The following is a 230,686-nucleotide window of genomic DNA, read 5'->3' as shown; positions in this document are numbered from 1 at the left end:
GACAGTAAAAGCAGGTGGCAGCTTCATCAAGCTCGATGCCGGCGGGATTACCGTGGTTGGGCCGGTGATCAAAATCAACGCTGGCGGTTCGGCGGGGAGTGGGACCGGGATTGGCATCAAGCCACCAGTGCTGCCGGGGGCGGCGGATCAGGATAAGGCGGGGAGTTTGATGGATCAGGCGTTGTTGAATGCGCCGCCTGAGAAGGTTAAGCCGAAGGCTTTTTTTGTGTTTTCTGAGTGATGAGTGTCGAGATGACTAAGAACAATCGAGTTCTGCATTTCAGTTTGAAATGGTTGGTGCTGCTGGCTTTCGGAATGAGCTCGGGTGCCTTCGCGGCGCAATGCCCGAGTAATGACTTCGCCGGTTTCGTGAAAGAATTCTCGGCCAAGCCTGAGGTGCAGCAAGCGTTTACTGCCTCGCCAGTGGTTGAGCAAACGGTAGTCGCCACTGGGTCCAAGCCGCGAGTAGTGCAGAAGCAATTGAAGGCGTTAGATGCTCAATCGTCGGCGATGCTTTCTCCAGACAACATCGAGAAGACTGAGTTGAGCATGAAAGTTCAGTTACCGAATTTGGTCTTCGTGCGTGATCACAAAGGTGAGGTCCTGAAGATATTCGCCTTTAAACACAGTGACTGCTGGACGTTGACTCGTGTTGAAGACTGGTCGCTTGAGAAGGTGCTGGATGCTCAAGATGCGAAGCTGAATGCAGGTGCTCGCGCGCTGAAACGTGGCGCGCTTTACAACCAACTAGGCATCGATACTGAGTCGTCCTCGTCCGCTCAGCTGTACATCTCGGCGCTGGATAGCTATTTGGACGGTGCTGAACAGGGCTCCGCAGAAGCGGCCTTCGCCGCTGCGGCAATCAGTTTGTCCGGACAGGCGCCGCGATTGGAGAACGCAAGAACTCTAGAACTACTTGTCACCGCATCGAAGAGTGTGCCGGAAGCTGGTTTGGCGCTGGCTGATTTCTATTGTGATGAAGGTAATTACGAAGAGACGCGAGCCTGTGTGAATCCAGAGAAATCATTGAATGCACTTGTGGAGTCGGCACGTTTGGGGTCTGCGGCGGCATTGATCCAGTTAGGGGGCGCCTACGAAACAGGTGTCATTGTCCCCAGCGATTTGCCCCGAGCCTTGGCTTGTTACAAAGAGGCCGAGAAGAACGATCACGAGGCAGGGCCGCAAGGAGTCGAGCGGCTTACCACTCAAGGCATCGTTGCCAATAACTCAATTAATTGCCTTTAAAGCAGGACGCTACCGATGAGCACAGGATTACTCGAGCAACGGGTTAACTACCCGAACACCGGATATGAATACGGTTATGGCGATAGCGGAAACGTAGATGCTGATAGCGATGGTCGTAAGGAAATCGATTGCTCACACCTGCTGAATCGCATGCTTCGCGACGCGGGTTACAACATTCCTTATAGAGCGACCGGAGCGTTAGCGACAGATACCACACATTTTGATGTGATCGCGCTCAACGATGTCCAGCCGGGTGATATTGCACTATGGACGACGCTGGGCCACACCGGCGTAATCGAAGAAATGGACGCCAACCACACCAAAGGTAAATTCTTCGGCTCGCAAACTTCGACCGGCCCTAAGTCCGCAAAATACGGCGCAGGTAGCGGTTACTGGCCCATGCCGAACAAATATTTGCGACCCAAGGCTCAATACCGAAGTGGAGCGCAGTCAGCGGCAGCGCCCGCTCCAGCGCCTGCTGCACCGGCTCCAGCGCCTGCAGGTTCGGCGCTGATGAGTTTCCAGTTTCCTTTTAGGAAGGCGGATGGCAAACAATTCACTGGCGCGGACGAAGTCTATGAAGCCCTCGAAGGAGAGTCATCGGGTCATTATCTTCTAGGTAGCAACAAGTTTTGGCACGGTGGCATTCATATCTCCGATAAGAGCGCCCCGCAGTGCGTACTGAATGAGCCGGTGCGTTGCATGGCCGATGGCGAGGTTGTGGCTTACCGCCTGAATCAGGATTACCTACAATCGACGTTTGGTGACAACGAAAAAAAGCTGAAGTACTCCAATTCCTTCTGTCTGGTTCGTCATGAGTACAAATCGGCACCCAATCCCGAAGAGGGGCCGAACAAAGGCAAACAGAACAAGTTGAATTTCTACAGCCTGTACATGCACCTGTTGCCGTATGACCGCTATCCGTTATCTCCGGAAGAAACACCAAAGCCCATGGTCACCATGAAGGTGAGTGACTTTAAGGCGTACGACATCGCGCCCGTGCCAGGCGTAACAGCGGAACCGTACGGAAAGCTAGTCAATGGCACTAAATTGGAAATCCTTGGTACAGCCGAAAATGGCAACGTTACCTATGCCAAAGGCAAGATTCTTTCTGGAAGTGTGAAGGAAGGGGTAACGAAAAAACGTGATGTTGGGGATGAAGTCTGGTTCGCTTACTTAAAGGACGGCGCGCCTTACAAGAACGCTGCGCATGCCCAAATATGGGTTGCAGATCCGACTCCGGAACGGGCCAGACCGAATTACTGGCAAGGAAAGGTAAAAGCATCAGTGGTCGACAAATTACCACTTTATGCTGAGCCGGCGAACCCGAGCAACGGACAGTCTTCCGGCGCTCTGATGGGGTCTATGGAGCTGGTCATGAACAGCGTCATAGAGTTCGACAGCAAAGAGGTTGTAAACCTCACGCTGGATGGCGCCACAAGACGTATGGCCAAATGCACGATGCTGACTGGCGGTTTGCGGGCAGGGGGAACTGTTCCTCCGACCTTCTGGGCATGCGTTGAAAACGAGTTACCCAAAAAAGTGTTGAGATGGGACTCGGTGACACCGACGAGCTTTGAATCGGTCATTGCGACGGGAACCGGTATCAAAGCAGGTGACCCGATCGGTTACCTGGGACAATCCGAAAACCTCACCGGCGAAGACGGTGGCGTAACAAGTAAATATCAGGCACATGTCGAGATTTTTACCGCTGAAGCGGACGTTCATGATTTTCTTAAAAACCTCGCCGGCTTGAAGATAGGCAAGCAGTATCTACACCTGGCGAGCGGAGTCGAGCTCAAGAAAAAAGCGCCGGCCACTGGTTCTACACCACTCAAGAAAGAGCACGCGGTTGACTTGAGCAAGGCTCCGGTCATCAAGGTTGGCGGTGAAGATTGGTACGACGTCAGCGTAGTCGAGGACGACCAGCCTGTTGCAGGGCTTATAAAAAAAGCAGGCGCGGAGATTATCACGCAGCACGATTGGCAGAAGTTGGGCTTCCAGATTGTCGAGGAAACAAACGCAGCAGCAGATGGATTTCTCGACCCTGAAAACATGCCGCAGTTTTTCAAGGACCTCTTCGCAAAAATTGATACAAACCACGATGGTGAAATCGATCCCGGCGAACTCGCTGAGGCGTTGAAGAACACAGACACAAGAGCACAATGGGCGAAATTTATTGCCCATCACCCCACTGAGTGGAAGGACAAAGCTGAGTCCGCTAAGTGGAGTAAGTTGGATCAGTTGTTGGGGATATCTCCAAAAACCTTGAAGCATGAAAAAGAAAGAATAAATAAATACGTGTTTTGGGAGGAGCTTTCTGGAAAGGCGACCATGGCGTCGGATGTGATTTGGCATTTTCATCCGATAGAGTTTGTCGGCGGATTTACATCCGCTGTTGCGGAACTTATATCGTACGATCAAATGAAGAAAATGTTTCCAGAGTCTTCGGAGGGTAAACGCGAAGAAGTTAGAGGGTTGTTTAATAAATATGCTGATCGTTTTGAAATAAATACAATTCCTAAGATTGCACAATTTTTCGCTCAAGTGAAGACTGAGGTGGGGAATGCTTTGGTTGGTAAGGTGGAGGATTTATGGTATTCCTCAGAGGCGCTAAGATCAAAGTTCGGGAGGTACTTTAACACGTACCCCACCGAGGCCGACCAGTACGGATATAAGCGCATCGAAATGGCGCAATATAATGCTCTTAGCCCTGCGGCGAAAAGTGCATACACTGTTCGTAAAGGTAAGGCTTATTCTCAATTTCCAAATGAAAATGAGATAGCCAAACGAATTTATTGCTGTTGCTCTACTCAGGGTAATTTTGTGTTAACCCCAGGTGGTTGTGCAGAAGGTATTAGCTATAAAGGTAAAGGGTTTATTCAGCTTACATGGAAGTCAAACTATAAGGCCGTAGAGGATCTACTGAAAGTGAAGTTGCCAGAGGAGACCATTGAGATGGTTGCCAATCCGGATCAACTGCTGGAGACGAAAATAGGTCTTTTATCAGCGATGGGTTTTTGGGAATTGAATAAGTTGAACGATCTTGTTGCACCTAATACCACATCCACGGATAAAATTACCGAAATTGTGAACAAGCATACCAATAGTTATGGTGAGCGACGGAATCACTTTACAGCTATATATCAGGAGATAGGGCAGTGAGCGTATTTGTCAAAAGTTTTCGCTTGTTAACGTTTGTGTTTTTGAGTAGTGGAAGTTTTTTTGTATGTGCTGCTCAAGTCGTTAATATGCCTGCAGCCTCGGAAATAGTTAAGGAGTTTGATGTTGTTTTAATTCCTGGTCTTAATGGTCAGAAATTTTTAATGTTAAAGGAGGAGTCCGGTAGTACGACCAGAAGCTTAATGTTGATAGCCGTTGTCGATGGTCAGCAATCTGTAATAGTTAAGGCGGCGTCTGCATTGCCATTGATAAAAAATTCATATTCTCCAGCTAGTTACGATGGGTTTGAGGTTGGTGTTTTAAATAACCCGAATAAAACGATCAGTGTCGTGGATGCACAGGCAGAGACAACGTTATTTAAGTATGGTTCGGCTAAGGCAGGCGACACTTTGTACCTGAATACAAAGGAGGAGGATAATACTAAATATAATTTCAATCTTCAGTTTCAGTATGACGCTCAGGCTGGAAAAATTATTATGAGCAGACTTCTTCTCGTGAATAATAATGAGTCCTGCGATAGATCGCTTGTGAGCGTCTATGCAGTACCTTCGAATATTTTGATGTCTAACCCACTCGAAACCTTCAGCGGGGCCGAAGCATTCGAGTATCTGAAGAAGCTTCATGTAGATGCTCAAAGTTCAGAGGGACAGCGTGAAAAACTCATGTCGGTGACTGTTGCTTCAAATTTCGATCAAGCGTTGGCGGCTTACAAAAAAGGGGATAAAGTAAAGTTTAAAGAGTACATGAGTTATCTAGTGTCGGATGGCGGGGAGGATGAGTCGTGTGCACCTGAAACTTATGTGGTCGAAAAGTATTATTACCCCGATATGGTAGGTTGGTCTAATGATCTTGGCTTCTTGTTTTCTGAGGCGGGTTATTATGGCGAGGCGATTGAATTATTAAAAAAGGTTGTTGCGGAAAATTCGGATAGAGTTGTTGCTTACCTGAATTTGGCGGATGCTTATTGGGGGGCGAATAATAAAGATTTGTCTGTCGAAAATTATAAAAAATACAGTGCGCTAATGCAGCAGTTAGGTAGGTCTGCAAAAATTCCGAAAAGGGTTGGTGAGCGTAGTTAAGAAATTCGTCATTACTGGAAGAAAAGATACAGATTTATTTAAGGTAGGTTAGCTATCGGTAAATAAATCTGTCCCCTTTTTTAGTTGGTCTAAGATTCAAGATGTGGCGATAGACTTAATATATAGGGGTGATTATACGGGGGGGTGCAAGGGCGCTTATTAAAGGCATGTGACTGATAATAATTTGTCCGCATTTTCAAACGTAATAAGTGATCAGTCAAAATGGTCAAATGTTCCAGCGCAGCGATTTGATGATCGTGTTGATTATCTGAGGTGAGATATGGGTTTTTCTAAGTTTTTTCCTGTGGTCTGTATCCTTTTCATAGGTGGGGCTGCCGCGGCCAACGATATCGGAGCTGTTTCTGAAGTCGGGACAGGTCGTGTGGGCACTCATGTCGTTAGGTATGTAAAGACGTTTAATGACAGCTGTCTTGAAGTTCAAGTTGTTAGTCCCGATAATAATTGGAAGATCCTATCTGCTTCGAATTTTTGTAGTTTTGAGGGCAAGTCTTTTGATTCGGATTATGCTGATGCTGGCTTCGAGGACATCTCTGTAAAAAATGATGGTGTTCATTTGACACTTAGTATCACGCCGCTTAGGCCAACCGGCGAGGAACGAAGATCATGTAACATTCCTGTCGAAGGAACCACTATCAAGGAATTGAAGTGCTCTGAAGCTAGTAAGTAATCGCCTTAAAAAGGACAGATTTATTTGTTTGGCAGCACTAGCTTTGAGCAAATAAATCTGGCTGATTGAGTGTTGCTGGAGAAGAGAATGGGGACAGATTTATTAAAGGCAGGTGTCTCCTTCTCCGACTTTTCCAAAAATTCGTAATTGCAGCTTTTTAAGGATGATTGGATGAATCGATTTTTCAATCGATCAGTACTGAGCGCTCTTTTGATTTTGCCTCTCGCTAATGCCATTCCCGCACTGGGTTCGACCGTTTCGCAGATTGCCACTTTTTAGCCAGTAGAAAAGGTTGAGGCTGTCGTGACACAAGACGGATCAACCTTTACCGTCAGCGTAAAAAGTGATGTCCTGGCTAAAACCAAGACAATTACTTTCGAGCTAAACGACCTGCATGTACAGATTGATGACTTCAACTTCGATGGCATGAAAGACTTTGCGGTCTGGCATGTCGATGACGGGATGGGTACCTACACCGTTCACAGGATTTTTGTTTACCAGCCTGAAGCAGGTTTCTTCAAGGAACTGACTCCAGCTTGTGGCGACGATTTCGCCAATCTGCGTGTAGAGCGCGACAAGAGAACTCTGCTCAGCACCTTCTGGGAAATGAATGAGCCAAAGCTCTGTGTCACCAGTTTTTCCCCAGATTAGGTTGCCTGGATTTCATCTGAATAGATCAAGGACAGAGGACAGTGAAACGCTTTTTTTTAGGGATTCTTTGTACGCTGACATGCCAAGCCGTTTTGCCGGTTTCAACGGCGCTTGCTCAGGATCAGTGCAACGAGATCACCAAAAGCCAACAAATTGATAAGTGCTCTGCGGCATCGAAGGCCACTGCTGATTCACGTTTGAATACGAGTTATCACCAACTGCTGGCGCGGCTCGAAACCCGGTATCAAGACAATCCCGAATTGGGGACAGCGTATGTGGTGAAGGTGAAAGAGTCGCAGCGTGCGTGGATTAAGCTGCGTGATGCGAATTGCCATCTTGAGGCGTTTGAGATTGAGCCCGGCAAGCCCGCTTATGTCACGACAGTGAACAGTTGCATCACGGGAATGAGCCGAGAGCGTTCGGTTTATCTGGACAAAGTTGCGCCTGACATTTCGGCTGGTTCAGCCGCTCAAACTGCTGACGTTGTCTGCCCATCCTCTGACTTCAACACTTTCCTCGCTTCCTTCTCTGAGAGTGCGGCTATTCAAAAGGTCTTCGTCCAACGCCCCCTTAGTTTTCTGGTGACTGTGGATGCTGAGCCCGAGCCGCAACAGGAAAAGCGTTCGCTGAGTGACGATCAGATCAAGTTTCCACTCGTGCCTGAGCGTGCGAAGCGAGAGGCTGAAGGTCTGATGCTAACCGTCAAAGAGCAGAGAGGGGATAAGGCGACGGCCATTTTGCAAAAGCCTGATACGGACTACGTGGTTGAGTATCGCTTCGAGCGTGGGCAATGCTGGATGCTTAGTGAAGTCTCGGATTTCGCACTGTAGAAATCTTTGGGAGCGCGCCAATGCTGGCGCGCTCCTTGTTCCTGCTTACACCTTCGCACGATGCTCCGCCGGATCCGGCGAATCAATATGGTCCAGCGCTCGCTCCACTAACAGATGCACACCGACCGCCATTCTGCTGAGTGCCAGTGCGACGGAGCGGCGTGAGCCTTCTACACTGTCGGCCAGGTCGGCGGCGATGGCGCTGATGGACAGCAGGTCTTCTGAGGCGTTGGTCAGGAGGGTTTCGGTGTGTAGGTCGGGAGCGACGATGAAGAGGTCGCCATTGCGACGTTTAGGTTTTTTATCCGCGGGTGTGCCGAGGTGAAGATCGAGGGCTCGTTCGGCGGCTTCGTGGAGTTTTTTGGAATCGAAGGATTCGTAGGGGGATGTGTCTTCGTGTTCGGGGGGATTCGGTGTTGGCTTGATCATAGGAATAATACCGAGATTTAGGAGCTAACACCGTTTCGCTTGCTTCGAAAGAGGTGGCAGCTGTGCATAGGTGTGCAAGACCGACTCGGTAACCGGCAGACCCGGAGGTCTCCCACACACAGCTGCCATAACAATTCGCGAGCATAAGAAAACGCTCGATGAATAGCCATAACCGATTGCATGCCGAGGCGGACTTGCACGTCCGTGTCACCGATTTTGCGGCGACCACCAGAGACTATCGGTGATACCGAAGACTGCCTAGTTCACGGACAGCCCGGCGTGTTGAAGGAAATGTCCGAGAGGTTTGAGGGGATCAAGATCAAAAGATCGCAGCCTTCGGCAGCTCCTACAGGATTGTGTTTCTTCAGGTGTAGGGAAGGTGTTGAGAGGTGACGCGGAGCGTCACGGGATGCATTCCTTTGCTGCGCGTGGGGACGATCAGGTTGGCGTGACTTGGTAGTCATTGGCGTCAAAAAGGCCTACATCTTCTTCTAACGCAACCAGACAGTGGCGTTCTCGCTTGAAGCCGCTACACTGCGCCGGCCGTTCATTTTCCTTTTGAGGCTGTGCGCATGAAATTTCGTTTTCTTCTGTGGATGCTGGGTTTGTTGATGGGTAAGGCCAGTCGGACTAATCCTGCGTTTCAGCAGCAGTTGGGTGACAAGGAATTGGTGTTTCAGCTACAGACCCTGGACGGGAAAGTGGCGCGGCATTTCTTTGTGAAGGATCAGCGCATTACCAGCAAGTCTGGTGTGTATGCGGAACCGGCGTTTGCGATTGCCTTTAAAGACGCGGCGTATGGCTTTGCCACGATGCAGGCGAAGAACAAGCAGTTGGCGTTTATGACGGGGATTCAGGATAAGTCGATTCAGATCAAGGGCAACCCGGCGCTGGTGATCTGGTTTCAGGGGTTGACCAAGTATTTGAAGCCGAGGAAGGCGAAGCCGAAGGCATAGGTCCTTCAGGTAGCTCGCCGGGATTCTTAGCCTCTTCAGCCATCCGACTTAGGAGGCTCGCGGGCATCGAGTGGCTGGGCGGTCTCTAAGTCGCTGAGCGGATTAAAACTCATGCGCTACGTTTCTGCGCACGCCTCTCCTGAAGGTAGCGCCCTTGCAGCGCCAGGATCTCAAACTTGCTTAGAACACCTTTTCTCTTGAGATTGACGAGCAACTGTTCGATGCCATCCAACTCAACGACATCGCCAGTCATACGGGTAATGATCACGGCCATACGGCTCGTGCCATCAGGATCAGCGGTAACCTTGTGATCTTTAGCAAGTTTGCGGATTTGACTTGCAACACTGACAGGCGCTGTTTGGGTCATCGGAAGCGCTCTATTTGCAGTCGAATCATAGCGGGGCGCAGGTTTGAGGTGATCAGATAAACCGCGGTGGATTCTTCGCGAGCAAGCCCGCTCCCACAGGATTTAGGTGATCCCTGTGGGAGCGGGCTTGCTCGCGAATGCTGCTAGGGCTGAGTGAATTGCGAAGCCAGTTCGCGCAGCAACACTTCAGCCTCAAGCACTTTGCTGACGACGTCATTGGCTTTGTCGCGCGTCAGGCCGACGCGTTCCAGCAAGGCGTCCGGGATGTCTTCATCTGGCCCGGAGCCGACGCCACGGCTACGCAACAAACGCACAGCCAGGCACACGAGGTTTGGGTACTCGGCGTAATCGCCGTCGTAGCTCGGGTCGTGCTGGAAGCGCAGGGCGGTGGCCAGTTCATCCGGCATGTCCCAGTAGCGCATCAGCCACGAGCCGATCTGTTCGCGGCTGATGCCCAGCAGGTGTTGCTCGACGTAGCTGTGGCACAGGTGCGGGTTGACCTCCAGGTGGCGGCAGATCAGTGAGAAGTGCGGCGGGAACACGTGGGCCAGCAGCAAGTAGCCGAAGTTGTGCAGCAGGCCGGCGAGGTAGGTCAGGCCGGCTTCCGGGCGCTGGGCGCGCGGCATGGCGCGGGTCAGGCCTTCGATGACGGCGGCGGTGTAGATCGATTGCTGCCAGTACGGCGTGGTGTGTTGCGGATGGTCTTTTGGCAGGCTCAGGGTTTTGCCGAGGGCCAGGCCCAGCGCCAGGTTGATCACCAGGTCGAAACCCAGTACCCGGACGATGGCGTCTTCTACTGAGCGAATCTTGCCCGGCGACGCGTAGTACGGCGACGCCGCCCAGCTCACCACCTGTGCGGCCAGGGCCGGGTCGGTTTCGACGACGCCAGTGATGTCGTCGATGGTAGCGTTGGGGTCGACGCGCAGTTTGATGATTTTCTGCGCGGTCTCGGCCAGCGGCGGAATTTCGATGGTCTCTTCCAGACGCTGCTGGATACGCCGCGCGGTGAACGCTTGAACGGCCTGGGTGATTTCCTCACGGTCATCGTGAGGGCGGTCGAGGTTTGGGCGAATGCTGGTCAGCGCTTCGCCGAAGTTGGCGGCGCTGGCCTTGGTCAGCATGGTTTTGAAGTCTTCGCTGGTGACTTCCAGCAACACGCCGGGCTCGCCTGAGTTGATCAGCAACTTCGGTTCGCGCAGCAGGCTTTCGTCATACAGGCACGGTGAACTGGTGAGCGCCGGCATGCCGGGCAGCAGGCTCAGGTTGTGTTTGCCGAGCATCTTTACCAGGCGTTCGGTGGACACGGCGGTGAGGCGGCGGCCGGTCAATTCGGCGAGGCTATTGAGGTCCAGCAATTGGCTCTGCGGAAACAGCACCATGAGCGTGCCCACGGCGTCATCAAGTAGAACTGCCTGCACTTTGCGTGCGGCGTTCAGGCCGTGATGGTCGAGGACTTCTTCGTGGGCGATACCCAGTTTGCCCAGCATCAGCCGAATAACCGACGGAGCGTGCGGGGTGGCGGGTGCGAGGGCAACTTCGGTCATGGTCTGTATCCGTTTTAAAACAATGGCAGGAGTATAACCAGCTTGCTCAGAACGAGGGTTCAGAAACTGCGACGGTGCTCACACTTGGCCGTATTGCTGCCCATGACGTAGCCAGCGGTCGAGCAGCGGGCTGACGTGATCCGGCCAGCGCTCAAGTAAAGCCTGGGCGGCGTCGCGCACGGCGGGCAACAGATCGGCGTCGCGCATCAGGTCGGCGACCTTGAATTGCAGCAGGCCGGTCTGGCGCGTGCCGAGCATTTCGCCGGGGCCGCGCAGCTCGAGGTCTTTTTCGGCGATGACAAAACCGTCGTTGGTTTCGCGCATGATGCCCAGTCGCTGACGACCGATTTGCGACAGCGGCGGATGGTAAAGCAGCACGCAATGGCTGGCCGCGCTGCCTCGACCCACACGACCGCGCAACTGGTGCAATTGCGCGAGCCCGAGGCGTTCGGGGTTTTCGATGATCATCAGGCTGGCATTGGGCACGTCGACGCCGACTTCGATCACCGTGGTCGCGACCAACAGTTGCAAGTTGCCGGCCTTGAATTCGGCCATGACGGCGGCTTTCTCGACGGGCTTCATGCGACCGTGGATGAGCCCGACCTTCAGCTCGCCGAGGGCGGCGGTGAGGTCTTCGTAAGTGGTTTCGGCGGCCTGGCAGGTCAGCTCTTCCGACTCTTCGATCAGCGTGCACACCCAATAGGCCTGACGTCCTTCGGCACAGGCACCGCGCACCCGTTCGATGACTTCGACGCGTCGGGTATCGGTGATCAGCACGGTGTTCACCGGGGTTCGACCGGGCGGCAGTTCGTCGAGGATCGAGGTGTCGAGGTCGGCGTAGGCGCTCATGGCCAGCGTCCGCGGAATCGGTGTCGCGGTCATGATCAGCTGGTGCGGGCACATCCGCCCGCCGACGCCTTTCTGTCGCAACGCCAGGCGCTGTTGCACGCCGAAGCGGTGCTGTTCGTCGATGATCACCAAGGCCAGGTTCTTGAATTTCACCTCGTCCTGGAACAGCGCATGGGTGCCGACCACCATCGGTGTGCCGCCAGCAATCTGCTCCAGTGCGGCCACGCGGTTCTTGCCTTTGAGCTTGCCGGCCAGCCACGCGACTTCAATGCCCAGCGGTTCGAGCCAGCGTTTGAAGGTGATGAAATGCTGCTCGGCGAGAATCTCGGTGGGCGCCATCAGTGCCACTTGATAACCGGCCTCCAAGGCCTGGAGGGCGGCGAGGGCAGCGACCACGGTTTTACCGGCGCCCACGTCGCCCTGAATCAGCCGCAACATGGGCTCGTGCTGATTGAGGTCGTAAGCGATTTCGTTGCCGACCCGTTGCTGAGCGCCGGTCGGCGTGAAGCCAAGATTGGCCAGATACTGGGCCGGTAGCCGGGTGGCATTGGGCATCGCCGGCGCGCGCAGGGAACGCATGCTCTCGCGCAGGCGCTGCTGGGACAGTTGATGCGTCAGCAGTTCTTCGAAGGCCAGACGGTGCTGCGCCCAGTGATGACCGAGGGCGAGTTCATCGACATCGGCATCGGCGGGCGGGTGATGCAGGTAGCGGATCGCATCGGCCAGCGGCGCCAGTTGATAGTCCCGCGCCAGCTCGGTCGGCAGCCAGTCGGGCAGGCTGGTGGGGCCGAGCATCGTCAAGGTCTGCATGCACAACTGGCGCAAGCGCTGCTGGGTCAGGCCTTCGGTGAGCGGGTAGACCGGGGTCAGGGTTTCATCCACCGGCGGCGGCTCGTCGCCGGTGATGGCGCGGTATTCCGGGTGATAGATTTCCAGCCCCGACGCACCGGGCCGTGCTTCACCATAGCAGCGAATCCGCGTGCCGCGTTTGAGGCCTTCTTTCTGGGCGTTGCTGAAATGGTAGAAACGCAGGCTGAGCCCGCCGGTGCCGTCCTGCAGGCGCACCACCAGGCTTCGGCGGCGGCCCATGACCACGTCGGCGCCGCTGACGGTGCCTTCGATCACGGCGTCCTGGCCCGGTCGCAAATGGCCGATCGGGACCACGCGCGTTCGGTCCTGATAACGCAGCGGCAGGTGGAATAGCACGTCCTGGAGATTTTCCAGGCCGACCTTGGCCAATTTCTCGGCCATGGCCTCGCCGACACCCTTGAGTGCCGTCACCGACACTTGCGACAACTCGGTCATGGCAGCGACTTAGGCCGCAACCACCGGTGCTGACGGCTTGGCCACCGAGCACAGGCGAATGGAGTCAGCGAGGATTTCAATCGCCTTCGGCCGCGGGAAGCTTGCGCGCCAGGCGATGGCCACGGTGCGGAACGGCACCGGGGGCGTCAGTGGGCGCACTTCGATCACGCCGGGGGCGTAGTGATGGCTGTCGACGGCCGAGAGCGGCAGGATCGAGATTCCCAGGCCGGACGCAACCATGTGGCGGATGGTTTCCAGGGAACTGGATTCCACCGTGGTGTGCTTGGCGCCGTCGTTGCCTTTGGCCAGGGTCGGGCACGCTTCCAGCACTTGATCACGGAAGCAGTGGCCTTCGCCGAGCAGCAGCAGGCTCTTGTCGTTGAGCAGGCTGGCGTCGATGGATTTTTTTTGGGTCCAGGGGTGCTGGGCCGGCATCAGGACGTAGAACGGCTCGTCGTAGAGTTGCAGGGTCAGCACGTCGGCTTCGTTGAACGGCAGGGCGATGATGATCGCGTCGAGCTCGCCGTTGCGCAGTTTGTCGCGCAGCACGTGGGTGAAGTTTTCTTCGATGTACAACGGCATCTGCGGGGCGACCCGGTGCAGTTGTGGAATCAGGTGCGGAAACAGGTACGGGCCGACGGTGTAGATCGCGCCGACTTTCAGCGGGGCGGTCAGCTGGTTCTTGCCGGCCTGGGCCAGTTCGCGGATGCCTTGGGCCTGCTCCAGGACTTTCTGCGCCTGGGCGACAATGCCTTCGCCGACCGGGGTCAGGCGCACGGCACTCTTGCTGCGCTCGAAAATCAGCACACCGAGTTCGTCTTCAAGCTTTTTCACGCCCACCGACAGGGTCGGCTGGCTGACATGGCAACGCTCGGCCGCGTGGCCGAAGTGCTGCTCTTGAGCGAGGGTAACGATGTAGCGTAATTCTGTAAGAGTCATAGCAAGCATCCATGAAGTTGCGAGCCAAGCATACCGGCTGCAATCGATAGACGCACGTTATCAGACTGAGTGTGTTGAGTGACACCGGGCGATGCGGGTTTGCCGCTGGCGGATATGCAAAAGGCAAAAAAGATCGCAGCCTTCGGCAGCTCCTACAGGGTGTATGTCAATCCCATGTAGGAGCTGCCGCAGGCTGCGATCTTTTGATCTTCTGCTGTTTTAGCGCCGGCGTTTTTCCAGCGAGTAAACAAACGGTGCAACGATTTCGATGGAGCCGTTGTTCAGCATGTCGGCCGGTGGCTTGGGCAGCGGCTGGGCGCGTTTGATCATTTCCAGGGTGGCCCGGTCCAGATCAGCAGTGCCAGAGCCGCCTACCAGCTCGAACGACAACACGTTGCCTTCGGCATCCACGACGAAGCGCAGACGGTTCATGCCTTCCTTGCCCCGTGCCTGCGCACTGGCCGGGTACTTCTTGTACTTGGCCAAGTGAGCGAGCAGGGTGCCTTGCCAGCTGGCCTTGGCCGCTTGCTGGGCCGGTGATGGACCCGGTGCCGGTTGTGCAGATTTCTCCGTGGGTGCCTGAGTCGGTTGCGCGTCGCTCGGTTTTTCCTCGGACGGCTTCTCTTTAGGCGGTTCCGGTTTTTTCTCCACAGGCTTGGGCGGTTGAGGCTTGGGCTTGGGCTTGACCGGTTTCGGCACGGCAATCTCGGCCTTCGGCACTTCAGCCAGTTTCGGGATCGGCAGTTCTTCCACCGGGGCGGGTGGCTGTGGCGGCGTTATGACCTTCGGCGGTGCCGGTGGTGGCGGGGCCGGAACCGGTGCCAACTCGACCATCATCGCCTGCGGCGGCAGCTCGATCGGTGGGCGTGACGTCCAGTTCAGCGCCAGCGCAATGGCCAGCGCATGGACGCCCAGCACCACGGCCAGGCTCGCGCTGTAACGCGTCAGCTTTTGGCGCGTCGTGATCATTTCTTGACTGCCGTCTCGAGTCCGACCAGGCCCACCTTCAGGTACCCGGCGGAGCGCAGGTTGTCCATCACGCTCATCAGGTCGCCGTAGTCGACGCCTTTATCGGCCTGGAAAAAGATCGTCGTGTCTTTCTTGCCCTTGGTCCTGGCGTCCAGAGTGGCGCCGAGTGCTTCGGCCTTCACTTCGTCTTCGCCGAGGAACAGGCGTTGGTCAGCCTTGACGCTGAGGAACACCGGTTTTTCTGGCCGTGGTGCCGGTTTGGCGCTCGAGGCGGGCAGGTCGACCTTGATGTCCACGGTGGCGAGCGGCGCCGCCACCATGAAGATGATCAACAGCACCAACATCACGTCGATAAACGGCGTGACGTTGATTTCGTGGTTCTCGGCCAGATCGTCGTCTGCGCCTTCTTTCAAATGCAGGCCCATGGCCGATTACCCCACTTTCACCATGTGCGGTTGCGAGCTGCGCTCGGGCGGCAGGTGGTCGAGGTCGCGGCTGACCAGCAGCAGGACTTCTGCCGAAGCATCGGACACCTGCGCCTTGTAACCGGCGATGGAGCGGGCAAAGACGTTGTAGATCACAACGGCCGGAATCGCGGCAACCAGGCCCAGCGCGGTCGCCAGCAGGGCTTCGGCGATGCCGGGAGCGACGACGGCGAGGTTGGTGGTCTGGGTTTTGGCGATGCCGATGAAGCTGTTCATGATGCCCCACACGGTACCGAACAGACCCACGAACGGTGCGGTGGAACCGATAGTGGCAAGCACGCCGGTGCCGCTGCTCATGTTGCGACCGCAGGCTGCAACGAGACGCTCGAGGCGGAAACTGACGCGTTCCTTGATGCCTTCTTTCTCGCGGCTGTTGGCCGACAGCTTCATTTCTTCCAGTGCATCGTGCACCAGCAAGTTGGCGAGGGTGCCGGCCTTGGTTGCCGAAGCGCTGGCTTCCTTAAGGGTGGCGGCTTTTTTCAGGTGGGCGATTTCAGTGCGCAGACGACGCTTGGCGCCCATCAGCTCGAAACCCTTGGCGATCCAGATGGTCCAGGTGATGATTGACGCGATGGCCAGACCGATCATCACGATTTTCACGATGATGTCGGCGTTCTGGTACATGCCCCACGGCGACAGGTCGTGGGCCATGCCCAGGGAGTTGTCGGCTTCGAGGACTTCAGGAGCGTCTTCGGCGGTGGTGTCTACGGCTTGGGCCTGGGTAACGGTCGGTGCGGCGTGATCTGCTGGCGCTTGAGCCGCAGTGGCGGCCGGAGCGGCTGGCGCTTGTGCGTCAGCGAACGCGGCGGTCGGCGCCAGCATCAGGCTGAGCAGCAGGGCGGCCACCGCGCTCCAGGCGCGAGGTCGTTTGGTTGGCGAAGCGGGGAATTGATTGCGTGTCATGCTGGCCGGACCTGAGAGAAAAAGACGGTAAATGTTCTTCCAGGCCTCGTGAGGCCGAGAACAAAAGTGGCAGGCATTATTGCAAGTAATTCTTGTTAACAAAAGTAATAGAGTATCTTTTTTTCCTTCATTGCTAGCCGCTCGCCCTTTGCCGGCGCTAGTCTGTACCTTTCTGATGGGAGTTTTCTGATGTCCGCGCCCTCTGTTTTGATCGCCGGTTGCGGTGATGTCGGCAGTCGTCTGGCCACGCAATTGGTGGCTTCCGGGTGGGAGGTTCATGGCCTGAGGCGTGACGTCTCGCGCCTGCCCGAGGGAGTCATTGGTGTTGCCGGCGACTTGTTCAATGAAGACTGCCCGGCGACTTGGCCAGTGGGTGCGGTGGATTACCTGGTGTATTGCGCGGCCGCCACCGATCACGATGAAGCCGGTTATCGCGCTGCTTATGTGCAGGGCTTGCAGCATGTGCTTGAGTGGCTGGACGACTACGGTCAGGTGCCCAATCGACTGCTGTTTGTTTCCAGCAGCAGTGTGTATGGCCAGCAGGATGGCGAGTGGGTCGACGAGACTTCGCCGACCATTGCAGCAGGCTATTCAGGTCGGTTGATGCTGGAGGCTGAGCAAGTGGCACTCCAAAGCGGCATCCCGGCGAGCATCGTGCGCTTGACCGGCATTTATGGCCCGGGGCGCGAATGGCTGTTGACGCAGGTTCGCAGGGGTTATCGCGTGGCGATCGATCCACCGTTGTACGGCAACCGCATTCACGCCGATGACGCGGCGGGGTTGATGGCATATCTGCTTGAGGCGGATCGGCGTGGGGTGGCGCTGGAGGACTTCTATATAGGCGTCGACGATGCGCCGGCACCGCTGGCGGAAGTGGTGGGCTGGTTGCGTGAGTACCTGGGCGTGACCGAATGGGCTGAGGATGCGAGCGTGCGGCGCACGGGCAGCAAGCAGTGCAGTAACGCACGGGCGAAGGCTTTGGGCTGGACGCCAAAGTATCCAAGCTATCGCGAAGGCTATGCCGCGATTCTCGAAGGCCGCTGCTGACTTCCAGTCACCCTAAAACAACTGTGGGAGCGAGCCTGCTCGCGAAGGGGCTGTAACATTCAACATTTCTGTCGACTGTTACACCGCTTTCGCGAGCAGGCTCGCTCCCACATTAGATCTTCGTTGCAGCTAAGGCCGGGTTACTGCTTTTCCAGCAACCACTTGCGCTCGCCCGGCGTGAACGACGGCATCTCGTCCGCCTGAGCGGTGTTTACGGCCTGGAGAATCTCCAGTTCTTTGCCCTTGCGCGCAAAGATCCAGGTATTGCCCTGGCCATTCGCTTGCAGCCACATGTTGTCGTTACCGCTGCTCATCGAAGCGCAATCACCGGCCAGACACAAGGCATAGCGATCCGCACCCGGCAGGCCGGCAACCTGGCCGTCAGCCTGGAATTGCACGGTATTGCCTTCACCGGGACCGCTGACGACTTTCCAGCTGCCGCCCATGTAGGCCGAATACAGCGCGCGCTCGAAGCTGGCGCCGATGGGGGCGCCGTCTGGCACCTGAAGCTGCGCGCGGTCGAAGACTTGCTCCGGCTCGTTGTCGTTGGCGGCCTGGCTCAATTGCTTGCCGTCACGCTTCAACTCGCTGGCGGAGCTGCCATAAAAGTCGACCTTCCAGGCACCGGACTCTTCGCCCAGCAGCTTGCCGTCGACATTTTCAAAACCATTGGTGTAGCGGGCCTGACCGGCCTTGGTGTTGACGTCCCATTCCAGGTTCGGGCCATAAGCCTGGAGCGCTTCGCGCAAGGGGCCGCCTTTGGATGCGGCATCGATCGCCGACTGATTGATCCAGGTGCCGCTGATATCACGATCGGCAGGGTTGCTGGCACAGCCGCCCAGGAACAGGGCGAGCAGCGAGAGAACAAGCGCTTGGCGCATGGTGAAATCCTTTCAGAACGCTTTCTATACATACGGCAGCGGCGCAGCCTGTTGAGGGCTGCGCCGTACGCATTTACTCGATGACCAGAATGGCATCCATTTCAACCTGCGAACCCTTTGGCAGGGCCGCAACGCCGATGGCGGCGCGGGCAGGGTAAGGCTGGTCAAAGTACTTGCCCATGATCTCGTTGACCTTGGCGAAGTGGCTCAAGTCGGTAAGGAAGATGTTCAATTTGACGATGTCCTTGAACGAACCGCCGGCTGCTTCGGCCACGGCTTTGAGGTTCTCGAACACCTGGACGGTCTGGGCTTCGAAGCCTTCAACCAGTTCCATGGTTTTTGGGTCCAGAGGAATTTGACCCGACATGTAAACGGTGTTGCCAGCCTTGATCGCCTGGGAGTAAGTACCGATGGCGGCCGGGGCCTTGTCGCTGGTGATAACTGTTTTGGTCATGAATGACTCCTTGTAATGAGTGGCTTACGCACGCATGCGGGTGATGCGAATCACCCCGGTCAGGGCGCGCAATTTCTTGATCACGCGGGCCAGGTGCACGCGGTCATGCACGCTGACCACCAGTTGGACCACGCTGATGCGACCATCGCGTTCGTCCATGCTGATTTTTTCGATATTGCCGTCGGCCGCGTTGACGCTGCTGGCCAGCAGAGCGATCAGGCCGCGCTGGTGTTCCAGCTCGACGCGCAGCTCGACATTGAATTCGCCGGTGACATCCTTGGCCCACGAGAGCTGGATGCATTTTTCCGGGTTGTGGCGGATTTCGCTGATGTTGCGGCAGTTGTCCAGGTGCACGACCATGCCTTTGCCCGCGGACAGGTGGCCGACAATCGGGTCGCCCGGGATCGGTGTGCAGCACTTGGCGTAACTGAGCACCAGGCCTTCGGTGCCACGAATCGCCAGCGGACCTTCCGCGCTTGGCAGCTGTTCGCCTTCGCCCAGCAGTCGGCGAGCCACCACGTAAGCCATGCGATTGCCCAGGCCGATGTCTTCGAGCAAGTCTTCGATCAGTTCAAGACGGTACTCGGTGAGCATCGCCTTGACGCGCTCGGCCGCGACTTTCTCCAGCGAGCTGTCGAAGCCATTCAGCACTTTGTTCAGCAGGCGCTCGCCGAGGCTGATGGATTCGGAGCGGCGTTGCAGTTTCAGTGCATGGCGGATATGGGTCCGCGCCTTGCCGGTGACCACGAAGTTGAGCCACGCCGGGTTCGGCCGCGCGCCGGGGGCGCTGACAATCTCGACCGTGGAACCGCTTTGCAGCGGCTCGGACAGCGGTGCGAGACGACGATTGATCCTACAAGCAATGCAGCTGTTGCCCACGTCGGTGTGCACCGCGTAAGCGAAGTCGACCGCCGTGGAGCCTTTAGGCAGCTCCATGATCCGGCCTTTGGGCGTGAACACATAGACCTCGTCCGGGAACAGGTCAATCTTGACGCTCTCGATGAATTCCAGCGAGTTGCCGGCCCGTTGCTGCATCTCCAGCACGCCTTTGACCCACTGGCGAGCGCGGGCGTGAGTGCCTTTTGGCTGCTCGTCGCCGCTGGATTTGTACAGCCAATGCGCGGCGATGCCGTTGTTGGCCATCTCTTCCATTTCACGGGTGCGGATCTGGATCTCGATCGGAACACCGTGCATGCCGAACAAGGTGGTGTGCAGCGACTGGTAGCCGTTGGCCTTGGGGATCGCGATGTAATCCTTGAAGCGCCCCGGCAGTGGTTTGTACAAATTATGCACAGCACCCAGCACGCGGTAGCAGGTATCGACCTTGTCGACGATGATCCGGAACGCGTAGACGTCCATGATCTCGTTGAAGGCCCGACGCTTGCCGCGCATTTTCTTGTAGATGCCGTAGAGGTGTTTCTGACGACCGCTGACTTCGCCCTGGATTTCATCAATAGCCAGGCAGTGGCTGAGTGATTCTTCGATCTTGTTGACGATTTCCTTGCGGTTGCCCCGGGCGCGTTTGACCGCCTGGTTGATCCGTGCGGAACGCATCGGGTGCATCGCCTTGAAGCCCAGGTCTTCGAATTCTATGCGGATGGCGTGCATGCCCAGCCGGTTGGCGATGGGCGCATAGATTTCCAGGGTTTCCTTGGCGATCCGTCGGCGTTTTTCGCCGGACAGGACCTCCAGCGTGCGCATGTTGTGCAGGCGGTCGGCGAGCTTGACCAGGATCACGCGAATGTCGCGCGCCATGGCCATGGCCATTTTCTGGAAGTTTTCGGCTTGGGCTTCGGCTTTGGTCTCGAAATTCATCTGGGTCAGTTTGCTGACCCCGTCGACCAGTTCGGCCACGGTTTCGCCGAACTGCGCTTGCAGCGCTTCCTTGGCAATACCGGTGTCTTCGATCACGTCATGCAGCATCGCAGCCATCAGGCTCTGATGGTCCATGTGCATGTCGGCAAGAATATTCGCAACCGCGAGTGGGTGCGTGACGTACGCCTCGCCGCTACGGCGGCGTTGGCCGTCGTGGGCTTGTTCGGCGTAGAAGTACGCTCGGCGGACCAGGTTGACCTGGTCCTTGCCGAGGTAGGTCGATAAGCGATCGGCGAGGGCGTCTATGCTCGGCATGATGAATCCTGCCGTTCGCTGTGACCCCGCGCCGTGCTACGTCGACCAGGCATGGCTTAGACTGCCTCGTTGGACTCGTCCTCGAACGCTGCGAACAGCGGTTCGTCTTCGACGATTTCAGCGTTGGCGATGAACTCGTAGCTCATCAGGCCTTCAGCGATTTCACGCAAGGCTACAACGGTAGGCTTGTCGTTTTCCCACTGGACCAGTGGCTCTTTGCCGCCGGTGGCCAGTTGACGGGCACGCTTGGTAGACAGCATGACCAGCTCAAAGCGGTTTTCCACGTGGTTTAGGCAATCTTCAACGGTTACGCGGGCCATGGTATTCCTCGGAGCGAATGCAATATGCGCGCTGCCCGGTTGGGCGAGCGGACTCAACAGTTTAAAAAATCACCAGCGATTAGGGAAGCGCTGATTTTTTGACCAAGCCCTTCAACGCGCTGCAAGTGCCAATGTAAAGCCCTTGCAGCGGTTTTGGGAAGCGTTGTTTAGCCGAGCAATTCAGCCAGAAGTTTTCCGTTGCGCTGCTGCTGACGCTTCTGATGCAGCTGATTGGCACGGAAAATCGCCTGCAAATCGCGCAGTGCATGGGCAAAATCGTCGTTGATGATCAGGTAGTCGTAGTCGACGTAGTGGCTCATTTCGCTGACCGCTTCGCGCATCCGGCCTTCAATGACCTCATCGCTGTCCTGGCCGCGATTGTTCAGGCGCTGATGCAAGGCTTGCAGAGACGGCGGCAGAATGAAGATCGAACGGGCCTGCGGCATCAACTTGCGCACTTGCTCTGCACCCTGCCAGTCGATTTCCAGAATCAGGTCATGGCCTTCGTCCAGGGTCTGCTGCAGGTGGCTTTGCGAAGTGCCGTAGAGATTGCCGAACACTTCGGCGCGCTCGAGGAAATCCCCGTGTTCGATCATCTTCACGAACTCTTCGCGCGACACGAAGTTGTAGTTCACGCCATTCACTTCACCGGGGCGCATGGCGCGGGTAGTGTGGGAGACGGAGACGCGGATCTCCTGATCAGCGTCGGTCAGGGCCTTGACCAGGCTGCTCTTGCCTGCGCCCGAAGGGGCGGAAATGATGTACAGGGTGCCGGTGCTGTGGGTCATGTCGGGTTTGCCTTACTCAATGTTCTGCACTTGTTCGCGCATTTGCTCGATCAACACCTTGAGGTTGACCGCCGCTTGGGTGCTGCGCGGGTCGAAGGCTTTGGAGCCCAGTGTGTTGGCTTCGCGGTTGAGCTCCTGCATCAGGAAGTCCAGGCGCCGACCGGCAGCGCCACCGGATTTGAGCACCCGGCGAACTTCGATGATGTGAGTGCTCAGGCGATCCAGTTCTTCGGCGACGTCACTCTTTTGCGCGAGCATCACCATTTCCTGCTCCAGTCGCAGCGGGTCCATCTCGGCCTTCATGTCGGCAAAGCGATCGAGGACTTTCTGGCGCTGGGTGGCGAGCATCTGCGGGACCAGTTCACGCAGGGTCACCACGTCTTCTTCAATGGAGGTCAGGCGATCATTGATCAACCGTGCCAGCTCCGCGCCTTCGCGCTCGCGGCCGGCCTTGAGTTCTTTCAGGCCTTCGTTGAACAGCGCCAGTGCTTCGGCATTCAAGGCTTGCGGGTCGGTCGCGTCGCCCACCAGCACGCCGGGCCAGGCCAGGACTTCCAGTGGGTTCAGCGCCGCCGGATTTTTGATCAGGCCGGCGATGGTCTCGGCGGCAGCGACCAGTTGTGCGGCGCGCTCGCGGTCCACTTGCAGTGGTTTGTCGGTATTTTCTTCGGTGAAGCGCAAGGTGCATTCGAGCTTGCCCCGGGAGATTCCCTGGCGCAGGGCTTCGCGGACCGCGCCTTCGAGGTCGCGAAAGGACTCCGGCAGACGCAAGTGCGGCTCCAGGTAGCGGCTGTTGACCGAGCGCAGTTCCCAGCTAAGGGTGCCTTGGGCGCCGGCTTTTTCGACGCGGGCGAAGGCGGTCATGCTGTGCACCATGGAGGTACCTCGCAATGCAGGTTCATGCGTTACCAAAGGTTTCGCAGGCCTGATCTATATGAATTTAAGCCCAGAGGCAGCAAAGCCGCAGGATTGTAGCGCAGTGGGGCGAATGCGCCCAAACACACGGCGTGACAAAGGGCTGCAGACCGTCGGTAAAGCGCTATTCAGGGCCTTCAGTCGTCGGGGGATTTTTTTAGAAGTGCCCACTCGTGGCCCTGCGGCTCTATAATGCTCCGCAGTTTTCCGTCCCCCGTACAGGTACTCCCTATGAAACGTCCAAGTGGTCGCGCTGCCGATCAGCTCCGCTCGATCCGCATTACCCGCAACTACACCAAACACGCCGAGGGATCTGTACTGGTCGAGTTCGGTGATACCAAAGTCATCTGCACCGTCAGCGTCGAGAACGGCGTGCCGCGGTTCCTCAAAGGTCAGGGCCAAGGCTGGTTGACCGCTGAATACGGCATGCTGCCGCGCGCCACTGGCGAGCGTAACCAGCGTGAAGCGAGCCGCGGCAAGCAAGGCGGCCGTACCCTGGAAATCCAGCGTCTGATCGGCCGTTCCCTGCGTGCTTCGCTGGACATGTCCAAGCTGGGCGACGTCACCTTGTACGTCGACTGCGACGTGATCCAGGCTGATGGCGGCACCCGCACCGCATCCATCACTGGTGCGATGGTTGCACTGGTCGATGCGTTGAAAGTGATCAAGAAGCGCGGCGGCCTGAAAGGCGGCGACCCGTTGAAGCAAATGATCGCTGCCGTATCGGTGGGCATGTATCAGGGCGAGCCTGTGCTCGACCTCGACTACCTGGAAGACTCGGCTGCCGAAACTGACCTGAACGTGGTGATGACCAGCACTGGCGGCTTCATCGAAGTTCAGGGCACTGCCGAAGGCGCACCGTTCCAGCCGGAAGAGCTGAACGCGATGCTGGAATTGGCGAAGAAAGGCATGACCGAAATCTTCGAACTGCAAAAGGCTGCACTGGCCGACTGATCGGACCGCTCCAGGCAAGGAGGACGTTATGAGTGACGAGCAACAGCTGCTTCCCACCCCGAGCAAAGAGGTTCGACAGTGGGCGATGTTTTGTCACCTCTCGGCGTTTCTCGGTGTCTGGTTGCCGTTTGGTCACCTGATTGGGCCGTTGATACTCTGGCAGTGGAAGCGTGAAACCGATCCTTTCATCGACGCCCAAGGCAAGGAAGCGCTGAACTTTCAGATCACCGTGGCCGTAGTCTCGGGTATCTGTTACCTGCTTATGCTGGTGTTGATCGGTTTTGCGCTGCTGCCGCTGGTACTGATCGGGGCGATGGTGCTGGCCATCATTGCCGGGCTCAAGTCCAATGAAGGGGTGCCTTATCGCTATCCCTTCACTTGGCGGTTGGTGAAATAAGCAGCATCACCAATCCCCACAGGTTTTTTCAGCGCGCACAAAAAAGCCGACACTGAAGTCGGCTTTTTTGTGTCTGCGAAAAAACGCTTGGTTAGATAGTCAGCGTCCAGTCGTAGTCCACGATCAGCGGCGCGTGCTGCGAGAACCGTGGCTGGCGAGGCAAACGCGCGCTACGTACGAAGCGGCGCAGACCCGGTGTCAGCAGCTGATAGTCGAAACGCCAACCGAGGTTGAGCATTTCAGCCTGTTCGTTATCCGGCCACCAGCTGTACTGGTCACCTTCACGGCTGACTTCACGCAGGGCATCGACATAACCCATGTTGCCGACAATCTCGTCCATCCAGGCACGTTCAGGTGCCAGGAAGCCCGGAGATTGCTGGCTGTCGCGCCAGTTCTTGATATCCAGCTTCTGTTGCGCCACGTACAACGAGCCACAGTAAATGTACTCGCGACGTTTGCGTCGCTGTTTATCCAGATAACGGGCGAAATCGTCCATTAGCTTGAACTTCTGGTTCAAGTCTTCATCGCCATTCTGCCCCGAAGGGAGCAGCAAGGTCGCGATGCTGACCTTGTCGAAATCGGCTTGCAGGTAGCGCCCGTAGCGGTCGGCCGTCTCGAACCCGAGACCGCTGATGACTGCCTTCGGTTGCAGCCGCGAATACAAAGCCACGCCACCTTGGGCGGGAACTTCGGCTTCGCAGGCATAAAGGAAGTAGCCATCCAGTTGGAAGGCTGGATCGTCCAGTTCAAAGGCGGAGGCGCGGGTGTCCTGCAGGCAGATGACGTCGGCATTCTGTGCTTGCAGCCAACTGAGCAAACCTCGCTCCACTGCAGCCTGAATACCATTGACGTTCACACTGATGATCCGCATAAATGGCCCCAAAAATCGCGTGCGTGTATGATACACGGCGTCAACCTAATTAGCTAAATCCGTGGTATTTGGGGTTTTTTTCATGCAAGCGTATCAGCGCGATTTCATTCGTTTTGCCATCGATCGCGGCGTTTTGCGCTTCGGCGAGTTCACCCTGAAGTCCGGGCGCACCAGTCCTTACTTCTTTAATGCCGGCCTGTTCAACTCCGGTTCGGCCCTTGCGCAGCTGGGTCGTTTCTACGCGGCAGCCATCGTCGAGAGCGGGATCTCGTTCGATGTATTGTTTGGCCCCGCGTACAAAGGCATCCCTTTGGCGGCGACCACCGCAGTGGCCCTGGCTGAACATCACGACCGTGATCTGCCATGGTGCTTCAACCGCAAGGAAGCCAAGGCCCACGGCGAAGGCGGCAGCCTGGTCGGCGCACCGTTGACCGGCGACGTGCTGATCATCGACGACGTCATCACCGCAGGCACTGCAATCCGCGAAGTGATGCAGATCATTGCTTCCCAGGACGGCGCCAAGGCTGCGGGCGTGCTCATCGCCCTGAACCGTCAGGAGCGTGGCAACGGCGAGTTGTCGGCCATCCAGGAAGTGGAGCGTGACTTCGGCATTCCGGTGATCAGCATTGTTTCGCTGAACCAGGTGCTCGAATTCCTGGCTGACGATCCACAGCTCAAGCAACACTTGCCGGCGGTTGAAGCCTACCGGGCTCAGTTCGGCGTCTGACGTAAAGGCCCTGTTTTTACAGGGCCTTTTTTTCATCTGGCGATTAACGCAGGCTGCACCATTTCGCACACAGGCGCAGGGTTAACCGGGCGTTGAACAGCGCAAACACCATCAGTGCAAACACAACCATCACGTAAAGTGTGCGATCCACGTCAAAGTCCCAAAGATCCAGCGTACTGCTGCCCATGATTTTCACAGCGGCAGGCAAGTTGACGTAAAACAGCGCCAGGAAGGCGCTGGTCAGAGGGAGGGCGCAGGCGAACAAAACGTTCGTTACCTTTTTTCGGCTACGTTTTCTGGCGAGCGGGCCAGATTGGCTTTCATCCAGCTCCAGTGCTTCATGCAGCCTCGGCCACGCAAGGTTGAACATGAAGGTGGTCAAGGTCAGCAGCAAGCCACTGACCGCCACAATGTCACTGAACGGCATTGATCCCCAGCGTTGTGCACAGCAGGTCGTGGGAATCCTCGCTGATTTCGAACTGCCCGGCGCTGCCCTTGCATTTGGTGATGGGTTTGAATGTTGGCTCGTTTTGAGTGATCAGCATGTTTAGCTCATCACGGATGACGTCAGAGCTGATTACCACCAGATACACGGTCTGAGCATGCTCCGCAGACTCAATCACAGCTCGCATGCTGTGTTGCAAGATATCGTCCAGCTGATTGCGAAACCGTGAAACCGTGTTTTTCAGCAGGGTTTTGCTCTGGCTCTGAGTGAGCTGGAAAATCGTCGATATCTGCGACTCGGTCGGCAAGGTCTGCCCGAAGTAGCTTTGAATCAGATACAGCAAGCGGTCCTGTTTCGCTTCATCGGCCCGACTCGGCATGCCGCCTTCCACCAGCATTTTCAAGTATTCGGTCAGACTCGCCTTGGCGATTCGCTGTAGAGCGTGGGCGATTTCGTTGTCGGAAATCCTCAACGTCTTTTTGATTGGCTCCTTTTGCTCCTGCTCGAAAGCCTGGGCGTCGATCGTGAACGAGATCTGCATGGCTCAGCCCCCCGTGATCACTTGCCGGACTTCTTTGGGTAAGGATCTTCCTCTGCGTCCCCTTGGCCCGTGAGGATTTTCCAGCCGTTTTGTACGTGCACTGAATCCAGGCGCTGCGGACAAGGAGGTAAGGATTTTTTCGATTGGTTGGAGTATTCGTAGCCGCAGTCGGCGCATTCGTAGGTGCCTGCGGATACATCGCTTCCATTGGGTGCGTAAACTTTTTGCATGGTGAGATCTCCTGTGGGTACAGGGAAGATCCTATGCAGATTGATTCCTTTACGATGTCGGACGTTTCGCTGATTCAGGTCGGACATTTCCTGCGCGCATAAAAAAGATCGCAGACTTCGTCAGCTCCTACAGGTCTTTCGTACATCCGAAATTCCGCTGTTACAGGAGCTGCCGCTGACTGCGATCTTTTAAGGTTTTGGATCAGGGACGCTTGCGATTGCTGATCAAGGTGCCCACACCCGTATCGGTGAAGATCTCAAGCAGAATTGCATTCGGAACCCGGCCATCGATGATCAGCGAGCTGCCGACGCCGCCCTGAACCGCTTCCAGCGCGCAACGGATCTTCGGCAGCATGCCGCCATAGATGGTGCCATCGGCGATCAGATCGTCGACTTGCTGGGTGGTCAGGCCCGTCAGGACCGTGCCTTGCTTGTCCATCAGGCCGGCGATGTTGGTCAGCAGCATCAGCTTTTCAGCTTTCAGCGCTTCGGCGACTTTACCGGCCACCAGGTCGGCGTTGATGTTGTACGACTCACCGTTGGCGCCAACGCCGATCGGCGCGATCACCGGAATGAAATCGCCTTTGACCAGCAGGTTCAGCAGGTCGGTGTTGATCCCGACTACTTCGCCCACTTGGCCGATGTCGATGATTTCCGGTTGGGTCATCTCCGGCGTCTGGCGGGTCACGGTGAGCTTCTTTGCACGAATCAGCTCGGCGTCTTTACCGGTCAGGCCGATGGCGCTGCCGCCATGACGATTGATCAGGTTGACGATGTCCTTGTTCACTTGGCCGCCGAGGACCATTTCCACCACGTCCATGGTTTGCGCGTCAGTCACGCGCATGCCATCGATGAAGTGGCTCTCGATCGACAGACGCTTGAGCAGGTCGCCGATTTGCGGGCCGCCGCCGTGAACCACCACCGGGTTAATGCCGACAGCTTTCATCAGCACGATGTCGCGGGCGAAGCCGGTTTTCAGCTCCTCGCTTTCCATCGCGTTGCCGCCGTATTTGATCACCAGCGTCTTGCCGACGTAGCGGCGAATGTAAGGCAGCGCTTCGGACAGGACCTTGGCGGTGTTGGCGGCGGCTTCGCGTTCGAGGGTCATTCAGGGCTCCGGCACTTCAAATAAGGGCGCTTCAGAAGGTCAAAACGGTAGTTGGAGATCAGGTGCAACACGCTTCAGTTGGACGTGGAAAACATCCTTGATGCGCTGCAGTTCAGCCTCGTCATCGGCCTCGAAGCGCAGCACCAGCACCGGTGTGGTGTTGGACGCGCGCACCAGGCCCCAGCCTTTGGCGTAGTCGACTCGCACGCCGTCAATGGTGGTCAGGTTGGCGCCTTCGCCCCATTTCGCGTCGTGCAGTGCATCAATGATGCTGAATTTGCTCTCTTCGGTCACATGGATATTGATTTCCGGCGTAGAAATATCGTTCGGGAAGGTCGCAAACAGCTCTTCCGCAGTAGATTTTTCTTTGCTGAGGATCTCCAGCAGACGCGCGGCGCTGTAAATGCCGTCGTCGAAACCGAACCAGCGTTCCTTGAAGAAGATGTGCCCGCTCATTTCGCCGGCCAACAGGGCGCCAGTTTGTTTCATTTTCTTTTTGATCAACGAGTGGCCAGTCTTCCACATGAGCGGACGGCCGCCGTATTCCTTGATCAGCGGCGTCAGGCGACGGGTGCATTTGACGTCGAAGATGATCTCCGCGTCAGCGTTGCGCGCCAGTACGTCACGGGCGAACAGCATCAGCAGGCGGTCCGGGAAGACGATGCTGCCGGTGTTCGTCACCACGCCGACGCGGTCGCCATCGCCGTCGAAAGCCAGGCCCAGGTCAGCGTTGGTTTCCTTGACCTTGGCGATCAGGTCCACGAGGTTTTCAGGCTTGCCCGGATCCGGGTGGTGGTTCGGGAAGTTGCCGTCGACATCGCAGAACAGCGGGATGACTTCGCAGTTCAGGGCTTCGATCAGTTGCGGTGCGATCACGCCGGCCGCGCCGTTACCGCAGTCGACCACGACTTTGAGGCGACGAGCCAGTTTGATGTCCTGGACGATTTCGGTGTTGTAGCGGTCGAGGATCTCGACCTTGGTGATGCTGCCCTTGCCGCTGCTCAGGTTGTTGGTCTTGAGGCGTTCATGCAGGGCCTGGATCTGTTCGTTGGCCAGGGTGTCGCCAGCGATGACGATTTTGAAGCCGTTGTAGTTCGACGGGTTGTGGCTGCCGGTGAGCATGACGCCGGATTTGCCTTCCAGCACGTTGGCGGCGTAGTACAGCGCAGGCGTTGGCACCAGGCCGACGTCGCTGACGTGGCAACCGGCATCGGCCAGGCCTTTGATCAGTTGCTCGACCAGTTCCGGGCCGGAGAGGCGACCGTCACGGCCAACGGAAACGTTCGGTTCGCCCTGGGCCAGGCTCTGGGAGCCGATGGCGCGGCCTAGCCAATAAGCGGTTTCAGCGTTCAAGAATTCCGGGACGGTGCCGCGAATGTCGTAGGCGCGGAAGATGCTGTCGGGGAACTTGGGTGCGACTTGGACTGGGCTGCTCATTACTGGAAATGCTCCATCTCAAAGGGTGGCTGGACCTGCTGCGAAGTACTCGTCGACAGGCTCAAACTGAAGGGTATGACGGCGTTTTCCACTGAGAGTTCGTGGTGTGCAAAGGCCATGCCCCCAACATTAGCCAGCGATTGGCCGGCAAATGCCTTGATTTTGGGCGGTAAACCTTCCAGATGAGGCTAGTGCAATTTTCGTCCAGGAATGCAAAAAAACTGGCGTCAGGCCGGGCAGACTGCCCAGCCTGCGACCCTGTGATCAATGGCTGCCGGAATGCCCGAAACCACCAGCGCCGCGCTCGGTTTCAACGAACTCTTCGACCATCTCGAAGTGCGCTTGAACGACGGGTACCAAAACCAGTTGGGCCAAACGCTCACCCACCACCATGTTGAAGTCGGTTTGGCCACGGTTCCAGCACGACACCATCAGCGGGCCCTGATAATCGGAGTCGATCAGGCCAACCAGGTTGCCCAGCACGATGCCGTGCTTATGGCCCAGGCCGGAGCGCGGCAGAATCAGCGCCGCCAGGCCCGGATCGCCGATGTACACCGACAGACCGGTTGGAATCAGCAGGGTTTCGCCCGGCTTGATCACGGTGTCTTTTTCCAGCATGGCGCGCAGGTCGAGGCCGGCGGAGCCTGGTGTGGCGTATTGCGGCAGCGGGAAGTCGGTACCGATGCGAGGGTCGAGGATCTTGGCTTGCAAAGCGTGCATGTAAATTAAACCTGGTTCAGACGTTCGGAGATAAAAGTGATCAGCTGGCGGGCAATCTTGCTCTTGCTGGTCTGGGCGAAAAGTGTGGCGTGTAGCTGGCGGTCGATCACGCTGCAGGCGTTTTCTTCGCTGTTGAACCCAATGCTCGGGTTGGCGACGTCGTTGGCGACGATCAAATCGAGGTTCTTGTCTTTCAACTTGCGGGCAGCGTAATCGAGCAGGTGTTCGGTTTCAGCGGCAAAACCGACACTGAACGGGCGGTCAGGGCGCGTGGCGATGGTGGCCAGAATGTCTGGGTTGCGCACCATCTGTAGCAACAAGCCGTCGCCGTTCGTAGGGTCTTTCTTGAGTTTCTGTGGGGCGACGACTTCCGGGCGGTAGTCCGCAACTGCCGCAGAAGCAATGAACAGATCGCAAGGGATCGCGGCTTCACAGGCGGCGAGCATGTCGCGGGCGCTGACCACGTCGATGCGGGTGACGCGATCCGGGGTCGGCAGGTGCACCGGACCGGTGATCAGCGTAACGCGGGCGCCAGCTTCCACCGCGGCTTCGGCCAGGGCAAAGCCCATTTTCCCGGAGCTGTGGTTGGTGATGTAGCGCACCGGGTCGATGTTTTCCTGGGTCGGGCCGGCGGTAATCAGCACGTGTTTGCCGGTCAACGCCTGGCGCTGGAAGCAGTCCGCGGCGCATTGGGCGAGATCGGTGGCTTCGAGCATGCGGCCCATGCCGACGTCGCCACAGGCCTGGCTACCGGAGGCCGGGCCGAAGACTTTCAGGTGGCGGCTTTCGAGCAGTTGCAGGTTGGCCTGGGTCGCTGGATCGCGCCACATGGCCTGATTCATCGCCGGGGCAACGGCGACCACCGCGTCGGTGGCCAGCACCAGGGTGGTCAGCAGGTCATTGGCAATGCCTTGGGCCAGACGGGCGATCAGGTCCGCAGTGGCGGGGGCGATCAGCACCAGGTCGGCCCATTTGGCCAGCTCGATGTGGCCCATGGCAGCTTCGGCCGCCGGGTCCAGCAGATCGAGGTGAACCGGGTGCCCGGACAAGGCCTGCATGGTCAGCGGGGTGATGAACTCGCTGCCGCCACGGGTCATGACCACGCGCACTTCGGCGCCTTGGTCGATCAGGCGGCGAACCAGGTCGGCGCTCTTGTAGGCAGCAATACCGCCGCCGACGCCCAGAACGATGCGTTTCCGATACAGCCGCTGCATAGGTCTGCCTTTCATTCGATGGTGACTGCATGGCGATACCCCCTCCCCAGGGATGAAATCGCCAGCAAAAAAGATGGGCTACGATATCACAGCGACCGCTACGGAACAGCGGCGCCCACACGACAGGGAGGTGCTATGAGTATTCGTGATTGGCCAGCGGCGGAGCGGCCGCGGGAGAGGTTGCTTGAGTTGGGCTCGGGGAGTCTTTCGGACGCCGAACTGCTGGCGATTTTTTTACGAACCGGCGTGTCGGGCAAAAGCGCGGTAGATCTGGCGCGACACCTGTTGAATCAGTTTGGCAGCCTGCGTTCGCTGCTTGAGGCGGACCAACAGACATTCAGCAAACAGTTAGGCCTTGGGCCGGCGAAATTCGCTCAGTTGCAGGCCGTGTTGGAAATGGCCAGACGGCATCTCGCTGAGCGCTTGCGCCACAAGTCGGTGCTGGAAAATCCGCTGGCCGTGCGTGATTACCTCAAGTCGATGCTGCGACATGAGCCTCATGAGGTCTTTGGCTGTCTGTTTCTGGACTCGAAACATCGAGTGCTGGCATTTGAATCGCTGTTTCGCGGCTCTATCGACTGCACCAGCGTTTATCCACGTCAGGTGGTTAAACGCGCTTTGGCCCATAACGCCGCAGCGTTGATCCTCTGCCACAACCATCCGTCGGGCAACACCAACCCCAGTCAGGCCGATCGACTGCTGACCAAGCGCCTGCAAGAGGCGCTGGATTTGGTCGATGTGCGGATACTCGACCATTTCATTATCGGCGACGGCGATCCGTTGTCTATGGCTGAGTACGGGTGGATGTGAGGGGAGGAATGCAAAACCCATGTGGGAGCCGGGCTTGCTCGCGAAAGCGGTGTGTCAGGCAGCATTGACGGTGACTGACACTCCCTCTTCGCGAGCAAGCCCGCTCCCACAGGGATTTGTGTTGTGTCGGATTACTTGAGGTTGACCTTCGAGTAATCCTGACGACCAAACGGGCTGACCGAGTAACCCTCGACGTTTTTGCGCGTCAGCGCGAAGGCGGTCGGGTGGGCCAGCGGCAGCCACAGTGCCTGCTGCTGGATCTGCGCCTGAGCCTGTTCGTAGAGCTTGGTGCGTACACCTTGCTCGCCAGTGGTCTTGCCGGCGCTGATCAGCTTGTCCAGGTCCTGGTTGCAGTAACGGGCGAAGTTGGTGCCGGATTTGACCGCGGCGCAGGAAAACTGCGGCGTGAGGAAGTTGTCCGGGTCACCGTTGTCGCCGGCCCAGCCCATGAACAGCAGATCATGTTCACCGGCCTTGGCGCGGCGAATCAGTTCGCCCCATTCGATCACCCGAATCTCGGCCTGGATGCCGATTTCCGCGAGGTCCGATTGCAACATTTGAGCGCTGAGGCTCGGGTTCGGGTTGAGCAGGCTGCCGGAAGGTCGGGTCCAGATGGTGGTCTGGAAGCCGTCTTTCAGTCCGGCCTTGGCCATCAATGCCTTGGCCTTTTCCACGTCATGCGGGTAGCCCGGCAAGCCTTTGGCGTAGCTCCAGGTGTTGGGCGGATAGGGGCCGTTGGCGCCCTCGGCGGTGTCTTCGAAAACGGCTTTGACGTAGTTGGCCTTGTCGAACGCGAGGTTGATCGCCTGGCGCACTTCAGGTTTATCCAGCGGTGGATGTTGGCTATTGATGCCGACGAACGCGGTCATGAAGGCGTCAGTCTTTTCGACTTTGAGGGTCGGCTCCTTCAGCGCTGCCTGTACGTCCAGAGGCTTGGGCGACAGGGCGATCTGGCACTCGTTGCGGCGCAATTTCTGCAAACGCACGTTGGCATCCGGGGTGATGGCGAAGATCAACGGGTCCACCGACGGCTTGCCACGGAAGTAATCCGGGTTGGCCTTGTAGCGAATCGAGGCATCTTTCTGGAAGCGCGTGAAAATGAACGGGCCACTGCCGATCGGCTGGCTGTTGAGCTTCTCGGGTGTACCGGCCTTCAGCAATTTGTCGGCGTATTCGGCCGAGTAGATCGAGGCGAAGCCCATGCTCAGGGTCGCGAGGAAGGTCGAGTCCGGGTGGTCGAGGGTGAAGCGCACGGTCAGCGGGTCCAGTGCGTCGATCTTCTTGATCAGTGCGGGCAACTGCATCGACTGAGCGTGCGGGAAGCCGCTCTGAGCAACTTTGTGCCATGGGTTTGCCGGGTCGAGCATGCGGTCGAAGCTGAATTTCACGTCTTCGGCGGTCAGGTCGCGCGTCGGGCTGAAGTACTCGGTTCGGTGGAACTTCACCTGCGGATGCAATTTGAAGACGTAGGTCAGGCCGTCTGGCGTGATTTCCCAGCTGTCCGCGAGGCTGGCAACCACTTTGCCGCTAGCGGTATCGAAGTCCACCAGGCGATTCATCAGCACGTCAGCCGAGGCGTTGGTGGTGGTCAGCGAGTTGTATTGCACCACGTCGAACCCTTCCGGGCTTGCCTCGGTGCAGACGCTCAGTGCGGCGGCATGGGCCAATGGGCTCAGCAGTAGAGGGGCGAGCAACAGTGATAGGGCAGCGAGGCGCATGGTCGGATTCCTTTACAGATCGAAGGCCCATCTGCAAGTGCAGTCTGGAAAAGGCTTACCCTAGTGGGCTCTTTTGCAAATGACTATCCCCTTTTTCATTTTCAGGGGACTATAGGCGATTGTTTTCGGTGATGCGGGCCGAGGAAAACCCGAAATCGGTCGGTTGGCCGATTCTCTGCGACGAGCGGTCTTAATCGACGACAGCCTTTATCCAAGGCGCTCGGCGACGGGAAAATGGGGATTTTATCAAGTCCGCGCACACGGAATGTTGTTGCTCTTCAGTCTTTCTGGTATAAAGCAGCGCTCTTTTCTAGGGGCCCGGTTCCTTCACTGTAGGTGTAGCCGGTAAGACCTCTAAAGAAACGCGGCGCCTGGCGCCAAATGACTGAGAGATTAAGCGGCCAACCCATGCCGGGTTGGGCATGTGGTTTTAGAGGGCTGAGGCATGTCGAGAGTATGTCAAGTTACCGGTAAGGGTCCGGTGACTGGGAATAACATTTCCCACGCAAACAACAAAACCCGTCGTCGTTTCCTGCCGAACCTGCAGCATCACCGCTTCTGGGTTGAAGAAGAGAAACGTTTCGTGCGTCTGCGCGTATCTGCCAAAGGCATGCGTATCATCGACAAGCGTGGCATCACTGTCGTGCTGGCCGAAATCCGCAAAGCTGGCAAGATCTAAGGGAGATAATCATGCGTGAATTGATTCGTTTGATCTCGAGCGCCGGTACTGGTCACTTCTACACTACCGACAAGAACAAGCGCACTACTCCGGACAAAATCGAAATCAAGAAATTTGATCCGGTTGTTCGCAAGCACGTGATCTACAAAGAAGGCAAAATCAAGTAATTGATTTTTCCCTCTTACAAAAAAGGCCCGTATCGCGAGATACGGGCCTTTTTTGTTGCCTCGAGAAAGGTTTCAAGCCTTCTGTTCAAACACCACATAGATCTTGCGGCAAGGCTCCAGCACCTCCCAGGTGCCTCTGAATCCGGCCGGGATCACGAAGCGATCGCCTACGCGCAGGGTCTTGCCGTTGCCGTCGTTGTCGCGCAGCACTGAAACGCCCTGAACAATCTCGCAGTATTCATGCTCGGTGTAGTTCACATGCCACTGGCCGACTTCGCCTTCCCACACGCCGGCACTCATCTGGCCGCAAGGGCTGTTGTAGTGGTTGTACACGGCTTGTTCGGGGTCGCCCTTGAGGACTTTCGCCGGGTCTGGTCGATAGCGATCGGGCTGGGTGGTGGCCTGGCTGAAGTCGACGATGTCCTGGATGCTCATTCTTGTAATTCCCCGTGATTGCTTGGAAAGTCCAAAGTCTATGTTTATTAAAATGAACATCGCAAGGCCGTTTGCCAGCCTTATGTCAAATATATTGAAACTTCACCTGCCGCTGGTTTAGGGTGACGGTTGCCTTGGGCCGAAAAAGCAGGCTGGCCGGGCAGAATTCCTGAGGACGCCCGCGAAGAACGCGGCGCGCTCGTATTCAACAAGAGGAGGACACTCGTATGACCACCCTGACTCGTGCCGATTGGGAACAACGGGCTCGCGATCTGAAGATCGAAGGCCGCGCCTACATCAATGGCGAATACACCGATGCTGTCTCCGCCGAGACCTTCGAGTGCATCAGCCCGGTCGATGGCCGTCTGCTGGGCAAGATTGCCAGCTGTGACGCCGCCGATGCCCAGCGCGCTGTTGAAAATGCCCGCGCTACCTTCAATTCCGGCGTCTGGTCGCGCCTGGCGCCAACCAAACGCAAAGCCACCATGATTCGTTTTGCCGGCCTGCTGAAACAGCACGCCGAAGAGCTGGCCTTGCTTGAAACCCTGGACATGGGCAAGCCGATCAGCGACTCCCTGTACATCGACGTTCCAGGCGCGGCGCAAGCCCTGAGCTGGAGCGGTGAAGCCATCGACAAGATCTATGACGAAGTCGCCGCCACCCCGCACGACCAACTGGGTCTGGTGACCCGCGAGCCGGTCGGCGTCGTTGGCGCTATCGTGCCGTGGAACTTCCCGCTGATGATGGCTTGCTGGAAACTCGGCCCGGCGCTGTCCACCGGTAACTCGGTGATCCTCAAGCCGTCCGAAAAATCGCCGCTGACGGCTATTCGCATTGCTGCGCTGGCCGTTGAAGCCGGTATCCCGAAAGGCGTGCTGAACGTCCTGCCGGGTTACGGTCACACCGTCGGCAAGGCCCTGGCTCTGCACAACGACGTGGATACCCTGGTGTTCACCGGTTCGACCAAGATCGCCAAGCAATTGCTGATCTACTCCGGCGAATCGAACATGAAACGCGTCTGGCTCGAAGCCGGCGGCAAGAGCCCGAACATCGTGTTCGCCGATGCTCCGGACCTGCAAGCTGCCGCTGAATCGGCTGCTGGCGCCATCGCCTTCAACCAGGGCGAAGTCTGCACCGCCGGCTCGCGTCTGCTGGTGGAGCGTTCGATCAAGGATAAATTCCTGCCACTGGTGATCGAGGCCCTCAAAACCTGGAAACCGGGCAACCCGCTGGACCCGGCGACCAATGTCGGGGCGCTGGTGGATACGCAGCAGATGAACACCGTGCTGTCCTATATCGAATCCGGCCACGCCGACGGCGCCAAACTGGTGGCGGGCGGCAAGCGCATTCTTCAGGAAACCGGTGGCACCTACGTTGAGCCGACCATTTTCGACGGCGTCAGCAATGCAATGAAAATCGCTCAGGAAGAAATCTTCGGCCCAGTGCTGTCAGTGATCACTTTCGATACCGCCGAAGAAGCCATTGCGATTGCCAACGACACGCCATACGGCTTGGCTGCAGCGGTGTGGACCAAGGATATTTCCAAGGCTCACCTGACCGCCAAAGCGCTGCGCGCCGGTAGCGTGTGGGTCAATCAGTACGACGGCGGCGACATGACGGCTCCATTCGGTGGCTTCAAGCAGTCCGGCAACGGTCGCGACAAGTCGCTGCACGCGTTCGACAAGTACACCGAGCTGAAGGCGACCTGGATCAAGTTGTAAGCACCACGCAACAAAGATCCCCTGTGGGAGCGGGCTTGCTCGCGAAGGCGCCGTCACAGCCAACGATGATGTTGGATGTGATGGCGCCTTCGCGAGCAAGCCCGCTCCCACATTTGTTTTGTGGTGTGCCTGAAAAATAATATCCACAGGAGCGTGGAACATGCGTTGGGCGACTTATTTCGCCGTGTTGGCGTCTGTCTTGAGTGTCGGCCTGGCCTTGGGCGTCAGCATGCCGCTGGTGTCGTTTCGCCTGGAAAGCTGGGGTTACGGCTCCTTCGCCATCGGCGTTATGGCAGCGATGCCCGCCATGGGCGTATTGCTGGGGGCCAAGATCTCCAGTCATCTGGCCGCGCGTCTGGGCACGGCCAACCTCATGCGCCTGTGCCTGTGGGCCGGGGCGTTGTCCATCGGATTGCTGGCGCTGTTGCCGAGCTATCCGATCTGGCTGGTATTGCGACTGATGATCGGGGTGATCCTGACGCTGGTCTTCATCCTCGGTGAAAGCTGGATCAACCAACTGGTGGTTGAGCAATGGCGCGGACGATTGGTGGCGCTGTATGGCAGCAGCTATGCGTTGAGCCAATTGGGCGGGCCGTTGCTGCTGGGGGCACTGGGCACCGAACACGATTATGGGTTCTGGGTCGGCGTCGGTTTGCTGCTGACCGCACCGTTGCTGTTGCTGGGGCGTAGTGGTGCACCGAGCAGTGAAGCCAGCAGCGTGACCTTCGGTGACTTGCTGACCTTCTGCCGTGGCCTGCCGGCGATTGCCTGGGCGGTGTCACTGTTCGCAGCGTTTGAAGCGATGATCCTGACCTTGTTGCCGGTGTATTGCCTGCGTCAGGGCTTCACGACGGAAATCGCCTTGGCGATGGTCAGCACGGTGGTGGTGGGTGATGCGTTGCTGCAATTGCCGATTGGGGCGCTGGCTGATCGCTTGTCCCGACGGACGTTGTTCACCGGGTGTGCGGTGGTCCTGCTGATATCGAGCCTGGCCATCCCGTTGTTGATCGACACGTTGCTGATCTGGCCGTTGTGGGTGTTGTTCGGCGCCAGTGCCGGCGGCTTGTTCACCTTGTCACTGATCCTGATCGGCGAACGCTATCGCGACGATGCACTGGTGCGCGCCAATGCGCATATCGCGCAGCTGTGGGGTATCGGTTGCCTGGTCGGGCCGCTGGCGGCCGGCGCGGGCAGTCAGTGGATCAGCGGGCATGCGTTGCCGCTGCTGATGGCAGCAGGTGCGCTGGGGTTGGTGATTCTGCTGTCGCGCCAAGGCGCGTTTGGCGCGGTGACCGAACCGGCCTAGAGCATCCGCTCCAGGCCGACGGTGGTGCTCATCCACGCATTGAAGCGCCGCCACCAGCTTGCGGGTTCCTTGGTCAGGGTGTGCAGTTTGCCGTCATCTTCAGTGACCCAGACAATCTGGCCATTTTCAAGCTTGACCTGATAACTCAAGGGCGGCGCCATGCCCTGCAAAGCCAATTCGCGCACGCGCGCGGCGAGTTCCGGGCTGTCTACCAGCACCCCGACTTCGGTATTCCACAGCACCGAGCGCGGGTCGAAATTGAACGAGCCGATGAAAGACTTCTGCTGGTCGAAGATGATTGCCTTGCTGTGCAGGCTGGAGTCGGAGCCGCGGTAGGACTTGCTGTAAAAAATATGCGGACCGCTGCCGCCGCCTTCGCCGGGCTGGCGACGCAATTCGAACAGCTGCACGCCATGCTCCAGCAGTGCCTTGCGATACGGCGCGTAACCGCCATGCACCGCCGGCACGTCAGTGGCTTCCAGTGAGTTGGTCAGCAATTTCACCGACACCCCGGCATCGGCGCGGCCCGTCAGGTACACCAGCCCCGGCTGACCGGGTACAAAGTAGGCCGAAACCAAGATCAGCTCTTTGCTGACGCCATTGAGCTCGGGCGCCAGCTGCGTGGTCAGCAGCAACTGCGGGTCGGGCTCGCCGTCGGCCAGCACCTTGCTTGGCGCATCCCACAGCGCCTGATTCCAGGCCCAGATCAACTCCCGACGCCAGATGTCCAGGCGCGGATGGGTGGTAAAGGTCATCAACTGTTGGTAGAGCGCGTGATTCTGTTTGCGCGTTTCCTCAAGTGATTCTTGCAGTCGGGTCCGGGTATTTTCCAGGTCCTTTTGCGTCGGTTTGCTGGACAGAAATTCGTCGATCGGCTTGCTCAGCGCACTGTTCCAGTATTGGTCGAAACTGTGCCCCAGCTGTTCGGCGACCGGGCCGACGCTGAGCATGTCGATGTCAGTGAAATTCAGGTTGGGTTTGGCATCGAAGTACTCATCCCCCAGATTGCGGCCGCCGACAATGGCCATGCTGTTGTCCGCCAACCAGAGCTTGTTGTGCATGCGCCGGTGTTGCTGCGAGAGGTTGAGCAACCGTCCCACCGTTCGTGTCACGCCGGTGCTGCGGCCCAGGTGCAATGGGTTGAACACACGGATCTGGATCTGCGGATGCGCCGCCAGAGTGGCAATAATCCGATCCAGGCCATCGCTGGTGGTGTCGTCGAGCAGAATGCGTACGCGCACGCCGCGATCGGCAGCCTTGAGCAGTTCGTCCACCAGCATCCGTGTGCTGATGCCGTCGTGGACGATGTAGTACTGCAAATCGAGGCTGCTTTGGGCGTTGCGGATCAATTCGGCGCGAGCCGTGAAGGCCTCGGTGCTGTTGGATAGCAACCGAAAGCCGGATCGCCCCTCATGAGGGGCTGCCTGAGCCTGGATCGAACGGCCGAACGCCGAGTCGCTGGCGGGCAGCGCCTGGCTCGGCTCGCGCGGAACGTTGAACGTCGCACAGCCGCCGAGGAACGAGGCAAGTAACAGAAGAGCGAGCAGGGGCTGTCTGACTCTCACGTGGGATCGTTCCGATTGGCGGCAGGTGTCGGCATATGGACGCTGGATTCCGGATAAAGGTCAGTCGGTGATGCCGTCGGTTTCCGCGAGCAGTTTGATTGCCGCGGCGCCGACCTTGCGCACCGCTTCTTCGATCTGCGGTGTTGTTTTGGCAGCGTAGTTCATCCGCAGGCAATTGCGGTATTTGCCCGAGGCGGAAAAGATGCTGCCGACGGCAATCTGTACGCCATGATCGTGCAGCGCTCGATTCAGTTTCAGGGTGTCGAAGCCCTCAGGCAGCTCAACCCAGAGCATGAAGCTGCCCTGTGGACGACTGGCGCGGGTACCGGCCGGAAAATAGCGGCTGACCCAATCGATCATTACATCGCGATTGCGCTGGTATTGTGTACGCATCCGCCGCAAATGCGGTTCGAAGTGCCCGGCCTTGAGAAATTCTGCAATCGCGATCTGCGGTTGCGGCGCCGTAGAGCCGGTGCTGATGTATTTCATGTGCAGCACCCGTTCCAGATACCGTCCCGGTGCTACCCAACCGATACGCAGCCCTGGTGCCAGGGTCTTGGAAAAGGAACTGCACAGCAGGACGCGGCCGTCTTCATCGAAGGATTTGATCGTGCGCGGGCGCGGGTAGGTGTAGGCCAGTTCGCCATACACATCGTCCTCGATGATCGCCACGTCAAAGCGCTGCGCCAGCGTCAACAACGCGCGTTTGCGCGATTCCGGCATGATGTAGCCCAACGGGTTGTTGCAGTTGGGTGTCAACTGTATGGCCTTGATCGGCCATTGTTCCAAGGCCAGTTCAAGTGCATCGAGACTGATGCCGGTGAGCGGGTCGGTGGGGATTTCCAGGGCTTTCATGCCCAGACCCTTGAGGGTCTGCATGGCACCGTGAAAACTTGGCGAGTCGACGGCCACAATGTCGCCCGGCTCGCAGATCGAGCGGATGCTGGTGGACAGCGCTTCGTGACAACCCGTTGTGATCACCAGATCGCTGGCGCTCAATTGGCAGCCGGAATCGAGCATCAGACGGGCGATTTGCTCGCGCAGTTCGAGGGTGCCATGGATGTTGTCGTAATACAGACCGGGCATGTCTTGCCGACGGCTGATTCGCGCCAGACCGCGCAGCAGCGGCTTCATGGTCGGCGTGGTGACGTCCGGCATGCCGCGACCCAGTTGCACAACATCCTTGCGTGGCACCGCGCGGATCAGTTCCAGCACCTGATCCCATTGGGAAATATCCACCGGCCGCTGCGCCGGGCGGCCCATCGCTGGCAGTTCCGGAAGCGCTCGACTGACCGGTACGAAGTAGCCGGACTTGGGTTTCGGCATCGCCAGGCCGCTGTCTTCCAGCACGCGATAGGCCTGCTGCACCGTGCTCAGACTGACGCCGTGTTCGACACTCAACGCCCGCACCGACGGCAAGCGGTCACCGGGGCGATAGAAGCCCTGTTCGATACGCGTGCCGAGCAATTCGGCGAGATTGACGTAAAGAGTCATGGTGCAGTCTCGTTAGGGTAGTTGGGCTGACCGGTACAGATCAGGCAAAAATTAGCGATTCAGAAGTCCAGACCGCAAATCTGTATGGAGTTAATACAGCTACATTGAATCTGTAATGCTTTTTGCCGTCCACGCATCATGAAAGCTCTGGCTACCCAAGTAAACAGGAGCAATCAAAATGAACGGCTTGAGCGATGTGCGGCTGATGTTACACAGTCAGGAACTGGCGGCAGGGCAAAACAATGGCGCACGCGAGGCGGTCATGCGCAACGCACCGTCCGGCCTGAGTCGCTGGGGTCTGTTCTGGCATCGTCTGCACACGCGCAAGGCGTTGCTTGGGCTGACACCGGAACAGCTCAGGGATGTCGGATTAAGTCGGGAGCAGGCGCGGGAGGAGGGCTTGAAGCCGTTCTGGCGTCTGTGAGATGAAATGCGATCCCTTGTAGCAACTGCCGAAGGTTCGGGCCGCGTTCGGACGTCCGACTGCGCAGCAGTCGTAAATCAGGCGCCGCTGTTTGCCTGAAAGAGCGCGGTTGCAGGATTTGCGACGGCTTCGTCGCCGAACGCTGCCTCGCGGTGCTCGTCAGCTGCTACAAGGGCGGGCATGTCGCTGAATCAGGTTCAGACCAACTCTTTAAGCCGATGCCAAAGCATCCCCAATGCCAACAACGGCGAACGCAAATGTTTGCCGCCAGGAAAGGTGATATGCGGCACCTTGGCAAACAGATCGAACCCGCCACTGTGCTGACCACTGATAGCCTCAGCCAACAATTTCCCCGCGAGGTGCGTGGCATTCACGCCGTGACCGGAATAAGCCTGGGCGTAATACACGTTCGGCTGATCCTTTAGCCTCCCGATCTGCGGCAGGCGGTTGGCGCCGATACCGATCATCCCACCCCATTGAAAGTCGATCTTCACGCCGGCCAGTTGCGGGAAAACCTCCAGCATCTTCGGCCGCATGTACGCGGCGATGTCCTTCGGGTCGCGCCCTGAATAATGACAGGCGCCGCCAAACAGCAAGCGTCGGTCCGCCGAGAGTCGGTAGTAGTCCAGCGCAACCCGTTGATCGCAGACCGCCATATTCTGCGGCAGTAGCGAGTGAGCCAGCGCTTCACTCAAGGGTTCGGTGGCGATGATGTAGCTGCCGGCGGGCAGCACCTTGCCACTGAGCTCGGGATTGAGTTCGTTGAGGTAGGCGTTGCAGCCCAGCACCAGCGTCTTGGCGCGAACCGAGCCCTGGGCGGTATGGACCTTGACCTCGGAGCCATAATCGATGCGGGTGACCGCCGATTGTTCAAACAGCTTCACCCCCAACTGCTGGGCAGCCGCGGCTTCGCCCAATGCCAGGTTCAGCGGATGCAGGTGCCCCGAGCCCATGTCGATCAAACCGCCGACGTAGCGGTCGGAGCCCACCACGGAGTGCATTTCGCTGGCTTGCAGCAGACGGGTTTCGTAACGGTAACCGAGGCTGCGCAGCTCTTCGGCGTCTTCGGCAAAGCCTTCGAGGTCTCGGGGCTTGTTGGCCAGGTCGCAGTAGCCCCACGTCAGGTCGCAAGGAATCTGAAAACGCTCGACCCGCTGTCGGACGATTTCCACCGCTTCCAGGCCCATGAGTTTAATCTGACGCACGCCGTCCACACCGACCACGTTAGCGAACTGATCGAGGCCATGACCGACGCCACGAATCAACTGCCCGCCGTTGCGTCCGCTGGCGCCCCAGCCAATTTTGCGGGCTTCGAGCAGGATCACGCTGAGGCCGCGTTCGGCCAGTTCGAGCGCCGTGTTCAGTCCCGAGAACCCGCCGCCGACCACGCACACGTCCGCCACCAGATCGCCTGTGAGCGCCGGATGATCGGACTGCGGCAAGCTGCTGGCGGCGTAATAAGAGGCAGTGTGCGGGTGGGTCGGGGCAGGTTGCTGAGCACGGGCATTCATGTGCGTGTTCCTGATTCGGGTGTCTAGAAAATTTGACGGAGCATAAGCCGGACCTTCGGATACGGGCAACACTGGTCGGCAGGTGCTGTCTGGATCGGGGCTTTTGCGTCAGAATCGCGCTCTATTTCGCTTTTGGGCACCGCTTCGATGAGCTGCAACAGTCAGAAAATTCGCACGCTACGGCAGCAGATTCCCTCGTTCGAGTGCGTGCCCGGCTGCCATGACTGCTGTGGGCCGGTGACCACCTCACCGGAAGAAATGTCTCGCCTGCCGCGCAAGAGCCGGGCCGAGCAGGATGCGGCGATGGATGAACTCAATTGCGTCCACCTCGGGCCTGACGGCTGCACCGTGTATGGCGAGCGGCCGCTGATCTGTCGGCTGTTTGGCACCACCAAGACATTGCCGTGCCCGAATGGGCGGGGGCCGGTGGAGTTGATTCATCCGCGGGTCGAGAAGCAGATCCATGAGTACATGGCCAGCACTCGGCAAGTCCTCGTTTGATCATGGGTTCAATCCGGAATCGGCAGATTCAAACTCTCCTTCACCTCTTCCATGACGATATAGCTCTTGGATTCGCGCACATGCGGCAGCTTGAGCAGGATGTCGCCCAGCAGTTTGCGGTACGAGGCCATCTCGGAAATCCGCGCCTTCACCAGATAGTCGAAATCCCCTGACACCAAGTGGCACTCCAGCACGTGGGGGAGCTTCAGGACCGCGCGTCGGAACTCTTCGAAAGTATCCCCGGATTTGTAGTCGAGGCTGATCTCGACGAACACCAGAAGACTACCCTTGAGGTGCTGCGGATTGAGCCGGGCGTTGTAGCCCATGATGATTCCTTCGCGCTCAAGGCGCCGGACCCGCTCGGTACACGGCGTGGTCGAGAGCCCGACCTTTTCCCCCAGTTCGGTGAAGGAGATGCGCCCGTCCGCTTGCAGGATCCGCAAGATGTTGCGGTCGATCTTGTCCAGCTCACGTTTCGTTTGAGTGTTGGTACGCATAGGGGATGCGCCTCCGTGAAAAGGGATTTTGCCGAGAATTCTCGCCAAATATAGGCACTTATATAGTGAAAAGCACTGCCTAATCTTTTTTACACTGCGCACATCAATGCTCGACAACTACGAACGTCAGCGGCAAGCCGCGATGAGGGATATGAAAATGCGCGTTATGGTCTTGGGTAGCGGCGTCATCGGTACCGCCAGTGCTTATTATCTGGCTCGGGCCGGGTTTGAAGTGGTGGTGGTGGACCGTCAGCCGGCCGCTGCCATGGAGACCAGTTTCGCCAACGCCGGCCAGGTGTCGCCGGGTTATGCCTCGCCATGGGCCGCGCCGGGCGTGCCGCTCAAGGCCATCAAGTGGCTGTTGCAGCGCCACGCGCCGTTGGCAATCAAGGCTACCGCCGACATCGACCAGTACCTGTGGATGGCGCAAATGCTGCGCAACTGCACTGCCAACCGTTATGCGGTGAACAAGGAGCGCATGGTCCGTCTGTCCGAGTACAGCCGTGACTGCCTCGACGAATTGCGCGCCGAAACCGGCATTGCCTACGAAGGCCGTAGCCTCGGTACTACACAACTTTTCCGCACCCAGGCTCAGCTCGACAACGCCGCGAAAGACATCGCCGTTTTGAAAGAGTCCGGCGTGCCGTTCGAACTGCTCGACCGCGCTGGCATTGCTAGGGTTGAACCGGCGCTGGCCGGCGTCACCGACATCCTCGCCGGTGCCCTGCGCCTGCCGAATGACCAGACCGGCGACTGCCAGATGTTCACCGTTCGACTGGCCGAAATGGCCGTGAAACTGGGCGTGGAATTCCGCTTCGGTCAGGACATTCAGAAGCTCGACTACGCCGGTGATCGCATCAACGGCGTGTGGATCGACGGCAAGCTGGAAACCGCTGACCGCTACGTGCTGGCACTCGGCAGCTACTCGCCGCAACTGCTCAAGCCATTGGGCATCAAGGCCCCGGTGTATCCGCTCAAGGGTTACTCCCTGACCGTGCCGATCACTAACCCGGCGATGGCCCCGACTTCGACTATTCTCGATGAGACCTACAAGGTCGCGATCACCCGTTTTGACAACCGCATCCGCGTCGGCGGTATGGCTGAAATAGCCGGTTTTGACCTGTCGCTGAACCCGCGTCGGCGCGAAACCCTGGAGATGATCGTCAACGACCTTTATCCTCAGGGCGGCGATCTGGCCCAGGCAAGTTTCTGGACCGGTCTGCGTCCGACTACCCCGGACGGCACGCCGATCGTGGGTGCTACGCCATTCAGCAATCTGTTTTTGAACACGGGTCACGGTACGCTTGGTTGGACCATGGCGTGCGGTTCCGGTCGCCTGCTGGCTGATCTGATGGCGAAGAAAACGCCGCAAATCAGCGCCGAAGGCCTCGATATTTCCCGTTACGGCCAAAAAATTCAGGAGTCAGCAAAACATGTCAATCCAGCGCCAGCTCACCAATGAGCGCATGAGCCAGATCGTAGTCCACAGCGGTACCGTGTATCTGGCAGGGCAGGTCGGCGACGATATGAACGCCGGGATTGAACAGCAGACCCGTGAAACACTTGCCAACATCGAGCGTTTGCTGGATCTGGCCGGGACCGACAAGAACCGTCTGTTGTCGGTGACGATTTACTTGAAAGACATCGATGCACACTTTGAGGGCATGAACGCAGTCTGGGACAAGTGGCTGCCAAAAGGCGTCGCACCGGCCCGTGCCACGGTTGAATCGAAGTTGTGCGAACCGGAAATACTGGTTGAGCTGTCGGTTGTCGCCGCTCTGCCGTAAGCCTGTCAGAAAGATCCCTCTCCCGGTGCTGTTGGCGGTTCACGCCGCCACCCAGCGCCGGTTTTTATTCCCATGACCGCCTAGAAGCCTGCCGCCATGCGTCCAGCCCGTGCCCTGATCGACCTTCAAGCCCTGCGCCACAACTTCCAGATCGCCCGTGAAATCACGGGGGCCAAGGCCCTCGCCGTTATCAAGGCTGATGCCTACGGTCATGGCGCGGTGCGTTGCGCCCAGGCGCTGGAAGCCGACGCGGACGGGTTTGCCGTAGCCTGCATCGAAGAAGCGTTGGAGCTGCGCGCCGCGGGCATTCGCGCACCGGTGTTGTTGCTGGAAGGGTTTTTCGAAGCCGATGAGCTGTCGCTGATCGTCGAGCATGACTTCTGGTGCGTGGTGCACTCGTTGTGGCAGCTTGAGGCCATCGAGAACGCCGCGTTGAGCAAGCCGATCACGGTCTGGCTCAAGCTCGATTCGGGCATGCATCGGGTTGGCTTGCATCCAAAGGATTATCAGGCGGGATATCAACGGCTATTGGCCAGCGGCAAGGTGGTGAAGATTGTTCTGATGAGCCACTTCGCCCGCGCCGATGAGCTGCACGAGCAGGCCAGCGCCGATCAGGTCGCAGTGTTTGAAGCGGCGCGTCAGGGCCTCTCGGCCGAGGTCAGCCTGCGCAACTCGCCGGCGGTGCTCGGTTGGCCACAGATTCCGAGCGACTGGGTTCGCCCGGGCATCATGCTCTACGGTGCAACACCTTTCGAGGAAGCCAATGCCGTGGCATCGCGCCTGCAGCCGGTGATGACCCTCGAATCGAAAGTGATTTGCGTGCGTGAACTGCCGGCCGGCGAGCCGATCGGTTACGGCGCCAAATTCATCACCCAGAAACCGATGCGTGTGGGCGTGGTAGCCATGGGTTATGCCGATGGCTACCCGCGTCACGCACCGACCGGCACGCCGGTAATGGTCGCCGGACAGCGGAGCCGGTTGATTGGCCGAGTGTCGATGGACATGCTCTGCGTCGATCTGACCGATGTGCCGCAAGCCGGTCTGGGTTCGACTGTCGAGTTGTGGGGTAAAAACATCCTCGCCAGCGAGGTGGCTGCAGCCGCTGACACGATTCCCTATCAGATCTTCTGCAACCTGCGCCGCGTGCCAAAGCTCTATTCCGAGGGTTAGCGGTCAGCGGTCCGTATCGGAAGTCGCCTCGCCAAACAGGATTCAGGTCCAAGTGTTGTAAATACTGAACGCTGTCGCCATGATAACGCTCAATATTCCAATAACCTGAATCCCTGGAGGCTCCAGCATTGGACGTCGGTGAACGACTGCAATCCATCCGTAAGCTCAAAGGACTTTCCCAGCGTGAACTCGCCAAACGCGCGGGCGTCACCAACAGCACCATTTCGATGATCGAGAAGAACAGCGTCAGCCCCTCGATCAGTTCGCTGAGGAAAGTACTGGGCGGGATTCCCATGTCCATGGTCGAGTTCTTTTCCGAAGAGATCCTGCAGGAAAAACCGACTCAGATCGTCTACAAAGCCAACGAGCTGATCGATATTTCCGATGGCGCAGTGACCATGAAGCTGGTCGGCAGGGCTCATCCGAGTCGGGCCATCGCGTTCCTCAACGAAATCTACCCGCCAGGCGCCGACACCGGTGACGAGATGCTCACCCATGAGGGCGAGGAAACCGGAATTTTGCTCGAAGGTCGACTTGAACTGGTGGTGGGGCTTGAAACTTTTGTGCTCGAAGCTGGCGACAGCTACTACTTTGAAAGCACTAAACCGCACCGTTTCCGTAATCCGTTCGATGCGCCGGCGCGACTAATCAGCGCAGCTACTCCAGCGAATTTCTAACAAAAGAGGCGTCCCGCCAGCATTGCGCAGGCGCCCGAGTTGTTTTTCCGCCACGCATAAGACCCCTTCGACTTTAGGGTTGTTTCAGAGTGGCGGGCTTACCGTTATACTTGCGCCCGCCTGCGAACCGTGGCCGTGGGCGTGACTAGCCACCATTGAGGGTGAACGCGTGAATCTAATTATGAAAATGCTGGCCGTACCAGCAACCGTATTGGCCCTATGGGCAGTCAGCGCACAAGCTGCGACCAACGACGATATTGCTAAACGCCTTGAGCCAGTCGGCCAGGTCTGTGTGGCGGGTAAAGAGTGCAAGGGGATGGAAGTCGCTGCTTCGGCGGGTGGTGGCGATGCCAAAACCCCTGACTCAGTGATTGCAAAACATTGCAACGCTTGCCACGGTACAGGCCTGCTGAACTCGCCAAAAATCGGTGATGCCGCAGCTTGGGGCGACCGCGCCAAGAAAGAAGGCGGCCTTGACGGCTTGCTGGCGAAGGCGATCTCCGGCGTCAACGCGATGCCGCCTAAAGGCACCTGCGCCGACTGCACTGATGCCGATCTCAAGGGCGCGATCCAGAAGATGTCTGGCCTGAAATAAGCCTTCATCTCCAGCAAAAAAGCCGCTTGCGAGCGGCTTTTTTGTGCCTGCGATTTGCGCCTGAGACTATTCTTTGCAGCAGAGGCCCGGCAAGTTCGGTCCAACCCCAATTCACGGAATGTAAGGGAGGATCAGATGGTGCAGCTGTGTTCTATCGAGCAAGCGGTCGATGACGTTCTGGCACGGTTGCCGGCGCATATCCACATGGGCCTGCCCCTCGGTCTGGGCAAACCCAACCACTTCGTCAACGCGCTGTTTCAACGCATCGCGCAGGTGCCCGAACGGCAGCTGACGATCTACACCGCCCTGTGCCTGGGCCGTCCCGCCTTGGGTGACGGTTTGCAAAAGCGTTTTCTCGAACCCTTTATCGAACGGGTGTTCGGCGATTATCCGGAACTGGATTTTCTTGCCGAGCTGCATCGCGACAGCCTGCCGTCGAACATCCATGTTCAGCAATTCTTCATGCAGCCCGGCAGCCTGCTTCGCAGCGAACAGGCCCAGCAGGATTACGTCAGCAGTAATTACAGCCACGCCGCTCGAGACATCAACGCCGCCGGGCTGAACCTGGTGGCGCAATTGGTGGCTAGCCACAGCGAACATCCCGACCGCCTGAGCCTGAGCTGCAACCCGGACATCACCCTCGACCTGTTCCCCATGATCGCCAAACGTCGGGCGGCGGGAGAGACAATCCTGCTGGTGGGCCAGGTGCACAACGATTTGCCCTACATGCCGGGGGACGCGGAAGTCGGCATGGATGCTTTCGACCTGCTGATCGACGAGAAGGACAGCACCACGCTGTTCTCCACGCCGAACATGCCGGTGGGTTTCCAGGATCACTTCATCGGGCTGCACGCCAGCACGCTGGTGCGCGACGGCGGCACCTTGCAGATCGGCATCGGCGCCATGGGTGATGCCCTGACCGCGGCACTGCTGGCGCGGCAGGCCGACAATATCGGTTACAAGGCGTTGCTGGCGGACGTGAACCTCAGCCAGTGGGCGCAACTCATCGACCGCGAAGGCGGCGTCGAACCCTTCGCCAAAGGCCTTTACGGTTGCAGCGAAATGTTCGTCAACGGTTTGCTGGTGCTGGCTGACGCCGGGATTGTGCGGCGCAAGGTCTACCCCGATGTGCCGACCCAGCAACAGGCCAATGCCGGCACGCTGGACGAAGCCGCGCAGACTGATGGCATCTCGGTGCATGGCGGGTTTTTCCTCGGGCCGCGCAGTTTCTATGAGCGCCTGCGCGAGCTGCCGCAAAGCAAGCGCCTCGAATTCAACATGACCCGCATCAGCTACATCAACGAGCTCTACGGTCAGGAAGAACTCAAACGCTTGCAGCGTCTCGATGCACGATTTATCAACACCGTGTTCACCATGACCTTGTTGGGTGCCGGTGTTGCGGATCAGCTGGAAGACGGGCGGGTGCTCAGCGGTGTTGGCGGGCAGTACAACTTCGTTGTCCAGGGCCATGCACTGGAAGGCGCGCGTTCGATACTGCTCCTGCGCAGCTGGCGCGAATCGGGCGGTGAGGTGAGTTCAAACATCGTCTGGGAGTACGGCCATTGCACGATCCCGCGGCATTTGCGGGACATCGTGGTCACCGAGTACGGCATCGCCGATCTGCGGGGCAAGACCGATGCGGCCGTGATCGAGGCGTTGCTGAACATCAGCGATTCACGTTTTCAGCCGGGGTTGATCGAGCAGGCGCAGAACGTTGGTAAATTGCCGAAGAACTTCCGCATTGATCCACGGTTCGCCGATAACAGCCCGCAGCGTTTGCAGGCGATTCAGGCGCTGCATCCGAATTTGTTTCCGGAGTATCCGCTGGGGTGTGATTTCACCGCTGAAGAGCGGGACCTGTTGCGGTCGCTGAACTGGTTGAAGAGCAAGTTCAAACTCACAGAGATTCTGGAGCTGGGCAAGGCGGCGTTGGACGCGCCCGAGGCGTCGGAGTTTCCCGCGCATCTGGAGCGGATGCAGCTGACGAACCCGGAAGGGCTGAAAGAGGATTTGTTTCAGCGGCTGCTGCTCACCGGACTTAAAGCCACCGCGCAATAATCGCCAACACAAAACAACTGTGGGAGCGAGCCTGCTCGCGAAGAGGCCATAACATTCAACATCACTGTTGGCTGATAGACCGCTTTCGCGAGCAGGCTCGCTCCCACAGGGGGTGTGTGGTGTGGCTTTATTCGATAAAGGTCACAACACCGCCAGCCAGGGACTGCACGCGAGCCAACGATTCAACCCGATAACCCTGCGCATCCAGCTCCGCACGGCCGCCCTGGAAGGACTTCTCAATCACGATCCCCAAGCCAGCTACCGTAGCGCCGGCCTGTTTGATGATTGAGATCAGCGCTTGCGACGCCTTACCGTTGGCCAGAAAGTCATCGATGATCAACACGCGATCGCTGCTGGTCAGGTGGCGAGGGGAGATCGCCACGGTGCTTTCGGTCTGCTTGGTGAACGAGTAAACGGTCGCCGACAGCAGGTTTTCGGTCAGGGTCAGGGACTGATGCTTGCGGGCGAAAATCACCGGCACGCCGAGGTTCAGACCGGTCATGATCGCCGGGGCAATGCCCGAGGCTTCGATGGTGACGATCTTGGTGATGCCCGAATCCTTGAACAGCGTGGCAAATTCGTCGCCGATCAGCTTCATCAGGGCCGGGTCGATCTGGTGGTTCAGAAAGGCGTCGACTTTCAGGACCTGGTCGGAAAGCACGATGCCTTCTTCGCGAATTTTCTTGTGCAGTGCTTCCATGAAGCTTTCCTCTAATGACGCCTGTGCGTCTAAGGCTGGTTAAAAAGTAGTCGATTCTAGCGCTTTAACATCGCGCGTATATCCGCCAATGCGGTATTACCGCGAACAGCTTTGACTTCAACCGGTGTGTCGTCGTTGCCTTCCCAGGCCAGGTCGTCCGGCGGCAGTTCATCGAGGAAGCGGCTTGGTGCGCAGTCGATGATCTCGCCGTATTGCTTACGCTTGGCGGCGAAGGTAAAGGCCAGCGTCTGACGTGCGCGGGTAATTCCGACGTAGGCCAGCCGGCGTTCTTCTTCGATGGTGTCGGCTTCGATACTGGAGCGGTGCGGGAGGATTTCCTCTTCCATGCCCATGATGAACACGTAAGGAAACTCCAGGCCCTTGGAGGCGTGCAAGGTCATCATCTGCACACCTTCGGCGCCGTCTTCCTCTTCCTGCTGACGCTCCAGCATGTCGCGCAGGACGAGTTTGCCGATGGCGTCTTCGACGGTCATCTCGCCTTCTTCGTCTTTTTCGAGCGTGTTCTTCAACGCCTCGATCAGAAACCAGACGTTACCCATGCGGTAATCCGCGGCCTTGTCGCTGGAACTGTTGGTGCGCAGCCAATTCTCGTAGTCGATATCCATGACCATGCTGCGCAGCGCCGAGATCGGGTCTTCGCCAGCGCACTGCTCACGGACCTTGTCCATGAAACGCTTGAAGCGTGACAAGCGATCAGTAAAGCGTGCGTCCAGATGCTCGCCCAGACCGATTTCGTCAGTGGCGGCGTACATCGAGATTTTTCGCCCGGTGGCGTAGTTGCCAAGCTTTTCCAGTGTGGTCGAACCGATCTCCCGGCGTGGGACGTTGATCACCCGCAGGAAGGCATTGTCGTCGTCCGGGTTCACGATCAGGCGGAAGTAGGCCATCAGGTCTTTCACTTCCTGACGTCCGAAAAAGCTGTTGCCGCCGGACAGGCGATACGGAATCTGGTGGTGTTGCAGCTTCAGCTCGATCAGCTTGGCCTGGTAGTTCCCGCGATACAGAATCGCGAAATCGCTGTACGGCCGATCCGTGCGCAAGTGCAGGGTCAGCAGTTCCACGGCCACCCGTTCGGCTTCGGCGTCTTCGTTGCGGCAGCGGATTACCCGGATCTCGTCGCCGTGGCCCATCTCGCTCCACAACTGCTTCTCGAATTCGTGCGGGTTGTTCGAGATCAGCACGTTGGCGCAGCGAAGGATGCGGCTGGTGGAGCGATAGTTTTGCTCCAGCATCACCACTTTCAGGGACGGGTAATCGTCCTTGAGCAGCATCAGGTTTTCCGGGCGGGCACCGCGCCAGGCATAGATCGACTGGTCGTCGTCGCCGACCACGGTGAACTGGTTGCGCGTGCCGATCAGCAACTTCACCAGCAAATACTGGCTGGCGTTGGTGTCCTGGTATTCGTCCACCAGCAGGTAGCGGACTTTGTTCTGCCATTTTTCGAGGATGTCGGGGTGTTCCTGGAACAGCTTTACCGGCTGCAGGATCAGGTCGTCGAAGTCCACCGCGTTGAACGCCTTGAGCGTGCGCTGATAGTGGGTGTAGACAATGGCGGCGGTCTGTTCCTTGGGGTTGCGGGCGTTTTCCAGGGCTTCGGGCGGCAGGATCAGGTCGTTTTTCCACGAGCCGATCATGTTCTTGATCTCGTCGACGCCGTCGTCGCCCGAGTATTCCTTCTGCATGATGTCAGTCATCAGTGCTTTGACATCGGTCTCGTCGAAGATCGAGAATCCCGGTTTGTAGCCCAGCCGCACGTGTTCCTTGCGGATGATGTTCAGGCCCAGGTTGTGGAAGGTGCAGACCGTCAGGCCGCGTCCTTCACCACCCTTGAGCAGGGTGCCGACCCGCTCCTTCATCTCGCGCGCCGCCTTGTTGGTAAAGGTCATGGCGACGATGTACTGGGCGCGGATGCCGCAGTTCTGGATCAGGTGCGCAATTTTGCGGGTGATCACGCTGGTCTTGCCGGAGCCTGCGCCGGCGAGCACCAAAAGAGGGCCGCCGACGTAGCTCACGGCTTCTTGCTGCCGGGGATTGAGTCGGGACATACGAAATCAGGAAGTCGTTTGCGAAATGGGCCGGCATTTTAACAGGCTCAGCGAATTGTGCTGCTCTCTCCGACTTGTGACGCAGCACGCTATCTATATTTGCCGGTTTTGATACTTTCACGCAGGATGTGCGATGAGTGTGCATCTAATGTTCGTCATTCAAGATACAAAGCAACGGTTGATAAGCGATGTCATTTGGTCATTGGTTACCGGCGCTGCATAATGCCCGTCGCCTACATCTTTGCAGAGTCTAGGGAGCTAGCTTGTCTACGCCTGTCGAACCCTTGCGTTTGCTGCTACTGGCCGAAGAGCCAGCGTGGGCAGCGTTGTTGCGCGAGTGTCTGGCTCCGATGGGGAGCTCGGCCGTGCTCATCAGCGCGCCGAGCTGGGAGTCGGTCAGCGCTCTGTTCGATGACAACCGCAGCGCGGTGTTGTTAACGATCCCGGCCCTTCAGCCGGCGCCCGGCCGTTGCAATTTGCCCACGGTGTTGTTGCTCGACGATGAGCCGCTGTTGCCGCCCGATGGCGTGAGCGACTGGCTGGTGCGCGACCTGCTCGACGCCGGCATGTTGCGCCGTTGCCTGCGCCATGTGCGTGAGCGCGGCGTGCTGGAAAACACACTGCAGCGCCTGGCCGAGCAAGACCCGCTGACAGGCATCGCCAACCGCCAGGGTTTCCAGACCTTGCTGGCGGCGCGTCTGGCGGAAAACGAAGGCCGTGGCCTGGCCCTCGGTCACCTCGATCTCGACAACTTCCGTCACGCTAACGACGCCCTCGGCCATCAGGCCGGCGACCGGCTGATCCTACAAGTGGTCGCGCGGTTGAAAAGCCAGCTTGAGGCCAGCGATCAACTGGCGCGCCTGGGCAGCGATGAATTTGCCCTGCTGATTGACACTCGCCGCGCACCTCAGCGCGCCGAATGGATGGCCGAGCGCATTACCGAAGCGCTGGCCGAGCCTTACTGGGTCGACGGCGAAAGCCTGTTGATCGGCTCCAGCCTCGGTATTGCTCACGCCCGGGCTCAGGCCGGCGCCGACCCGCTGATGTGGCACGCGCACATCGCCATGCAACAAGCCAAAAGCACTCAGGGCTGCACTTTTCACATCTTCAACGAGCGCATCAATCGCAATGCCCGCAGCATGGCCGACCTCGAAAGCGAGCTGCGTCGGGCGTTGCGTCGGGATGAGTTGGAACTGCATTACCAGCCACGCCTGAACCTTGAAGACGGGCAGATCGTCGGCCTCGAAGCCTTGGTGCGCTGGCGTCACGCCGAACGGGGTTTGCTGCCACCGAGCGAATTCGTGCCGCTGGCCGAGCAGAGCGGTTTGATTGTGCCGCTGGGTTACTGGGTGATTTCCCGCGCCTTGCGCGACATGCAGGCGTTGCGCGAACGGGGTTTGCCGGCGTTGCACATGGCGATCAACCTGTCGTTCCGGCAGTTTCAGGACAGCCAGTTACTGTCGACGCTAAGTCGGTTGATTGCCGAGCGCGGCGTCGATGCGCAATGGCTGGAGTTCGAACTGACTGAAACCGCGGTGATGCGCCGCAGTGATCTGGTGAAACAGACCATGGATGCCCTGGGGCGTCTGGGTGTGCGCTTCTCCCTGGACGACTTCGGTACCGGTTTCTCTTCGTTTGTGCACCTCAACAGCCTGCCCATTACCTTGCTGAAGATCGACAAGAGCTTTGTCGGCGGCATGGAACAGCGCGAAGAGAATCGCAAACTGGTCCACGCGATGATCAATCTGGCGCACAACCTCAAGCTTGAAGTGGTCGCCGAAGGTGTAGAAACGCCGGAGCAACTGGATTTGTTGCGCGGGTTTGGCTGCGATCAGGTGCAGGGATATCTGATCAGCAAGCCATTGCCGCTGGCGGAGCTGGTTGAGTATTTGACGTTTGGCAGCAGTCAGCAGCCCGCATTGGAAGTCGTGGTTTAACGCGAATCCAATGTGGGAGCGGGCTTGCTCGCGAAAGCGGTGTGTCAGTTAACGTAGATGTCGACTGACACGGCCCCTTCGCGAGCAAGCCCGCTCCCACAGGGGATCTCAGTCTGGCTGGGGGACCTCGAAACGCTGCTGCGACTCAGGCTCCCGCCGAATCATCCTTTTCATCTTCCACTCAAACGCCAGCGTCAGGCTCACCGCCGCGCACGCCAACCCCAGCGCCAATCCCCACCAGACGCCCGTTGGCCCCCAATTCAAATGGAAGGCCATCCACCAGGCGGCGGGTGCGCCAATCAGCCAATAGCACCCCAATCCCACCAGAAACGTGGTCTTGGCATCCTTGAGCCCGCGAATGCAGCCCATGGCGATGGTTTGCGTACCGTCGAACAGCTCGAACCACGCGGCTACCGCCAGCAGGCTCACGGCCAGGTCAATGACCGGGCGAAAGGCCGGGTCGTTATGGTCAAGGAACAACCCGATCAACTGATTGGGCAGTAGCCAGAAGACCATGGCGAAGGCCAGCATCGAGGCGCCGCCAAACGTGATCCCGACCCGACCGGCCAGCCGTGCATCAAGCAACTGCCCGGCGCCGTAGTGCTGACCAATGCGCATGGTAATCGCATAGGAAAGCCCTGCCGGAACCATGAACGCCACCGAGACGATTTGCAGGGCGATCTGGTGTGCGCCCAGTTGCGTACTGCCCATGGTGCCCATGCACAGCGCGGCGAATGCAAACAGTCCGACTTCCACCGCGTAGGTACCACCAATCGGCAGGCCCAGGCGCCACAGTTCCTTAAGGTACTGGCGGTTGGGCCGCGACAGGCCCTGGCGCAAGGGATAGGCGTCGTAGGCCGGATGCCGACGGATGTGCCAGGCCAGTGCAAGGGCCATGCAGTTGGCGACGATGGCTGTGACCAGCCCGATGCCCATCAGGCCCAGTTTCGGCAGACCGAACATGCCGGTAATCAGCGCGTAATTGAGCAGGAAATTGGCCACGGTGCCGCCGAGGCTGATGACCATCACCGGCGTTGCCCGGCCGATGGCGCTAGTGAAACCGCGCAGGGCCATGAAACTCAAGTAGCCGGGCAGGGCGAACGGCAGGATCAGCAGGAATTGTCCTGCTGCATGGACGTTGGTTTCGGTCTGGCCGAACAGCAGCAAGACCGGTTTGAGGTTCCACAGCAGCAGCCCGGCCACCAGCGCCATCAACCACGCCAGCCATAGCCCGGCCTGAGTCAGCCTGGCGGCGCCGACAATGTCGCCGGCACCCTGACGGATTGCCACGAGGGTGCCGACCGCAGCGATCACGCCAATGCAGAAGATCGACACGAACGAGTACGTCGCTGCGCCCAGGCCACCGCCGGCCAACGCTTCGGGACTCAGTCGCGCCATCATCAAGGTGTCGGTGAGGATCATCAGCATGTGCGCCAACTGCGAGGCAATCAACGGCCCCGCCAGCCGCAGGATGGCCCAGAGTTCGGTACGTGCTGGATGTTTCATGATCATCACGCTCGGCTAATCAAGAGAAAAAGGACAGCCCAAAGAGAACTGGAAGCGTCGATTCTCGGCGCTCTACGGGGTTTGCACAAAGGGATAAAAAGGATGGGTCGCATGATTCAAACTCATGCTGGAGAGTTTCTGCTAGGGTGACCGAATCCCGCTATAGGAGCTTTCCGAATGTCTCGTCGTCTTCCTCCCTTGTATGCCCTGCGCGCATTCGAAGCGGCGGCGCGACACAGCTCGTTTACCCGTGCGGCCGAAGAATTATCGATCACTCAAAGTGCGGTCAGCCGGCATATTCGTACACTCGAAGACCATTTTGCCTGTCGGCTGTTTCACCGCAGCGGGCGCAATCTGCAATTGACCGAATCGGCGCGGCTGATCCTGCCGGGCATCCGTGAAGGCTTCACCGCTCTGGAGCGGGCCTGCAATACCTTGCGCGCCGAGGATGACATTCTGCGCATGAAAGCGCCGTCGACCCTGACCATGCGTTGGCTGCTGGCAAGGCTCAGCCGCTTTCGGCACCTGCAACCCGGCAATGAGGTGCAATTGACCAGCGCCTGGATGGACGTCGACTCGGTGGACTTCAACCATGAACCGTTCGACTGCGCCGTCATCCTCAGCAACGGGCATTTTCAGCCGGACTGGGAGGCGAGTTTCCTGTTCCCGGAAGAGCTGATTCCAGTCGGCGCGCCGAATCTTCTGCAGGATCAACCGTGGGATGTCGCGCGGCTGGCCAATGCCGAACTGCTGCACCCCACGCCGGATCGTCGTGACTGGCGCAGCTGGCTGGAACGCATGGGGCTGGCGGACCAGGTGTCACTCAAGGGCGGGCAGGTGTTCGACACGCTGGAGCTGGGCATGATCGCCGCCGCAAGAGGCTATGGCGTGTCCATGGGCGATCTGTTGATGGTGGCGGAAGATGTGGCTCAGGGGCGTCTGAGTTTGCCGTGGCCGACTGCCGTCGCCAGCGGTGAGAATTATTACCTCGTTTGGCCGAAAACACGCCCCGGAGGAGAACGTCTACGCAGGCTCAGCGATTTTCTCCAGGGCGAAGTTCGCGCCATGGAATTACCGGACGTCGAGCACTTGAGCTGAATCGATAGAGCCGCCGCAATGGCAGCCTTGAGCCATATCCCGGTCAATTACTCAAGTATTCAGGTTTGCCGCCGAAAGTCTGCAGATGGAACCTTCGTGCAGGTTCGACGTAATTCCCATTAGAAATTTTGCTGAGTGTGCGTCGTGATCAGGATGATCCGGTCACTCGGCCAGGAGCTGTCATGTCTCAACCTCGTGCCCGGATCGCCTCACAGCTTGGTCTTGCGCTTGCCGTGATACTGGCGATTGTCATCAGCGGCAGTACCGTGTTCGCCCTGCGCTCGCTGGACACCGCCAACCTTGCCACCCGCGAAGAGCACCTGGCCAGTGAAGCCCGGTTGCTGGCCGATCAGTTGAGCACCTTTCACGGCACGTTGCGTGAAAGTACCCAGCGCCTGGCCGGTTTGTTCGAAAAGCGCTTCAGCGCGGGTCTGAGCGTGCATCCGGACGAACCGGTGACCGTGGCGGGCACCCAGACCCCGGGCCTGCACCTGGGCAGCGAAGTGTTGAACAACAACTTCGAGGAAGTGGACGAGTTCAAGCAGATGACGGCGGGTGTCGCCACGGTGTTTGTGCGCAGCGGTGAGGAGTTCATTCGGGTCAGCACGAATGTCAGCAAACAAGACGGAAGCCGTGCCATAGGCACCCTGCTCGATCACGCGAACCCGGCTTACGCCCGTTTGATGGCGGGGCAGAGCTACGTGGGCCGAGCTTTGCTTTTCGAGCGCTTCTATATGTCGCAGTACACCCCCGTACGCGACAGCAGCGGTAAGGTCATTGCCGTGTTGTACGTAGGATTCGATTACACCGACGCTCAGAACGCGCAGTTCGCCAACCTCAAGCGCTTCCGTATCGGCCAGACCGGTTCCCTGGCGCTGCTCGATGACCAGGGCAAATGGCTGGTGCCGATAGCGGGTGTACAGGCGTTGGATCAGGCGACTCAGAGCATCGTTGGCTTGGCGAAGACACCGGGCAAGGGCGCGTTCTGGAGCGACAAGTCCGAAGATTTCTACAGTATTGCCGTACCGTTTGAAGGCGGCCCATGGTCGGTCGTGGCGAACATGCCGAAAACCGAAATCCGTGCCGTGACCTGGAGTGTCGGTATTCAATTGGCGATTGGCAGTCTGCTGGCGATGTTGATCGCCGTGGGCGCGGCAGTCTGGCTGTTGCGCAGCAAACTCGCGCCGCTGGGTGATTTGGTGCGTCAGGCTGAAGCCTTGGGTGCCGGTGATTTGAGCGTGCGGCTGAACGTGTCGAGCAACGACGAGATTGGTCAACTGGCCCGCGCTTTCAACCAGATGAGTCAAGCCTTGTCGACCATGGTCGAGCACATCCGCAAGGCTTCGCAAGAGGTCAACAGCCGTGCCCAGGCCTTGTCCGGTCTGTCCGGCGGTGCCTATGAAGGGATGGAGCAGCAGTCGGGCGAAATCACCAGCATGGCCGGTGCCGTGGAAGAGTTCAGCGCCACCTCCCTGAACATTGCCGACAACATGGGCAGCACCCAGCGTCTGGCTCAGGAAAACGCACAGCAAACCCAGATCGGTCGTACGTCGATGGACGAAGCGTCCTCGTCTCTGGAGCAAATCGCCGGCGCGCTCAAGAGCACGGCGACGGTGATCAATACCTTGGGTCAGCGCTCCCAGGAAATCGGTGGCATTGTTGGTGTGATCACCTCGATTGCCGATCAAACCAACCTGCTGGCGCTCAACGCCGCCATCGAAGCCGCTCGTGCCGGCGAGCAGGGTCGTGGTTTTGCGGTGGTGGCCGATGAAGTTCGCAACCTGGCTTCACGCACTCGCGAAGCGACTGACGAAATTTCCGGCATGATCCAAAGCATTCAGCAGGAAACCGGCAACGCCATCAGCACCATGGAGCAGGGCAACGTGTTGATGCAGGAAGGCCTGTCGCGCAACGCCAACGTCGCCAGTGCCCTGGCACGTATCGATGAGCAAAGCCGTTCGGCCGGGCAGCAATTTGCGGCGATCACCACCGCGACTCAGGAGCAGAGCAGCACGGCGACGTTGCTCAGCAGCAATTTGCAAAGCATTGCGCTGGCAAACAGTGAGCAGCGTGAAGTGGTGTCGAACCTGGCGGTGACCGCCAAAGAGCTGGAGAAGCTGGCGGCGGACTTGCGTCATGAGGTTGACCGGTTTCGTTGAGTCGCCTTTGAAATAGCCTTCGCGAGCAGGCTCGCTCCCACAGGGTTATGGGTCGTTCCACCTGATTGTGAACGACATAAATCCTGTGGGAGCGAGCTTGCTCGCGAATGGGCTCACCTCAATATTCAAGCCGAGTGACTAATCGCACTTGGCGTTGCTCGACACTTCCTTGCTCGCCAGTTTCAACTGCTTGCCCAGCTCAGCCGCATTGGTGCTGCTGTAAACCCGGCCACCGGTGTTTTCGGCGATACAGCGCGACGGTCCACCGGCACCGATCTTCACCACGTTGACCCGCAGGCGCGGTTGTTCTCTGGCGATTTGGCGGGATACGGCGCAGACGTCCTTCTGGCAACCGTCCTCACCGTCGACGAACATCACGATAACCGCATCGTTGTTGCGTCCGTCCACGGTGCTTGCAGCGTGAGCCAGGCTGTCGGCCAGCGGTGTGCCGTCGTCGGGAACCAGACCTCGAATCCCGTTGATCAGCCGCTGGCGGTCGCCAAACTTGAACACGCCCCGGTCCGGTGTGCTGTTGCAGCCGGCGAACGTGATGAGGCGCGTGTCGATCTTCGGGTCCAGCCCGTTGATCATGCCGGCTAGCGAGTCCTTGGCTACGTCCATGCGGCTGGGTTTGGCGAAGATCCGCATGGTGCGGTTCGCATCCAGGAACTTGTTGAGCTCGTTGGCATAAAACCAGTCCTCGTCGGCTTTCACTGACTTGATGTTCAAATCCATCGAGCCTGAGGTATCGAGCACCACGACAAATTGAGGGATCACTGCGTTCGGCGCTTTTTTGCGGCAAGCAAAGTTGTCCAGCGTCGGTGGCGGTGGCGGTGGCGGTGGCGGTGGCGGGGCGACGACCACAGGTTTTGGTGGCGGGACTGGCTTTGGTTTCGGCGCGGGTTCTGGTTCTGGTGCTGGTGCTGGAACCGGAACAGGAACAGGAACAGGAACAGGAACAGGAACCGGTTCTGGCTCCGGTACCACGACAAGCTCGGGAACAGGTTCAACCGGTTTCTCAATCGGTGTAACCACCGGCGCCACTGGCTCGACCGGGACAATTTTTTCCCGGTGCAGGAACCACCAATAAGCCCAGAGCGCCAAAAGCAGCAACAGCAGCGCAAGCAATGCCGCCGCGATCCACCAGCCCCGGCGCGACGGAGGCGCGACCGGCACCACTGGAACAACCGGCGGCACGATTGGTTTTGGCGGACGCTGGTTCCAGCGCACCACCAGCGGTTCACCATTGAGGCTGTAGAGTTTGTCCAGCTCAGGCGTGCCGAGCAGGCTGCGCAAGTCATCCGCTACCGTGGGCTGACCGCGTTTTTGCAGTTCGTCCGCCAGCTGTCCGAGGGACATCTGACGCACTTCATAGGTTTCCAGCAAGCGTCGTTGCGCGTCCTCGTTGAGGGCGGCATAGGGCGTGGGTTGGCCACCCAGTTCGGTCCACCATTCCAGCACCTCGCCGCTGCCCATCCGCGGGATGGCGAAGAGGCTGGCGACGGTTGGCGGAAAGTGTTTCTGGATGAGGGCGACTTTCGCTTGCAGCGCACTCATGCCCTCTGGTGTGGCTTGCGCATCCCTGATGACCCGCTGCATGACTACGATTCCTGAAAAGGGTGCAGGCATCCATCGGGATGCCTGCGGGGTGAAAAGTTACTCTTCGTAACCGAGGCTGAATTGCAGCTGATTAACTTTCTTCTGCAGCGCCTTCAGTTGTTCCTGCTTGGCTGCCAGCGTCGCGGGTGAGGCCTTGGTCGCGGGCGTTGCCTGCGAGGCCTTGAGCTGCTGCTCGAGCCCCGCAATCTGCTTCTGCACCCGGCTTTCATTGCCATGCCGGGCCTTGAGCGAGGTCAGCAACTGGCCCAGCGACTGGTTCAGCGTCGCCTGGGCTTTCTGTTGGCTGGCCAAGTCGGTTTTGGTGCTCAACTGCTGGGCCTGAATGTTCTCGTACACCTGGCGGAACATCGCGTTTTCCTGACGGGACGCGGTCAGAGCCAGTTCCTTCTGCTTGACCTGATCGCTGTAACCACCGGCGTAGTCACAGTTCATCTTGGTCAACATGCTGCTGTCGCGATTGGTCGCGTCGCATTCGCCCGGCTTTGTCGCGCAACCGCTCAAAGCCAGGACGGCGGTGAGGACCGCCAACTGTCGTAGAGTCATGTGCTTAGCCCAGGGTGATCGCGGAACGCTGGTTGTACAGACCGTCGACTTCCTTCTGCAGGGCGGCGACTTTCTCGTTCATTTTCAGAATGCTCACATCCACCTGCTTGATCTCGGCGCTGGCGCCTTGTGCACGCTCGGCGTCGGCCACTTTGGTGTATTCGGTGACCTTGGTGCGCATGTTGCCGAGGTCTTTACGCAGACGCGTGATGTTTTGGTCGATCTCGGCGACTTCAGCCTGGGCCTTGGTCTTGTCGAGCTTCTTGCGGGTTATGTCTTGTTTGATCTGGGCGAGGCGCGCCTGGTCATCCTTGATCACTTGCTGAGCGGTCGCGGTACGGGCGATGACGTTCTGCGTGTCTTGCTCGACGTCGCTGTTCATCTTCGCTAAACGGGTGGTGGTGTCGGAGTATTCGCTGCGACGTTGATCCAGGTAGTAGTTCGCGCCCATGGCCACACCACACGCGGTAATACCGGCGGCGATGGCGCAGACACCCTTGTTGCTGCTGTTGGACAGTGCGCAACTCAGGATACCGACACCGGCGCCGACAGCGCAGGCCTGGTAGCCGGACTTGCTGAAGAACTGTGCGTCATTGCCCTGGGTCAGGCGCGGGTCGGCACCGTCGCTGCCGCCAAGCATCGAACTGCCGGTGTTGGCACAACCGGTCAGCATCAGGCTACTGGCGAGGACGAAAGCAATCTGTAGCTTGAAGCGAGTCCAAAGGCTGCGCGACATGGGGAAACTCCTTGGTGACAGTGTTGGCTGTTGTTATTGAGGTGAGTTATTGAGTGACGGTTTTGCAGCTGCTCAGCCAGGCGTCAGTGTCGATCTTCTGCTTTTGCAGGAAGTTCTTCTGATTGGCCCAGTGGGTGCGCAAATAGGGTTTGAGTTCTTGAAGCTGTTTGTTGCGCGTGATGATTTCTTCCATCACCGGCACCTGCGCTTCAAGCAGCGGCTGGCCGTACAAAGTCGCCGATTCCACCAGGCTGCTGGCGTAGTAACGGCTAAGTTTGTGCAGGCGATTCTTCTGCTCGTCGAGCTTGCCTTTGCGCATGTCGCAGCTGGCGTCTTTGTCCGCTGTTTCACAATTGAGCTTGTAGTTTTTTTGCAGGAAGTCCACGTACTGGCCGTCGTCGAGCATCTTGGTGCACAGGAACGCACCCAGATTGAGGCTGGCGCGAATCGCCTGGTCACGGGTTTCTTCCTGCTGCTGGTTGCTGGCGCGCAGTTGATTTTCCAGAGCCTGAAGCTTTTCCTTGAGTGTTTTGTCTTCGACGCCCGAGGCCAGGGTGTTCAGGGATTGAACCGTGCCTTTGTCGGCCGATTCGGTTTCCTTGCTGCCGGTGCCGAGTTTCTTCCAGCTGCTTTCAATACTGGCGACACGCTCGCGGGAGGTCAGGGTCGGCGAGACCAGTACCAGACGCAGGCCAGTGGTTTTGTTTTTCACCTGGCCTTCGGCGTTGTAGTACGGCTCTTCCTTGCGCAAAGCGGTGCGCAGGTCGGCTTGAGCGGTCAGGTAGTTGCCGCCTCGGACCACGTAGCCGCCGGCCTGGCCGTGCTGGCGGTCGAGTTTGTTCAGGCGAAACGGCTCGAACATCATCTCGTCGACGTTACCGAGCATGTCGTGCAAGCCCAGCGGATTGGGCTTTTGCAGGCCGGACAATTGCAGTTTGCCGTTGGACGATTGCGCCCCGGCGAACCACTCGTAGGCATTGATACCTTCAGGCATCGGGTAGCGCGTGTCACGAAACTCTGCGGCACCGACTTCCAGGCCACCGCGCGCCGCAAACTCCCACTCGACTTCAGTCGGCAGGCGCAGGAAGCCCAGCGCACCGTCTTCTTTGGGCAACTTGTCGGCGGCGTTTTTGCGCAGCCAAAGATTGTACTTGTCGGCCGCTTCGACGGCTTGTACCCAGCTCACGGACACTTGCGGCAGGCGCATTTTGGTGGCGGCGGTGGGGCAGCTTCCTTCGGTCAATGCCGCGTATTGGAGCTGACTCATCTCGTACTTGGCCATCAAGTAGTAGCGGGACTTGTCGTTTTTCGCGCCGGTGAAACTGCCTGCGATAAACGTCGGTCGAGTCTGTTCGACATAGCCGTATTCCGCGCCGTCCTGACCGATGTTGATCGGGTAGTCGTCAAGCGGTCCGGCGACCGGAATGAACACCTTGCGAAACACCATCGAACCTTCGCAAGGCATCGGCAGCACGACGTCGCTGGCCTCGGGCATCGGGTTGTAATACTTCTCTTCCCAGCCCGCCGCCGAAGCGTCGAGCAGGTAGCCGAGGCTCAGGGGCAACAGCAAGCCCAAACGTTTATAGCTCACGCAGACTCTCCGCAGGTTGGATGTTGATCGCTCGCACTGCGCCGATCACGGCCACCAGTGCAGCGACCAGAAAGGTCAGGAGCAGGGCGGCGAGGCCGTGCCAGAGTGTGATGTGACAGACAAAGGTGCCGGTGGCCTGGCTGCTGCCGAGCAAGGTGTCGAACACATGGCTGCCAACAGCGTAAAACCCCAATCCGCCGAGGTAGCCGGCAAGGCTCAGCACCAGCGCTTGCAGGACCACGAAACCGCCTACAGCCGTGCGTTTGAAACCCAGCAGGCGCAAGACCGCGAGGCTTTTGCGCTTGCGGTCGATGTTGGCCAGAAAAGCGCCGACCATCGACGCCACACAACCGATCAGCGCCGCCAGAGCGATAACCCCGAAGATCAACCCCAGCACATGATTGATGGCTTTGACGTTGTCGATGTCGGCCAGTCGGCTCGAGGTTTCGATGTGTTGTTCGTTGAGCCAGCGTTCCAGCGGCGCAACCTGGTCGATGTCACGGGCGTAGAGGCGGGCGCGGGCGTACAGCGGTTGCAGATCGCCCAGAGGTTTGCCGGTTTCGATGCCGAATGCGCTGACCTGGTAACCGTCGCGAAAGCGCTCCAGGTTCAGCAGCAACGGCGGGGCGACGAATCCGGCCGCGCGGCCGAAACGAGCACCGTCGAGCACCGCCAGCACCGTCAGCGTCATCTCTCCGCGCTCGTTGACGCCTTCCAGACGGCGCAATACGCGCAGTTGCACACGGTCGCCGACCTTGGCCTGCAAGCGTTGCGCGGCGCGCTCGCTGAGGATCACTTGATCGCCGGTGGGGTTGAGTTGCGGCAGGTTCAGCTGCGGGTCGCCGGGTTCGGTGGCGATGATTTCCGCGCCTTCGACAAACCGTTGCATGCCGATCAGCAAGTCCGCCTGGGTGTTGAGCGAGCGGGTCTGGCCGAGGGCAAAACCGGTCTCGGGGCGCTGGCGCACACGCTCGATCCAGGCGCTGTCGTAGTTGCCGTTGCTGAGCATCTTCACTTCAAGGTTGCGCGGGTCGCGCAGCAGTTCGTCCTGCAACTGGCTGACAACGCCGTGCTTGAGGCCGAACAGCAGCAACAGCGGTGCGATCACCGCCACCAGCGAGGCGGCGATGCACAACGACACCTTGCGGTCGTGCCAGAGGTCTTGCAGGGCCAGTGAGCCCAGCAGGCGCAGTCGGTCAGTCCATCGGTTCAAACAGAGTCTCTCCCTGACGGCTGATAGCGCCGAGTCGCGGCAAGCCGAAATCCTTCAGCAAGGCCCAGTCATGGGAGACCACCAGGGCACTCAGGCCCATGCTCGACACCAGACTCAGCAGCAATTCGAACAAACGCCGGGCGCTGTGCGGGTCGAGCGCGGCGGTCGGCTCGTCGGCCAACAGCAGCAGTGGTTCATGGGCAATCGCCCGAACGCAGGCAACGCGCTGGCGTTCGCCGATCGAGAGTGCCTGCGGTTGTTTATCCAGCAAGCCTTGCAGGCGCAATACCTCAACCGCGTGATCGATGTGCTCGCTCTTGACCGGCATGCCGAGCAAGCGACGCGGCAGGCTGATGTTGTCGCGCACGCTCAGAAACGGCAGCAAGCCGCCGCTTTGCAAAATGAACCCCAAGTGCCGCGAACGCACCGCCGCCAAAGCAGGCTGGTCATCGGTGGCAAGTAATTGGGCGATGTCCTGATCCTGCGCTGCAACCAGCCGAAAGCGCTCGAGCTCTACCGGCGCCAGCAACAGGCCGATGGCTTCGAGCAACGTGCTTTTGCCGCTGCCGCTCTCACCGGTGATGGCGAGGATTTCCCCGGCACCGACCTGCAAGCGCGGAAGGCGCACGTGGTGGGCCAGCGCGCCTTCACCACGGCGCACCAGCAGGTTCTTGATATCGAGCATCGGCGTCTCGTTAAGGCATCATTTCCAGTGGCACGGGATAGACGTTGTCCCGTGCATCGCTGTCCTTGGCTAAAGCCACCCAACGGTCGACGTCAGCGTTGTAACGCTGGTAGTGCCGTAGTTTGGTATTGAGCGTGCGGATGAATTTCTCCTGCGCCAGGCCATCCCAGCTCTTCCAGGTTTCTTCGTCCAGGTTCAATACTTCGCTCTGGTACGGCAGGTCTTCGAGGTACTCGCCGAGCACGCCCATGTCCGCCAGTTTGGCGTTGCCGTTCTGCTTGAGCTGGTTCGGGTCGGCACCCATGGTCGCGGCGACCGAGCGCAAGCGGTCGAACATTTCCGTCGGCGAGATCAGGCCTTCGTTGGCCGCGTCGAGAATCTTCTTCATCACGTCGCTCAAGTCACTGAGCTGGGACTTGGTCAGCAGCACCCGCACGTCGGTCGTCGGGATGTTCTGCTTGATCAGGTCACGGTCGGTGATCCACGCCTTGAATACCGGCGGCGCCTTGCTGTTGGTCTTCTCGCCCAGATAAGCAAGTTGCATCGCGTGGCCGATCAGCGCCGCGTCTTCGAGCATTTTCTTCTCGGCCGGGTCCTGCTTGGCGTTCACCGCGCTGCCGATGGCGTCTTCACCCATGTAGGCGGCTTTCACCTGCGAGGTGATCGCGGTGGCCAGTGCATCGACCTTGCGCCCGAATTCCTGAATGTCGCCCGCATTGACCGGGTAATACAGCGAAGTGTTGGTGCCCGGGTAGGTCGACAAATTCTGGTACTGTGCTTCGGCCTTGGCGTGGTCCTTGATCCCGGCCGGGGTTTTCAAGTGCAGCGTGTAAATCGCTACGCCCGGGTTTGCCGCTTCGAGGCGAACCTGCGAGGCGCTCAAACCGGTTTTTGACAGTTTGTCATCGCCTTCGATGGCCCCCGCGTCGGTGATCAACACCACGTAGCGCGCGCCGAACTGGCTCCAGTCGACTTTGTCGATGCTCTCCATGACGCCGGCGAAAGCGTCTTCATCGAAACTGCTGCTGGAGACTTTGGCTTGCTTGAGGTCGGCGACCTTGGCGAGGAAGTCGGAGCTGTCCTTCACCTGAGTCGGGTCGGCGTACATTTTGGTGGTGTATTCCAGCCCCGGCACCGCTTGGGTGTTGGAGCGGAAAGCCACCAGGCCGAACTTGACCTGCTTGCCGAGGTTCTGCGCTTCGATCTGCTGGTAGACCTTGCGGATCGCCTCGCGGGTGCGGTCGATGTAGGGGTCCATCGAGATGGTCGAGTCGATGACAAACACCACCGCCGCACTGAATTCCTTCAACTGGCTGGCCGCTTTGTCCTCGGCTTCCTTGCCACCGGCCGCGCCGCTCGCAGCACCGCCCTTGGCGTTCTTGTCATCGGGCTTGCTGACCGACGCGACGTTGAGCAGACGCGTGCGGAAACCGCCTTCGGTCATCACTTCTTCGCCGCTGAGGACCGGCAACAGGTAGAACTGCTTTTGCAGGTCGACGAAGTATTCAGGTTCTTCGGCCAGCACGCCTGGCGCTTGCTTGCCCTTTTTCAGCGTGGCCCGCAGCGGGGCGACTTTGCTCACCGGGTCCGGCGCATCAAGGATGCCTTCGACCGTGGTGCGTTCCTTGAAGAACAGCAGCCTGTCGCGGTTGGCCGGGTTGGTGAAGGCCAGTGTCAGTTGCATCTTCCAGTCGGTGGTGCAGCTCGCCGGCAACCAGCCAATGGTTTTGCCATAACTGTCGGGACCGACTTTCAGCCACTCGGCGTTGGCCGCTTGCGCACGTTCGTACACATAGAAACGGCTGAACACCGGTTGTTCATCGCCTGCCGCGCCACCCGCGGTCGGGCTGATTTTGCAGCCCGGGGTGGTCAGCACGCGCTGGAACAAAGTCTTTTTGCCGGCCTGGATCAACGGTTTGTCATCGGCTTGGGACAACGGGCTGATGCACAGGGCCAACAGCGCGGCGCCGCTCAGCAGGAAACGACTCAGGGGCGAACGCATCACTTCTGCAACTCCTCGAAACGCTGCTTGGCTTCGGCGTTGTTCGGGTCCTGGGTCAGGATCGTTTCATACCAGTAGGCAGCGGTAGCGTTGTCCGCGGCCGGGAAGCACTCGCTGGCTTTCAGATATTTCGGGTCGTATTCGCGGGCATAGGCGTTGGCAATCAAAGAGTCACCGGCCTGGGCACGGTTGGCGTACAGGCGCTGAGCGACGCCGCAGTGTTTGCCGGCCTTGGCTTCGTTGATGATCGCCAGCAACTTGGCGCTGTCGGGCGCGGCCTTGATGCAGGTCTGGACGAAGGTCAGCTCGGGCAGGCTGTTCATGCTGTCGAGGGTGCAGGCTTGTGCGTCGGCACCGGCCGGGGCGGTGGCAGCAACGGCCGGGACAGGCGCCGGAGTGCGTTTGTAAAACCAGAATCCGGCCGCTGCGGCCACCAGCAACAGCACGACAAGCGCGAGGCCGATGAGGCCTTTGTTGCTTTTCTTCACCGGGGCCGGAGGAGGGGTGTAGGCGGGTTCGTTGGGCACCGATTCCAGTTCGATTTCTGGCTCGGCGGTGGGCAGGACCAGTTCCGGCAGCTCCGGAATTTCCGGTTCCGGTGTACTCGGCGCTGTCAGGTCCGCACCGCCGTAAGTTGAACGTGTCTGGCCGCCCGCCGCGGACGGCAGCAACCCGACGCCTGGCCGAACCACACCTTTGTCGGTGTGCTCCTGGCTCTGTTCGCGTAGCTCGATCATGAATTGCGAATTGGCGCCGCCTTCGAGTAGCGGATCGACCACTTCCGGGCCGACCTGGGCCTCAAGGGCTTCGCCCCTGGCCGTAACGCTGAAGCGCGAGACCTTGAACCAGAATGGGTTGTTGCTCCAGGCTTTCTGATCCTGGAGGTAGAAACCATCCTGGTTACGCTGGATGGAGAACTCCAGCTGTTCTTCGCCACCCTGCCATTTCTTCACAGTGAGGCACGCCTGGCCAGGCACGTTGGGTTCTAAGGCGAGCAGGTCGACACGAATTGGCATTGCTTATCTCGCTGTGAAGGCTGTGAGCACGCGGCCCAGCCGTTCATTCTGTTCAGGGGTGATTTCGCGACCGGCACCATGGCCGGCGTTGTCCTGTGTGATGTAGGCCAGGCCCGAGAGCCAGTCGCCCAGATACCGCTGCGCTTGGTTCGCCGGTTGCGGCGGCAGCACCGGCACTTGTTCCGGACCGATGTCGGTGTAGAACGAGAACAACGGTGCCTTGGCACCGGCGCGGCTGTTCGGGCGCTCGTTGACCGGTTTCTCCAGGTAGCCGAACCAGGACACGAAATCGCGCAGCACGCGTTGCACTTCCAGCACTTGGCGCTCGACCAGTTGATCGCGCCGCGCACCGCTTTGCGCACGCTTGAGCACCGCACGGCTCAGTTGTCCCGGCAAGTCCTGGCGGTAACCGGCCGTGATCAGTTCGTCGACCACCGCTTCGATCAAGGCCTTTTCCAGCCCCAACAGGTTGAGCAGGCTTTGACGGGTGGTTAGCTCGCGCAGGTGCGCAATCCAGGCCTTGAAAGCGGCTTTGGCAAAGCGGTGTTCGTTGCTTTGCAGTTCCGGCGCCGGGGTGTTGGTTTTGCTGCTGACCGGAGCTTCGTGACTCAGGTCGTCGCCGAAATCGAAGTCGAAACCGGCGTCGTTGCCGTACAGGCTCTGGCTCGGCGTCGGCGCGGCCGGCTCATCGCTGGCGGCGGGCGCGTCATCGGTTTCGTATACACCGCTGAGGTACAGGTCGCGCACCGATTCGCTCGGCATGTCGAGTTCGTCGATGAACTCTCCGAGCACTGCCGGGCGACGGCCCAGGCCCGACAGAATCATCTGCGCCTGGGCTTTCTTGGCGGCTGCGGCACCGTCACCGTCGGCGTGATACCAGGTGCTCAAGCCGTGAGTGGTCAGGCCTTCGAGGCATTCGTTCAGCTGCTCGCGGATGCGCTGCAGTTTGAATTCGATATTAGCCACGCCCTTGAAACTGCCGCTGAAGTGGCTGATGCCACCGTCATCGTTGCGCAGCATCTCTTTCCAGGCATTGGCAGGATTGTTGATGTGTTTGCACACCAGCTCGTTGCTGGCGAAGCTGGTGCCCAAGGCGTCGACGCGCTCCTGGTAGCTGGCGTTGAGGCCGGTTTCGGCGCCGCTGGCGTCTTGCACGATGAATGCCGCATCCATGCGCGGTTTGCGCACGAGGAAGGTGTTCTGGAACGGCGTGCCGGCCCAGTCGTTCATCCAGCTCAGGCTACCGAAGCGTTCGAGCATGGTCAGCTTGACCATGCCGTTCCAGCTCTCGTCGTACTGATCAGGTGTCAGGCTCAGGGAGTTGGTGATGCGCAGGTCGAGCATGGTCAGCGCCCAGATCAGGCCGGTGTCGCGTTTGCTGCGGGCGGCCGCGTCGGCGCCCTGGGTCTTCTCGATCCAGCGCGTGAGCACCGGGCCAACGTCGTTGACGTCGCTCTGTTTGGTCGAGCCGGTGCAGACCACCAGCGCGTTCATTTCCTGGTTGTCGGTGTAGCGTTCGAACAGGTAAGCGACCTTGCCGCGCAGGATCAGCTGCGAGACGGAGTTGTCCTTGGTGGCGGATTCCGGGTCGCTGGAGTTGGCGATCTCGTGCAGTTTTTTGCGCCCGCGATAACCGGGGAAGTCCAGCAAGTCGACCTGGTTGACGATGTCGTCCGCCGGGGCTTCGATCAGGCCGAAGGTCATCTCGGCAGTCAGTGCCGCCAGTTGCGCGACCGGAATGCCCTGACTGTTTTGCAGGCGTCCGTCGACCTGAGGCCGGACGTCGATCGGCAAGTCCCGCGGGCTGCCGAAGCGCTCGAGGATGTCGACGTTCATGATGCTGTCGCGCTGGCTGTAGGTGTCGTTTTCGAAACTGACCAAGGCCTTCAATGGCGCGAATACGGTCTCAGGCAAGCCGAGCTTGTGCAGCGCGCCAGCCAGTTGCTGGTACACACGCGTCAGCTCGCTTTGCTCACCCCAAAGGATCGAAAACAGCTCGGCACGTTCCTGGAAATTCAGGCGTGGCGCCAGTTGCAACGCTGTCGGCCAATACAGGTGCTCAAGCTTCTTCACCGAGTTGCGGAAGTTGTCCCGCAGGTAATCCCACAGCGACACCAGGTCGTCGGCACTGACGCCCGGCTGCATCGGCCCGGTCTCGCGGCCTTCAAACGGTTTGAGCACACGCTGGATGCGCTCTTCGTCGATCTCGTGGGAGATCCGCTCAAGGTCGAAGTCCTTGAACCAGGAGTTGGCGAGAATCTTCGCCAGCTCGATTTCCTTGAACAGCGTCAGCTCGACCGGGAACTGCGGATCCCGGCTCGGCGTGGCGCGGCGGCTGAAGCGCGTCACCAGGCCGGTGGCTTCCTTGCCGCCACCCACCGGGTTGATGTGTTTGATGAAGTCCAGGCGCTGGCCACCGAAATCGGTTTCCAGTTTGCCGTTCTGACCGGCAGCGAGGGCCGAGATCAAGTAGGACTTACCGGCCTGGGACAAGCCGAAAAAGCCAATGGTCATCGGCGTGCAGGCCACGCGACCGAGGCTGTGGGCCAGGTTGCGGGCACGGTGCAGGCGGATGTTCAGGTTGTCGGCTTCGCTGTCCAGGCGCGGTGCATTGGTGCGCGTCTGGCCAATCCATTCCAGCGCCTGACCGGCACCTTCATAAACAGCGGCCCAACTGGCGGAGAGCTGAGTTTGTTCGGGGGTCAGGTCATTCATTTGCGTTTCACACTTCCACTGTCGAGCCAGTACTTGGTCTCGCTCAGGCCGGCGTCGAGCATGGTGTTGAGTTCCAGCTCGAGGTCGCTGCGCGGGTTGAAGTTGACGTTGTTACTGTTGGATTCGATATCGCGTACCGAGAGGCGGTCGCTGACCAGATCCTGCTTGCGCGTGTACTTGTCGGCCGCTTTGACTTCGAAGCGCACCTTGAGCAGCGGCGCACTGCCGTTTTCACCGATCGCGCGGGAGAACTTCTCCCGACCGGCCTTGGTGAAACGCAAGGTGTACAGCGGCGAAGCGGCCCAGCGATCGGCAGCCAACTGGCGGAAACCAAGGCGCAGATCGCCGCGCATTTCCAGCTGTGGCGTGTCGGCATCATCGCCCGTGCCGATTTCCGGCAGCTTGATTTTGTAGTCTTCGGACTGGATGTCGCGGTACAGCACATCGGCATCCTTGATCACGTTGTTCAGGTCGATGACGCCGATGTGCTTGACCGTCGAATACGGCTTGAGCGCCGAAGAGCGGAAGTAGAAGTTCGGCACGCTGTGGTTGGCGCACAACAGGCACAGCATCGCGCCCACCGATGCGGTGCTTTTCGGGTCGTCGATGCGGCCATTCTTGTGGAACGGGTACCAGCCGCCGGTGCGGTAGTTTTGCAGCGCCAGAATGCGCCCCGGTGGCAGCGGCAGCACCTTGCGGATGAACGCCTGGATGCCCGGCAGACGCGAAGGGCGGCCGGTCAGCAACAGGACGTCGCACGGGTAGTGCGCAACCACTTCACAGAGCGCGCCGAGGATCTTGGTGATGTTGATCTGATCGTTGAGGAACGCCGCGTGGAGCTTTTGAAGGTCGAAGCCGATCAGCGCTTCGTACAGGTCGAAGCCGCTCTGACCACCGACGTCGCGACGTACGGCGGCGTTGACGTAGTCGAGCACGGTCTGGCTGATCGCGTTGTCGCCCAGCAATTGGCGGTAGCTTTGCGGGCTGACTTCTTGCGGGACCTGCGGGTCGTAATGCTCGTAGGCCTTGAGCAACGCCAGGCCCAGCGGTGCGAACACCTGCAGGTTCAATTGCTGGCGCAGGATCATGTCCTGGGCGCTGACCGATTCATCGCCGCACAGCCGCGACATCAGCGAATCCGGGGCTTTCACGCCGGCGTTCTGCAAAGCCTTCTCGAAGCTCGGCAGGATGAAGTCCTGAATCACGTCCAGCAGGATATCGTCGCCGGCCACTTTGAAACCATCACGAAAGCGCTGCTCGGGCACGATGTGCACGTTGCTGCCGCTGCCGGTGTTGCCGGCGCGGTCGAGGCGATAGTCAGTGATGACCAGGTCCGTGGTGCCGCCGCCGATGTCGATGGTCGCCAGGGTGATGCGTTCGCGGTCGGTTTTGTCCGGGCGGGCGATGGTGTCGAAAAACTCTTCCGGGTGACCGGCGAAGTTCTCGTTGACCTCGGTGTACAGGTACACCAACTGGCCGCACGAGGCTTCGTCCCATTCCACGCGGATGCTCGGGATCGGCGTGCGCGGGCTGACGGCCTGATCCTGATGCGGGTCTTCCTCGCCGGCGTGCCAGCCGAGGCTTTTCCACACCAGGCCGATGGCTTGCAGCATGCGTTCGTTGAGAATGCTGCGCTCGGCCTGCGGCATGCCCGGCGGCACGGTCAGGGTGATGCTGTTGAGCTGGCGCGGCACGCGGGTGTGACCCTGACGCGAACGTTGGGCCGGGCTGTTGATCTGCGACAGCGCCTGGGCCAGCACTTCGGCGAGCATGAAGGTCATCAGCGAGCTGCGCGAGTAACGCGGCATGAACACCGGCAGACGATCGTCTTCTTCGAGGCTGTAAAGCGCCTCGCCGGTTTCATTGATCAGGTGCGAGAACGGCGCGGCGGTGGCGTAGGGCTCGTTGTCGGTCTTGATGTACGAGCAGTTGAAACGCCAGCCGTGACCGTAGGCGTTTTCGTCCCACAGATAACGTTTTGGGCTGGACAGGCCGGTCGAGCCTTCGGTACCACGACGACGGCTGGCCAGACGGCTCGCCTCGTTGCCGACGCGGGCGATCGTCGCCCACTGGAAAGCGTCGTGACGGCCGCTTTTGACCGAGCAGTGGTCCTTGCCGAAATACGCCTGGGCGAACTCGACGCGGCTTTCAAACGGTAGGTTGTAGGTGTGTTCGGGGGTGATCAGGTCGCGCAGTTCCAGCACGTAGTTCTGCTTCAGGCCGGAGCCGGCCTGACCGTGATTTTCGATCAGGATGCCGCAGGTGCGCGAGTTGCCGACGTCCAGCACCAGGTCCACCGGAATCGGTTTGACCAGGCCATTGCTGTCGTTGGCGACCACTTTCAATTCAGGGATTTCCACCTTCGGCCTGGCGGTCGACTGCGCTGCCGCCGAAGGCGTGCTCAACAGGCTTAGCAGGTTGAGGTAGTGCGCCAGGTGGTGGTTGGCGCGGATGTCGATGTCGAGCTCTTCGCGCGAACGATGGGCGTTGCCCTCGTTGAACACTTCGAGCAGCCATTCGTTGACCCACGGCTGGGCCAGGAACCAACGGGTTTCGCTGGCCTTGGTTGCCAGTTTGAAGGACACGCCGGAGCTGATGTCTTCTTCGTTCGGCGCCAGGTAAGCGGTGCCGTCGCGCTTGGGCATGACGCGGCTGTCGAACGCCATCGTCAGGCGATGGGTGTTGCCGTCGATGTCGGGCGTCGCCAGTTTCACCAGGCGCATCCGCGACCAGTTGGTCGGGCCTTCGTCGAAGCGATGCGGCGGCATGAAGCGGAAAAACGGCGTCGGCAGCCAGACACCGTCCAGCAGTTCGAGGCTGCTTTTCATGTCGACGCTGAACGCCGGTTTGGCCTTCTCGACCTTTTCCGGTTCGGGCTCGTAGAAGTAGAAGTCTTTCTCTTCGTTGTACATCAGGCGGCAGATCAGCCCGCTGATCATCGGCGCGAACTCGCCCGCCGGTTCCTTGCGAGGATCCAGGCGCAGGGCGAAATCCATGAACTGGATACCGGTGTCACTGACGAGCGTGACGGTGTCTTCGAATTGGGTGACTTCAGGCAACATGTCGGGTTATTCCAGTCTTATTCGCCCATCTGCCGCATGGACATGGGGAATTGATCTTTTCCGTAACCGCCGGTGCAGTCCGCGACCGTGGTCGCCCCTTTGCGGCAGTTGACCTTGGGCATGTCGTAAGTGCTGCCATCGCCGCACACGGCCTGGCCCTGGCTGTCGATGGCGAGGCTGCCGCCCTTCATGGTGGCGGTAACCGGGCCGCTGCATTTCGAGCCGTCGGCCTGATGCACGGTGACTTCGCCTTTACCGTCCTTTAACTGGTATTCCAGACGCAGCGGCTTGCCGGTCCGGCGATCCTGGATGCCGGCACCGGCGCGATACTGACCGTCGAGGAACTTGGCCGCGCCATCGGCGGCGTCAGGCGGAATGCTCAGGGCCGGGCCCGATTTTGTGGTTGCGGCTGCGGCGGCGGATTTTTGCGCGTCGGGCGGAGTGACGGCAGGCGCCCCGGTTTTGTTTTCGGGTGGAGCGGTTGGCGCGGTTGCGGATTCGGCGGCCGGGTCTTGCGATACGTCGGCAGTCGCGGCGTCAACTTCGTTACCGGCGACGGCTGGAGCTTCTACGCCATGAGTGCCAGTCACGGCTGCGCCTGTGGTGGAGCCCGCGACGGTGCCGGTTACCGGAACGCCATTCAGCGTTGTGACATTGCCGGTCAGTTGCGGCTCTTCCAGCTGTTTTTCCATCGGCACGATGCCCTCAGGTAGCAAGTCCACGGCCACCAACGGAATCGGCACGCAACCGCGCAAGCCGAGCAACAGCCACAACAGCAGCAACAAGAACGGCAGCAGCAACAGCCACCACCAGCGACGCCACCACGGACGAGCCACCACCGGCACGACGGGCGCTACAACCGGTTCTTCGACCACGGGTGGCAGCGTGAACACGGGCGGAACCTGATAAAGGCAATGCAGGGGATCGCGATTGCCGGTACCGGCGTGCTCGAAACCCCAGAAGGTCAGCACCGGTTTGCCTTGCACCAGGTAGACGAAGTTTTCGTCAGGGAAATGAATGACGCGCTTGAGCAGCTTGCCGAACACGGCTTTGTCGCCTTGCTGCTGTTCGGCCGGGTCAGTGCCCAGGAAACGCTGGCTCAATTCATCGAGCGCAGTCTTCAAGGCTTCAAGTTGGCGGCGAGCAGGTGCGCGTTCTTCTTCGGTCGCGCTGCTCCACGGGATCACATCACCGTCGAGACCGCTGTACCAATCGATCTGGTTGCCGAGTTCGTCGCTTTGAGGAATGGCCAGGTGATCGACCATATCGGGGTTCTTGCGGCGAATGGCTTCGCGCAGTTGCAGGGCTGCCCGGTAGACCGGTTGACCTGTTTCGCCGAGGGCTGTGAAAGACCCGCTCTTACCGCTGCGTAATAGTGCCCCGCGCATTCAAACTCCATATGTTCCGTTGCGCAAAAATGACAGACAAAGGTGCCTGTTCTTGCTCCTGCATTTAGCTGGCGACCTTAATGTCATTATGATGTCGCCGTCAATCAGAGGAGGTCCAAAACCGTATGAGACTAGCGTAAGTGTGCGGAGGTTGCATGAGGTCAATGTGATTTGATTTTGTAAGGCTCGGGCGTCCGCTTTTTTAAGCTTGCTGAAACGTTTCATCAGCGCTATAAAAAATGCACAACTCCAAGAAAGGCTTTCCTCATGACCCCGCTCAAACTTGTCGTCGCCCTCGGCGCCCTGACCACTGCCTCCCACGCCATGGCCTGGGATTACGTGCTGCTCGACACCGACAAGGCTGCCCAGAACTGGCAGATCACCAGCCAGCAACTCGGCGTAAAAACCGACAAACCGTTCTCCGTGACCCTTCGCACCTTGCACGGCGGCCGGCAGGAGGGCGTCAGCATCGTCGACATCGATAACGGCACGATGAAACTCTCGGTGGTGCCGACGCGTGGCATGAACGTTTTGCAGGCATCGGTTGGAAATGTCCGAATGGGTTGGGATTCGCCGGTCAAGGACGTGGTCAATCCGTCCTTCATTGAACTCAACGGTCGCGGCGGACTGGGCTGGCTCGAAGGCTTCAACGAACTGGTCGCCCGCTGCGGTTACGAATGGGTCGGCCATCCAGGCATGGACAACGGTGAGCTGCTGACCCTGCACGGTCGCGCCGCCAACATTCCGGCCAGCAAAGTCACTTTGCACATCGACGAAAAAGCGCCTTACGCCATCAGCCTGCGCGGCGAGCTGAAAGAGCAGGCGTTCAAGAAAGTCGACTTCTCGGTGATGACCGAACTGGTTACCGAACCCGGCAGCGCAGCGTTCGCCCTCAACGACACCCTCACCAACAACGGCGATTATCCGAAGGAATACCAGGCGCTGTACCACAGCAACTTCAGCACCCCATTCCTGGAACAGGGCGCCCGCTTTGCTGCACCGGTGAAACAGGTGTCGCCGTTCAACGACAAGGCCAAGGGCGATCTGCCGGACTGGCAAACCTACCGCGCGCCGACCAAGGACTACGACGAGACGGTTTACAACGTCGTGCCATATGCCGATGCCAAGGGCGATACGCTGACCGTATTGCATAACAAGGCCGGCAACCTCGGGGTTTCGGTGGGTTTCAATACTCAGCAGTTGCCGGTGTTCTCCCTGTGGAAAAACACGGACACCCAAGGGCAGGGGTATGTGACCGGGTTGGAGCCGGGGACGAGTTTTTCTTACAATCGCCGGTATCAGCGGCCACTGAATCTGGTGCCAACGATTGCTGCCAAGGAGCAGAAGCAGTTCCAGATCAGTTACAGCTTGCTGGCGGACAAGGGAGCTGTGGATAACGCTTTGAAGCGAGTGAACGAGATTCAGGGCGGGCGGCAGACTGAGGTGCGCCAAACGCCGTTGGTGGATCTCACCAAGGAGTAAACCGATCAATTGGCGCTCGGCCGATACTGCAGCGCTTCCGCCAGATGCTCGCGGGTGATGCCATCGACTTGCTCAAGGTCCGCCAGGGTGCGCGCCACTTTGAGCAGTCGATGGGCTGACCTCAGTGACAGGGTCAATCGTTCACAGGCAGTTTCCAGCCACGTTTCGTCGGTTGTGGATAAGTTGCAGTGGCGGCGCAGGCCCGGCAGATCGAGAAAGGCGTTGGCGCAACCTTGGCGTTTGTGTTGCCGTTCCCTTGCGTCGGCGACCAGAAGGGCGGCGGTGGCGGTGTCGTCTCCGGGTTTGAGCGCAGGGTTCAACGCGGTGGCTTCACGCGCGACGGTGAGGTGCAGGTCGATACGATCCAGCAGGGGCCCCGACAGTTTGTTGCGGTAGCGCTGGACCATGTCCGGCGTACAAGAGCAGCGACCACTTGGCTCGCCAAGATATCCACAGGGGCAGGGATTCATCGCTGCGACCAATTGGAATCGCGCCGGGAATCGTACGCGGTCACGGGCGCGCGAAATTACGATGTGCCCGGACTCCAGTGGCTCCCTTAAAACCTCCAATACCTCGCGATCGAATTCCGGGATTTTGCTTTTTGAGACTGAATTCGCACAAAAACTGTCAAAAACTGCCTGAGGTTGGTCGGTGCGCCAGTCACCCTCGCCACGTGCTGCAATTATTGCGCGGTCGCCTATGACGAAGTCTGCTTCCTCTCGGCTATAACCTTCCGGCAGCTCTAGCACATCTGGACCCAAGGCTGCTCTTCACCACCCTCTGCGGCAGTTACCCACGTCGAGGCGGGCGGGGCGATATTGGTGCTTAATTGCATGGACTTGACCATCAATTTGCACGACCATTGACCAGTCAGCTGCATTCCTGCTGACCATTCGTTTGCATAGGACTTGACCGTTGCACGCCGTAGTGACTAGCGGCAGAGAAAGGCCAGGAGCGGGCTTTATCAGCTTCCTCGCTTTGCTTTTATTCAAGTAAGTCGAGGCCGTTCTGGTTAGCAATCAGTCCAGCGACAACGTCCATCACCGCGTGTTGCCTTTCTTACTCCCTCAGGCAGAAGCAAACACTGGCCCGGCGGGTACGGACTCGCGACAGTTCCTATTTCCCACGTCTCCTTGGGGCGCTTACGTCAAAGAATCCGTAGCGAACTTCTGAAAACTCGCTGTCTGGCTCGATGCAAGGCGGTAGCGGGTCAGCACCTTCTGCCGGTGGATTGCGAATGGCGAAGCCATGCTGAACCAAGCGCAGACGAGAGGAGAGACGATTGCGATAGGTCACAAGCTGCGAAAAGTCGGTGAACCACTTCTGCTCGACGGTCGCAATGCCTTCCAGAAGCTTAGTTTCTTCAGCCAGGGCCTCATCGAAGGGGAGAAGCGCGTAATACATGGCTACTGGAAAATCAAAGGAACATGCAGAAGGTGCGAACAGGTGTTTGTCTCTGTCGTCCCAGCTGTAGTCCCAATTATCCCACCGCGCAAACGCATGCCGCCACATGTCTGCGGATCTCTCACTCCCCAAGGCGTCAAGGAAGGGGACGAGGATGTTGGATACCGGTCCTGCCGTCGCCCCCATCGCTCCAAAGTTCGACAGCGTCAACAAATCCGCCCAGTGAGCTGCAGTCAACTGCGCGAGCGCTCCAGAGAGCGCTTTCTCCGCAACGTTATTCGCTTGCGGATATTGAGCGAAGGCAAATATCCACGCACGCCCAAGGTCAGTCTGAGCTACCTGAAGCAGCAGTTCGCGAACAACTTCCACAGAGCCTTCCGGTGCAGAAGCAGCACCTGTATTGGCGAGTGGAGAAGCGCAAACAAACTTGAAGGTGATGTCGCTGACAAACAAAGAAAATCTGGGGGCGCCTTCAGTGAGTGCGTCTCGGACAGCAACCGAGAAGAAGACGTCCTGGCTCTCTTCTATATGACGAGCAAGTCTGTCGGGCGCAAACTTCGCGAGGAGCATGACGGCCAAGTGGGCATCGGGCGAAAGCTCCATATTCAGATGACGAATTAGATTCCAAGCTTGCGGTAGTCTCCCCTACGGCCTGCAGCCTGCGTTTCTTCGCGCCACTGATGATCACAAAAATGGTGGCGATGACTTTGGATACCCATGCCCGAATCCTTCAAGAGCATTACCAAACCGTCCAGTAGCGGACGAGCTATTTCCTGCGGTACCACTTCCATTGCCTCTCTGTCGGACGGCGATGACATCAGCCAAGTCGTTAGAACAATCTGCAAGCGGTACAATCCATGCTGAGACTCAGGCGCTAGAGCTTCAGGTTCCTGCAGCGCCCAACCCTGAGCACGCAGCCGCTGCCGCGTTTGATCTTCCGCCTCCGGGCTTCCTGACTCCGTCCCACACCAAAGCGCTTCATTAAGATCGTCCTTTAATTCCACAACGTTGAGATGTTTCGACTGAGCGTAGAGCTCCGGTATGCGCGCTAAGGCTCTAGCCGAAGCTGTAGGCATTTCGACAGCCTCGTTCACTGTACAGTCCGACGAATTGCCCATCATTGCTCCTGCCCCCCGTTTGTCGACGACTTCCAGATTAGGTACATCGCCCCCTCGAGCCGCCCCCACAGGTCTTGGAAGGCCTGAGCGATAGGTTCACCGTGCGATACCTTCTGAAGGTTGTGGTGTTCATCGCCGAAGCTATTTATCGACGTGCCGAGAGACCATGCCAAGGCCGAACCTTGCGCTCTCGGGAAGATGATGAAACGGTCATGGAATCCCCATCCCGCGCCTGCTCGCGCTTCTGCCGTTGAGCTCGCTCCAGGGCTAGCCGCTGAAGCTCGCGCTCGGACACTTCATCTCCAGCTTCCAGCTTACTCATTTTGTCCAAGGGGGCTTTGCCGGCAGTCAAGGCTCGGAGCGGCACACCGTTGTGGGGGCAGAAGAAAAGCGTGCGCAAGACGTCCTCTGCGTTCAGGAACGGGTCCCATAGCCAGACGCCTTCTTCGCCGTGTTTCTCCATCAACCACTGGAGGTCCTTGAGCGCCGCCATCCGCCTTGCGTGCTTCCGCGATATGGTCTCCGGTGTCGTATCGTCGGCCTCGGTGTCCTCGCCATTGATGCCGTCTCTCTTCGTGGCTTGCTGCTCAGCGGCCTCTTGCTTTTCGGCCTCGTGGATGCGCTTTGAGGCTGGCTACTGATTCACCGAAGACACGTTGTGAAACCCACGGTTCCCGGGGGGCCTTGAGGCTACTTCCGATGAGTCGCCCTGGTTCGACGGGCTTTATGAGCCTCAGCGACTGGATAATCTGCGTGCCTGGGGAGTTCTCCAGGAGGAATTCGCGTTTGAGTGGCTCATTTCCGCGATGGTTGACCGATACCGAAAGGGACATGCTCGTGATGAAGGTTACGGGAGGCGTGGCACTTAGTAGGATGCGCTTCTCTTCGTCCCAGACGTGCGCGCGCGCGCCACCACCCGGCGAGTTGAGCTGAAGTTTGGCATCGCGGGTAGAAGTCACAGCCGAATCGAAGCTGGTCACGGTGGAGTCCTGCCAAATCTCAGCAGCAACCCGAACGCTGCGAGGGGGCACGTCCGGGTGCCACACGACAGCCACGGAGTGGTCGCATTCGGGGTAGCCTCGTACCTCGGTGGACATCACCGTCACCGGCAACTGGATGATGACATTGCCCAGACGGTCCGACATCCCATCTACCTCTATCGGCAAATACTTGCCAACAATCTTCGCAAGGGTGGTCAGCCTGCGCGAATCATCAAGCAGGAATCGCAAGTGGTGCTTGGTGGTATCGAACAGCTCCAGTACGTGGGAACCTTCGAAGAAGTTGTTCTTGAGAACGCCGTTCCACGGGTGATGGTCGCGCCCGTCGGAGGGGACAAATTGAGGAGGAACTGCTGTCAAGGTGCCGGTCCGGACTTCAATCGGCGCGGGCTTCCGTTGGCCGGTCACTCCAAACTTAGCGACTTTCTCCAGGAAGGCCTCGAGCGAGAGACGATACTGCGCTATGCCGACGTTCCATTCTGTCCCGGGCACTCTATGTCGCTCCTTCCCGTTTAGAAGAACCGAATCCCAATCAATCACCGAAGGCGCCTCAAGCGGTTCTGCAACTGCGTGCGTCAGAATATTCGTAAACGTCTCACCTTGAACTCCGAGAACCTCGGTGACCTTGACACTGCGATAGAACCCGATGACGCCAGGCTCCACCAGCTCTTGGAGCTTTGCCAGTGTTCTTGCCACATCCCAAGCAATCGTTTTCTTTTGCATGTTTTGACCAATATAGGAGAAGCCTTGGTTGTGACGCGGACAGGCCTTTTTCGTGGCCTTTGAGTAAGGACGACGCCACTGGACCGGCACAAACTCCGACAGAACGAAGAGATCGCACAGCGTCAGCTCAGCTGTAAAGGGTCGCCGGCACCATGTCGAAGTCAGCTTGAGCATCGCGGCAAAAGAGCTGGGTCACAAGTGCCATGGCGGTGTCTGCCGGGGCCTCAGCGGTCTGCGAAAATCGGTCGCACCCAGCCCGTCCCTCTATCCCACTCGAATCCATAGCTTCACGTGTCCTCTATCCTGATTGCACGAGCGAAAGGTCGCAGCGAAATAGACACGACATTGCAGCGCATGGGCATTACTAACCTCGTGTCCACCCGCTTACTACCCGGTGACGAAACGGCTCGATAGACGATGTTTTTTGTTTTGATGGCGTAATTCGTCACCCATTTTGGCCGTTCGGGCTACACAGGCCGGTGGCTATCCAATGTTTTCACTCCTGCGTCATCATCACCGTGAGGGTCATCTTGATGAATTCTTCGTTTCGGTCGATCGCCATCAGGGCACCGCGAACGTTGTCCGCGACTTCAGCCGCTCCGCGTTGCTCTACCCAGTTTGAAAGCTCCATGATGGCGGCTTCCAGTGCGAGTTGGTTTTCGTTGATCTTGAACAGCAGAGAAGGCAGCAGGTCTGAGTGGGGCATTGTGTTTCCTCCGTGAAGAGGAAAGCGTAGCAGTGTGTTGTATGCACCGAGTGAATTCACCGCGGAGTGCTGCTTGTGGCGAAAAAGGCTGTAAATGAGGCAGGGATCGAAAGAGCATCACGCGCAAAATAATAATCAATTTCCCATTGCCTGTGATTATCACACGCCATGACGAATCGGGTAGTTCAGTTATTCTCTCTCGTCGTATAAGCGTTCCTCAGTCCTCACTACCGAGACTTATAAATCTTTTTGGCCTAGGAATGGGAGCATCTCCGCGTAAGGCCGCTTTGCCCGCTTCGGCCGCACGTTCAAGGCTATCTCGATCGGCCGCGTACACCGCATCTACAAGCCTATCTCTGGCTCTTCGTTTGGCGTCCAGTATCTCTTCGACGCTGGATTTTTCCGAAAGCTTCCTGTCTTCGCTCATTAAGGTAATCCGCTTAGAGGTTCATGGGCATGCTGACAAGCCGATCCTAATGCAGATTCTGGTTACGACATAGGACGCTACGGCCTAAATGTTCGAACGGTTATGAAGTCCGCGCAAAAGGAGGCACGCGAGTCTGCATACGGGTCTTATCAGCTATCTTCACCGAATTCGAGCGTTGCCTGTTAGCCCGTTTCGGCGAGGGCCGACTAGCTCGCGCACTCCACAACGTTTTGTTGATGGTAAGCATCGAACTGCACATGCATAAAACGGCTTTGCCGTTGTTACGGTTATTTATTCAGACACTCGTAAGCGTCCGGCCAAGTCACCTTCCGAACTCCAGCATTAAGGGCGATCGTGTCCGCGTATTTTTAAGCGGACGCGATCGCCCTTAACGTCAGGATTTCCATGCGCCAACGAAGCTCTTATCCAAAACCTTTCAAGGCCCAGGTTGTTCAGGAATGCCTGCAACCGGGCGCAACTCTATCCAGCGTTGCCATCAGCCACGGCATCAACGCCAACGTGATCCGCAAGTGGCTGCCGCTTTACCGAGATCAATCGCCAGCGGCGTTGCCGGCTTTCGTTCCATTGAGACCCGCGCCCAAACGGCAGACGGAAGCGGTGGCCATTATTGAGCTGTCGCTTGGCGAGCAAATGTTCACAGTGAAATGGCCAACTTCCGATCCTGAAGGCTGCGCCCGCTTTGTCCGTGGGCTCACGCCATGATCCGCATTGATGCTATCTGGCTCGCCACCGAACCCATGGACATGCGTGCCGGCACTGAAACTGCGCTGGCCAGGGTGATTGCGGTCTTCGGTGCGGCGAAGCCGCACTGCGCCTATCTGTTTGCCAATCGCCGCGCCAATCGCATGAAAGTGCTGGTACACGATGGGATTGGCGTTTGGCTGGCTGCACGTCGCTTGAACCAAGGCAAGTTTCACTGGCCAGGCATTCGACAAGGCAGCGAAATGCCGCTGGATACCGAGCAACTTCAGGCCTTGGTGCTCGGCCTACCTTGGCAACGCGTTGGAGCCGGCGGGGCAATCACACTGCTTTAAAAGCTGTAAATTGCGTCATGGCTTGCTGTCGCAAGCGGTCTGCTTTGGTAAAATCCACGGCATGACTTCCTCGCCCAATCTCGATCAAATGAATCCCGACCAACTGCGTACATTCGCTGCGCAGTTGCTGTCGCAAGTCGAGACCATGGGCAAGACGGTCGAAACAATGGGTAAGAAGATCAACCGCGATCAAACGGTGATCGAGAAGCTGACCCACGAGATCGCACAACTCAAGCGTTTGAAATTTGCCAAGCGCAGCGAGCAGATGAATCCTGAGCAGGCCAGCCTGCTTGATGACCTGATCGATACCGATATCGCGGCGATTGAGGCCGAGCTTTCAAAGCTTGCAAATAGCGCCAGCGGCGACCGAGAAAAAGCAAAAGCCCAAGCGCACTGCATTGCCGGCAGAATTCCCACGCACGTTGATTCATCACGAACCGGACAACACCCACTGCCCATGCGGCTGCGCACTCAAGCGCATCGGTGAAGATGTCAGCGAAAAGCTGGACTACACGCCCGGCGTATTTACGGTTGAACGCCACGTTCGTGGCAAGTGGGTTTGCGACGACTGCGAAACGCTGATCCAGGCACCCGTACCGGCGCAGGTCATCGACAAGGGCATCCCGACCGCTGGGTTACTTGCGCACGTCATGATCGCGAAGTTCGCTGATCATCTTCCACTTTACCGTCAGGAATCGATTTTTGGTCGTGCCGGCTTGGCATTTGGTGAAATACTCACCTCAGATGAACAGAACGGTTGAGCTAAGATGAAATAGATGTCCTTCGCCAATGCCGAGTATGCTGGCAAGCGTAAGCAGACCCGCCGCGAGCGCTTCTTGATCGAGATGGATCAGGTGGTGCCCTGGAAGGGGCTGATTGCTTTGATCGAGCCGTATTACCCAAAGGGTGAAGGTGATCGTCCGGCCTATCCATTGATGGCGATGTTGCGGGTTCACCTGATGCAAAACTGGTTCGGTAACAGCGATCCGGCGATGGAGGAAGCGCTCTACGAAACGACGATCCTACGCCAGTTTTCCGGGCTGCATCTGGATCGGATTCCCGATGAGCCCACGATTCTCAACTTCCGGCGTCTGCTGGAAAATCACGAGTTTGCGGTCGGGATTTTGCAGATCATCAACGGCTATCTGGGCGACCGTGACCTGCTGTTGCGTCAAGGCACAGTGGTCGATGCGACGATCACTCATGCGCCGAGTTCGACGAAAGAGACTGGTCGTGCCGTACTATTCACCTGAACGCAAAGCCGCATTATTTAAGATGCTGCTTCCCCCGCTGAGCCTGACAATGGCCGAGGTTTCCCGGCGTGAAGGGGTTAGCGAAATGTCTTTGTCCAACTGGCGCAAGAAGGCCAGTTCTGAAGGAAGCGCCGTGCCTGAAGACAAGCCACTCCCCGAGAACTGGTCTGCTGAAGCCCGGTTCGCTGTCGTCCTTGAAACCGCCGGTCTGTCGCAGCTCGAACTGGGTGAGTACTGCCGACGAAAAGGTCTGTACCCCGAACACGTCAGCGCCTGGCGCCAAGCCTGTATCACGGGGCAGCAGAGTGTTCAGAACCAACAAAAGGTCGACCGCGAACAGTCTCGCAAGGACAAGAAACGTATTCAGCAACTTGAGCGCGAACTGCTGCGTAAAGACAAGACGCTGGCCGAGACCGCCGCGTTGTTGGTGCTGCGAAAAAAGCTCAACGATTACTGGGGGATCGACAACGAGGACACCTGACCTCTTTGCCGGAACGGCAGTTGTTGGTGGCTTGGTTGATCGAAGCCATCGTGGCCGGTGCTCGAAAAATCAGAGCGTGCCAAGAGTTGGGGCTGTCGCTCAGAACCTTGCAGCGATGGACGCAGAGTGAGGATGTTCAAGCCGATGCCCGCACAACCACCGTGCGGCCCACGCCGCGTAATGCGTTGAGCGAGATCGAGCGACAAGCGATCGTGACCCTGTGTAACAGCCCTGCGTATGCCCATTTGCCGCCGAGTCAGATCGTGCAGAGGCTGGCTGACGAGGGGCGTTATCTGGCGTCGGAAGCGACGTTTTATCGCATCCTGCGTGCAGCTGGCCAGCAACATCATCGGGGCCGTAGCCAGCGACCCAGACGGCATGCGGCACCGACGATGCATGTGGCCAAAGCACCCAATCAGGTGTGGTCGGGGCTTTGGTGAGCGCATTTCTGCCTTCGTGATCAAATCTGAGGCGATGCTATACAGGTCGATCTGATAGCAGCACTACTTGAGCGAATGGCAGTCTATTCGTGCAACATCCCAGCATTTAATCAGGCTGGCCGCAAGAATTGGCGGTTACACCAAGCACACAAAAAGGCTCGCTGAGCTCTATCGTCGGTCTCCTGAATGAGCAAACACAACTCAACGACAGAGCAATGCAGAAGTTCGAGTGCGTGCACGATACGAGTCTGTTCGTCCACGTTGGCAATGGCAGGCAGGCCCAGTTGCAGATTTTTATGCCCGCGTCGAGTGATGCCGTTAAGCGTTGCGCAAACATGCAAAATGTCCTCCAGCGGAAAGGTTTTTTGCGTATCCATGTGCATCCTCATCCTGAATCTCGTTAGCGTTTCGTCCTTGAAATCGGATTCTAGACAGCGTAGCTGTGATTTTAGAAACCAAGCAGCAACCGTGCCTTGGTGTTGTATCGAAAGTTGAGCGACGCGTGTTTTGTGATGCATAGGGCCCTTGATCACCATTAGGCGACTGGCCCCGTTCAGGCGTCGGGGAGCGCCCGCCCGGCCTCAACTGCATTGCGCCACCGAGCTCCTGCAGGTGATACCTGACGTGGTGATCGATGACGCATGGACAGTCGCTCAACACTTGTGCCTTGGCGACAACCCCTCAGCCAGTTAGCCTCGAGCGCGCACGAACGTTTTCGAGATGACTCTGGGTTTGCCGGTGAGGCCTCTCAGTTGCGCTCCCTGAATCCTTAACAGGGTAAGAGGTAAATTGATGAAGTCGCCTGAGTCAGGTTCCACCAGGCGAGCCGACACCTCAATCAGCGTTTCTTGCTCCGTCAGGGATTTTATGACGAAGTGCGCATAGGTTGGGAACTGAGTGGATTCGCTGTAATGCCGGCCGTTCCAGTCGGCGAGGGCGGTGAACCTTTTATCCTGATCTTTGTAATCATCTACCGAATAGCCCGCTTTCGTGTGCACGCGATCCCAGATGAATGAGAAGGTGTTTTGCGGATCCAGGTGGGAGTACAGAATGACTGAGATGGCCTCATCTCCCACCGACGCCGTACGCACCAAAGTGACCTGATCGGCCCTGATCCGAATATCTCGAACCTCCATGCCAGTGTCCACTTGGACTTGAGGCTGAACGTGAGGGGTATTACTCGTACAGCTTGTCAGTAGCACGGCGAGCATGCTGACGGGGATGAATGGGATAAGGATGTACATGATCTGCTCCTGGCGCTCAGCCCGTCCGATCACCTAAAGCTGTGTTTCTATCTGGTGTGTGGGTCTGTCGAAAGGCAACAGCTTAATGTCAAAAGCGCCGCAAGTTTAGAGAGAAACATTAACCACCCGCAACAGTGTTGCCCACGGCATGGATTGACGATCAGCCAGCCTCTGGGGCCGATCGCCGAAGTCGGTGATCGACAGCGTGCGAAGACGTGCCGGGCGCCAGGCTTTTTCCAGGTTGACCGAGATGAGATCGGCAGCGATGAGCACAAGGGTGCAGCTCGTCTCTTAAGCATTGAGACGCAGCCGCCCCATCGCGCGTCGTCGCTGCTGTCGGGGGCCTGGGTCGACCCGGCGCCGTTTTGCCCGTGCAATACCTGAGCGGGTGGCGTTCGGCGTCGGCAGCTAGAGCCACAGGTCATACCAGGTAGAGAAACGGTCGCTGAGGCTGATGGATGGCTTCATCGTTGGATTTCAGAATCAGTGAGCTCAACTCAAAGACAGAGCGATTGAGCAGTTCGAGTGCAAGCACAATACGCGCTCTTTCATCCGGGCTCAAAATAGCGGCCTGACCCCGCTCCAGATGCTCATGTCCTCGGTGAGTGATGCCGTCAAGCATGGTGCAAACCCTCAAGATGTCCTCGAACGAAAATGGCGATGGTGTATCCATGTGCAGATCCTAATCCTGGGTTGTTGACGTGTTCATCCTTGAAAACGGTGCCCGAAGGGCTGAATCAGTGGGTTAACGCTGGGGAGCTAAAGCGCGTCTGTTATGTCGCCATCGAGCCGGCGCCCTGCTACGGGATTTTGGCCGTTCTAATACGCTGCGCTTTATCCCCGTGGTGGATCAGTGAGTGGCCAGCAGTTGCTTGAGGTCCGTTCCCGTCACGGTGACCATGGAAGGGGGCAATCGGACAAAGCTACCCGTTGCCGTGTTCACCAGCAGTCCGGAGAAGCTGAGAATGGCGCGGGGTCAGGGAATGGATGGTCAGCGTGACCGTTGTGGAGACGTCCGTGGATTGGGTGAACAGATTACCGTTGCGACGGGCCATCAGCTCAATTTCCGGATGGCGGTAGCTCAGGCTTGGCACGCTATAGCCGCCTTGGATGTGCAATCGCAGCAACGTGCTATCAAACATGTTTCGATGGCTTGAGCCGACCAGGATCGAGATCGTGGGCTGACCTGCGGTGTTCACCCCGGTAACCACCCGCTTCACGCTGATGGGGTGGGCTTGCGATTCATTCAGCCCAGTGCTGTCCAGGGGGTGATCAACTCTCTGGTTGAGCGGGCTGTCGATATCGGTGCAGGCCGCCAGCAGGCAAATATGGCCCAAGATAATGGGGTCTTTTAGAAAACGTTCCATGTTGCATTCTCTGTTTTATTCTATGGCGCCCCCATCCTGAGAGGCGAGGCGGGCAGTTTTGCCAAAACGAAGGCGCCGTTCAATAGTGGCACCCTGCCAAATTTTCTGGCGCGTTAAAAACACTGCAAATGCACGAAAAAACCTATCTGACGGGGCAGGGCAAGAGTAGCGCGTGGCTGAGATCGGCTGCGCTGGCGGGGCTGCAATGTCAGATTTTCTCGGTCATCACCGCCAGGTCATCACCTCGAATGTTCAGGATGAGGGGCGGTAAGTAAATGAAATCGCCCGTCTGCGGATGCACCAGGCGAGCCGAAACCTCGACCACCGCTTCCTGTGCAGTCAGCGAGGTGATGGTGAGGTGTGCATGAGTCGAAAACCGCCTTGACTCCGAGTAGAAGCGCCCGTTCCAGTTGGCATCGATGGCTTTGCTTTTGCGATCACCCTCGAAAACATCCTGGGTCGAGTAGCCCTCTTTTACGTCGGCGCGGTCGAGGGTAAACGAGAAATAGTTTTGTGGCGTTTCATCGGCGTACAAAAACATCGAGACGGAATAGACATTGACCGAGCCCACGTTGACCTTTGTCACCTGCTGGGCCTGCACACGGAGGTGTTCTGGCCCCAGCAGGTCGACCGTTTGAAGTTGACTGTGGGCGTTGTTGAGACCGTTTGCACTGCACGCTCCCAGTAGCAGCGCGAGCGTCGTGAGGATAAGGGATTTTGAAAGCGCTTCCATGGACGGGATTCTCCTTGACTGTTGAGCCCACACTCAGGGGATTTTAGTGATCGATGTACCATCGGCGTTTTATTTATTCGGGAGATTCGTCACAAGATATTCCAGTGCCGCTCACTGGCATGAGGGCGTTCCCATGGCCCAGGCGGTCGGGCTAGCCCTACTGCCAGTCAGTTAAGCCTTCCAGCCCTCTTTTTGGGATATTTGACTGGTCTGGCTTGACCACTCATGGGTAACTTCGCTGTCGTCCGCTGGCAGCATGAAGTGCTGAGCCTGAATTCTTAGTACTGCCAAACGTTTAGGGTTCGTGCCGGGCGTTTCCAGCGGGCAGAAGCGCAGCGCATTGCTCACAGCTTGAGCCAACCAGAGAAAACTCAGGCGTTGTGGCACCACCTTCATATCTTCAGCTCTCAAGCGCATTTCCTGACGGTTCAGGTGGTAGGCCAGCAGAGTTTCTGGACGCCCCAGATCAGGTTGTTTATTGCGTAATTGCTCTCCTTGGAGCAGGTTTTTCTTGATCTCGGGGTAACCCAATTCGATTTCCCAGCGTTCGTTGTAGTGCCCTGCCCTCTGATTGGCAGGTAACGTTCGGCATCGATCAACGAGGTGAGATAGCGGCGGGTTTTGTCGTCTATCGCGTACTCAAGCAGTCGTGCCTGGCAATGGTTAGGGAGGTCAGGACATTGTTTGAGTGCATCTCTGCAAACAGTCAGTCGCACAAGCCATTCACCGGTGCCCAACACTTCTATCACCTCGCACTTAAGCGGTTTGCATGCCCGCATGAGGCAGTGCCGTTCGGCTTCACGGTGCTGCCAGTCGAGCAAGAGGGCAGCCGAGTAATAGGCGCGGTCAAAAATCGTCACCCAGTGATCGCTTACCGCTTTCTCCACCTTTGGCATGGCGAAGTTCGCCAACAGCAAAACTGGCAAAACTGGCAAAACAGGTGGCCCGTATCAAGTGACTATAGGTATCCATCAGCTCATCCCTCGCCGCGCAATGTGTTGAGTTGCATTGTTATAAAACCTCTTTATGCGCAATGCACGTGAGGCGAAAGACGCAGAGGCCAAGAATAATCCACGGCAAAAAATGACGGCGATATGGCGGTTGAAATCTGGTGAACTCAAGACTATTGCGTCGCTTGAAGGACACTGCGCGCGAAAAATCCGCGCCACGCTCGTTCACAGGAATTCAATTATATGGCTGTAAATCGTAATGACATTGCCGCTGATCACCGCCGCGGCCCGCACGCTGCGCCATTCAAAAAGTTACCTTCTGATGGTTCATCGTCAGGCTCCGTCACGCGTGCACGGTTCTTGTACGGGCGTATCCCTTTGGCGTGTTTATTTGCCTTTTTCGGGCAAGGGGCCTTGAGCGCTAGCGCTTTTGCGTACACCCTGCCTGTTGTCGAGCTGAAGGGTCGCAATCGAGTACCTGAACAAGATACACGCCGGGCGCCATTGGTACTGCGTGCGCTTGGAATGGCGTTACCGCATCGCAAATGAGCGGTGCAGGTGGTGACGGTAACAGCGGTGCCCCTGATGCTCGAGGCCCAACTCTTGCGGCCCTACCTCGCCGCGGTTCTCACCACCCGCGAGGCGCGGCTCGCGCTCGTCAATGCGATAAAAGGGCGGCCGTTTCGGCGCGCCTACCAGGCCGCCATACGGGCGCACACCGAGGCCTGTATCCTGCTCGCCCGGCACGTAGACAGGCTCGTCGGAGGGATCTGCTGATCCTTGCCCGCCCAGCTTCAGTCAGTCTCAGGGTGCAGGGTCGGACAGGCATGAAGCGTGATGTCCGAGCCAGGGGTGGCTGGAGGTGGTTAGCGGTGACGGCGGATGCAGGCCCCGTACGGTGTGACGTAAGTCTTGGGCATGCCGCGGCATTTGGTAGCCACTCGAAAAAAACATCGATAAACAGCTCGACGAGTGTGAAGGCCTTGACGAATTGGCGGGGCGAAACGCTTTGTCTAGGTCTCTGCAGCACCTGAAGCCGGTCAAGGCAAATGACTTATCGGTTAGCCCGCGGTGGGGTCAATGACCAGTCGGTGCCGGGCACTTGGCGTCTGGGTGATTTGAATTCCATCACTCTGCTGGAGTCTATGCGCCTTTTGTCTAAATGCACGGCTCGAAAAGGGCAGGGTCGACAGTGGGCTTTCTCGTGCAAGACCGGAGGGTGGTTTAGTGTTGTTTGACGAGGCTGTCAAGCGCCGTCGTGGCGTTACAAATATCCTGTAACGGAGATTGTTATAGCCGCCTGATGATTATGTTTATTTGTATATCAGGATGCAGTTTTCACCTTTATTCATACGGTCAAAACCCAAGTTTTTGTTAGGTTCCCCCTCTGGAGCAGTATCTTGAACTTCACTACAGATGGGGATGTTAATGCGCACGGGAAAAACAATAATCAAGGCAACGCTGGCGCTGGCTGTTGCCACGGCTTCCGCTCAACTGTTTGCCAGCGGTTTCGCCCTTAACGAACAAAGCATCAGCGGGATGGGGGTCGGCTTTGCAGGGCGCTCGTCCTCCGCCGAGGACGCCAGTACAGTGTATGGTAACCCGGCCGGGATGGCGCGCCTGGACGGCCAGCAAATCACCGGCGGGGTTGCGCTTCTGGATGCCTCGACCCACATCAGCCAAGTCAGTGGCCGCTCCAGCGGCACCAACAGGGGCGACATGGTGCCCCTGACGGCGATACCGTTTGGTTTTTACACCAACAAGCTCGACGAACAGTGGGCGGTCGGTTTTGGCGTCTATGCCCCCTTCGGCCTAGTGGCTGATTATGAAAAGGGCTTCCAGGGTAAAGCCTTTGGCAGCAAGAGTGCCGTGAAGGTCGTCACCTTCCAGCCGACCGTCAGTTACGCCTTCAACGATAAGGTGTCCATCGGTTTTGGTCCGACCATCAACCGCATTACGGGCACCTTGGAGTCGGATATCAACCTGCCCATCGCCGGCACCGGTTCCAACCACATCAAGATCGAGGGCAGTGATACGGCGCTCGGTTTCAACGCCGGTCTGCTGGTTCAGGCGACCGACACCACGCGAGTGGGCCTGACCTATCATTCGTCCGTGAAGTACAAGCTCGATGGCCATACCGAAGTCAGCAAAGGCACCAACGTACCGGCTGCAGTGCTCAACAGTGGTCGCTATGACGCCTCGCTGAAAATCGACACGCCTGAGTCTTGGGACCTGTCGGTGACGCAAGACCTCAATGATGCCTGGAAGCTCTACGCAGGAGCGACCTGGACGCGCTGGAGCCGTCTGAAGGACATCACGGTCAATAACGCAGGGGTTGCGGCCTCGGGCGGCGCATTCGCTCCGCAGCTGTTGGGGACCATCCAGGAAGAACAGAACTGGCACGACACCTGGGCCTACGCGGTGGGGACTTCTTATCGGGTCAACAAGCAATGGGTGCTGCGCGCCGGCGTGACCCTCGACCAGGCGCCCACCAACAACACCGACCGTTCGCCGCGGATGCCAACCGGTGATCGGACCATTTTCAGTCTCGGTGCCAGCTACGACGTGCTGGCGAACATGACCGTCGACGCGGCTTACGCCTATCTCAAGGAAGAGTCCGTCAAAGTCGATCGCAGCAATGCCTTGGGCCAGTCCTACAACGCTAAGTTCGCCAACCATGCCAACGGTTTCGGCTTGGGGGTTACGTACCGTTTCTGATCACGATGGCATAGCTATTGAAGGCTTCCCCATTGGTGCCGTATTGCTTAACAGCCGACAGCAGTGGGGGGCGCAGTTATCCTGCACCTGAGCTACAGCGGCCTGCGCCCAGTCTCGTACTTGACGCCTTCGAAGCTCTTCGCGGTCACAGCTGTTCGTCAGACCGGTTTGCACCGGCTGTCGCGGATAATTTCAGCGCCATGGAAGACGTTCGTGTTGCAGTGGTTTGCGGTGATGTAAGCACGACAAATGGTGGTAGCACGATGTCGAGGGGGCAACCTTACAGGCTGCCAAAGGCCGCGGTGTCGGCTTGGCCTTCATCGCTCCACTCCTGGCATGCGAACCCAGAGATGTGGATAAGACGCAGCAGTGCCCACAGTCCTTCCAATTAGGCGTTCATCGATTCCGTTGTATACACAGACTCATCGTTAGGTTCTAGAAACTTGCTCGCAATTTTTCAGGCTCCTAATTTACCCCGGGGCATGGCAAACTCGCTCAAAGCCAGAGTCGTTTCACGGGTGAGTGAGATTGCCAAAATTTTCAGATAACTCCTAAGGCGATATGTGGTTTTTATCTTGCCTTCAGACCCCGGTAACGGTCACAGATGGGGGGCGCCATAAATCCACGCTCTTGGTTTTCAAAGAAAAATCCATAATCTTCCTGATGAAGGGCTAATGACTCACCAGTGTACGGTGCGGCCCAGCCAAGGGCCTATCACTGATTCATTCATGCTATTTCGGGTCGTATTCGCGACAGTCATATCTGTGAGGACGTAATGCAAGGACGAAAACCGATCAGGATTATGCTACTGGACGATCATCCAATTATCCTGCTTGGCCTGGAAGTGTGCTTGAGTCGTGAGCCTGACTTTGACGTGATAGGGCGTTTTGGTAAGAGCAGTTTATTGATAACGGCCTTGCATGATCAGGAGGTCGACATTGTGTTGTTGGATTTTTCCCTGGCGCCCGATGACGTCGATGGCCTAAGCCTGCTGCGGGGGTTAAAAGTTCGATTTCCCCATGTGCGTTTGTTGGTGGTATCGGCGGTGCATGATTTTGCCTCTGTTACGATGATCCTGCGGTGCGGTGCGGACGGTTTTATTGGCAAAGAGGTTGAGCCGCAGCAGTTGATCACTGCTGTGCGGCGAGTGGTGGCGGGTAAGAAGTATCTATCCAAGGGCATGAGTAATTTGCTTTACACCCAAGCCGTTTCTTCTCACGAACAACACGACGATGTGGAATATGAGGGGTTGGGGTTTTCCCAAGTGAGTTCGAATTTGACGTGTCGAGAGCTTGAAGTATTACGCTGCTACCTCGAGGGTATGTCCGTCACCGAAATCGCGGATAAATTTTCGAGAAGTATCAAGACCATCAGTGCTCAGAAACAAGCGGCGCTGAAAAAGTTAGGACTGCGCAACGCCAATGAGTTATTTAAAATGCGATATTATTTAGAGCGCTGATACGCGCCTTCCAGGGGGGGGCGGCTCGCAAAATAAGCAACCCACTGACCAGTCGATTGGGCCGCCAAGCAGCATTTACGACGAGACTTACATCGGGATGCAACGTTGCCAAGTTAAGCAATTGCCGGTACTGATCTCGTCCGCCTTTACGTCAGGTTTTTTTTGATCACCCTTGGGTGCATAGATTGCCATAAAAATGACAGGGTGATCGCGTTCCCTGCCGTGTTTAATGCAGTTGAGTTCGCCTTAAAGTTTCGATCGTATCTATTAACGCGTCAAAATGGGAAAAGGGTTTATGGATGTGTCGATCGAAGCCCGAGAGAAGGGAATTTTCGACGTCGGTCTCCGCGCCGTAACTGCTCAAGGCGATGGCCGGGATTCGTTGAGCATGAGGCAGCCCACGTAAGGCACGCATTAAATCAAAACCACTCATGTGGGGCATTTTTAAATCACAGATAATCACGTCGAAACTGCAGCGTTGAGCCGCTTTAAGTGCTACCAAGGGCTCAGTGTAAGCGATGACTTGAGCATCTTCGGCTTCCAGTAATAGTTTAAGCGCCTCCAACACCTCAGGCGAGTCCTCTACCAGAAATATGGATATGCCTGCGAGCCGCCCGACATGTTCGGTTGAACGTGTGTGTGTCCCACAGGGCTCCTGGGCTTCAGCCAACGGTAGGCGCACGCTGAAGACAGCTGAACCCTTGGCCGTCCCCTTGAGGCTGCCACCAGGGATTAGGAGCCAATCCCGAGTGCGCGACAGGATCACCGGTCCTGCACCCTGAATAGTCCCAGGGCCGGGGTCGAGTGTTCCCTGCGCGGTATCGGCGCTCATCACGAGGGCATTTTCCTGGACGTTGAGTTCAACCATTGCCGCGTCGTAATTGACGATCAAGCGTAGTTTTCCGCTTGGTATCACCCTGAGGGCGCTGTCTATCATGCTGAGGATGATCCACTCCACGTCATCCGGGTCGCCGTCAATCATCATCGGTTGTTGACCAGGGTCGGGGAGTTGCAGGCTGAGGTGAATCTCGCAACATCGGGCGGCCATCCGCTGTTGGAGGTCGGCCAGCATGCGGGCAAGGTCAATGCCATGACGTGTCAAGTTCTGCTCACTCAGACGACCGTTTTCGCCCTGGTTCGAGTTATTGCACCGCGGCTCATCAGGTCGCTGTCGGGCGCAGGCTTCGCCGCGAGTGATTGAGTGCAGGGGCGGGTTCTCTTCGTAACGTTGAAGTGGGTGTGCACGCAGTCGGGGCATTTCAACGAAAGTCAGAACAGCGCCCCCTCCCTGATGTTCGTTGGGATGCAAAGGCGTGAAGCGTGCAATGTAATGTTGACCGTGGGTATTGCTCACCTCGCACGCGAATCCTTTCAGGGATTCAATCGCCCGTGCGGTATCTTGCGCCAGATTGTCGTAGTTCAGGCAATGGGTGATGTCCAGAATCGAGCGTCCGACATCCTCCGGCAAAATGTTGAAAATGTCTTGGGTGCGCGGCGTGAACCATTGAATATGCCGGTGGCAATCAAGGAATACCGTGGCGATGTCGACTGCAGCCGTCGAACGTGCCAAATGCGCGTTGATTTTTTCACCAGCCTCCACTTTCCTTGCCAGTGCCTCGTTGGCCTGCAGCAGAGCGGAGTTGATTGAGGTCAGCTCGATTGTTTCGAGCGCAGACACTTCATTGGTTAATCGAAGTTCGGCGTTAATTTCCTGTAATTGCTGGTTGTCTGACAGCATCTTTTTCTGGGCGAGTTCAAATTGCTCGATCGCCGTTTGCAGGCAAAGCTTGGTTTGTTGCAGTTCTCGCTCAAGCAGGTTGAGTGTTTTGCCTTGCGCTTCCGGTAAGATCGGCTTGCTGTGGATTTCAGCGGGTACTACATCGACTTCTTCGAACATCACCAGGGTGTATGCTGATCCACTATGTTGGTACGGGTGGGCCGCCAGCTGAACCAAAGACTGCCGATTCTTGCGGATGAACCTCACCGGCCGGGCCTTGATCACCGCGCCGCTTTGTTGGGCGCGAAATAAGGCAATGCACATTTCCAGACGCATCTCGGGTTGAATGAGCTTGAGCACGCTGCATGATAGCTCGCCGCCAACATGGCGCAGAAAGCGTCCCGCATCTTCACTCAGGTGCAGGATGTTGTGAGCGGCGTCCACGATCAAGCTAGGCGCGGTAGCACTTTTGAGTGCGCGCTGATGAAGGTCGAAGCAGGAAAGTACGTGCTGTTCGGGATACTGCGCTGTCTCCCGGGAACCATCAATCGGGGGAGGGGGGGGGCGCGCGCCGCCCGGCGCATTGAACCGATGGAGGGCGGCGGCCGATTCTGCCTTGCCAAGGGGCTGCGGCTCGTTAGCTCGCTCCAACGCGTCGATATTCTTTATGCCCGGCGACGCTTCGCACTCCGGTGCCGGGGCGTCATAGGGGCGTTCATGGTCATTGATAGGCAAGCTCAGTTCCTTCTGGTTCATCACAAATTTAATCCATCAGCGTGTCACGTCAACGGGAAGCCTGATCAGTCCCTCTTGCTTGCCTCCCTGTCGGGCGAACGCCGCTGCGTGATAATGGTGGATAGCTGATCGGCTTTATCGCACACTGCCGGTTATGCCGTTGGCCAAGGGGCTGAGCGCTTTGCTCCGCATTCTCGTTTAAACTTGCACGGCCGCTCATGAGCGCGATTGACAAGAGCAGGTGCCCTGCGTCGCCCGAACCACGCGCGCAAACAGCATATAACACCCGACTCATGTTTAAGCGAGTCGAGTTGAATGGGCAAACGCTTTGCCAATTGCGGCGAATCGATGATGGGTTCATGGTCTGATCATAGCCGAGCTTCAGTGCCAAGCACTCGAGAATCCGAGCATTGTGGCGTACCGACAAAGAGCGCATGTCGTAGGCCCAGGCCTGACTGCGTAGCGCGGGGCGCGGCTGGAGGCTACGACCTAAACTCAAGGCCAGCTCTCAGGAGCGTCGCACGGGCCAATGGCTTATGAGAATCAGCAATGAAATCGACTCCGACACACGATTCTTCCCTTCCTCAGCGAGAAGGACTCACGCCCAGTCATCTTGCGTTCCCGGTGGTGGGAATTGGTGCCTCGGCGGGAGGGTTTGGCGCGCTCAAAACCTTTTTCGCGCAGATGCCCAGCGACAGTGGCATGGCCTTTGTTATTGTCCTGCATCTTTCGCCGAACCACGAAAGTGTGGCCGACCACATCCTCCAGGACGCCACCTCGATGCGGGTGCAGCAGGTAATCGACACCTGCGCCATAGAACCCAATAACGTATACGTCATTTCGCCTGCCAGTCAGTTGTCCATGAACGACGGCCATTTGCAAGTCTGCACGGGCAACCGGCCGCCGGGCCATCACATCGCGATCGACCTGTTTTTTCGCGATCTGGCTGATGTGCACAAGGAGTACGCCATTTGCATCGTGCTGTCAGGCACCGGCAGTGATGGCGCCGTGGGCCTGTCGCGGATCAAGGAGCAGGGCGGGGTCACGATCGTGCAGGCGCCTTCGGATGCCGAATTCGACGGCATGCCCCAAGCAGCTATCGAGACGGGTTTGGTGGATGTTGTACTGCCGGTCGCCGAGATTCCCCAGAAGCTGATGGAGTTGTGGCGCAATTCGCAGTCCATCCAGCTGCCGGCCCCTCACGATATGCAGCTACCGACCAATACGCCGGAGCGGGAGCGTGCAGCTACCGAACAGATCCTACAAGATATTCTGTTGCTGCTGCGCAACCGCACCGGACATGATTTCAAACATTACAAACGCGCCACGGTACTCAGGCGCATCGAGCGCCGTCTACAAGTAACGGCGCAGTCGGATCTGCCGGCCTACTTCACTTATCTCGAAAACCACCCGGAAGAGGCCAATGACCTGCTCAGCGATATGCTGATCGGCGTCACCAACTTTTTTCGCGACCGTGAGGCGTTCGAGGCATTGGAGCGCCATGTACTGTCAGCCTTGATGAGCAGCGGCCTTGAAAAGCCCAAGCCTGACGAAGTGCGCATCTGGTCTGCCGGCTGTTCCACGGGCGAAGAAGCGTACAGCCTGGCCATCCTTTGCACCGAGCATCAGAAGCTAGAAACCAACCCCGTCAAGCTGCAGGTATTTGCCACTGACATCGACGAGCGGGCCATCGCTTTTGGGCGCGTCGGGCAATACTCGGAGGCGATTCTCACCGATGTACCGCCGACTCGAGTGCGTCAGTACTTCGTTAAAAACGCTCAGCATTTCAAGGTGCGCAAGGAGATTCGCGAAAAGATTCTGTTTGCCAAGCATAGCCTGTTGTCAGATCCACCCTTTTCCCAGATCGACCTGATCGTCTGTCGCAACCTGTTGATCTATCTCGAGCGCGACATCCAGCGGGAAATCCTGCAGATGTTCCATTTTGCCCTGCGTCCCGGCGGTTACCTGTTCATGGGCTCCTCCGAGTCCGCCGATGCATGTCCTGATCTGTTTACCCCGGTGGACAAGCGCAACCGAATTTTTCGCGCCAAGGCCGGAGGCGTTGCTATCCGGCGCGCACCGACCATGCCTCGGGGCGGTGTCACCTCGTTTAATTTGGCGATTCCGCCACCGATGTTGCCCGTGCAGCGTAAGGTCGCGTATGCCGATATCCATCAGCGGGCGCTTGAGCATCGCTTGCCGCCGAGCCTGATTGTAGACGCCAATGCCAACATCCTGCACATGAGCGAAGGTGCAGGCCGCTTTCTGCGCTACGTGGCGGGCGAAATGAGCCGCAACTTGCTGGTATTGGTCATGCCACCACTGCGCTTGGAACTGCGCACGACGTTGTTTCAGGCGCAACAGAGTGGCAAGGTGATCATGTCCAGGAAGGTGCGGGTGCAGGATCCTTCGGGCGATTACCTGGTGGACATCATGGCCCAGCCGTACAAGGACCAGGCCACCGAGCAGGAGGTGTGCCTGCTCGTGTTCGAGGTGTCGCATTTCGACCCCAGCATCGCGCTTAACGAGTTGAACCAGCAGACTGAGAACCAGGTGCTCAATAGCCTGGAAAACGAATTGCAGCGCACCAAGATGGATTTGCAGGAAATCATCGAGCAGTCGGAAGCGTCCAGTGAGGAGCTCAAGGCTTCCAATGAGGAAATGCAGGCTGTCAACGAGGAACTGCGTTCGGCCACCGAAGAGCTGGAGACCAGCAAGGAGGAGCTGCAATCGATCAACGAAGAGTTGTTGACGGTCAACTACGAGCTCAAGACTAAGGTCGAGGAAACCGACAAGATCAATGACTACCTGGCCAATTTGATCGCCTCAACTGATATCGCCACGGTATTCGTCGACCGTAACATGCACATCCGCTGGTTCACCCCCCGGGCTACGGACATTTTCAGCATGCTACCGGTGGACACTGGTCGTTCGCTGTTGGACATCACCCACCGGTTGAACTACCCGCAACTGGCCGACGATGCCACCTTGGTGTTTGAATCTCTAAGCATGATGGAGCGCGAAGTCAGTAGCAGCGACCGTCGGTGGTACATCGCCCGGCTATTGCCTTACCGCTCCAGCGAGAATCACATCGATGGCACTGTACTGACCTTCATCGACATCACCAAACGCCGTGAAGCCGAGGATGACCTGCGGGCAGGCCAGGAGCGCATGCGCCTGGTGGCGGAAAGCACCCATGACTTCGCCATTATCATCCTCGACGTGCAAGGCCTGATCACTGACTGGAATACCGGTGCCGAGCTGATATTCGGCTACAGCAGCGCGGAAGTGATCGGCGCCTACTACGAGTTGATCTTTTCCCCCGAGGACCGCAGCGCAGGCATCCCGCAAAGCGAATTGCGCCAAGCCCGCGAGCACGGGCGTGGCGAAGATGAGCGCTGGCATGTGCGCAAGGATGGCAGTCGTTTCTTCGCCAGTGGTGAGGTCACCTTGCTGCGGGCAGAGGCGGTCATGGGCTATGTGAAGATCGCCCGCGACCTGACCGGCCACAAGCGTCTGCATGAAGAGCAGAGTAAACGGCTTGCGGAAAACCAGGTCACCAGCCACATGAAAGATGAGTTCTTTGCCGTCATGTCCCATGAACTCAAGCACCCGCTTAACCTGATCCAGCTCAACGCGGAAATTTTGCGCCGCCTGCCAGCCATTCGCAACATCGACAAGGCGAGCAAGGCGGTCAACACCATCAGTGAAGCGGTTGTCAGCCAGGCACGGATCATCGATGACTTGCTCGATGTGGCGCGCATCCGCACTGGCAAGCTGAAGCTCAAGACGTGTCTGCTGGACCTGGCGAGCATGCTGGGGGACATACACGCCTTGGCTGTCGAGGAGTATCCGAGTGCTGAATTAACTCTGCAGGTTCCCGCTTCGGACGCCGTACCCATGATCGTTGACGGCGACTCCACGCGCCTGGAACAGGTGATCTGGAATCTGTTACACAACGCGTTGAAGTTTAGCTCATCGAATGCCGAGATTAAAATCGTGCTTAGCCAAGTGGGAGAAAGTGCCCAATTGGACGTCATTGACCACGGCATCGGTTTGTCGGACAGCGATATCGAGCATGTGTTTGACCTGTTTAACCAGGCTGTGCCCAAGGTGCCGAGCCTACAGCGTGATGGCCTCGGCATTGGCCTGTCACTGGTGCGGCAGTTGGTCCAAGCCCACGGTGGCTTGGTCAAGGCCCGATCAGCGGGACTGGGGCTAGGCTGCACCTTCACGGTGCTCCTGCCGCTCTCCACTCAACCGCTGGAAATTGAAGGTGACGAGCCCAGAACTCAGCAAAAGGGGCGTCTCAAAGACCTGAAAGTCCTGCTGGTGGATGACTCCCCGGAGATCTTGGAGGCCATGGGGATGCTGCTTGAATTGGAAGAGGCGCAGGTCAAGTCGTTCAGCGATCCATTGCTGGCATTGGCCAGCGCTACCGAGGAACATTACGACGTCATCCTGTCGGACATTGGTATGCCCGAGATGGATGGCCATACGCTTATCCAGTCAGTTCGACAAACCCGGTTAAACAAGTTTACGCCGGCCATTGCGCTGACGGGCTACGGCTTCGAACATGATCAGCATAAAGCCAGGAGTTTCGATTTCGATCTTTACCTGTCCAAACCCGTGCAATATGAAGATCTGATAGAAGCCATCGACACCCTCTGCAGCAGCCTGTCGGAGTGAGCAGTTGCGGGTTGGCAAAGCTTCGGCCGTGCCTAACCCCGCTGACCGAAAAGCGCTAGAGCATTGGTGAGGGTGATCAGGTGTACTCACCTCCCAACCTTGCCATATCGCCGTCTGGCCGGCGGCTTGATGTCGTGCTCCGGAGCGGATCGGCTTGCCGGCAACCCCATTAAACGTTCATGGACTTAATGCTTATTCCCCAGGGCTGTGCGCCGGTCCCTGCCCTTATGCAATGCATGTCGACAACCGCGGGCAGGAATGCTTTTGGGTGGTACCTCCAATTGACCTAACCCCTGACGCTCAATCCTCTCCCCCGAATCCGTGAAAAAATTAAATATTGTGCGCAAGCGGCTGTTTAAACCGCACACTAAATAATCAAGGCATCCGGTTATGCCCAGCGAGCTCCAGTTCATCAAGCGGATCTGCTTTCGGCGTTGGGTTCAGGGCCTCTTGCGTCAATTTCAGATTTGTCTTAAGGAATCGCCCAAATCGCTGACTATAATAAAGATAAAAATAGCACGATCTTTAAGCCATGTGAGCTGGCAAGTTCTCCGCTATATCAACATTAACGTTTTTATTGCCCACCTACTGCCCAGGGAGTAGTTACATTGCTATGGTTGTGTCCGATTTCACAGGGGGATTATCGATTGCACGTTCCATTCCCGGTGATGTGCTGTCGCAGGTAAGTGGGGAGTACTGTAGTAATGACTACGATTGAAACTATCGAGCGGGGTGCCGCGCGCACAATAACAATAGACAAACGAACGTTTCGACTTCACGGCGTTGATCATGGCGCACAATTTTTTCCAAGTCAGCAGTTGTTAGTAATAAGTGATGGCCGTGCGGTGGTTCGCCACGAGCTCAACTTCAGTTCCTCTCGAATCCTAGAGGTGTTAATCGACCGATCAGACGACATGGTCACGCGAAAGGAGATTTTTGCTTTTGCCTGGCCGGGCAGAGTGGTCGGGCAGAATAGCCTTAATCAAGCGATTTCGCTCTTGCGGGAGGTATTAAGGGACGACGAGCAACGAATGATCATTCAAACGCTGCCTCGGCGCGGCTATCGTTTTAATGCTGTTTACCTTGACCGCGATGGCGCTGAATGGGAGGCTGACATTCGCTTGATGGGGCAAGAGGGTGTTGAGAAAAACGCGACCGCGCTTGACGATCAATTGCAACGAACCGAACTAAAGAAATCAGCTGAGGCGATGGTGCGTCGTTATAAACCCCCTCTGCTGATCACCATGGGGGTGGTGATGTTCATGGCTTTGGTTTTTCGCATTGATTGGGGGTTATGGGCTCAGCCAGGCCTGTTCAGCGTGGAAGAAACAGTGGGTAATTTAAAGGTACATTATGTGGCTGCAACTCCCCAGAAAGTGGTCACTCTGAAAGACGAAGTACTGTTCATACGTGAGCGTTTCGTAAAGTTTGCCCAACAACCGGAAACGGTCATTTTTAATAAGACGCACGGTTTTTTTGAAATGACCTGCATTGATCAGGGGGCGGCGGTGAGATTTTTAACTGTGCATAAATCGAAGTTGTCCCAAGTGTCCGATGTCGACCTTGCGAGGTGCATATATGATTAGGTCGGCACTATTGCATGGCGTTACCGAATGCATCGCATGGGCGCGTCTGGGAGCTGTTTCGATAACGCGAGCCTAATTCCGAATAGAACGACTTGAAACGGCCTTAAATACCGTCCAGTGAGCGAACCATCCTTCATCTAAATGGCTGCGGCCGCTTTATCTCATTTAGTTGCTGGAGGTGCAGGTGGCAGATTAACTGCTGGAGCTGTTTTCGTCATTGTTCATGGGTTACAAGTTAAATTTACATGTATGTATCGTAATTGTTTACGCGCTGGCATTGCTGGAGCGACAGGGTTCTAGCCGCGACATACAGGCTGTGTGCGGCGACTAAATATATAGTCATAAAGTTACCCTGCATGAAAATGGGGGAATTCGACAGGTTGGGCCGACGCTGCGAGTTGGTTTTTTCTATAGTTCTTTTTGAACGCTTAAGGAAGGTTTGAAGGGCCACCGATTTTTCATGCCCTCGCTACTTGAGGTTCAAAAAACCATGAGTCGGTCGAAAAACAGACCGTTCCGGTCCTTAACTTATGAATCTTTCCTCTAATAGCACTGTTTCAGGGGGATAGTCCGCATTGCAGGCGCACCTCGCCCATACCCATCAACCGTTTTCACATTATCCATAGATTCAACGTAAGCGCTCCATGAAGCCCACATTCCAAGCCGAAACCTGATGTCGATGCTGTGCTCCCGATTTCTTTCTGGAGCCAGTCCGTCATGATGCGTCCCGACGCCAAAGTCGAAAAGTGTACCTATACCCCAAGCCCGTGGACTTCCGAAAATCCATTGACGGCCTCGCGGCCCTGGTCGAGCTAGATATCAAGGTAGCGGTATTCGACCCCGTGCTTTTCGTCTTTCTGAATCGCCCCCGTAATCGGGTGAAAATCCTCTATTGGGGTGTGTCACGAACGCTGGCGTAAGCCAGCGATGCTCTATCAAAGATGGGAGTAGGCCTCCCGGAGTCTGCTTGCAGGAGCTGGCTTCAAACCGCCCGGTGCTGCTGCGTTCAAAAGGCGTGGTGGTGAGCGACCGTTGGAAAAGGCGCCGATAACGGCGTCAGGTACGTATTGAGAAGATGAGCGAAAGCAAACCGTCCGAAGACGCATCGTTAAGGATTCAAATGCTGTCAAAACCGAGGTCGCCCAGTAGCCTCGGGATCAGTCTGGAAGATACCTGTCTACTGTCCAGATGGCAGCCGGTGTATAGGCGGCATGAGCTCGATACAGGCTTTGATAGGGAACGTGAGAACCTCGCCTTTGATGCCAAGAGAAATGACAAGCGGTTACCACCGCAAGGAAGAATACCGATGCAAAGGTCGAGGGGCGGAGCCATTCGTAGTAGTGATGAAGTTCTTGTAATGAGAATGGAGCGAAGGGATGGCGTTGTCCAGCTCGCTTGTGTCGTCAACCGGCTTCGGCGGGGAGGAGCGGCATGAGTGCAGCAAAGTCGTACAGCATTTCCAAACTGACAGTTTGGGAGGCCTTCCAGCGAGTGAAAGCCAATCGAGGAGCCGCTGGAATAGATGAACAGTCTATTGCCCAGTTCGAGCAGAAGCTGCAACGTAACCTGTACAGGGTTTGGAACCGGATGTCATCGGGCTCCTATTTTCCGCCAGCGGTACGGCAGGTGGAAATTGCGAAGCAATCAGGAGGCAAACGCAAGCTGGGTATTCCAACAGTCGCTGACAGGGTGGCTCAGACAGTCGTCAAGCTACTTGTAGAACCTGATCTGGACAGGCTGTTTCATCCGGACTCTTATGGATACCGGCCTGGAAAGTCAGCCAAACAAGCGGTGGAGATCACTCGCAGGCGCTGCTGGAATATGAATTGGGTGGTGGAGTTTGATATCAAAGGGGCTTTTGATCACATCGATCATGAACTGCTGCTCAAAGCGGTTAGGCATCATGTGAAGGAAGACTGGATGGTGCTGTACATCGAGCGGTGGCTTAAAGCACCGTTTGAAACGGCTGATGGCATTCAGGTACCGCGTGACAGCGGTACACCCCAAGGTGGGGTGGTCAGTCCTTTGTTGATGAATCTGTTCATGCACTATGCATTCGATGCCTGGATACAACGGACGTTTCCGGGCTGTCCATTTGCACGCTATGCCGACGATGCGGTGGTTCATTGCCGCAGTGAAAAGCAGGCATGCGAGGTCATGGCGGCAATCAAGGCGCGCCTGGAGGCGTGTCCGCTGACCCTGCACCCGGACAAGTCGAAGATTATTTATTGCAAGGACAGTAACCGTAAAGCAGATTACCCAAGCACGCAGTTCACGTTTCTGGGATTCACCTTCCGGCCACGGGTGGCATGGGGCAATCATGGACGCCGTTTTACCAGCTTCCTGCCCGGTGCCAGTAACGAGGCTTTGAAACGGATGCGTCAACAAACTCGCAGCTGGAATATCCAGCGGCAAACACCGGCCAGCCTTCTGGAGTTATCAAAGCAGTACAACGCCACGCTTCGTGGGTGGTGGAACTACTATGGAGCTTTCTACAAAACGGCGATGCGCAAGGTCTTCAATCACTTTGACTTGAAGTTGCAGCGCTGGGCCCGTCAGAAGTACAAACCACTCGCGGGGCACAGGCGCCGCAGTGCTGACTGGCTCAACCGGATGAAGAAGGCCTGTCCATCGTTGTTCGTGCACTGGCATGTCTATGGGAATGAGGTTCGACCGGGCAACGGGAGCCGTATGAGTTGAGAGGCTCACGTACGGTTCTGCGAGAGGCTGAAGGTGAAACTCCTACGGCCTACTTACCAATGCAATGGCTTCTGCCTTTGGCTCAAGCGCCTGGAGTCCGAGCGTTTCAAAACCTCACCCGATGCCACCGACGAAGCCATCGTGCTGACGGTTCAGGAACTGAACTGGCTGCTCGACGGTTTTGATCTCTGGCGCAACCGTCCGCATCAGGTTTTGACGCCGCGATTCGTTGCTTGATTGGGTATAATCCGGGCCATGATTTCCATGCCCGACAACCTTCCCGATGACCTGGCTGCGCTCAAGCAATTACTTGCTCAGATGCAGTCGAAAGTCGTTCTTCTTGAAGAAGAGAATGCGCTACTTCGTCAGCGCCTGTTCGGGCGCAAGTCAGAGCAGACCGCTGATCCGGCGACGCCACAACTGCTGCTGTTTAATGAAGCCGAAAGTATCGACACGCCAGCGCCCGTTGAAGCTGACGGAGAAGTTGTCGCCCCGACCAAGCGCCGTGGCAAACGCAAGCCACTGTCGGCTGACTTGCCACGCATCGAGGTCATCCACGAACTCTGCGAGCACGAACTGACCTGCGCTTGCGGTTGCCGCAAACACGCCATCGGTGAAGAAACCAGCGAACAGCTGGAGATCGTGCCGATGCAGATCCGGGTGATCAAACATATCCGCAAGGTCTACGGCTGCCGAGGCTGCGAAACAGCACCGGTCACCGCCGACAAACCCGCGCAACTGATCGAAAAAAGCATGGCCAGCCCCAGCGTATTGGCGATGCTGCTGACCACCAAGTACGTCGATGGCCTGCCGCTGCACCGTTTCGAAAAAGTCCTCGCTCGTCACGGTGTCGATATTCCGCGTAAACTTGGCGCGCTGGGTGATCCAGTGCTGCGAACACTTCCAGCCACTGCTGAATCTGATGCGTGATCGGTTACTGGAGAGTCCGATTGTTCACTGCGATGAAACGCGAGTGCAGGTGCTGAAAGAGCCAGACCGAGACCCGACCAGCCAATCCTGGATGTGGGTACAAGCCAGTGGCCCACCGGAGCGCCCAGTCATCCTGTTTGACTACACCACCAGCCGAGCGCAGGAGGTGCCGTTGCGGCTGCTCGCCGACTATCGCGGCTATCTGATGACCGATGATTACGCCGGCTATAACGCTTTGGGCGCGCAGCCGGGTATCGAGCGTTTGGCCTGCATGGCCCATGTACGGCGCAAGTTTGTCGATGCGCAAAAAGTGCAGCCCAAGGGCAAAGCCGGTCGAGCCGATGTGGCGCTGACAATGATCAACAAGTTATACGGCATCGAGCGTGGGTTGAAAGAGATGACTGATGAACAGCGTTTTGCCGGTCGCCAAGAACAGAGCTTGCCGGTGCTCAGCCAGTTAAAAAACTGGCTGGAGAAAACTCATCCTCAGGTCACATCACAAAGTGCCTTGGGCAAGGCCGTGGGTTATTTGGCCAGTAACTGGAGCCGGCTGGAGCGTTATATAGAGGCTGGCTTTTTACCGATCGACAACAATGCCGCCGAAAGAGCAATCAAACCGTTTGTGATCGGTCGCAAAGCATGGCTATTCAGCGATACGCCCAAGGGCGCCGCAGCCAGTGCGCAGATTTACAGTCTGGTCGAGACCGCCAAGGCAAACGGCCAGGAGCCCTATACGTGGCTGCGCCATGTACTGGAGCGATTACCGCAGGCTGAGTCGGTTGAAGACGTTGAAGCGCTACTACCCTGGAATTGGAGGGCAACATGAGTATCAATATTGATCATCTGAGTGTCGATGAGTTAGTGACATTGAATCATCACATTATCGAACGGCTGAAGATGCTGGAGTCGTTGGAAGCTCATAAATCGATGATGCAGTTCCATCCAGGAGCACGGGTAAGCTTCGACTCACCCAGTGGTGAGCGCCTGTCCGGTACCGTCATGAAGTTCAACCGCAAGACCGTCACAGTGGTAACCGACACCAGCCAACGCTGGAATATTTCGCCGCACTTGCTTTCACCGATCAAAAACGTACAAGCGGGCACGGTGGTGGATATCAAGCCACAAAAAATGAAGTAGCTACGCCGCGAATGGCCTCCGCGCCAGCATGATTTGATTCCTCCCCACCTCAGACGCCGCCTGTTTGGATAGGTGGGGTTTATGGATCAGTTACGATTCAACAAGGCCAACAACGTCGTCTGCTGAGCGATGTTTTTCGACAAGCCACGAAAGCGCACTTTCGTATAGCCGAACTGGCGCTTGATCACGCGAAATGGATGCTCAACCTTGGCCCGTACCTGTGTTTTAGTGCATTCGAGCGCCGCAGGCGACATAGCTGCTTGGGCGAGCGGCAATCGACCAGATCATCTGGCGACCCTGGTACGCCGGGCGCTTGTCCACGCCGGTGTAACCCGCGTCGCCGTAGACGTAAGTTTCCTCGCCATGCAGCAACTGATCGACCGGTGTTACGTCCGCCACATTGGCCGCCGTGCCCGCCAGGCTATGGACTGAACCCGACTCGGCACCGACGCCGATGTGCGCTTTCAGTCGGGTAAAGCAGGAGTGTTACCACTCCTGCCTCCCCTCAGAACCGTACTTGAGAGTCACCCCTCATACGGCTCAAGCCTTCCAGCAGCCTGAGTGAGGCCGGGTACCTGACGATGCGCTCTTCGGCGCTCAAGGTAAGACATCCATGCCGGATCGAACGGGTTCGCTGCACTGCATATTTTGATATGCCGAACGATCGAAACACTGGCGGCGACAAAAAGCCAAGCGGGTTGCTCATGCCGCGTACTTTTTCCTTGGTGGCAAAAATCCAGTGCCGTTGACCCACTACACGAAGGTATCGTTGTTTTACCCAATGGGCACTCTCATGGCATGCCGACGGACAGCCCTGGCCATAACACTTGCCAAATCTGATGGTCGATCCACGCGAAACGCTTGGCAGCGACAACATGGCGATGATGTTCCCGGTTACCGTGTGTACTTCATCCAGCGGGGCTATGAGGTCATTGTCTTGCTGGCCGGGGGTGACAAGTCCACTCAAGCCCAAGACATTCGAACCGCCATCAAGCTGGCCGAGAACTTTAGGAGAGTGTCATGACAGCAAACAAACTGACTAAATGGGACGTTGTGGACCATTTTATAACAGAGGAAGACATGGCGCTCTACTTGGAAGCCTGTCTTGAAGAGAACGATCCGGCGTTGTTGTCTGCCAGTCTAGGTGATATTGCCCGTGCTCGCGGTATGGCCCAACTGGCGCGTGATACCGTTCTGACCCGCGAAGGGCGTTACAAAACATTGTCCGGCGCTGGTAACCCCAGCCTGGCCACCATCATGAAAGTCATGGGGGCGTTGGGCGTGAAGTACCATGCCGAGTTTAAACCAGCTCATCTCTGATAATTTGTTGACTGCATGACCCTGTAAACCCGCTTCACATTGATCGCCGGTAGCGACTGTATTCACTGGCGCGACGCAGCAATCCCCAGCCCCGACGGTAGCCATGGCTGGGCAGCTCGCTGACCGGGTGCTGGATCTCAACCACCAGATCAGCGTCGTCCACAGGCCTGCTTCGCCGTACTTTGGGCGATACCGATTTCTTGATTCGAACCGTTAATAGCGAGCGCGCTACATCGAGACATTTGCTGATCAGCTTCACTGGTCGCCCTCCGGCAACAAGGGTGAGTGCGCAACCTATTTTCGCGACCGGGCAATCTCCACGGCCTCTTTGAGGATTTCTGCTTCTATCGTTTTCCTGCTCAGCATCCGTTGCAGTTCACGGATCTGCTTGAGCGCATCGCGCAGTTCAGAGGCAGGTACCACGGCTTCACCGGCACTGACCGTCGACAAACTTGCCTTCCTGGTAAAGCTTACGCCACAGGAACCACTGGTTGGGATTGATGCCGTGACGCCGAGCCACCAGCGAAACGTTTAGCCTTGGCTCAAGGCTCTCGCGAACCATCGCCAGTTTTTGTTTTGGGCTCCAGCGGCGACGCCGCTCCAGGAAAGACAGTACATCAACTCAAACTCTCACCCACGCCTCTACCCGCTCATAACACCATGAGCAAAATTCGCAGTGTGCCTCATCGTCATCTAACAAAAAAATAACCCGGCGCATTTGGAGACGGCTACGCCGGGTTAAAAGTGAAATCGTATAAATCTGCTACAAGCAAGCACCAGGCTGGGAAACGGACCTAACGTCCGACGCTTTACACCCCCTGTATTGATTCGTCTTCTGCGCGCCCTTCTTTCCCAAATTTCGAGATCAATGACCGCTTCATGAGAGGGGCGCATGAAAACGCTCCCCTCTCACAACGTCGCTTTATACAATCAACTGGTGATTGATCAACAAGGTCTCCATGTCCGTGGCCACCCCGTTCAGTGTCAGCACCAAGGAGGATGAGAACGTTGAACCTGCACCGTCGCGGTCGACACTGATCGAGGTGTTAGTCCCGTTGTTGGTGACACTCAGGTAATTCATCAGCCCCTCTGAGGCTTTATCCAATACCGGTTTGGCGGTGGTGACATCGGTGTAGACGTAGGCCGTACCGGTGTAGCCTGTCAGCAAGGCGCTAAGATCAATCATATCGGCGGCGGCCACACTGTTGATGTTGCCCAGGCCGAAGCCGATTGCTGTGTCAGTACCGTTGCCACCGGTAGCATCGCTGTTATTCACATTGGTGAAGGTCAGCAGCGTATGACCGCCAGCGGTGATGGTGTAGGTGTCGTTGCCGCCACGTCCGTCAAGAAGTGAGTTCACGCTAGCGGTGCTGTTAGCGGTGAGGCTGTCGTTTCCGCCCCCGCCAATGATCCCTTCGATACCGGTCAGGGTCACGGTGTTAAAACCGGTGGCCTGAGCCGTGGCAGTGTTGAGGTTCACGGTCACCCCGGTCGTGCCTGCAAGAGTGAAGTTCACGATGTCTTCGCCGCGAGTGATTTGCCAGGCAGGTGTACCGTAATGGGTTAACCATCCGCCGCCGCCTATGAAGGTGTCCGTGCCTGCAGTAGCGAAGAAGGTGTCATTGTACCCAGTACCGATGAAATTACCGTTGGCATTGTTGTTGCCGGCTTCCGCGGACAGTACATAGTTGCTAGTGGCCAGGCCGGCTGTTAACCCAGTCCAGGTGGTGTTGACGTTTTCAATGCTGTTGCCACCCAACGTTGCAACACCGGACACGTCACTTGAAACACCAGCCACACTTTTCAATAATACAGCTGTGTAGGTCTCTGAAGCGCTAAGGCCGTAGAAGTACACCAGCGCAGACGAGTCATTAGTGGTTAATCCGGATTGCGGGTTGATGATTTGGGAGGACACCAGCACACCGGAAGAGTTAAAAAGTTGCACTGTATTGCCATAAAAAACATTGACACCCTGAAGGTCAAAAATCCGCAGATGCATACTAGTCCCATCTTCAACATTTTTATTATTATAGATAAAAGTCTGGAATGGTGACCCCGAAGGAACTACGTTTAAAAATAGATCTGCCGCGCCATCCCAATTAAAGTCCATAGGGCTGACCCCTAAAAAATTACTCGCGGCCGCAACCCCAATACTTGCTCCAACATCAAAAAAACCACTCCCCTGATTTGCATACCAAACAATATTGCCACTTACACCGTTTGCGGGAACTTCGATTATATCCATTTTGCCATCGTGATTCCAATCGAGCGCCAGCGAGCCTGACCCATTCAGCGTATCGTTAAAATAGGTTGCCGTTCCCCCGGCAGTTCCCGCAGCGGTACCGAAGCCACCACTTTGATTATTCCAGTAAATCCGACCTGCATTACTATCGGCGGTATTGGTCACATTGCGACCTTTGTCCAAGTATAAATCCATGAAACCATCATTATTAAAGTCAGCCCACGTCATTGCGACCGCATTAGTACTACCAGATGGCGTAGCGAAGACCCCCGCCAAACTGGTCAATACAAATGTATTTGTTGTCAGCTGGCTGTTCATGAATGTCGTAAGCGCAAAAATACCACTACCATTGGTGTGTTCAACAATGTCGACCGTGCCATTGTTGTTCAGGTCCACTGCAGACACTTCAGCATAGTTATTGATTACTCCCGTACCAGTGGGGCGACCTGTGCCTGTGGTGGCAGTGCCATTCATCCAGGTAAGTGTCCCGGACGTATTGGTCACGAAAGTCAACGAAGTGTTGGCCATATCACCAAAGGCAAAATCAAGATAGCCATCCCCCGTTTTGTCATAGGCAACCACGCCACCGTACGTCCGATTATTACCACTTAACGTAACGACAGAATAAGAATCATTATTTAGCGTAGTTAAAGCAACGACGGCATTTGATGCATTAATTGAAACAACGCCTTGGTAGCCGGTTCGCAGGAAATCCACAAATATTGCAGCGTTTGGATTGCCTCCATTTGAAACTGAGGTGGATGTGAAGTCGCCCACTACAATGCCTGGCTGATGAATCATAAATGTGCCAGCGTTATTAAATAATATTATATTGAAACTGCCACTCTCACTCAGACCCACAATATTTGAAAATTGGGTGGTGCCGTAAGGGGCCGACACGGTAGTTGCCAGGTCCGAACTGACTACCCTCAGGTGACTTACGCTCGATTGCAAACTCCTGTTCCCCGCGGCATCCACCCCCATAAAGGCCAGGTGATAACTGCCCACCGCCTGCCCCGCCGTACTCAACGACCAACTCCCTCCCGCCGCCACCGTGGTCATCGCCAAAATCGAGTCGATGCCTTGCGAGTAGATACCGTCATTATCAATGTCATTGATGAGCACCAGGGTGGAACCCACTTCGCCCAGCCCACTGGTCGCACTGCTGAACGTGATGGCCGTCGTGGTGGTGGTGATGTTGTCGCCCACCACGCCCGTATCAAATGCGCTCGTCAGTACCGGGGCAATCAGGCTGGTGATCAGCGGCGCGGTGCTGTCCACGGTGACCACCGTTGAGGCGGTGCCCGTTGCCACGTTACCGGCGATGTCGATGGCGCGCAGTTGATAGGTGGTGGCGCTGGTTCTGGCCACCGGATCGGTATAACTCCAGGTCTTGGCCGTGTTGTTAAAGGTGGTGACGTTGGTCCACGTCGTGCCGCCGTCGGTGCTGATCTGGAGAAACTCGCCTGTCAGTACGTTGCCGGTATAGCTGCCATTGACGGTCAGTAACGGATCACGCGTGGTGAGGTCGGTGTTTAGCGCACTGTCGGTCGTGCTGCCTGTGCCCAGGACCAGCCCGGCGGTGGTGTCGGTGGTGATGGCGGTGAGTGATACGGCGCTCATCGCGGGGGCGACCAGATCAATGGTCACCGCCGTGGCGGCCGATACGGTGCCGATGTTGCCGGCGGTGTCCACGACCCGGGCCCGGAAGTTGTAGCTGCCGGCGGCCAGGGTGTTGGCGGTGTTGTTGAAGCTGTAGAGCGAGCCACTGACCAGTGTTGCCGTGTTCCAGGTCGATCCGTTGTCCAGGCTGATCTGGACGGTTTCCCCACTGCCCACGGTCCCGGTGACCGTGGCGCTGATGGTGAGCGTTTGATCGTTGGTGATGAAGTCGGTGCTGCTGGTTCCGCTATCGGTCGTGATGGCGCTGATGGTTGCCGTCGCCGTTGGGGCTACGGTATCGATCTGCACCACTTGGGTGGTGCTTAGGCCGAGGTTGTTGGCAATGTCGATGACTCGGGCGACGACGGTGTAGGCGCCGCTGGCCATGACGTTGGCGGTGTTGTTGTAGCTCCAGCTGGTGCCGGTCACGGTGGCCGTCGACCAGGATGTTCCGCCATCCAGGCTAATCTCCACCCGTTCGTCAGTGGCCAGTGTGCTGCTCAAGGTGCCGGAGAAGATCAGGGTGGTGTCGGTGGTGATGAAGTCGGTGGCGATTGCCGAGTCGGTGGTGATTGAGGTGATGGTAATCGATGCGCTCGGTGGGGTGGTATCGACGGTCATCGTTTGGTTGGCGGTGTTGACGAAGTTGCCTGCGGCATCCACGACCCGCGCCCTGAGGTTGTAAATGCCATCGCTCAGGGTGTTGGCACTGTTGTCGTAGCTCCAGGTGGTGCCGGACACGGTGGCGCTGAAGTAGGTGGTGCCGCCATCCATGCTGAACAGTACCTCTTCGCCGGCTCCCAGCGTGGCGCTGAGGGTGCCGGAGAACACCAGCGTGGTGTCCTGGGTCTTGAAGTCCGTGGTGATGCCGGTGTCGCTGGTGACGGCGCCGATGGTGAGGGTGGCGGTGGGGGCGGTGCTGTCGACGGTCACCAGTTGGGTGGCGGTCTGCCCGACGTTGCCGGCAATGTCTACCACGCGAGCGTCGACGGTGTAGGCGCCATCGGCCAGGGTGGTTGCCGTGTGATCGTGACTCCAGGTCAGGGCGCTGGTGGAGGCGTTGAACCAGCTGGCGCCGTTAAGCCGCACTTGCACGCTTTCCCCGGCCAGCAGCGCGGCCCCCAGCACGCCGTTGAAGACCAGGTTTTTGTCACTGGTGATGTAGTCGGTGCTGCTGGTCCCCGAGTCCAGGGTAATGGAGGTGAAGGCAATGGTTTGCGCGGCGGCGGGGGCGGAGGTGTCGACCACCAGGGTTTGGTTGGCGGTTTGGCCTGCGTTGCCCGCGGCATCGACGACCCGCGCCTTGAGGTTGTAGGTGTTGTCCGCCAGGGCGTTGGCGCTGTTGTCATAACTCCAGGTGGTGCCGCTGACGGTGGCGGCGTTATAGGTCGCGCCACCGTCCAGGCTGAACTGCACACTGTGTCCTGCGGCCAGGGTGGTGCCCAATACGCCGCTGAAGATCAGTGTGTTGTCGTTGGTGTTGAAGTCACCGCTCACCTCACTGTCGGCGTTAATGGCGCCGATGGTGATGGTTTCGCTGGCGCTCGGGGCTACGGTGTCGACGGTCAGGGTAAAGTTGCTGGACGAAAGACCGTTGTTGTTGGCCACATCGCTAATGACCGCGTGATAGGTGTGCGCCCCCTCGGCGGTGGTGCCCAGTTGGTAGTTCCAGGTGTTGCCACTGACGGTGGCGACACCCAGCAAGGTCGCGCCTTCATACACCCGCACCGTATCGCCGCTGGCCAGGCCGCTGACCGTGCCGTTCAGCACGGGGGTGGTATCATTGCTGCTGGTGCCTGTGCCGAAGTCGCCCAGCAGTGCAAAGACGTTGTCGGTGTAGGTGTCAAGGCTGACGGTGTAGCCGACGGTGGGTCCGGTGATATCGACTGTCACGGCCTGGGAGGCCACGGCACTGGTATTGCCGGCCCCATCGATGACCCGACTGAGGAAGGTGTAGCTGCCTTCAGCCAAGGGGGTGGCACTGTGGTCATAGGCGTAGGTGCTGCCACTGACCAGTGAGGCGTTATTCCAGCTCGCTGCGTTATCCAGAGAAATCTGCACGTTCTCACCGGCGTTGAGCGTGCCGGTCAGGGTGGTGGTGATGAGCAGTGTTTGATCGCTGGTGATAAAGTCCCCGGTGGTGCCGGTGTCCGTGGTGATCCCGCTGATGGCCACGCTTGCCATAGGGGTGGCGGTGTCGATGGTCAGGGCGGTGCTGGCGCTCTGGCCGAGGTTGCCTGCGGTGTCGAAGACTTGGGCCTCAATCGTGTAGCTGCCGTCAGCCAGGGCGGTGGCGGTGTTGTCAAAGCTCCAGGTGGTTCCAGTGACCGTTGCGATCTGCCAGGTTGCTCCGCCGTCCAGACTGATCCTGACATCTTCATTGCTTTGCAGGGCGGCGCCCAGGGTGCCGCTGAAGGTGAGGGTATTGTCACTGGTGACAAAGTCGCCCGCCGTGCCGGTGTCGACACTGATGGTGGTAATGGCCACGGTGGCGCTGGCGCTTGGCGCCACGGTGTCGATGCGCAGGGTTTCGACGGCGGTCTGTTCAACGTTGCCGAACACGTCAGTGATCCGTGCCTGCAGGTTGTAGCTGCCGTCGGCCAGGGTATTGGCGGTGTTGTCAAAACTCCAGGTGGTCCCCGTGACAACGGCGTTGGCCCAGGTCAGGCCATTATCCACGCTGATTTCTACATTGCCCCCGGCCCCTAGCGGTGAGGTGATGATACCGCTGAAGATCAGGTTGGGACTGTTGGTGATGAAGTCGGTAGGGCTGCCGGAGTCAGGGGAAACCGCCAGGATCTCGATCGAGTTGCCAACGGGCGCGGTACTGTCAATGGAGACCATTTGACTGGTTGTCTGACCGATGTTGCCGGCGGTATCGGCGACCCTGGCCAAAACGGTATACACGCCGTCGGGCATGATGTTGGCGGTGTTATCGTATTGCCATTCGGTGAGGCCGGTGTTCGTCGCGTTCAGCCAGGTGAGCCCATTGTCCAACGAGATCTCTACGTGTTGGCCCGTACCCAATGGCAGCCCGACATTGCCCAGAAAGAGCAGGGTGTTGTCGGCCGTGTTGAAGTCGCTACCGCTGGTACCGGTGTCCAGCGAAATGCCGATGATGCTGACCGTAATGCTCGCGCTTGGCGCGCTCGTATCGACCACCACCGATTGGCTGGCGGTTTGACCGATGTTGCCGGCGCTATCCACCACCCGCGCTTGCACGGCATAGGTGGCATCGGCCAACACGGTAGCGGAGTGATCAAACGTCCAGGCCGTGCCGGTGACGGTGGCGCCCGACCAGGTACTGCCGCCGTCCAGGCTGACCTGCACCGACTCCCCAGCCACCAGAGACACCCCCAGCACACCGCTGAAGATCAGGGTGTTGTCGTTGGTGACAAAGTCGTTGCCCACGCCACTGTCGGCATTGATCGTGGTGATGCTGATGGTGGCACTGGCGCTTGGCCCCTGGGTGTCCACGATCAAGGTGAAATCGCTGGAGACCGTGCCTTGGTTGCCCGCGGCATCGGCAATGACCACGTGGTAGGTATGGCTGCCATCGAAGGTCGCCGCCAGTTGATAGCTCCAGGCCCCGCCCGTGACGGTGGCAAGACCGAGTAAGGTGGTGCCTTCATACACCTGCACGACGTCGCTGGCGTTCAGCCCACTGACGGTCCCGTTCAGTTTTGGGGCGGGGTCATTGGTGAGCGTGCCGTCAGCAAAGTTGCCGGTTTGCAGGTTGACCAGATCCGTATAGGTGGTGATGGCCACCGCGTTGCCCGTGGAGGGGGCCGTGGTATCAATCTGCAGCGTTTGTGTCGCCACCGCACTGGTGTTGCCGGCCACATCGAATACCCGGGCCTGCAGGGTATACAGGCCTTGTGCCAAGGTAGTGGCGGTGTGGTCATACACATAGGTGCTACCGCTGGACAGCGTCGCGTCGTGCCAGGTGCTGCCCGCATCCAGGGAGATCTGCACAAAGTCGTTGCTGCCCAGGGCCCCGGCCAACGTCAAGCTGAACACCAGGGTTTGGTCGCTGGTGCTGAAGTCCGTGGCACTGGTGCCGCTGTCGAGCGTGATGCCGGTGACCGACGCCGTGCCCGCGGGCACCGCGTTATAGATCTCCACGGTCCGCTGGGCGCTCTGCCCGACGTTGCCGGCGGTATCGATCACGCGCAGTTGGGCGAGGTAGGTATTGTTCGCCAGCGACAAGCCGGTGTTGTCATAGGTCCAGTTGGTGCCGCTGACGGTCGTGGCCGACCAGGTGGTGCCGCCATCAATACTGAACTGCAGCGTTTCATCGCTGCTCAAAGGCGCCGTGAGCGTGCCGTTGAACAACAAGGTTCGGTCGCGGGTGATGAAGTCACTGGCGCTGATCCCCAAGTCCAGACTGATCGAGCCGAAGGCAGGAATAATGCTCGCCGAGGGGAGCGAGGTGTCAACGGTGACCGTTTGAGTGGCCAGTGGGCTTCTGTTGCCCGCCGTATCAATCACCCGGGCCTGCACGGTATAGCTGCCATCGGCCAACACGGTAGCGGTGTGATCAAACGTCCAGGTCGTGCCCATCGGCTGGCCGCGAGCCCGACCGATGCAGCGCCGATAACATCCTCAACTTGATGCTGGAAAGCGTACAGACGCGATTGGGCGATCAATTGGCCCTCACGCAGGTGCAATGACGAAGCGAGGCTCGGCCAGTGCCAAACAGAGGCGCCTATGTGCTCGACAGATCGGTTTTCAGCCGGTGATCACCCCAGCGCACAGCCCGCCAATCAGCGCCAGACTGAACTGGGGTAGACGATCTATTGTGACGAAGTGGCGCACATGTCCCAAAACCCAATTAAGAAACGGCGCTGCGTAACCTGGCCATTGCCGTTGATTGCAACGAGCAGCCTGCGCACCGCGCATTGGCCGCTCTGTGCCCAACATGATGACGTCAGTTCGGGCTGGCCTCATTGCCCAGGCATGGGGCTTATAGTTTTCTTATTTAACTGCGCATGCAGAAGGTAGAGTCAACCGTCGCCGATGTACCGCATGTGAAATCGTATCATTCATGCTTATTCATATTAAGACTTCAGTGCTTTTTCGGACGGTCTCATTCCCACCCCGAACGACTCCCTTATCTTTAACTGGGGGAGTTAAAAATGGCCAACGTGTCCTTGTTTTTATGGGCACTACGCCATAAGCACTGCGTTACTGAAATGGATTTTTAGCCAGGCTCAGGCTGTTATTTCATAAGTTTTGCGCATTGGAAATTTTTTAACGTTGTGAATTTGTGTTCGATATCTTGCGCGATTCAGGTTTTGTCTCGAGTGACAAAATTGAAGCTGAAAAAGGGGTCTATGATACGTTTATGACCGATGTGTCTTTTGTTACTAGCCACACTACATGGGTATGTAACAGGTCGCTGTTGCCATGTTGAGTTTACTCAACATTTTTAAAGGATGAGCGCAGTCCTTTATACAGCGCCCTTTACGAACCTGTGCGTAGCGTATAGCGAGGAAATACCAATAAAAGAGGGTCCTGCGAAAGCGTGACTTGTCTGATTTAGCAGTTACCCATCTTGAGCGGCCATTGAACTAACGATTATTTGGAGACGCAACATGAAAGCGACTATCTCGATAATTAATAAGCACAACCATGCGTCTAACGTCGTCTCCGGTCTTCACGCATCCATTGCCGAGCCGTCCGTGGTGAAGTTGTCGGTTGATTCAGTCAGCGACATTGCCTCGCTTGAGCGCCAGGGTGATGCGCTGGTTATTTCGATGCGTTCAGGGGAGGTCATTACTCTGGACGACTTTTACCTGGTGCATAAAGGCGTCAAAAACACTTTGGTCATTCAGGATGCGCAGGGATTGTCGACCCCAGTGCTGGATGCTGCCGGAGTACCGGTGCTGGACACCGGCAGTTTCGTCAACCTTGAGAGTATCCAACCCTTACTTGACGCTTCCAGCTCTGCGTTTAGTGGCTGGTGGCTGGCAGGTGCGGGTTTGTTGGCCGGTGGTGTGGCGCTGGCCAGCGGTGGCAGCGGAGGTGGTGGCGGTCATAGCGACGCGCCTAACGCGCCAGCGGGTCAGGCGCCCAGCGCGCTTGCCACGATTACGGCCATCTCAGACAATGGCGTGGTCGGTGACTTTGTTACCAATGATCATACGCAGGTAGTCAGCGCCCAATTGGACGGTACGCTCGCGAGCGGCGAGCGTGTGCAGATCTCGCTGGATGGTGGCGCGTCATGGCATGACGCTGTCTGGGTCGGTGGCAATACCTATACTTATGATAACTCCGCCAATGTGTTGCCCGACGGGGTGTACAGTTTTGAAGCCCGAGTCGTCAGTGCGTCCGGTACGCCAGGCGTCGTTAGCCGCCAGGTGGTGGTCATCGACACAGTGGCGCCAGCGGTCATTGAAACCATCAGCATTGCCCACATCAGTGATGACACCGGCATCAGCGCCAGTGACTTTATCACCAGCGACAACCGCTTGGTGTTCACTGGGAACCTGGGAGCGCTGCTCTTAGCGGGTGAACGAGTAGAAATCAGCCTGGATGGAGGGAGCTCGTGGTTAACCGCGACCCTCTCAGGCACCACTTGGAGTTATGACAATAGTCTTAACCCGTTGCCTGATGGTGCCTACACGATTCAGGCGAGGGTTGTCGATACCGCTGGCAATGTAGGTCAAGTCACCAGCCAGAGTTTGCAGATTGATAGCGCTGCACGCCATGCGATTATTAATATTACTTCAATCTCTCCTGATAGCGGTATTAGCAGTATCGACTACATCACTAATGGCACGAAACTGACGTTCTACGGCACCTTGAATGCGCCTTTGGGACCTGATGATGGTGTGCGAATCAGCCTGGACGGGGGCGTCACTTGGCATCAAGCCATCGTCACCGGTACAACGTGGGAATATGATCCCCTGCTTGACGGGGCCTATCACGTTACCGCTGAGGTCATTGATACAGCGGGCAACGTCAGTAGTTCTTCCAGTATTGATATTTTCGTGGATACGGCTGTACCGACCATCTCCCCAGGCTCGACCGTGGTAACTAACGCCGATGGTAGCCTAAGCGTTTCGGGCGCACCGGGTACCGCTGAACCTGGCACTACCGTAACGATTGTTTTCCCTGACGGCACCACCGGCACCGCTGTGGTCGGCAGCGACGGCCACTATGGTCCGATCAGCAGCGCGGCGTCACAGCCCAGCGGTGGCCTCGATGTAACGCTGACCGACGTGGCGGGTAATATTAGTACCCCGGTGGCGTTCTCCCACCTGGATGTTACCCCGCCCAGTACCACGATCACTTTCGATGCCATCAGCAATGATTCAGGCATCAGTGGTGACTTTTCCACCAGTGACAACACCCTGATTTTTAGCGGTGCTTTGGGCACCGCACTGCCCGCAGGTGAGCGCGTCGAAGTCAGCCTGGACGGCGGCGCGACTTGGGTGGCGGCAGTCGTCAGTGGCACCAGCTGGAGCGTGGATCACAGCGCCACGGTCCTGGCCGATGGCAGTTATGCGGTCCAGGCACGGGTGGTGGATGCGGCCGGCAACGTCGGTCAGAGCGCCAGTCAAACCGTGATGGTGGATACCCAGGCGCCGAGCGTCAGTGAAACCATCAGCTTCGATGCGATCACCCTCGACAGCGGGACCAGTGGCGACTTTACCACCAGCGACAACACCTTGATCTTCAGCGGCACCTTGGGCATTGCCTTGGCGGCTGGGCATGGCGTCGAAGTCAGCCTGGACGGTGGCGCGACTTGGGTCGCGGCCACCGTCAGTGGCACCAGCTGGAGCTTGGATCACAGCGCCACCGTGCTGACCGACGGCAGTTATGCGGTCCAGGCACGGGTGGTGGATGCGGCCGGCAACGTCGGCCAGAGCGCCAGTCAGACCGTGGTGGTGGATACCCAGGCGCCGAGCGTCAGTGAAACCATCAGCTTCGATGCGATCACCCTCGACAGCGGGACCAGTGGCGACTTTACCACCAGCGACAACACCTTGATCTTCAGCGGCACCTTGGGCATTGCCCTGGCCGTCGGCCACGGCGTCGAAGTCAGCCTGGACGGTGGCGCGACTTGGGTCGCGGCCACCGTCAGTGGCACCAGCTGGAGCTTGGATCACAGCGCCACCGTGCTGGCCGATGGCAGTTATGCGGTGCAGGCGCGGGTAGTGGATACGGCCGGCAACGTCGGCCAGAGCGCCAGTCAAACCGTGGTGGTGGATACCCAGGCGCCGAGCGTTACGGAAACCATCAGCTTCGATGCCATCACCCTCGACAGCGCTACCAGTGGCGACTTTACCACCGGCGATAACACCCTGATCTTCAGCGGCACCTTGGGCATTGCCTTGGCGGCTGGGCACGGCGTCGAGGTCAGTCTGGACGGTGGCGCCACCTGGGCGGCGGCGGTAGTCAGTGGCACCAGCTGGAGCTTGGATCACAGCGCCACGGTGCTGGCCGATGGCAGTTATGCGGTGCAGGCGCGGGTAGTGGATGCAGCCGGTAACGTCGGCCAGAGCGCCAGTCAAACCGTGGTGGTGGATACCCAGGCGCCGAGCGTTACGGAAACCATCAGTATCGATGCAATCACCCTCGACAGCGCTACCAGTGGCGACTTTACCACCGGCGATAACACCCTGATCTTCAGCGGCACCTTGGGTGTTGCCCTGGCCGTCGGCCACGGCGTCGAGGTCAGCCTGGACGGGGGCGCGACTTGGGTCGCGGCCACCGTCAGTGGCACCAGCTGGAGCTTTGATCACGGCGCCACGGTGCTGGCCGATGGCAGTTATGCGGTCCAGGCGCGGGTGGTGGATACGGCCGGCAACGTCGGCCAGAGCGCCAGTCAAACCGTGGTGGTGGATACCCAGGCGCCGAGCGTTACGGAAACCATCAGCTTCGATGCAATCACCCTCGACAGCGGGACCAGTGGCGACTTTACCACCAGCGACAACACCCTGATCTTCAGCGGCACCTTGGGCATTGCTCTGGCCGCCGGGCACGGCGTCGAGGTCAGCCTGGACGGGGGCGCGACCTGGGTCGCGGCCACCGTCAGTGGCACCAGCTGGAGCTTGGATCACAGCGCCACGGTGCTGGCCGATGGCAGTTATGCGGTCCAGGCACGGGTGGTGGATGCGGCCGGCAACGTCGGCCAAAGCGCCAGTCAAACCGTGGTGGTGGATACCCAGGCGCCGAGCGTCAGTGAAACCATCAGCTTCGATGCGATCACCCTCGACAGCGGGACCAGTGGCGACTTTACCACCAGCGACAACACCCTGATCTTCAGCGGCACCTTGGGCATTGCCTTGGCCGCCGGCCACGGCGTCGAGGTCAGCCTGGACGGCGGCGCGACCTGGGTCGCGGCAGTCGTCAGTGGCACCAGCTGGAGCTTGGATCACAGCGCCACCGTGCTGGCCGATGGCAGTTATGCGGTGCAGGCACGGGTGGTGGATGCAGCCGGCAACGTCGGCCAGAGCGCCAGTCAGACCGTGATGGTGGATACCCAGGCGCCGAGCGTCAGTGAAACCATCAGCTTCGATGCAATCACCCTCGACAGCGGTACCAGTGGCGACTTTACCACCAGCGACAACACCTTGATCTTCAGCGGCACCTTGGGCATTGCCTTGGCGGCTGGGCACGGCGTCGAGGTCAGTCTGGACGGTGGCGTGACCTGGGCGGCAGCGGTAGTCAGTGGCACCAGCTGGAGCTTTGATCACAGCGCCACCGTGCTGGCCGATGGCAGTTATGCGGTCCAGGCGCGGGTGGTGGATGCGGCCGGCAACGTCGGCCAGAGCGCCAGTCAAACCGTGATGGTGGATACCCAGGCGCCGAGCGTTACGGAAACCATCAGCTTCGATGCAATCACCCTCGACAGCGGGACCAGTGGCGACTTTATCACCAGCGACAACACCCTGATCTTCAGCGGCACCTTGGGTATTGCCCTGGCCGCCGGCCACGGCGTCGAGGTCAGCCTGGACGGTGGCGTGACTTGGGTCGCGGCAGTAGTCAGTGGCACCAGCTGGAGCTTGGATCACAGCGCCACCATGCTGGCCGATGGCAGTTATGCGGTGCAGGCACGGGTGGTGGATGCGGCCGGCAATGTCGGCCAGAGCGCCAGTCAGACCGTGGTGGTGGATACCCAGGCGCCGAGCGTTACGGAAACCATCAGCTTCGATGCGATCACCCTCGACAGCGGCACCAGTGGCGACTTTACCACCAGCGACAACACCTTGATCTTCAGCGGCACCTTGGGTGTTGCCTTGGCCGCCGGCCACGGCGTCGAGGTCAGCCTGGACGGTGGCGCGACCTGGGCGGCGGCAGTAGTGAGTGGCACCAGCTGGACCTTGGATCACAGCGCCACGGTGCTGGCCGATGGCAGTTATGCGGTGCAGGCACGGGTGGTGGATGCGGCCGGCAACGTCGGTCAGAGCGCCAGTCAAACCGTGGTGGTGGATACCCAGGCGCCGAGCGTCAGTGAAACCATCAGCTTCGATGCGATCACCCTCGACAGCGGTACCAGCGGCGACTTTACCACCAGCGACAACACCCTGATCTTCAGTGGCACCTTGGGTGTTGCCCTGGCCGCCGGCCACGGCGTCGAGGTCAGCCTGGACGGTGGCGCGACCTGGGTCGCGGCAGTAGTCAGTGGCACCAGCTGGAGCTTGGATCACAGCGCCACGGTGCTGGCCGATGGCAGTTATGCGGTGCAGGCACGGGTGGTGGATGCGGCCGGCAATGTCGGCCAGAGCGCCAGTCAGACCGTGGTGGTGGATACCCAGGCGCCGAGCGTTACGGAAACCATCAGCTTCGATGCGATCACCCTCGACAGCGGCACCAGTGGCGACTTTACCACCAGCGACAACACCTTGATCTTCAGCGGCACCTTGGGTGTTGCCTTGGCCGCCGGCCACGGCGTCGAGGTCAGCCTGGACGGTGGCGCGACCTGGGCCGCGGCAGTAGTGAGTGGCACCAGCTGGAGCTTGGATCACAGCGCCACGGTGCTGGCCGATGGCAGTTATGCGGTGCAGGCACGGGTGGTGGATACGGCCGGCAACGTCGGCCAGAGCGCCAGTCAAACCGTGGTGGTGGATACCCAGGCGCCGAGCGTTACGGAAACCATCAGCTTCGATGCAATCACCCTCGACAGCGGCACCAGTGGCGACTTTACCACCAGCGACAACACCTTGATCTTCAGTGGCACCTTGGGCATTGCCCTGGCGGCTGGGCACGGCGTCGAAGTCAGCTTGGACGGAGGCGCGACCTGGGTCGCGGCAGTAGTCAGTGGCACCAGCTGGAGCTTGGATCACAGCGCCACGGTGCTGGCCGATGGCAGTTATGCGGTGCAGGCACGGGTGGTGGATGCGGCCGGCAACGTCGGCCAGAGCGCCAGTCAGACCGTGGTGGTGGATACCCAGGCGCCGAGCGTCAGTGAAACCATCAGCTTCGATGCGATCACCCTCGACAGCGGTACCAGCGGCGACTTTACCACCAGCGACAACACCTTGATCTTCAGCGGCACCTTGGGTGTTGCCCTGGCCGCCGGCCACGGCGTCGAAGTCAGCCTGGACGGTGGCGCGACTTGGGCGGCAGCGGTAGTGAGTGGCACCAGCTGGAGCTTGGATCACAGCGCCACCATGCTGGCCGATGGCAGTTATGCGGTGCAGGCACGGGTGGTGGATGCGGCCGGCAACGTCGGCCAGAGCGCCAGTCAAACCGTGGTGGTGGATACCCAGGCGCCGAGCGTTACGGAAACCATCAGTATCGATGCAATTACCCTCGACAGCGCTACCAGTGGCGACTTTACCACCAGCGACAACACCCTGATCTTCAGCGGCGTCTTGGGTGTTGCCCTGGCCGCCGGCCACGGCGTCGAGGTCAGCCTGGACGGTGGCGCGACCTGGGTCGCGGCGGTAGTCAGTGGCACCAGCTGGAGCTTGGATCACAGCGCCACCGTGCTGGCCGATGGCAGTTATGCGGTGCAGGCGCGAGTAGTGGATGCGGCCGGCAACGTCGGCCAGAGCGCCAGTCAGACCGTGATAGTGGATACCCAGGCCCCGAGCGTCAGTGAAACCATCAGTATCGATGCAATCACCCTCGACAGCGCTACCAGCGGCGACTTTACCACCAGCGACAACACCCTGATCTTCAGCGGCACCTTGGGCATTGCCCTGGCCGCTGGGCACGGCGTCGAGGCCAGCCTGGACGGTGGCGCGACTTGGGTCGCGGCAGTAGTCAGTGGCACCAGCTGGAGTTTGGATCACAGCGCCACGGTGCTGGCCGATGGCAGTTATGCGGTGCAGGCGCGAGTAGTGGATGCGGCCGGCAACGTCGGCCAGAGCGCCAGTCAGACCGTGATAGTGGATACCCAGGCCCCGAGCGTCAGTGAAACCATCAGTATCGATGCAATCACCCTCGACAGCGCTACCAGCGGCGACTTTACCACCAGCGACAACACCCTGATCTTCAGCGGCACCTTGGGCATTGCCCTGGCCGCTGGGCACGGCGTCGAGGTCAGCCTGGACGGTGGCGCGACCTGGGTCGCAGCGGTAGTCAGTGGCACCAGCTGGAGCTTGGATCACAGCGCCACGGTGCTGACCGATGGCAGTTATGCGGTGCAGGCGCGGGTGGTGGATACGGCCGGCAACGTCGGCCAGAGCGCCAGTCAAACCGTGGTGGTGGATACCCAGGCGCCGAGCGTCAGTGAAACCATCAGTATCGATGCAATCACCCTCGACAGCGGTACCAGCGGCGACTTTACCACCAGCGACAACACCCTGATCTTCAGCGGCACCTTGGGTGTTGCCCTGGCGGCTGGGCACGGCGTCGAGGTCAGCCTGGACGGTGGCGCGACCTGGGCGGCGGCAGTAGTCACTGGCACCAGCTGGAGCTTGGATCACAGCGCCACGGTGCTGGCCGATGGCAGTTATGCGGTGCAGGCGCGGGTGGTGGATACGGCCGGCAACGTCGGCCAGAGCGCCAGTCAAACCGTGGTGGTGGATACCCAGGCGCCGAGCGTCAGTGAAACCATCAGCTTCGATGCGATCACCCTCGACAGCGGCACCAGTGGCGACTTTACCACCGGCGACAACACCCTGATCTTCAGTGGCACCTTGGGCGTTGCCCTGGCCGCCGGCCACAGCGTCGAGGTCAGTCTGGACGGTGGCAGCACCTGGTCCGCGGGCTTGGTCAGTGGCACCAGCTGGAGCTTGGATCACAGCGCCACCGTGCTGACCGATGGCAGTTATGCGGTCCAGGCACGGGTGGTGGATGCGGCCGGCAACGTCGGCCAGAGCGCCAGTCAAACCGTGGTGGTGGATACCCAGGCGCCGAGCGTTACGGAAACCATCAGCTTCGATGCGATCACCCTCGACAGCGGCACCAGTGGCGACTTTACCACCGGCGACAACACCTTGATCTTCAGTGGCACCTTGGGCATTGCCCTGGCGGCTGGGCACGGCGTCGAGGTCAGCCTGGACGGTGGCGCGACCTGGGCGGCAGCGGTAGTCACTGGCACCAGCTGGAGCTTGGATCACAGCGCTACCGTGCTGACCGATGGCAGTTATGCGGTCCAGGCACGGGTGGTGGATACGGCCGGCAACGTCGGCCAGAGCGCCAGTCAGACCGTGGTGGTGGATACCGCGGTTTCCAGTACCACGATTGCCTTTACGGCCATCAGTAGCGACTCAGGCACCGCTGGCGACTTCATCACCAGCGACAGCACCCTGATATTTTCAGGCACCTTGAGCGGTGTCTTAGCCACTGACGAGCGGGTGGAAATTAGCCTGGATGGTGGCACTTCGTGGTCGACGGCGAGTGTGGCCGGGACCAATTGGAGTTATGACAATACTGCTACCGTGATGGCCGACGGCTCCTACACCGTGATCGCACGCGTGATCGACGTGGCGGACAATATCGGTCTGAGTGATACCCAGGTTGTGCAGATTGATAGCCTGGCCCCGCCGGCCACCGCGGTGATCAGTGCAATTACGCCTGATACCGGCGCCCTCACCAATGACTTTGTCACGTCCAATCCCTTGCTGACGATCAGCGCGCAAGTGACGGGCGTGTTGGGGGCGGGGGATCAAGTTCAAATCTCGCTGGATGGCGGGGTGTTGTGGCAGGAAGCCTCGTTACAAAGCGGTACAACCTATGTGTTAAACAACACCGCCAATACCTTGGCCTCCGGCACGCATGCTTTTGTCGCCCGTGTGGTGGACGCTGCCGGCAACGCGAGCACTGCAAGCACCCAGAGCGTGGTGATTGATACCAGCGCGCCGAGTGCGAGCGCCACGCTCTCCATTGACGCCATTACCGATGACACCGGGCTCAGTACCACGGACTTCTACACCAACGACAATACCTTGGTCTTTACGGGCACCTTAGGGGCGGCCTTAGCCGCTGACGAAGGGGTACAGATTAGCCTCGACGGCGGTACCACGTGGAGTGCGGCGATCGTCTCCGGCTTGAGCTGGAGTTTTGACCACACCGCCACTGCGCTGGCCAGCGCTACCTATGCGGTGCAAGCCCAGGTGATCGATACCGCCGGCAACATCGGCCAGAGCACCAGTCAAGCCGTGGTGGTGGACACCCAGGCACCGGCGCCGACCACTACGATCAGCATCACCTCCATTGCTTCAGATACCGGGCTGGACAATGGGGCCAGCCTCAATGACTTCATCACGCAGGACCACACGCTCCTGTTCAGCGGTTCGTTGAGCGCTGCGTTGATCGGGGATGAGAGCGTTCAAATAAGCCTCAATGGCGGCGTCACGTGGTTGAGCGCCGCGGTGAGCGGGACCACCTGGAGCTACAACAACACCGCCAGTTCCATGGCCGACGGTGACTACGTCGTGCAGGTCAGGGTGACGGATGTTGCCGGCAATATCGGGCAAACCAGTTCGCAGGCGCTGAAGATTGACAGCGCGATTCCGACCGAAACCGTCACTCTCAGCGGGATTAGTTTGGACAGCGGGGTGGTGGGTGACTTTATCACCAGTGACAATACCTTGGTCTTCAGCGGCCAGGTGAGCGCCCCGCTGGCAGCAGACAGTACCGTGCAAATCAGCCTTGACGGCGGTAGCACGTGGTCGGGCGCCACCGTCACCGGCACGGCCTGGACGTTTGATCACACCGCTACCGTGTTGGCGGATGCCAGCTATACCGTGCAGGCCCGGGTGATTGATACGGCGGGCAACAGAAGCCCACTGGCCACTCAAACGGTCACCGTTGACACCTCGCTGCCGTCGGCGAGCATTATTCCTGCCTTCGGCTCGATCAGTCTGGACTTGGGGATCAGCGCCAGTGACTTCATCACCCGCGACCGAACCTTGTTGTTCAACGGCACGCTCACGGCGCCTTTGAGCAGCGATGAAACGCTGCAGTTCAGTATTGATGGCGGCACCACCTGGTCGGCCACGACCGTCAGCGGCACCAACTGGACCTATGACAACACCGGCTTGTCGCTGGCGAACAATACCTACCTCGCTCAACTGCGCGTGATCGATACCGCCGGCAACGTCGGGCAGAGCGCCCAGCGGAGCGTGGAGATCTATAACGCGGTGCCCGCGGGCACCGCGTCGGTCACCGGCATCACGCTCGACAGCGGCACCAGTGCCACGGACTTCAGCACCAGCGACCAAACCCTGGTGTTCAGCTTGACGTTGGCCGGGGCCCTGGGCAGCAACGACTTTGTGCAGATCTCCCTGGATGCGGGCAGCACCTGGCACGACGCGACGCTGTCCAGCGGTAGCACCTATGTGTATGACCACACCGCCACTACCTTGGCACAAGGCCTGTATACCCTGCAGGCCCGGGTATTCGATGTGGCCGGCAACACCAGTGCGGTGGCGACACAAACGCTGCAGATTGATACCACGGCCCCCTCCACGGGCAACGCGGTGGCCATCACCACCTATACGGATCTGGTCAACCTGCAAACCGGCAACTTTGCTGACGGCACGCTCACCAATGACCCCGCCCCAAAACTGAACGGGACCGTCAGTGGGCTGAACGCCAGCGACGTCGTGCAGGTGTATGAAGGCACCACCTTACTCGGTCTTGCCACCGTCACGGGCGGGGCCTGGAGCTATCAACTGGCGGCGACCTTCGATGGCAGCCATACCTACCACGTGGTCATTGCCGATGCCGCGGGCAACCAAGGCACGGTCTCCAGCGATTTCACCTTGATCGTGGACACCCAGGGGCCAAGCGCCAGTGCCACCATCAGCATCACCACGATCAATGCCGACAGTGGCGTGGGCAACGACTTTGTCACCAACGACAACACCCTGATCTTCAGCGGTGTGCTGGGGGTGTCTCTGGTGGCTGGGGAGTCGGTGCAGGTCAGCCTGGACGGCGGCAGTACCTGGTCGGGCGCCACCGTCACCGGCACGGCCTGGACGTTTGATCACTCCGCTACCGTGTTGGCCGATGCCACCTATGCCGTGCAAGCGCGGGTGGTGGATAGCGCCGGCAACATCGGTCAAACCGCCAGCCAATCGGTGGTGGTCGATACGAGCGCGCCAAGCGCGAGCATTACGGTCAGCATCATCGGCATTTCGCTGGACACCGGTACCAGCGGTAGCGACTTCAACACGGCCGACAACACCCTGCTCTTTCTGGGCAATGTCGGGCTGCCATTGGGTACGGGCCAACACGTAGAGATCTCGTTGGACAATGGGCTCACCTGGCTGAACGCGACGAACACCGGCCTCACCGAATGGCAATACGATAACACCGCCAACATCATGGCCGACGGCGTGTATACCATTTTGGCCAGGGTCGCCGATACCGCCGGCAACATCGGTCAGACAACCAGTCAAGTGGTCTCCATTGACAGTACCGCGCCCGTTGGCAACTCGATCGAGATCCTGGCGGTTTCCCCTGACTCCGGCAGCCCTACCGACTTCATCACCAACAGTCCCAACCTGATCTTCAGCGGTATCATCACCTCACCGCTAGGGGCCGGGGGCAATGTAGAAATCAGCGTGGATAATGGCCTGACCTGGGCCAACGCCGTTGTCACGGGGACCACCTGGAGTTTTGACAACACCGCCAATACCCTGGCCGACGGCAGCTACAACCTGCAGGCACGGATCACTGACGTGTTCGGCAACGTTGAACAGACCGCCGTCGAAACCCTGCGCATCGACACCGTGGCGCCAAGCGCCAGCGTGGCCATCACCACCATCAGTGTCGACACCGGCACCGCGGGCGACTTTGTCACCAGCGACAACACCCTCACCTTCAGCGGCACCCTGGGCGCCGCCCTGCAAAGCAATGAAGATGTCAGGATCAGTCTGGACGGCGGAGCAACCTGGCAGATCGCAACGGTCACTGGAACCACCTGGAGCTTTGACAACACCGCCACCGCCCTGGCTGACGGCAGCTACACGATTGAGGCCCAAGTCTTCGACACCGCGGGCAACCTCGGCCAGAGCGCCAGCACCGCCCTGACCATCGACACCGCCACCCCTATGGCAAGCGTGGCCATCAGCGGGATCACCACGGACACCGGCACCACCGGGGACTTTATCACCAGCGATCAAACGCTGCTCATCACCACCACCCTGACCGGCACGCTCAACGCCGGTGAGAACGTGCAGATTTCTCTGGATAACGCAGCGAGCTGGAATAACGCCTCACTGGTCAGTGGCAGCACCTACGCCTATGACCACAGTGCCACCACCTTGGCTGAGGGCAGCTACACCTTCCTCAGTCGGGTCATCGATGGGGCCGGCAATACCAGTGCCGTGGCCTCCCAGGCCGTGACAGTCGATATCACCGGACCCACCGTCGGCTACACCGTCAGCCTTGACACCTACACCGACAACGTCTTTGCACTGCTGGGCGACTTCGGCACAGGCACCAGCAGCAATGATACCACCCCCGTGCTGAACGGCACGGTCAGCGGGCTGGCCAGCGGCGATACGGTGCGGGTGTATGAAGGCGCGACCTTGCTGGGTGTCGCCACCGTCAGTGGCAACACCTGGAACTACCAACTGGGCACCACCGCCGAGGGGGCGCACACCTATCACGCGGTCATTAGCGATGTGGCCAACAACAACGGTCTTTCGTCCAGCAACTTTACCCTGACCGTCGACACCGTGGCCCCGAGCGCCAGCGAAACCATCACCATCGGCGCCATTAACGCCGACAGTGAGGTGAGCGGTGATTTCAACACCAACGACAACACACTGATCTTCAGCGGCGTATTGGGCACCACCCTGGCCGCAGGACACAGTGTGCAGTTCAGCCTGGACGGTGGCGCGACCTATAACGCCGCCACCGTCAGCGGCACCACCTGGAGTTATGACAACAGCGCCAACGTCCTGGCCGACAACACCTACAACCTCAAGGCGCGGGTCGTCGATGCCGCGGGCAACGCAGGCCAAACCGCCAACCAAACCCTGGTGGTCGACACCTCCGCCCCCGCCGCCGCGCAAACCATTGCCTTCACCTCCATTACCCTGGACTCGGGGACCAGCAGCACCGACTACATCACCAGTGACAAAAACCTGGTCTTCAACGGCGTGCTGGGGGCCGCGCTGCTGGCCGGGGAAAGCGTGCAAGTGCGGCTTAACGGCGCCAGCTGGTTCAACGCCTCCACCAGCGCCCTGACCTGGAGTTACGATCACACGGCAACCACCCTGGCCGATGGCGCCTACACCGTCGACGCTCGCGTGGTAGACATTGCCGGCAACGTCGGGCAGACCGCCACCCAACTGGTGACCGTCGACAGCACCGCCCCCACCGCCACCCTCACCATCGGCGCCGTCACCAGCGACACCGGCATCACCACGGACTTCAAGACCCAGGACACCACGCTGGTGTTCTCCGGCACCCTCAGCGCCGCGCTGGGAGCCGGCGAAGAGGTACTGTTCAGCATGGATGGCGGCACCACCTACTTCAGCGCCACCGTGTCCGGCACCACCTGGAGCTACGACAACAGTGCCAACACCCTGAGCGATGGCATTTACAACCTCAGGGCGCGGGTCGTGGATGCCGCAGGCAACTTCGTCAACACCGCCAACCAAACGATGACCGTCGATACCACCCCACCGAGCGCATCGATTACCATCACCTCAATCACCACCGACTCGGCGATCGCCACCGACTTCATCACCACCGACACCACCCTGATCTTCTCCGGCACCTTGAGCAGCACACTGGCCACTGACGAACGGGTGGAGATTAGCCTGGATGGCGGAACATCCTGGTCGACGGCCACCGTGACCGGCACCAGCTGGAGCTACAACAACACCGCCAACGTCATGGCCAGCGGCGCCTACACCGTCGTCGCCCGAGTCATCGACATTGCCAACAACCTCGGCCTGAGCACCACCCAAGTGGTGCAGATCGATACCGTAGCCCCAACGGCGACGGCAACCATCAGCGCCATCACAACCGATAGCGGAACCAGCAGCACCGACTTCATCACCAACGATCAAACGCTCACCATCAGCGCCACGGTCACCGGGACCGTGGGCAGTGGGGAAACCGTCCAGATCAGCCTGGACAACGGATCGACCTGGAACACGGCAACACTGGTCAGTGGCTCGCTCTACAGCTTCAACAACACCGCCAACACCCTGGCCGCCGGCAGCTACAACTTCCGGGCCCGGGTCGTGGACACCGCCGGCAACATCGGCACCGTATCGGCCGCCACGGCGGTGACCATTGATCTGGTCGCCCCCGCAATGAGCGCCGTATCACTCACCGCCATCACCACCGACACCACCGCCGGGCTGGTCCTGGGCACAGGCAGCACGACCGACAGTGCGCTAAACACCGACCTCACCACGCGTGATCCGTTACTGACCGTCAATGGCAGCTATACCGGCAACGTACTGACAGGCGAGTTTCTCCAGATCAGCACCGACGGCGGCACGACGTGGACCAACGTCACCACCTTTAACAACACGGCCAAGACCTGGAGTTATACCGATCCGGTGGCCAGAACCAGCGCCACCACCTATCAACTGCGCGCCATCGACATCGCCGGTAACGTGGCAACGGGCACCGCCTCAACGGTGGTCACCGTGGACAGCACCGCGCCGCTGATCACCAGCTTGATTGCCCCGGTACTGACGAGCGCATTTGATACGGGCGTGGTGGGCGACAACATCACGACGACAACTGCGATCACCTTTACCAGCGCCACGAGCGGTTTGGGTGAAGTGGGCACCACCCTCGCACTGGTTAACGACGCTGACAATGACGGGGTCTACTCGCAGGGAATCGATAACATTTTGGCGACAACCACGGTGGCGGCGGGAGGGAGCTGGTCTCTCACTGCCAGCGGGCTAGCGGTGGGAGGTTATCACCTGGCCTTTATGGGGATTGATTTAGCCGGCAATCGCAGCTTGCTTACAGGTGTCGATCATCTAAGAGTAGTGGGGGCAGACCTCGCGACAAACGTTAATGTTGGTGCGAACAGCAGCGGATATTTTAATTCAATAAAGATAAATCATTTTGGGGTCTGGAGTATTTTCGAATCCAAAAGTGGGGTACCTTCAATAGTCTACGAGCAAAATGCCCTTTTTGGCACAAGCAGTACAGCTGCCTCTACGCATACGTATATGGCGTCTGTGGTCTACGCCGACTTTCAAAGATCGGGTTATCAGGGACTTATCAATATTGGAGCAGGATCGCCTAAAGCCCTGATTACTGCGGACGACATTAATTACGCGGCTGTTACACTTAGTGGAAATGCAAGAAACACTGGTGGTGTCGTCGCTTATGATAAAACCGGCGACGGTTATTTGGATTTTGCTTTTGGCGATATTGCAAATACGTCATTAACGTTTGTTTCCAATGTTCTTGTCGGAGCAACGCCGACACTCATGTGGATGAACGGCACTCAGACAACTGGGTCCGGGCGCCCGACAGGAACTGGCGTCATTAATAACTATGCCGCGGTGTCTGCGGTTGATTTGAATAATAATGGTACGGTCGATATAGTTGAACATACTAATGGTAATGGGAATTACGCATTAACCACTTTTTATAACAATCAATTGACAGTCGACCAGTTTTCCATGGTGCATGTCGCCGGAGTCTTCGCGGCGCCAGCTGGTTATATTCACGCTATGACTTGGGCGGATTTCAATAATGATGGATATATGGATTTGTTTATAGGTTCAGGCAGAAACGCAGCCAATACTGCAGATAGCACCGCAAGTCGAATATATTGGAATAATCAAGTCGGAGGGTTTGGAACAGGGTCAGGTATTGCTGGCGGAACTGCAACATACTTCTCAGATTCGTTACAAGGACTTAGTTCCGTAGCGATAGATTGGAATCAAGACGGGAGGATGGATGTTATTGAAATTCCTGGAAATGGCATCGCAGGAAATCCAATAGTGTATTTAAATCAGGGAGGCGGAGTGTTTGCAGCTGGGGCCAGCGCTTCTACGTTTTCTACGTCTTCGTATATGGGGTTGACTCAGACGGATTTTAACTGGGATGGTAGTGTTGATTTAATGATAAATACTAATGGAGCAGGCTTGCCATTTTTATTCAATAACAACGTCGCCGCCGACGGGGCAAGCTTGCATGTTAAAATCAACGACGCTCAGGGATTAAATGTTTACTATGCTAATACCGTTCAGCTCTATAACTCTTCTGGCTTGTTAGTTTCATCGCAAATTATAAATCCGCAGATGGGTGCTAATGGTAACGACAATTCTGCCCTCGTCTATTTTTATGGTTTGACTGCCTTTGAAACCTACACCGCCGTCCTGCTGAAGAGCGTCAGCGGTGTTTCCACAGATGTTTCCGGTGTCGCAACACTGGGCGGCAACACCATTGAGCAAGTTAATACCACCTGGACGGGCCTTACCACCGGTTTGGCCACTAGCAACTATGTACTGTCCGCGGAAGCCGGCAACAACAATGCCAACGGTAATTTCATCGGTACTGGGTACAATGACACCTTCTTCGCTACTGCAGGCACGGATACTTTCGTTGGCGGCGGCGGATGGTTAACCCATTACGGTACACCTGCCTGGCAAATCACTCGCGGCGAAGACATCGTGAACTTCACTCTTGCAGGCACGACCGGGGTGACCGTGAACCTCAACACTGCCACGGCTCAGGCCACCGGTTTTAACACCGTGACCCTGACCGGTATCGAAGGGATCATTGGCGGGGGCGGAAACGACGTCCTGACAGCTAACAGCACCGCTAGCGTGAACTCACTTCTCGACGGACGGGGCGGCAACGACACCTACACCATCACCGCTGGCGGTCATACGCTGCTGACCTTCACCAATGTGAATAACAGCGATGCTACCGGTGGCAACGGTACTGACACAGCAATCGGCTTCGGCCTGGGCAACATCAACAGTGTGGCCGCCGCCGATATGATTGATCTTAGCGCCTTGCTGACAGGCTACACCGGTACGGCCTACGTCTACACCGATGTCACCACCGCCAAACCGGTATTGGATAAAGCCTCAGAGGGGCTGATGAATTACCTGAGTGTCACCAACAACGGGACCAACACCTCGATCAGTGTCGACCGCGACGGTGCAGGTTCAACGTTCTCATCCTCCTTGGTGCTGACACTGAACGGGGTGGCCACGGACATGGAGACCTTGTTGATCAATCACCAGTTGATCGTATAAAGCGACGTTGTGAGAGGGGAGCGTTTTCATGCGCCCCTCTCATGAAGCGGTCATTGATCTCGAAATTTGGGAAAGAAGGGCGCGCAGAAGACGAATCAATACAGGGGGTGTAAAGCGTCGGACGTTAGGTCCGTTTCCCAGCCTGGTGCTTGCTTGTAGCAGATTTATACGATTTCACTTTTAACCCGGCGTAGCCGTCTCCAAATGCGCCGGGTTATTTTTTGGTTAGATGACGATGAGGCACACTGCGTATTTTGCTCATGGTGTTATGAGCGGGTAGAGACGTGGGTGAGAGTTTGAGTTGATGTACTGTCTTTCCTGGAGCGGCGTCGCCGCTGGAGCCTAAAGCAAAAATTGGCCATGGTTCGCGAGAGCCTTGAGCCAGGACTAAGTGTAGCGATCTGTATTCATAAACATGCCGACCTGCAATCAGCACGCTTTTCGACCAGCATTAATTGTATCCGATCCATGAAGCACACCTATCGCCAGGTGGGCCCCTCGTTTACCGTGGCATTTCCGGTGAGCAGTTCCACGGCAGCAAGGCTTCGTAGTCTTCCACCGACGAGGCATGCGGCAAGCGCTCAAGTACGTGGCGCAGCCACGTATAGGGCTCTTGGCCGTTGACTTTGGCGGTCTCGACCAAGCTATAGATCTGCGCACTGGCGGTGGCGCCTTTGGGTGTATCACTGAACAGCCAGGCCTTGCGCCCGATCACAAACGGCTTTATTGCACGGTCGGGTAGTCAGACGCGGTTACCCGCGTCCAACCCCCTAAGAACCGTGCATGCGAGTTTCCCAGCACACGGCTCAAGCCTCTACAAAGGCACTATTAAGTACCCGGCTATACCTCTTTAACATTGGCGAACTGCTGATCTCTGGGGCAGCGCTGGTGATAGATTTCAAGATTGACTGCCGCGTCCGTTCCTCCATGAGCCCGTTTCACGACGTGGCGGCTATGCCACGGCGTATCTTTAGTAACGGGCTTATGACAAACAGAACATAGGCCGCCTTGCTGTAGCCAGACGCGATACAGCTTCGCCCGTCCCTTCGTTGATTTGAGCATTTTCTTGCCCCAGCGGGACTCGAAGTACTCGTGCCAGTTGGGGTCATGCGGATTAGCGGCCGCTTTGATCTTGATGTGCCGCACGATTGGCGTATCCGACTCCATCCGCAAGGTGTGTTCCTTCACCTTTCCCCCAGCGTGTTTTACAACGGTGGAAAACACCCACTGACGGGATCCCTGGACTTTAAAGTATCGGTCCTTGACCCATCGGACACCTTTGCGCGGATGCCGCCTCACCGCCCAGCGCCAGAGCATTGTCCAGACTTCGCTGTCTACCTGATTGAAGACTTTTTTGGCGACCACGTGGCTATGATAGTTCGCCCATCCCCGTAAAATCGGGTTGAGCAGCCCGATCAAATTGACCTGCTTGATCGACTTGTTGGTCTTGATCACTTCCCGGAGCTTGGCAAGGTGAGCCCTGATGTTCGCTTTCGATGGCTTGATCAGGAGCTTGCCGTTGTACTTGCGCAAGTTCCATCCGAGGAAGTCGAACCCGTCCCCTATGTGCGTTATTTTGGTTTTTTCCGGAGAGAGGACAAGTCCACGCTCTGCCAGGAACTCAACCACCGCAGGTCTGACCTCATTCTCCAGCCACTCTTTCGAACAGCCAGTGATGATGAAGTCATCTGCATAACGCACCATCTGCATTTTTCGGGCTGTCCACTTTGCATTGGGAAACCTCTTCGCCAGCATCGCTTCCAACCCGTCCAGCGCCATGTTCGCCAACACCGGGGATATGATGCCTCCCTGCGGGGTTCCGGCGTGGCTGGGGAATAGCTGATTCTGATAGACATAACCGGCCTTGAGCCATTTCTGCAAAATCGCCTTATCCATAGGGAGGTGGGCGATCAACCAGTCATGGCTGATATTGTCGAAACAGCCTTGAATGTCGCCCTCTAACACCCACTCCGCGTTTGCTTTTCGTGACAGCACACCAAAGCACTGTGCGGCGGCATCCGCAGTTGAACGTTCCGGCCTGAATCCATAAGAGTTCGGGTCGGCGGTGGTTTCCGCTCTCGGTTCCAGAGCCAGCAAATGGAGCGCCTGCATGGCCCGGCATTTCATCGCGGGAATTCCGAGAGGTCTCGTCTTGCCGTTTTTCTTCGGAATAAGCACTCTGCGAAGCGGAAGCGGCGAGTAGCCTCGCCGCCTCAATGACGCTATCGCACAGATCTTGGCCCCCGGTGTATTCCAAGTGACCTTGTCCACCCCGGGGGTATTTTTGCTTTTGTTTTCAGACACCCGTTTCACGGCCAATGCTTTGCCGCTAAACGAGTCAGTCAGCAGCCATTGCAGGGCTTTCGCCTTGTTATGCCTGCCGTCTTGTACAGCCTTCACAATACGCGCTTGCAGCCCTCTGACTCGACGTTGGACATCGGCTCAGTTGATGCCGTCCCACGACGTGCCGGAAGGTGCACACGCCAATGCTGCTGCGTTCATTTGCCCTCCCTCCGTTGAAAGGGTTCTACATACTCTCTTGTGAAGAGAGACCATGAGGACATCTGCCCGCTTTCGCGTGAAGTGATGTTTCAACTTCTATCCAGCCCGTTACAGGATGGCGTTCGCTTTTTCCTCGTTCCTTCGCCCGCACCGCCATGGGCCGTTTTTGCAAATGGCTGTCCCCGAGGGGAGCGATACGGGATTTCCACGTTCCGCTTACTGAAGTACGTCGGGTTAGGTGCCTGCTATCGACCGGGAGGCCTGTGGGTCACGAACGCGCGTGCAGAAAAACGCTGTTCCCACCTCCGCTACCTTTTGGTTCGAGCGTATAAGCCATTTCCGCTCGTTCAATTTAACGATCTTTACGCAGGTTCACATGTGTTCACCGTACCGACTATCTAGCCCTTGTCCGGCCATGGCTGCCAGAAGAGTACGCCTCTCACGATTAGTACCCCGCACCTTGCGGTGCCTCGTTACATTGTCGAAAGCGCTCTTGATTCAGCCTTCTAGATTCACCCGGTGACACGGGTGGTTCCCTCCAAGTGGGAACAACTTCTGTAAGCGACTTCGTGTCGCACCTCCGCCGCGTTGTTGTCGATAGGTAAAAAACCAGCTTCAACGTAACGCTCCAGCCGAAGCCAGTTGCTCGCCAGATAATTAACCGCTTTACCCAGCACGCTTTGCGGTGTCACTTGGGACTGCGTTTTATCCAGCCAGCTTTTCAACTGGGCGAGGATCGGCAAGCTCTTTTCCTGCCGGCCGATAAATCGCTGCTCGTCGCTGACGTCTTTCAGCTCACGCTCGATGACATACAGCTTGTTGATCATCGTCAGCCCGATATCGGCACGCCCGGTCTTGCCCTTGGGCTGCACTTTCTGTGCTTCCACGAACTTGCGACGTACATGAGCCATGCACGCCAGACGTTCCACGCCCGGTTGCAACGCCAGCGCGTTATAGCCTGCGTAATCGTCGGTCATGACATAGCCGCGATAACTTTCCAGCAGACGCAACGGTACGTCCTGCGCTCGGCTGGAGGTGTAGTCGAACAGCACGACTTTGCGATCCGGCGGGCCGCTTGCTTGCACCCACATCCAGGATTGGCTGGTCGGGTCTCGATCCGGCTCTTTGAGTACTTGGACGCGCGTTTCATCGCAGTGGATGGCCGGACTTTCCAGCAACCGCTCGCGCATCAGATTCAATAACGGTTGCAGATGTTCGCCGCACTGGATAACCCAGCGGGCCAGAGTTTGGCGGGGGATTTCTATGCCATGTCGGCTTAGCACCGTTTCAAAACGATGCAGCGGCAAGCCATCGACATACTTGGTGGTCAGCAGCATCGCCAACACGCTTGGACTGGCCATGCTCTTTTCGATTAACTGAGCGGGCTTGTCGGCGGTGACCGGCGCTGTTTCACAGCCACGGCAGCCGTAAACCTTGCGGATATGTTTGATCACGCGGATCTGCATCGGCACGATGTCCAGCTGTTCGCTGGTTTCTTCATTGATCACATGCTTGCGGCAACCGCAGGCACAGGTCAGTTCGTGTTCGGGCAGTTCGTGGATGACTTCGATACGCGGCAGATCAGCCGACAAGGGTTTGCGCTTACCACGGCGTAGAGTCGGAGCAACGACTTCTTCATCAGCGTCGCCGACTGAAGGCATCGGCTCGCTTTCGGGCTCGTTGAACAGTGCCAGTTGCGGCGTGTTGGGCTCGACCGTCTGCTCGGATTTGCGCCCGAAGATACGGTCACGCAACAGCTTGATCTGTTCTTTCAGATCAACAATGTGGGTGGCGTAAGCGTCTTTGACTTCCTGCTCGCGCGAGCGTGCTTCGTAACTCTCAAGCAGCATCTGTTTGAGCAGTACGGGATCGTCAGGAAGATTTTCGGGCAATGGTCGCATGCCCTGGATTATACCCGTCAAGCAACAAACCTTGGAGTCAAAACCTTGTGCGGGCGGTTGCGCCAGAGGTCAAACCCATCCAGTAACCAGTTCAGTTCTTGCACCGTCAGCACGATGGCCTCATCCAGTTCATCGGGTGAAGTTTTGAACCGCTCGGACTCCAGACGCTTGAGCCAAAGGCAGAAGCCGTTGCGCTCCCAATACAACACCTTGACGCGGTTGCGGTGGCGATTCAGAAAAACGAAAAGCACGGGGTCAAACACCGCGACTTTGATATCCAGTTCGACCAGCGCAGCCAGGCCGTCGATGGACTTTCGAAAGTCCACCGGTTTGGGGTAGAGGTACACTTTTTCAACACTGGCATTGGGACGCATCATGGTGATGGGCTCCTGATGGAAATCGGGAGCACAGCATCCGTTGTCAGCTATTCGCTTGGAATGTGGGGTTCGTGGAGCGGATACCATTAATTGCGTCTATCCGCCCCCTCGAACCGGAATCAAGTGCGAATGAACCTGCATTTATCGGGTTCGGCCTGCAATCCAACGGGCCGACCGACATTAGGTGCGACTGACGGAGCTCAGATCGGTAACACCGCGGCCAGTATTTTGTCACGTAGCTCGGTACCCCAAACCGAGTTGAGCACGTTGCTGACAAAGCTTTGATTTCGGGGGGGGGGGGGGCTGGCATCGAATTGTTTCACCAAGTCTTAAATACTGTATCCATGACGCGACAGCATCAACTCCAAAGCTACGCCGAGACGAGGTTCTCGCCAGTCAGGTAACCGGTACTGTAAACGCATAGCGCCTGAGCATATTGATGTGTTCGTGACTGAACGGCGACAAACGTGCCCATCCTCTGGACGCAGTGAATAACCTTCGCTACGCAGCGGGCTCAGTATCGCGTCCATGTATAATGGTGTTCCACAATTTGACTAGGTTCACTAGCCAGTCGGTGTCGACAATATCTATTTCAGTGAAAAGTGGTCCAACGACAACAAGACCCGCGATGCTGCCAAACGAGAATCCACTTATGAAAATTTCGCCAACCTGCCTGCCTCTGCTCTGCCCGACTCAAGTCAGAGACGACTTAGCAATACCGCAAAACGTGGTGCGGAAGTTGGGATTCGGCGATGTTGCAGATAACCGCGCAATTGACCATATCCGAGATGCTGATCATGCACTGCAGGAGGCTGGCTACCAATTCATTGGCTACCACGGTACCAACAAAATCAATCTACGTAGCATGTGCGAAACCGGATTGAATCAAAAATTCTGCGGCTCCGGTGATGGACAAGCCAGAGGTAGCGGTTTTTACATTGCGCTCTCGCCGGAAAAAGCACTTGACTACGCAGACGCCTCTACGCAAGCCGGAGATCCGCAACCTCCCCATTACGATGTCACACCCCGTCACGATGGGGAACGTGGTATTCAAGAGCTCGTCAGGGTCTATGCTAAGAATTTTGACGGCTTCCAAGTTGGTAAGGACGTGGCTTGGGGAATAGAGTCGTCGGACGGTGACCCAAACGGCGACAAGCGGTTGTTACAAGCTGATAGCGGCAGTAACCATCTAGAGAATAGAAATAACTTAGAGATGGTTGTTGCACCATCCAGGTATAATCATCTCGCCGTATTACCGTCTCTCCATGAGAGAAACGAGGAAAATTTTCTGAGTGAAATGCGACCTTGGCCACCGCATTCCAGTTTGTATTAAAAAATGTAAAAGTATAGACAGCTAGTGACCTGTATTTGAACCCCGCCGACTTGCAATCAACGCGTTTTTCGACCAGCATTAGTTGCGTCTATCCGCCCCCTCGGACCGGAATTATTTGCGAATGAACCAGCATGCATCCGTGTCTACCTGCATTGCATCGCTGTAGACCAGCGTTAATTGCAACGAAAAAGGCTTAGATAGGTAATCCGGCGGCCAACATTTTATCGCGAAGCTCGGCTGTCCGTGCCGGATCAAGTAGGTTGCTTAACAAGGCTTTGATTTCGGCGGGTTTGGCGTCGAATTGCTCCACCAAGTCCTTAATACGGTAGCCATGGCGCATCAGGGTTGGCTCCAGGTCATCCAGTTGCTGTGACAGCACCGGTTCCACCAACTCCGCCGAGACCCGTTCTTCGCCAGTCAGGTAGCCAGCTTCCAAGGACAGGCTCAAGTGCAGTTGTATTTGCAGCGGAGTGCGCAGTTTGTTGGCCAGCAGATCGATCGCGTCCTCTGTCAGAATCGACTTAGTCTCGACCGTGCCTTGTGTGCAGGTTTCCAGTAGCCAGTGAATGTATTCGCGCTGGCTGCCAGTAATGCCGTCGAGTGAAGAAATGTCGGTCCGATGCCCGATTTCTTCCATGGTCGGACGTCGTAAATCGTTGCGTAGCTTGGGATGGCCGGCCAGCACCACGGACAGCCGTCCTTCGCCGTCCTCAACTACTCCATCAAACGAGCCCTGTCAGCGTGTCGCCACTGAGATCATGGGCTTCATCCACGAACAGGGCCACCGGCGTTTGCTCTTGCGCACGAGTTCGCGCAAGTCACGCTCTCGCTTTCATCTTGCGGAATACGAACCTGTTTTTCCGTGGACAGATCGTAGTAAAGCGCTGCGATGAAGATCGCCAGTTTGATGCTGTGCTTCTCGATCGCGGGTGACTTGGTGATTTTCTTTTTCGTCTTCCATCACCTGCTGAAGGCGGCGCAACATCACGGTTTATCTACTGCCGACTACGCCACAGAGTGCAATCAGACGGCCTTCGAAGATTGCGCCCTTGATGTCTTTGATCAGCCGCTGGTGATGGCCTGTCTCAAAATAACCGGCCTGATTCAGGGGTAACGACAGTCCGTAGTGCTGCATCACTTCAATGCGCATATTCTTCTCCTGCTTTTTTATGGCGGAAATAGGCCCTAATGCGCTCCAGGACAATACGTCGCATCAGGCTTTCATTCAGTACCTGGTGGATGAAATCTCGATCTTTAAGCGATAGTTTGGATAACGGCTGCGCCAGTTCATCGGCAATGGCCAGCTTGCCGGCGATAACGCTGGAAAATTGATACTCGTGAACATCGGCATCGAAGGGTTGTCGTGGCAATTCCACGAGAACCGCGGATGGAGTCAATCGCAGATCGTTACCGGCCAGCGCTGCGATGGGTAATCCCAACTGATCGGCCAGCGAACGGATGCGATCGGATCGTTCCTCGACTTTGCCACGTTTGAACGCTCGATACCGATGCAGTGGAATCGGTCCGGACACCGGATAATAAGGCCCGAATCGTCCCCACCGAACTCGGCATACAGTTCGTTATCGAACAGCCCCCACAGCAGCACCACGGACTCTCCTGCCATGTCCGACTCCGCCTCAAAAGCGGTGCCATCCACCGACACCCGTGCATCGATACCCACCTTGCGCCGTTCGGGCTCGCGGGCAAAACGGCAGAATTGCTCCCAGGTACACATTTCACGAATGCCTTCACTCGGCAGATTGGACTGCCAGTCCTCGATTCGTGAATGCGGTTCATAGCGATGGCGTTGCACGTTGTAAGTGTGCACCAGGTAGCGCATAAGCCATTCGTTGGCCTGCGCTTCGGTTTCGGGCTTGTGGAAGTGATACAACGTCTCGTGGGTTTCCTTTACCGTGCGGAATGGTCGTTTGACCGTAAGCCTCCATCCCAGCCACCTGTAATTCCCTACCTCCACTCGCCACGCTGTACTCTCCAAAAAAGGAGCACACATGAAACCACCCACCACACTCACTGCCCGGCGCACATTCTGGGCTGAACATGTCCAGGCATGGCGCAGCAGTGGGCTCACGCAAGTCGCCTACTGTGAGCAGCACCAACTCAACACCAAGTCTTTTGGCTATTGGTTTCGAAGTCGAGAGTTGGGAAACGAGACGCTGACGCTGGTACCCATAGCTGTGCAGGAACCTGCCCAAACAAGTGACTTGCTGCTACGCCACCCAAGCGGCTGGGAATTGGTATTGCCCCGCGCGGTGGAGCCGGCGTGGTTGGCTCACTTGTTTCAGGAGATGCTCTGATGCTGCTGCCGACACAGGTCTGGTTGATACTTGAACCCATGGACATGCGCCTTGGTATTGATGGCCTTTCGGCACGTGTTCAACACGCGCTGGGGAACTCGCCGTGCGACGGCACCGCCTATGCCTTTCGTAATCGCCGAAGTAACCGCCTCAAACTTTTAGTGGGATGGAACCGGCGTCTGGCTAAGTCAGCGACGTTTGCATGATGGTGCTTTTGTCTGGCCAGAGGAAGGCGATAAAGCCTTCACACGCACCCAGGCTCAATGGCGCTGGCTGATCACCGGCGTTGACTGGCAGCGCTTGGAAGCTCGCCCCATGAGTCACTGGAAAGTGTAGAAAATAACCTTCATTACCGTTCGCGGATAAAAATCGCCTTATCCATGGAAATGTTGGCGATCAACCAGTCATGGCTGATATTGTCGAAACAGCCTTGAATGTCGCCCTTTAACACCCACTCCGCGTTTGCTTTTCGTGACAGCACACCAAAGCACTGTGCGGCGGCATCCGCAGTTGAACGTTCCGGCCTGAATCCATAAGAGTTCGGGTCGGCGGTGGTTTCCGCTCTCGGTTCCAGAGCCAGCAAATGGAGCGCCTGCATGGCCCGGCATTTCATCGCGGGAATTCCGAGAGGTCTCGTCTTGCCGTTTTTCTTCGGAATAAGCACTCTCCGAAGCGGAAGCGGCGAGTAGCCTCGCCGCCTCAATGACGCTATCGCACAGATCTTGGCCCCCGGTGTATTCCAAGTGACCTTGTCCACCCCGGGGGTATTTTTGCTTTTGTTTTCAGACACCCGTTTCACGGCCAATGCTTTGCCGCTAAACGAGTCAGTCAGCAGCCATTGCAGGGCTTTAGCCTTGTTATGCATGCCGTCTTGTACAGCCTTCACAATACGCGCTTGCAGCCCTCTGACTCGACGTTGAGCGTCGGCTCAGTTGATGCCGTCCCACGACGTGCCGGAAGGTGCACACGCCAATGCTGCTGCGTTCATTTGCCCTCCCTCCGTTGAAAGGGTTCTACATACTCTCTTGTGAAGAGAGACCATGAGGACGTCTGCCCGCTTTCGCGTGAAGTGATGTTTCAACTTCTATCCAGCCCGTTACAGGATGGCGTTCGCTTTTTCCTCGTTCCTTCGCCCGCACCGCCATGGGCCGTTTTTGCAAATGGCTGTCCCCGAGGGGAGCGATACGGGATTTCCACGTTCCGCTTACTGACGTACGTCGGGTTAGGTACCTGCTATCGACCGGAAGGCGTGTGGGTCACGAACGCGCGTGCGAAAGACACTGTTCCCGCCTCCATTACCATTTTGGTTCGTGCGTAAAAACCATTTCCTCTCGTTCAGGTGGTAATGGTTTTGAGATAAACCATGTTGGGGCGACCATGATCAAGTCGACCGTGACCCCGATTGCCGCCGGAGCGGGTGGCAGTGTGGGCTTGTCAGGTCTAGGTGGTGCAGTCGATCAGCGCGCCGATGGCTTGGCTCAAGCGCTCGATGGACAGATGAGTGAGCGGTAAATGCTGCATGGCCACCGAGGTGTTGCCGGGCGAGTTCAGCCCCAGGATAGGCGTGTCTTCGTGCAGGGCCTTCAACTGATAGGTGAGTGCTAATCGAGACTGAGCAGCGGGATCGGACGCATGTGTCCACAGGGTCGGCAACTCGCAGAGCAGTGTTAGACAATGCAGAGCGTGGTTGTCATAGAGAGCCAGTTTGAGGTTATCCAGTCTGAGCTGACACAGGCCGCTGTCATCGAAGGCCAAGTCAGGCACTCCGCTCCTTGCGTTGGCACAATACGCTGTGTAGTGATCATGGGTGGTTAGAACGCTGCGGTTTTTCTAGGATTCTGATCATTTACAGTCCCTTGTCCGACAACGTTTCGCGGCACTCATAGAGCGCATCGATGATGGCGATGCGTTGTTCGGCGTCTTCAAAGCATTCATCGGTCATCAACTTCACCAGTTCAAGCATTTGCTGCACATAGGCGTGGTGCCGGTTGTTGTCAGGGACGTGCTGCTGCGTGTGCTCGGTGACCCAGTCGGCCTGCATCCACGGTTGCTGAATGATTTCCAGCAGGGTCTGGACAAGGGCGTCGCCGTCTAGCCCTTCAATGTCCAGGGTGCGCGCGGCGCGATGGCAGTGATCTTCCATCCCGAGAAACAGCATGATGCGCTTCAGGTCGCTGATGACGGCGCCTAGCTGGCTGCCGGTCGCAGGACCTTCGGCCGAGAGCTCGAAGGCGAGTGTGCGGATCAAGGCTTTGAGCTTACGTTGGCGGTCATCCAGCTGGCGAAACTCTTCGAACCACTGGACCAGGCGTGGACGACGGGACGTGGCGCGCTGATACAGCTGCTTGAGCTGTTGGAAACTGCTTTTACTGGCGGGCCCCAGCTCCAGCCGACCGAACAGTTTCAGGGCCCAGTCATCCTCTGCGGTCACCCGCCAGAGTGCCTTTTCCAGCTGTTCACGGCGCGCGCTAGCGAGATTTTCGTCGGCCAGTAACGAGGCCAGCAGCAGGGCCGTTTCGCCGGCATCGTGGCCTTCACGCTCCAAGGTTTCGATGATCTCGGAAACCTCTTCCAGGCCTGAGAGGTGCCGGCGTAATTCGTCGGTTTTGGCGGTGGCTGGGACATTCTTGGCCATTTGTTGAAGTAGGCTGCGGACACGCGGGCGCTCAATTCGACCATCGTTGCTCACGCGTGTGGGAATGCGCCGCGCGCCAAGAGCAACTCCGAGGTTTTCCTGAGTTTCCAAAAGTGCATCGGCCGCCCGGTCCAGGGGCTGGCCGCTGAGTTCACTGCGGGCCAGGTCAAGCACCGATTGCGCAGGAAGAATCTGCGTCGCGCCGGTGAGGGGGCGTTGAAGCGCAGGTTGCAGGGCAGTGACCGGTTTGGGGCTCAAGGGATCTATTTTGATAATCATCGCAGCCAGGCTCGTTCGGAGGTTGTCTTAAGCGCGACAGCAGTGAGTCAAGATGCTGATCAAGGTCAATGCGCAAAGTGAACAGTGGTGTCTGCACCTGGGCCTGCGCCGGCGTGAGCGAAGCGCAACTGACAACGCGCACGTGCGGGTAGGCGCCAAAGTGCTCTCTGGCCCGTGTTTGCCAAGTGTCGGACACTCGCAGGGTAATAGCGCCCTCATTCAGGAAGCGCCCCAGGCGTTGTTGGATACGTCGCACCATCAGGTCGGCGGCGAGCTGCTCGCCGACAAATTCCTCCAGCACCACTGCCACCAACGCGCGGATGCGCTTATCCAGGTGCTGGGCCAGCGTGGTTTCCAGTCGGGCTTGGCTGACGTGCCATTCCAGAGTTTGATCGATCAGTGCCTGATGCTGCTCAGCCCACGCTTGCGCGGCCTCGAGCATGCCTTGTTGATAGGCCTGCTGGCGGATCTGTTCGGCCTCCTCTTGCGCGTGCTCCAGCGCCATCTGGGCTTGTTGGTACAGGGCTTCGCACGCCTCGTGGGCCTGGGCCAGCGCGGACGCGGCACTGAAGTGCTCTTGCAGCTCCACGGCGGGGATGAACTGCATATGGGGAGAACTACCAGGCAAATAAATGCACGGGATTGTCAGTTGAGTCATAGGAAACGGCCGATCTTGATTAGCCAATGGACGGCGTTGTCTGCCTGCGACACCACCACTTCGCGGGTCGGGGGCAGGTGCAGATTGAGCATGTCCGTCACGGGACAGGGCGTGGCGTCGCGTTGCCACCACCGGGCGCCGGCCTGGAGGGCGGCGTTGGCGAGCGCGTCGGCCGGCGTCGGCTGCTGGGCATTGCTCCAGCCCTGGTGCAGCCCCAATAATTGGTTACAGTGATGCTGATCCAGTCGGGGCATGAGCGCTTGACGGTACGATTTTAGCAGCAGGTGATCAGGGCTGTTAAGCGCCACCAGGCCAAGTGCAGTGATGAGCCGGATAAAGTGGGGCTCAAGGGTCAGCAGGGCCTGTTGCTGAGGGGTGAGGCTGGCAGGCAGCGTGCTCCAGCGCAGCGCGCGGCGTTGGTTGATTAGCCGATTGATGGAGGGGCGGCAGGCGGCGAAGCGATGATAGCTGGCTTGCCAGCTTGTCAGTTCCAAGTGCGTCCACCAGGCGTCGTTCATCCAGGTGCCGGGGGTATAAGCCAATTGATGCAACTGTTGGAGCTCGGGCGTGATGGCGGTGTGGCTCATGGGGTTTGAGTCTTGAACCATTTTCTGAAACAGACGCTGGCCAAGGCCAGTCCCAGGGCAACGAGCAGGGCAGTCAGCAGCAGGCGGTTGCGCTCCAGCCAGCCCCATGGCGCGTCCTGTGGGTCGGTGTCCTCTTGCGTGCGGGGTTTGTATCGGTAATCAGCCGCTTGCAAGACAACGCTGATGCTCTCGATCGGCAAGTTGGGCACGCTGGTATGGATCAGGCTTTTGATCGCCATCTCGCGGTTCAGCAGATTGCGTTCGGGGCTGTATTTGACAAACACCGAGGCCGAGGGCTTTGAGGGCGTGCGCGGGTTTTGGTTGAGGCCCTCGCCAATCGACACCTGCGCAATGATAACCCCATCCATGGCTTGCAGCATCTTTTCCAGCTGCTGCTCTTTAAGGTAAAGAATCTTGGCATGTTCTTGAACGGGTGACGTCACTAACTGCCCCGAGGGAAACAGATCCTCCATGGTGGCCACTTTCTTGTGGGGCAATCCGTCCTGACGCAACAGCTCGACCGCGTTGACGAACTGGGCCTGGTTGACCTTGATCGTGACACCCCCACCCTTGGTGGTTTCTTTCCTCGCATCGATGTTGCGCAGCAACAGCAGCGCCAGCATGTGATTGGCTTCTGCTTCAGAGAGCTCGGTGTAGAGCTCGATTTTGCAGCCAAGCAGCATGAGCGCCAATACGCTGACACAACCCAGCCGAGACAGGTGACTCATCATTGCATGCTGACCAGTTTGTTGATGCCCTGGGTGAGGCCGCCCGCTGTTTTGGCAATCAGATCCACCTCAAAAATCGAATGCAGCATCTGAGACTGTATTGAAAGCATTTTCATCGGATTATCAAGTGCGGCGTGCTTGGCGTTCGTCAGGGCGCTGTTTACGGTTTGAGATGTTTCCTGCAACCGGGTGAGGGCGGACAGCTCGGGCGTTTCCTGGGTTCGACCGAACAAGGCCTGGCTGAAGGCCTCTACGTCGGCGGGAGCCACGGTGGAGGGGCCATTATTGGGCGCGGTCGTGAGGGTGTTGTGCGCCAGTGCATCGATTTGCATGAGGTTTTTATCCAAACAGGGCGGGGAAATGGGGTGGCGTGGGTGAAGCCAGCCCGGCGCTGCGAGGGCTTTCGATCAGTTGGCGCAAGGTGCAGGCCTCCATCGAGGTGTCGTTGCTCAGCAGTTTCATCGCCTCGTGCATTTGCTCAAGCCCGATCAGCAACGTCGCTTCAAGAATTCGTCGATCGGTAGGAGCGCCGACCAAGTGTGGGAGTGCGGCACGAATTGTTTCGGCGTGCGCGGCCAGGCCATGGTTGGCGGCGGCCAGCCCGCACTCGCAAAGCAGGCGACAGATATCGCTTTCAAGGCGCCTCATATTTTTTGAATGATCCCGGACAGCATGTCTTTGACCGCTTTCATCACGGCGCTTTGATAGGTAACAAACGTTGAGTACTGCTGAATCGCAAACTGCGCCTGAAGCATGCGCGCAGGGTCATTCATGTCGCCCGCAGTCATTTTTGCCTGCACGTCGTTGCCGGCTTTTTCGACCATCTGCGAGAGCTGGCTGTTGACGGATTCTATGTTCATGAGGCGTTAGTCCAAGCTACGGGTAGGGTGAGTCAGTGAAGCCTGCGCCTGTTGCCGAAATTGCGACGGGTTGCAGCGGTATCGCTTTCGGAAGCTCTCCGTGAAATGCCCATGATTGGCGAAGCCACACTCCAGAGCGATGTCCAGCACACGCAGCGAGGTCGACACCAAGAGCTCTCGCGAGCGGGTCAATCGTCGCTCCAGAAACCAGCGTTTGGCCGGGCTGCCGTATTTCTCCTGAAAGAGCGCGTTGAACTTGCGTAGGGGAATATCGAGTTCTAGGGCATAGCGAGCGACCGGCCACTGATTCAGCGCATGCGCTTCGATGAACTCTAAGAAGGGGTGATCGCCGGTTAGAATGTGTTGCAGCAAGGCTGAAAAGTAATGGCGATCAACGCCCAGGCAGTAGACGTAAGCAAAGCGCAACAGCTTCTCGGGAGTCCCTTGGGCCAGCAGCTCGAGCACATTGATCAGATCGACCTGCCCCTGCACTGCTCTGATCGGGGCCGGGCAGAAAAAAGCCTGATCGGCGAACGTGAGCAGATCGGCCACCTCGTTGTACAAGGGCTTGAAATCCGCCGCATGAAAGTCGAAATAGTGGATGTCCGAGTGGTCACCGTAGGGGGCGGTATTGGCTTGCGTCAGGGCCAGGCTGTGCGGGGGGATTCGCTCGATGACGTTGCCGATGCGAACTTGGCCGCCGTGCCGGCTGAATAAAAGTCGTACTCCTTGCATCGGCTTCCTGTTCCTGGGAGACGGTTGAAGGTGTGGGAGTGTGTGGCGTCTTTCCGGCAGTGCCTATCCGGTGTTCACCTGAAGAGGGCGGTGCATCGCCGGGTACAGCGGATAAGTCAAAACTGGAACCTTTAGTGGGAATTAAGAAGCTAAACATGGATGAGTTTGTAGGATGGTCCTATAGCTGTGATCGCTCTCTAGATCTGACCTTCAACTCAACAGGCTCAAGAAGAGCAGCGACCACGGTGAAGTGATGACGCTTTTCCATCAAGCGTTGTTTAATTGTGTATTTGCATAGTTCGAGGCGTTAATTGAATATTTACTCTAAGCCTTTTTCGTACACCAACCCAGCTGTGGCGTTTTTCCAATCTATTAAGTGGGTCCCTGCTTCCCCTGCTTCCCCTGCTTACCAGGTTTCCCAGGTTTCCCAGGTTTCCCAGGTTTCCGAAGGTTCTCATATTGGCGCCCCTCAGCCGGAGTTGGTATTCAGTCGTGACTCTCAGTCCATGTTCAGCCATGGCCTGATGACCATGCGGGCCATCATGTTGCAGTTGACCCAGTCGGGTAATGATCTGTTTGCCCAAATGAATAAAAAATCTGCAGAGGCGCGGGACGCGCAAGACCAGGCCAATGCCGTTGAAAGCCTGATTGCGAAATTAGACGGGCCCAAAGACACACTGGATTTTTCCAAAAGTAAAGTAGTTCATCAATTCATGAAGGATAACAAGATATTGGTGGAGGGAGAGTCCATTGATGCGTTCTTGGAAGAAAAGAAAGATGTCCTGGATAGGGGCGACTTGATGAGTATCAAATCGGCTTTAGAGTCAGTTTCGAGTCGAGCGTCTGACTTTAACCAGCAGAATCAATTGAAGTTGCAGCAAATAATGCAAAATTACAGCACTTCAAGCCAATTGACGCAGAGCGTTCAGAGCATGTTGGCTGAAATGACCAAGGGCACTGCTGCGGCCATCCGTTGATAGTTGAAGAGGGGCGTTCTATGCAGGAGTTTGAAAAGCTGAAGAGCGTGTTGCTTGACCTGAACAAGAACCAACTGAAGTTTTCTGCGCAGCTTGGAGATTTTGAGGCGTTACAGGCGCAAGTGTTCACGCTCGAAAAGCGTGCGCGCATTGACCCCGAGGCCGATCGTAAATTGCGCAGCATCAATGATTATATGGCTAGAGAGGGGTATCAAGCCCAGCGCCAGATCATGGCGCATGTCGGGGCATTTGAACGCAGTTTGGAGAAAGTTCGCGAGCAGTTGGGGACGTTGACCAGTGCCGAACCTGAGCGTTTGGCAAACGTGGCACCCGCCTCGCTGGCGCGCCCAGCTAAAAAGCACAATCGAAATTTTGTTTAACGGTTTGGTTCAATAATAACGGATGCTCGTGCGCCCACCGCTGGATCTTTAATGATTCACGGTACTCCAGTGGCTGTTCGCTAAATCGAGTGGGAGGGCGCGCAAACTTTATGGTTTGCGCGTCCAAGGGCACCTGGTGAGAAAGCTGTCATGCGAGCGCAGTGCATCGAAATGCTAAGATGAGGATTTGAACATGATGCAGCCTGTTTACCAGAGCGACCAGGACGATCAAGACGTGCTGCGGCATTTCTTTGCGCGTGGCGGCTCAATCCGCATGTTGGCGGACATTAAAAAAGATGATGTCGAGCAACTGTATGCTTATGCTACCCAGTTGTTTGAGGCGGGTGACGTTGCCGCCGCGCGTAATATTTATTATATGGTGGCACGCATTGACCACTGGAACTTTGATTGCTGGTTGGCCTTGGGCTTGTGCAACCAGCGTTTGGGTCGGCACGAGGAGGCGGTGGACTGCTTTTCTCGTTCGGGAATGATCACGGTGAATGACCCGCGCTCGGCGTACTTTGCCGGGATCAGCCACAGCCTGTTGGGGCATATCGATTGCGCACGAAAGGCCTTCAATGCGGCCATCAAGTGGTGCAATCAGCGACCGGAGCACGAAGTGATGCAGCGCAGTGCCGCACAATTATTGGCTCATTGCGCCGTGGAGGGAGGGGTATGACGGTCTCTGTGTCCCTGCAGGCAAAAGCCGCTATGCAGATCGAGTTGGCGAGGGCACCCGCCGCGCAAGCGGCCTCGAGTGTCACCCGCCTCAGCCTCCCTGTACCCGCCGTGACGAGCGTGTCCGCGGAGGTGGGCGCGCCACCGTCACGGCTGAACATGCCCCCGCCGGGAAAGTCGCCGGTCTCTCAGCTGGAAGCCACAAAAGCGCTGAGCCGGATTCTGGCGAACATTCCGCAAAAGCAGGATGGCATTGCGCCGATGAGCTTGAAGGATCTGGAAAAGATCCCGATGGACTCCATCCTGTTAGCCTCGACCCTGCTGTCCAGTGACATTCTGGGCGGTACTGCGCTGGCGAAATCCAAAGCCCTGGCGATCATGTCCGATAAGCAGGACCGCATTCGCCAGCAAGAAATTCGCGATTGCCGTGAGGAGATGGACAAGGCGATCGAGCAGCAGGACAAAGCCCGAAAAGCGGGCATCTTCAGTGTGATTTTCGACTGGATCATTGCGGCAGTCGAAGTGGTCACCGGCGTCCTGAAAATCGTCGGCGGTGTACTGACCGGCAACGTCACGACCGTGACGGGTGGGGCGATGGATTTACTGGCCGGACTGGCGGGCATCGTCAAGGCCACGGCGAATACGTTGGCGCTGATAGATCCGGACAATGCTGAAAAGTACAAGAAAGTCGCGGACGTGGCTGGTTATGTACAGCTGGGCTTTGAAATCGCCGGAGCGTTGGTGGACGTCACGAGCGCAGCTCGCAACCTGTTGCTGACCAAGGTCATTCCGAAAGTCACCGGCAACGTCCTGAAGAATGGGGCGGATACCGCCATTGTCCAGGCCATCAAGACGGGCAGCAAAAGCGCCATTGATCAAACCGCGAAAAAGGTCGGCCAGGAAGTGGCCTCACAGGTGGCTGCGCAAATTACCCAGGGCTTGAGCAAGGCCACTCTTGAGGCCTCGAAGGCAACGGCCAAGGCCGGGGTGCAGAGCTTTGTGCAGCAGTTTGGTGTGAACCAGATGTTGAAGCAGTTTTCACAGCAGGCCATCGAAAACATGGTGACCAATGCGGTGGCGCAAGTAGGGCACAAGGCGATTGAAAAAGGTATCCAGAAGACGGCCGAGCAAGTGACTAAAGAGATCGTCAAGGCGGTGCGTAACGACGTGATCAAATCTGTGGTCAAGGCATCGACCTATATCGGGATCCATACGACGCGTGGTGCACTGACGGGGGGCTCACAGATCACCTCCGGCGCACTGGCGGTTGATCGTGCCCGTCTGCAAAAAGAAATTGGCCAGCTGATACTCGATCAGCAGTGGTTGCAGTCACTTTTTGCGCTCTACCAGGCGGAAAAAAACTCGGCCTTGAAGCGTATGGGTGAGCTGGTTGAAGGGCAGTCTCAGGTACTCGAAGACGGTAGTAAAGCGATCGCGAATGCGGGCGCCGTGCAAGTACAAATTGCCTCGGCGATGGTTTGATAAGGAGACATTGTATGATTGCAGTAAATGTTCAAGCACGCACGGCTATGGAGCCTGTGCGCAATCACGTCCCGGCAACGCTCGAGGGGAGCGATGGCAATGCGTTCACCCGAATCAACGAGCTGATTATGTTAATGAAAAAACTCAACATCGAAATGCGTGACACCTTGCGAGGGTTTCACGACGACATGCAGAAAGTCGCCTTTGAGAAGCAGATGACGTCTTTGGATACCAAGCAAAAAGGCATCACGCAGACGTACAACGCCTCGCTGGCCAGTAGCATCACGCAAATCATATCCGGCGTGGTCAGTTTTGCTGGCGCTGCCTACGGTGGTGTGGTGAACAATCAGTTTATTTCATCGGCGACGTCAGGATTCGGCAAGGCGGGTGAGGGGGTGGGGGCTTTTTGGGCCGCTCAATACAATCGTGAGGGCCAGCAGTTGCAGTTGCAAGGCGAATTTCAGGCGACGGCGGCCGACACTTTGCTTAAATCGCTGGCCACGACCGCTGAGCGCGCCGCCGAGGCTTCACGTCAGTTGCGTGAGGCCACGCGTGAACTGCAGGGGCTCTATGAGCGGTTGGCAAGCGCTGTACAAATGAGAGCTCGATAAATGCGTTCCTTCTCGCCTGCCGACCCCGTGACGGATTATTTGAAGCAACAAGGCTTTACGCCAGAAGTTGCTTATTTTGAGGCAAGTAGTTTTGTCATGGGATGGCGCGTTAGCTTCGATGATTTTACGTGGGTGTATCGGGTCGAGGACGGCACTCTGACGGTTTGCGATTTCACTGCTGTGCAAGACACTCAGGGCAAGGAGGGTAGTCGTGCGGTCTCCCAGTTTGTATCGCTGATTCAGCGAATCGGGCGGGACGTCCGAGGAGTGCAGCGGGTGCGAGGGCGATTTATGGAGCCTTTAGCCCCCTTGGTGCTCAAACAGACTCGTGAGCGGTTGGCCAATGTGCTACTGGCAAAAGGTGCGCAGTGGCGGGCCATCGAGGGTGAATCCTGGTTGGTGTACTCCTTGGGATCGAATAACCGTCCATAACCGCGTGCTCGCCAACGGACGCTCACGACCTCTGCTCCGACAGTGCTCTACACCGGCGCCTTCAGGCCCGCGCTGACGGTGCGGCATTGTCGACGCGCCTGAATCTGGTCCTAACAGAAGGCTGACCGGCGGCAGGTAGGAACCTTATCTGCCTGCCGGATTTCTTGCGAATGCGATGGCGCAATGGGCTCAGACCTCAGCGAAAAAGACGAGACCGCTTTGCGATATCAATAGCGGCCCTGCTGGCGGGGCGCGCGCAAGATGCGATTTTCAGGGGCCACTATTCGGTAATGCGGTAAAACGGTTCGCCGTGCAGCGCATAATTTTGCGCCTCACTACCTTTGCGTGCACTTCGAAATTCGTTGCGGTAACTGCTGAACTGTCAATGGGCAGGGTGAATGTTCGAGCCGGGATGTTGTCCCGGTTGAATGTTGTGCTCAATCAATGCCGACTCCAGCCGATTCACAAAATGACGAACGCTGTTAAGGTCATGGACCGTGGACTGCGAGTCCGCCGTGGCCGGTTTCACATACAGGGTGAAATTGGTTCGCTCTCTGACGCACGCGCTCCTGGCTTCACTCGCGCCATGTTGGTAACTTTCCAATCGTCGAGGGGGGGTAATGGTCGCTGAATAACAAAGCCGGCACGGCCTTGAGGACGTGTGACACCTGTTCACGTTTTACGCTGATGTGCAGTTTGTCGTCGTCATTCCTGCCCGGGCACTGAGCGTTTTCACGGCGAGCATTTATCAATGCGCCGCGCCAACCGTTGTGCAACCTGAAGCCATTGTGCAAGGGGGGTGTGATCGTTATGTAGGGCGGCATAGCCCGGAGCCTGCTCGCCTTCCCTGAAGTAGGGGGCCGGCTCGCTACGGATCTACGTCTGTAAGCGAACAAAATGCTGATACAACTCATCTTGGGTGAACGAATGATTGTGCCGCGGCGACGGTAGGAAGGGCTTGTTGCGCCTGAACATTCAACTGAAGGCTTGTGCATGGCATGGCCATGTGCTGGTTTACACCGCTGGAGAGGATCTCGCACATTGAAAAGCAGCGAGCGGGCATAGCTTAAGCCACCTGAGATTCCGTCTCCCCTAGTCGATAATGTTCGTCATAAAGAGGGTGTCCGCTCCATGAACCCCACCCACCGCGAGATAGGGCCGGGTTTGCCGTGGCATCTCTGGCGAGCAGTTCCACGGCAGCAACGCTTTGTAGTCTTCTACCGACGAGGCATGCGGCAACCGCTCAAGTACGTGGCGCAGCCACGGATATGGCTCTTGGCCGTTGATCTTGGCGGTCTCGACCAAACCTGCCGTGCGCAGGATGTGCCGTTGCGCCTGCTGTAAGGTTATCGCGGCTATGTGATGACCGACGATTACGCGGGTTGTAACGCACTGGCGTTGCAACCGGGCGTGGAACGTCTGGCGTGCATGGCGCATGCGCGGCGCAAATTCGTGGAAGCACAGAAGGTGCAGCCCAAGGGCAAGACGGGCCCCGATATCGCCCTGACGATGATCAACAAGCGTTACGGCATCGAATGTGAACTCAAGGATGTCAGCGATGAACAGCGTTATATCGGGTCCCAGGAAAAGAGCCAGCCGATCCTGGCTCAGTTGAAAAGCTGGATGGATAAAACGTATAACGTACAAAACCGTTCCGGGGGCCTTCACACCCCCGGACACGCCGCACCCGCAGAACGCGGCCGGTTGGGCTTTGGTTTAAAAGTAGGTCACGTCGCTTGGGGTTGTGGGTGTCCGGACTGGGGCCTGCGGGTTAGGCGTTTCGCTCCGCTCGGCGTTCCCGTCGCGCGATCTATCATGCGCAAGGAGGAAGGGCGTATAGCCGATCTGCATGACGCCAGCGAGCACGGCATAGCCGGCCCAGTTCTGTTGGGTGGCGCTCAGCCCTAAGTTACCCAACACCGTCCCCGCGGTCAGGATGGCGCCGGTAACAGCCTGAAAAATCGAGGTTCGCATCGCGTTGGTGGTCAGCATCTGATCGAGAAATTGTTCACGCGTGGGAAAGCCAGAGCCCACAATGGGCAAGCGTGGCGTAGCGAAGTAGATGCGCAGACCCTGAAGGTCTTCCGGTGGAATGTTCCTCAGGGCCTCGTCAGCATTTTGACCTGCCGCTTCGGCTGCGGCGCGTGTGCGGGCAATAAGGCTCTGGACCTCTCGGTGTCGTGCGATGGCGGGACGCAGCAGGTCGTCGGCCATTTCGGCTACTGTATTGATCAACCCACGCAAAAGGTCGTGACCCAGTTGCGGTTGCAAATCTTCGATGGCACTGACGACTTTGGCGCGCACGTCGGCAGCCGAAGCTGTCGGGGCAGTGTTGGCAACTGATTGTGCCAAGAGCATCTCCATGAGTGATTCGGCGGCATTCTCGGTGTTCGCAGCGACGCTCATGGGGTAACCAGCCCCCGAGTGGGGAGCTAATGTATCCATCAGCAGACTGGCCATGACTTGGGTAACGCCATAGCCCAGCCCCGCCATGGCTGTTGAACTTGCGCTCAGTGAAGTCGTGTTGTCCTGCAGGGGAATAAACAGCTGCATCAAGTCGCGAACTGTGGTGTAAATGGCTATCTGGAGGCCGAACGAGGCCATTTGTGCAGCAGGCTCCGATCGGTTAATGACAACGGCCGCGGCCAGCACGCTAAGCGAAAGGACGAGCATGGTCCCGCGAGCGAACCGGGACTTATCGGTGGCGGTGTCATTCATCTCTTCGCGTAGGCCGCCCAAAATATTAAGGCACGGCCCGAGCAGCATCATTGAGGCGCCGATCCATTGTCGTGTCTCGGGGGGAAGATCCTCCTGGATAAAACGGCTTTCCAGGGCCATACCGGCTAACTGCCGGAGTACTGTGGTCAGGCCCACGGTGGCCAGATCGCGCAGTACCACGTTGGTGATGTTGGCACCCCAGCGCCCGCCATGCTCATCAAACTGATTACTTAACACGCGGCTGAAAAAGTCCAACAGGGACTGAGCCCTTTCGGCCGGCGGTTGTGGGTTGGCACCCAACTCTAAGACGATATGGTCGATCATCGAGGCCGCGTCTGTGCCAGCGGCGAATTCTTGCGCGAGTTCAAGCTGATCGGCCAGCACAGCTTTTACGGCCTTCACATGGGGCCTTAAATCGCGGGGGGACCCTGGTCTAGCGCCGCTCATCTGCTCCTCAGTGAGACCATCCAGGGTGTCACAAACGGTTTCCATGACAAAGGCCGCCTGCGCGGCAGTCGGACCTGCGGGCGGCAACGTCAGACTCTCTGTATCTGGCGGCGGGCTGGTCTGACAAAGGCTATCCAGGCCTACCCAATGTGTGGGCCTCGTGCCGACGGAAACCAACGAATAACCATGGGTGTGGGCTGCCTGGGCAATGAGACGCTCACCCAGATGCCGGGTGGATTGCAAGTGGTCCCCGCGCGAATGGAATGAGGGTAAGTCCTCTTGGGTGTAGAACACAGCGGTTGTCGCATCCGCTGGTGGCGGGCGTCGCACGATCATCTCCAGTTCGGTAACAATATGGGGGGCAGAACTGATTCGCATCGTTTTCTCCTAGTTGAAATTTTTATTTACCCCAGTCAGGGCGCCTGACCACAAAAGCACACTTGGCGAAACGGGCGCTGTCGAATTTTGCTGATTGGGCGATGCGCCGCAAAATGATTCGCACAAGGAAGTTGCGGTGATGGGAGCTCAGTGCGTTTGGCATGCAGGGGCTGTACGCCCAAACCGCCGAAATTTCCGCGAGCGTTGAATGCAGTACCCGTTGCCTTCTTGCATAAATTAGCAGTAGGTGTTTGCATCACATAAGTCATTGATCGGTCGATATCCGGCCGTAACCAAGCACAAACGAACGTTTGAGCAATGCCATTCACCTTCGAAATACGCATTTAGGGGCTGACGGAAATTACGGCGGTTTGGGCGTAAACCCCAAACTCGAAGGCCTGAGCGGTTTTAAACCGATCTACACCGTGCGAGGCCACGGTTACCTGTTCACGGAGCGCTGTACATGACGAACTCACTGCGTCCTTGGTTGATGCTCGCCGCGCCCCTGCTGGCGATCGTGTCCGTGACCTTGATCCTGCCGCTGACGGGCGAATTGGTTGCCAGCGTGGCGATCACGGCGGTGGCGGCTTTTATCATCACCCTGTGATCACACAGGTTATTCGCCCGCTTTAAAAGAGTTATTCCGCACCATGGATAGCGTAAACACACCCGCAGCACCTGTCTGGTGGCCCTGTTGTTGGCTGCCTGTGGGCGTGAAGACCCGCTGTCGCGAAACATCCGGGTGACTCGCGAACAAGTGCGTGTGGTCGGGAGTGGCTTGATCAATGGCCATGGCGACCAGCCGGGCTTGAGTATCGTTCGGCCCGGTCTGCTCAGCCCAGTGGATCAGTCGCTGCAGCGTCCATTCGGCATGTTCGCGGTGACTTTGGGCTAGCGCCGAGCGAAGTGAGTTTCAAGTTTGCCTGTCGGCACATCGCCAGCCATCTCGTCGTCATGGCTGGAGCAGTGTCGCCGTCACACACACCAAGACGCCTGGAGGAGCTTCGCGGCAGCATCGGCGTGCTTTTCATAACAAAACGCCCCAGACCGGCGAGGCCCAGGGCGGTGAAGATGTCAAAAACCCGGTATCCGGTTAACCGCAAAGCTGCTCCGCTTAAGTGAACAGCATTGCGACGGGCACCGGGCTTGCGTGTCTTGCGCAGACCATTACTGGCCAGCGATCAGCTCCTTCAGATACGCTCCGCGCACGCTGAGCACTGACGGCAACACGGTGAGGTAGCCACCGGTCTCCGGATTGACCAGGGTGCCTGACAGATGAAACAGCGCCTCCTGGTCGGTAATCTCAGCAATGGTCAGGCTGACCGCGGTGGGATGCTCTTGCGATTGGATAAAACTGTTGCCATACAAGTTTGTGCTCAGCAATACCTCGGGATGGCTAAAGCGTTCGCTGTACACCGTATAGCCGGCTTTCATATTCGCTCGTAGCAGGGTGACTTCGAACGTATAGTGACTATTCGTCCGCAGAGCCATCGATACTGTGGGTTGACCGAAGATGTTTCGTCCCACGACTACTCGCTTAACCTTTTTCACCTCGATATGGGCATTTTGTCCAGGGCGACTCAGGTTTTGCGTCGTGTTGTTCGTAGTGGGATCGCTCCCCGTCTCGCTGCAGGCCATGAGCAAACAAGCCAGACCGCTGAGGATCAAGACTTTCATAATACGTTCCATGTGATTACTTCTCCTTGCTTACCTAATTTAGTTTTTTTCCGTGGTTCACCGTACAGTTTTATCTGAGGGTTTCAATCGAAATCGCCAAGACTATTCAAACAGGTAAACGTCTCGTGGAATAGCTCTCGGCCCTTTCAGTCCCGGTGCTTGCGAGTGGACGATAGTGCTAAAGCGCAAGCTTTGCCAAAAGTCATCTGCGCGACCCACCGTACATACGGTTCCGTATACGGCGGTTCCTGCCGACTGACAAACAACGTCAGCGAGTTTGGTTCTGTTGAAGTGTCGCCTGCGGTATCTAAGCGCCCAGACCGGCCCTCGGAGCTTCCGGCTCCTACCGCCTGATGGTCTCGACACCCGATTCGATTTGATGGGTTCAAGGCGATGGAGATTGAGATCCGCGGAGGTGTTGACTTGTTCGTAAGGGATCCATGAACCCCACATTCCAAGCAGATAGCTGACGGCTGATGCTGTGCTCCCGATTTCCATGAGGAGCCCATCACCATGATGCGTCCCAATGCCAGCGTTGAAAAAGTGTACCTCTATCCAAAGCCGGTAGACTTTCGAAAGTCCATCGATGGCCTGGCTGCGCTGGTCGAACTGGATATCAAGGTCGCGGTGTTTGACCCCGTGCTCTTTGTTTTCCTGAATCGCCACCGTAACCGCGTCAAAGTGTTGTACTGGGAGCGCAACGGCTTCTGCCTTTGGCTCAAGCGCCTGGAGTCCGAGCGTTTTAAAATTTCACCTGATGAGGTGGACGAGGCTATCGTGCTGACCGTTCAGGAACTGAACTGGCTACTGGATGGATTTGATCTCTGGCGCAACCGTCCTCACAAGGTTTTAACGCCAAGATTCGTCGCTTGACGGGTATAATCCGGGCATGAATTTGATGCCCGAAGACCTCCCTGATGACCCTATTCTGCTCAAGCAAATGTTGCTTGAGGCACTCAGCCGTCAGCAGGCAACGGCTGAGGCATACCAGACTCATATCGTCGATCTAAAAGAACAGATCAAGTTGCTGCGCGACCGTTTATTCGGACGTAAATCCGAGCAGACCGTTGAACCCAACACGCCTCAACTCGCGTTATTCAACGAGCCCGAAAGCGAGCCGATGCCTTCAATCGGCGACGCTGACGAAGAAGTGGTTGCTCCGACGCCACGTCGTGGCAAACGCAAGCCACTGTCGGCTGATCTGCCGCGCATCGAAGTCATCCACGAACTGCCAGAACATGAACTGACCTGTGCCTGCGGTTGCCGCAAGCATGTGATCAGTGAAGAAACCAGCGAACAGCTGGACATCGTGCCGATGCAGATCCGAGTGATCAAACACATCCGCAAAGTCTACGGCTGCCGTGGTTGTGAAACGGCTCCGGTGACTGCTGATAAACCTGCTCAGTTGATCGAAAAGAGCATGGCCAGTCCGAGCGTACTGGCGATGCTGCTGACCACCAAGTATGTCGATGGCTTACCGCTGCATCGTTTCGAAACGGTGCTGAGCCGACACGGTATCGATATCCCGCGTCAGACTCTCGCTCGCTGGGTTATCCAGTGCGGGGAGCACTTACAACCGTTGCTGAATTTATTGCGCGACCGATTGCTGGAAAGCCCGGTCATCCACTGTGATGAAACCCGCGTCCAGGTACTTAAGGAACCGGATCGCGACCCTACCAGCCAATCCTGGATGTGGGTGCAGGCCAGCGGGCCGCCAGACCGAAAAGTCGTGCTGTTCGACTACACGTCCAGCCGTGCGCAGGACGTGCCGTTGCGCCTGCTGGAAAGTTATCGCGGCTACGTGATGACTGATGATTACGCGGGTTATAACGCATTGGCGTTGCAACCGGGTGTGGAGCGGCTGGCGTGCATGGCCCATGCACGGCGCAAGTTCGTCGATGCGCAAAAAGTGCAGCCCAAGGGCAAGACGGGACGTGCCGATATCGCGCTGACGATGATCAACAAGCTGTACGGCATCGAGCGTGAACTCAAGGATGCCAGTGATGAGCAGCGTTTTATTGGCCGTCAGGAAAAGAGCCTGCCGATCCTGGCCCAGTTGAAAGGCTGGCTGGAAAAAACGCAGCCTCAGGTCACCCCTCAAAGTGTGCTGGGCAAGGCAGTGAACTACCTGGCCAGCAACTGGAGCCGGCTGGAACGCTACGTGGAAGCCGGTTTTTTACCGATCGACAACAACCCGGCAGAGCGCGCAATAAAGCCGTTTGTCATTGGGCGCAAGGCTTGGCTGTTCAGCGACACGCCCAAAGGCGCCACCGCCAGTGCCCAGATCTACAGCTTGGTCGAGACCGCCAAGGTCAACGGCCAGGAGCCCTATACGTGGCTGCGCCACGTACTGGAGCGTCTGCCGCATGCGCAGTCAGTAACCGACTATGAAGCATTGCTGCCGTGGAACTGCTCACCGGAAATGCCACGGTAAACGGGCAGCGCATCTGACGGTAGGTGTGCTTCATGGATCGCATACACTTGTTCGGCACTCAGATTTTAAGGTGTGTCGCGTTTTGTGTTGGCCCATTCCGGCTGTGGGCGACATGAGGTCTACGCCAGGATTCCGGGTCTGCGGAGCAATGGGCCCAAAAACCAACGTAAGCCCTGGAGAAAGTTTGACTTACTCATCCAAGGCGGTGGACATGCAAACTTTGATTAGCGAAGAGAGTTTATGACACGTGTTTTCGGGTGATCACGGCCATTCGATTTGCACGAACGTGTACGTGAACTGTTGGCTGCCAACTTAGGCATCCGAGCAGCCGCTCGCCACGCCGGTTGCTCGACAACGGCTGTTTGCAAAATCCGTGACCAGGTTCAATAAGCCAAATAGCCGAACCAGCTTGGATTTATACGACTATTTCCGCCTGTTACGGACGTTGGAATGGCTTAACGTTTTTTATCTTCCGTTTTCTGAAGCGTCCATTGTTTAAAAACACCCTATTATGCTTTTATCGGCACAAGGATATGACTGCCCGAGTGCCTGGGCTTAACTCTCGCCCGAAAAATATTGACGGTTCTGTAGGGCCGACTTCAATGCAGTACGGGCATCTTCAAAGCGAGGGTTAAGGCTTGGAGTCATCTCCTTCTCCCATACAGGATGCAATGGTACATGGTAGCCTTCGTCCTTTGCGTGTAACACCAACTCCGAAAGTTCATCCTCGTTCTCTATCATACAAATTTGATTAAAACGTCCGAGCTTGATCGGCAAGACGAACGTGGCTGGATAATTGCTTAGCGGATCAGTAACGGGATTTTTTGTGTCCGAGGCATGATGGATAAGTTTTTCACCATCGCCGACCAATGCTTGATTGATGATCGGGATCATATGACGAACACGCTCTGATGTGTTACCAATTTCACGATCACTCTTACGGTAGAAGCTGGTCGGATCGTCATAATCACGACGCAGTTCGGGATGGCTTGGCATTTTACTGTAGTGATCTAGCCGTTCGCGAAATACCTGGTGCGTCACATCAGGCACCTGTAAATTGTCTTGAGGGCCTAGATCGCTAATATGTGGTCCAATCAGTAGTAAATCGTAATCAACCGTGAAAGGTCGTGTGTCGAAAAACGGTGCCAGTACTTCTATTGGTCTACCATTATAAAGTATTCGATAATATACATTATCGTCGCCAGGCTGTCTCCGAGCTTCAAACTCATACTTCTGACCGCTGGGGCCTCTTGCCTGAAAACTACAAATACCATCGGCGTTTTCGAGAGAAAGATGGTCAATCATGTCGTTTTTTAGCAAGTGCTGTAGTCGGCTTTGCGGAACTTCCAACGGCACGGCGATGGCATGCCCTTCGCTAATACATAATTGCGTCTGTTCGTTGGACTTGGATATGAGTTCGTTCGATACATTCTCCAGTTTGCTGAAACCTTGATTGACGCAGATAAAACCTGCCTGCGCCCCCCAAGAGGCGCTCTTTCCTTTGAGATGAAACCCTTTGGTAGGATACCCTTCCGCTATCAACTCTGTGGCCAATTTGTCCACGGGGCGAAAGCCGATGATACTATTGAAGTCTGATGCCACCCGTTGCAACGGGATCAAGTGCGCTAGCACCATGCCTGTTTTATCCCTGAGCGACTCTACCTGCTGTTGCAGGTCGCTAGTGGACGTTGTGTCAGTGACCTCTTGGCAGTCCATGCTGTAATTGCAGGGTGTACAAGGCATGCGATTAAACGCAACAATCATTAGGGCTTACCTCCGGAAAAATATAACAAGGGGGTGATTTTCAGCGGGACAGTTTTGTACGCTAAGACAATGTTGTCTACCAACTCAAAATATCAAGATATTAGACACGCCCACAAGAAGTTGGAAATCATTCACCTATTATATAAGTTTTTGATGGGTTAGCAGTGATTTCTACCAATCGACTATTGTTGTTTTGCGATATGTACATTTCGGGGTTCTACGCCAATTTTGGCACAACGTGTCAAAAGTAATATCATCGTGTAATCAGAGATTTATATTCGGAAATCCTTTTTCTATGGGCCGAAGCCGGCACTTCTTTGCCATCTATTACAACTGAGTTTTTTTCAAACCTTTCAAAGGTAGTTTAATTTTTTTTGTTGATTATCTGATTTTCAGCCCCGGGATTTGAGTGCATGTATTCGTTGAGTCGATTCATGCCTTGTGTGTGCTTGTAAAAAGTTAGGGGTAGATACGTATCCAACTGTTTACGAGGTAAAAAATGGGTGTCCGACCCATATAAAACTCCGTCAATGTTGTCCTTGTGGATTCTTTGTAGTATGTCAGATTCGCGATGAAGTTTCTTGGCTAACACCAGACTAAAAATTCCACATTCAGAGGAGCTTCGTTGAATATCCATTTCCACTGCGGAGAAACAACAATCAGGTAATGGGTAGCGCTCTATTGCCATTTGTGCTCTATATGCCAGCAGTGCCGGGCCCATACTATTGAAATTTGCAGGTTCAAACAATATCAGAGACATCTTATTATTAACAACTTTGTAATCGATGACTGAAAAGTGGATTCCGCCATCCCCAAAGTTAATTATGAACCTGGAAGATTCAATCCTGCCATCGATTGCTTTTTTTATCGCCGTGGGAAGGTCTTGCGGTGTCATGACGAACTCAAGGTTTATTCCCGGGTATTTATTGTTAGCCTGATTTACCAGTGCGGGCATCACTTCAATATCCGCAAGGGCATATTGGGTGTTGATCCAGCTGCCATCGGCGATATCACTTTCCAAACGTGCGATATTAGTTTCTAAAAACTCATTGCTGGATGTGGTGTCGGTTGCTGTTTGTATTGAGTCGCCAACTCTGCTCATTGAAATCATGTTGCCCGTCATATATAAAACTCCACGTTAAAACATTGGCATTGAATATGAGTTTCTATCCGATGGCACCTGGGACCCTTAGTAAAAGCACGACCACTGAAACCGTCCGCAGACATCGCAAAATCGCTTAGGGTGTCATCTTGTTCCCAGCGGGAAACGTCCCCCTATTTGGCCATTCATGAAACGATCGTTTGATGGAAGCCAATCAACCGAGAGTTCGCGGGTGGTACAGTGCAAAACGTATCCAGTAACAGTTCCCATCAAGTTGCTGAATGACGTTGTCTATGCGCACATTGACGCCGTATTTAGTGAGTAAAAATTGTACTGCTAGCAACGGTTTTTGTTCTTGGGATTACAGTGTAAATGTAGTGGACTGTGGTGTGTCTTACAGGAAATGCGCATCCGGTGTTCACCTGAAACAGGCGATGCGGACGCTTGACTGACCTACTGATTGAAGCCGCTTAATCATATACAGCAGTATGGCCGCCATAGGGCTGTCTGGTCGCGGTAGGGTAGGAGTCGCAGGTAACGCCGTCCCTACCGCGCCGGTGCGAGCCCAAGCGAGATTGTCCGCCGCGGCCGCAAGGGCGTGAGAAAGCCCGCCGTCACCGCTGTTAAATTGGAAAAAACGAGGGTGCTGCTGACACTGGGCCAAATAGCCGAACCAGCTTGGATTTATACGATTATATCCGGCGTTACGACCGCAGCAATTGGCTTAACGTGCTTATTTTCCGTTTTATGAGGCGACCCTTAACGGTCATCATGGCTCGTTTGTGTATCCCCTCGAGCGTTGCCATCAGCAGCCTCACGTACTCAGGGTTACTCACTCGCATCGAGGTTGGGTGGCTCGTCTCTTCGTGTAACTCCCGTTCGGGCTTTCTACGGGGGGATCGTTGCCGCTTTTTCGTAAACGCAGGCTTCACGAACGAGGTTCCCTGATCATTAAATGCGGGAGCGAGTCGCTGGGGCTCGGTTGGGCGTCGCAATCAAAAATGGGGTGATTGCCCCATGTGGCCGGGGAAATAGGCTCAGTAACCTGATACCTCGACATTTGATGATTTGTCTTGTGATGCGATACCTGCTCGGTCATTGATGGGGTTCGGTCACTTCATTTCTTTAAATGTGCGGGGCACTGGTCAAGCAGTGCTGCCTGGCGCACGAATTCGCTCTGTCTGATACTCGGGGTACAGCATGTTGCAACTCATTGATCGGTCCACTTTATCCTCAGCCCATCTGCTCGCGGTGCCTGATAAGCCTCATCAAGGATTGAGACAGTATCCGCACCCGCCGACCCAGGGCAGCGCCCAATCTCTGAGGGTTCATGGGCAGCTGACCCAGTCCATTGGCCAGCTGACACAAGGCCTCCAGGCCGCTAACGTTGATGAGCGTGCAAATGTTTCAGACGCGTCGTCCTTGCCTTTTATCCGCAGAAACGCCCTTCGAGGTGAAGCCCGCCGCGTACCGCGACAGCAACAGCCAGTACCGAAAGAGCGGCCGGCCTCGGTGCATCTGGACGCCAAGGGGACACCTCTTTTTCAAGCGTTCAAGTCGACCGCCCTTGGCGATTTGCTGTACAGGGCTTTAGGTGAGTCCGGGCAAACCTATCAGGCCAGCCACAGTGCCGATCTGGATCAGTTCCTGCTGGATGCAAAAGGTCACGTATTGCACCTGAGACAATCCCCTGAGGCGATGTTTGTCGTGCGTAGCAGCCAAGCGCAGGGGAGGGCGGCGGGTCACCCCAATGTTCAGCGCCTCGAATGTCAGCAGGGGGCAGTCCAGGTCGTGGGTGATACTCAGCAAAGCACCCCGCTGGGCACTCTGCCTCGGGCTCATATGGGGTATCTGACAGGTATTCATCAGGATCAGGAGGGGCGGCGGTTGTACCTGCATGAACAGCAACTCTACGCGTTCGATGACCTTCGAGGCGCCTGGGTGCTGTCTGAAGGGACGCAGGACATGAAGTTCAGTGCGTTGCTCGCCCAAGGCAACGGCAAACTGTATGGCCAGGTAGACGGCGCACTGGTCGATCTCTCCAGTCAGGGCATGACTCAAGTGGCCCTGCCCGGCGGCGTCAAGGCATTTTCGGTGAGCGCTGACCAGCACATCGCTGTGTTGAGTGGAGATCAGGATCAAGTCCTGCACCTGATCAATCTTGAACAGGATCCATCGGTCAGTACGCGGTCTGTCACGCTGAAACTTCATGACGGGCTTGCCCAAGCCAAGAGCATCGGTCTGAGTCAGCACCACTTGTTTATCTCGGATACCGAAGGGCGCCTGTACAGTGTCAGGCGCGATGAATTGGATCGTGAGGAGTTGGAACTGCAACCGCAGCAGTACCGTTATTCCAATCACGCGGGTCTGGGCGCCAACCAGCAGGTCGTCGGGTTCCTAAGTGGGAACGAGGGGCAGATCCAGGCGCTGGTCAGCGATCGGGAGCAAGTCCACTCTCATTCTCTGGATGGCGACACCCAGGGTATAAGCAGTGGCTGGAACCTCAGTGATGTCCTGGTGGTGAATACCCGCCGTGGTTTGCCCACCGGCGTGGAGCCGACCCCGACCAATACCCTGGACCTTGGTCGTCTGGGTCGTATCGGCCTCAGCGAGCAGCGGATCAAGTTTTGGGACACCGCCAGTCAGGACTGGAAAGACACGGATATCAAAGAGGTGGAGCAACTGCAGCGTGGCATGGATGGCGAAGCTTATATGATACAAAACGGTACCCTGAAAAAGCTGGGCGTCAGCCGTAAGTCGACCCCCTTGGCATTCGGTGGCAGTCACGCCTTGAATCAGCTTGCACGCTCGACCGCCGTGGCGGTGGGTGACAACGTCGCTGGGCTCGAGGGCCTCACGGTCGTGGCCTTCGCCATGCTCAGCGATAAGCAGTTTGTAGTAATGGACAGTAAGCATACCTTCACTGTCCATCACAAGGACGGCGAGCCCACCAAACTCAAATATACCGAGGGAGTGGGCAAGATCACCTCACTCGCACTCGATGAGCATCATCATCTTTACGCCATGACGGATTGGGGTGAACTGTTCGTGATGGCCAAGGACGACTGGCAAGCGAGCGAACCGCGCGCCGAAGCTGTCTGGAAGTCGGTCGCGATCCCGCCCGGCGCAGAGCTGACGAGCATCCGTAGCGCTGGAGGCAACCGCTTGAGCGCAGCCTTCAGCGATGGAGGCGAACACTGGTCAATGCAGCTCAAGGACGCGACCTGGCATCCTCTGGCAGCTAAACCTGTGGATCAGAATCCATTCGAAGATCTGGCCAAGCGATTGCGCACCAGCGAGAAAGTGATGCGTCTTCCCGGTACCGGTTTGACCGTGCGCGCTAACGCCAACCTGATGGGGCGTAGCGCCATGGAGAACGCAAACACCGTCAGCACCCCTGAGTTTATTCGAGCCAACATCTTCAAACCGACCTGGGAAGTCCCTCGGGTGCTGAAGAACATGGGTCACTATATCCAGCACCAGTACCAAGGTCGAAAAGGCTTGGGGCCCGTTTACGAAAGCGAATCTTCGGTGTTTCAACGCCTGCATACCATCAGCCAAAACCAGACAGCGGCGGCTGATGGCCGGGATTTGAAGTCACGAATTGCCGGCCTGAATCTAGGTCCTGAAGGTCTGGTTCTGCAGCAGGCACTGGAGGCCTTTCGGGGAGCGCTGGAAGACACCAGCCACCGTGCGCTCAAACAGCTGGGACAGCAGCACGGTCGGTCGAAACTGTTGCAGCAAAAAGCAGGCTTGCTGAACATCCATGGCCATGAGTCGGCGCCGTCTCGACGTCGTGATGTCAGCATGAAGCTCAGCCAGCTTTCGCAAAAGCTTAACGTCAACAGTTCCGGGCATGATTTGCTCAAAACCCTGAAAAACTCGCTGACTTATCTGGCGCCAACGGGGCAAAACAGGGCGGATGGATTGCTCAGCACCCTTCAAGCTCAAGGCATGCAGCTTTCTCATCAGAAAGCTGACGTGCCGCTGGGGCAGCGGCGCGATGGCGGCGAAAGCTTGGGGCTGACCAAGGCACGATTGGCTCTGGATACCGTGACCCTCATCGACCTCGTCCATTTTCTGGACGATCTTGAGTCGTTCAGTTCGCTGGCCGACGGTGCGGATCTGAAGACGCTGCAAATAAAATTCGAGGCGCAGCGGGCGGCCTATGAAGACAATCAGATCAGGCAGGTGACGGAGATGGGCTTTACCGATCACGCGAACCTCGAAGCCTCCTACGACGGAATCAAGGCGTTTCTCAACGGGTTCAAAAAAGCCGACCATGCCATCAGCGTCAACCTGCGAGCCGCGACGGGTAGCAAGACCCAAGCTGAGTTGGCCCAGGCCCTCAGGACTACCCTCAAATACTTGAACAGTGATGATGAAATCGCCCTGCAGCGCAGTTATGGGCTGAACCTCAGTACTCCGTCCATCGGCGTGTCCAAATTCGCGCTGGGCCTTTCGCCGAGCGGCGGGGTAAGCGGCGTGCGCAGTTATGCTTTCAACGCCGAACTCGGCGACAAGGGGTTGAAGGTCTGCCTGCAACGCGATGGTTCGGCGTCGGCAACGGTGGGCATTGGCGGCGGCTTTGACTTGTGGCCCGGCTTTTTCAACGCGGAACAAGCGGCCCAGTTCACGAATATCAACCTGGGTAACAACCGTTCGTTGACACCGGCCTTTAGTCTGGGCGTCGACGCCAGTGCCATTTCCACCGTCACGCAACGCAACGCGGTGGTGTTCACAGTCCTTCAGGAAGACATCGATGATTTTGTCGACAATCTGTTCAGCGGTAATCTGAACCCGTTGCAAGTGATGCAAAAGGGTATTGAGCACACGACTCAAAAAAGCTTGCGGTTCAACGTCGATATCAATGCCAGCGGCACGGCAGAGTTTCGCGCCGGTTTCGGGTTATCGGAAAAGGGCAGCTCACCGTTGTCAGCGGCCATGCGTATTGGCGTGGGCAGTACGGTCAACGTCAACCTGCTGAACTATGCAAACCATTCAGTCGAGCAGCGCAATAACAAGGAGCAGACGCAGGAAAGCAGCCAAAATCGCCCGCGCTTTATCAACAGCATAGGCGCGTCAGGCTCTGCCAAGGCACAAATCAACGGTAGCTACAGTACGCCAGAAAAAAACTCGCTGGGCGCCGGGCTCGCGCTGGGCGGAGGCGGCGGAGTGGGGGTGGACAACAAAACCAGCAAACGGATCAAGTTTACTTTCAAAGAAGCCGTGCCCCTAACCGCCAAAAACCTGAAGGAGCTGACCCTCACCCTGGGCGATGCGTTCAAGGATCCGTCCCCACAACAGGAACTGGCGCGACTGGCGGATCGAGATCTGCCGGTCTATAAGGACCTGACCCCTGAGCAAGCCGTGGATCTCCACTTGACGGGCCTGAACAGCTATTTCGCCCTTCACGACAAAAACGACAAAAACGACCGGCAGTATGCCGCGCTGCGCACGTTGCAGCGCAGCAGCCATCAGCATGAGGCGGCCAGGCAGCACTACAGCCTGCTGGACAGCGCTAATTTTGAAAGCGCCTACACCAACCTGTCACGCCTGGACGAGCAAGGCGTGGTATCCAGCATCATGGGGCTGGTCAGCGCACATCACTCCCCGAGTAATGCCCAGAAAGTAGCCTCGTTACTTGAGCAGGACTCGACGCTCCAGTCGCTGATCAAACAACTGCAGGCCAGCACCGGCACGCTGGCCAAGGTACGTCTCGAGCTTAAGGATGGCGTTCAGGACGAGATCCACGCTCGCAGTTGCAACGGCGAACTGTCGCAACAAGACCTGGCGGCGCTACTCAGTGATCGCAAAAACATGCGTATCAAAGCCATTACCGTATCCCAGAGCGCGAGCAAGTCGGAAGGATTTGCGTCGCCGGTGCCCGTTGTCAGCTACAGCAGCAATGCATCACTGAATGTCACCAAGGCGGTGGGCAAGATCGACTTCAGCTATGGCCAGGATCAGGATACACCGCAGAGCTACGCTCTGGAGGGTGAGCTCTCAAACCCGTCTGAAGCTTTCAGTGGCATCGTCGGAGCCTTGAAAAAAGAAGGGTTTGAACTCAATCGCTGAGTGGCGACCCGTGCTGAAATTCTGATTTTTTGGGGGGGGCTGCAACAGCCCCGCCCAAGGCTTTCCATCACTGTGCAGGTTGCCCCTTAAGGAGACACAATGGCCAGCGCCCATACAACTATCCAAGCCCTCATTGGCCATCTGGCCAATCAACTGGGTACCCCCCTTACCCTGCAGAACGGTGTCTGTGCACTCTATGACAACGATCATCAAGCGGCTGTCATCGAGATCGGGGAGCACGGCGACAGTGTGATTCTTCATTGTCGACTGGGTGCACTGCATCCAGAGCAGGACAACCTGAAGCGTCTGCTGTGCATGAATTTTGATGTCGCGCTCCTGCGTGGCTGCTGGCTCGCTTTGGATAATGGGGATGTGCGGCTGTGCATCCAGCGTGAACTGAGCTTGCTGAATGAGGACGGTTTTTGTCATTTGGTCAGGGGTTTTATTGCACAGACTCGGGAAACCCGCTCTGATCTCGCTCACCTTCTGGGTTGATTATGACGCCCAACGTCCGGCAGCCTATCTGGCTCGGCTGAGTTCGTTCAAGTACAGGGGTGGTGACTGGTTCCGATCAAAATTGGGTTGTCAGTGGCGGGAAAATTTGCTTCGAGGCCTCACAGGTCTGGCGTACCAGGGGCGTTGTGCTCTGCGGGCTGCAGGATCGATTTGACAGGATCCTGGAAGCACCCGGCCACCGCCCGGCCGGTCAGCGACCCTTGGGCGGTAGGTAAGGTGCTGGCGGCAGCGTGTGCAGCACATAACTTGTATTTTCCTTGGCCCATTCTTTCAAGCGCAGATTTTCTTGACGCAGCTCTTCTTTCTCTTTGAGCAGTATCGAGAACGTCAAATGGGCGCTGCCCAGTTGCTGTTGAACCTGTTCAACAACAGGTAAAGCGCACGTGTCCCGATCATAAACTCTATCTCGCTTTTTGTACTCATGGTCTGTTCAAGCAGGGTCACCAGTTAATTTTTACTTTCAAACTACGTGGCAGTTTTTATCCGCATCGTTCAATCCAGAAGTCAGGAGCGCCGATGAGTGATAGGCGCCCAGGCATCCCGTCTTGCGTAACTAAACGACTAAACGCCATTTATGCGGAAGTAACTCGGAAATCTCACTTGCCCGCTGCGTCGGCAAGCGTGTGAGGACGTCCTTCAAGTAGGCGTATGGATTCTTGCCCCAACGGAACTCGAAACACTCATCCCAATTGGGGTCATGCGGGTTGCGGCAGCCTTGATCTTGATTTGCCGCACGATTGGCGTATCCGACTCCAACCGCAAGGTGTGTTCCGGCGGTCTGGAAGACTGCGCCGCCGGTGGGAGGTGGCCGGAAATTGTACGATGGAGCAGGATTAAATCCTGTTCTATGGAGGGTTTGTCATGCGCAGTACCCAGCAATTCAGTATTACCTTGCCCAATCAGATGGCCGACGTTGTGAAAGCCAAAGTCGCGGCCGGCGAATACGCCACGGAAAGTGAAGTCATCCGCGACGGCCTACGCGCCCTGCTGGCGCGCGACCGAGCGCTGGAAAGCTGGCTGACCAGTCAGGTAGCTCCAGCTTTTGATGCACTGAAGGCGGACCCATCGCGCGCGCTCAGTATTGACAAGGTGCGCGAGCGCTTGGCCAACGAGCATCAGAACGCCACAGCCAAATCCTGATGGCGTACGACGTTGAGTTTTCTCCAGAAGCACTGGAGCAGTTGGCTGCGCTTTATCAATACATTGCCGAAGCGGCAACGCCGGAGACCGCCCGGCGTTATACACCGCCGCGATCGTCACCTGTTGCGAAGAATTGCGGACGTTCCCGCATCGAGGCAATCAGCGAGACGACATTCGCCCCGGTTTGCGGATTACCCACTATCGCAAACGTGCCGTGATTGCCTTCGCGGTGGTGGGTATTTTTTACGCTGGACAGGACTTTGAGGCCGCGCTTCAAGCGGAGTTGGAGGGCTAGAAAAATCGGGTCGCCTGCGTTTTTTGAGATTTTTCTTACGCTGGTTCTGCCGTCGGACGTGAGTTTGCACTGCAAGCGTTTGAAATATGAAATGTCGAGGGGAAAATGCAGTAAGCGTTGTTTGGCGGGGCCTCTAGCGGTGTTCTGTTTTGCCTTCGGCCGCCGGTTTGTCGTGCCTGAACTGAGCTGTTCATTTTTGGAATACACGCCAAAACTGCGTCTCCCTGTTTCGACCGCTCTAGTCCGGGCCTTTGCTGTTTTTTCCTCCGAAGCTGCGGGCGCTGCGATCTGTGCAACGGTTTTGCAAAAAACTGAAAAGCCTTTCCAAAATTGAAAAACGCCCTAACCCGCCAAAGCCCTTAGCCTGGCTGACCGGGAGGGATGTTTGCATCACCCAAATCTCTTCACAAAAAAAATGTACAGAGCCCGTCGGCGGTAGGGGGAAAAGTGCGTTTCCTTGGACGTTTTTCTTTTCGCGCAGGGTTTCCCTAGCTCATGCAGAAAACCGATGTCGTGCTGACCAAAAGCCCACAGTATTGGTTGTGAGGTTGTGTAGTGGTCAACTAATCCCGGACACGACGTTAAGTTTTTCTTCCGCCCGAGCTGGCGTCAGCCCACCGTTGAATTGATGGGGTCGAATCCAGTTGTACCGATGCATCAAGAAATGGCTGATATCGAGCTGGGCTTCTTGAGCAGTTCTGTAGCCCACGGTCGGTATCCATTCAGTTTTCAAGCTGCGGAACACGCGCTCCATTGGCGCGTTGTCCCAGCAATTCCCCCGACGACTCATGCTCTGACGCATGCGATAACGCCACAGTCGCTGGCGAAATAAACGACTCGCATACTGCGACCCTTGATCAGAGTGAAACAGCAGCCCCTGAGGCCTTCCCCGTTGTTCGTAAGCCATATCCAGCGCCTTGATAACCAGCTCGGCATCCGGCTTTTCCGATAGCGCCCAGCCCACCACCCGGCGCGCGCAAAGATCCATCACGACAGCCAGATAGTGCCATCTCCCCTGAGCCCAAATGTAGGTGATGTCGCCGCACCAGACCTGGTTGGGTGCCGGGACATCGAACTCTCGATTCAAAATGTTCGGAATATCCAGCCGTTCAACCGTCGCTCGTTTATAGGCATGAGAACCTGGTTGTTTGCTCACGAGGTCAAGCTCGCGCATCAAGCTGCGCACTTTGAACCGACCAAGTTGCTCACCATCGTCACGCATCAACGAGAGAATGCTACGGCTGCCGGCAGCGCTGCGACTTTGTGAAAACAACTCGCTCACCGACTGCGCAACCGAAGCCGTTCGACACCAGGCGTTCGGCGCTGGAGGCGGTGGGCGTAATAACTTGATCGATTGATCTCAAACACTTTGCACAGCCAATCAATCGGCTCATGGACGCTCAGCTGATGGATCAGCGCGTACGCTCGTGATCTTCCGACATCAAGAGCGCGGTAGCCTTTTTTAGTATCGATTTTTCCCGTTCAAGGCGGGTAATTCGGGCTTCCAACTCCTGAATTTTTTGCTGTTCCGGTGTCAGCGCTTTGCTCTGCGGGGTGACTCCTTGGCGTTCCTGCTGAACTTGGTCGACCCAGCGGCGTAGTGCCGACTCGCCGACGCCGAGTGAGCGGCTGGCTTCGATGTAGCTGTAGTTTTGCTTGAGCACGAGGTCGGCAGCCTCGCGTTTGAATTCAGCAGAAAAGGAACGGCGTTGTTTGGTCATCTGACACCTCGATCTGGCGAGCATTCTCGCCTAAATGGGTGTCCGGTTTCATTAGACCACTACACTGCGCGAATCCCCGCGAAAACGGCGGTACCAGCAAGATGGGCTATGGGGTGAGAGGTTTGGTTAGCGCATATGGGGCGGACCCCTCCTGTTCACCGGCGGCCTACTGTCCATGATGACCCAGGAATCAAGGGGTTCATACCTGTCCGCGTACCGTTTTGGTTCAAGCCTGTCAGCACATTTGGCTTGTTGAGCATGACGACGTTTAGCAGAGGTTCACATATGTTGGTCGTAGCCGCTCGTTCCTAGCCCCTCACCACCTTTGTGCTGGTAGATTCCGCTTTCCCTCACGGGTAGGCGTACCGAATAATCGGCGGGTACATTGTCCCCAGAACTTCACACCGAGCTGTTACCGGCCCCGCATGTCCGGGTAGGAAACGGTTGATGGAACACCCGGTTTCATCAGGAGAAAACTCTCCAGTAAAACAGAAATTTAGACGACCTCAGGTCGCACTGTTCCGTTGCTCCCCAAACCCCCATTACAGCTCCTTCGATCAGTGGAAGTGGCGTGGGCCACGGATATTTTCATGCTCCTGTGGAAGTTCCAGCGACGCAAACGAGGCACTCTCCTCGGGGAGTTGGTCACGGTTGCTGTGCAGGATCGATATTTTAATCAGAGCAGTATATTAGGCGGGCGGGCTGCCTGATTAAAAACGATGAATCACATTGATTTATTTTCGAGTGGAACCAATTGTGCGTATCATTTTCGGTGCAAAAAATAACCAATGCATGAAGGTTGCGAAGGTATCTATGAAAAAGCAAACAATCTACCGCACGCTTGCCGCTGCACTACTAATGTCTTGCGCCAGTGGCGCGATCGCGAGCGAGTCGGCTGAACTTTCTGTGAGGGGTGAGATTGTTCCAAGCGCTTGTTCGGTGAGTATTCCTGGCGGAGGTGTTGTCGACTATGGCACATTAAGTTATACGGACTTAATTAGCGATAACGGAGGGTTCATGACAAAAGATGATAATAAGTTCAAAATAAATGTACAGTGCACGGCGCCTGCGAAAGTTACTTTAGCCTTTATTGACAATAAGCGTGAATCCCTGCCTAGTCTTAGGGAAGGTCTGAAGTACCCACCGATTTTTGATGCCCTCACTACTTGAGGCTCAAAAAATCATAAGTCGGCGAAAATCAGGCCTTTCTTGTCCTTAATCCACGGTTCTTTCCTCTAATTGCACTGTTTCAGGGCAATTGGCCCGCATTACAGACGCACCTCGTCCATACCCATCAACCGTTTTCGCACCATCCACAAGTTCGACAAAGCGAACAACGTTGTCTGCTGCGCGATGTTTTTCGACAAACCACGAAAGCGCACTTTCGTATAACCAAACTGGCGCTTGATCACGCGAAACGGATGCTCAACCTTGGCCCGCACCTGCGCTTTCGCGTATTCGATCTTGCGTCGCATGCGCCCGATCAGACTCTTTTTTGCGTGCTTTTTATAGCTGCTTGGTCGGGCGGCAATCGACCAGATCATCTTGCGATCCTGATGCTCTGGACGTTTATCCACGCCGGTGTAACCGGCGTCGCCACACACGTAAATTTCCTCACCGTGCAGCAACTGATCGACCTGCGTCACGTCCGCCACATTGGCCGCCGTGCCCACCAGGCTATGCACCAAGCCGGATTCGGCATCGACGCCGATGTGCGCTTTCATACCAAAAAAATACTGATTCCCTTTCTTGGTTTGGTGCATTTCGGGATCGCGTTTACTGTCCTTGTTCTTGGTCGAACTCGGCGCGTGAATGATCGTCGCATCGACCACCGTGCCGTGACGCAACAGCAGGCCACGGTCGCCCAGATAGCCATTGATGACCTGCAAAATCCCGCCTGCCAACTCATGTTTTTCCAACAAGCGGCGGAAGTTGAGGATCGTGGTTTCATCGGGAATCCGATCCAGATTAAAGCCCGCGAACTGGCGCAGAATCGTCGTTTCATATAGTGATTCTTCCATCGCCGGATCGCTGTAGCCGAACCAGTTCTGCATCAAATGAACGCGCAACATGGCCATCAACGGATACGCCGGACGGCCCCCTTCGCCCTTTGGATAATGCGGCTCGATCAAAGTAACCAAGCCCTTCCAGGGCACGACCTGATCCATCTCGATCAGGAAGCGCTCGCGGCGGGTCTGCTTACGTTTGCCGGCGTACTCGGCATCGGCGAAGGACATCTGTTTCATCGGGGCTCAACCGTTCTGTTCATGTGAGGTGCGTATTTCACCAAATATGGAAGTCTTTTTCAGAGTTTCCTTAGCGATCCCGAAATCGGTGGCTTTGTGGGTATCACTACTGCGGAGTTTGGCTTAGGCTTTTCTGGTGGTAAAAAAATCGGCATAGGTACTCACCGACGCTGGCTCGACCCACTTGCAAGCTGACAGCGACCTGGCGGGCAGATAGGCCGACCTCGAATTTGAGACGTAGCACTTCTCGAATCTTACGCATGGATAACCGCTCCACGACGACCTCTCTGCTTCGATAAAAGAGGTCGATGGTAGTGAATTAATCCTGCGTTGCTGCCTGCTTTAAGGGTGGCCGGATGAGCGTGGAACGGGTGGCCGGATCACCGTGGAATCAGTGGCCGGATGTTCATGGAATAGGTGGCCGGATGGCCGTGGAATCCGCGCGCCCAGCGCGATATCAGCCATTTCTTGATGCATCGGTACAACTGGATTCGGCCCCATCAACTCAACGGTGGGCTGGCGCCAGCTCGGGCCGAAGAAAAACTTAACGTCGTGTCCGGGATTAGTTGACCACTACAGTCCCCAGAGCTTCACACCGAGCTGTTACCGGCCCCGCATGTCCGGGTAGGAAACGGTTGATGGAACAACCGGTTTCATCAGGAGAAAACCCTCCAGTAAAACAGAAATTTAGACGACCTCAGGTCGCACTGTTCCGTTGCTCCCCAAACCCCCATTACAGCTCCTTCGATCAGTGGAAGTGGCGTGGGCCACGGATATTTTCATGCTCCTGTGGAAGTTCCTGCGACGCAAACGAGGCACTCTGCTCGGGGAGTTGGTCACGGTTGCTGCTGTGCAGGATCGATATTTTAATCAGAGCAGGATATTAGGCAGGCGGGCTGCCTGATTAAAAACGATGAATCACATTGATTTATTTTCGAGTGGAACCAATTGTGCGTATCATTTTTTCGATGCAAAAAATAACCAATCCATGAAGGTTGCGAAGGTATCTATGAAAAAACAAACTATCAACCGCACGCTTGCCGCGGCACTACTAATGTCTTGCGCCAGTGGCGCGATCGCGAGCGAGTCGGCTGAACTTTCTGTGAGGGGCGAGATTGTTCCAAACGCTTGTTCGGTAAGTATTCCTGGCGGAGGTGTTGTCGACTATGGCACATTAAGTTATACAGACCTAATTGGCGATGAAACAGGGTTAATGCCAAAAAGCAATGATAAGACGTTCAATATAAATGTACAGTGCGCGGCGCCTGCGAAAGTTACTTTAACCGTTACTGACAACAGGCGTGACTCCCGGCCTACCCCTAGCGATCCCGAAGTCGGTAACTTTGTGGCTATGACTAATGATGAGTTTGGCTTAGGCCTTTCTGGGGGTAAAAAAATCGGCATATATACATTAAGTATAGAAGATTCCCAAGGAGATAATAAGAAAGCCCGTTTTGTAAGTAAGGTGTCTAGTGGTAATTGGTATAGTGACTCAACTATCTCCCCTCGCCAAACGCATGACGCTGTCTATAGTTTATCTGCGTCTGATTCGAATTCCGTCCCAAGCGCATTCACCAATCATTCTTACAAGGTTCTCGTTTACTTATGGCTTCTTGACCCTGCAAAGACTAACCCAGGCAAAGTAATCAAGCTGGATGGTCAGGCAACCATTGAACTTTCTTACCTCTAAATATTTGACCGACTCGGTGAGCTTGAAGCTTGCTAGAGTTGGATTTTTATTCTCTCGCGAGTTTAGGTGTGGGCAGCATGCAGAGTCTTTACTTCTAAGCATCTCTCGTGTGTTTTATGCCCCCCACGAAGAGGCGAGAGGATCCTTTCTAGGCGCCATCCATTGTCGCGGCGCCTTTTTTTTGCACGTCTGTCAGGCCCTTAGAAAAATTAATGGCACTGTCAGTTCGTCTAACGCAGCAGCGTGGTTGTTATGTTTGAGATGTATTTTAAATCGCTGGTCGTGGCTTTCGGTCTATCGGCGGTCAGTACGTTTGCGAGTGCAGCGGGCATGGTCCCGGAAACCTCCGTGGTGCTGGTTAACGCCGGTGATGGTGAAGGCAGTATCAACGTCACCAACTCCGATGATCAGGTGCTACTGCTTTACAGTGCCCTGGAAAACCTGCCGGAAGACCCGGAGGAGTTGCTGCTGATCACCTCGCCCATCAGTCGGGTGGAAGCGGGCGAAAAACAACTGGTGCGCTTCATCTTTCAATCGGACACGCCCTTGACCACCCAGCGCATGAAACGGGTGACGTTCGAAGGTATCCCACCGATGAAAAATGATGGTCAAGCGAAGATCAACATAACCGTGCAGCAAAACCTGCCGGTGATCGTCAGTCCGGCGGATTTGCCGCTGCACAACGAGCCTTGGACACTGCTTAAGTGGCAGGTACAGGACCAAACACTGACCGTGCGCAACGATAGCCGCTACGTCGTGCGCCTTAATCAACAACTGGATCTGATGCCGACGGGCGGGCAGTTGACCTTGCCGCGTACCTACCTCTTGCCTGGGCAATCCGACAGCTTGACATTACCCGCGAGCGCATCCATTAGCGCCGAAACCAAGATCCGTCTCTACCCCGCCAGCCTCTACGGCTATCAAGGGGCCTCCTACGACGCTGCATTGAACCTGCAATAAGCATGCTTGCCTAAGTGGTTTAGACATTATGATTCCCCACCTTTCTTCCACGCGGGCTTCGTCAGAGGTCCCGCGTGCTTTTTTCGCGCGTGCTTTGCGCTGGGCCATACACTCTGTGGCATTGGCCATGGCCACCCTGGGCGTGAGCGTCACCGCAAGTCCAGCAGTGGCGAGCTCCGTTTCGCAAGAGCAATCGCCGCCGCGCCCGTCGAAACCGCAGATTCAGTTCGATCCGGACAGGCTCCGCCAATCCGGCATTGATCCAAAGGTCGCGGCGTTTTTCAGCCAAAAGCCACGCTTTACTCAAGGCATTCGGCGCATCACGTTGTGGGTCAACGGGATCTCCCGCGGGGCAGCGGACGCGCGTTTCGACGCGGTTGGACAGTTGTGTGTAACCCCTGAACTGCTGGACCAAGGCAACCTGAAGGACCCGGCCGGGCAAGACCGTCAGACCCTGTCCGATGGCGCCCAGTGTTTAAGTGTTGCGGACGCTTTTACGCAAGCCGAAGTTGAACTGCGGCCTTCGCGTGAGGAGGTTTCGTTGGTGATCAGCGCGGAGGCCTTAAGACCGCCCAGCGAAGATTTGGGTACATTCGGCCGGGGGGGAACCGCCGGACTGCTGAACTATGAGGTGATGGGCTCGCAGAACCAATACGCAGGGATGTCCAGTCGTTATACCTCGGCCAATACCGCGCTGGGGTTTAACGCCGGTGACTGGCTGGTGCGCAGCCGACAAATCTTCACCGAGCAGGATGGAGCGCGTAACTTTCAGGCGCTGTACACATACGCTCAAAAGACCTTTGTCAGCTACAAATCGATGCTGCAGGTCGGTGAGATTAACATCGCGAACTCGGTGTTCCCCGGCACGGCGATTAGCGGCTTGCAGGTGTTGCCCGACAATGCCTTGCAAGGCCAGACCCGCTCCGGTGCCACCGTTGAGGGAATTGCCCAAAGCCAGGCACGGGTAGAGATACGTCAGTCCGGCGTGTTGATTCACACCACCCTGGTGCCCGCGGGCCCCTTTCGCTTACCGGGGGTCCAACTGATCAACGGCAACACTGACCTAGATGTGCGGGTGATCGAGGCCAATGGCGAGCAGCGCAACTTTACCGTCCCCGCCGCCTCCTTGACGCAGTTTTCCTACACCGCGCCCGGCTATTCCATGGCAATGGGTAAGGTACGCACGTTCGGCTCCGACACCCAACAGTCCCCTACGGTGGTCACCGGTACCGGCGGCTGGCTGCTCAGCCCAAAAAACAAATTGTCGGCCGGCTTGATGGCTAGTCAGAGCCAGTACCAGGCCACAGCGGTTACCCTGAACTCCGTCGTGACGGCCAAGACCTCGCTCAATTTGCGCGGGACATTGGTCAATGCCGGCAAGGAAGACAAGCAGGGGGCCGAAGTCAGTCTTGGGGCGAGCATCCGTGTGACCGAAAAGCTCAGCGCCAGTGCCAACGTGACGCGGCGCACGGAAAGTTTTCGCGACTTGCTGTCGACCACCCAGGATCACTCTGCAGGCTATCGCCATGGCGGCAGCCGTGAGCAGTACGGCGCCTCGCTCAGCTGGAGCGATCCGCTGCTGGGTGGTTTCTCAACAGGTTACTCGGCGGCCACCAGTTTTACCGGGGACAGCTCACAGCACCTGACAGGTGCCTGGGGCAAGTCATTCAAACACTTCAGCGTCAGTGCCAATCTTGAGCGCAGTATGAGTAGCACAAGCAAAGGTGCAAGCCATTCAGCGTCGAACAGCCGTAGTTATAGTGGTAATAGCGATGCGGTGTATTTGAGTGTCAGCGTTCCGCTGGGCTCTGGCCGCAACCTGCGTACCTATGCCAATGAGCGTGATGGGCGGACGCGTTTCGGTACCTCCTTCAATGACAGCAGTAACGACATTGCCAGTTACCAGTTGGGGGCCGACAGCAACACCGAAGATCGGCAACGGAACTTCTCCGCCAGTATGAGTGCGGTGCCACGCTATACCAGTCTGAGCCTGGGGTATTCGAAAAGCGGGGAAGACAGTACTACCTACAGCGGCCAGATGGCCGGCGGGTTGGTGTTGCATGGCGATGGCCTGACGTTGTCGCCGTACCCCCTCAGGGACACCTTTGCGTTGGCTAAGGTCGGCGAGGTGTCGGGGGTCAAACTCAGCACTCCGAGCGGTCCGGTGTGGACCGACCCCTGGGGCCGTGCCGTGGTGTCGCAACTTAATGCCTATCAAACCTCGCGCATTGAAATAGCGACCAAAACACTGCCGCGCAATGTCGACATTCAAAACGGTTTCAAGGCGGTGGCGGCTGGCCGGGGCTCCGTGCACAAGGTTGACTTCCCGGTGATCACTACGCGCCGGGTGTTGCTGAGGGCTCGTGATGGTGAAGGCAAGATTTTGCCCAAGGGCGCTGGCGTCTTCAATGCCCAGGATCAGGTTCTGGCCACGGTGGTGGACAGCGGAAAAATCTTTCTGGCCAACGACCAACTGAGTGAGCGCCTGCGGGTGCGTCTTGATAACGCCCAAAGCTGCCAGCTGGAGTATTCGCTGCCAGACAAGGCTGACCCCAACGTGTATTTCGAATCGGCTGATGCCGTTTGCAAACCCCTCTGAATGCCCTGTATCGGGCTGGAATCTGTATGGAACTGTTGAAGCGTTATCGCACCGTTGTACGTGTGCTGCTGTTTTTGGTCGGGGCTATGGGGTTGAGTAGCCAGCATGTGCACGCCGAGACGTGTGAGTTGCGTTTGGGGCAGGCAGAACTGGACTTTGGCCAGTTCCGCCACCCGGGAGGAACACTGGATAGCCGGGACGTGCATCCGGTCGGCACCCGCTATGTTTCGCTCCAGGCCAGCTGTCCTGCTCCTACAAGGTTGGCGGTGATGGTGCGTGGTGACAGCCAGACTGAACATTTTCAATTCGCCCGCAGCGGACAACTGAAGGTGCGCTTAAGCAGCGCGCTGCTCGATGGTCGGGCAATCGACCTGGCGCCGATTCGTGCTGCCAGCGAGGTACCCGGCACGCCAGCCTCCACGATTGAAGTGGTGCCTGGTGATTTGGTTGTGCCGGTCAGTGCGGGGCTCGTCACCGAAGGACAGGTGCTGTCGATGCAGATTGAGGTCAGCCCGGAAGTGGCGATTAGCGAGTTTTCGACACGTGATCAAAAAGTACTGGAAAGCCATCTGAATTTTGAAGTACGAGCGTACTGAGCAAGGGGTGCGAATGGCTGACAGGTCAATGCCGGACCGGCGCCGGCACACCACCCAGCGCCTTTGTGCTGTCGAGGGTTGTTTGTAACGCGCTCACTGCCTTGGCCGTCGCTTGCGCGTAGCGCGGATCGTTAAGCTTGTCGGACAGTGCAGTGCGGCCCGCCGATTTCCAGCGGGATTATAAGGCCGCCGACCGCGCGCATATTCAGGCCTGCGCACTGCTGGCCGGGCAGGTGGAGGAGGCCGAAGGGGAGGGCGCTGTGTCGTGTTCCTATCGTATAAAAATGGGCCTGCAAATTTTTGCATACATAAAATGGCTGGGGCGGCGGCCGGGACTGGGTTAGTTTTCGAGGTTTGCACGGAAGCAACCCCCACGAAAAGGAACTCCACCATGAAGACGCTTGATCCGATGCCGATGGGCCGGCTGGTGACCCCACCTGGTCGACGCCGCGCAAAAAGCGCTGCAAGACGCGAGCCTGGCGCTGCAGGCGGCAACGAACGCGGAAAGCGGGGAGGGCTGTGGCGTTCAATAAAACCGAAATGTAGGAATACCCATGTTGTATTCAGTATCAAGCAAGCAATCATGGACTCAGCCGTTAAGATCTGAACCCCAACCAGGAGCTTTGGTACCTGAGGCGCACCTTGCAAAAAAGCAGATTTTCCAAAGTTCATGTGGCGCCGTCAGTCTGTTGTGTGCGGCGAAGGAGCTTGGTGTAGAAAAAATCCCGGTTTTTAGCGGCTCTATGTCAGAGCAACTAGGCTGTGACACGCTTGAGTTGGATGAGCGTTGTGAACGTGACCTCTATTCGATAACCAGTGGCTCCACCACGCAAAGACAGCAAAGCGATGCAGGCTATTCCATGCCTGATGGCATCGTTACGGCAGGGCGATTACTAGGCCTCAAGATGTCAGTAGAAGAGATCCCGAGCGTCTTCTCAAAAGCCCTTAACTGGTTCTACCCGGAGGCTAAATCGAGGCTGGCTGGTATAGGGTGTGCTATAGCCCATGGACCGCAAAGGTTTGAGGGAGGCCAGATAAAAATAGTAGCGATGGCAGTGATTGATGTGGCTCTACCGGTGGGTTTGCATTGGGTCGTTAAACGAAGCGATGGTACTTACATGGACCCCTTTTCAGGCGAGAATTACAACAGCTTCTCGGCGTTGAATAAGGGCGCCAAGCAAATAGGTAACCCAAGGGAAAGGTATTACAAGACCGGCATATCAATCATCGCATCCAGAATGCCATAAGGAAGTGGCTTGCGGGCGAATCACACGTTGCATAAGGCCAGCTCACAACTAGGCAACGCCCTGCAAGAATCAACGACCCATAGAAAGGAACCCGCCATGAATAGTCAGCCCCTGACTAAAAATCAGTATGCCCGTCAGTTCGCCGAGCTGATGGCCGAGGCAAGCGATAAAAGAGAGATTTGGAGCGACCTGGTTGTTCAGGAAGACGCGGCGCTGGATGCCGGCTCAAATGACATGATCCTTGAAAACGCCAAGCTTGATGCTGATGAGGACTACAAGATCGCGTTGTGTAACCTGGCAATTGCCTTTGAGCATTACAACGAGCAGCATCCGCACAGCGCCTTGAACTATCGCTCTCCGAGGGAGTTCAGGCGCTTGGCAGCCGCATCAATTTAACAGGGAGTTGGTGTCCGGTTTTGTAGGGGCAAGTCCAGACACGAAGTCGCCTATTTAATTGTCTCATCAGCCCGTAAGGAAGGAAGGAGACCTGTTGTTCCGTCAACAGTAGCCAACCGGCACATGCGTCACTGGCAACGGTGGGGTGTGAAGCTGCCGCGTAACGTAGCCCGGCCCCCAAGGCCTAGCTGGACCCGTGAGGGAAAAGCGATCTCTGCGAGTACCAATGCGGTGAGGGCGCCAGGCTGGATGGTATGACCAACTTATGTGAACTGCTGCTAAACATCGTCATCGCTAACAAGCCAAAGGTACTGACAGGCTTGAGCCAAAAGGCACGTAGCGGGCTGCTCCTCTTTGTAGTGGGGGCACACGGACACATCCGCTACCGGTGGAAAAGGCAGGGTCTAACCCATTCTTGTTAAATAGGAGGAACGTGGTAAGCCAGTATTCCTGCCCGGATGGGCAAGCAATCCGCAAGGCGCGCTGTTGGGAATGCTGGTATGGGATAGCGGAGCAAGCGAAAGCCCTTCTGTAATGGCGGGGATAGGCGTTGAGCCTCACGGCCACATCACGCCGCGCGAAAGCGAGCAGACTTCCGCTGAGTGCTTCATGACGAGATCGTTTGCCGAATCGCCACAGGAGGGAACGCAAATGACGGCAGCCTCATTCGCTGGTGCACTCTCCGGCCAACAGGGGGCATGGACCGGTATTGACTGGAATCATTGCCACCAACAAGCTCGGCGACTGCAAGCCCGTATCGTCAAGGCGGTAGGGGAAGGCCGCTGGAACAAGGTCAAGGCCTTGCAATGGTTGCTGACCCACTCGTTTGCCGGCAAAGCACTTGCCGTCAAACGGGTCACGGAAAACAAAGGCAAGCGCACGCCGGGTGTGGATCGCGAGGTATGGTCTACCCCGCACGCCAAATCAACGGCAATTCAGTCTCTCAAACGCTGCGGCTATCGGCCGCAACCGCTGAGACGGGTTCACATCCCAAAAAATCGTGACCCCGCACAGACGCGGCCACTTGGCATTCCGACCATGATTGATCGAGCCCAGCAAGCGCTCTACCTGCTAGCGCTCGAACCCGTCTCGGAATGCTTGGCGGATCCGCACTCGTACGGGTTTCGCTCCCATCGCTCTACGGCGGATGCAATCCAGCAATGCTTTATCGCGCTCGCGCGCAGCTATGCTCCGCAATGGGTGATGGAAGGCGACATCAAAAGCTGTTTTGACCAAATCAGGCACGACTGGCTGATCGCCAACGTCCCGACGGACAAGACGATGCTCGGCAAATGGCTGAAGGCCGGTTACATCGAAGAAGGTCAACTTTTCCCGACTCAAGCAGGCACCCCGCAAGGGTGCATCATTTCGCCGACGGTGGCCAACATGGCGCTCGACGGCTTGCAAGCCCTGCTCAGCGCCAAGTTTCCTAAAAAGAAGCGTGGCGCGAAGGTCAATCTAGTCCGTTATGCGGATGACTTCGTGATTACTGGCACTTCGAAAGAGGTGTTGGAACATGAGGTTAAACCGCTGGTTGAGGTCTTTCTTGCCGATCGAGGTCTAACCTTGTCGGCCACCAAAACCAAGATCACGCACATAGAAGAAGGGTTCGACTTCCTCGGGCAAAATGTCCGTAAGTACCGCGACAAGTTGCTGATTAAACCAGCAAAGAACAACGTTGCGGCGTTTCTGGACAATGTTCGATCCGTCATCAAGGGCAACCCGACCAGCACCCAAGCGGCGCTTATTCACCAACTCAACCCGGTCATCCGGGGCTGGGCGAATTATCACCGTCATGTGGTGGCGAAGGCCACCTTTACCAGGGTCGACAGCCAGATTTGGAAGGCTCTATGGCAATGGGCGGCCCGGCGTCATCCCCGCAAGGGACGACGCTGGGTCAAGGATCGATATTTCCATGTAGTAGGTCCTCGGCATTGGGTATTTGCCGCTCCTCGGGAGGAATTGTCCGCGGATGGCAAGTCGAAACTCGTCAGACTCGTTCAGGCGGCGGATGTCGCCATCGTCCGCCACTGCAAGATACAGTCGGTCGCCAATCCATTTGATCCGCACTGGGAATCCTACTTCGCGCAGCGACAAGCTACGCGTATGCCGAATAACCTGGTGGGTAGACGAAAATTGGTCAATCTGTGGGTCGCGCAGGGCGGACTGTGCCCCGTCTGCGGCGAGCAAATGACGAAGGAGACCGGTTGGACTATTCACTATCGAACACCGCGTACACTGGGTGGACGTGATGTGAGTACCAACCTAACCATGCGTCACCCCTATTGTTCATAGAACGGTGCTGCGTTGCAGTTCAAGTGATACAACCGGCTTTGGAAACGAGGCTTTGAAGTGCTTGAGCCGTGTGCGGTGAGGTCGCGGTAGGGACGGCAGTTACCTGCCGCCCCCCGCACAGATCCGTACGTGCGGAACTACCGCATACGGCTCCTGCCTTGGGTACGTGACGCAAAGCGATCCTCAGGATAAGGATGTGCATTTCTGGGTCTTGGTATATAGAGGTCGGCAAGGCGTCCGTAGCGTGACCATTGAAGCCGATGACGCTGGCTGCGACGTTTGAGGGCTTGCCGCCATAGACGGCATACCGCCAACCGAAAACCGCCAAGACGTATCAGGTTTCCCGGCACTGCGTGGTAATTGAAGTACCCACTGACAACCCGGTTAAGCCACTGACCCACGACCCGAACAGGCTCATGACGTCGGCGTTTCAGCTCATCCCGGATAGCCAGTAGCGTTGCACGCATTCGCTTCTTGACCGTCAGTCGCAGTATTTGAAACCCACCGCTTCTGTTGGTACTACAACAGTGCGTGAAGCCCAGGAAGTCAAATGTCTCCGGTTTACCTAAACCTCGCTTTCTACGATTTCTTGCAGCAAAACGACCAAACTCAATCAGCCGTGTCTTCGAAGCGTTGAGCGATAAACCGAACCTGGCCAGCCGTTCCCGCAATTGCTCCAAGAACTGCTGAGCCTGCCATTGCGTCCTGAAACCCACCACACTGTCGTCCGCGTAACGCACGACAATCACATCGCCACGGGCGTGGCGCTGGCGCCACTGCCTTGCCCATAGATCCAGCACGTAGTGAAGATAGATATTCGCCAGTAACGGCGATATCACTGCGCCTTGGGGAGTCCCCTTGGTCGCAGCCACCCTACGGCCATCCTCCATAACACCCGCTTGAAGCCATTTGCAGATCAGTCCGAGCAGGCGCCGGTCTGCAATCCGGTGTCCTAGAAACATCAGCATCCATTCATGGTCGATCTCATCAAAGAACGACGTGATATCCGCATCCAATATCCAGTTCACCTTCTGGCCCTTCAGCGCGACCGTCAACGCATCCAGCGCATCGTGCTGACTACGTCCCGGCCGAAACCCATACGAGAAACCTAGAAAGTCTTCTTCGTAGATCGCATTCAGAACAGTGACAACTGCCTGCTGTACGATCTTGTCCTCCAGAGAGGCAATGCCCAGCGGACGCTGCCTGCCGTCGGCTTTGGGAATGTAGACCCGCCGCGACGGCGTTGCTCGATAGGCTCCACTGTGGAGCCTTGCGTGCAGATCGGTTACCCGCTGGAGAAGACCTTCCTCATATTCTCGCCACGACATGCCGTCCACGCCCACCGCCGCATCGCGGCGAAGCGCATAAAAGCTCTGCGCCAATAATTGCGGTGTGATGTGGTGCAGCAATGCCGTGAACTGCATGCCCTTATCCCTTCGGGCTGCTTCACGTACACCTTCAAGTCCCATCGACGCGCAACTGATCTGGCTCTGTGTCCGGGGCGCGGGGGACGTGTCGGTGTTTCCCTTGGCTACGTCCCTTTCCTCCACCATCTCCGCAGGGCTAAGCCCCTTGTTCGATGGCTTCTCAGGTACTACGGACGTATCCGACTTCTCAGCGACGTAGACAGCAGGGTTACGGCTTTTGGCCTTTCCTACTCCGCCCGGTGCTTGCGCACCGGGCATCGCTGAGATCTCCCAGTTTCTGTGCGAAGGACTTCCCGACGTGCACAGGGTCTCCGACCGCGCGGGATCAGAGCATGACTGGCGTATAACGCCATGCTCCATATTGCCTTCTGCTTCGCATAACAGCATCGGCATCCCGGATTCCTGATTACGCGGCTCAATGGCTGGCCCATCGGTTTCCCCTGTCAACGCTTCACCCTGCACCTCACGGTGCAACATGCATGACTCGGGGTCTGGTTGATTCGCCATTTCTTACCAGTATCGAACTTTCATCGACTATCCTCCGCCAGCTTTAACTGGCGCACTATGCGTCCGGCCAAGTCATCTACCCAACCCCGCAAAGCCGGGACATGGTGTGCACTTAAATTTAGGTGGGCACCAGTTCTAGCCTTTTAAGCGGGTATTTCATGCAGCCAACACGCCGTTCGTATTCCAAATCCTTCAAAGCCCAGGTCATTCAAGAGTGTGCCCAACCCGGCGCATCGATTGCCAGCATCGCCCTCAGCCATAGCCTTAACGCAAACCTCGTTCACAAATGGATTCGGGTGCAAGTGCAGAAAAGCACGGCGCTTCAACCAGCATTCATCCCATTGCCTATGCAAACAACGGCGCCCGTATCTTCATCGAATATCAGCGTTGAGATTCTGCACCCACGCGGCACCGTCAAAGTGAACTGGCCAACCGATAGCGCTGCTGCCTGCGCCGCTTTCCTTCGAGACCTGTTGCGATGATCCGCATCGACGCCATCTGGCTCGCCACCGAGCCCATGGATATGCGCGCCGGCACTGAAACGGCGCTGGCGAGGGTGGTCGCGGTGTTCGGTGCGGCGAAGCCGCACTGCGCTTATCTGTTTGCCAATCGCCGCGCGACTCGGATGAAAGTGCTGGTACACGATGGGATTGGCGTATGGCTGGCGGCACGTCGCTTGAACCAAGGTAAATTCCATTGGCCAGGCGTTCGGCAAGGCAGTGAAGTGCAGTTGGATACCGAGCAACTTCAGGCTTTGGTACTAGGCCTACCTTGGCAACGCGTGGGGTCTGGCGGAGCTATTACGCTGCTTTAAAAACTGTAATTAGCATCTCGGTTTGCTGCCGCAAGCGGTCTGCTTTGGTAAAATCCACGGCATGGTGCGACACGAGATCGCGTGTTCAACTGTTTAACTTCAATAGGTTAGCAGTCAAACACGTGTCGAAAGCTCTGGATCTCATTGCTCAACTCCGCTTTCTGGAGTAACGAGCCTGACGTGTATCCGTCAGTTCACTAGATCGGCATGCGTCAGGAGCCAATCTTGGGGTGTGAAGCCCGATCAACAATGTCCCTCCCGCAAGAGAGTGCAACCCGGTAACGGGATGCGCAGCACAACCGAATTGCACGGTAGTACGGGGACTAGTGACCCAACCCGCATGGCTAACATATGTGAATCGTCGACAAAACCCTCGTAAGGATTGACGGGCCTACGGCAATTATCGGCCCCAGCCAAAAAAAAGGCATTGCAGCCAGCCATTCCTGTCATGTAATGGGATGCGGTACTAGAAGCGCTGCCGGGGGATAGACGAAGCCTAAACGGGGAATTGATGCGATTCAGGGAACGTGGCAATCCCGACCACTCGCCTTACCATCCACATCGGCAAGGCAGACTTTCCGCAAGGGACGTTGATGAGTGTGGGGAATAGGAGGATGCAAAAAAGCAAAGGGCCGTCTGTAACGGATGGCATACCGGTTTCAACATTACCGGCAGGGGCAACCCTGGCTGACGTGCATCTGGTTTACGAGCGCAAATACAACTGTTGATTCCGTCGAACTATGAAGTTAGCACGGGTACACGCTAAGAGATCCTGTGCAAACAGTTTCTAACTTCGAGCAGGACTGTATGAATACGCAACCACCGACTTCGGTTACGTCTGCGTCCTTGGATGGGGCCATGAATTGGTACGGTCTCGATTGGGCCAGAATTCAAACCTCCGTTCGGAAAACACAGTTGAAAATTGCGCAGGCAACAAGGAAGGCCGACTGGCGAAAGGTGAAGCGCCTGCAACGCATGCTAACTCACTCGTTTCATGGGCGATGCTTAGCTGTGCGGCGAGTCACGGAGAACCGGGGTCGCAGGACGCCGGGGGTTGATGGCGAAACGTGGGAGACGCCCCAAGCCAAACTTCGAGGGGTGATGTGTCTATCGATCAAGCGGGGTTACTGTTCTAAACCGTTGAGGCGGGTATGGATACCGAAACCTGGCAAACAGGAGAAACGCCCACTCGGAATTCCCACGATGTTGGACCGGGCCATGCAAGCGCTTCATCTGCTGGCAATTGAACCTGTTGTAGAGAGCCAGAGCGACCCCCGAAGCTACGGCTTCCGACCGGATCGCTCGACGGCCGACGCAATGGTAGAGCTGTTTCATTTGCTGGCCCCCCAAGTAGCCCCTGTCTGGATTCTGGAAGGGGACATCAAAGGTTTTTTCGATAACATCAGCCATGATTGGCTTTGTCAAAATATCCCAATGGATAAGACGATACTGCGCAAATGGCTGAAAACCGGGGTTGTTGACCGGGGGCAATTTGTTGCTACGGAGGCAGGCACGCCACAGGGCGGTATCATCTCTCCCTGTCTGGCAAACGCCACCTTGAATGGTTTGGAGCTTTTGCTGAAAGATCACTTGAAAAAGCGCTTTGGCACCATAGAAGCGAAGAAAACCAAGGTTCAGGTTGTGCGCTATGCAGATGACTTTGTGGTTTTGGCAAACTCGAAAGAGTTGCTTGAAAACGAAATCAAGCCTTGGATAGAGCAATTCCTGTCTGTACGCGGGGTTGCATTATCGCAAGAAAAAACGCGCATCGCACACATCCATCAAGGCTTTGATTTTCTTGGGTGGAATTTTAGGAAATACGTCCCGAAGTCGCCACACAGAAAGGCAAAGCTGTTGATCAAGCCTGCGAAGAAGAATGTTTCAACGTTCTATCGGAAAGTGCGAGATATTATAAAAAACAGCGGAACCCTTACTCAGGGTGCACTGATGGGGCGACTGAACCCAGTGCTGCGAGGGTGGGCGCAATATCACTCCCCGGTTGTGGCGAAAGCCACCTTTAACAAGCTGGACAACCTTATCTTCTGGCGGATCTTGAGGTGGGCAAAGCGTCGGCATCCGAGGAAGTCTGTTGGTTGGCTTAAACGGCGATATTACTGTTCCAGAATTCACCGGGCATTTGTATACCCAGTAAAGGGGATCGACGGGACAGTGAAGTTTCGCCAGCTATACATGCTGGCGGATACCGTAATCGTTCGTCACAAGCGCTTGCCGGGTGCGTATCAGCCGTACGATGCAGAACAGGAGTTTAAGTGGGAGGCGTTAAGGGTTCAACGGATGCTACATAAGCTCCGGTATCGGCGGCAGATACTGAGTCTTTTCAGGCGGCAACAGGGTAAATGTGCTTTATGCGGGCATGCCATCAGCAAGGATACCGGCTGGCACGATCACCACGTTGTCAGGCGGGTGGATGGCGGCCCGGATAAACTAAATAACCGTGTACTGCTCCATCCCGACTGCCACTTACAGTGCCACAAGCAAGGATTCAAGGAGCCACTTAAGCATAGCGGTTTGCAAAAACCACCTTCCGCGTGACCGGCCAGTAATAGACTGGCTTTCGTAAGCTTGAGCCGTATGCGGGGAAACTCGCACGTACGGTTCTAAGGGGGCCCCGGATCAGTAATGATCTGGGGCTACCCGACACTTCCTCGCCCAATCTCGATCAAATGACTCCCGACCAACTGCGTGCATTCGCTGCGCAGCTGCTGTCGCAAGTCGAGACCATGGGCAGAACGGTCGAAACCATGGGCAAGAAGATCAACCGCGATCAAACGGTGATCGAGAAGCTGACCCACGAGATCGCACAGCTCAAGCGTTTGAAGTTTGCCAAGCGCAGTGAGCAGATGAATCCTGAGCAGGCCAGCCTGCTGGATGACCTGATCGATACCGATATTGCGGCGATTGAGGCCGAGCTTCAGGCGTTGCAAATAGCACCAGCGGCGACCGAGAAAAAGCAAAAGCCCAAGCGCACGGCATTGCCGGCAGAATTCCCGCGCACGTTGATCCATCACGAACCGGACAACACTCACTGCCCATGCGGCTGCGCACTGAAGCGCATCGGTGAAGATGTCAGCGAAAAGCTGGACTACACGCCGGGCGTGTTCACCGTTGAGCGCCATGTTCGTGGCAAGTGGGTTTGCGATGACTGCGAAACGCTGATCCAGGCGCCGGTTCCGGCGCAGGTCATCGACAAGGGCATCCCGACTGCCGGATTACTTGCGCACGTCATGATCGCGAAGTTCGCTGACCATCTGCCTCTTTACCGTCAGGAATCAATTTTCGGTCGTGCCGGCTTGGCGATTCCACGCTCCACTTTGGCTCAATGGGTTGGCGTTACGGGCGTGCAGTTGCAGCCACTGGTCGATGCCCTGCGTGACGTAGTGATCGGGCAGCAGGTTGTGCACGCGGATGAAACACCCGTGCAGATGCTCGCTCCGGGCTCGAAAAAAACCCACCGGTCTTATGTTTGGGCTTACGCCACCAGCCAGTTCTGCGAAACAGCCGCTGTCGTCTACGACTTCAGCCCCAGCCGCGCCGGTGAGCATGCTCGCAACTTCCTGCAAGGCTGGAAAGGCAAGCTGGTCTGCGACGATTTTGGCGGTTATAAGGCCAGCTTCGAACTCGGCGTGACCGAGATCGGCTGCATGGCCCACGCCCGGCGCAAGTTCTTCGAGTTGCACGCAACGAACAAGAGCCAAATCGCCGAGCGCGCTGCGCTACATCCAGTTGTTGTACGAAATCGAAAGCGAAGTGCGCGACCTGGAGCCGGATTTACGGTACCGGATACGGCAAGAAAAAGCCGCACCGGTGATGAATAGGCTGCATGCCTGGATGATTGCCCAGCGTGAACTTGTGCCCGAAGGTTCGGCCATCAGCAGAGCGCTGGATTACAGCCTGAAACGCTGGGCAGCGCTGTCGTGCTACCTCAATGACGGGGCCGTACCCATTGACAATAATTGGGCGGAGGTGCGACACGAAGTCGCTTACAGAAGTTGTTCCCCTTTGAGGGAACCACCCGTGTCACCGGGTGAATCTAGAAGGCTGAATCAAGAGCGCTTTCGACAATGTGACGAGGCACCGCAAGGTGCGGGGTACTAATCGTGAGAGGCGTACTCTTCTGGCAGCCATGGCCGGACAAGGGCTAGATAGTCGGTATGGTGAACACATGTGAACCTGCGTAAAGATCGTTAAATTGAACGAGCGGAAATGGCTTATACGCTCGAACCAAAAGGTAGCGGAGGTGGGAACAGCGTTTTTCTGCACGCGCGTTCGTGACCCACAGGCCTCCCGGTCGATAGCAGGCACCTAACCCGACGTACTTCAGTAAGCGGAACGTGGAAATCCCGTATCGCTCCCCTCGGGGACAGCCATTTGCAAAAACGGCCCATGGCGGTGCGGGCGAAGGAACGAGGAAAAAGCGAACGCCATCCTGTAACGGGCTGGATAGAAGTTGAAACATCACTTCACGCGAAAGCGGGCAGATGTCCTCATGGTCTCTCTTCACAAGAGAGTATGTAGAACCCTTTCAACGGAGGGAGGGCAAATGAACGCAGCAGCATTGGCGTGTGCACCTTCCGGCACGTCGTGGGACGGCATCAACTGAGCCGACGCTCAACGTCGAGTCAGAGGGCTGCAAGCGCGTATTGTGAAGGCTGTACAAGACGGCAGGCATAACAAGGCTAAAGCCCTGCAATGGCTGCTGACTGACTCGTTTAGCGGCAAAGCATTGGCCGTGAAACGGGTGTCTGAAAACAAAAGCAAAAATACCCCCGGGGTGGACAAGGTCACTTGGAATACACCGGGGGCCAAGATCTGTGCGATAGCGTCATTGAGGCGGCGAGGCTACTCGCCGCTTCCGCTTCGGAGAGTGCTTATTCCGAAGAAAAACGGCAAGACGAGACCTCTCGGAATTCCCGCGATGAAATGCCGGGCCATGCAGGCGCTCCATTTGCTGGCTCTGGAACCGAGAGCGGAAACCACCGCCGACCCGAACTCTTATGGATTCAGGCCGGAACGTTCAACTGCGGATGCCGCCGCACAGTGCTTTGGTGTGCTGTCACGAAAAGCAAACGCGGAGTGGGTGTTAGAGGGCGACATTCAAGGCTGTTTCGACAATATCAGCCATGACTGGTTGATCGCCCACATCCCTATGGATAAGGCGATTTTGCAGAAATGGCTCAAGGCCGGTTATGTCTATCAGAATCAGCTATTCCCCAGCCACGCCGGAACCCCGCAGGGAGGCATCATATCCCCGGTGTTGGCGAACATGGCGCTGGACGGGTTGGAAGCGATGCTGGCGAAGAGGTTTCCCAATGCAAAGTGGACAGCCCGAAAAATGCAGATGGTGCGTTATGCAGATGACTTCATCATCACTGGCTGTTCGAAAGAGTGGCTGGAGAATGAAGTCAGGCCCGCTGTGGTTGAGTTCCTGGCAGAGCGTGGACTTGTCCTCTCTCCGGAAAAAACCAAAATAACGCACATAGGGGACGGGTTCGACTTCCTCGGATGGAACTTGCGCAAGTACAACGGCAAGCTCCTGATCAAGCCATCGAAAGCGAACATCAGGGCTCACCTTGCCAAGCTCCGGGAAGTGATCAAGACCAACAAGTCGATCAAGCAGGTCAATTTGATCGGGCTGCTCAACCCGATTTTACGGGGATGGGCGAACTATCATAGCCACGTGGTCGCCAAAAAAGTCTTCAATCAGGTAGACAGCGAAGTCTGGACAATGCTCTGGCGCTGGGCGGTGAGGCGGCATCCGCGCAAAGGAATCCGGTGGGTCAAGGACAGGTATTTCAAAGTCCGAGGATCGCGCCGGTGGGTGTTCTCCACCGTTGAAAAATACGCAGACGGTAAGGCAAGGGAATACACCTTACTGAAGGAATCGGACACGCCGATAGTGCGGCACATCAAGATCAAGGCTGCTGCCAACCCGCATGACCCCAATTGGGATGAGTATTTTGAGTTCCGATGGGGCAAGAAAATGCTCAAATCAACGAAGGGACGGGCGAAGCTGTATCGCGTCTGGCTACAGCAAGGCGGCCTATGTTCTGTTTGTCATAAGCCCGTTACTAAAGATACGCCGTGGCATAGCCGCCACATCGTAAAATTGGCCGACGGCGGAACGGACGCAGCATCAATCTTGAGATCTATAATCTGCGTTGCCCCAGAGTTCAGCAGTACGCCAATGTTAAAGAGGTATAGCCGGGTACTTAACAGTGCCTTTGTAGAGGCTTGAGCCGTGTGCTGGGAAACTCGCATGCACGGTTCTTAGGGGGTTGGACGCGGGTAACCGCGTCTGACTACCCGACAACCAGATCCGACCATGGGCCCTTGGACGCAAGAACTGGCTCTTCGCCGGATCGCTACGCAGCGGAAAAAGGGCGGCAGCGATTATGAGTTTGATCCAGTCTGCGCGGCTGAATGGGCATGATCCGTACGCCTATCTAAAGGATGTTCTCACGCGCCTGCCGACGCAGCGGGCGAGTGAAATCGAGCAGCTGCTTCCGCATAAGTGGCAGCCGGTTTAATCAAGCAAGACGTGATGCCCGGACGCATAGTGCGCCAGTTAAAGCTGGCGGAGGATAGTCGATGAAAGTTCGATACTGGTAAGAAATGGCGAATCAACCAGACCCCGAGTCATGCATGTTGCACCGTGAGGTGCAGGGTGAAGCGTTGACAGGGGAAACCGATGGGCCAGCCATTGAGCCGCGTAATCAGGAATCCGGGATGCCGATGCTGTTATGCGAAGCAGAAGGCAATATGGAGCATGGCGTTATACGCCAGTCATGCTCTGATCCCGCGCGGTCGGAGACCCTGTGCACGTCGGGAAGTCCTTCGCACAGAAACTGGGAGATCTCAGCGATGCCCGGTGCGCAAGCACCGGGCGGAGTAGGAAAGGCCAAAAGCCGTAACCCTGCTGTCTACGTCGCTGAGAAGTCGGATACGTCCGTAGTACCTGAGAAGCCATCGAACAAGGGGCTTAGCCCTGCGGAGATGGTGGAGGAAAGGGACGTAGCCAAGGGAAACACCGACACGTCCCCCGCGCCCCGGACACAGAGCCAGATCAGTTGCGCGTCGATGGGACTTGAAGGTGTACGTGAAGCAGCCCGAAGGGATAAGGGCATGCAGTTCACGGCATTGCTGCACCACATCACACCGCAATTATTGGCGCAGAGCTTTTATGCGCTTCGCCGCGATGCGGCGGTGGGCGTGGACGGCATGTCGTGGCGAGAATATGAGGAAGGTCTTCTCCAGCGGGTAACCGATCTGCACGCAAGGCTCCACAGTGGAGCCTATCGAGCAACGCCGTCGCGGCGGGTCTACATTCCCAAAGCCGACGGCAGGCAGCGTCCGCTGGGCATTGCCTCTCTGGAGGACAAGATCGTACAGCAGGCAGTTGTCACTGTTCTGAATGCGATCTACGAAGAAGACTTTCTAGGTTTCTCGTATGGGTTTCGGCCGGGACGTAGTCAGCACGATGCGCTGGATGCGTTGACGGTCGCGCTGAAGGGCCAGAAGGTGAACTGGATATTGGATGCGGATATCACGTCGTTCTTTGATGAGATCGACCATGAATGGATGCTGATGTTTCTAGGACACCGGATTGCAGACCGGCGCCTGCTCGGACTGATCTGCAAATGGCTTCAAGCGGGTGTTATGGAGGATGGCCGTAGGGTGGCTGCGACCAAGGGGACTCCCCAAGGCGCAGTGATATCGCCGTTACTGGCGAATATCTATCTTCACTACGTGCTGGATCTATGGGCAAGGCAGTGGCGCCAGCGCCACGCCCGTGGCGATGTGATTGTCGTGCGTTACGCGGACGACAGTGTGGTGGGTTTCAGGACGCAATGGCAGGCTCAGCAGTTCTTGGAGCAATTGCGGGAACGGCTGGCCAGGTTCGGTTTATCGCTCAACGCTTCGAAGACACGGCTGATTGAGTTTGGTCGTTTTGCTGCAAGAAATCGTAGAAAGCGAGGTTTAGGTAAACCGGAGACATTTGACTTCCTGGGCTTCACGCACTGTTGTAGTACCAACAGAAGCGGTGGGTTTCAAATACTGCGACTGACGGTCAAGAAGCGAATGCGTGCAACGCTACTGGCTATCCGGGATGAGCTGAAACGCCGACGTCATGAGCCTGTTCGGGTCGTGGGTCAGTGGCTTAACCGGGTTGTCAGTGGGTACTTCAATTACCACGCAGTGCCGGGAAACCTGATACGTCTTGGCGGTTTTCGGTTGGCGGTATGCCGTCTATGGCGGCAAGCCCTCAAACGTCGCAGCCAGCGTCATCGGCTTCAATGGTCACGCTACGGACGCCTTGCCGACCTCTATATACCAAGACCCAGAAATGCACATCCTTATCCTGAGGATCGCTTTGCGTCACGTACCCAAGGCAGGAGCCGTATGCGGTAGTTCCGCACGTACGGATCTGTGCGGGGGGCGGCAGGTAACTGCCGTCCCTACCGCGACCTGCGGTGAAAGTCGCACGCACGGTTTTTAGGGGAGGATGTGCCGGCAACGGCATATCCTTACCCGACTATGACGACATTTAGCTTTTCTAAGTCTGTTGACCGGTTTCCCGCAAAGCGTCGTAGAGCGCCGTCTTCCCGACTTTAAGCCGTGTTGCCACCTCGCGCTCAAACTGTCCGAGGGCGCCAAAGACGTGGAAGATAAGCCGGCCACCTGACGTTGTTGTGTCGATGGTCTCGGTCAGGGAGCGAAATCCGATACCGCGTGCCTCAAGCCCGGCTACGACCTCGATCAGATGCGGAAGGGAACGCCCCAAACGATCTAGTCGCCAGACGACCAGCACGTAATTTTCGCGCAGGAATTTCATCGCCGACGACAGGCCTGGACGCTCCGAAGTGGCTCCCGACATCGTATCCGTGAAAATTCGCTCGCAGCCGGCCTTGCTGAGCGCATCGGTCTGCAGGGCGGTGTCCTGTTCCTCCGTGGAGATCCGTGCATATCCAATCAATGCCATTTGGGCAGTGTCCTCGTGTCCGCTTCTCGTCCGGAAATTATATTGTCCGGTTTCTCGTTAAAGAAGCAGATTGACGGACACTTTTTGAAAAGGCCGGCAAACGACCGTTTACCGGACAGGCGAAATCGATTCGACCTTTATCTGTCATGCCTGGCAACAACGCGAGCTCTTCATCAGTAAGAGTCTACAAATCCTAAGTGTCTGGATCATTCCATGAATACGCCACGGTAGCTCTTCCATGTATTGGTTGGGTAACGCGGCATTTGTCGGGTAGCCAGACGCGGTTACCCGCGTCCAGCCCCCTAAGAACCGTGCATGCGCCTTTCAACGCACACGGCTCAAGCCTCCACTAAGGCATCTTTCGACACCCGGTTACCCAACTTCGTTTTTGGCGTGTTGCTGATTTCTACGGCAATTGAGATGGTGCATTTGCAGGTTGCTTGCTGCATCTGATCCGCCGTCAGTCCGTTTTACAATACCGCGAACATCCCAAGGGGTGTTCTTGGTGATTGGTTTCTGACAGGTGGAGCACATGCCATCTTGCCTCCGCCAGACACGGTAAAGCTTCCCGCGACCTTTCGGCGAGTTCAGCATTTTCTTGCCCCATCGGGACTCGAAATACTGCTCCCACTGTGGGTCGTGCGGGTTCGCGTCCGCTTTGATTTTGATGTGCCGCTGTATTGGCGTATCCGATTCTGCGAGCAGGATACGCTCCCTTTTCGCTCCATCTTCTTTTTCTTCTGTTGCGGCAAATACCCAAGTTCGGGTGCCTCTGGTCTTGAAGTAGCGCTCCTTGACCCACCGGGCTCCTTTGTTCGGGTGCCTTCTTACCGCCCATCGCCATAGCATTGACCATACGTTGGAGTCGATTCGAGTAAAGGTTTTCTTGGCGACTACATGGCTGTGGTAATTCGCCCATCCTCGTAGCACAGGGTTGAGCTGCTTTATCAGGTCAGTCTGTTTAGCCGGCCTGTTGGCCTTTATGACTTCGCGGATTTTGCCAAGATGCGCTTTGACGTTCGCTTTCGACGGTTTCATCAACAGTTTGCCGCTGTACTTGCGAATGTTCCATCCGAGGAAGTCAAACCCATCCTTGATGTGCGTTACTTTGGTTTTTTCAGGTGACAGGACTAGCCCACGTTCTGCCAGAAATTCAACCACTGCGGGCTTGACCTCTTGCTCCAGCCACTCTTTCGAATTACCAGTAATAATGAAGTCATCCGCGTAACGCACCATGTTCATTTTCCGGCCTGTCCTCCTCGCTTTCGGGAATTTTTCCGAGAGCATCAGTTCGAGGCCATCCAACGTCATGTTTGCCAACACTGGCGATATTATGCCCCCTTGCGGGGTGCCGGAGCCGGTGGGGAAGAGTTTGTTTTGATACACGAATCCCGCCTTGAGCCACTTATTTAAAACCACCTTGTCCGTTGAGATATTGGTGATCATCCAGTCGTGACTGATTTTGTCGAAACAGCCTTGAATGTCGGCCTCCAGCACCCACTGCGCGCTCGCCTTTTGCGCCAAACAAGTTAAGCATTGTTCACCGGCATCGGCAGTCGAGCGTTCCGGCCTGAACCCATAAGAATTCAGGTCGGCGGTGGTTTCCGCGATCGGTTCTAGGGCCAGCAAATGCAACGCTTGCATAGCCCTGCACTTCATCACGGGTATGCCGAGCGGCCTCGTCTTGCCATTTTTTTTCGGAATCATCACTCTCCGAAGCGGAAGAGGCGAGTAACCTCGCCGCTTCAACGACGCAATCGCGTTGGTCTTTGCCCTCGGCGTTTTCCACGTCACCTTGTCCACGCCGGGGGTATTCTTGCCTTTGTTTTCAGTCACTCGCTTGACGGCTAATGCCTTGCCGCAAAACGAGTGGGTCAGCAGCCATTGCAAGGCTTTCGCCTTGTTGTGCTTGCCGGCCTGGGTGGCCTTCACAATACGCGTTTGCAGCCGTCTTACATGGCGCTGGACATCGGCCCAATTAATGCCGTCCCATGCCACGCCGGAAGGTGCACACGCCAGTGTTGCAGCATTCATTTGCTCTCCTCCCGTTTAGATGGTTCTAAAAATTCTCTTGTGAAGAGAGACCATGAGGAAGTCTGCCCGCTTTCGCGTGGGGTGATGTTGCAATCCCTATCCGTCCCATTACAGGGCGGCGTTCGCTTTGTCCTCGATCCTGTTTCCGCACCGCCATTGGCAAACCTTGCGGCCTGCTGTCCCCGAAGGGAGCGATACGGGATTCCCACGTTCCACTTGCAGAAGTATGTCGGGTTAGGTGCCTGCTATGAGCCGGGAGGCGTGCGGGTCACGAAGGCGCACTTGAAAAGCGTTCTTCCCACCTCCGTTACCGTTTTGGTTCAAGCGCAATAGCCATTTCCGCTTGTTCAACTTAACGACCTTTAGCGCAGATTCACATGTGTTCACCATACCAACTATCTAGCACTACACCGGCGTATGGCTGCCAGAAGAGTACGCCTCTCGCGATTGATACCCCGCACCTTGCAGTGCTTCGTTGCATTGTCAGAGTCGCTCTTTATTCAGACTCCTAGATTCACCAAGTGACATTGGTGGTTCCCTCAGTTGAAGCGGGAACAACTTCTACAAGCGACTTCGTGTCGCACTTCAAGGTAGTTGTCGCGTCAACCGTTCAACTATGCCGCTCTTTTCTCGTCCTGCTGCTCCCGATCCGGATTCAGCATCACCGCTCCTATCGGCTCCCAGTTCCGCGTCTGGCCTGACCAACGTTCCGGGCTTTTCTTGCGCGCTCGCTGGTACAGTTCATGCTGCCGCGCCAGGATCTGGTGGTCCAGCCCTCGATGCCGCTCAGCCGGTGTCACGAAGCGGATCCGGCTATGCCGGTGCTCGTTGTTGTACCAACGCATAAAATCTCTCACCCAAGCGCGTGCGGCGTCCAAGCCGGCAAAACCCTCCGGCGGCCATTGCGGGCAATATTTCAGCGTTCTAAACAGCGACTCCGAGTACGGATTGTCGTTGCTCACTCGCGGTCGGCCACGGGACGGCGTGATGCCCAGGTCGTACATCTTGCTCAACAGCGTCAGCGATTTCATCGGCGCACCATTGTCCGAGTGCAGCACCAGCGGCTCGTGTAAACACTGCTCGCCGATCACGCTGCGTTGCAGCAGCGCAGCCGCTTTTTCGCCGCTTTCTTCTTCGTAAACTTCCCAGCCCACGGCCTTGCGGCTGTAAATATCTTCGATCAAATACAGGTAGTAGTACTTGCCGCGTATCGGCGACGGCAAATACGTGATGTCCCACGACCACACCTGATTGGGCGCTTTGGCGACATGCGTCGTCGGTGCCGCATGCCGTCTGGGTCGCTGGCTACGGCCCCGATGATGTTGCTGACCGGCTGCACGCAGGATGCGATAAAACGTCGCTTCCGACGCCAGATAACGCCCCTCGTCAGCCAGCCTCGGTACGATCTGACTCGGCGGCAAATGGGCATACGCCGGGCTGTTACACAGGGTCACGATCGCTTGTCGTTCGATCTCGCTCAACGCATTACGTGGCGTGGGCCGCACGGTGGTTGTGCGGGCATCGGCTTGAACATCCTCACTCTGCGTCCATCGCTGCAAGGTTCTGAGCGACAGCCCCACCTCCTGGCACGCTCTGATTTTTCGAGCACCGGCCACGATGGCTTCGATCAACCAAGCCACCAACAACTGCCGTTCCGGCAAAGAGGTCAGGTGTCCTCGTTGTCGATCCCCCAGTAATCGTTGAGCTTTTTTCGCAGCACCAACAACGCGGCGGTCTCGGCCAGCGCCTTGTCTTTACGCAGCAGTTCGCGCTCAAGTTGCTGAATACGTTTCTTGTCCTTGCGAGATTGTTCGCGGTCGACCTTTTGTTGGTTCTGAACACTCTGCTGCCCCGTGATACAGGCTTGGCGCCAGGCGCTGACGTGTTCGGGGTACAGACCTTTTCGTCGGCAGTACTCACCCAGTTCGAGCTGCGACAGACCGGCGGTTTCAAGGACGACAGCGAACCGGGCTTCAGCAGACCAGTTGTCGGGGAGTGGCTTGTCTTCAGGCACTGCGCTTCCTTCAGAACTGACCTTCTTGCGCCAGTTGGACAAAGACATTTCGCTAACCCCTTCACGCCGGGAAACCTCGGCCATCGTCAGGTTCAGCGGGGGAAGCAGCATCTTGAGTAATGCGGCTTTGCGTTCAGGTGAATAGTACGGCACGACCAGTCTCTTTCCGCCCCCGATATGCTTTTTCAGGAAAATTCGGAGAGGCGACAACTATCCTGACACCGGGGGAACGTACATGAAAGTGGCGGCCGTTTGGGCCGTGACGGGAAGTCTAAATGTCGTCAAATTGTAGCTTCGCCCGCACTTGGCCAAGCATACGCGCAGATTTGTGATAACATGAATGCATGTATCACATGGGAGCTTTAGACATGGCCACTTCCATTCGCTTGGCACCCGAAACCGAGCAGCGCCTAGATTTTTTGGCGACAAGCACCGGGCGTACCAAGGCGTATTATCTGCGCGAAATCATCGATCATGGCCTGACTGACCTTGAGGATTACTACCTCGCGGCTGAAGTCCTGGAGCGTGTCCGTAAAAATACAGAGGTCGTTCACTCTGCTGCGGACGTAAGGAAAGACCTTGGCCTGGACGATTGATTACACCGACACGGCCAAAACACAGTTGCGGAAGCTCGACAAGCAGTCAGCGAAGCGCATTCTTGACTTTATGGATGAGCGGGTGTCCAGCAGGGATGATCCGAGAACTACTGGCAAGGCGCTTACAGGCCCATTGGGTGGCTTGTGGCGGTATCGCGTAGTAATCTGCGAGATTCAGGACGGCGCCTTACGGATACTGGTTGTACAGCTTGGCAACCGTCGAGAAGTTTACCGCTGAAACCAACGTAACCCGCTGTCGCGTCCAGTTGAAGTACACCTCAACCTAGCGTCAGGTGATTCACTCTCGCAGCGTCAGAATAGGGCCGCTGTCTGCATTTTCTGACGGCTTGGCGTCAACTTCTATGACCTCAACCTGACAGGTTGAATGCTTAGGGAAGGTCTGAAGTACCCACCGATTTTTGATGCCCTCACTACTTGAGGCTCAAAAAATCATAAGTCGGCGAAAATCAGGCCTTTCTTGTCCTTAATCCACGGTTCTTTCCTCTAATTGCACTGTTTCAGGGCAATTGGCCCGCATTACAGACGCACCTCGCCCATACCCATCAACCGTTTTCGCACCATCCACAAGTTCGACAAAGCGAACAACGTTGTCTGCTGCGCGATGTTTTTCGACAAACCACGAAAGCGCACTTTCGTATAACCAAACTGGCGCTTGATCACGCGAAACGGATGCTCAACCTTGGCCCGCACCTGCGCTTTCGCGTATTCGATCTTGCGTCGCATGCGCCCGATCAGACTCTTTTTTGCGTGCTTTTTATAGCTGCTTGGTCGGGCGGCAATCGACCAGATCATCTTGCGATCCTGATGCTCGGGACGTTTATCCACGCCGGTGTAACCGGCGTCGCCACACACGTAAATTTCCTCACCGTGCAGCAACTGATCGACCTGCGTCACGTCCGCCACATTGGCCGCCGTGCCCACCAGGCTATGCACCAAGCCGGATTCGGCATCGACGCCGATGTGCGCTTTCATACCAAAAAAATACTGATTCCCTTTCTTGGTTTGGTGCATTTCGGGATCGCGTTTACTGTCCTTGTTCTTGGTCGAACTCGGCGCGTGAATGATCGTCGCATCGACCACCGTGCCGTGACGCAACAGCAGGCCACGGTCGCCCAGATAGCCATTGATGACCTGCAAAATCCCGCCTGCCAACTCATGTTTTTCCAACAAGCGGCGGAAGTTGAGGATCGTGGTTTCATCGGGAATCCGATCCAGATTAAAGCCCGCGAACTGGCGCAGAATCGTCGTTTCATATAGTGATTCTTCCATCGCCGGATCGCTGTAGCCGAACCAGTTCTGCATCAAATGAACGCGCAACATGGCCATCAACGGATACGCCGGACGGCCCCCTTCGCCCTTTGGATAATGCGGCTCGATCAAAGTAACCAAGCCCTTCCAGGGCACGACCTGATCCATCTCGATCAGGAAGCGCTCGCGGCGGGTCTGCTTACGTTTGCCGGCGTACTCGGCATCGGCGAAGGACATCTGTTTCATCGGGGCTCAACCGTTCTGTTCATGAGGTGCGTATTTCACCAAATATGGAAGTCTTTTTCAGAGTTTCCTTAGCGAATGAAAGGGACTTCCCCGTCCTGAGGCCGTGGCGAAAGTCGCGAGTTGGCATCCAGGTGCCATGATGAAGTTTCAAACCTTCATTTATGCACGCGTCAGCACCCCGGACCAAACCACCGATAACCAAATCATGGAAATCGAAGCCGCGGGCTTCACGGTCAATCCACGGCGGATTGTCGTCGAATGCATCAGCGGCGGCATAGCCGCCAATGCCCGTCCCGCATTTTCCAAACTGATTGATCGTCTGGAACCTGACGACATTCTCATTGTGACCAAACTGGACCGCCTTGGACGCAACGCGATGGATCTGCGCGCCACCGTCGAACGCCTAGCAGGGGAGGGGGCCGGGTTTATTGCCTCGCCCTGGGCGGAATGGATCTCACCAGCCCGGCCGGCAAAATGACCATGGGCGTACTGGCGGCGGTGGCCGAGTTTGAACGGGATTTACTGATTGAGCGCACCCACGCGGGGTTAGCGCGCAGCCGGGCCAGTGGAGTTCGCTCGGGACGCCGTGAGGCACTGTCGCCGAGCAAGCAACTCGAAGTACTGGAGCAACTGACGACAGGGATCTCCGTTTCCAAACTGGCCAGAGACTATGCTACCTCCCGTCAAACCATTATCCGAATACGGGCAAAAGCCAATGCTGCCGCATCTTAGAAGAGAAGGGGAAAAGCCATAGAGAGGTAACGATTCAACGACTCTTCACGCTAAGCCTCAGACAGCCGATAATGAAGTTACAAGCTATTTAAACGGATTTCATTTAAATCAACAATCCTGCTCACTTGAGTATAAATACCCTGGAGGGTCTTATGTCTTTGATCATTGAGTATCGCGCGACCGAAGCCGCGATTAAACATCTTCCATAACAATATGAGCTTCACTGTGCATACAGTACTCCAGACTGAACTTTATTTCCCCCTTCCTGAGTGCCCACCTCCTCATCGGAAGTAGAGTTTGTAATGCATGTCCGTGCAAGAGTAATAAATGATTATATATAACTTTATATTGGAGTTATCCAGTCGGTTAAAAGATGTCAATGAGCCATGCACGAAAAGGTCATTCGTTTGGGGTAATGAAGGGGGAGGGGCTTTGCAAAATTAAATGTCGTCGAATTGGACTTTGGCCCACACCAAGCCTACAAGTCGTTTTTCCGGACAGCAGGCAGAAAAAACCCGGGGGAGCCCAGGTTTAAAGACCTTTTCTGCCTAGAGGAACGAAACGCACTGAGGCAATCAGCAAGGGGGCGTGCTTCCCACAACAGGGGCTGATCGTTCCAGTAACCGTGGATTCGTTCCATATCCCAAGCCGCAGGTTGACAGCTGGTGTATCGTTTCAGCTTTTTCCCGCGCGACTAAATAATCACAAGTTATTCCAGCCCGACAGTTGCCAGCGAGTCGGTACCGTATGGCATGATGTCTCACTGATGTAAGGCTAGAACAGCATCACCAAGCGCTGAGCGCGAGCAAGGGAGTCCCGCATCTTCAACCCCACTATTCGGTCAGGCTGGACGAGTCGGAATAGCCATCGGTCTGTGCCATCGCATGGCCGTGCCGGACCTCGATAATCCACTTATTATATGCCACCTCATTAATCATTGAGTAAACAAGCAGTTTATTATTTCCACCAAAGTTGGCATCCCATTCATCTAGCAATAAAAGGGGTGTGAAGTCCATCGGACTCGGTAACGTACGCTAGCGTACGATTATTCCCGAACTCTAAAGCGCCCCTACTTGTTGTTAAGTGCTCAAAACGCAAAATAACCGACCCTCGAGGTGAATAGTTGTGATTTTTAATGGCGGCCTCGTGAATTTCTCATCTGTTACGTGCGGGCCTTCATTAAACACCTAGACTTACATATTATGACCTTTCGGTGCTGGCTTTAAATTTTTCCATCTGTAAGCAATATAAGAGGCGGCATAGACGTGCGATGCATTTATTAGAGGTCCCTGATGAAAAATGGTTGTGTTACGGCTTTGTTGAGCATCAGCCCGTAAATGCAGCGGCGCTTTCGCTGCAGAAATCGTTAAAAATTAACTGGTAGGTAATAGGGGGTTTCATGCACATCAACAAGAAGACACTAATAAAAGCGTTGGTTTTTATATCCTGTTCCGGTCTAATCCAAGGTGTCAGTGCTGCCACCGCGACGGGGACGCTGCCCGTCACATTAACCTTGACCAAGTCGTGTTCGGTTCTCACCCCCACACCCATAACCTTCGGCCCAGTAGACGCAACTACTATCGTTAATAGCGGTGCTAGCGCCACCGGAACCTTTAAGGTGCAATGTTCAAAAACCACACCGTACTTTATCGGTTTAACATCCCTGAATGCGAGTGCCAATACAACGGGTATCGGTAGTTTGATAGGAACAGGTCCAAATACCGATACTGTGGCATATCAACTTCGCCAGACCTCAGCCTCTGGCTCCATTTGGGGCAATACCGCCACCGCCACCATCGTGGGTAATGGTGTCGCGGGAACAGGAAACGGTGCGGCGCAAACGATTAGCGTCTACGCGAGTATTGCGGCTCTTACGACTGCACCCACTCCCGATACTTATAGCGATACCGTCACCGTCACCGTGAATTATTAATTCGATGGACAATCTGCACCGACGCCCGAACACCAGCCTTAAACTGCATAGTTTGTTGCTTTCTGCATTTCTTATGTTGACTCAGACGGTACAAGCAGCGGGCCTGCAGGTAACACCTATTGGGCTTAGCCTTTCCGCGGTGCAACCTGCCGACGGGCTTTGGTTGAGCAATACCGGAGAGGCCCGAATCAGCACCCAGATTCGGGTATTTCGCTGGACCCAAGTGAATGGGGAGGACCGACTTACCCCCTCCAATGAGTTGGTCGTCAGCCCCCCTATGGTGCAACTGGCTGCCGGCGAGCGCCAACTGGTGAGAGTGATACACACTGGGAAATTATCTTTTGAGCCCGTTGGCGCGGAGCGCACCTATCGCCTGAAAATCGATGAACTTCCCCTCCCTTTAGTAGGCGCGCCCAAAGGCTTGCAGTTTGTCCTCAATTACAGCTTGCCGGTTTTCGTGCAACCCTCCAGTGGCATAGCTCCGAGGCCGATCCTACAGTGGAGCCTGAAACGCGACGGCGAACAGGTTGTATTACAGGTGAGCAACAGCGGTCCCGCTCATGCGCAATTAGCCGCATTGAGTTTTCTTCAAGCCTCCGGCAATCGCTACGACATCACCCCAGGATTACTGGGCTATGTACTGCCAGGTTCCATTATGCGCTGGGTGCTCAAGAGTCCCGCCAGCGCCTTTGCAGGCGGTGGAACGCTTGAGGTTATGATCAATGGCGAGCAGAGCAAGCAGCCGCTGTCCTTGGTGGTTGATCCTTCTCGCTGAGTTGGCGCCATTAAGTTTTATGGGCGCGGTGCACTCCGCGGCCTTGGCTACTGAAGGTGTTGAGCGAATGATAACCAGCAAAACACCGGGGCCTAATATGCCTCTGTACTTGGACGTCGTTCTCAACGGAACCCGCGTGGGCCTGCTGCCTTTTGATCTACGCGAGGGCCATCTTTACGCGACCAAGGCTAACTTGGAGAAAATCGGTTTTAACTTGAGTAATAGCAAAAAGTTCCCGTCTGACTCTTTATCTTTGCAGAACATGGAGGGGCTACAGTACAACTATGACGAACGGGGCCAACGCATCACATTCACCGTGGCATTAGACCTGCTCAATCTTTCTACGACCATACTGAATGCTCCGCTGCAGAAAGCCAGCATCGCCAGCACAGCACCTGGAATGTTACTCAATTATAGCCTGCATGCCGCCGGACAGAGGGATTCGACCTACAGCCTTGGCGGTTTTGCTGAACTGCGGGCCTTTGGTGCGGTGGGACTGTTAAGCAACAGTGGTTTGATACAGATGTATCATGGCGAACTGACGCCACTGTCTAACAGTCATATCCGGCTGGATAGTACCTGGAGTTACTCCATGCCCGAAGACATGCTGACCGTGCGTTTGGGCGACATGCTGACTACCTCACAGTCCTGGTCGCGTCCAACACGGATAGCGGGCATCCAATTGGGTCGCAATTTTGGTTTGCAACCCTATCGTACCAATACCCCTTTGGCGGCCTTTATCGGCTCGGCGACTTTGCCTTCTGAAGTCGAGCTGTATGTTGATGGTCTGCGTCAATACAGCGGCAAGGTACCTGCTGGCCCTTTTCAGCTTACCAGTCCACCTATGATCAATGGTGCCGGTACGGCGCAACTAATGGTGACTGATGCCTTAGGCCATGCCACCACCCTGGACTTTGCCTTGTACAACAGCCAGCAACTCTTGCAACGGGGAGTGTCGGATGGGGCGGCAGAGCTGGGATTCGTCCGCGAAAACTATGGCCTGAGCTCCTTCGACTACGATGATAAGCCGGTTGCCAGTGGAACTTGGCGCTATGGCGTGAGTGATCGGTTAACCGCCGAAATACAGGCCCAAGGTAACACTGAACTGGGTAATGCCGGAATCGGTGCCGTCAGCCTTCTGGGTGAGCGCGGCGGTGTGCTGTCCGGCTCTCTCGCGCGCAGCCGCCATGCTGGGCACAACGGTTTTCAGTACAGCACAGGCTACAGTTGGAACAATCGGCGCTACAACCTTGATGCCGATATCACCCGCACCCAGGGAGAGTATGCCGACATCGCCTCGTTATACGATGCACCGATTCCAGAACTCAGCGCCCGTGCCCTGGCAGGCTATAGCACTTCCTTAATGGGGAATGTAGGGGTCAGTTATATGCACTTGCGCCATGCGCGCAGGCCGGCCGATCGCTTTGCCAGTCTTTATTGGTCGAAGACGCTAAACCGCGCGCTATCGATGAACCTTAGCCTTAATCAAAACCTCGATGAAAGTAAGGACCGTAGCTTGGCTTTGGGTTTCACTCTCAATTGGGGCAGCACCAGCGTCAGCAGCGGCTTACGTCGTTACAACGCAATGACTCAACTCTCACTGGATGCCAGCCAGGCCCTGCCCAGCCAAGGCGGCTGGGGGTGGCGTACCAGCCTACTGGACGGAGCTGGCCTGCGGAGTGCCCAGGCCCAGCTCGACTATCTCGGCCCATATGGTCAGGTGGATGTGGGAGGCAGCTCCCTCAACGACGATCTGTACGGTTATGCCGATGCCCGTGGGGCGCTGGTCTTGATGGATAGTCAAGTATTCGCCAGCAGCAGCATCGAGGACGGGTTCGCGGTGGTTAGCACCGACGGGGTGGCCGGCGTACCGATCAAACTGGAAAACAACCTGGTTGGCAAGACCGATAGCCAAGGCAGGCTATTGCTCCAACCATTACGGGCCTATCAAAATAACCAGGTGGAAATCGATCCGCTGTCCCTGCCGGCCAATCTTCGCATTAAGCAAGTCCAGGCCATGGTCACCCCAAGTGACCGTGCTGGCGCCTTAGTGCATTTTGCCATCGAGCCCATAAGGGCCGCGGTTGTGATTTTGATCGACCCACGGGGCCAGCCGCTACCGCTGGGTAGCCAGGTCCATCTGCGCGGGAAGGTCTCGGACGAGACCGCCATAGTGGGCTTTGATGGCGCCACCTATCTGGAGACACTGCAAACGAACAACACCCTTGAGGTCACTACGCCCAGCGGGGTTTGCCAGGTGTCGTTCAACTTTGTGTCCGAGGATGACAGCATCCCGCAACTCGGCCCGTTCACCTGCCTGGAGAACACTGCGACATGAGTTCATCCCGCTGGTTGAGTCATTTATCGTTATGGAAACTTGTAGCGTTTTGGTTGCCGGCCATTTCAACGCACGCAGCAATCAACTGCAGCATTGCCATGTCGCCGTTGTCCTTCGGCAACATTAACGTATTGACCGCAAGCGCCGTCGCTACAGCGACCCTCAGTTACAGCTGTACCAACACTAACCCTCAGCCCGTACATGTAAATTTCTGCGCCAATATTGGCAATGGCGGCAGTGGGTTGCAAGGGTCGAACCGACTGATGAGTGGGCCATCGAGCTCGACATTGCAGTTTCAGCTGTACCGCGACAGTGCACGCACTCAGTTATGGGGATCGATGTTGTCTTCGGTTAACCCAACACCCTACAACGCCATCTTTGTAGTGTCGGGGAACGGTACTACCAGCGGCAGCGCCACCCTGTATGGGCAAGTAATCGCGGCACAACCAGCGCCCTTGGCGGGTAACTACAACAGCAGCTTTGGCAGCTCCAACGATGCGGTGGTAACTATACAAACCGCAAACGGCAACAGTAACGCTCCAGCGTCCTGCGGTCAAACAGTGACACCTTATACTTTCCCCTTCACCGTGACCGCCAACATTACCAATCATTGTCTTATCAATGCGGTCAGCGCGCTTAATTTTGGCAGCCAGGGGTTGCTGAGCGCAGCGGTCTACAACACGGCGACACTGACTACCCAATGCACCAATGGCACCCCCTACTCCATCAGCCTAGACAACGGACTGAATGCCAACGGTGCGGTACGCAGAATGTTAGGTCCTAACAGCGAGTTGCTCACCTATGAACTCTATCGCGACAGCAACCGTACCTTGCGCTGGGGTAGCATTGTAAATACCGATACCCTATCGGTGACTGGCAATGGCTCTCCGCAGGTGACCACCGTGTACGGGCTGGTTCCCGCTCAAATAACTCCACCGCCAGGTACGTACTCTGATACCGTAACTGTAAGTGTCACCTATTGAGTGTAAACACCCATGGAGGGTGCTTTGAACAAAACGACACTTATGTCACATAAAATTTTCAGCAATTGCACCGCCACTGATATTTGTCACGGGAATTTGAGCGACAGAGGGCGATGGACGCCGGGCGGAACTGGTCGAGGCGATTGGTCGCGCTAGGAATGGCAGTCACCTGCCACCCCCCGCACAGATCCGTACGTGCAGAAGTACCGCATACGGCTCCTGCCTTGGGTTTTGGCGCCGAAGCGGGTTATGGGATACGGGTGGACTTGCCCCTACAAAACCGGACACCAACTCCCCGTTAAATTGTTGCTGCCGCCAAGCGCCTGAACTCTCTCGGTGAGCGATAGTTTAAGGCGCTGTGCGGATGCTGCTCGTTGTAGTGTTCGAAGGCAATGGCCAGGTTACGCAACGCTGTTTCCCGATCAGGCTTGGGCATGTGCGCCACGTAATCACGCTTGATCGTCTTCACAAAGCTCTCTGCCATGCCGTTGCTCTGCGGACTGCGCACAGGTGTGGTCACCGGTTGCAAACCGATCTGCCGAGCAAACAGGCGCGTCTGTTCGGCCGTGTATGCCGAGCCGTTATCGCTTAGCCACTGTACCGGCGTGGTGGGCAGTTGATCACCAAAGCGCTTCTCCACGCTTTCCAGCATCAAGTCGCGGATATCATCGCCGCTGTACCCGGTCGGGCTGGCGACCCAGCCGATGGCTTCGCGATCACAGCAATCCAGGCGAAGGTCACGCTCAGTTTTGCGCCGTCCTCGCAGCGGAACTCAAAGCCGTCCGAGCACCAACGCGTATCGCTGGTTTCCACGGCAATACGGCCTTCGTGCCGACGCGGCACGCCGGGCTGTTTGATCCGGCGTTCAAGCAAAAGGTTGTGGTCACGCATCACCCGGTAAACCCGCTTCACGTTGATCGCTGGCAGCAACTGGGTTTCACGGGCGCGACGCAGCAATCCCCAGACACGACGGTAGCCATAGCTGGGCAGCTCGCTGACCTGTTGCTGGATTTCGACCACCAGCGCAGCATCGTCCACAGGCCTGCTTCGCCGTACTTTGGGCGATACCGATTGCTTGATTCGAACCGTTAATTGCGAGCGCGCCACACCGAGACATTCGCTGACCAGCTTCACTGATCGTCCCCCGGCAACAAGGGTGAGTGCGCAATCCATTTTCGCGACCGGGCAATCTCCACGGCCTCTTTGAGGACTTCTGCTTCCATCGTTTTCTTGCCCAGCATCCGTTGCAGTTCACGGATCTGCTTGAGCGCATCACTCAGCTCGGAGGCCGGCACCACGGCCTCGCCAGCACTGACCGCCGACAGGCTGCCGTCCTGGTAAAGCTTGCGCCACAGGAACAGCTGGTAGGCATTTATGCCGTTGCGCCGGGCCATCACCGAAACGCTTTGTCCGGGCTCAAGGCTCTCGCGAACCATGGCCAGTTTTTGCTCTGGGCTCCAGCGGCGGCGCCGCTCCTGACCCAAAAGCTCCCCACTCTTATCGTTGCTATTAGTCATAAACATAACCGTTTGCCTATCCCTTGTCGTAAGGGGGAAACGGTGTCCTGTCTTTCATGGGGCTCGTTCAACGGGTGCATAGTTAGCTCGCGTGGAGAGGGTATGAACAACCGGGCTAGGGAAACTCTGAAAAAGACTTCCAGATTTGGTGAAATATGCACCTCACATGAACAGAACGGTTGAGCCCCGATGAAACAGATGTCCTTCGCCGATGCCGAGTATGCCGGAAAGCGTAAGCAGACCCGCCGCGAGCGCTTCCTGATCGAGATGGATCAGGTCGTGCCCTGGAAGGGCTTGGTTACTTTGATCGAGCCGCATTATCCAAAGGGCGAAGGGGGCCGTCCGGCGTATCCGTTGATGGCCATGTTGTGCGTTCATTTGATGCAGAACTGGTTCGGCTACAGCGATCCGGCGATGGAAGAAGCACTTTACTAACCCCGATCCTGCGCCAGTTCTCGGGGCTGCATCTGGATCAGACTCCCGATGAAACCACGATCCTCAATTTCCGGCGCCTCCTGAAAGCGCAGGAGAGTGTCAGCAGACATTTTTAATGTGTGCTTAGGCTAAGATTTTAATTCATAAATTTGCTCTGCATGAAAAGGGGTGAATTTGGCAGGTCGGGCCGAAACTGCGAATTTCTTTTCGCTATAGTTCTCCCTAAGAGCCTGCTTGCAAACCAAAGTTGAAAACGATTTTTTCAGGGGCGCTGTATCAGAGCGTGTTTTCGAAGAAGCCGTCGTATCGTCAAACGCTTCATGGCTGTCATCAAGGCTTGCTCTGAGCTGCATCCTGCATCCAGGCGGCCACGCCTTTCATACCCACTAACGAGGTCATCATGCATACAAAAGCAGAGTTAGCAGTGGCGGATGTCCTGATGGCTGCCAGGGCACTCAACGATTTTCGCAATCAGGTCATGGCCATCCTGCAGCATGGCGTGCCGTACCCGCTTGACGACAGGGAGCGGGTTGAACTGAAGCAGGCCATCAAACTCCTGCGGCGCACGCTGGACTCGGTCGATCCGTTCATTTTCGACACTATTCATCAGGTCAACAAATCTGCCAATGAACCACCTTTACGTCTGGTGCATGGGATCTTCAGTGGTCCCCCAGGTGCAAGATGAGTTGACGGGTGGGGCAACCCGGCCAAGTCGATCGCGGCGCAGTAATAGAAAAAAATTACGTCGATAAGCAGGTAGCCTTGGTTTGTATCTCGTGGTCATCAGGCCGAGTTGGACAAGGGCTGAAGCCGCTTTTAAGTATTCGAGGTGGCTTACATGATACGCATTGTAAATAGCTAATTCACTACAAGTGCGATGGCGCAGGTTCGACGTCGCGCCACTCGGCGGAATGATAGATATCGGTAGGAAACTTAGTTGTTCGAGGGGACAACCCGATTCTTTGATCATTCCTACCGAATAGTTATGGCTGTCGTCACTACGCTTCTGTTTATCGGGGCGTTGATGACCACCTGGTTGTTATACTGCTACGAATCGAGCGCTGCCTCTACCGCGGCGTAGCATTAATCAAGAGGAGAAATCATATGGTACGCGTCAATCTGGCGCCCTGGCTATTCCTTCTAGCCGCCGTAGTTTCGGAAATTGTGGGCGTTGCCACGATGAAGCTAGTGTCGCAGGAAGACCATTGGGGTGGTTTTTTGTTGATGTACTTCATGATCGGAATGTCATTCGCATTTCTCGCCATGGCCATGAAACATCTATCCATGGCGGTGGCTTATGCCACTTGGGAAACCTTGGGGTTAGTGGCTATTACATTCATCGGTTACCTCTATTTCGAAGAAAGCCTCGGTGCCGTCAAAGTATTAGGCATGATTGTTTTGATCGCAGGAGTTATATTGGTTAATTTTGATAGCCCGCCGGGTAAGGAGTAAATATGCAAAATGCTCATTGGGTGCACTATTTCTTCATGGCAGTCGCCATTATATTGGAAGTTGCCGCCAACATTTTCGTCAATGCATCACAGGGGTGGCGCCGCCGATGGCTAGGTATTATCGGAATTATATGCATTTTGGCTTCGTTCACAGCACTAGCCCAGGCCGTGAAAGGTATCGATCTGTCTATTGCCTATGCACTATGGGGCGGGACAGGTATCGTACTAACGAGCGTTGCAGGATGGTTTTTATTCAAGCAGAAACTAGGCCGTAAAGCATGTCTTGGAATCGTGCTAATTGTCATTGGGATGTCGTTGCTAAAATTTTCATGAGCAATTTTGCTCGTATGTGTCCCTACTGATTTTACTAATCATAGAATCAAATAATGAGATGCGCTTATTCGGAGATTTTTCCAATACTACTGCAGGTTGGGTGTCTGAAAGTTCGAGGTGCACATAAGAACAACTAAGAAAAGTCTGATTTTCGACCGACTTATGATTTTTTGAGCCTCAAGTAGCGAGGACCTTAAAAAGAAGTGGGTACTTCAGACCTTCCTTAGGAGCTCCAAGGGTGAGCTCTTTCGTAAGTGCATGCCGGGAGCATCGATGAGGGCAATGCGCAAAATGGTAAACGCCATCAAACACTGGCGCATTCATCGATCCACGACTGATGACTTGAGTGATTTTTCTCGCAGGTACAATGCTGTGATTCGAGGATGGGTCGAATACTACGGTAAATTCTGGTATCGGAACTTCAGCTACCTGTTGTGGAGAGCATTGCAATCGCGCCTACTCAAATGGATGATTTGCAAGTACCAAATCTAGTGGGTTTCGAATTGGTGTGACGGAAATTTCTGGGGTTCCGGCTTACATCCCAACAAGGTTCATTCCACCCTGAAAACCCTCAGCACCAGCAATTTATAGGTTTGGCAGGAAGAGATATGAGTAACCGAGCTGAGCAGGCACTGCTCAAACAATCGACTATCCTAATGTTAGCCGTGGCGATCGCCGGGATTGTCACGGGTGTGATGTCAGGCTCCCAATCCATTTTATTCGATGGCTTTTTCTCGCTGATCGCGACCTTTATCAAGGTGCTGATGCTGATCACGGCCAAGCTGATCGCCAAGAAAAGCAACGACCGGTTCCAGTTCGGCTACTGGCACCTAGAGCCCATGGTGTTGCTGATCGAGGGCAGTTTCCTGTTGTTGATCGCCATTTACGCCTTTCTCAACGGTGTGTTCGGCATTATCAATGGTGGACGCGACATCGAGCTGGGACTGGTGATCATCTACGCGGCGGTGTTTACCGTCCTCGAGTTCGCCTACTTCTTCTATGTGCGCCACCGCAACCGTAAGCTCCAATCGTCGCTGATCCAGTTCGACAACATCAGTTGGCTGGTGGACGCAATGCTTTCCGTGGGCTTGCTGGTGAGCTTCCTAGTCGCGTTGCTGCTCAAGTCTCGTGGCTATGGCGAGTGGGCGGCGTATGTCGACCCATTGATTCTGATCCTGCTGGCCCTGAGCATTCTAGCGCCAGCCTTGAAGATCCTGCGCCCGGCCCTGAGCGATGTGCTGGGGATCGCCCCGGACCAGTTGGACGACAAGGTGCGCGAAGTGATGGATGCGGCCCAGGCCCGTCATGGTTTCGATGACTATGTGTCCTACGTGCAGAAGCACGGGCGGGCGCGGTTTATCGAGATTCATGTGGTATTGCCGGCGGATTACCCGGTGGATAAGGTCGCAACGCTCGATGGGCTGCGTGAAGAGATATCCGCAGGACTGGGTAAGGCGGATGCGGCGCGTTGGTTGACGATCAGCTTTACCGCGGATCGTAAGTGGATTACTTGAGGGGCAGTTAGACCGGCGGAGGCTATCGCAGCAGAGGTATTTACACAAATCCCGATCCTAGTCTATAAAAGGACGGCATGGATATTATAGGCATAGGAGGCGGCCGTCTGGCCGCGCCCCCTGCCACACCACCCAGCATGCGGGTCCGCGCCGGGCGGTTCGAGAAGTTGAGGTCAGCAGAGTCGAGGTAGACCCAGTCGGTCGAACCACGCCACCGTAAGCACTCCATGGATTGGACCGACACTGTTGTGCCAGAACCTGTGGCTGTTACCGGATATTGCCGCTGCCAAATCAGGGTTTGCTCCAAGTTTGCGCAGTTCACGGTACGTTCTCCTTCCGGTTTTCCATTGTTTGAGCTGGATGGCCCTGAGTCGTCGACGTATCCATTCATCGAACCGGTGCCAGAGGCGAGGGGGTTGCGATAAACCGAAGTACGCTTTCCAAGCCAGTAGGTACAGTCTCAGACCTTCCGCCACTTGCGACATGCTTCGGCCTCCATTACGAGATGTCAGCTGTCGGACGCGGCTATTGAGCGTCTGCAGCGCTTTGCTTGCCACCCAGCGTTTGACCTCGCCTAGAGCCGACAGCCAAAATCCGTAGCCCAGAAACTTGCGGCCAAACGCACTGGCAATCGCGCTCTTGCTCTCGTTCACTTGCAGCCTAAGTCGGTCATAAAGGCGACGGAGCACTGCCATTACTCGCTGATCGGCCTTGTGACTGTGCACGTAGACATTCGCATCGTCCGCGTACCTGACGAAGCAATGGCCTCGTCGCTCCAACTCCTTGTCCACCTCGTCCAGCAATACATTGGCCAGCAATGGTGAAAGAGGGCCGCCTTGCGGCGTCTCTCGTTCACTGGCTACCACTACGCCATCGATCAACGTCCCGCTGTTCAGATAAGCCCGTCCCAGACGCAGGACGTCTCGGTCGGTTAATGGCGTCCAGAGCAATGGTGACTTGACGGTGGGTCGTGGTGCGTTGCTTATAGCCATCATAAATGAGGGCAGCCGATTGTTGGTCACGTGACTGTCGCACTAGGCGGGATGCTGAGTGAGAGTAGGCTTGTCATTAAGCCGATCACTCCTGTTGATCCCGGAGACATTGATTCCCTCTAGTCCTCCATCGTTGGAGTTCCACTCAGCGCGCTGATGTCCGTGGCCGGCCAGTAAACCGAAAATTTCCGGCGACGGATTTGAAGCCATGCGATGGGCCTCCGCCAGGTTATGGCCGCTGCAGATGCCGGTTAAAAAGCTGCATGCGACGATCAAATGGATAGTGGCGCCAAGTACTGAAGAGGGGCGCTTGGATTTGTACGCCTTGAGTCGTGCCTTGGTGAGACGTAATGCTTGAGCACTCTGGTCCCCCTCGGGTCAGCCTCCGAGGCGCGAACGGGAGTGCTGATTACGTTGTGTGGCCCGGTTACGGTAAGGGGCGTGCGGCTTCGGCTGCTCCCCAAAGAGTCAGGTGAATCACGGCTTTTCACCGTTTTTGCGATCGTTCAGATGCTGATTGCAGCTATAAAGTGCGCCATCAACTTTGACGTACGATGGTTATGCACAGTCCAATTTTAGGCTTTTCTCACCATAAAAAAGCAGGCGCGTTTCGCAAGACGGCATTCCTTTGCTTAGCCCTCCAGTTTTTTAGTATTGCCAGTGCGGTCGCATCTCCTGTCGCGGAGCGTGCTGCGCACGCAGTGCGTGAAAAAAGTCAAATGGTCTCCCTGGATCAGCAGTATGTCCTAGTAGTGCCTTCTGATCATGAAACACTAAATAGCATTGCTACCCGATTCGCCGTGCCCGAGCCCTCGTTGCAGGCTTTGCATGACCAGGCCATGCAATTGGGTTGGACCGGCCAAGCCCTAATGGTGCCTCGCCAGAGCTCCGGGGAGTCACGTTTATACCCAGCCTATATCACCCACACCCTCGCCGCTGGTGAAACGCTGGGTTCTTTGGCGGTCAAAGTCAATCGATCTGAACCAGAGCTGCGCCGGCTCAACGCAATGGTATTGGGTGAGCCTACCGTTAGCACGCTTCAGGCGGGTGAAGTTTTATTGATCCCGGCAGTCGCGCAGCAATCAAAAGCCATAAAAGGCTCCAAAGCCGTCCAGGGCATTGACTCGCCCCAAAACCAGCAGGACTTTGAGACGCTTTTGGCCAAGATGGCCTCTGATGCCGGCAATGCGTATGAGCGCCAAGCGCGCAACAGTCGCCAAGGCGCGGGCAATTTTTTTGCTCAGCATGGCGCTACCTCGGCCACCAACGCACTCACCAATCTGATGTCTTCCTCTGTTGAAGAAGCTTTGGCGCCTTACGGGCGCGCCAAGATTGGTCTGCGCGCGAATGCGCGCACCAATGATGTCGATCTGAGCGTGGATTATCTGCACCCCATTGCCCAGAGCGATAAGGGCATTCTGTTTGCTCAGGTGGGCACTCGTACGTTCGACAATCGCAATTTAGCCAACGTCGGCGTGGGCTATCGACGGTTGGTCAATCCTGATCTGATGCTGGGCGGCAACACATTTTTTGATCATGATTTCACGCGCAGCCATACCCGCGCCGGCGTGGGTTTGGAGATGTGGGGCAACTCCGCGCGGCTGGCGACCAACGCCTATGCACCCATCGGTCCGTGGAAAAAGTCCGATCAGCAAAGGTTGAATTCCGATCCTAACCGTTTGAACCTGTTTGAGCGGCCGGCGGCCGGCTGGGATGCGCGTGCCGAAGCACTGATTCCAGGCGTGCCACAATTGTCTGCCACCGCTCAGTATTTTCAGTGGAAGGGCCAAGGCGTGGACGCTTTTGGAGCGGGCAAGTTGAAGAAAGATCCGGCGGGCCATGGTGTCGGGCTGAAATGGCAGCCGATGCCGCTGTTGGGCTTTACCTCTGAGCATCAAAGGCTCCAAGGGGGCGGCGGACAGTTCACTTTCGGCATGAACCTGAACTGGAGCTTTGATCGCGATCTAAAGAAACAAACGCGTTCCGAGCAATCCGCCGCCATGAGGCCGCTCGTATTGGCCAAGCAGGATTTTGTCGACCGCAATTACAATGTGGTGTTGAACTACGAAGAGCAGGCCAAGTACCGGGATTTCGGGTTCATCTCTCAAACTGTGGTCGTGCAAGCTAGTTCGCCGTCGGGCACTCCAGTGACCCAAGCCTCGCCAACGCTGCGGGGCACTCCCACAGCAGGAATCGTGCGCTACGAGTTGGCAAACAATACCGCTCTGGTGACGATTGATCCCCAGTCGGGTGTAATCACCGTAGCACCTGGTGCCGAGAGCCAACAGGTCACTGTCATTGCACGGCTCTTTATGCCGCGTCTGGCCTCCCTGGACGGCAGCCGAGGTGTGGTTGAAAAAATGCTGGCCACCACCGGTGACGCCTTGCGCGTGATGGCTGGCTTCTTTATTGACACGGCGTATGCCGCTGAAAATCAGGGTATTCCGCAAAACTACATCGAAGTCGCTGATACCAGCTACCACTTAGCTGTCATCGAAGGGCAGCTTGTTATTGGCTCCATCGAGTTGGCGGTTGTTAACGATCGCTCGCCGGCTAACGGCAGCACGCTAAACATGGTGAGCGCGAACGTTTGGGATGACAGGGGTAATCCGGTCGCTGACACCGAGGTGAGCTTCACATTAACCAATTCTATGGCGCGGGATACGCAGGTTGCTGTGACCGATGCAGGTGGTGTGGCGAACTTGAGCTTTGCCAGCCAGGTAGCTGGAAAGGTGACGGTTACGGGCGAAGCCAATAGTCAAGCCCATGCTGTTGATGTTCATTTCATACCGGACGTCGGGTCGGCAAAACTTACCCTTTCGTCCAATAAAGATGAAGCAACGGCGGGCAAGGATGAAGTGATTCTGAGCGGAACGCTTATTGACGAAAACAAAAATCCGGTGGGCGGTGTCACGGTAGGGTTTGACGCGACAATTGAAGAGTCGGCGGAGAAAAAGCCGACGGTTCTTCGCAGTTTCATTACTGATGAGCAGGGCCGCTTCCGCGTTACGCTCCGGAGCGATTACGCCGGGAGAGTATGGGTTACTGCACGCATAGACAGTGAATTGAACCAAGAGAAAACTGTCAGTGAAAAAGTTTTTGTTCTCTTTCGGGCCGACCAAGCCACAGCGCGGATTGTTTCGTTAACCCCAGTCCCTGCGAGCGGCGATGTTGCGGCCAACGGTCAGGCGGTGCACTCGGCGACGGCAACCGTGACGGATGAGCAGGGCAACCTGCTGTCCGGTGCGCAGCTGACGTTTGAGCATGCCGACTCGGTGAGCGCGAATGCGGCGCAGACCGGTACGGACGGCACGACGTTGGTGACCTTTACCAGCAAAATGGCTGGCGAAGTCAAACTGACAGCGAAAGTGGGCAGCAGTTCGCAGGCAGTCACACTGAGCTTTGTGGCCGATGCGGCCACGCCGTACTTGCGTTCCCTGACGATGGTGACGACGGGTAATAAAACTGCCGATGGCAAGGATCAGCATGAAGCCTTGGCGATCCTGGAGGATGGCCACGGCAACCTGTTGTCCGGTGCGACCTTGACGTTCACAGAAGTGGAAGGTCTTACCCCAGCGTCCGGTGCCAGTGATGAACATGGCCAGTTGGAAGTGAAATTTGCCAGTACCGCGTCCGGTCCGGTGGTCCTGACGGCCAAAGCCGCGAATGGGCTTGCGCAGACGGTTAAAGGCTCGTTCGTGGCCGATGCGGCCACGCCGCACTTGCGTTCCCTGACGATGGTGACGACGGGTAATAAAACCGCCGATGGCAAGGATCAGCATGAAGCCTTGGCGATCCTGGAGGATGGCCACGGCAACCTGTTGTCCGGTGCGACCTTGACGTTCACAGAAGTGGAAGGTCTTACCCCAGCGTCCGGTGCCAGTGATGAACATGGCCAGTTGGAAGTGAAATTTGCCAGTACCGCGTCCGGTCCGGTGGTCCTGACGGCCAAAGCCGCGAATGGGCTTGCGCAGACGGTTAAAGGCTCGTTCGTGGCCGATGCGGCCACGCCGTACTTGCGTTCCCTGACGATGGTGACGACGGGTAATAAAACTGCCGATGGCAAGGATCAGCATGAAGCCTTGGCGATCCTGGAGGATGGCCACGGCAACCTGTTGTCCGGTGCGACCTTGACGTTCACAGAAGTGGAAGGTCTTACCCCAGCGTCCGGTGCCAGTGATGAACATGGCCAGTTGGAAGTGAAATTTGCCAGTACCGCGTCCGGTCCGGTGGTCCTGACGGCCAAAGCCGCGAATGGGCTTGCGCAGACGGTTAAAGGCTCGTTCGTGGCCGATGCGGCCACGCCGTACTTGCGTTCCCTGACGATGGTGACGACGGGTAATAAAACTGCCGATGGCAAGGATCAGCATGAAGCCTTGGCGATCCTGGAGGATGGCCACGGCAACCTGTTGTCCGGTGCGACCTTGACGTTCACAGAAGTGGAAGGTCTTACCCCAGCGTCCGGTGCCAGTGATGAACATGGCCAGTTGGAAGTGAAATTTGCCAGTACCGCGTCCGGTCCGGTGGTCCTGACGGCCAAAGCCGCGAATGGGCTTGCGCAGACGGTTGAAGGCTCGTTCGTGGCCGATGCGGCCACGCCGCACTTGCGTTCCCTGACGATGGTGACGACGGGTAATAAAACCGCCGATGGCAAGGATCAGCATGAAGCCTTGGCGATCCTGGAGGATGGCCACGGCAACCTGTTGTCCGGTGCGACCTTGACGTTCACAGAAGTGGAAGGTCTTACCCCAGCGTCCGGTGCCAGTGATGAACATGGCCAGTTGGAAGTGAAATTTGCCAGTACCGCGTCCGGTCCGGTGGTCCTGACGGCCAAAGCCGCGAATGGGCTTGCGCAGACGGTTAAAGGCTCGTTCGTGGCCGATGCGGCCACGCCGCACTTGCGTTCCCTGACGATGGTGACGACGGGTAATAAAACCGCCGATGGCAAGGATCAGCATGAAGCCTTGGCGATCCTGGAGGATGGCCACGGCAACCTGTTGTCCGGTGCGACCTTGACGTTCACAGAAGTGGAAGGTCTTACCCCAGCGTCCGGTGCCAGTGATGAACATGGCCAGTTGGAAGTGAAATTTGCCAGTACCGCGTCCGGTCCGGTGGTCCTGACGGCCAAAGCCGCGAATGGGCTTGCGCAGACGGTTAAAGGCTCGTTCGTGGCCGATGCGGCCACGCCGCACTTGCGTTCCCTGACGATGGTGACGACGGGTAATAAAACCGCCGATGGCAAGGATCAGCATGAAGCCTTGGCGATCCTGGAGGATGGCCACGGCAACCTGTTGTCCGGTGCGACCTTGACGTTCACAGAAGTGGAAGGTCTTACCCCAGCGTCCGGTGCCAGTGATGAACATGGCCAGTTGGAAGTGAAATTTGCCAGTACCGCGTCCGGTCCGGTGGTCCTGACGGCCAAAGCCGCGAATGGGCTTGCGCAGACGGTTGAAGGCTCGTTCGTGGCCGATGCGGCCACGCCGCACTTGCGTTCCCTGACGATGGTGACGACGGGTAATAAAACCGCCGATGGCAAGGATCAGCATGAAGCCTTGGCGATCCTGGAGGATGGCCACGGCAACCTGTTGTCCGGTGCGACCTTGACGTTCACAGAAGTGGAAGGTCTTACCCCAGCGTCCGGTGCCAGTGATGAACATGGCCAGTTGGAAGTGAAATTTGCCAGTACCGCGTCCGGTCCGGTGGTCCTGACGGCCAAAGCCGCGAATGGGCTTGCGCAGACGGTTAAAGGCTCGTTCGTGGCCGATGCGGCCACGCCGCACTTGCGTTCCCTGACGATGGTGACGACGGGTAATAAAACCGCCGATGGCAAGGATCAGCATGAAGCCTTGGCGATCCTGGAGGATGGCCACGGCAACCTGTTGTCCGGTGCGACCTTGACGTTCACAGAAGTGGAAGGTCTTACCCCAGCGTCCGGTGCCAGTGATGAACATGGCCAGTTGGAAGTGAAATTTGCCAGTACCGCGTCCGGTCCGGTGGTCCTGACGGCCAAAGCCGCGAATGGGCTTGCGCAGACGGTTGAAGGCTCGTTCGTGGCCGATGCGGCCACGCCGCACTTGCGTTCCCTGACGATGGTGACGACGGGTAATAAAACTGCCGATGGCAAGGATCAGCATGAAGCCTTGGCGATCCTGGAGGATGGCCACGGCAACCTGTTGTCCGGTGCGACCTTGACGTTCACAGAAGTGGAAGGTCTTACCCCAGCGTCCGGTGCCAGTGATGAACATGGCCAGTTGGAAGTGAAATTTGCCAGTACCGCGTCCGGTCCGGTGGTCCTGACGGCCAAAGCCGCGAATGGGCTTGCGCAGACGGTTAAAGGCTCGTTCGTGGCCGATGCGGCCACGCCGCACTTGCGTTCCCTGACGATGGTGACGACGGGTAATAAAACCGCCGATGGCAAGGATCAGCATGAAGCCTTGGCGATCCTGGAGGATGGCCACGGCAACCTGTTGTCCGGTGCGACCTTGACGTTCACAGAAGTGGAAGGTCTTACCCCAGCGTCCGGTGCCAGTGATGAACATGGCCAGTTGGAAGTGAAATTTGCCAGTACCGCGTCCGGTCCGGTGGTCCTGACGGCCAAAGCCGCGAATGGGCTTGCGCAGACGGTTGAAGGCTCGTTCGTGGCCGATGCGGCCACGCCGCACTTGCGTTCCCTGACGATGGTGACGACGGGTAATAAAACTGCCGATGGCAAGGATCAGCATGAAGCCTTGGCGATCCTGGAGGATGGCCACGGCAACCTGTTGTCCGGTGCGACCTTGACGTTCACAGAAGTGGAAGGTCTTACCCCAGCGTCCGGTGCCAGTGATGAACATGGCCAGTTGGAAGTGAAATTTGCCAGTACCGCGTCCGGTCCGGTGGTCCTGACGGCCAAAGCCGCGAATGGGCTTGCGCAGACGGTTAAAGGCTCGTTCGTGGCCGATGCGGCCACGCCGCACTTGCGTTCCCTGACGATGGTGACGACGGGTAATAAAACCGCCGATGGCAAGGATCAGCATGAAGCCTTGGCGATCCTGGAGGATGGCCACGGCAACCTGTTGTCCGGTGCGACCTTGACGTTCACAGAAGTGGAAGGTCTTACCCCAGCGTCCGGTGCCAGTGATGAACATGGCCAGTTGGAAGTGAAATTTGCCAGTACCGCGTCCGGTCCGGTGGTCCTGACGGCCAAAGCCGCGAATGGGCTTGCGCAGACGGTTAAAGGCTCGTTCGTGGCCGATGCGGCCACGCCGCACTTGCGTTCCCTGACGATGGTGACGACGGGTAATAAAACTGCCGATGGCAAGGATCAGCATGAAGCCTTGGCGATCCTGGAGGATGGCCACGGCAACCTGTTGTCCGGTGCGACCTTGACGTTCACAGAAGTGGAAGGTCTTACCCCAGCGTCCGGTGCCAGTGATGAACATGGCCAGTTGGAAGTGAAATTTGCCAGTACCGCGTCCGGTCCGGTGGTCCTGACGGCCAAAGCCGCGAATGGGCTTGCGCAGACGGTTAAAGGCTCGTTCGTGGCCGATGCGGCCACGCCGCACTTGCGTTCCCTGACGATGGTGACGACGGGTAATAAAACCGCCGATGGCAAGGATCAGCATGAAGCCTTGGCGATCCTGGAGGATGGCCACGGCAACCTGTTGTCCGGTGCGACCTTGACGTTCACAGAAGTGGAAGGTCTTACCCCAGCGTCCGGTGCCAGTGATGAACATGGCCAGTTGGAAGTGAAATTTGCCAGTACCGCGTCCGGTCCGGTGGTCCTGACGGCCAAAGCCGCGAATGGGCTTGCGCAGACGGTTAAAGGCTCGTTCGTGGCCGATGCGGCCACGCCGCACTTGCGTTCCCTGACGATGGTGACGACGGGTAATAAAACCGCCGATGGCAAGGATCAGCATGAAGCCTTGGCGATCCTGGAGGATGGCCACGGCAACCTGTTGTCCGGTGCGACCTTGACGTTCACAGAAGTGGAAGGTCTTACCCCAGCGTCCGGTGCCAGTGATGAACATGGCCAGTTGGAAGTGAAATTTGCCAGTACCGCGTCCGGTCCGGTGGTCCTGACGGCCAAAGCCGCGAATGGGCTTGCGCAGACGGTTGAAGGCTCGTTCGTGGCCGATGCGGCCACGCCGCACTTGCGTTCCCTGACGATGGTGACGACGGGTAATAAAACTGCCGATGGCAAGGATCAGCATGAAGCCTTGGCGATCCTGGAGGATGGCCACGGCAACCTGTTGTCCGGTGCGACCTTGACGTTCACAGAAGTGGAAGGTCTTACCCCAGCGTCCGGTGCCAGTGATGAACATGGCCAGTTGGAAGTGAAATTTGCCAGTACCGCGTCCGGTCCGGTGGTCCTGACGGCCAAAGCCGCGAATGGGCTTGCGCAGACGGTTAAAGGCTCGTTCGTGGCCGATGCGGCCACGCCGCACTTGCGTTCCCTGACGATGGTGACGACGGGTAATAAAACCGCCGATGGCAAGGATCAGCATGAAGCCTTGGCGATCCTGGAGGATGGCCACGGCAACCTGTTGTCCGGTGCGACCTTGACGTTCACAGAAGTGGAAGGTCTTACCCCAGCGTCCGGTGCCAGTGATGAACATGGCCAGTTGGAAGTGAAATTTGCCAGTACCGCGTCCGGTCCGGTGGTCCTGACGGCCAAAGCCGCGAATGGGCTTGCGCAGACGGTTAAAGGCTCGTTCGTGGCCGATGCGGCCACGCCGCACTTGCGTTCCCTGACGATGGTGACGACGGGTAATAAAACTGCCGATGGCAAGGATCAGCATGAAGCCTTGGCGATCCTGGAGGATGGCCACGGCAACCTGTTGTCCGGTGCGACCTTGACGTTCACAGAAGTGGAAGGTCTTACCCCAGCGTCCGGTGCCAGTGATGAACATGGCCAGTTGGAAGTGAAATTTGCCAGTACCGCGTCCGGTCCGGTGGTCCTGACGGCCAAAGCCGCGAATGGGCTTGCGCAGACGGTTGAAGGCTCGTTCGTGGCCGATGCGGCCACGCCGCACTTGCGTTCCCTGACGATGGTGACGACGGGTAATAAAACTGCCGATGGCAAGGATCAGCATGAAGCCTTGGCGATCCTGGAGGATGGCCACGGCAACCTGTTGTCCGGTGCGACCTTGACGTTCACAGAAGTGGAAGGTCTTACCCCAGCGTCCGGTGCCAGTGATGAACATGGCCAGTTGGAAGTGAAATTTGCCAGTACCGCGTCCGGTCCGGTGGTCCTGACGGCCAAAGCCGCGAATGGGCTTGCGCAGACGGTTAAAGGCTCGTTCGTGGCCGATGCGGCCACGCCGCACTTGCGTTCCCTGACGATGGTGACGACGGGTAATAAAACCGCCGATGGCAAGGATCAGCATGAAGCCTTGGCGATCCTGGAGGATGGCCACGGCAACCTGTTGTCCGGTGCGACCTTGACGTTCACAGAAGTGGAAGGTCTTACCCCAGCGTCCGGTGCCAGTGATGAACATGGCCAGTTGGAAGTGAAATTTGCCAGTACCGCGTCCGGTCCGGTGGTCCTGACGGCCAAAGCCGCGAATGGGCTTGCGCAGACGGTTAAAGGCTCGTTCGTGGCCGATGCGGCCACGCCGCACTTGCGTTCCCTGACGATGGTGACGACGGGTAATAAAACTGCCGATGGCAAGGATCAGCATGAAGCCTTGGCGATCCTGGAGGATGGCCACGGCAACCTGTTGTCCGGTGCGACCTTGACGTTCACAGAAGTGGAAGGTCTTACCCCAGCGTCCGGTGCCAGTGATGAACATGGCCAGTTGGAAGTGAAATTTGCCAGTACCGCGTCCGGTCCGGTGGTCCTGACGGCCAAAGCCGCGAATGGGCTTGCGCAGACGGTTGAAGGCTCGTTCGTGGCCGATGCGGCCACGCCGCACTTGCGTTCCCTGACGATGGTGACGACGGGTAATAAAACTGCCGATGGCAAGGATCAGCATGAAGCCTTGGCGATCCTGGAGGATGGCCACGGCAACCTGTTGTCCGGTGCGACCTTGACGTTCACAGAAGTGGAAGGTCTTACCCCAGCGTCCGGTGCCAGTGATGAACATGGCCAGTTGGAAGTGAAATTTGCCAGTACCGCGTCCGGTCCGGTGGTCCTGACGGCCAAAGCCGCGAATGGGCTTGCGCAGACGGTTAAAGGCTCGTTCGTGGCCGATGCGGCCACGCCGCACTTGCGTTCCCTGACGATGGTGACGACGGGTAATAAAACCGCCGATGGCAAGGATCAGCATGAAGCCTTGGCGATCCTGGAGGATGGCCACGGCAACCTGTTGTCCGGTGCGACCTTGACGTTCACAGAAGTGGAAGGTCTTACCCCAGCGTCCGGTGCCAGTGATGAACATGGCCAGTTGGAAGTGAAATTTGCCAGTACCGCGTCCGGTCCGGTGGTCCTGACGGCCAAAGCCGCGAATGGGCTTGCGCAGACGGTTAAAGGCTCGTTCGTGGCCGATGCGGCCACGCCGCACTTGCGTTCCCTGACGATGGTGACGACGGGTAATAAAACTGCCGATGGCAAGGATCAGCATGAAGCCTTGGCGATCCTGGAGGATGGCCACGGCAACCTGTTGTCCGGTGCGACCTTGACGTTCACAGAAGTGGAAGGTCTTACCCCAGCGTCCGGTGCCAGTGATGAACATGGCCAGTTGGAAGTGAAATTTGCCAGTACCGCGTCCGGTCCGGTGGTCCTGACGGCCAAAGCCGCGAATGGGCTTGCGCAGACGGTTAAAGGCTCGTTCGTGGCCGATGCGGCCACGCCGCACTTGCGTTCCCTGACGATGGTGACGACGGGTAATAAAACTGCCGATGGCAAGGATCAGCATGAAGCCTTGGCGATCCTGGAGGATGGCCACGGCAACCTGTTGTCCGGTGCGACCTTGACGTTCACAGAAGTGGAAGGTCTTACCCCAGCGTCCGGTGCCAGTGATGAACATGGCCAGTTGGAAGTGAAATTTGCCAGTACCGCGTCCGGTCCGGTGGTCCTGACGGCCAAAGCCGCGAATGGGCTTGCGCAGACGGTTGAAGGCTCGTTCGTGGCCGATGCGGCCACGCCGCACTTGCGTTCCCTGACGATGGTGACGACGGGTAATAAAACTGCCGATGGCAAGGATCAGCATGAAGCCTTGGCGATCCTGGAGGATGGCCACGGCAACCTGTTGTCCGGTGCGACCTTGACGTTCACAGAAGTGGAAGGTCTTACCCCAGCGTCCGGTGCCAGTGATGAACATGGCCAGTTGGAAGTGAAATTTGCCAGTACCGCGTCCGGTCCGGTGGTCCTGACGGCCAAAGCCGCGAATGGGCTTGCGCAGACGGTTAAAGGCTCGTTCGTGGCCGATGCGGCCA

At 57.1% G+C, this 230,686-nt stretch carries 161 protein-coding genes and 31 pseudogenes (1 of these 192 cut by a window edge); 97 read left to right on the top strand and 95 right to left on the bottom strand.

Annotation, left to right across the window (positions count from 1 at the left end; all coding sequences use genetic code 11):
• From ACYZTX_RS00960 to ACYZTX_RS00930, 7 genes are all read left to right on the top strand, one after another.
• Positions 1-241 carry the 3' end of a type VI secretion system Vgr family protein gene (locus ACYZTX_RS00960; RefSeq protein WP_462032576.1) on the top strand. It extends 1,796 nt beyond the left edge of the window, so only the last 241 of its 2,037 coding nucleotides appear in the window; the start codon falls outside the window, past its left edge; the stop codon is at positions 239-241.
• Positions 242-252: 11 nt separating this feature from the next.
• Positions 253-1,245: an SEL1-like repeat protein gene (locus tag ACYZTX_RS00955; RefSeq protein WP_462032575.1), complete on the top strand. Its 993-nt coding sequence runs from the start codon at positions 253-255 to the stop codon at positions 1,243-1,245.
• Between the two features lie 15 nt (positions 1,246-1,260).
• Positions 1,261-4,410: a hypothetical protein gene (locus tag ACYZTX_RS00950; RefSeq protein WP_462032574.1), complete on the top strand. Its 3,150-nt coding sequence runs from the start codon at positions 1,261-1,263 to the stop codon at positions 4,408-4,410.
• Positions 4,407-5,507, top strand: coding sequence for a tetratricopeptide repeat protein (locus ACYZTX_RS00945; RefSeq protein ID WP_462032573.1), 1,101 nt, complete (start codon positions 4,407-4,409; stop codon positions 5,505-5,507). The genes ACYZTX_RS00950 and ACYZTX_RS00945 overlap by 4 nt, the downstream gene beginning before the upstream one ends.
• A 280-nt stretch (positions 5,508-5,787) precedes the next feature.
• Positions 5,788-6,195 (top strand): hypothetical protein, encoded by a 408-nt coding sequence (locus ACYZTX_RS00940; RefSeq protein ID WP_462032572.1) that lies wholly within the window; start codon positions 5,788-5,790, stop codon positions 6,193-6,195.
• A gap of 303 nt (positions 6,196-6,498) precedes the next feature.
• Positions 6,499-6,846, top strand: a complete 348-nt coding sequence (locus ACYZTX_RS00935) for an XAC2610-related protein (protein WP_462032571.1) — start codon at positions 6,499-6,501, stop codon at positions 6,844-6,846.
• Between the two features lie 41 nt (positions 6,847-6,887).
• A complete protein-coding gene (locus tag ACYZTX_RS00930; protein WP_462032570.1) occupies positions 6,888-7,676 on the top strand; it encodes a lysozyme inhibitor LprI family protein in 789 nt (262 codons plus the stop codon).
• Between the two features lie 45 nt (positions 7,677-7,721).
• Here the strand turns inward: ACYZTX_RS00930 and ACYZTX_RS00925 are convergent, their stop codons facing one another.
• A complete protein-coding gene (locus ACYZTX_RS00925) occupies positions 7,722-8,105 on the bottom strand; it encodes a DUF6124 family protein (RefSeq protein ID WP_462032569.1) in 384 nt (127 codons plus the stop codon).
• 572 nt (positions 8,106-8,677) lie between these two features.
• Here ACYZTX_RS00925 and ACYZTX_RS00920 point away from each other — a divergent pair.
• On the top strand, positions 8,678-9,061 hold the full coding sequence (locus tag ACYZTX_RS00920; protein ID WP_123408677.1) for a helicase: 384 nt from the start codon (positions 8,678-8,680) through the stop codon (positions 9,059-9,061).
• Positions 9,062-9,170: 109 nt separating this feature from the next.
• Here the strand turns inward: ACYZTX_RS00920 and ACYZTX_RS00915 are convergent, their stop codons facing one another.
• From ACYZTX_RS00915 to exbB, 7 genes are all read right to left on the bottom strand, one after another.
• Entirely contained in the window at positions 9,171-9,428 is a 258-nt protein-coding gene (locus tag ACYZTX_RS00915) for a hypothetical protein (RefSeq protein ID WP_462032568.1), read from the bottom strand.
• A 143-nt stretch (positions 9,429-9,571) separates the two neighbouring features.
• On the bottom strand, positions 9,572-10,972 hold the full coding sequence (locus ACYZTX_RS00910) for an aminoacyl-tRNA deacylase and HDOD domain-containing protein (protein WP_462032567.1): 1,401 nt from the start codon (positions 10,970-10,972) through the stop codon (positions 9,572-9,574).
• Between the two features lie 78 nt (positions 10,973-11,050).
• Positions 11,051-13,126: an ATP-dependent DNA helicase RecG gene (recG, locus tag ACYZTX_RS00905; protein ID WP_462032566.1), complete on the bottom strand. Its 2,076-nt coding sequence runs from the start codon at positions 13,124-13,126 to the stop codon at positions 11,051-11,053.
• Between the two features lie 9 nt (positions 13,127-13,135).
• A complete protein-coding gene (locus ACYZTX_RS00900; protein ID WP_462032565.1) occupies positions 13,136-14,065 on the bottom strand; it encodes a LysR substrate-binding domain-containing protein in 930 nt (309 codons plus the stop codon).
• Positions 14,066-14,284: 219 nt separating this feature from the next.
• A complete protein-coding gene (locus tag ACYZTX_RS00895) occupies positions 14,285-15,034 on the bottom strand; it encodes a TonB family protein (RefSeq protein ID WP_462032564.1) in 750 nt (249 codons plus the stop codon).
• Positions 15,031-15,459: a TonB system transport protein ExbD gene (gene exbD / locus ACYZTX_RS00890; RefSeq protein ID WP_008150131.1), complete on the bottom strand. Its 429-nt coding sequence runs from the start codon at positions 15,457-15,459 to the stop codon at positions 15,031-15,033. Before exbD ends, ACYZTX_RS00895 begins: the two co-directional genes overlap by 4 nt.
• 6 nt (positions 15,460-15,465) lie before the next feature.
• Positions 15,466-16,422 (bottom strand): tonB-system energizer ExbB, encoded by a 957-nt coding sequence (gene exbB, locus ACYZTX_RS00885; protein WP_462032563.1) that lies wholly within the window; start codon positions 16,420-16,422, stop codon positions 15,466-15,468.
• A gap of 189 nt (positions 16,423-16,611) precedes the next feature.
• On the opposite strand from exbB, the gene ACYZTX_RS00880 reads away from it, so the two are divergent.
• Positions 16,612-17,469, top strand: coding sequence for an SDR family oxidoreductase (locus ACYZTX_RS00880; RefSeq protein ID WP_462032562.1), 858 nt, complete (start codon positions 16,612-16,614; stop codon positions 17,467-17,469).
• A 140-nt stretch (positions 17,470-17,609) separates the two neighbouring features.
• On the opposite strand, the gene ACYZTX_RS00875 is transcribed toward ACYZTX_RS00880, so the two are convergent.
• The 6 genes from ACYZTX_RS00875 to ACYZTX_RS00850 all read right to left on the bottom strand — a co-directional run bounded on the left by ACYZTX_RS00875 (position 17,610) and on the right by ACYZTX_RS00850 (position 22,918).
• A complete protein-coding gene (locus tag ACYZTX_RS00875) occupies positions 17,610-18,350 on the bottom strand; it encodes a hypothetical protein (protein WP_462032561.1) in 741 nt (246 codons plus the stop codon).
• A gap of 73 nt (positions 18,351-18,423) precedes the next feature.
• Positions 18,424-18,804 carry a RidA family protein gene (locus tag ACYZTX_RS00870; protein WP_003229509.1) on the bottom strand — a complete coding sequence of 127 codons (381 nt, stop codon included), beginning with the start codon at positions 18,802-18,804 and terminating at the stop codon, positions 18,424-18,426.
• A 24-nt stretch (positions 18,805-18,828) separates the two neighbouring features.
• A complete protein-coding gene (gene spoT, locus ACYZTX_RS00865; RefSeq protein WP_008150141.1) occupies positions 18,829-20,934 on the bottom strand; it encodes a bifunctional GTP diphosphokinase/guanosine-3',5'-bis pyrophosphate 3'-pyrophosphohydrolase in 2,106 nt (701 codons plus the stop codon).
• A 56-nt stretch (positions 20,935-20,990) separates the two neighbouring features.
• Positions 20,991-21,254, bottom strand: a complete 264-nt coding sequence (gene rpoZ / locus ACYZTX_RS00860; protein WP_007894670.1) for a DNA-directed RNA polymerase subunit omega — start codon at positions 21,252-21,254, stop codon at positions 20,991-20,993.
• 167 nt (positions 21,255-21,421) lie between these two features.
• A complete protein-coding gene (gene gmk / locus ACYZTX_RS00855) occupies positions 21,422-22,042 on the bottom strand; it encodes a guanylate kinase (RefSeq protein ID WP_462032560.1) in 621 nt (206 codons plus the stop codon).
• A 12-nt stretch (positions 22,043-22,054) separates the two neighbouring features.
• Entirely contained in the window at positions 22,055-22,918 is an 864-nt protein-coding gene (locus ACYZTX_RS00850) for a YicC/YloC family endoribonuclease (protein WP_462032559.1), read from the bottom strand.
• A gap of 270 nt (positions 22,919-23,188) precedes the next feature.
• Here ACYZTX_RS00850 and rph point away from each other — a divergent pair, with 270 nt between their 5' ends.
• Both rph and ACYZTX_RS00840 read left to right on the top strand, forming a co-directional pair.
• Positions 23,189-23,911, top strand: coding sequence for a ribonuclease PH (rph, locus tag ACYZTX_RS00845; RefSeq protein WP_010465211.1), 723 nt, complete (start codon positions 23,189-23,191; stop codon positions 23,909-23,911).
• A 28-nt stretch (positions 23,912-23,939) separates the two neighbouring features.
• Positions 23,940-24,308 carry a DUF4870 domain-containing protein gene (locus ACYZTX_RS00840; RefSeq protein WP_462032558.1) on the top strand — a complete coding sequence of 123 codons (369 nt, stop codon included), beginning with the start codon at positions 23,940-23,942 and terminating at the stop codon, positions 24,306-24,308.
• Between the two features lie 91 nt (positions 24,309-24,399).
• On the opposite strand, the gene ACYZTX_RS00835 is transcribed toward ACYZTX_RS00840, so the two are convergent.
• Positions 24,400-25,179 (bottom strand): exodeoxyribonuclease III, encoded by a 780-nt coding sequence (locus tag ACYZTX_RS00835; protein ID WP_007934608.1) that lies wholly within the window; start codon positions 25,177-25,179, stop codon positions 24,400-24,402.
• 82 nt (positions 25,180-25,261) lie between these two features.
• Here ACYZTX_RS00835 and pyrE point away from each other — a divergent pair, with 82 nt between their 5' ends.
• Entirely contained in the window at positions 25,262-25,906 is a 645-nt protein-coding gene (gene pyrE / locus ACYZTX_RS00830; protein WP_007934609.1) for an orotate phosphoribosyltransferase, read from the top strand.
• 43 nt (positions 25,907-25,949) lie between these two features.
• Here the strand turns inward: pyrE and ACYZTX_RS00825 are convergent, their stop codons facing one another.
• The 7 genes and pseudogenes from ACYZTX_RS00825 to coaBC all read right to left on the bottom strand — a co-directional run bounded on the left by ACYZTX_RS00825 (position 25,950) and on the right by coaBC (position 31,601).
• Positions 25,950-26,333, bottom strand: a complete 384-nt coding sequence (locus ACYZTX_RS00825; RefSeq protein WP_449645056.1) for a hypothetical protein — start codon at positions 26,331-26,333, stop codon at positions 25,950-25,952.
• On the bottom strand, positions 26,320-26,892 hold the full coding sequence (locus ACYZTX_RS00820) for a hypothetical protein (RefSeq protein WP_462032557.1): 573 nt from the start codon (positions 26,890-26,892) through the stop codon (positions 26,320-26,322). The genes ACYZTX_RS00825 and ACYZTX_RS00820 overlap by 14 nt, the downstream gene beginning before the upstream one ends.
• 17 nt (positions 26,893-26,909) lie before the next feature.
• Positions 26,910-27,122: a hypothetical protein gene (locus tag ACYZTX_RS00815; RefSeq protein WP_283182186.1), complete on the bottom strand. Its 213-nt coding sequence runs from the start codon at positions 27,120-27,122 to the stop codon at positions 26,910-26,912.
• Between the two features lie 202 nt (positions 27,123-27,324).
• Positions 27,325-28,230 (bottom strand): acetylglutamate kinase, encoded by a 906-nt coding sequence (gene argB / locus ACYZTX_RS00810; RefSeq protein ID WP_123403785.1) that lies wholly within the window; start codon positions 28,228-28,230, stop codon positions 27,325-27,327.
• A gap of 39 nt (positions 28,231-28,269) precedes the next feature.
• Positions 28,270-29,673, bottom strand: a pseudogene (locus ACYZTX_RS00805) (phosphomannomutase/phosphoglucomutase); the annotation flags it as partial.
• A 258-nt stretch (positions 29,674-29,931) separates the two neighbouring features.
• Positions 29,932-30,387: a dUTP diphosphatase gene (gene dut, locus ACYZTX_RS00800; protein WP_134420907.1), complete on the bottom strand. Its 456-nt coding sequence runs from the start codon at positions 30,385-30,387 to the stop codon at positions 29,932-29,934.
• 5 nt (positions 30,388-30,392) lie between these two features.
• Positions 30,393-31,601 (bottom strand): bifunctional phosphopantothenoylcysteine decarboxylase/phosphopantothenate--cysteine ligase CoaBC, encoded by a 1,209-nt coding sequence (coaBC, locus tag ACYZTX_RS00795; RefSeq protein ID WP_449645053.1) that lies wholly within the window; start codon positions 31,599-31,601, stop codon positions 30,393-30,395.
• 135 nt (positions 31,602-31,736) lie between these two features.
• Between coaBC and radC the strand changes: the two genes are divergently transcribed.
• A complete protein-coding gene (gene radC, locus ACYZTX_RS00790; protein WP_462032556.1) occupies positions 31,737-32,411 on the top strand; it encodes a RadC family protein in 675 nt (224 codons plus the stop codon).
• A gap of 131 nt (positions 32,412-32,542) precedes the next feature.
• Here the strand turns inward: radC and ACYZTX_RS00785 are convergent, their stop codons facing one another.
• Positions 32,543-34,129 (bottom strand): ABC transporter substrate-binding protein, encoded by a 1,587-nt coding sequence (locus ACYZTX_RS00785; RefSeq protein ID WP_462032555.1) that lies wholly within the window; start codon positions 34,127-34,129, stop codon positions 32,543-32,545.
• 445 nt (positions 34,130-34,574) lie between these two features.
• Here ACYZTX_RS00785 and rpmB point away from each other — a divergent pair, with 445 nt between their 5' ends.
• Positions 34,575-34,808, top strand: coding sequence for a 50S ribosomal protein L28 (gene rpmB / locus ACYZTX_RS00780; protein WP_007894701.1), 234 nt, complete (start codon positions 34,575-34,577; stop codon positions 34,806-34,808).
• Between the two features lie 11 nt (positions 34,809-34,819).
• Complete coding sequence (gene rpmG / locus ACYZTX_RS00775; RefSeq protein WP_007894709.1) at positions 34,820-34,975, top strand: 50S ribosomal protein L33; 156 nt, start codon at positions 34,820-34,822, stop codon at positions 34,973-34,975.
• Positions 34,976-35,047: 72 nt separating this feature from the next.
• Here the strand turns inward: rpmG and ACYZTX_RS00770 are convergent, their stop codons facing one another.
• A complete protein-coding gene (locus ACYZTX_RS00770; protein ID WP_150745156.1) occupies positions 35,048-35,410 on the bottom strand; it encodes a cupin domain-containing protein in 363 nt (120 codons plus the stop codon).
• Between the two features lie 227 nt (positions 35,411-35,637).
• Between ACYZTX_RS00770 and ACYZTX_RS00765 the strand changes: the two genes are divergently transcribed.
• Complete coding sequence (locus ACYZTX_RS00765; protein ID WP_462032554.1) at positions 35,638-37,131, top strand: aldehyde dehydrogenase; 1,494 nt, start codon at positions 35,638-35,640, stop codon at positions 37,129-37,131.
• Between the two features lie 160 nt (positions 37,132-37,291).
• Complete coding sequence (locus ACYZTX_RS00760) at positions 37,292-38,437, top strand: MFS transporter (protein WP_462032553.1); 1,146 nt, start codon at positions 37,292-37,294, stop codon at positions 38,435-38,437.
• On the opposite strand, the gene ACYZTX_RS00755 is transcribed toward ACYZTX_RS00760, so the two are convergent.
• Positions 38,434-40,002: a phospholipase D family protein gene (locus ACYZTX_RS00755; RefSeq protein ID WP_462032552.1), complete on the bottom strand. Its 1,569-nt coding sequence runs from the start codon at positions 40,000-40,002 to the stop codon at positions 38,434-38,436. The two genes, ACYZTX_RS00760 and ACYZTX_RS00755, sit on opposite strands and share 4 nt — an antisense overlap.
• 60 nt (positions 40,003-40,062) lie before the next feature.
• The gene (locus ACYZTX_RS00750) at positions 40,063-41,496 is read right to left on the bottom strand and encodes an aminotransferase-like domain-containing protein (protein WP_462032551.1); all 1,434 of its coding nucleotides are present in this window, start codon (positions 41,494-41,496) and stop codon (positions 40,063-40,065) included.
• 178 nt (positions 41,497-41,674) lie between these two features.
• Here ACYZTX_RS00750 and ACYZTX_RS00745 point away from each other — a divergent pair, with 178 nt between their 5' ends.
• Positions 41,675-41,920 carry a DUF1127 domain-containing protein gene (locus ACYZTX_RS00745; protein WP_462032550.1) on the top strand — a complete coding sequence of 82 codons (246 nt, stop codon included), beginning with the start codon at positions 41,675-41,677 and terminating at the stop codon, positions 41,918-41,920.
• 197 nt (positions 41,921-42,117) lie between these two features.
• Here ACYZTX_RS00745 and ACYZTX_RS00740 read toward each other — a convergent pair whose 3' ends face one another.
• Positions 42,118-43,431, bottom strand: coding sequence for an NAD(P)/FAD-dependent oxidoreductase (locus ACYZTX_RS00740; protein ID WP_462032549.1), 1,314 nt, complete (start codon positions 43,429-43,431; stop codon positions 42,118-42,120).
• Positions 43,432-43,578: 147 nt separating this feature from the next.
• Between ACYZTX_RS00740 and ACYZTX_RS00735 the strand changes: the two genes are divergently transcribed.
• The gene (locus ACYZTX_RS00735; protein ID WP_462032548.1) at positions 43,579-43,932 is read left to right on the top strand and encodes a YkgJ family cysteine cluster protein; all 354 of its coding nucleotides are present in this window, start codon (positions 43,579-43,581) and stop codon (positions 43,930-43,932) included.
• 8 nt (positions 43,933-43,940) lie between these two features.
• Here ACYZTX_RS00735 and ACYZTX_RS00730 read toward each other — a convergent pair whose 3' ends face one another.
• The gene (locus tag ACYZTX_RS00730; protein ID WP_003206849.1) at positions 43,941-44,429 is read right to left on the bottom strand and encodes an Lrp/AsnC ligand binding domain-containing protein; all 489 of its coding nucleotides are present in this window, start codon (positions 44,427-44,429) and stop codon (positions 43,941-43,943) included.
• A 157-nt stretch (positions 44,430-44,586) separates the two neighbouring features.
• Here ACYZTX_RS00730 and dadA point away from each other — a divergent pair, with 157 nt between their 5' ends.
• From dadA to ACYZTX_RS00700, 6 genes are all read left to right on the top strand, one after another.
• Complete coding sequence (gene dadA / locus ACYZTX_RS00725) at positions 44,587-45,891, top strand: D-amino acid dehydrogenase (RefSeq protein WP_462032547.1); 1,305 nt, start codon at positions 44,587-44,589, stop codon at positions 45,889-45,891.
• Positions 45,863-46,216: a RidA family protein gene (locus ACYZTX_RS00720; RefSeq protein ID WP_429511588.1), complete on the top strand. Its 354-nt coding sequence runs from the start codon at positions 45,863-45,865 to the stop codon at positions 46,214-46,216. Before dadA ends, ACYZTX_RS00720 begins: the two co-directional genes overlap by 29 nt.
• A gap of 96 nt (positions 46,217-46,312) precedes the next feature.
• Positions 46,313-47,386 carry an alanine racemase gene (gene alr / locus ACYZTX_RS00715; protein WP_462032546.1) on the top strand — a complete coding sequence of 358 codons (1,074 nt, stop codon included), beginning with the start codon at positions 46,313-46,315 and terminating at the stop codon, positions 47,384-47,386.
• A 128-nt stretch (positions 47,387-47,514) separates the two neighbouring features.
• Complete coding sequence (locus tag ACYZTX_RS00710; RefSeq protein WP_008150195.1) at positions 47,515-48,063, top strand: cupin domain-containing protein; 549 nt, start codon at positions 47,515-47,517, stop codon at positions 48,061-48,063.
• Positions 48,064-48,232: 169 nt separating this feature from the next.
• Entirely contained in the window at positions 48,233-48,658 is a 426-nt protein-coding gene (locus ACYZTX_RS00705; protein ID WP_462032545.1) for a c-type cytochrome, read from the top strand.
• 135 nt (positions 48,659-48,793) lie between these two features.
• The gene (locus tag ACYZTX_RS00700) at positions 48,794-50,716 is read left to right on the top strand and encodes an acetyl-CoA hydrolase/transferase C-terminal domain-containing protein (RefSeq protein WP_462032544.1); all 1,923 of its coding nucleotides are present in this window, start codon (positions 48,794-48,796) and stop codon (positions 50,714-50,716) included.
• Between the two features lie 127 nt (positions 50,717-50,843).
• On the opposite strand, the gene ACYZTX_RS00695 is transcribed toward ACYZTX_RS00700, so the two are convergent.
• Together ACYZTX_RS00695 and rep are read right to left on the bottom strand one after the other, a co-directional pair.
• On the bottom strand, positions 50,844-51,416 hold the full coding sequence (locus ACYZTX_RS00695; RefSeq protein ID WP_020799401.1) for a xanthine phosphoribosyltransferase: 573 nt from the start codon (positions 51,414-51,416) through the stop codon (positions 50,844-50,846).
• Positions 51,417-51,472: 56 nt separating this feature from the next.
• Positions 51,473-53,482 carry a DNA helicase Rep gene (gene rep, locus ACYZTX_RS00690; protein WP_449645038.1) on the bottom strand — a complete coding sequence of 670 codons (2,010 nt, stop codon included), beginning with the start codon at positions 53,480-53,482 and terminating at the stop codon, positions 51,473-51,475.
• 263 nt (positions 53,483-53,745) lie between these two features.
• On the opposite strand from rep, the gene ACYZTX_RS00685 reads away from it, so the two are divergent.
• Entirely contained in the window at positions 53,746-55,419 is a 1,674-nt protein-coding gene (locus ACYZTX_RS00685) for a putative bifunctional diguanylate cyclase/phosphodiesterase (protein WP_462032543.1), read from the top strand.
• 108 nt (positions 55,420-55,527) lie between these two features.
• Here ACYZTX_RS00685 and ACYZTX_RS00680 read toward each other — a convergent pair whose 3' ends face one another.
• On the bottom strand, positions 55,528-56,925 hold the full coding sequence (locus ACYZTX_RS00680; RefSeq protein WP_462032542.1) for a NorM family multidrug efflux MATE transporter: 1,398 nt from the start codon (positions 56,923-56,925) through the stop codon (positions 55,528-55,530).
• A gap of 177 nt (positions 56,926-57,102) precedes the next feature.
• On the opposite strand from ACYZTX_RS00680, the gene ACYZTX_RS00675 reads away from it, so the two are divergent.
• Positions 57,103-58,023 (top strand): LysR substrate-binding domain-containing protein, encoded by a 921-nt coding sequence (locus ACYZTX_RS00675; protein WP_461967127.1) that lies wholly within the window; start codon positions 57,103-57,105, stop codon positions 58,021-58,023.
• Between the two features lie 182 nt (positions 58,024-58,205).
• A complete protein-coding gene (locus tag ACYZTX_RS00670) occupies positions 58,206-60,182 on the top strand; it encodes a methyl-accepting chemotaxis protein (RefSeq protein ID WP_462032541.1) in 1,977 nt (658 codons plus the stop codon).
• 138 nt (positions 60,183-60,320) lie between these two features.
• On the opposite strand, the gene ACYZTX_RS00665 is transcribed toward ACYZTX_RS00670, so the two are convergent.
• From ACYZTX_RS00665 to ACYZTX_RS00615, 11 genes are read right to left on the bottom strand one after another with little or no spacing between them, the layout of a single operon-like run.
• Positions 60,321-61,781: a vWA domain-containing protein gene (locus ACYZTX_RS00665; RefSeq protein ID WP_462032540.1), complete on the bottom strand. Its 1,461-nt coding sequence runs from the start codon at positions 61,779-61,781 to the stop codon at positions 60,321-60,323.
• A 57-nt stretch (positions 61,782-61,838) separates the two neighbouring features.
• Positions 61,839-62,345, bottom strand: a complete 507-nt coding sequence (locus ACYZTX_RS00660; RefSeq protein WP_462032539.1) for a hypothetical protein — start codon at positions 62,343-62,345, stop codon at positions 61,839-61,841.
• A gap of 4 nt (positions 62,346-62,349) precedes the next feature.
• Positions 62,350-63,081, bottom strand: a complete 732-nt coding sequence (locus ACYZTX_RS00655) for a zinc ribbon domain-containing protein (RefSeq protein WP_462032538.1) — start codon at positions 63,079-63,081, stop codon at positions 62,350-62,352.
• Between the two features lie 46 nt (positions 63,082-63,127).
• Positions 63,128-64,672 carry an SUMF1/EgtB/PvdO family nonheme iron enzyme gene (locus ACYZTX_RS00650; protein WP_462032537.1) on the bottom strand — a complete coding sequence of 515 codons (1,545 nt, stop codon included), beginning with the start codon at positions 64,670-64,672 and terminating at the stop codon, positions 63,128-63,130.
• Complete coding sequence (locus tag ACYZTX_RS00645; RefSeq protein WP_462032536.1) at positions 64,662-65,885, bottom strand: ABC transporter permease; 1,224 nt, start codon at positions 65,883-65,885, stop codon at positions 64,662-64,664. The genes ACYZTX_RS00650 and ACYZTX_RS00645 overlap by 11 nt, the downstream gene beginning before the upstream one ends.
• Positions 65,869-66,570 (bottom strand): ABC transporter ATP-binding protein, encoded by a 702-nt coding sequence (locus ACYZTX_RS00640; protein ID WP_462032535.1) that lies wholly within the window; start codon positions 66,568-66,570, stop codon positions 65,869-65,871. Before ACYZTX_RS00640 ends, ACYZTX_RS00645 begins: the two co-directional genes overlap by 17 nt.
• Before the next feature lie 10 nt (positions 66,571-66,580).
• On the bottom strand, positions 66,581-68,572 hold the full coding sequence (locus tag ACYZTX_RS00635; RefSeq protein ID WP_462036972.1) for a vWA domain-containing protein: 1,992 nt from the start codon (positions 68,570-68,572) through the stop codon (positions 66,581-66,583).
• Complete coding sequence (locus ACYZTX_RS00630) at positions 68,572-69,588, bottom strand: hypothetical protein (protein ID WP_462032534.1); 1,017 nt, start codon at positions 69,586-69,588, stop codon at positions 68,572-68,574. Before ACYZTX_RS00630 ends, ACYZTX_RS00635 begins: the two co-directional genes overlap by 1 nt.
• A gap of 3 nt (positions 69,589-69,591) precedes the next feature.
• A complete protein-coding gene (locus tag ACYZTX_RS00625) occupies positions 69,592-72,303 on the bottom strand; it encodes a putative virulence factor (RefSeq protein WP_462032533.1) in 2,712 nt (903 codons plus the stop codon).
• Positions 72,300-75,365: a virulence factor SrfB gene (locus tag ACYZTX_RS00620; protein ID WP_462032532.1), complete on the bottom strand. Its 3,066-nt coding sequence runs from the start codon at positions 75,363-75,365 to the stop codon at positions 72,300-72,302. Before ACYZTX_RS00620 ends, ACYZTX_RS00625 begins: the two co-directional genes overlap by 4 nt.
• 17 nt (positions 75,366-75,382) lie before the next feature.
• Entirely contained in the window at positions 75,383-76,753 is a 1,371-nt protein-coding gene (locus ACYZTX_RS00615; RefSeq protein WP_462032531.1) for an SrfA family protein, read from the bottom strand.
• A 267-nt stretch (positions 76,754-77,020) separates the two neighbouring features.
• Here ACYZTX_RS00615 and ACYZTX_RS00610 point away from each other — a divergent pair, with 267 nt between their 5' ends.
• Positions 77,021-78,235 carry an aldose 1-epimerase family protein gene (locus tag ACYZTX_RS00610; RefSeq protein WP_462032530.1) on the top strand — a complete coding sequence of 405 codons (1,215 nt, stop codon included), beginning with the start codon at positions 77,021-77,023 and terminating at the stop codon, positions 78,233-78,235.
• A gap of 5 nt (positions 78,236-78,240) precedes the next feature.
• Here the strand turns inward: ACYZTX_RS00610 and ACYZTX_RS00605 are convergent.
• The 6 genes and pseudogenes from ACYZTX_RS00605 to ACYZTX_RS00580 all read right to left on the bottom strand — a co-directional run.
• Positions 78,241-78,831: pseudogene (locus tag ACYZTX_RS00605) on the bottom strand (ATP-binding protein); the annotation flags it as partial.
• Between the two features lie 520 nt (positions 78,832-79,351).
• Positions 79,352-80,218 (bottom strand): hypothetical protein, encoded by an 867-nt coding sequence (locus ACYZTX_RS00600; protein ID WP_462032529.1) that lies wholly within the window; start codon positions 80,216-80,218, stop codon positions 79,352-79,354.
• Between the two features lie 38 nt (positions 80,219-80,256).
• Positions 80,257-80,757, bottom strand: a complete 501-nt coding sequence (locus ACYZTX_RS00595) for a hypothetical protein (RefSeq protein WP_462032528.1) — start codon at positions 80,755-80,757, stop codon at positions 80,257-80,259.
• Positions 80,758-80,902: 145 nt separating this feature from the next.
• Positions 80,903-81,250 carry a hypothetical protein gene (locus tag ACYZTX_RS00590; RefSeq protein ID WP_462032527.1) on the bottom strand — a complete coding sequence of 116 codons (348 nt, stop codon included), beginning with the start codon at positions 81,248-81,250 and terminating at the stop codon, positions 80,903-80,905.
• Between the two features lie 94 nt (positions 81,251-81,344).
• Positions 81,345-82,652 (bottom strand): VPA1262 family N-terminal domain-containing protein, encoded by a 1,308-nt coding sequence (locus ACYZTX_RS00585; protein WP_462032526.1) that lies wholly within the window; start codon positions 82,650-82,652, stop codon positions 81,345-81,347.
• Between the two features lie 322 nt (positions 82,653-82,974).
• Positions 82,975-83,184 carry a hypothetical protein gene (locus ACYZTX_RS00580; protein ID WP_462032525.1) on the bottom strand — a complete coding sequence of 70 codons (210 nt, stop codon included), beginning with the start codon at positions 83,182-83,184 and terminating at the stop codon, positions 82,975-82,977.
• 832 nt (positions 83,185-84,016) lie between these two features.
• On the opposite strand from ACYZTX_RS00580, the gene tnpA (ACYZTX_RS00575) reads away from it, so the two are divergent.
• The 5 genes and pseudogenes from tnpA (ACYZTX_RS00575) to ACYZTX_RS00555 form a co-directional block, all read left to right on the top strand.
• A complete protein-coding gene (gene tnpA / locus ACYZTX_RS00575; RefSeq protein WP_462032524.1) occupies positions 84,017-84,334 on the top strand; it encodes an IS66-like element accessory protein TnpA in 318 nt (105 codons plus the stop codon).
• Positions 84,331-84,666 (top strand): IS66 family insertion sequence element accessory protein TnpB, encoded by a 336-nt coding sequence (gene tnpB / locus ACYZTX_RS00570; protein WP_462032523.1) that lies wholly within the window; start codon positions 84,331-84,333, stop codon positions 84,664-84,666. The genes tnpA (ACYZTX_RS00575) and tnpB (ACYZTX_RS00570) overlap by 4 nt, the downstream gene beginning before the upstream one ends.
• Positions 84,667-84,727: 61 nt before the next feature.
• Positions 84,728-85,388, top strand: a pseudogene (locus ACYZTX_RS00565) (transposase); the annotation flags it as partial.
• 54 nt (positions 85,389-85,442) lie between these two features.
• A pseudogene (locus ACYZTX_RS00560) lies at positions 85,443-85,889 on the top strand (transposase); the annotation flags it as partial.
• Between the two features lie 10 nt (positions 85,890-85,899).
• Positions 85,900-86,828: pseudogene (locus ACYZTX_RS00555) on the top strand (transposase); the annotation flags it as partial.
• Between the two features lie 122 nt (positions 86,829-86,950).
• Here ACYZTX_RS00555 and ACYZTX_RS00550 read toward each other — a convergent pair.
• From ACYZTX_RS00550 to ACYZTX_RS00515, 8 genes are all read right to left on the bottom strand, one after another.
• On the bottom strand, positions 86,951-87,217 hold the full coding sequence (locus tag ACYZTX_RS00550; RefSeq protein WP_462032522.1) for a hypothetical protein: 267 nt from the start codon (positions 87,215-87,217) through the stop codon (positions 86,951-86,953).
• A gap of 312 nt (positions 87,218-87,529) precedes the next feature.
• Positions 87,530-88,084 (bottom strand): hypothetical protein, encoded by a 555-nt coding sequence (locus tag ACYZTX_RS00545; protein ID WP_462032521.1) that lies wholly within the window; start codon positions 88,082-88,084, stop codon positions 87,530-87,532.
• Between the two features lie 105 nt (positions 88,085-88,189).
• A complete protein-coding gene (locus ACYZTX_RS00540; RefSeq protein WP_462032520.1) occupies positions 88,190-88,357 on the bottom strand; it encodes a hypothetical protein in 168 nt (55 codons plus the stop codon).
• A 148-nt stretch (positions 88,358-88,505) separates the two neighbouring features.
• Complete coding sequence (locus tag ACYZTX_RS00535; RefSeq protein WP_462032519.1) at positions 88,506-88,757, bottom strand: hypothetical protein; 252 nt, start codon at positions 88,755-88,757, stop codon at positions 88,506-88,508.
• Positions 88,758-89,007: 250 nt separating this feature from the next.
• Positions 89,008-89,451, bottom strand: coding sequence for a hypothetical protein (locus ACYZTX_RS00530; protein ID WP_462032518.1), 444 nt, complete (start codon positions 89,449-89,451; stop codon positions 89,008-89,010).
• A gap of 208 nt (positions 89,452-89,659) precedes the next feature.
• Positions 89,660-90,184, bottom strand: coding sequence for a hypothetical protein (locus ACYZTX_RS00525; protein ID WP_462032517.1), 525 nt, complete (start codon positions 90,182-90,184; stop codon positions 89,660-89,662).
• A gap of 171 nt (positions 90,185-90,355) precedes the next feature.
• Complete coding sequence (locus tag ACYZTX_RS00520) at positions 90,356-90,715, bottom strand: hypothetical protein (protein WP_462032516.1); 360 nt, start codon at positions 90,713-90,715, stop codon at positions 90,356-90,358.
• Between the two features lie 315 nt (positions 90,716-91,030).
• Positions 91,031-91,156 carry a hypothetical protein gene (locus tag ACYZTX_RS00515; protein WP_462032515.1) on the bottom strand — a complete coding sequence of 42 codons (126 nt, stop codon included), beginning with the start codon at positions 91,154-91,156 and terminating at the stop codon, positions 91,031-91,033.
• 563 nt (positions 91,157-91,719) lie between these two features.
• Here ACYZTX_RS00515 and ACYZTX_RS00510 point away from each other — a divergent pair.
• The 3 genes from ACYZTX_RS00510 to ACYZTX_RS00500 all read left to right on the top strand — a co-directional run bounded on the left by ACYZTX_RS00510 (position 91,720) and on the right by ACYZTX_RS00500 (position 95,311).
• On the top strand, positions 91,720-91,911 hold the full coding sequence (locus ACYZTX_RS00510) for a hypothetical protein (protein ID WP_462032514.1): 192 nt from the start codon (positions 91,720-91,722) through the stop codon (positions 91,909-91,911).
• A gap of 651 nt (positions 91,912-92,562) precedes the next feature.
• Positions 92,563-93,852, top strand: a complete 1,290-nt coding sequence (locus tag ACYZTX_RS00505; protein ID WP_462032513.1) for an OmpP1/FadL family transporter — start codon at positions 92,563-92,565, stop codon at positions 93,850-93,852.
• A gap of 775 nt (positions 93,853-94,627) precedes the next feature.
• Positions 94,628-95,311, top strand: a complete 684-nt coding sequence (locus ACYZTX_RS00500; protein WP_462032512.1) for a response regulator — start codon at positions 94,628-94,630, stop codon at positions 95,309-95,311.
• Positions 95,312-95,537: 226 nt separating this feature from the next.
• Here ACYZTX_RS00500 and ACYZTX_RS00495 read toward each other — a convergent pair whose 3' ends face one another.
• A complete protein-coding gene (locus ACYZTX_RS00495; protein ID WP_462032511.1) occupies positions 95,538-97,784 on the bottom strand; it encodes a response regulator in 2,247 nt (748 codons plus the stop codon).
• Positions 97,785-98,312: 528 nt separating this feature from the next.
• On the opposite strand from ACYZTX_RS00495, the gene ACYZTX_RS00490 reads away from it, so the two are divergent.
• The 7 genes and pseudogenes from ACYZTX_RS00490 (at position 98,313) to ACYZTX_RS00460 (ending at position 108,805) form a co-directional block, all read left to right on the top strand.
• Complete coding sequence (locus ACYZTX_RS00490) at positions 98,313-102,452, top strand: CheR family methyltransferase (protein ID WP_462032510.1); 4,140 nt, start codon at positions 98,313-98,315, stop codon at positions 102,450-102,452.
• Between the two features lie 704 nt (positions 102,453-103,156).
• The gene (locus tag ACYZTX_RS00485) at positions 103,157-104,038 is read left to right on the top strand and encodes a winged helix-turn-helix domain-containing protein (protein WP_462032509.1); all 882 of its coding nucleotides are present in this window, start codon (positions 103,157-103,159) and stop codon (positions 104,036-104,038) included.
• 746 nt (positions 104,039-104,784) lie between these two features.
• Complete coding sequence (gene tnpB, locus ACYZTX_RS00480) at positions 104,785-104,958, top strand: IS66 family insertion sequence element accessory protein TnpB (protein WP_462032508.1); 174 nt, start codon at positions 104,785-104,787, stop codon at positions 104,956-104,958.
• 511 nt (positions 104,959-105,469) lie between these two features.
• The gene (gene ltrA / locus ACYZTX_RS00475) at positions 105,470-106,738 is read left to right on the top strand and encodes a group II intron reverse transcriptase/maturase (RefSeq protein ID WP_462032507.1); all 1,269 of its coding nucleotides are present in this window, start codon (positions 105,470-105,472) and stop codon (positions 106,736-106,738) included.
• A 33-nt stretch (positions 106,739-106,771) separates the two neighbouring features.
• On the top strand, positions 106,772-106,975 hold the full coding sequence (gene tnpB / locus ACYZTX_RS00470) for an IS66 family insertion sequence element accessory protein TnpB (RefSeq protein WP_462032506.1): 204 nt from the start codon (positions 106,772-106,774) through the stop codon (positions 106,973-106,975).
• An 18-nt stretch (positions 106,976-106,993) separates the two neighbouring features.
• Positions 106,994-108,494: pseudogene (gene tnpC / locus ACYZTX_RS00465) on the top strand (IS66 family transposase).
• Complete coding sequence (locus ACYZTX_RS00460; protein ID WP_129444071.1) at positions 108,491-108,805, top strand: hypothetical protein; 315 nt, start codon at positions 108,491-108,493, stop codon at positions 108,803-108,805. Before tnpC (ACYZTX_RS00465) ends, ACYZTX_RS00460 begins: the two are co-directional and overlap by 4 nt.
• Positions 108,806-108,891: 86 nt before the next feature.
• Here the strand turns inward: ACYZTX_RS00460 and ACYZTX_RS00455 are convergent.
• Positions 108,892-109,273: pseudogene (locus tag ACYZTX_RS00455) on the bottom strand (transposase); the annotation flags it as partial.
• 552 nt (positions 109,274-109,825) lie between these two features.
• Here ACYZTX_RS00455 and ACYZTX_RS00450 point away from each other — a divergent pair.
• Positions 109,826-110,125, top strand: a complete 300-nt coding sequence (locus ACYZTX_RS00450; RefSeq protein WP_462032505.1) for an addiction module antidote protein — start codon at positions 109,826-109,828, stop codon at positions 110,123-110,125.
• A gap of 11 nt (positions 110,126-110,136) precedes the next feature.
• Here the strand turns inward: ACYZTX_RS00450 and ACYZTX_RS00445 are convergent.
• Both ACYZTX_RS00445 and ACYZTX_RS00440 read right to left on the bottom strand, forming a co-directional pair.
• Positions 110,137-110,738: pseudogene (locus ACYZTX_RS00445) on the bottom strand (transposase); the annotation flags it as partial.
• 309 nt (positions 110,739-111,047) lie between these two features.
• Positions 111,048-118,592: a beta strand repeat-containing protein gene (locus tag ACYZTX_RS00440; RefSeq protein WP_462032504.1), complete on the bottom strand. Its 7,545-nt coding sequence runs from the start codon at positions 118,590-118,592 to the stop codon at positions 111,048-111,050.
• 1,034 nt (positions 118,593-119,626) lie between these two features.
• On the opposite strand from ACYZTX_RS00440, the gene ACYZTX_RS00435 reads away from it, so the two are divergent.
• Together ACYZTX_RS00435 and ACYZTX_RS00430 are read left to right on the top strand one after the other, a co-directional pair.
• Positions 119,627-136,648 carry an Ig-like domain-containing protein gene (locus ACYZTX_RS00435; protein ID WP_462032503.1) on the top strand — a complete coding sequence of 5,674 codons (17,022 nt, stop codon included), beginning with the start codon at positions 119,627-119,629 and terminating at the stop codon, positions 136,646-136,648.
• A gap of 309 nt (positions 136,649-136,957) precedes the next feature.
• A pseudogene (locus ACYZTX_RS00430) lies at positions 136,958-137,065 on the top strand (transposase); the annotation flags it as partial.
• Positions 137,066-137,150: 85 nt separating this feature from the next.
• Here ACYZTX_RS00430 and ACYZTX_RS00425 read toward each other — a convergent pair.
• The 5 genes and pseudogenes from ACYZTX_RS00425 to ACYZTX_RS00405 form a co-directional block, all read right to left on the bottom strand.
• Positions 137,151-137,384: pseudogene (locus ACYZTX_RS00425) on the bottom strand (transposase domain-containing protein); the annotation flags it as partial.
• A gap of 104 nt (positions 137,385-137,488) precedes the next feature.
• Positions 137,489-139,075, bottom strand: a pseudogene (gene ltrA, locus ACYZTX_RS00420) (group II intron reverse transcriptase/maturase); the annotation flags it as partial.
• A 653-nt stretch (positions 139,076-139,728) separates the two neighbouring features.
• Positions 139,729-141,051 (bottom strand): annotated as a pseudogene (tnpC, locus tag ACYZTX_RS00415) (IS66 family transposase); the annotation flags it as partial.
• A 17-nt stretch (positions 141,052-141,068) separates the two neighbouring features.
• Complete coding sequence (tnpB, locus tag ACYZTX_RS00410) at positions 141,069-141,428, bottom strand: IS66 family insertion sequence element accessory protein TnpB (protein WP_412041168.1); 360 nt, start codon at positions 141,426-141,428, stop codon at positions 141,069-141,071.
• 396 nt (positions 141,429-141,824) lie between these two features.
• Positions 141,825-141,995: pseudogene (locus tag ACYZTX_RS00405) on the bottom strand (Tn3 family transposase); the annotation flags it as partial.
• An 85-nt stretch (positions 141,996-142,080) separates the two neighbouring features.
• Between ACYZTX_RS00405 and ACYZTX_RS00400 the strand changes: the two are divergent.
• A complete protein-coding gene (locus ACYZTX_RS00400; RefSeq protein ID WP_462032502.1) occupies positions 142,081-142,761 on the top strand; it encodes a poly(ADP-ribose) polymerase family protein in 681 nt (226 codons plus the stop codon).
• Positions 142,762-142,954: 193 nt separating this feature from the next.
• Here the strand turns inward: ACYZTX_RS00400 and ACYZTX_RS00395 are convergent, their stop codons facing one another.
• A complete protein-coding gene (locus ACYZTX_RS00395) occupies positions 142,955-143,449 on the bottom strand; it encodes a hypothetical protein (RefSeq protein WP_462032501.1) in 495 nt (164 codons plus the stop codon).
• Between the two features lie 201 nt (positions 143,450-143,650).
• Between ACYZTX_RS00395 and ACYZTX_RS00390 the strand changes: the two genes are divergently transcribed.
• Positions 143,651-143,875, top strand: a complete 225-nt coding sequence (locus ACYZTX_RS00390; RefSeq protein ID WP_462032500.1) for a hypothetical protein — start codon at positions 143,651-143,653, stop codon at positions 143,873-143,875.
• A 25-nt stretch (positions 143,876-143,900) separates the two neighbouring features.
• Here the strand turns inward: ACYZTX_RS00390 and ACYZTX_RS00385 are convergent.
• Positions 143,901-144,694 (bottom strand): annotated as a pseudogene (locus ACYZTX_RS00385) (IS481 family transposase); the annotation flags it as partial.
• Positions 144,695-144,770: 76 nt separating this feature from the next.
• Between ACYZTX_RS00385 and tnpA (ACYZTX_RS00380) the strand changes: the two are divergent.
• Both tnpA (ACYZTX_RS00380) and tnpB (ACYZTX_RS00375) read left to right on the top strand, forming a co-directional pair.
• Positions 144,771-145,076 carry an IS66 family insertion sequence element accessory protein TnpA gene (tnpA, locus tag ACYZTX_RS00380; protein WP_462032499.1) on the top strand — a complete coding sequence of 102 codons (306 nt, stop codon included), beginning with the start codon at positions 144,771-144,773 and terminating at the stop codon, positions 145,074-145,076.
• A pseudogene (gene tnpB, locus ACYZTX_RS00375) lies at positions 145,076-145,412 on the top strand (IS66 family insertion sequence element accessory protein TnpB). The gene tnpA (ACYZTX_RS00380) and the pseudogene tnpB (ACYZTX_RS00375) overlap by 1 nt, the downstream one beginning before the upstream one ends.
• A gap of 31 nt (positions 145,413-145,443) precedes the next feature.
• Here the strand turns inward: tnpB (ACYZTX_RS00375) and ACYZTX_RS00370 are convergent.
• The 10 genes and pseudogenes from ACYZTX_RS00370 to ACYZTX_RS00325 all read right to left on the bottom strand — a co-directional run.
• Positions 145,444-146,064: pseudogene (locus ACYZTX_RS00370) on the bottom strand (reverse transcriptase N-terminal domain-containing protein); the annotation flags it as partial.
• A 452-nt stretch (positions 146,065-146,516) separates the two neighbouring features.
• Positions 146,517-146,840 (bottom strand): type III secretion system chaperone family protein, encoded by a 324-nt coding sequence (locus tag ACYZTX_RS00365; RefSeq protein WP_462032498.1) that lies wholly within the window; start codon positions 146,838-146,840, stop codon positions 146,517-146,519.
• Between the two features lie 82 nt (positions 146,841-146,922).
• Positions 146,923-147,990: a TyeA family type III secretion system gatekeeper subunit gene (locus ACYZTX_RS00360; protein WP_462032497.1), complete on the bottom strand. Its 1,068-nt coding sequence runs from the start codon at positions 147,988-147,990 to the stop codon at positions 146,923-146,925.
• Entirely contained in the window at positions 147,878-148,597 is a 720-nt protein-coding gene (locus ACYZTX_RS00355; RefSeq protein ID WP_462032496.1) for a hypothetical protein, read from the bottom strand. Before ACYZTX_RS00355 ends, ACYZTX_RS00360 begins: the two co-directional genes overlap by 113 nt.
• A gap of 47 nt (positions 148,598-148,644) precedes the next feature.
• Positions 148,645-149,235, bottom strand: a complete 591-nt coding sequence (locus ACYZTX_RS00350; protein WP_462032495.1) for a type III secretion system domain-containing protein — start codon at positions 149,233-149,235, stop codon at positions 148,645-148,647.
• Positions 149,232-149,963 (bottom strand): type III secretion system inner membrane ring lipoprotein SctJ, encoded by a 732-nt coding sequence (gene sctJ / locus ACYZTX_RS00345; protein WP_462032494.1) that lies wholly within the window; start codon positions 149,961-149,963, stop codon positions 149,232-149,234. Before sctJ ends, ACYZTX_RS00350 begins: the two co-directional genes overlap by 4 nt.
• Positions 149,963-150,295, bottom strand: coding sequence for a type III secretion system inner rod subunit SctI (gene sctI / locus ACYZTX_RS00340; protein ID WP_462032493.1), 333 nt, complete (start codon positions 150,293-150,295; stop codon positions 149,963-149,965). Before sctI ends, sctJ begins: the two co-directional genes overlap by 1 nt.
• Before the next feature lie 7 nt (positions 150,296-150,302).
• Positions 150,303-150,611: an EscG/YscG/SsaH family type III secretion system needle protein co-chaperone gene (locus ACYZTX_RS00335; RefSeq protein ID WP_462032492.1), complete on the bottom strand. Its 309-nt coding sequence runs from the start codon at positions 150,609-150,611 to the stop codon at positions 150,303-150,305.
• A complete protein-coding gene (sctF, locus tag ACYZTX_RS00330; protein WP_462032491.1) occupies positions 150,608-150,823 on the bottom strand; it encodes a type III secretion system needle filament subunit SctF in 216 nt (71 codons plus the stop codon). Before sctF ends, ACYZTX_RS00335 begins: the two co-directional genes overlap by 4 nt.
• A 6-nt stretch (positions 150,824-150,829) precedes the next feature.
• Positions 150,830-151,558, bottom strand: coding sequence for a helix-turn-helix transcriptional regulator (locus tag ACYZTX_RS00325; protein WP_462032490.1), 729 nt, complete (start codon positions 151,556-151,558; stop codon positions 150,830-150,832).
• A gap of 311 nt (positions 151,559-151,869) precedes the next feature.
• Here ACYZTX_RS00325 and ACYZTX_RS00320 point away from each other — a divergent pair, with 311 nt between their 5' ends.
• From ACYZTX_RS00320 to sseE, 6 genes are all read left to right on the top strand, one after another.
• The gene (locus ACYZTX_RS00320) at positions 151,870-152,535 is read left to right on the top strand and encodes a hypothetical protein (protein WP_462032489.1); all 666 of its coding nucleotides are present in this window, start codon (positions 151,870-151,872) and stop codon (positions 152,533-152,535) included.
• Between the two features lie 20 nt (positions 152,536-152,555).
• Positions 152,556-152,915, top strand: a complete 360-nt coding sequence (locus tag ACYZTX_RS00315) for a hypothetical protein (RefSeq protein WP_462032488.1) — start codon at positions 152,556-152,558, stop codon at positions 152,913-152,915.
• Between the two features lie 193 nt (positions 152,916-153,108).
• Positions 153,109-153,594, top strand: coding sequence for a SycD/LcrH family type III secretion system chaperone (locus ACYZTX_RS00310; protein ID WP_462032487.1), 486 nt, complete (start codon positions 153,109-153,111; stop codon positions 153,592-153,594).
• Positions 153,591-155,075 carry a type III secretion system translocon subunit SctE gene (gene sctE / locus ACYZTX_RS00305; protein ID WP_462036970.1) on the top strand — a complete coding sequence of 495 codons (1,485 nt, stop codon included), beginning with the start codon at positions 153,591-153,593 and terminating at the stop codon, positions 155,073-155,075. Before ACYZTX_RS00310 ends, sctE begins: the two co-directional genes overlap by 4 nt.
• 14 nt (positions 155,076-155,089) lie before the next feature.
• A complete protein-coding gene (gene sseD / locus ACYZTX_RS00300; protein WP_462032486.1) occupies positions 155,090-155,686 on the top strand; it encodes a type III secretion system translocon protein SseD in 597 nt (198 codons plus the stop codon).
• The gene (gene sseE / locus ACYZTX_RS00295; RefSeq protein ID WP_462032485.1) at positions 155,687-156,118 is read left to right on the top strand and encodes a type III secretion system effector protein SseE; all 432 of its coding nucleotides are present in this window, start codon (positions 155,687-155,689) and stop codon (positions 156,116-156,118) included.
• A gap of 280 nt (positions 156,119-156,398) precedes the next feature.
• Here the strand turns inward: sseE and ACYZTX_RS00290 are convergent.
• From ACYZTX_RS00290 to ACYZTX_RS00280, 3 genes and pseudogenes are all read right to left on the bottom strand, one after another.
• A pseudogene (locus ACYZTX_RS00290) lies at positions 156,399-156,794 on the bottom strand (hypothetical protein).
• The gene (locus ACYZTX_RS00285) at positions 156,694-156,942 is read right to left on the bottom strand and encodes a hypothetical protein (RefSeq protein ID WP_462032484.1); all 249 of its coding nucleotides are present in this window, start codon (positions 156,940-156,942) and stop codon (positions 156,694-156,696) included. The pseudogene ACYZTX_RS00290 and the gene ACYZTX_RS00285 overlap by 101 nt, the downstream one beginning before the upstream one ends.
• 343 nt (positions 156,943-157,285) lie before the next feature.
• Positions 157,286-157,423, bottom strand: a pseudogene (locus ACYZTX_RS00280) (transposase domain-containing protein); the annotation flags it as partial.
• Between ACYZTX_RS00280 and ACYZTX_RS00275 the strand changes: the two are divergent.
• Positions 157,424-157,753 (top strand): annotated as a pseudogene (locus ACYZTX_RS00275) (IS66 family transposase); the annotation flags it as partial. It abuts the pseudogene before it with no gap.
• Between the two features lie 81 nt (positions 157,754-157,834).
• Here the strand turns inward: ACYZTX_RS00275 and ACYZTX_RS00270 are convergent.
• On the bottom strand, positions 157,835-159,661 hold the full coding sequence (locus ACYZTX_RS00270; RefSeq protein ID WP_462032483.1) for a hypothetical protein: 1,827 nt from the start codon (positions 159,659-159,661) through the stop codon (positions 157,835-157,837).
• A 386-nt stretch (positions 159,662-160,047) separates the two neighbouring features.
• Between ACYZTX_RS00270 and ACYZTX_RS00265 the strand changes: the two are divergent.
• The 4 genes and pseudogenes from ACYZTX_RS00265 to ACYZTX_RS00250 all read left to right on the top strand — a co-directional run.
• Positions 160,048-160,128: pseudogene (locus tag ACYZTX_RS00265) on the top strand (DNA-binding response regulator); the annotation flags it as partial.
• A complete protein-coding gene (locus ACYZTX_RS00260) occupies positions 160,125-160,268 on the top strand; it encodes a hypothetical protein (RefSeq protein ID WP_462032482.1) in 144 nt (47 codons plus the stop codon). The pseudogene ACYZTX_RS00265 and the gene ACYZTX_RS00260, both read left to right, overlap by 4 nt.
• 78 nt (positions 160,269-160,346) lie before the next feature.
• Positions 160,347-160,556: a hypothetical protein gene (locus ACYZTX_RS00255; RefSeq protein WP_462032481.1), complete on the top strand. Its 210-nt coding sequence runs from the start codon at positions 160,347-160,349 to the stop codon at positions 160,554-160,556.
• A pseudogene (locus tag ACYZTX_RS00250) lies at positions 160,556-160,783 on the top strand (IS4 family transposase); the annotation flags it as partial. The gene ACYZTX_RS00255 and the pseudogene ACYZTX_RS00250, both read left to right, overlap by 1 nt.
• Before the next feature lie 45 nt (positions 160,784-160,828).
• Here the strand turns inward: ACYZTX_RS00250 and ACYZTX_RS00245 are convergent.
• Positions 160,829-161,350, bottom strand: a complete 522-nt coding sequence (locus tag ACYZTX_RS00245) for a hypothetical protein (RefSeq protein WP_462032480.1) — start codon at positions 161,348-161,350, stop codon at positions 160,829-160,831.
• Between the two features lie 501 nt (positions 161,351-161,851).
• Between ACYZTX_RS00245 and tnpB (ACYZTX_RS00240) the strand changes: the two genes are divergently transcribed.
• Positions 161,852-162,211, top strand: coding sequence for an IS66 family insertion sequence element accessory protein TnpB (tnpB, locus tag ACYZTX_RS00240; RefSeq protein ID WP_252117532.1), 360 nt, complete (start codon positions 161,852-161,854; stop codon positions 162,209-162,211).
• A gap of 16 nt (positions 162,212-162,227) precedes the next feature.
• Positions 162,228-163,772, top strand: a complete 1,545-nt coding sequence (gene tnpC, locus ACYZTX_RS00235) for an IS66 family transposase (RefSeq protein WP_462032479.1) — start codon at positions 162,228-162,230, stop codon at positions 163,770-163,772.
• Between the two features lie 555 nt (positions 163,773-164,327).
• On the opposite strand, the gene ACYZTX_RS00230 is transcribed toward tnpC (ACYZTX_RS00235), so the two are convergent.
• Complete coding sequence (locus ACYZTX_RS00230) at positions 164,328-165,536, bottom strand: anthrax toxin-like adenylyl cyclase domain-containing protein (protein WP_462032478.1); 1,209 nt, start codon at positions 165,534-165,536, stop codon at positions 164,328-164,330.
• A gap of 364 nt (positions 165,537-165,900) precedes the next feature.
• Positions 165,901-166,659, bottom strand: coding sequence for a YopJ/AvrA family T3SS effector serine/threonine acetyltransferase (locus tag ACYZTX_RS00225; RefSeq protein WP_462032477.1), 759 nt, complete (start codon positions 166,657-166,659; stop codon positions 165,901-165,903).
• Between the two features lie 1,401 nt (positions 166,660-168,060).
• Here ACYZTX_RS00225 and ACYZTX_RS00220 point away from each other — a divergent pair.
• Positions 168,061-172,716, top strand: coding sequence for an AvrE-family type 3 secretion system effector (locus ACYZTX_RS00220; RefSeq protein ID WP_462032476.1), 4,656 nt, complete (start codon positions 168,061-168,063; stop codon positions 172,714-172,716).
• Positions 172,717-172,815: 99 nt separating this feature from the next.
• Positions 172,816-173,211 carry a type III secretion system chaperone gene (locus ACYZTX_RS00215; protein ID WP_462032475.1) on the top strand — a complete coding sequence of 132 codons (396 nt, stop codon included), beginning with the start codon at positions 172,816-172,818 and terminating at the stop codon, positions 173,209-173,211.
• A gap of 574 nt (positions 173,212-173,785) precedes the next feature.
• On the opposite strand, the pseudogene ACYZTX_RS00210 reads toward ACYZTX_RS00215, so the two are convergent.
• Positions 173,786-173,893, bottom strand: a pseudogene (locus ACYZTX_RS00210) (transposase domain-containing protein); the annotation flags it as partial.
• Positions 173,894-174,093: 200 nt separating this feature from the next.
• Here ACYZTX_RS00210 and ACYZTX_RS00205 point away from each other — a divergent pair.
• Complete coding sequence (locus ACYZTX_RS00205; RefSeq protein ID WP_462032474.1) at positions 174,094-174,372, top strand: ribbon-helix-helix domain-containing protein; 279 nt, start codon at positions 174,094-174,096, stop codon at positions 174,370-174,372.
• A 97-nt stretch (positions 174,373-174,469) separates the two neighbouring features.
• Here the strand turns inward: ACYZTX_RS00205 and ACYZTX_RS00200 are convergent, their stop codons facing one another.
• Both ACYZTX_RS00200 and ACYZTX_RS00195 read right to left on the bottom strand, forming a co-directional pair.
• A complete protein-coding gene (locus ACYZTX_RS00200) occupies positions 174,470-174,874 on the bottom strand; it encodes a hypothetical protein (protein ID WP_462032473.1) in 405 nt (134 codons plus the stop codon).
• A gap of 355 nt (positions 174,875-175,229) precedes the next feature.
• Positions 175,230-176,388 (bottom strand): annotated as a pseudogene (locus tag ACYZTX_RS00195) (transposase); the annotation flags it as partial.
• A 756-nt stretch (positions 176,389-177,144) separates the two neighbouring features.
• Between ACYZTX_RS00195 and ACYZTX_RS00190 the strand changes: the two are divergent.
• Entirely contained in the window at positions 177,145-177,558 is a 414-nt protein-coding gene (locus ACYZTX_RS00190) for a DUF1120 domain-containing protein (RefSeq protein ID WP_462032472.1), read from the top strand.
• A gap of 98 nt (positions 177,559-177,656) precedes the next feature.
• Here the strand turns inward: ACYZTX_RS00190 and ACYZTX_RS00185 are convergent, their stop codons facing one another.
• The gene (locus tag ACYZTX_RS00185) at positions 177,657-178,634 is read right to left on the bottom strand and encodes an IS5 family transposase (RefSeq protein WP_462032471.1); all 978 of its coding nucleotides are present in this window, start codon (positions 178,632-178,634) and stop codon (positions 177,657-177,659) included.
• A 441-nt stretch (positions 178,635-179,075) separates the two neighbouring features.
• Between ACYZTX_RS00185 and ACYZTX_RS00180 the strand changes: the two are divergent.
• From ACYZTX_RS00180 to ltrA (ACYZTX_RS00145), 8 genes and pseudogenes are all read left to right on the top strand, one after another.
• Positions 179,076-179,204, top strand: a pseudogene (locus ACYZTX_RS00180) (IS3 family transposase); the annotation flags it as partial.
• 343 nt (positions 179,205-179,547) lie between these two features.
• A complete protein-coding gene (locus ACYZTX_RS00175; protein ID WP_462032470.1) occupies positions 179,548-180,324 on the top strand; it encodes a DUF1120 domain-containing protein in 777 nt (258 codons plus the stop codon).
• Between the two features lie 252 nt (positions 180,325-180,576).
• Complete coding sequence (locus tag ACYZTX_RS00170; protein ID WP_462032469.1) at positions 180,577-181,284, top strand: fimbria/pilus chaperone family protein; 708 nt, start codon at positions 180,577-180,579, stop codon at positions 181,282-181,284.
• Between the two features lie 127 nt (positions 181,285-181,411).
• Complete coding sequence (locus ACYZTX_RS00165; protein WP_462032468.1) at positions 181,412-183,883, top strand: fimbrial biogenesis usher protein; 2,472 nt, start codon at positions 181,412-181,414, stop codon at positions 183,881-183,883.
• A 26-nt stretch (positions 183,884-183,909) separates the two neighbouring features.
• Complete coding sequence (locus ACYZTX_RS00160; RefSeq protein ID WP_462032467.1) at positions 183,910-184,479, top strand: DUF1120 domain-containing protein; 570 nt, start codon at positions 183,910-183,912, stop codon at positions 184,477-184,479.
• Positions 184,480-185,033: 554 nt separating this feature from the next.
• Positions 185,034-185,726 (top strand): hypothetical protein, encoded by a 693-nt coding sequence (locus ACYZTX_RS00155; RefSeq protein WP_462032466.1) that lies wholly within the window; start codon positions 185,034-185,036, stop codon positions 185,724-185,726.
• A gap of 282 nt (positions 185,727-186,008) precedes the next feature.
• Positions 186,009-186,122: pseudogene (locus tag ACYZTX_RS00150) on the top strand (integrase core domain-containing protein); the annotation flags it as partial.
• Between the two features lie 492 nt (positions 186,123-186,614).
• A complete protein-coding gene (ltrA, locus tag ACYZTX_RS00145) occupies positions 186,615-188,417 on the top strand; it encodes a group II intron reverse transcriptase/maturase (RefSeq protein ID WP_462032465.1) in 1,803 nt (600 codons plus the stop codon).
• A gap of 137 nt (positions 188,418-188,554) precedes the next feature.
• Here ltrA (ACYZTX_RS00145) and ltrA (ACYZTX_RS00140) read toward each other — a convergent pair whose 3' ends face one another.
• Entirely contained in the window at positions 188,555-190,321 is a 1,767-nt protein-coding gene (gene ltrA / locus ACYZTX_RS00140) for a group II intron reverse transcriptase/maturase (protein ID WP_462032462.1), read from the bottom strand.
• 188 nt (positions 190,322-190,509) lie between these two features.
• On the opposite strand from ltrA (ACYZTX_RS00140), the gene tnpA (ACYZTX_RS00135) reads away from it, so the two are divergent.
• The 7 genes and pseudogenes from tnpA (ACYZTX_RS00135) (at position 190,510) to ltrA (ACYZTX_RS00105) (ending at position 199,595) form a co-directional block, all read left to right on the top strand.
• On the top strand, positions 190,510-190,833 hold the full coding sequence (gene tnpA, locus ACYZTX_RS00135) for an IS66-like element accessory protein TnpA (RefSeq protein WP_197679976.1): 324 nt from the start codon (positions 190,510-190,512) through the stop codon (positions 190,831-190,833).
• On the top strand, positions 190,830-191,165 hold the full coding sequence (tnpB, locus tag ACYZTX_RS00130) for an IS66 family insertion sequence element accessory protein TnpB (RefSeq protein ID WP_083359309.1): 336 nt from the start codon (positions 190,830-190,832) through the stop codon (positions 191,163-191,165). The genes tnpA (ACYZTX_RS00135) and tnpB (ACYZTX_RS00130) overlap by 4 nt, the downstream gene beginning before the upstream one ends.
• 807 nt (positions 191,166-191,972) lie before the next feature.
• Positions 191,973-193,718 (top strand): group II intron reverse transcriptase/maturase, encoded by a 1,746-nt coding sequence (gene ltrA / locus ACYZTX_RS00125; protein WP_462032464.1) that lies wholly within the window; start codon positions 191,973-191,975, stop codon positions 193,716-193,718.
• Positions 193,719-193,849: 131 nt separating this feature from the next.
• Positions 193,850-195,149: pseudogene (gene tnpC / locus ACYZTX_RS00120) on the top strand (IS66 family transposase); the annotation flags it as partial.
• Between the two features lie 679 nt (positions 195,150-195,828).
• Positions 195,829-197,421 (top strand): group II intron reverse transcriptase/maturase, encoded by a 1,593-nt coding sequence (ltrA, locus tag ACYZTX_RS00115; RefSeq protein WP_462032463.1) that lies wholly within the window; start codon positions 195,829-195,831, stop codon positions 197,419-197,421.
• A gap of 70 nt (positions 197,422-197,491) precedes the next feature.
• Positions 197,492-197,713: pseudogene (locus tag ACYZTX_RS00110) on the top strand (transposase domain-containing protein); the annotation flags it as partial.
• A 115-nt stretch (positions 197,714-197,828) separates the two neighbouring features.
• A complete protein-coding gene (gene ltrA, locus ACYZTX_RS00105) occupies positions 197,829-199,595 on the top strand; it encodes a group II intron reverse transcriptase/maturase (protein ID WP_462032462.1) in 1,767 nt (588 codons plus the stop codon).
• Between the two features lie 145 nt (positions 199,596-199,740).
• On the opposite strand, the gene ACYZTX_RS00100 is transcribed toward ltrA (ACYZTX_RS00105), so the two are convergent.
• The 3 genes from ACYZTX_RS00100 to ACYZTX_RS00090 all read right to left on the bottom strand — a co-directional run bounded on the left by ACYZTX_RS00100 (position 199,741) and on the right by ACYZTX_RS00090 (position 204,367).
• Positions 199,741-200,166 (bottom strand): recombinase family protein, encoded by a 426-nt coding sequence (locus ACYZTX_RS00100; protein ID WP_462032461.1) that lies wholly within the window; start codon positions 200,164-200,166, stop codon positions 199,741-199,743.
• A 372-nt stretch (positions 200,167-200,538) separates the two neighbouring features.
• A complete protein-coding gene (gene ltrA, locus ACYZTX_RS00095) occupies positions 200,539-202,200 on the bottom strand; it encodes a group II intron reverse transcriptase/maturase (protein WP_462032460.1) in 1,662 nt (553 codons plus the stop codon).
• 614 nt (positions 202,201-202,814) lie between these two features.
• A protein-coding gene (locus ACYZTX_RS00090) for an IS3 family transposase (RefSeq protein WP_462032459.1) occupies positions 202,815-204,367 on the bottom strand; the annotation gives its coding sequence in 2 pieces (ribosomal slippage) (positions 202,815-203,905 and positions 203,905-204,367; 1,554 coding nt in all).
• 215 nt (positions 204,368-204,582) lie between these two features.
• On the opposite strand from ACYZTX_RS00090, the gene relB reads away from it, so the two are divergent.
• Together relB and ACYZTX_RS00080 are read left to right on the top strand one after the other, a co-directional pair.
• On the top strand, positions 204,583-204,810 hold the full coding sequence (gene relB, locus ACYZTX_RS00085; RefSeq protein WP_005730594.1) for a type II toxin-antitoxin system RelB family antitoxin: 228 nt from the start codon (positions 204,583-204,585) through the stop codon (positions 204,808-204,810).
• The gene (locus ACYZTX_RS00080; protein WP_462032458.1) at positions 204,794-205,048 is read left to right on the top strand and encodes a type II toxin-antitoxin system RelE family toxin; all 255 of its coding nucleotides are present in this window, start codon (positions 204,794-204,796) and stop codon (positions 205,046-205,048) included. The genes relB and ACYZTX_RS00080 overlap by 17 nt, the downstream gene beginning before the upstream one ends.
• Before the next feature lie 299 nt (positions 205,049-205,347).
• Here the strand turns inward: ACYZTX_RS00080 and ACYZTX_RS00075 are convergent, their stop codons facing one another.
• Positions 205,348-206,325 (bottom strand): IS5 family transposase, encoded by a 978-nt coding sequence (locus ACYZTX_RS00075; RefSeq protein ID WP_462032457.1) that lies wholly within the window; start codon positions 206,323-206,325, stop codon positions 205,348-205,350.
• Positions 206,326-206,464: 139 nt separating this feature from the next.
• Between ACYZTX_RS00075 and ACYZTX_RS00070 the strand changes: the two are divergent.
• The 5 genes and pseudogenes from ACYZTX_RS00070 (at position 206,465) to ACYZTX_RS00050 (ending at position 213,086) form a co-directional block, all read left to right on the top strand.
• Positions 206,465-207,057, top strand: a pseudogene (locus ACYZTX_RS00070) (recombinase family protein).
• Between the two features lie 1,399 nt (positions 207,058-208,456).
• A complete protein-coding gene (locus ACYZTX_RS00065) occupies positions 208,457-208,990 on the top strand; it encodes a Csu type fimbrial protein (protein ID WP_462032456.1) in 534 nt (177 codons plus the stop codon).
• A 4-nt stretch (positions 208,991-208,994) separates the two neighbouring features.
• A complete protein-coding gene (locus ACYZTX_RS00060) occupies positions 208,995-209,765 on the top strand; it encodes a fimbrial biogenesis chaperone (RefSeq protein WP_462032455.1) in 771 nt (256 codons plus the stop codon).
• A 67-nt stretch (positions 209,766-209,832) separates the two neighbouring features.
• Positions 209,833-212,103 carry a fimbria/pilus outer membrane usher protein gene (locus ACYZTX_RS00055; protein ID WP_462032454.1) on the top strand — a complete coding sequence of 757 codons (2,271 nt, stop codon included), beginning with the start codon at positions 209,833-209,835 and terminating at the stop codon, positions 212,101-212,103.
• Entirely contained in the window at positions 212,100-213,086 is a 987-nt protein-coding gene (locus tag ACYZTX_RS00050) for a Csu type fimbrial protein (RefSeq protein WP_462032453.1), read from the top strand. The genes ACYZTX_RS00055 and ACYZTX_RS00050 overlap by 4 nt, the downstream gene beginning before the upstream one ends.
• 298 nt (positions 213,087-213,384) lie before the next feature.
• Here the strand turns inward: ACYZTX_RS00050 and ACYZTX_RS00045 are convergent.
• A pseudogene (locus tag ACYZTX_RS00045) lies at positions 213,385-214,603 on the bottom strand (IS3 family transposase).
• Between the two features lie 189 nt (positions 214,604-214,792).
• On the opposite strand from ACYZTX_RS00045, the pseudogene ACYZTX_RS00040 reads away from it, so the two are divergent.
• The 6 genes and pseudogenes from ACYZTX_RS00040 to ACYZTX_RS00015 all read left to right on the top strand — a co-directional run.
• Positions 214,793-215,133, top strand: a pseudogene (locus ACYZTX_RS00040) (transposase); the annotation flags it as partial.
• 305 nt (positions 215,134-215,438) lie between these two features.
• Positions 215,439-215,723 (top strand): hypothetical protein, encoded by a 285-nt coding sequence (locus tag ACYZTX_RS00035; protein WP_462032452.1) that lies wholly within the window; start codon positions 215,439-215,441, stop codon positions 215,721-215,723.
• Positions 215,724-216,142: 419 nt separating this feature from the next.
• Complete coding sequence (locus tag ACYZTX_RS00030) at positions 216,143-216,490, top strand: DMT family transporter (protein ID WP_462032451.1); 348 nt, start codon at positions 216,143-216,145, stop codon at positions 216,488-216,490.
• Positions 216,491-216,492: 2 nt separating this feature from the next.
• Positions 216,493-216,822: a multidrug/spermidine efflux SMR transporter subunit MdtI gene (gene mdtI, locus ACYZTX_RS00025; RefSeq protein WP_462032450.1), complete on the top strand. Its 330-nt coding sequence runs from the start codon at positions 216,493-216,495 to the stop codon at positions 216,820-216,822.
• A 258-nt stretch (positions 216,823-217,080) separates the two neighbouring features.
• Entirely contained in the window at positions 217,081-217,314 is a 234-nt protein-coding gene (locus ACYZTX_RS00020) for a group II intron maturase-specific domain-containing protein (RefSeq protein WP_462032449.1), read from the top strand.
• Positions 217,315-217,430: 116 nt separating this feature from the next.
• Positions 217,431-218,336: a cation diffusion facilitator family transporter gene (locus ACYZTX_RS00015; RefSeq protein ID WP_462032448.1), complete on the top strand. Its 906-nt coding sequence runs from the start codon at positions 217,431-217,433 to the stop codon at positions 218,334-218,336.
• Positions 218,337-218,509: 173 nt separating this feature from the next.
• On the opposite strand, the pseudogene ACYZTX_RS00010 reads toward ACYZTX_RS00015, so the two are convergent.
• Positions 218,510-219,265, bottom strand: a pseudogene (locus tag ACYZTX_RS00010) (reverse transcriptase domain-containing protein); the annotation flags it as partial.
• Between the two features lie 902 nt (positions 219,266-220,167).
• Between ACYZTX_RS00010 and ACYZTX_RS00005 the strand changes: the two are divergent.
• The coding region (locus ACYZTX_RS00005) for an Ig-like domain-containing protein (RefSeq protein WP_462032447.1) at positions 220,168-230,686 on the top strand (10,519 nt) is incomplete at its 3' end.

It is taken from the genome of Pseudomonas sp. MDT1-17 (genome assembly GCF_054898105.1).
Note: the sequence above shows the minus strand (reverse complement) of the source record. Positions and strands in the feature narration are given on the sequence as shown.

Excerpts from the sequence above, each read along its gene's own strand:
- ACYZTX_RS00955 (WP_462032575.1), top strand. The coding sequence starts at position 253 with ATGACTAAGAACAATCGAGTTCTGCATTTCAGTTTGAAATGGTTGGTG.
- ACYZTX_RS00950 (WP_462032574.1), top strand. The coding sequence starts at position 1,261 with ATGAGCACAGGATTACTCGAGCAACGGGTTAACTACCCGAACACCGGA.
- ACYZTX_RS00940 (WP_462032572.1), top strand. The coding sequence starts at position 5,788 with ATGGGTTTTTCTAAGTTTTTTCCTGTGGTCTGTATCCTTTTCATAGGT.
- ACYZTX_RS00925 (WP_462032569.1), bottom strand. The coding sequence starts at position 8,105 with ATGATCAAGCCAACACCGAATCCCCCCGAACACGAAGACACATCCCCC.
- ACYZTX_RS00920 (WP_123408677.1), top strand. The coding sequence starts at position 8,678 with ATGAAATTTCGTTTTCTTCTGTGGATGCTGGGTTTGTTGATGGGTAAG.
- ACYZTX_RS00915 (WP_462032568.1), bottom strand. The coding sequence starts at position 9,428 with ATGACCCAAACAGCGCCTGTCAGTGTTGCAAGTCAAATCCGCAAACTT.
- ACYZTX_RS00910 (WP_462032567.1), bottom strand. The coding sequence starts at position 10,972 with ATGACCGAAGTTGCCCTCGCACCCGCCACCCCGCACGCTCCGTCGGTT.
- recG (WP_462032566.1), bottom strand. The coding sequence starts at position 13,126 with ATGACCGAGTTGTCGCAAGTGTCGGTGACGGCACTCAAGGGTGTCGGC.
- ACYZTX_RS00900 (WP_462032565.1), bottom strand. The coding sequence starts at position 14,065 with ATGACTCTTACAGAATTACGCTACATCGTTACCCTCGCTCAAGAGCAG.
- ACYZTX_RS00895 (WP_462032564.1), bottom strand. The coding sequence starts at position 15,034 with ATGATCACGACGCGCCAAAAGCTGACGCGTTACAGCGCGAGCCTGGCC.
- exbD (WP_008150131.1), bottom strand. The coding sequence starts at position 15,459 with ATGGGCCTGCATTTGAAAGAAGGCGCAGACGACGATCTGGCCGAGAAC.
- exbB (WP_462032563.1), bottom strand. The coding sequence starts at position 16,422 with ATGACACGCAATCAATTCCCCGCTTCGCCAACCAAACGACCTCGCGCC.
- ACYZTX_RS00880 (WP_462032562.1), top strand. The coding sequence starts at position 16,612 with ATGTCCGCGCCCTCTGTTTTGATCGCCGGTTGCGGTGATGTCGGCAGT.
- ACYZTX_RS00875 (WP_462032561.1), bottom strand. The coding sequence starts at position 18,350 with ATGCGCCAAGCGCTTGTTCTCTCGCTGCTCGCCCTGTTCCTGGGCGGC.
- ACYZTX_RS00870 (WP_003229509.1), bottom strand. The coding sequence starts at position 18,804 with ATGACCAAAACAGTTATCACCAGCGACAAGGCCCCGGCCGCCATCGGT.
- spoT (WP_008150141.1), bottom strand. The coding sequence starts at position 20,934 with ATGCCGAGCATAGACGCCCTCGCCGATCGCTTATCGACCTACCTCGGC.
- rpoZ (WP_007894670.1), bottom strand. The coding sequence starts at position 21,254 with ATGGCCCGCGTAACCGTTGAAGATTGCCTAAACCACGTGGAAAACCGC.
- gmk (WP_462032560.1), bottom strand. The coding sequence starts at position 22,042 with ATGACCCACAGCACCGGCACCCTGTACATCATTTCCGCCCCTTCGGGC.
- ACYZTX_RS00850 (WP_462032559.1), bottom strand. The coding sequence starts at position 22,918 with ATGGTGCACAGCATGACCGCCTTCGCCCGCGTCGAAAAAGCCGGCGCC.
- rph (WP_010465211.1), top strand. The coding sequence starts at position 23,189 with ATGAAACGTCCAAGTGGTCGCGCTGCCGATCAGCTCCGCTCGATCCGC.
- ACYZTX_RS00840 (WP_462032558.1), top strand. The coding sequence starts at position 23,940 with ATGAGTGACGAGCAACAGCTGCTTCCCACCCCGAGCAAAGAGGTTCGA.
- ACYZTX_RS00835 (WP_007934608.1), bottom strand. The coding sequence starts at position 25,179 with ATGCGGATCATCAGTGTGAACGTCAATGGTATTCAGGCTGCAGTGGAG.
- pyrE (WP_007934609.1), top strand. The coding sequence starts at position 25,262 with ATGCAAGCGTATCAGCGCGATTTCATTCGTTTTGCCATCGATCGCGGC.
- ACYZTX_RS00825 (WP_449645056.1), bottom strand. The coding sequence starts at position 26,333 with ATGCCGTTCAGTGACATTGTGGCGGTCAGTGGCTTGCTGCTGACCTTG.
- ACYZTX_RS00820 (WP_462032557.1), bottom strand. The coding sequence starts at position 26,892 with ATGCAGATCTCGTTCACGATCGACGCCCAGGCTTTCGAGCAGGAGCAA.
- ACYZTX_RS00815 (WP_283182186.1), bottom strand. The coding sequence starts at position 27,122 with ATGCAAAAAGTTTACGCACCCAATGGAAGCGATGTATCCGCAGGCACC.
- argB (WP_123403785.1), bottom strand. The coding sequence starts at position 28,230 with ATGACCCTCGAACGCGAAGCCGCCGCCAACACCGCCAAGGTCCTGTCC.
- dut (WP_134420907.1), bottom strand. The coding sequence starts at position 30,387 with ATGCACGCTTTGCAAGCCAAGATCCTCGACCCTCGCATCGGTACCGAC.
- coaBC (WP_449645053.1), bottom strand. The coding sequence starts at position 31,601 with ATGCAGCGGCTGTATCGGAAACGCATCGTTCTGGGCGTCGGCGGCGGT.
- radC (WP_462032556.1), top strand. The coding sequence starts at position 31,737 with ATGAGTATTCGTGATTGGCCAGCGGCGGAGCGGCCGCGGGAGAGGTTG.
- ACYZTX_RS00785 (WP_462032555.1), bottom strand. The coding sequence starts at position 34,129 with ATGCGCCTCGCTGCCCTATCACTGTTGCTCGCCCCTCTACTGCTGAGC.
- rpmB (WP_007894701.1), top strand. The coding sequence starts at position 34,575 with ATGTCGAGAGTATGTCAAGTTACCGGTAAGGGTCCGGTGACTGGGAAT.
- rpmG (WP_007894709.1), top strand. The coding sequence starts at position 34,820 with ATGCGTGAATTGATTCGTTTGATCTCGAGCGCCGGTACTGGTCACTTC.
- ACYZTX_RS00770 (WP_150745156.1), bottom strand. The coding sequence starts at position 35,410 with ATGAGCATCCAGGACATCGTCGACTTCAGCCAGGCCACCACCCAGCCC.
- ACYZTX_RS00765 (WP_462032554.1), top strand. The coding sequence starts at position 35,638 with ATGACCACCCTGACTCGTGCCGATTGGGAACAACGGGCTCGCGATCTG.
- ACYZTX_RS00760 (WP_462032553.1), top strand. The coding sequence starts at position 37,292 with ATGCGTTGGGCGACTTATTTCGCCGTGTTGGCGTCTGTCTTGAGTGTC.
- ACYZTX_RS00750 (WP_462032551.1), bottom strand. The coding sequence starts at position 41,496 with ATGACTCTTTACGTCAATCTCGCCGAATTGCTCGGCACGCGTATCGAA.
- ACYZTX_RS00745 (WP_462032550.1), top strand. The coding sequence starts at position 41,675 with ATGAACGGCTTGAGCGATGTGCGGCTGATGTTACACAGTCAGGAACTG.
- ACYZTX_RS00740 (WP_462032549.1), bottom strand. The coding sequence starts at position 43,431 with ATGAATGCCCGTGCTCAGCAACCTGCCCCGACCCACCCGCACACTGCC.
- ACYZTX_RS00735 (WP_462032548.1), top strand. The coding sequence starts at position 43,579 with ATGAGCTGCAACAGTCAGAAAATTCGCACGCTACGGCAGCAGATTCCC.
- ACYZTX_RS00730 (WP_003206849.1), bottom strand. The coding sequence starts at position 44,429 with ATGCGTACCAACACTCAAACGAAACGTGAGCTGGACAAGATCGACCGC.
- dadA (WP_462032547.1), top strand. The coding sequence starts at position 44,587 with ATGCGCGTTATGGTCTTGGGTAGCGGCGTCATCGGTACCGCCAGTGCT.
- ACYZTX_RS00720 (WP_429511588.1), top strand. The coding sequence starts at position 45,863 with ATGTCAATCCAGCGCCAGCTCACCAATGAGCGCATGAGCCAGATCGTA.
- alr (WP_462032546.1), top strand. The coding sequence starts at position 46,313 with ATGCGTCCAGCCCGTGCCCTGATCGACCTTCAAGCCCTGCGCCACAAC.
- ACYZTX_RS00700 (WP_462032544.1), top strand. The coding sequence starts at position 48,794 with ATGGTGCAGCTGTGTTCTATCGAGCAAGCGGTCGATGACGTTCTGGCA.
- ACYZTX_RS00695 (WP_020799401.1), bottom strand. The coding sequence starts at position 51,416 with ATGGAAGCACTGCACAAGAAAATTCGCGAAGAAGGCATCGTGCTTTCC.
- rep (WP_449645038.1), bottom strand. The coding sequence starts at position 53,482 with ATGTCCCGACTCAATCCCCGGCAGCAAGAAGCCGTGAGCTACGTCGGC.
- ACYZTX_RS00680 (WP_462032542.1), bottom strand. The coding sequence starts at position 56,925 with ATGAAACATCCAGCACGTACCGAACTCTGGGCCATCCTGCGGCTGGCG.
- ACYZTX_RS00675 (WP_461967127.1), top strand. The coding sequence starts at position 57,103 with ATGTCTCGTCGTCTTCCTCCCTTGTATGCCCTGCGCGCATTCGAAGCG.
- ACYZTX_RS00670 (WP_462032541.1), top strand. The coding sequence starts at position 58,206 with ATGTCTCAACCTCGTGCCCGGATCGCCTCACAGCTTGGTCTTGCGCTT.
- ACYZTX_RS00665 (WP_462032540.1), bottom strand. The coding sequence starts at position 61,781 with ATGCAGCGGGTCATCAGGGATGCGCAAGCCACACCAGAGGGCATGAGT.
- ACYZTX_RS00660 (WP_462032539.1), bottom strand. The coding sequence starts at position 62,345 with ATGACTCTACGACAGTTGGCGGTCCTCACCGCCGTCCTGGCTTTGAGC.
- ACYZTX_RS00655 (WP_462032538.1), bottom strand. The coding sequence starts at position 63,081 with ATGTCGCGCAGCCTTTGGACTCGCTTCAAGCTACAGATTGCTTTCGTC.
- ACYZTX_RS00640 (WP_462032535.1), bottom strand. The coding sequence starts at position 66,570 with ATGCTCGATATCAAGAACCTGCTGGTGCGCCGTGGTGAAGGCGCGCTG.
- ACYZTX_RS00635 (WP_462036972.1), bottom strand. The coding sequence starts at position 68,572 with ATGCGTTCGCCCCTGAGTCGTTTCCTGCTGAGCGGCGCCGCGCTGTTG.
- ACYZTX_RS00630 (WP_462032534.1), bottom strand. The coding sequence starts at position 69,588 with ATGCCAATTCGTGTCGACCTGCTCGCCTTAGAACCCAACGTGCCTGGC.
- ACYZTX_RS00625 (WP_462032533.1), bottom strand. The coding sequence starts at position 72,303 with ATGAATGACCTGACCCCCGAACAAACTCAGCTCTCCGCCAGTTGGGCC.
- ACYZTX_RS00620 (WP_462032532.1), bottom strand. The coding sequence starts at position 75,365 with ATGTTGCCTGAAGTCACCCAATTCGAAGACACCGTCACGCTCGTCAGT.
- ACYZTX_RS00615 (WP_462032531.1), bottom strand. The coding sequence starts at position 76,753 with ATGCGCGGGGCACTATTACGCAGCGGTAAGAGCGGGTCTTTCACAGCC.
- ACYZTX_RS00610 (WP_462032530.1), top strand. The coding sequence starts at position 77,021 with ATGACCCCGCTCAAACTTGTCGTCGCCCTCGGCGCCCTGACCACTGCC.
- ACYZTX_RS00595 (WP_462032528.1), bottom strand. The coding sequence starts at position 80,757 with ATGGGCAATTCGTCGGACTGTACAGTGAACGAGGCTGTCGAAATGCCT.
- ACYZTX_RS00590 (WP_462032527.1), bottom strand. The coding sequence starts at position 81,250 with ATGGCGGCGCTCAAGGACCTCCAGTGGTTGATGGAGAAACACGGCGAA.
- ACYZTX_RS00585 (WP_462032526.1), bottom strand. The coding sequence starts at position 82,652 with ATGCTCAAGCTGACTTCGACATGGTGCCGGCGACCCTTTACAGCTGAG.
- ACYZTX_RS00580 (WP_462032525.1), bottom strand. The coding sequence starts at position 83,184 with ATGCCCCACTCAGACCTGCTGCCTTCTCTGCTGTTCAAGATCAACGAA.
- tnpA (WP_462032524.1), top strand. The coding sequence starts at position 84,017 with ATGCGCCAACGAAGCTCTTATCCAAAACCTTTCAAGGCCCAGGTTGTT.
- tnpB (WP_462032523.1), top strand. The coding sequence starts at position 84,331 with ATGATCCGCATTGATGCTATCTGGCTCGCCACCGAACCCATGGACATG.
- ACYZTX_RS00550 (WP_462032522.1), bottom strand. The coding sequence starts at position 87,217 with ATGGATACGCAAAAAACCTTTCCGCTGGAGGACATTTTGCATGTTTGC.
- ACYZTX_RS00545 (WP_462032521.1), bottom strand. The coding sequence starts at position 88,084 with ATGTACATCCTTATCCCATTCATCCCCGTCAGCATGCTCGCCGTGCTA.
- ACYZTX_RS00535 (WP_462032519.1), bottom strand. The coding sequence starts at position 88,757 with ATGGATACACCATCGCCATTTTCGTTCGAGGACATCTTGAGGGTTTGC.
- ACYZTX_RS00530 (WP_462032518.1), bottom strand. The coding sequence starts at position 89,451 with ATGGAACGTTTTCTAAAAGACCCCATTATCTTGGGCCATATTTGCCTG.
- ACYZTX_RS00525 (WP_462032517.1), bottom strand. The coding sequence starts at position 90,184 with ATGGAAGCGCTTTCAAAATCCCTTATCCTCACGACGCTCGCGCTGCTA.
- ACYZTX_RS00515 (WP_462032515.1), bottom strand. The coding sequence starts at position 91,156 with ATGGATACCTATAGTCACTTGATACGGGCCACCTGTTTTGCCAGTTTT.
- ACYZTX_RS00510 (WP_462032514.1), top strand. The coding sequence starts at position 91,720 with ATGCTCGAGGCCCAACTCTTGCGGCCCTACCTCGCCGCGGTTCTCACC.
- ACYZTX_RS00505 (WP_462032513.1), top strand. The coding sequence starts at position 92,563 with ATGCGCACGGGAAAAACAATAATCAAGGCAACGCTGGCGCTGGCTGTT.
- ACYZTX_RS00500 (WP_462032512.1), top strand. The coding sequence starts at position 94,628 with ATGCAAGGACGAAAACCGATCAGGATTATGCTACTGGACGATCATCCA.
- ACYZTX_RS00495 (WP_462032511.1), bottom strand. The coding sequence starts at position 97,784 with ATGAACCAGAAGGAACTGAGCTTGCCTATCAATGACCATGAACGCCCC.
- ACYZTX_RS00490 (WP_462032510.1), top strand. The coding sequence starts at position 98,313 with ATGAAATCGACTCCGACACACGATTCTTCCCTTCCTCAGCGAGAAGGA.
- ACYZTX_RS00485 (WP_462032509.1), top strand. The coding sequence starts at position 103,157 with ATGACTACGATTGAAACTATCGAGCGGGGTGCCGCGCGCACAATAACA.
- ltrA (WP_462032507.1), top strand. The coding sequence starts at position 105,470 with ATGAGTGCAGCAAAGTCGTACAGCATTTCCAAACTGACAGTTTGGGAG.
- ACYZTX_RS00460 (WP_129444071.1), top strand. The coding sequence starts at position 108,491 with ATGAGTATCAATATTGATCATCTGAGTGTCGATGAGTTAGTGACATTG.
- ACYZTX_RS00450 (WP_462032505.1), top strand. The coding sequence starts at position 109,826 with ATGACAGCAAACAAACTGACTAAATGGGACGTTGTGGACCATTTTATA.
- ACYZTX_RS00440 (WP_462032504.1), bottom strand. The coding sequence starts at position 118,592 with ATGGGCACGACCTGGACGTTTGATCACACCGCTACCGTGTTGGCCGAT.
- ACYZTX_RS00435 (WP_462032503.1), top strand. The coding sequence starts at position 119,627 with ATGAAAGCGACTATCTCGATAATTAATAAGCACAACCATGCGTCTAAC.
- tnpB (WP_412041168.1), bottom strand. The coding sequence starts at position 141,428 with ATGATGCGTCCCAATGCCAGTGTTGAAAAAGTGTACCTCTACCCCAAA.
- ACYZTX_RS00400 (WP_462032502.1), top strand. The coding sequence starts at position 142,081 with ATGAAAATTTCGCCAACCTGCCTGCCTCTGCTCTGCCCGACTCAAGTC.
- ACYZTX_RS00390 (WP_462032500.1), top strand. The coding sequence starts at position 143,651 with ATGAAGATCGCCAGTTTGATGCTGTGCTTCTCGATCGCGGGTGACTTG.
- tnpA (WP_462032499.1), top strand. The coding sequence starts at position 144,771 with ATGAAACCACCCACCACACTCACTGCCCGGCGCACATTCTGGGCTGAA.
- ACYZTX_RS00360 (WP_462032497.1), bottom strand. The coding sequence starts at position 147,990 with ATGATTATCAAAATAGATCCCTTGAGCCCCAAACCGGTCACTGCCCTG.
- ACYZTX_RS00355 (WP_462032496.1), bottom strand. The coding sequence starts at position 148,597 with ATGCAGTTCATCCCCGCCGTGGAGCTGCAAGAGCACTTCAGTGCCGCG.
- ACYZTX_RS00350 (WP_462032495.1), bottom strand. The coding sequence starts at position 149,235 with ATGAGCCACACCGCCATCACGCCCGAGCTCCAACAGTTGCATCAATTG.
- sctJ (WP_462032494.1), bottom strand. The coding sequence starts at position 149,963 with ATGAGTCACCTGTCTCGGCTGGGTTGTGTCAGCGTATTGGCGCTCATG.
- sctI (WP_462032493.1), bottom strand. The coding sequence starts at position 150,295 with ATGCAAATCGATGCACTGGCGCACAACACCCTCACGACCGCGCCCAAT.
- ACYZTX_RS00335 (WP_462032492.1), bottom strand. The coding sequence starts at position 150,611 with ATGAGGCGCCTTGAAAGCGATATCTGTCGCCTGCTTTGCGAGTGCGGG.
- sctF (WP_462032491.1), bottom strand. The coding sequence starts at position 150,823 with ATGAACATAGAATCCGTCAACAGCCAGCTCTCGCAGATGGTCGAAAAA.
- ACYZTX_RS00325 (WP_462032490.1), bottom strand. The coding sequence starts at position 151,558 with ATGCAAGGAGTACGACTTTTATTCAGCCGGCACGGCGGCCAAGTTCGC.
- ACYZTX_RS00315 (WP_462032488.1), top strand. The coding sequence starts at position 152,556 with ATGCAGGAGTTTGAAAAGCTGAAGAGCGTGTTGCTTGACCTGAACAAG.
- ACYZTX_RS00310 (WP_462032487.1), top strand. The coding sequence starts at position 153,109 with ATGATGCAGCCTGTTTACCAGAGCGACCAGGACGATCAAGACGTGCTG.
- sctE (WP_462036970.1), top strand. The coding sequence starts at position 153,591 with ATGACGGTCTCTGTGTCCCTGCAGGCAAAAGCCGCTATGCAGATCGAG.
- sseD (WP_462032486.1), top strand. The coding sequence starts at position 155,090 with ATGATTGCAGTAAATGTTCAAGCACGCACGGCTATGGAGCCTGTGCGC.
- sseE (WP_462032485.1), top strand. The coding sequence starts at position 155,687 with ATGCGTTCCTTCTCGCCTGCCGACCCCGTGACGGATTATTTGAAGCAA.
- ACYZTX_RS00285 (WP_462032484.1), bottom strand. The coding sequence starts at position 156,942 with ATGCCGCCCTACATAACGATCACACCCCCCTTGCACAATGGCTTCAGG.
- ACYZTX_RS00270 (WP_462032483.1), bottom strand. The coding sequence starts at position 159,661 with ATGCGAATCAGTTCTGCCCCCCATATTGTTACCGAACTGGAGATGATC.
- ACYZTX_RS00260 (WP_462032482.1), top strand. The coding sequence starts at position 160,125 with ATGACGAACTCACTGCGTCCTTGGTTGATGCTCGCCGCGCCCCTGCTG.
- ACYZTX_RS00245 (WP_462032480.1), bottom strand. The coding sequence starts at position 161,350 with ATGGAACGTATTATGAAAGTCTTGATCCTCAGCGGTCTGGCTTGTTTG.
- tnpB (WP_252117532.1), top strand. The coding sequence starts at position 161,852 with ATGATGCGTCCCAATGCCAGCGTTGAAAAAGTGTACCTCTATCCAAAG.
- tnpC (WP_462032479.1), top strand. The coding sequence starts at position 162,228 with ATGAATTTGATGCCCGAAGACCTCCCTGATGACCCTATTCTGCTCAAG.
- ACYZTX_RS00230 (WP_462032478.1), bottom strand. The coding sequence starts at position 165,536 with ATGATTGTTGCGTTTAATCGCATGCCTTGTACACCCTGCAATTACAGC.
- ACYZTX_RS00225 (WP_462032477.1), bottom strand. The coding sequence starts at position 166,659 with ATGACGGGCAACATGATTTCAATGAGCAGAGTTGGCGACTCAATACAA.
- ACYZTX_RS00215 (WP_462032475.1), top strand. The coding sequence starts at position 172,816 with ATGGCCAGCGCCCATACAACTATCCAAGCCCTCATTGGCCATCTGGCC.
- ACYZTX_RS00205 (WP_462032474.1), top strand. The coding sequence starts at position 174,094 with ATGCGCAGTACCCAGCAATTCAGTATTACCTTGCCCAATCAGATGGCC.
- ACYZTX_RS00185 (WP_462032471.1), bottom strand. The coding sequence starts at position 178,634 with ATGAAACAGATGTCCTTCGCCGATGCCGAGTACGCCGGCAAACGTAAG.
- ACYZTX_RS00175 (WP_462032470.1), top strand. The coding sequence starts at position 179,548 with ATGAATCACATTGATTTATTTTCGAGTGGAACCAATTGTGCGTATCAT.
- ACYZTX_RS00170 (WP_462032469.1), top strand. The coding sequence starts at position 180,577 with ATGTTTGAGATGTATTTTAAATCGCTGGTCGTGGCTTTCGGTCTATCG.
- ACYZTX_RS00165 (WP_462032468.1), top strand. The coding sequence starts at position 181,412 with ATGGCCACCCTGGGCGTGAGCGTCACCGCAAGTCCAGCAGTGGCGAGC.
- ACYZTX_RS00160 (WP_462032467.1), top strand. The coding sequence starts at position 183,910 with ATGGAACTGTTGAAGCGTTATCGCACCGTTGTACGTGTGCTGCTGTTT.
- ACYZTX_RS00155 (WP_462032466.1), top strand. The coding sequence starts at position 185,034 with ATGTTGTATTCAGTATCAAGCAAGCAATCATGGACTCAGCCGTTAAGA.
- ltrA (WP_462032465.1), top strand. The coding sequence starts at position 186,615 with ATGCTGGTATGGGATAGCGGAGCAAGCGAAAGCCCTTCTGTAATGGCG.
- ltrA (WP_462032462.1), bottom strand. The coding sequence starts at position 190,321 with ATGTTGCACCGTGAGGTGCAGGGTGAAGCGTTGACAGGGGAAACCGAT.
- tnpA (WP_197679976.1), top strand. The coding sequence starts at position 190,510 with ATGCAGCCAACACGCCGTTCGTATTCCAAATCCTTCAAAGCCCAGGTC.
- tnpB (WP_083359309.1), top strand. The coding sequence starts at position 190,830 with ATGATCCGCATCGACGCCATCTGGCTCGCCACCGAGCCCATGGATATG.
- ltrA (WP_462032464.1), top strand. The coding sequence starts at position 191,973 with ATGAATACGCAACCACCGACTTCGGTTACGTCTGCGTCCTTGGATGGG.
- ltrA (WP_462032462.1), top strand. The coding sequence starts at position 197,829 with ATGTTGCACCGTGAGGTGCAGGGTGAAGCGTTGACAGGGGAAACCGAT.
- ACYZTX_RS00100 (WP_462032461.1), bottom strand. The coding sequence starts at position 200,166 with ATGGCATTGATTGGATATGCACGGATCTCCACGGAGGAACAGGACACC.
- ltrA (WP_462032460.1), bottom strand. The coding sequence starts at position 202,200 with ATGAATGCTGCAACACTGGCGTGTGCACCTTCCGGCGTGGCATGGGAC.
- relB (WP_005730594.1), top strand. The coding sequence starts at position 204,583 with ATGGCCACTTCCATTCGCTTGGCACCCGAAACCGAGCAGCGCCTAGAT.
- ACYZTX_RS00075 (WP_462032457.1), bottom strand. The coding sequence starts at position 206,325 with ATGAAACAGATGTCCTTCGCCGATGCCGAGTACGCCGGCAAACGTAAG.
- ACYZTX_RS00065 (WP_462032456.1), top strand. The coding sequence starts at position 208,457 with ATGCACATCAACAAGAAGACACTAATAAAAGCGTTGGTTTTTATATCC.
- ACYZTX_RS00060 (WP_462032455.1), top strand. The coding sequence starts at position 208,995 with ATGGACAATCTGCACCGACGCCCGAACACCAGCCTTAAACTGCATAGT.
- ACYZTX_RS00055 (WP_462032454.1), top strand. The coding sequence starts at position 209,833 with ATGATAACCAGCAAAACACCGGGGCCTAATATGCCTCTGTACTTGGAC.
- ACYZTX_RS00050 (WP_462032453.1), top strand. The coding sequence starts at position 212,100 with ATGAGTTCATCCCGCTGGTTGAGTCATTTATCGTTATGGAAACTTGTA.
- ACYZTX_RS00035 (WP_462032452.1), top strand. The coding sequence starts at position 215,439 with ATGCATACAAAAGCAGAGTTAGCAGTGGCGGATGTCCTGATGGCTGCC.
- ACYZTX_RS00030 (WP_462032451.1), top strand. The coding sequence starts at position 216,143 with ATGGTACGCGTCAATCTGGCGCCCTGGCTATTCCTTCTAGCCGCCGTA.
- mdtI (WP_462032450.1), top strand. The coding sequence starts at position 216,493 with ATGCAAAATGCTCATTGGGTGCACTATTTCTTCATGGCAGTCGCCATT.
- ACYZTX_RS00020 (WP_462032449.1), top strand. The coding sequence starts at position 217,081 with ATGCCGGGAGCATCGATGAGGGCAATGCGCAAAATGGTAAACGCCATC.
- ACYZTX_RS00015 (WP_462032448.1), top strand. The coding sequence starts at position 217,431 with ATGAGTAACCGAGCTGAGCAGGCACTGCTCAAACAATCGACTATCCTA.